The organism is Streptomyces sp. RLA123, assembly GCF_056270165.1.
The window spans coordinates 6,339,373-6,566,473 of sequence record NZ_JBWDOR010000003.1; the positions used below are offsets into that span (position 1 = coordinate 6,339,373).

Sequence of the window (227,101 nt, forward strand, 5' to 3'; positions counted from 1 at the left end):
CCTTCGAGGAACTGCACCGCGTGGTGGTCGGCGCCCTGGGCCTGCCCCGTCCCGCGTGGCTGGACGCGGCGGAGAAGGCCTGGGGGACCGTACGGCCCGTGCCCCGGCCGCGGCGGGCCGTCGTCCCGGTCTGGCGGCGCCCCTGGATGGTGCTCGGGCGGGAGACCTTCGCGGGCGACCTGCTGTCCCGGCTCGGCGTCGAGAACGTGTACGGCGACCACGAGGAGCGCTATCCGCGGGTCCCGGTCCAGGAGCTCAACGCCGCGGGGGCCGACCTCGTGGTCCTGCCCGACGAGCCGTACCGCTTCACCGCCGACGACGGGCCCGAGGCGTTCCCCGGCCTCCCCGCGGCGCTGGTCAGCGGCCGCCACCTCACCTGGTACGGGCCCTCCCTGGCGGAGGCCCCGGCGGTCCTGGCGGCGGCGCTCGGCTGACGGCGAGGGCCGAAGCACGGCGGTTCACCGTCAACGGTCGTGCACCCGCGAACCCCGCTTTCCGCCCGCGCGGCCGCCGACCCTAGGGTGAGCGGCATGAGTGACCTGTACATGCGCCCCGCGACGCCCGCCGACCTGCCCGAGATCGTCGCGATGTTCGCTGACGACGAACTCGGCAGCAGCCGCGAGACCCCCGGCGACATGGCGCCGTACCTCGCGGCGTTCGAGCGCGTCGCCGCGGACCCGGGCCAGCATGTCGTCGTCGCGGAGCGGGACGGCCGGCTCGTGGGCGTGCTCCAGCTGTCGGTGATCCCCGGGCTCTCACGGCAAGGCGCGACGCGCTCCATCATCGAGGCGGTGCGCGTGCACCGCTCAGCCCGCGGCGGGGGCCTGGGGACGGCGTTGATCGAGTGGGCGGTCGAGGAGTCCCGTCGGCTGGACTGCGCGCTGGTGCAGCTCACCTCCGACGTCTCCCGCACCGACGCGCACCGCTTCTACGAGCGGCTCGGCTTCACCGGCTCCCACGTCGGCTTCAAGAAGCAGCTCTGACCAGCGCCCGCATCACCCGCTCGTCCGAGTCGTCCATCTCCGGGTGCCACTGCACCCCCAGCACGAAGGCGTCGCCGGGCAGCTCGACCGCCTCGGGGGTGCCGTCCTCGGCGTGGGCGGCGGCCAGCAGCCCCCGGCCGAGGGCGTCGACCGCCTGGTGGTGGTAAGTGGGCACGGAGACGGCCTCCGGGACCGCCGCGGCATAGCGCGTGCCGGGCACCGGCTTGACGACATGGCCGCCGAATTCCCCGGCGGCCGGGCCGCGGTGGCCGTCCAGGTGCTGGACGAGTGTGCCGCCTAGGGCGACGTTGAGCAGCTGCATGCCGCGGCAGATGCCGAGCAGCGGCACGCCGCCGGCCAGGGCGGCCCCGATCAGGGCGAGTTCCCAGGCGTCGCGCTCGCGGGCCGGCGGGTCGGTGCGGGGGTCGCGCTCCGCCCCGTAGTGCTCCGGGCCGACGTCCGGGCCGCCCGCCACGACGAGCCCGTCCAGCCGCGACACGGTCGGCGCGGCGAGCTCCGGCCGGTCCGGCGGGAGCATCGCCGCCAGCCCGCCCGCGCGCTGCACGAGCTGCGGATACCCGGCCGGCAGCAGGGCGGCGGGCAGGTCCCAGGCACCCCAGCGGGCGGAACCGACCCAGTAGGTGCTGATCCCGATGAGCGGACGGGCCACAAGAGCCTCCCGGCGATGCGCGGATTTCTTTCCGCACCGTACCCAACCCGCCCTCCCGGCCCGTACTTTTGGATCACCTGTCGGCCGGTAGAAGAGGTGACCACCCGTGGAGCACCGAACAGCCCCGCTCAGTACCCACGACCTGAGGCGTCTTGTCGACGCCGGGGAGGTCGACACCGTGGTCGTCGCGTTCACGGACATGCAGGGCCGCCTCCAGGGCAAGCGCTGCGCCGCACGCCACTTCCTCGAGGACGTCCTGGAGCACGGCACCGAGGGCTGCAACTACCTGCTGGCCGTGGACGCCGACATGAACACGGTCGACGGCTACGCCCTGTCCTCCTGGGAGCGCGGCTACGGCGACTTCGCCCTCCACCCGGACCTCGGTACCCTGCGCCGCACCCCCTGGGACGCCGGAACCGCCCTGGTCATCGCCGACCTGCGGCTGCTGGACCACGACGCGGCACCGGTCGGCCCCTCGCCCCGGCAGATCCTGCGCCGCCAGCTGGAGCGGCTCGCCGGGCGCGGCTGGACCGCGTACACGGGCACCGAGCTGGAGTTCATCGTCTTCAAGGACACCTACGAGCAGGCCTGGAACAGCGGCTACCGCGGTCTGACGCCCGCCAACCAGTACAACGTGGACTACTCCCTGCTGGGCACCGGCCGCGTCGAGCCGCTGCTGCGCCGCATCCGCAACGAGATGGGCGCGGCCGGGATGCGCGTGGAGTCAGCCAAGGGGGAGTGCAACCTCGGGCAGCACGAGATCGCCTTCCGCTACGACGAGGCCCTGGTCACCTGCGACCAGCACAGCGTCTACAAGACCGGCGCCAAGTCGATCGCGGCCCAGGAGGGTTACTCGCTGACCTTCATGGCCAAGTACAACGAGCGCGAGGGGAACTCCTGCCACATCCACCTCTCGCTGCGCGACGACGACGGCAACCCCGTCTTCGCGGGCGGGGAGCCCGGTGAGATGTCGGAGACGATGCGCCACTTCCTCGCCGGGCAGCTCGCGGCGCTGCGCGACTTCTCCCTGCTCTACGCGCCCAACATCAACTCCTACAAGCGCTTCCGGCCCGGCTCCTTCGCCCCGACCGCCGTCGCGTGGGGCCCGGACAACCGCACCTGCGCGCTGCGTGTCGTCGGGCACTCCCCGGCCGCGCTGCGCCTGGAGAACCGCGTGCCGGGCGGCGACGTGAACCCGTACCTGGCCGTGGCCGGCATGGTCGCCGCCGGCCTGTACGGCGTGGAGAACAAGCTCGCCCTCCCGGAGCCCGTGACGGGCAACGCCTACGCGGCGGAGGGCCTGGCGCACGTGCCCACCACGCTGCGCGAGGCCGCCGGCCTCTGGCAGGACAGCCCGATCGCGCGGGCGGCGTTCGGCGACGAGGTCGTCGAGCACTACGCGAACATGGCCCGCGTCGAGCAGGACGCGTACGACACCGCCGTGACCGACTGGGAGCGCTACCGCTCCTTCGAACGCATGTGAGGCCCGCAGTGCCCGATGTGCTGGACGCCCTGGAAGTGCTCAACCCGGCCACCGAGGAGGTGATCGCCACCGTCCCCGCCGCCCGTCCGGCGGACGTGGACGCCGCCGTCGCGCGTGCCGCCCGGGCCCAGACCGCCTGGGCGGCCCTCGCCCCCGCGGACCGGGCCCGGCTGCTGCGCCGCTTCGCGGCGGTGGTCGACGCCCGTACGGAGGAGCTGGCCGCCCTGGAGGTGCGGCAGGCCGGTCACACGATCGGCAACGCGCGCTGGGAGGCCGGCAACGTCCGCGACCTGCTGGAGTACGCGGCCGGCGGGGTGGAGCGCCTGATGGGGCATCAGATCCCGGTGCCCGGCGGCATCGACGTCACGTTCCTCGAACCGCTCGGCGTCGTCGGTGTCATCGCGCCCTGGAACTTCCCCATGCCCATCGCCGCCTGGGGAACCGCCCCCGCGCTCGCGGCGGGCAACGCGGTGATCCTCAAGCCCGCGGAGACCACCCCGCTGACCGCCCTGCGGCTGGCGGAGCTCGCGCTGGAGGCGGGGCTGCCCGAGCACCTCTTCCAGGTGCTGCCGGGGCAGGGCCCCGTCGCGGGTGCGGCCCTGGTGGAGCACCCGGGCGTGGCGAAGATCGTCTTCACCGGCTCCACCCGGGTCGGCAAGCAGATCATGGCCAGGGGCGCGGACACCCTCAAGCGGGTCACCCTCGAACTCGGCGGCAAGTCGCCCAACATCGTCTTCGCCGACGCCGACCTCGAGAAGGCGGCGGCGACCGCTCCCCTGTCCTTCCTCGACAACGCCGGTCAGGACTGCTGCGCCCGCACCCGCATCCTCGTGCAGCGCACGGCGTACGACCGGTTCATGGAACTGCTGGAGCCCGCTGTCCTGGCCGTAGGCGTCGGCGATCCGGCCGACCCCGCGACGGGCATGGGACCGCTGATCTCCGCCGTGCAGCGCGACCGGGTCCGGGCGTACGTGGCCGCCGAGGTGCCCGCGGCGATCCGCGGCACCGCACCGGAGGGCAAGGGCTTCTGGTACCCGCCGACCGTGCTCGCGCCCGCGGACCCGGGGGAGCGCGTCGCGGTGGAGGAGGTCTTCGGCCCGGTCGCCGTCGTCCTGCCCTTCGAGGACGAGGCCGACGCGCTGCGGCTGGCCAATGCCACCCCGTACGGCCTGTCGGGCTCGATCTGGACCCGTGACGTCGGCCGCGCCCTGCGGCTCGCCCGGGGCACCGCGGCCGGCAACCTGTCGGTCAACTCCCACAGCTCGGTGCGCTACTGGACACCGTTCGGCGGCTTCAAGCAGTCGGGAATCGGGCGCGAGCTCGGTCCCGACGCGCTCGCCGCCTTCACCGAGACCAAGAACGTCTTCATCAGCACGGAGGAGTGATCCCGGCAATGACGCAAGCAGAAGCAGCGGTGTGCCGCCGCCTGGTGGGCCGGACGGCGGTGGTCACCGGCGCCGGCAGCGGCATCGGCCTGGCCTCGGCGCGCCGGCTGGCATCCGAGGGCGCCCACGTCGTGTGCGGCGACATCGACGAGAGCGCGGGCAAGGCGGCCGCCGAGGAGGTCGGCGGCCTCTTCGTGAAGGTCGACGTCACCGACGCCGGGCAGGTCGACGCGCTGTTCAAGGCGGCGTACGACACCTACGGCTCGGTCGACGTCGCCTTCAACAACGCGGGCATCTCGCCCCCCGACGACGACTCGATCCTCACCACCGGCATCGACGCCTGGCGCCGGGTGCAGGAGGTCAACCTCACGTCGGTCTATCTGTGCTGCAAGGCGGCGCTGCCCTACATGCAGCGGCAGGGCAAGGGCTCGATCATCAACACCGCGAGCTTCGTGGCCGTCATGGGCGCGGCGACCTCCCAGATCTCGTACACCGCCTCCAAGGGCGGCGTGCTGGCGATGTCGCGCGAGCTGGGCGTGCAGTTCGCCCGCGAGGGCATCCGCGTCAACGCCCTGTGCCCGGGGCCGGTCAACACCCCGCTGCTGCGGGAGCTGTTCGCCAAGGACCCGGAGCGCGCCGCCCGCCGCCTGGTGCACATCCCCGTCGGGCGCTTCGCCGAGGCGGAGGAGATCGCGGCCGCCGTGGCCTTCCTCGCCAGCGACGACGCGTCCTTCATCACGGGCTCGGAGTTCCTGGTCGACGGAGGAATCGCCGGGGCGTACGTGACCCCCCTGTAACCGGTGGTCTGACGGGAATCTTAAGGTTGTGGCCTTAGGGTGACGCCGTGACCATGACGACCCCGCCCGGCTGGTACCCAGAGCCCGGGCAGACAGGAAACGGCCCGGCACTCGAGCGCTGGTGGGACGGGTCCGAGTGGACCGAGTACACCCGCAGCGCTCAGGTCCCCGCCCCGGCGTTCGGCGCCGGGGCGCCGGGCTACCCGCAGTACCCCGCCGCCTTCCCCCCCGCTCCGCGCAAGCGGCGCGGGGGCCTCATCGCGATCGCCGTCGTGGCCGCGGTCGTGGTGGCCGGCGCGGTGGTCGGCGGCGTCGTGGCCCTCGGCCAGGGCAGCGACCCCGGCACGGACTCCGCCCGGTCCGCCCCCTCGGTCACGGCCCCGGGCGCCGGCCCGGAGGGCGGCAACGGCCCCGACGGCGGCGGCCCGTCGAACGTGCCCAAGTCCGACCCCGGCTTCGCCCTCGACGCCGTGGACGGCATCAGCCTCCCCGTCCCCGACGGCTGGACGGGCGGCATGAGCCGGTACGGGCTCGCGCAGCTCACGGTGGGCGAGTACACCTGCCCGGGCGACGCCGCCAACACCTGTGTGCGCGGCGGCGTGTTCTCCATGCCCGCCGCGTCGGTGAAGCTGAAGTCCACCACCGCCGAGGCCGCGGCCAAGGAGGACATCTCCGGCAACGCCGAGGAGTCCTACGGCGGCAAGATCTACGGCGGCATCACCTCGCACCAGCAGCTGCTGTCGCAGAAGATCACGGTCGCCGGGGAGCAGGGCTACCTGGTGCGCTGGAAGGTCGTCACGAAGAAGGGCGACGACGGCTACGTCCAGTCGCTGGTGTTCCCCTCGCCGTCGGATCCCGCCAAGCTCGTGCTGATCCGCTCCGGCTTCGACATCAACGACGAGGCGCCGCGACTCGCTGTCATGGACGAGATCGTCAAGGGCATCAAGGCCGCCGACACCGGCGGCGGCACGGGCATCTGACCCGCCCGTCGCAGGACTCCGTGCGCGCCGGTGCCCCGGCGCGCACGGAGCGCGCCCGCGGCATCAGAGGAACGTCTTCCCCTCGCCGCGGTACGTCGGGACCGTCGCCACGACCCGGTCGCCCTCGATGAGCCGCAGTGTGTCGAACCGCTCGCACAGCTCGCCCGCCTTCGCGTGCCGGAACCACACCTTGTCGCCGATCAGCAGATCGTCCGCGGCCGCCCCGATCAGCGGGGTCTGCACCTCGCCGGGCCCCTCCTGCGGGTCGTAGCGCAGACCCTCCGGAAGGTAGGGGACCGGCAGCCGGTCCGCGCCCGCCGCGCCCGAGGCCGGGTAGCCGCCGCCGAGCACGGTCACCACGCCGACCCCCGGGCGCCGCACGACCGGCTGGGCGAAGAGCGCCGCCGGGCGGCCACGGAACGAGGTGTAGTTGTCGAACAGCCGCGGCACGTACAGCCCGGAGCCGGCCGCGATCTCCGTCACCGCGTCCTCGGCGGCCGTGCTCTGCACACTGCCCGTGCCGCCGCCGTTGACGAACTCCAGCCCAGGAGCGACCTCCCGCACCGCCCGCACGACCTCGGCCCGTCGCGCCGCCAGTTCCCTGCGCGCCCGCGCCTGCATCAGCCGTACCGCCCGCGAGCGCAGCGGACGTCCCGCGATCGCGTCGCCCACCCCGGCCACGTGCCCCTCGTACGCCATGATCCCGACCAGGCGGAAGCCGGGCCGCCGGGTCACCTCACGGGCCAGCGCGGCCAGTTGAGCGGGCTGGTGCAGCGGGGAGCGCAGGGCGCCGACGCGGATGCGGCCGCCCAGCATCCGCAGCGCGGTGTCCAGTTCCAGGCAGACCCGCACGATCTCGGAACCGCCGGCGCGGGAGGAGTCGATCAGGTCCAGCTGGGCCACGTCGTCGACCATGACCGTGACGGCCGTCGCCAGCTTCGGGTCCGAGGCCAGTTCGGCGTATCCGGCGCGGTCCGCGGAGGGGTAGGCGAGCAGGACGTCGTCGAAGCCGGAGCGGGCCAGCCACACCGACTCCGCCAGCGTGTACGACATGATCCCGGCGAAGCCCTCGCGGCCGAGCACCCTCTCCAGCAGCGCGCGGCAGCGCACGGACTTGGAGGCCACCCGTATCGGCTTGCCACCGGCACGTCGTACCAGGTCGGCGGCATTGGCGTCGAACGCCTCCAGGTCCACGACCGCCACGGGCGCGTCGAGGTCGGCGGTGGCCCGGTCGTAGCGGGCCCGGTCTGCTGTGCGATCAGACATGCGCGCAGCTTGCCAGAATGCCGCTACCGAGCGGTAGGGGCAAGTGATCCGGACTCGCACCGCGCCGGACCGTCACGACCAGTAGAGTGACGCCGCAGGTCCAATGCGCGAACAGGCCGTGTCCGAACCGGCCGTGAGGGGGCACCGGGTGAGCACCGGTTTCGACAGCGGGGGAACCACCCCCCGGCCGAGCTGGTCACCGCGCCCGATACCCCCCACCGCCGCCGCCGCCTGGCCGCCACCGGCCCCGGCGGCCTGGCCCCCGCCCGCCGGTGCCGCCTGCCCCGGGACCGCCGCCGTGCCGCCGCAGCCCGGCCACCCGCCCACCGTCGCGTGGTCCTCGCCCGTCCCCCAGGCCGCCCCGCCCCCGCGCCCGCCCGGCGCCCCGGCCCATGCCGCGCAGACCCGGCCGCGCGCGGCCGCCGCCGCACTGTGCCTGGTGCTCGGCCTCGGACTGCTCGGCGGAGCGGCGACCGGCCTGTGGATCAACCATGAGCCCGCGACCCCCGCGCCCACCGCCGCACAGGTCGGCGCGCGGCAGTTCGCGCAGGCCCGTGCCCTGTGGCACAGCACCCCGGTCGACGCCCTCTTCCCGCCCGTGCTCAACGGCCGCGGCGCCGGTCCCGGTGGCGCCGACCGCCGCTGGACGCGGATCGGTGTGGCCCCGCCGAGCGGCTGCGCCGAGGCCTTCGACCCGCTGCTGGCGCAGGTGCTGCGACCGGCCGGCTGCGTGAAGCTGCTCCGTGCCACGTACACCGACGCCTCGGCCGGCGCGGTGACGACGGTCGGACTCCTCGTCACCTCGGCCGACGCCCCGGTCATGCGGAGGCTCCACGACCGCTGGACCACCCAGCACCTCGGCTCCCGTGCCGATCTGATGCCCCGTCCGGTCGCCTTCCCCGGAACGGTGTCGGCCGGCTTCGGGGACAAGCAGCGCGCCACCTGGACGGTCGACGTCGCCGCCGACCTGCCCGTGATCGTGTACGCGGTCAGCGGCTTCGCCGACGGCCGCGAGACCGGCGTCCCCCAGCCCGTCGCCTCCGCGGTCACCGACGGCGCCACCGCGGCCCCTGCCCAGGCCGGCCTCGGCCACGACGCCAAGACCCTCGCCGACACGGTCGGCACCCGGGCACGGCAGGCCGCGCAGTCGCTGACGGCGTCCCCGTCGGGAGGTGCGCGATGAGGGCCGGTGCGCTGCGGCGCGTCGCCGCCTCCGTGGTGGCGGCCGCCGGACTCGCGCTGGTCCCGGTCGCCCCGGCGCACGCGGACGCGGTACGGGACGCGGACTGGGCGCTGGACGCCCTGCACGCGCAGGACGCGTGGCGGACGACGAAGGGCCGCGGCGTCACCGTCGCCGTCCTGGACACGGGTGTGGACGGCTCCCACCCCGACCTGGCGGGACAGGTGCTGCCGGGGAAGGACCTGATCGGCTTCGGCGACGGTCGCGGGGACGACGCGTGGGCCCGGCACGGCACCGGCATGGCGGGCATCATCGCCGGCCACGGCCATGGTCCCGGCGGCGCGGACGGCGTGATGGGCATCGCGCCCGAAGCCAGGATCCTCCCGGTGCGCGTGATACTGGAGGACAAGGACCCGCAGCGGAAGAAGGCCCGCACCACCCGCGGCGGCGCATTGTCCGAGGGCATCCGCTGGGCCGCCGATCACGGCGCGGACGTCATCAACCTCTCCTTGGGCGACGACAGCCGCACCGCGCATCCCGAGGCCCAGGAGGACGACGCCATCCAGTACGCCCTGCGCAAGGGCGTGGTCGTCGTGGCCTCCGCCGGCAACGGCGGCGAGCAGGGCAACCGTGCCTCGTACCCGGCGGCATACCCGGGCGTCATCGCCGTCGCGGCCGTCGACCGCTACGGCACCCGCGCCTCCTTCTCCACCCGGCGCTGGTACGCGGCGGTCTCCGCGCCCGGTGTCGACGTGGTCATCGCCGATCCCAACCGCCGCTACTACGAGGGCTGGGGCACCAGTACCGCATCCGCCTACGTCTCCGGCACCGTGGCGCTCATCCGCTCCGCCCATCCGAAGCTGAGCCCGGCCCAGGTCAAGCGGCTGCTGGAGGACACCGCCCGGGACGCACCGCCCGGCGGGCGCAGCGACGCCGTCGGCTACGGCCTGGTGGACCCGGCGGCCGCCCTCGCGGCGGCGGCCCACCTCACGCCGGAGGGCCTCGCCCCGCGCCCCGCCGCCTATCCGCGGCACTACTTCGGTCAGGGTCCCGACGCCGCCCGCGCGGCGGCCGCCGTGGACGGGGACACCTTCGGGGACGGGATCGCGGCGGCCTTCGCCGCCGGCGGCGTCGCCCTGGTCGGTCTCGCCGCGGCGCTGTGGCTGCGGCCCCGGTTCACGACGCGGCGGAGCCGCCCGCGGCCTTGGTGAACGCCGCCACCGCCGCCTTGGCCGCGTCCTCGACGAGGGCGATGCCCCCGGCCTGGGTCGCGCTGCCGCGCGAGACGACGGCGACCAGGTAGGTGTGACCGCCCGAGGCGATCCGGCCGATGCTGTTGATGTCCCACAGCGAGGTCGTACTCCGTTGCAGCCAGCCGTTCTTGACCTCGAAGGCGCCGTCGGCCGCACTCGGCACCCCCCAGTCCTGGCCGGCGGAGACCCGGCCCATCAGCCGGCGTATGCAGCCGCGCGAGGCATCGCTCAGCGCCCCCTCGGAGCCGAACACATCCCGCAGCAAGGTCACTTGGTCCGCAGCGGTGGTCTGCGTCAGTCCCCACAGCAGTCCGCTGCCGCCCGTCGTCCCCGTCAGGCCCAGGCGCTTGTTGGCGGCGTCGAGACCGGCGGCCCGGCCGATGCGCTGCCACAGCTCCAGTGCCGCCGCGTTGTCGCTGTTCTCGATCATGACCTCGGCCCGGGCCCTCTCGTAGGCCGTCAGCGACCGTCCGGCGTCCTGCGCCCGGAGCAGCAGTGCCGCGAGGATGTCCACCTTGACGATGCTCGCCGTGTCGTACGCCCCCCGGCCGTACACCGCGCTGCTCCCCGACGCGGTGTCCGTGATCGCGACCGAGTACTCCGCCCGGTCGCCACCGGTGACGCCCGCCAGCGCCGTGCCGACGGCCTCGTCGAAGTCCACTCGCGGCTCCCTCTCCAGCGCCCCGGACGCCACGTCCGCCGCCACCTGCGGTGTCGCCTTCCCCTTCCCCGGCAGCGCGGAGACCGACGCGGCCGTCACGTCCCGGTGCGTCTCGGACCCGTGGATCACCGCGGTCAGCGCCGCGGTCGTCAGGACCGCGACGGCGGCCACGTCGCGCACCGCACCGTGCGGGTGTCCGCCCCCGGGGCCGGAACGAGCGCGCAGGCGGTCGCGGCGGCCGGCGAGCCGGCGCCGCCACGGGGCGGATGAGTCGGGTGCCATGTCCCGGAAGGTAAGGACCGAACATGCGTGTGCCATGAGAGAGGCATTAAGGACCGGTAACAATCGCCCCGTGTGCTGCGGCTACGCTCGGGGGGTGCCTCTCACGAACATCCCGGACTCCGGATTCCCCGACGACGACGGCTCCGCCGACCCCCGGCTGGCGGCGGCGCTCGCCGCGTACGGCGCCGACCCGTCGGCGGAGGACGAGGTGCTCGCCGCGCTCCTCGGCGCGCGCCTGCTGGTGCCGGTCGTCGCGCTGCTGGGCGAGGTCGAGGAGGGACCCGGGGGGCTGCGCCGGGAGAAGACCAGCGACATGGCCGTGCCCACCATCGAGGCCGCCGACGGCCGCCGCGCCCTGCCCGCGTTCACCTCGACCGCGTCGCTGGCCCGCTGGCGCGCGGACGCCCGGCCCGTGGCCGTGCCCCTGGGCCAGGCCCTGCAGGCGCTGGCCCATGAGAAGGCCGGCACGCTCCTGATCGACATGGCCGGCCCCGTTCCCTACGCCCTGACGGGCGCCGCGCTGCGGGCCGTCGCCGCCGGCCGCGGCACCGGGGACCCGCTGGCCGACCCGGCCGTCCGCCAGGCCTTGCGCACGGCCGTCGCCACCGAGCCGGACGTGCTGCGTGCCCACGTGGTGCCCTCCGCCGGCTCGGACGGCACCCTGGGCATCGTGCTGGGCTCCGCCGCCGACGTGCGCGGCGTCGCGCAGCGCGTCTCCGCCGCGCTGGCGGGCGACGAGGTGCTGCGGGCCACGCTCGTGCGCGGCATCGAACTGGCGCTGCTGCCCGACGGCGCGACGCTGCCGGGCGAACCCCTCTTCAGCCGCTGACGGCGCCGCCCCGAGAGGGCCGGCGCCGCGTGGCCGTGGGGCCTAGCCGTGGACCGGACCGGTGAACTTCTCGCCGGGGCCCTCGCCCGGGGCGTCCGGGACCGTGGACGCCTCGCGGAACGCGAGCTGCAGGGACTTCAGGCCGTCCCGCAGGGGGGCGGCGTGGTAGGAGCCGATCTCGGGTGCGCCGGCGGTGATCAGCCCGGCAAGGGCGGTGATCAGCTTGCGCGCCTCGTCGAGGTCCTTGTGCCGGTCGCCCTCCTCCGCGAGGCCGAGGTTCACCGCCGCCGCGCTCATCAGGTGCACCGCGACCGTCGTGATCACCTCGACCGCGGGAACGTCCGCGATGTCGCGGGTCATCATGTCGAAGTCGGGGCGGTCCGCGGAGGGGGACTCGTGCTGGGAGGTGGCGTCACTCATGCCTCACACGATAGGCCCCCGTCGTCCGATTACGGTCTGCGGTCGATCGCTGGTATGCTTGACGATTGACCGGCTGGACAGCCCTCCGCAGACACGCGGGCCCACGAAGCACCACCCAGTGGAGCCCAGGGACGCGGGGGACACACCAGCCCACAAGTGGAGCTCCGATCTCCCACCTTGCCGGCCCTTGAGGTCGGCGGGTCACCGGTCAGGTGGCGCGTCCTCGACGAGGGCGCGGTACCCGACGCGCCCCGCGGGGAATTCCGCGGCGGTGCTCCCGGTTGTGAGGAGCCCGCCTGTGACCCGGTAGGGGCGTTTTTTGCGCCTTCTTCCGGGCGGAACCAACGACAGAGATGTTACGCGGCTGTCGGCCAGTCAGCCGCGTGGTGCTACCGAGGAGGCCCCATCAGCGCCGAGCCCCGCATCAACGACCGGATTCGCGTCCCCGAGGTGCGACTCGTCGGTCCCAGTGGCGAGCAGGTCGGCATCGTGCCGCTTGCCAAGGCACTGGAGCTTGCGCAGGAGTACGACCTCGACCTGGTCGAGGTGGCGGCGACAGCACGCCCGCCGGTCTGCAAGCTCATGGACTACGGCAAGTTCAAATACGAGTCGGCCATGAAGGCCCGTGAGGCGCGCAAGAACCAGGCGCACACGGTCATCAAGGAGATGAAGCTCCGGCCGAAGATCGATCCGCACGACTACGACACCAAAAAGGGTCACGTCGTCCGGTTCCTCAAGCAGGGCGACAAGGTCAAGATCACGATCATGTTCCGCGGTCGTGAGCAGTCGCGCCCGGAACTGGGTTTCCGACTGCTGCAGCGGCTTGCGGACGACGTCCAGGACTTGGGCTTCGTGGAGTCCTCGCCGAAGCAGGACGGCCGCAACATGATCATGGTCCTCGGTCCGCACAAGAAGAAGACCGAGGCCATGGCCGAGGCCCGCGAGGCGCAGGCCGCCCGCAAGGCCGGTCGCCTGCCGGGCAGCCCGGACGACGAGTTCGACCCCGCCGACGAGCTCGGTGAGGAGCAGGAGCAGCAGCAGGACGCTCCCGCCGACGCCGGCTGACGCTTCCGGACCGGTGTCCGGCGGCGATGCCAGGGCCCGGAGCACCGCTCCGGGCAAGGAATGAAGGACTGACGCTCTCCGTCCGCCCCCGGGCGGGCGGGAGGGCCAGCGACGAGGAGACTACGGCGCATGCCGAAGAACAAGACTCACAGCGGTGCGAGCAAGCGATTCAAGATCACGGGCTCCGGCAAGGTGATCCGCGAGCGCGCCGGCAAGCGCCACCTGCTTGAGCACAAGCCGTCATCGAAGACCCGCGCCCTCACCGGCACGGTCGTCCTGGCCAAGCCCGACGCCAAGAAGATCAAGAAGCTTCTCGGCAAGTGACGGCACGCCCCCTTCGACCAGGGGGCGCGCTGCTGGACCGGGACCCATTCGCTTTCGGACCGTGTGACGACTTCCGCGGTCCCTCAAAAGGAGTTATCAAGTGGCACGCGTCAAGCGGGCAGTCAACGCCCACAAGAAGCGCCGGGCGATCCTCGAGCAGGCCAGCGGCTACCGCGGCCAGCGTTCCCGCCTGTACCGCAAGGCGAAGGAGCAGGTCACCCACTCCCTCGTTTACAACTACAACGACCGCAAGAAGCGCAAGGGCGACTTCCGTCAGCTGTGGATCCAGCGCATCAACGCCGCTGCCCGCGCCAACGGCATCACCTACAACCGCTTCATCCAGGGTCTGAAGGCCGCCAACGTCGAGGTGGACCGGAAGATCCTCGCGGAGCTGGCCGTCAACGACGCCAACGCGTTCGCCACGCTGGTCGAGGTGGCCCAGAAGGCCCTGCCGAGCGACGTCAACGCCCCGAAGGCGGCCTGACCCACGCTCTTCCGGACCCGCAGGCCGCGTGCCTGCGGGTCCGAGGTGTGTTCCGGGGCGCCGTCGCGGGCTGCCCCCGCAAGCCCGCCAGACCCGACCGAAGTGAGTGCACCCCCATGGCCGGCCCCGAGCTGACATCCCTGCGATCCCCGCGCGTCGTCGCGGCACACCGCCTCGCCAAGCGCAGCTTCCGCGGCAAGGAGCGCCGCTTCCTGGCCGAGGGACCGCAGGCCGTGCGCGAGGCGATGGCCCATCTCGTCGAGGTCTACGTCACCCTCGAGGCCGCGGAGCGCCACGCCGGCATCGTCGCCTCCGCCCTGGCCGCCGGTGTGCCGGTGTTCACCGCGACCGACGAGGTCGTCGCCGAGATGTCGGACACCGTCACCCCGCAGGGCGTCATCGGCCTCTGCCGCTTCCTGGACACCCCGTTCGAGGAGATCCTGCGCGCCCGGCCGCGGCTGGTCGCCGTCCTGGCCCACGTGCGCGACCCCGGCAACGCGGGCACCGTGCTGCGCTGCGCCGACGCGGCCGGCGCCGACGCGGTCGTGCTCACCGACGCCTCGGTGGACCTGTACAACCCCAAGGCCGTGCGCGCCTCCGCCGGCAGCCTCTTCCATCTGCCCGTGGCGGTCGGCGTCCCCATGGAGACCGTGGTCGGCGGCCTGCGCGGGGCCGGCGTGCGGCTGCTGGCCGCCGACGGCGCGGGGGAGCGCGACCTCGACGCCGAACTGGACGAGGGCACGATGGGCGGCCCCACCGCGTGGATCTTCGGCAACGAGGCGTGGGGCCTGCCGGAGGAGACCCGCGCACTCGCGGACGAGGTGGTACGCGTCCCCATCCACGGCCGCGCCGAGAGCCTCAACCTCGCCACGGCCGCCGCGGTGTGCCTTTATGCCTCCGCCCGGGCGCAGCGTGCTCCCGGAGGGTGCCGCACGGTAACCCTGAGCTAGTAGGGTGGCGCCCCGGGGACCGCCCGGCGAGGGGGTTGCGCGGATGGACGTCAGGACGACCGACGGTAGGGCGCCACGCGAGCTGCCGGCCTGGACCGCCGTCCTGACCGAGTTCGGCATCACGACCGACGAACTTCCCGACGGCCTCGTCGTCGCCGACGAGCGCGGGCTGGTCGTCTGCTTCAACGCCGCCGCCGCCCGCATCACCGCGCTCGACCCCGCCCGGGTGCTCGGCCTCCCCCTCGAGCGGGCACTGCCCCTGGAGGACCTGGACGGCCGCCGCTGGTGGCAGCTCACCCAGCCCTACGGGGGACTGACCACGCGCACCGGGCAGCCCGAGCGCAACCTGCTGCTGCCCGGCGGACGCGAGGTGCTGGTCTCCGCCCGCTACGTCCGCGACCACCCCACCGGCCCGGTGCGCCGGCTGGTCGTCGCGCTGCGCGGCACCGAGGCACGGCGGCGCACCGAGCGCAGCCACGCCGACCTGATCGCCACCGTCGCGCACGAACTGCGCTCGCCGCTCACCTCGGTCAAAGGCTTCACCGCCACCCTGCTCGCGAAGTGGGAACGCTTCACCGAGGACCAGAAGAAGCTGATGCTGGAGACCGTCGACGCCGACGCGAACCGGGTCACGAGGCTGATCGCCGAACTGCTCGACATCTCCCGCATCGACTCCGGCCGACTGGAGGTGCGGCGCCAGCGGGTCGACATGGTCGCCGCCATCCGGCGCCATGTGGACGCCATCGTCGCCGCCGGGGAGTCGCCCGACCGCTTCCTCGTCCGGGTGGCGGAACCGCTCCCGGAACTGTGGGCCGACCCCGACAAGGTCGACCAGATCCTCGGGAACCTGCTGGAAAACGCCGTGCGCCACGGCGAGGGAACTGTCACCATTGACGTATTCGCGGCGCCCCGACCGGCCGAATCACCGCGCGAGCGGGACCTGGGCGGCACGGCGGTCACCGTCAGCGACGAGGGACCAGGCATCCCGGAGGAATCCATGAACCGCGTCTTCACCCGCTTCTGGCGGGGCAGCAAGCGCGGCGGCACGGGCCTGGGGCTGTACATCGTCAAGGGCATCGTCGAGGCCCACGGCGGCACCATCATCGTGGGCCGTGCGCCCGGCAAGGGCGCCCAGTTCCGATTTATCCTGCCCGTCGGGGCGCCGGCCTTCATGGCCTGAGCGAGCGTGGTTCTCCACCGGCCCCGACGGGCGTGACCAGCCTTTCCCCGTGGCCCCGATAGACTCGACCCTTGGCATTCAGCGGTCGGGCAGGCAGGTCGGCCACGCCATCACCCACATCGGAACGGGAAGAAATGTCGGCACCGAACAAGTCGTACGACCCTGTCGAGGTCGAGGCACTGAAACCGGAACAGATCGAGCGCCGGCGCGACGAGGCGCTCGCCGCGATCGCCGAAGCCGCCGACCTCGACGCGCTGCGCGAGGTCAAGGTGGCCCACACCGGGGACCGCGCGCCGCTCGCCCTGGCCAACCGTGAGATCGGCGCACTGCCGCCGCACGCCAAGGCGGAGGCCGGCAAGCGCGTCGGCCAGGCCCGCGGCGCGGTCAACCAGGCGCTCAAGGCCCGCCAGGAGGTGCTGGAGAACGAGCGCGACGAGCGCGTGCTGGTCGAGGAGGCGGTGGACGTCACGCTGCCCTACGACCGCACACCGCGCGGCGCCCGGCACCCGCTGACCACCCTCTCCGAGCGGATCGAGGACATCTTCGTGGCCATGGGCTACGAGGTGGCCGAGGGCCCCGAGGTCGAGACCGAGTGGTTCAACTTCGACGCCCTCAACATCTGGGCGGACCACCCGGCCCGGACCATGCAGGACACCTTCTTCGTCGAGGGCGACAAGCCCGCGGGGGCCGATCCGCAGGAGAGCGGTGTCGTGCTGCGCACGCACACCTCCCCGGTGCAGATCCGCTCGCTGCTCGGCCGCGAGGCGCCGGTCTACGTGATCTGCCCCGGCCGGGTGTACCGCTCCGACGAGCTCGACGCGACGCACACCCCGGTCTTCAACCAGGTCGAGCTGCTCGCCGTCGACGAGGGTCTGACGATGGCCGACCTCAAGGGCACCCTCGACCACATGGTCCAGTCGCTCTTCGGCGCGGACATCACGACCCGGCTCCGCCCGAACTACTTCCCGTTCACCGAGCCGTCCGCCGAGATGGACATGGTCTGCTACGTCTGCCGCGGCGAGTCCGTCGGCAACCCGGACCGGCCCTGCCGCACCTGCGGCAGCGAGGGCTGGATCGAGCTCGGCGGCTGCGGCATGGTCAACCCGCGGGTACTCACCGCCTGCGGCGTGGACCCGCAGAAGTACAGCGGCTTCGCCTTCGGCTTCGGCATCGAGCGCATGCTGATGTTCCGTCACAACGTCGAGGACATGCGAGACATCGTCGAGGGTGACGTGCGCTTCACCCTTCCGTTCGGGATGGAGATCTGATGCGGGTCCCGCTTTCTTGGCTGCGGGAGTACGTCGACCTGCCCGCCGGCGAGTCCGGCCGCGACGTCCAGGCCAAGCTCATTTCCGCCGGCCTCGAGGTCGAGAGCGTCGAGCAGCTCGGCGCCGGGCTCAAGGGCCCGCTGGTGGTCGGCAAGGTGCTCACCATCGAGGAGCTGACCGGCTTCAAGAAGCCGATCCGCTTCTGCACCGTCGACGTCGGCATCGCCAACGGCACCGGCGAGCCGCAGGAGATCGTCTGCGGGGCGAGCAACTTCGCCGTCGGCGACAAGGTCGTCGTCATCCTCCCCGGCGGTGTGCTGCCCGGGAACTTCGAGATCGCCGCGCGCAAGACCTACGGCCGCACCTCGCACGGCATGATCTGCTCGGGCGCCGAGCTGGGCATGGGCGACGACGGTACGCACGGCATCATCGTGCTGCCACCGGAGCACGAGGCCGGTTCCGACGCCATCGAGCTGCTGGAGCTCGTCGACGAGGTGCTGGACATCGCGGTCACCCCCGACCGCGGCTACTGCCTGTCGATGCGCGGCGTCGCCCGTGAGGCGGCCATCGCCTACGGCCGGCCGCTGCGCGACCCGGCGCTGCTCGACGTGCCGGGCCCCAACTCGTACGGTTACGAGGTGCGCGTCGCCGACCCCGTCGGCTGCGACCGCTTCACCGCACGCACCGTCACCGGGCTGGACCCGGAGGCCGGTTCGCCGGTCTGGCTGCAGCGCCGGCTGCAGAAGGCGGGCATGCGGCCGATCTCGCTCGCGGTCGACGTCACCAACTACGTGATGCTCGAGCTGGGCCAGCCCCTGCATGCGTACGACCGGCACCGTGTCGAGGGCGCGATCGGCGTGCGCCGCGCGCAGCCCGGCGAGAAGCTGACGACGCTCGACGGTCAGGTCCGGGTCCTGGACCCCGAGGACCTGGTCATCACCGACAACCGCGGGCCGATCGGCCTGGCCGGTGTCATGGGCGGCGCCAACACCGAGATCGACGAGACGGGCGCCACGACGACGGACGTCGTCATCGAGGCCGCGCACTTCGACCCGGTCGCCATCGCCCGTACCGCGCGCCGCCACAAGCTGTCCTCCGAGGCGTCCAAGCGCTTCGAGCGCGGCGTGGACCCGCAGGCCGCGTCCGCGGCCGCGCAGCGCACCGTGGACCTGCTGGTGCTGCTCGCGGGCGGTACCGCCGAGGCCGGCGTCACCGAGATCACCGCGCCCTCCGCGCCGCACACCATCGGCATCCCCGCCGACCACCCGGACAAGGTGGCGGGCATGGAGTACGGCCGCGAGACCGTCGTGCGCCGGCTCCAGCAGGTCGGCTGCGACGTGTACGGGTCCGACGAGCTGATCGTCACCGTGCCGTCCTGGCGTCCCGACCTGCGCGACCCCAACGACCTCGCCGAGGAGGTCATCCGGCTGGAGGGCTACGAGAACCTGCCCTCCACGCTGCCGCACCTGCCGTCCGGCCGGGGCCTGACCGAGTCGCAGAAGCTGCGCCGCCGGGTGGGCCGGGCGCTTGCCGGGGCGGGCTACGTCGAGGTGCAGAACTACCCGTTCGTCGGTGAGGGCGTCTTCGACCAGCTCGGCCTGGACGCGGACGACCCGCGCCGCATCACGGTCAGGCTGGCCAACCCGCTGTCGGACGAGGAGCCCGCGCTCCGTACGACCATGCTCCCCGGCCTGCTCGGCGCGCTGCGCCGCAACGTGGGGCGCGGTGCGCACGACCTGGCGCTCTTCGAGACCGGTCTGGTCTTCCGCCCCAGCGGCGAGGAGCCCGCGCCGCCGCGGCTGCCGGTCGACCGGCGTCCCACCGACGCCGAGATCGCCGCGCTCGACGCCGCCCTTCCGCGGCAGCCCCGCCGGGTCGCCGTCGTCCTGTCGGGCGCGCGCGAGCAGGCCGGCTGGTGGGGCCAGGGCCGTGCCGCGACCTGGGCCGAGGCCGTCGAGGCCGGGCGGATCGTCTCCCGTGAGGCCGGTGTCGAGCTGATCGTCCGCCAGGACCGGCACGCCCCGTTCCACCCGGGCCGCTGCGCGGCGCTGCTGGCCGTCGTGGACGGCGAGGAAGTGCTCATCGGCAACGCGGGCGAACTGCACCCCCGGGTCATCAAGGCGATGCACCTGCCCGAGGGCACCGCCGCCATGGAGCTGGACCTGGACCGCCTGGAGCGCGCCTCGACGGGCGTCGTGGCGGCCCCCACGGTGTCCACCTTCCCGGTGGCCACCCAGGACGTCGCGCTCGTCGTGGACGCCTCCGTCCCGGCCGCCGACGTCGAGACCGCCCTGCGGTCCGGTGCCGGCGGGCTGCTGGAGGCCCTGCGGCTGTTCGACGTCTTCACCGGTGACCAGATCGGCGCCGGGAAGAAGTCGCTGGCGTACTCGCTGCGGTTCCGGGCCCCCGACCGCACGCTGACCGCGGAGGAGGCCTCCGCGGCCCGCGACGCCGCGGTCGCCGTCGCCGCCGAGCGCACGGGCGCCGCTCTGCGCGGCGCCTAGAAGCAGGCTGCCCGAGCCCGCGCGCGGGGCGCCCCCGGATCACCGGGGGCGCCCCGCGGGCGTATGCGGGCGGTGCGGGGCACACGGGGCGGGGACGATCAACCCCAATACCCCCGACCGGGCGACATAAGGGTCACGTCGCACGATCGGGTGAACTGGCCGGCGAGGGGGTGGATCCCGGCCGGGTGGTCGACAGAATCATGGGCGAACCAGCCCCGCTCGACGCGGGAGCGACGGCTGCGAGGGGGAGCCCGGCGGCATGATCGGACCCAGGGTGGCCATGGCGATGACGGGCCGGGTGCGGGGTTGGCTGCTGCTCGTGTGGCCGGGAGCGTGGGTGGCCGCCGTGGTGGGGCTGGCCTGCGGGTTGCCCGGCGGGAACGACTGGATCCCCGGCGTCGCGGCGGCGCCCGCGCTCGCCTGCGCCGGCACCGGACGGCGACGGTGCGTCGCGGTGAGCGGCGGGCTGGCCGTGGCCGCGCTCTTCGTACCGGGGCCGGGCAGGCCGCGGCCCGGTGCCGCGGTGGCGGTGGTCGCGGTGCTGGTGGCCTGCTTCTGGCTGGCCGACCGCAGGGGCAGGCTCGCGGCCGAACTGACACGCACCCGGGAGGTAGCCCTGGCCGCCCAGCGGGTGCTGCTGCGCCCGCTCCCGCAGCGGGTGAGCGGCCTGACGGTCGCCGCCGACCATGTGTCGGCCAGCCGGGGGGCCGACGTCGGCGGCGATCTGTACGAGGTCCTGGCCACGCCGTACGGCGTGCGCGCCGTCATCGGCGACGTGCGCGGTCACGGGCTGGAGGCCATCGGCACCGTCGCGGCGCTGCTCGGCACCTTCCGGGAGGCCGCGTACGACGAGCCGGAACTCGGCGGGCTGCTGGTGCGGATGGACCGGGCGCTCGCCCGGAACATCAGGGAACGCCCGTTCGCCACAGAGGAGTTCGTCACCCTGATGCTGCTCCAGTTCGACGAGGACGGCCAAGTGGACGTCCTCAACTGCGGCCACCCCGGACCGTACCGGCTGTCGGCGGACCTTCCCGGCAGGGTCCTGGCGGTGCCGCTGGAGGCGGGGGAGCCGCTGCCGCCCCTGGGGCTGGTGGACGCGGCCGCCGGGGCGAAGGCCGTGCGCTGCGGTCGGCTGCTGCCCGGCCAGGCGTTGTTCCTGCACACCGACGGCGTGGCGGACGCCCGTGACGCGGGCGGGGCGTTCTTCCCGCTGACGGCCGCACTGGAGGGGGCCGCACGCGCGGCGGGCGGCCGCACCCTGTGCGCTCGGGCCCTGGTGGACGCCGTGCGCGCCGCGTTCATGCGGCACACCGGCGGCCGTCTCACCGACGACATGGCGCTGCTCGTGCTGCACCGGGACGCGCCGCGCGTACCCGAACTGGCGTACGGCGCCCGGACCGTGACCCGGCGTCCCGGAGTGCCGCGCGTCTGATCGTGCCCATCCTTGGTACACCTTGGTCGATCCGTGAGCGAAATGCTCATTGCCCGCTTTGTGTCTATGCGTCGCACAGGTGTCGCGCACGCGCGCACAAGGGGTGTCACCCGAGGAGAACCGAGCAGAGGGGCCGGCATGGCACCACCGACCGCCACCGACGTCGCGCTGTCCGCGCCCGCGGGAGAACTCATCGCCGTCGTCGGCCCGCCCGGCCCGCAGCGCTCCGCGCTCCAGCACGCGCTCAACGACGCGCCCTGGCACCGGGGTCCCGCCGTGACGACCACCGTCATCAGCGACGGCGCCTGGAACGAACTGCGCCGGGTCGCGGCCGCGGGCATCACCGTGGTCGCCGCGTGCGACGCGACGGTCGCGGCCGAGGCCAACGCCCACCGTGTCGTGCTGCTCCCCGATCCCGACGGGGTGGCGTGACCGATACCTCGCTGCCAGGCCGACTCCCGCCATTGACAAGATAGTTGAACAAACGTTGTCATGTGCATATGCCGTCCCTGATCGGGCGTCGGGAGATCCTCGACCATGCCCGGACACAGCTGACCGCCGGTCCGGGCGTCCTGTTCCACGGATCCGCGGGCATCGGCAAGTCCGCGCTGCTGACCGCCCTGACCGCCCTGACCGCTCCTGACGAGCTCGCCGCTCCGGCCGGGGCGGCGTCCGCCGGCGGCACCGTGCTGCGCTGCGCCCCCGTCGAGGAGGACGCCAAGCTCCCCTTCGTGGCGCTGATGGACCTCTTCGCCCGCGTCCCGGACGCCTATGTGGACGGGCTGCCCGAAGGACCCCGCGCCGCTCTGCGCGCCGCGCTGCTGCGCGGCGGTGAGCCGGTCTCCCCGCAGAGCCGGCTGGCCGTGCGCGACGCGGCCGTCGACCTCCTGCGGGCGCTGTCCGCGGCCGGCCCGGTTCTCATCGTCGTCGACGACCTGCAATGGCTCGACATGCCGAGCGCCGAAGTCCTCTCGGTCGCCCTGCGGCGCCTGTACGACAAGGCGCCCGTGCGCTTCCTGGCCGCCGAGCGTGTCACGGACGGCGAGGAGCCGCTCGGCCTGCGCTGCTGCCCGCCGGGGACCACCACCGTGCCCGTGCCCCCGCTCGCCGACGGCGAGGTGGCCGACCTGCTGCTGGAGCGCACCGGACGGCAGCTCCCCGAGCACGCGCTGCGCGCGATCCAGGAGACCGCCGCGGGCAATCCGCTCTACGCGATCGAGCTCGGCGTCGCGGCCGTGCGCGACGGCATGCCCGCCGGGGCCGGCGACACCCTGTCCGTGCCGCCCCGGCTGCGCGACCTGCTCCTGGACCGGGTACGGCTGCTGCCCGCCTCCGCCCGGCAGACGCTGCTGGTCGCCTCCGCCGCGGCCCGCCCCACGCTGCCGCTGCTGACCGCCGCCGGCATCCCGGACCCGGCGGGCGACCTGGCCACCGCGGAAGCGCTCGGCGTCGCCGTCGCCGACGCCGAGGAAACGATTCGCTTCCACCATCCGCTGATCCGTGCGGCGGTCTACGCCGACGCCCCCGAGCGCGGCCGCCGGGCGGCCCACAAGCTGCTCGCCCGCGCCGTCCCCGAGCCCGTCCAGCACGCCCGCCACCTGGCCCTGGCCCATCCGCACGCCGATGAGACCACCGCGGCCACCCTCACCGCAGCCGCCGGGTCCGCCCGCCGTCGCGGAGCCCCCGCCACCGCCGCCGAACTGGCCGCGCTGGCCGCGCGCCGCACCCCCGCCGACCGCCCCGCCGAGCGCGCGGAACGGCTGCTGGCCGCCGCCGAGTACGCCAGCGACGCGGGCCTGCGCGCCGACGCCGACCGCTCCGCGGAGACCGTACTCGCCGAGGCGGCCTCCGCCCCGCAGCGCGTCAGGGCCCGGCTGATCATGCTCGGCAACGCCGGACAGGCCCTCGGCGGCACCGGGCGGCTCATCTCGGACGGGCTGGTCGAGGCCGAGGGGCACCCGGAGCTGGAGGCCCGTCTGCACCACTGGGCCGCGGTGCGGCATCTGATCGGCGGCCGTCCCGCCCAGGCCGCCGCGCACGCGCGGCGCGCCGCCCACCAGGCACCGGAGACCGGCCCGGCCACAGGCGGCGTCGCCGCCGACACCCGGGTGGCCGCCCTGGCCCTGCTCGCCCGGCTGCACGCCCTGCACGGCGAGGCCGACGCCGCGGAGTCCGCGCTGGCCGAGGCGATGGCGCTGCTGGGCCCCGCCGACGAGCCGGGCGCCCGGGAACTCGTGCGCACCCGGGCGCTGCTGGCCGCCGACGCCGACCGTATCGACGAGGCCGAACACGAGATGGCCGGGCTCCTCGACAGGCCGGGCGAGTACGTCTCCGTGGAGGAGACCGCCGCCACCCTCGTCGCGCTGGTCCGCATCCAGGTCAGGTCCGGGCGCTGCCGCGAGGCCATGGACAACGTGGCCCGCTGCGGCGTCCTCCCGGTCCGCGTGGGCAGCGACTCCCCGCCGGTGCTCTACGCCGCCACGCTCGCGGAGACCACGGGCGGCCGGCTGGACCGCGCCCTGGAACTGGCCGACCGCACCGTGCGCGCCTGCATGACCGACGGCGACCAGCTGTTCCTGCTGCGGGCACTGGGCGTGCGCGGCCGGGCCCAACTGCTCGCCGGTGGACGGGAGAACACCGCCGCGGCCGTGGACACCCTCCGGCAGGTACGGCGGCTGGGGGAGACGATGGGCATCTGCGACCCGGTCCTGCTGCGCTGGTACGGCGACCTCGCCGAGGCCAGCGCCATCCTCGGCGACACCGACGCCGCCGCCGAGGTGCTGCGCGCCGCGCGCCGCCGCGCCGGGACACGTCCGCCCGTGAGTGTGGTCGCGGCCCTGGAACGGGCGGAGGGGCTGCGGGAGACCGCCCTCGGCCACCACAAGCGGGGCATCGCCCGCATCCGGTCCGCCGTCACGCGGCTGCGCGGGCGGTCCCTGCCGATCGACCTCGCCCGCACCCTCATCGTGCTGGGCGCCGCCGAACGCCGCCCGCGCCGGGCCGCCGCCGCGCGCGGAGCGCTGACGGAGGCCCTGGAGATCAGCTCGGCCGTGGGCGCGGCCCCGATGGAGGCCAGGGCCCGTGCCGAGCTGGCCCGGTGGGGCGGGAGCCCCCCGACGGCGACGGGAGCCCCGGGTTACGCGTAGTCGTAGAAGCCGTGGCCGCTCTTGCGGCCCAGCCGGCCCGCGTCGACCATGCGCTGGAGCAGCGGGGGAGCGGCGTAGAGCGGCTCCTTGAACTCGTCGTACATCGAGTCGGCGACCGAGGCCACGGTGTCCAGGCCGATCAGGTCGGCGAGCTTGAGCGGGCCCATCGGGTGGGCGCAGCCCATCTCCATGCCGTTGTCGATGTCCTCACGGCTGGCGATGCCGGACTCGAACATCCGGACGGACGACAGCAGATACGGGATGAGCAGGGCGTTCACCACGAAGCCCGCGCGGTCCTGGGCGCGGATGGGGTGCTTGCCCAGCACGTCGGTGACCAGCTTCTCGGCGCGCACCAGCGTCTGGCCGTCGGTGGTCAGCGCCGGGATCAGCTCGACGAGCTTCTGCACCGGGGCCGGATTGAAGAAGTGGATGCCGAGCACCTGCTCGGGGCGCGAGGTGGCGACGGCGAGCTTCACCAGCGGGATGGAGGAGGTGTTCGAGGCCAAGATGGCGTCGCGGCGGGTCACCACCTGGTCGAGGACCTGGAAGATCTCGGTCTTGACCTGCTCGTTCTCCACGACGGCCTCGATGACGAGGTCGCGGTCCGCGAAGTCGCCGAGGTCGGTGGTGAAGCTGAGGCGCTCCAGCGCCGCGTCGCGCTCCTCCTCGGTGATCTTGCCGCGCTCGGCGGCCTTGGCGAGCGACGTCGTCAGGCGCGTGCGGCCCAGTTCCAGGGCCTCGCCGGTGGTCTCGGCGACCCGGACGTACAGCCCGGCCCTGGCGCACACCTCGGCGATGCCCGCACCCATCTGGCCACAGCCCACCACACCGACAAAACGGATGTCGTCGTTCAACGCCCAGCCTCTCCCTGATCGCGAGACGAAGACCCGGACCGTGGTACGGACCGGACCAGCCCGATCGACAGTACACCCGGGTGGACCACCGGAGGCCTCCGGTGCGCCGGTGCGACGGCGGCCGCCAAGTCGCCCGCCGGGTCGCACGTCAGACCCCTCGTCCGGCCGAGAAGGAGCCGCCGGACAGGGGCGCCCGGGGACACGCCGGAGCCCGGCACGGTTTGCCCGGGGCGGCCGGTTCGCCGGATGATCGGCCGAAGTGACGGATCATCAGGGGGAACGGATGGCTCACCTCTCACGCAGGGCCTTCGCCGCCGGTGCGGCGGGCGCCCTCTCCGCGGCGCTGACGGCGGCGGACGCGTCCGCCGCCGCCGGCCCGGCGGGCGGCGCCGCCGGGCTGCCGCAGTTCCGCGGCATGTGGCTCGCCACGGTCGGGGGCCGCGACTGGCCGTCGGCCCGCGGCGGCACGCCCGACGAGCAGCGCGGCGAACTGCTGGACTACCTCGACACCGCCGTGGACCGGCGGCTGAACGCCGTGGTCATGCAGGTCCGGCCCACCGCGGACGCGTTCTGGCCGTCCCCGTACGAGCCCTGGTCGGAGTACCTGACCGGCGTCCAGGGCCGCGACCCCGGGTGGGACCCGCTGGGCACCGCCGTGGAGGAGGCGCACGCGCGCGGACTGGAACTGCACGCCTGGTTCAACCCCTACCGGGTCGCCAACCACGCCGACCTGTCCCGGCTCTCGCGCGAGCACCCGGCCGTGCGCAACCCCGGCTGGGCACTCCCGTACGCCGGAAAGCTCTACTACAACCCCGGTCTGCCCGAGGTCCGCGCCTTCGTCCAGGACGCGATGCTGGACGCGGTGCGCCGCTACCCGGTCGACGGCGTCCACTGGGACGACTACTTCTATCCGTATCCCGCGGCCGGGAAGGCGTTCGCCGACGACGAGGCCTTCGAGCGGTACGGCGACGGCTTCGCCGACAGGGCCGCCTGGCGGCGCCACAACACCGACCTCCTGGTGAGCGAGACCGCCGCCCGCATCAAGCGCCTGCGGCCCTCGGCCCGGTTCGGCATCAGCCCCTTCGCGGTCTGGCGCAACGGCACCACCGATCCGCGCGGCTCCGACACCCGCGGCGGCGTCCAGACGTACGACGACCTGTACGCCGACACCCGGGGCTGGGTGCGCAAGGGCTGGATCGACTACATCGCCCCCCAGGTGTACTGGAACATCGGCTTCGAGATCGCCGACTACGCGACCCTGGTGCCCTGGTGGTCCGACGTCGTGGCCGGCACCGGCACACAGCTCTACATCGGAGAGGCCCTGTACCGGGCCGGCGGCGCCGGCGAGGCCCAGGCCTGGCAGGACCCGGGGGAGCTGTCGCGGCACCTCACCTTGACCGCCGACTACCCCGAGGTGCGCGGCAACATCTTCTTCTCCGCCAAGGAGGTCGTCACCGATCCCATCGGCGCGATGAGCCGCGTCGTCCAGGACCACTACCCCACCCGCGTCCGGGCACGCTAGAAGGACCGCGGCCGCGCGTCGGCGGCCGCGGTCCCTCCGGTGCGGTAGGAGGAGGGCGCGGCGCTACGGCTGGGGGGTGGGGGTCGCGCCGCGTTCGTGTTCCACCGTCGAGTCCGGTCCGGGCGACAGGATGCACTCGTGCCCGTCCTCGAACCGCACCCGGTACGGCGGCTCTCCGCTCTTGCCCATGACCTCGACGATCTCGGCCACCTTGTCGTGCTGGCCCACGACACGGCCGTGCTGCCTGACGTGGTCACCCTTGTTCGCGTGCATCGGTCGACCTCCTGGGAACTCGGCGGTCCACGGCTTGGCCCCTCCAGTCTAGGGTCGGCGGCCGGGTCCGCACCCGCTGCGCGGGACGCCTCAGAAGGGGTAGCGGGCCTGCTGTGTGGCCACCGTCAGCCAGCGGGTGTGGGAGAACGCCTCGATGCCCCAGCGCCCGCCGAACCGGCCGTAACCGCTGGCCTGGAAGCCGCCGAAGGGCGCCTGCGGCTCGTCGGCCACCGTCTGGTCGTTGACGTGGACGATGCCGGTGCGCAGCCGGCGGGCAACGGCCAGGCCGTGGGTGGCGTTCTCGGTGATGACGCCCGCGGTGAGCCCGTGCTCGGTGTCGTTGGCCAGGGCGACGGCGGTGTCGTCGTCGGCGAAGGCGGCGATGGTGACGAGTGGCCCGAAGGCCTCGGCGTGGTAGAGCTCCGCGTCCCTGGGGACCCCGGAGAGCACCGTCGCCGGGTGGACCGCGCCATCCGGCTCGCCGCCGCCGGTCAGCAGCGTGGCGCCCCTGGCGACGGCGTCCTCGACCAGGGCGGCGACCCGCCGCGCCGAGGCGGCGCTGACCAGCGGGCCGACGACGGTGTGCGGGTGGGAGGGATCGCCCGCGCGCAGGGAGGCGACCTTCGCGGTGAACTTGGCCGTGAACTCCTCGACGAGGCTGTCGTGGACCAGGAGGCGGTCGGCCGACATGCAGATCTGCCCGGCGTTCATGAAGACCCCGAAGACGGCGGCGTCGACCGCGTGGTCCAGGTCCGCGTCCTCCAGGACGATCACGGAGTTCTTGCCGCCGAGCTCCAGGACGACGGGCTTGAGGTGGCGGGCGGCGAGGATGCCGACGATGCGGCCGACCTCGGTGGAGCCGGTGAAGTTGACGGCGCGCACCCGCGGGTCGGCGACGAGCGCCTCGGCGACCTCGGCCGCGTCCTCGCGGGCGTTGGTGACGACGTTCAGCACCCCGTCCGGCAGCCCCGCCTCGCGCAGGACGTCCGCGACGAACAGCCCGCAGGCCACCGGCGCGTCCTCGCTGGGCTTGACGACGACGGTGTTGCCCGCCGCGAGCGGCGCCGCGACCGCGCGGACGCCGAGGATGAGCGGCGCGTTCCAGGGCGCGAAGGCGGCGACGACGCCGAGCGGCTCGCGCACCGCCAGGCCGAGCACGCCCTCCTCCTGCGCGCTGAGCACCTCGCCGCGCGGGGCGGTGGTCGCGGCGGCTGCCTCGCGCAGGATGCCGGCGGCGAGTCCGACGTTGAAGAACGCCCAGGGGCGGGTCGCGCCCGCCTCGTGGGCCATGATCTCGGCGGCCTGCTCGGCACGGCCGTCCAGCAGGTCGGCGGCGGTGAGGAAGATCCTGCGCCGCTCCACGGGGCTCAGTGCCGCCCACTCCGGGAACGCGCCGTGCGCCGCGTCCACCGCCCGCGTGATGTCCTCGGGGCCTGCGGCCGCGACGGTCGCCCAGACGCCGCCGGTGTACGGATCGATGTCCGCGGTCGTGCGTCCGGAGGCGGCGGGGACGTCCTTGCCGCCGATCAGCAGTTCGCGGGTGATGGCCATGTCAGCCCCTTGTCCTGCGGCGAACGTCGTTGTTCGCCCAGTGAACCATCGTTCATTGAACTTTTGACCGCTGAGTCTGCGGCGGCGCCCGGCGGTCTGTCAACGGAGCGGCGCCAGCGGGCACATGCCGGATCAGGACGCCGTGCCCCGCCGCACCGGCCCGGTGCCGGCCCCTCATCATCACTTCGCGTTTCCATGGGGGTCGAGCCGATGCCGCCTGCCCGCTGCGGAGTCCCGGCACGGTGCGCGGAACGGGCGTGACCGGCGGGTTCGCGCGGGGCTTTGCATAAAAGTTCCGTCAGCCGTATAGTCATGCCATCAAGGAGGAGGGTTCATGGCATTCCGGGCAGCGGTGGCGGGCGCGAGCGGTTACGCGGGCGGAGAGGTACTTCGCCTGCTACTCAACCACCCCGAGATCGAGATCGGCGCGCTCACCGCGAACTCCAGCGCCGGGCAGCGCCTCGGCGGCGTACAGCCACACCTGCTGCCGCTCGCGGACCGCGTCCTCCAGCCCACCGCCCCCGAGGTGCTCGCCGGGCACGACGTGGTCTTCCTCGCCCTGCCGCACGGCCAGTCGGCCGCCGTCGCGGAACAGCTCGGCGACGCCGCGCTGATCGTGGACTGCGGCGCCGACTTCCGGCTCGCCGACCCCGCCGACTGGGAGCGCTTCTACGGCTCCCGGCACGCCGGTACCTGGCCGTACGGCCTGCCCGAACTGCCCGGCGCACGCACCGCGCTCGCCGGGTCCCGCCGCATCGCGGTGCCCGGCTGCTACCCCACCGCCGTCTCCCTCGCGCTCTTCCCGGCGTACGCGGCCGGCCTGGCCGAACCCGAGGCCGTCGTCGTCGCCGCCTCCGGCACCTCGGGCGCGGGCAAGGCGGCCAAGCCGCACCTGCTCGGCAGCGAGGTCATGGGCAGCATGACCCCGTACGGCGTCGGCGGCGGTCACCGGCACACCCCGGAGATGATCCAGAACCTGACGGCGGCCGCCGGTGAGCGCGTGTCGGTCTCCTTCACCCCGACCCTCGCCCCCATGCCGCGCGGCATCCTCGCCACGTGCACCGCCGCGGCCCGGCCCGGCGTCACCGCGTCCGCCGTGCGCGCCGCGTACGAGAAGGCGTTCGCGGACGAGCCCTTCGTGCACCTGCTGCCCGAGGGCCAGTGGCCCGCCACCGCGTCGGTCGTCGGCTCCAACGCCGCGCTGGTGCAGGTCGCGTACGACGAGGCGGCCGGCCGGATCATCGCCATCAGCGCCATCGACAACCTCACCAAGGGCACCGCCGGCGGCGCCGTGCAGAGCATGAACATCGCCCTCGGCCTGCCCGAGGAGCTGGGCCTGAGCACGGTCGGGGTCGCGCCGTGACCCCGACGACACTCAGCCCCGCCACCCGCGCGCGCCGCGCCGTCGCCGTCCTGCTCACCCGGGCCGTGCCCTGCGACGCGGCTCGCGGCGCCGTCGCCACCACGGCCCACGCGGCCACCGAGCCGTACCCGGGCCACCCGGGCACCACGTCGAAGTCCGCCCCCACCCGGTGGGTTACCGCGGAAGCGAAGAAGGAGACCACAGCGTGAGCGTCACGGCAGCGCAGGGATTCACGGCGGCGGGCATCGCCGCCGGGATCAAGGAGAACGGCAACCCGGACCTGGCCCTGGTGGTCAACAACGGTCCGCGCCTCGCCGCGGCCGGCGTCTTCACCTCCAACCGCGTCAAGGCCGCCCCCGTCCTGTGGTCCGAGCAGGTCCTGCGCGGCGGCCAGGTCTCGGCGGTCGTCCTCAACTCCGGTGGCGCCAACGCCTGCACGGGCCCGCTGGGCTTCCAGGACACCCACACCACCGCAGAACGCGCCGCCGCCGCCCTCGGGCACGGCGCCGGCGAGGTCGCGGTCTGCTCCACGGGACTCATCGGCGTACGCCTGCCCATGGACCGACTGCTGCCGGGCGTGGACGAGGCCGCCGCGGCGCTGTCCCCGCACGGCGGCGAGAAGGCCGCCATCGCCATCAAGACCACCGACACCGTCCACAAGACCGCCGTCCACGACGGTGACGGCTGGAGCGTCGGCGGCATGGCCAAGGGCGCCGGCATGCTCGCCCCCGGCCTCGCCACCATGCTGGTCGTGATCACCACCGACGCCGACCTGGACTCCGCCACGCTGGACAAGGCGCTGCGCGCCGCCACCCGCACCACCTTCGACCGCGCCGACTCCGACGGCTGCATGTCGACCAACGACACCGTGCTGCTGCTGGCCTCCGGCGCCTCCGGCGTCGCTCCCGGCTACGAGGACTTCGCCGCAGGCGTCGAGAAGGTCTGCGCCGACCTCGCCCGCCAGCTCATCCGCGACGCCGAGGGCGCCTCCAAGGACATCAAGATCGAGGTCGTCAACGCCGCGACCGAGGACGACGCGGTCGAGGTGGGCCGTTCCATCGCCCGCAACAACCTCCTCAAGTGCGCCATCCACGGCGAGGACCCCAACTGGGGCCGGGTGCTCTCGGCGATCGGCACGACGTCCGCCGCCTTCGAGCCCGACCGCCTGAACGTGGCCATCAACGGGGTCTGGGTCTGCAAGGCGGGCTCGGTCGGCGAGGACCGCGAACTGGTCGACATGCGCTACCGCGAGGTGCACATCACGGCGGACCTCGCCGCGGGCGACGAGACCGCGACGATCTGGACCAACGACCTCACCGCCGAGTACGTCCACGAGAACAGCGCCTACAGCTCATGAGCGCCCGCAAGCACACCGCCCTGCCCAAGGCGCAGATCCTCATCGAGGCGCTGCCCTGGCTGACCCGGCACCACGGCAAGACCGTCGTCGTGAAGTTCGGCGGCAACGCCATGGTCGACGAGGAGCTGAAGGCCGCGTTCGCGCAGGACGTCGTCTTCCTTCGGCACGCCGGGCTCAAGCCGGTGGTCGTGCACGGCGGCGGCCCGCAGATCAGCGCGCAGCTCGACAAGCAGGGCCTGGTCAGCGAGTTCAAGGCGGGGCTGCGGGTCACCACACCCGAGGCCATGGACGTCGTGCGCATGGTGCTGGCGGGGCAGGTGCAGCGCGAACTGGTCAACCTCCTCAACCTGCACGGCCCCCTCGCGGTCGGCATGACCGGCGAGGACGCCCACACCATCAGCGCCACCCGGCACCGTCCGGTCGTCGACGGCGAGGCCGTCGACATCGGGCGGGTCGGCCAGATCACCGCGATCGACACCGGCGCCATCGAGGCCCTGCTCGACGACGGCCGCATCCCGGTGGTCTCCTCCATCGCCCGCAGCGCCGACACCGGCGACGGGGCCGGGGTGTACAACGTCAACGCCGACACCGCCGCCGCGGCCCTCGCGGCCGCCCTCGGCGCGGAGACCCTGATGGTCCTCACCGACGTCGAGGGCCTCTACGAGGACTGGCCGAACAGCGACGAGGTCATCAGCCGGCTCACCGCGAGCGAGCTGGAGAAGCTGCTGCCCGAGCTGTCCAGCGGCATGGCCCCCAAGATGGAGGGCTGCCTGCACGCCGTGCGCAACGGCGTGAACACCGCCCGGGTCATCGACGGGCGCGTCCAGCACTCGATCCTGCTGGAGATCTTCACCGACGAGGGCATCGGCACCATGGTGGTGCCCGACGCCGCGCACGGCATCGCGAACGGAACCGCGGACCAAGGGGGACGAGATGACAGGGACCGCTGACCGGGGCGGCAGGAGCAACCAGGGCAACGAGGCGCTCACCGAGCGCTGGCAGGGCTCCCTGATGGACAACTACGGCACACCGCGGCTCCCGTTGGTCCGCGGCGAGGGCGCCACCTTCTGGGACGCCGACGGCAACGCGTACCTGGACTTCCTCGGCGGCATCGCGGTCAACGCCCTGGGCACCGCGCACCCCGCCGTCGTGCGCGCCGTCTCCGAGCAGATCGCCACCCTCGGCCACGTCTCCAACTTCTTCGTCGCCGAGCCCACCGTCGCCCTCGCCGAGCGGCTGCTGCAGCTGTCCGGCCGGCCCGGGCGCGTGCTCTTCTGCAACTCCGGCACCGAGGCCGTCGAGGCCGCCTTCAAGATCGGCCGGATGACCGGCCGCACGCACATGGTGGCGACCGAGGGCGGTTTCCACGGGCGCACCATGGGCGCCCTCGCGCTCACCGGGCAGCCCAAGAAGCAGGAGGCGTTCCGCCCGCTGCCCGGCGACGTGACGCATGTGCCGTACGGGGACACCGAGGCGCTGCGCGCCGCCGTCACGCAGGACACCGCCCTGGTGGTCCTGGAGCCGATCCAGGGCGAGAACGGTGTCGTCGTACCCCCGGCCGGCTACCTGGCCGCCGCCCGCGAGATCACCCGCGCCGCCGGCGCCCTGCTCGTCCTGGACGAGGTGCAGACCGGCATCGGCCGCACCGGCCACTGGTTCGAGCACCAGGCGCAGGGCATCGAGCCCGATGTCGTCACCCTCGCCAAGGGCCTCGGCGGCGGACTGCCCATCGGTGCGGTCCTCGCCTTCGGGCCCGCGGCCGACCTGCTGACGCCCGGTCAGCACGGCACCACCTTCGGCGGCAACCCGGTCGCCTGCGCCGCCGCGCTGGCCGTGCTCGACACCATCGCCGCGGACGGCATCCTGGAGAACACCAAGCGGCAGGGCGAGAAGCTGCGGCAGGGAATCGAGGCGCTGGGCCACCCGCTGGTCGATCAGGTGCGCGGTGCGGGCCTGCTGCTGGGTATCGTGCTCACCGAGCCGCTCGCCGCCCAGGTGCAGAAGGCGGCTCAGGACGCCGGACTCCTGGTGAACGCCGCCGTACCCGACACGGTGCGGCTCGCCCCGCCGCTCATCCTCGGTGATGAGGAGGTGGCGGCCTTCCTCCGGGTACTGCCGGGGGTCCTGGACGCCGTCCAGGCCCAACACGAGGGATCGCGAGCCGGAGAATGACACGACGATGAGCGAGGCGCAGCAGCAGGGCGGCGGAGCCGCGGCCGTACCGCAGACCCGGATGGCACGCCACCGGCGGATCGTGGACATCCTCAACCGGCAGCCGGTGCGGTCGCAGAGCCAGCTCGCCAAGCTGCTCGCCGACGACGGGCTGACCGTCACCCAGGCGACGCTCTCCCGGGACCTCGACGAGCTCGGCGCCGTCAAGATCCGCACCAACAACGGCGAGTTGATCTACGCGGTGCCGAGCGAGGGCGGTTTCCGCACTCCGCAGGCCCCGCTGGGCGAGTCGGTGAAGGAGGAGCGGATGCGCCGCCTGGCCAGTGAACTGCTCATCTCCGCCGAGGCCTCGGCCAATCTCGTCGTCGTGCGCACACCTCCGGGCGCCGCGCAGTTCTTCGCCTCGGCGATCGACCAGGCCGAGGTGTACGACATCCTCGGCACCATCGCGGGCGACGACACCGTCATGCTGATCAGCCGCGACCCGTCCGGCGGGCAGGCGGTCGCCGACCACCTGCTCCGCCTGGCCGGGGGAGGCGCCGAGCGCTGAGCCCGGCGCCGCGCGACTGCCTGACCCGGGGTCAGGCGACGGGGCTGAGGCCGCCGTCGAGGTTGATGCCCGTGCCCGTCACATAGGCGGCGCGGTCCGAGAGCAGGAACGCGACCAGGTCCGCGAACTCCGCGGCGCGCCCCACGCGGCCGAGCGGGATACCGGACTCACGGCCCATCGTGGCGTACAGCTCCTCGACGGTGATGCCCCGCTCGGCGGCCTGGCGGTCCCACTGCCCGCTCTCGACGAGGCCGACGAGCACGGCGTTGACACGGATGTTGTCGGGGCCGAGCTCCTTGGACAGCGCCTTGGTCAGGGCCAGGCCCGCGGCCCGGGACACCGAGGTGGGGGTGCTGCCGGCGCCCGGCGCCTTGGCGGAGACGGCGAGGGTGTTGACCACGCTGCCGCCGCCTGCGGCACGCAGGTGCGGCAGCGCGAGGCGGGTGAGCCGGACCGCGGCGTGCAGCTTGAGGTCCAGGTCCTCCTCCCACACCGAGTCGTCCTGGCGCTCGAAGAATCCGGCCGCGCTGCGGCCGGCGTTGTTGACGACGGCGTCGATGCGCCCCCAGCGGCCGTCGGCGGCGGAGACAAAGCGCTCCATGTCCTCCGCACGCGTCACGTCGGCGGGGACGCCGAGGACGTCCGCCCCTGCGGTGCCCAGGTCCTTGACCAGGTGCTCGATGCGCTCGGCGTCGCGGCCGCACAGCGCCACCCTGGCGCCCTCGGCGGCCAGCCGCCGGACGAGGGCCGCGCCGAGTCCGTCGGACCCTCCGGTGACCAGCACGACCCTGTCGCTCAGATGCAGATCCATGGGACGCATTCTCGCCCCCGGGAACCGCTGATCGTCAAGCGCTCAACTGCGCGGTGAGACCGCCGAATCCCCGTGTCTGCCAGGTGGTGCCGTCGGCGTTCACGGCGAACGCCTCCGTGCCCGGGTGTTCTTCCAGCCAGTCGCGCGCGGCCGGGCCCATGGCGTACCCGGCGGTGGCCAGCACGTCCGCCTCGGTGAGCCCGGGGCAGACCACGGTGAGCGAGGCGAGCCCGTCCGCGGGCGGCGCGCCGGTGTGCGGGTCGAGGATGTGGCAGCCGCGTTCGGCGGGACCGGAGGTGGCGACGGCGAGTTCGCCGTCCGCGCACTCCACGACGGTCGCGAGGCCGCCCGGCCGCAGCGGGTCGGCGATGCCGACCCGCCACGGGCCGCCGGTGAGCTGGACGTCCCCGCCGCCGTTGACGCAGACCGACTCCGCGCCTGCGGCGGCGATGGCGCGGGCGGCGCGTTCCACCGCCCAGCCCTTCACCAGACCGGTGGGGTCGGGCGCGGCGTCCTGCCCCGCGTAGCGGAGCGTGAACCAGCCGCCGGTGGTGAGCTCGGCCTCCGCGCACCGCCGCAGCACCTCCCGTACCTCGGGGGAGCAGTCCTGGGCGCCGAGTTCGCCGCGGCCGAGCCGGCTGACCTCGCTGTCGGGGCGGTAGGTGGAGAACAGCGCGTCGGCCTCGTGGAGCCCGACGACCGCGGTCTCCAGGGCCGCCCGCACCCGCGGGTCACGGGCGCCGCGGACGTCGAAGGAGAACACCGTCCCCATGCAGTGTTCGACGTGGCGCAATCGAGGGGGGTTGTCGGACACGGTCAGACACCGGCCTTGTCCAGCGCGCTCTGCAGGGACTGCTGGTAGCCCTGGCTGGTGAACGAGGCGCCGGAGACGGTGTCGATGGCCGCGCTCTGCGCGGTGACCGCGGCCTGGTTGAGCCGCGGGATCGCGGAGGCGGTCAGCTGGCCGCTCATCGCGGTGCCGTTCGGGGCCTGCACGGCGGTCGCGGCGGTGATCCGCCGGCCCTCCACGGTGATGCTGACCTGCACCGGCCCGTAGCTGGTCTGCGCCACGTCACCGGTGACCGTGCGCTTGGCGGGCGCCGCGGACGCGCCCGGTGCCCGGCGCGCGGGTGCGGAGGGCACCGGCACCGACGGATCGCCGCCCGCCGCGGAGGGCTCCGCCGACACTGGCGGCTGCTGCGGCGGCCTGGCCCCCGCCTGGGCGGCGAAGGGCGCGGTCGTCGGCTTCAGCGCCAGCAGCAGCACGATGCCGGAGACGGTCGTGGCACCGGCCAGGACGATCCGGCGCAGCGGACGGTTCTTCTTCACCGGCACCTCACAGCTCGAAGGACTCGTGGTGGATGCGGCGTTCGGGCACTCCGGCCTCGCGCAGCGCCGCATGGGACTCCTCGGCGAGCCCGGGCGGCCCGCACAGGAAGACGTCGTGGTCCTTGATGTCCGGCAGCATCCTGCGCAGCGCCTCCGCGGTGATCTCCGGACGGGCTCCGCCCGGGCCGTTGACCGCGTAGACCAGGCGGGCGCCCCGATCGGCCGCGATCTCCTGCAGCTCGGCCCACAGCGCCAGGTCCTGCTTCCTGCGCGCGCGGTAGAGCAGCGTGAGGTCGCCGGGCGCGGCCGGCAGCGTCTCGAACAGTGCCCGCAGCGGGGTGATGCCCGCGCCGCCCGCCAGCAGCAGTACCTTGCCGCCGCGCCGCCGGGAGGCCGTCATCGCCCCGTACGGCCCCTCCGCCCACACGCGGGTGCCGGGCCGCAGCCCGGCCAGTGCCGAGCTGTGCCCGCCGGCGGCCTTGACGGTGATGCGCAGCAGGTCGGGCCGCGGCGGCGCGGACAGCGAGTACGGGTTGGAGCTCCACCGCAGTCCCTCGGCCATGAACCGCCATCGGAAGAACTGGCCGGGCTCCGCGCCCAGGCGGTGCAGCCGCCGCCCCTTGATCAGCACGGACACCACGCCGGGTGCCTCCTCCACGGTCTCCTCCACCCGCATCCGGTGCTTGAGGTTCAGCCGTACGGGGACCAGCACCCGGTACCACAGCACCAGGGCGGTGACGGTGCCGTAGAGGGCGTACCAGACGGCGCGGGCCGTCGCGTCGCCCGCGAACTCCGCACCGGTGGCCAGCTGGTGCCAGAAGGTCAGGTACACGGCGGCATAGGTGAGCAGGTGGATGTAGTACCAGGTCTCGTAGCGCAGCCGCCGGCGCAGCGCGCCGGCGGAGACGAAGCCGATCAGCAGGAGCAGCACGGTGCCGGCCGTCGCCTTGATCATCTCGGGGTAGTCCAGGACGACGGTCGCCGTCTGCCGGGTGATCGGCCGTCCGGACTGCGCCGAGTAGCCCCACAGGATGAGCACGACATGCGCCACGACCAGCGAGATCGCGTAGCGTCCGGTCATCGCGTGCCAGCGGGCGACCCGGTCGGAGCCGACCCGCCGCTCCAGGGCCGGGACCCTGGCCATCTGGAGGACGACCAGGGAGATCGCGTAGCCGCCGAGCAGGCCCGTGATCCGGCCGGCCGCGATCAGCCGGTCCGCCGTCACCGGCCGGAGGTAGGGGGTGTTCCCCCACCACAGCCACACGACCGCGGCGGCACCCGCCCAGGCCAGCAGGAGCAGGGGGACCGCGGGGGAGCGGCGGGGACGGATCCGGCGCATGGCCTGCCGTCTGCCCGCCCTGCCGTTGTGGATCATCGTGTTCGTGGCCGCCATGCACAGGGATACGAGCGGCAGTGCGAGATGACTCAAAGCCGTTTTCGTCCGACGTGCGCGGGACGGTTGTGCTGGGTGCGCGAGGGAGAGCCCGGTCCTTCACGGCCGGTGTCCGTGGGGGCTGATCGCCGATTCCCGGCGCCCCAGGGGGTGCGCACTCGTCATGCCGGCACCGCTGCGACCCGCGGCGACACGGCTGATTGACGAAACATACGGCAGAGTGCATACTTATACCCATCAGCGTATGCATCATCACGCCCCGCCATACGCTCTCGACCTCGCGCACCAAAGGAGAGACCCGTGACCGAGCGCGTCGTACTCGCCTACTCGGGCGGACTGGACACCTCCGTCGCCATCGGCTGGATCGCCGAGGAGACCGGCGCCGAGGTCATCGCCGTGGCCGTGGACGTCGGCCAGGGCGGCGAGGACCTGGACGTCATCCGCAAGCGGGCACTGGCCTGCGGCGCGGTCGAGGCCGAGGTCGCCGACGCCAAGGACGAGTTCGCCGACGAGTACTGCCTCCCGGCGATCAAGGCCAACGCCCTCTACATGGACCGCTACCCGCTGGTGTCCGCCCTCTCGCGGCCCACCATCGTCAAGCACCTGGTGGCCGCCGCGAAGAAGCACGGCGCCTCCGTCGTCGCCCACGGCTGCACCGGCAAGGGCAACGACCAGGTCCGCTTCGAGGCCGGCATCTCCTCCCTGGCGCCCGAGCTGAAGTGCATCGCGCCGGTCCGCGACTACGCGATGACCCGCGACAAGGCCATCGCCTTCTGCGAGGAGAAGAACCTCCCGATCGCCACCACCAAGAAGTCCCCGTACTCGATCGACCAGAACGTCTTCGGACGCGCCGTCGAGACCGGCTTCCTGGAGGACATCTGGAACGCCCCGATCGAGGACGTCTACGAGTACACCCAGAACCCGGCCACGCCCCGCGAGGCCGACGAGGCAATCATCACCTTCGAGCAGGGTGTCCCGGTCGCCATCGACGGCAAGCCCGTCACCGTCCTCCAGGCGATCCAGCAGCTCAACGAGCGCGCCGGCGCCCAGGGCATCGGCCGGATCGACATGGTCGAGGACCGGCTCGTCGGCATCAAGTCCCGCGAGGTGTACGAGGCGCCGGGCGCGATCGCGCTGATCACCGCCCACCAGGAGCTGGAGAACGTCACCGTCGAGCGTGAACTCGCCCGCTACAAGCGGCAGGTCGAGCAGCGCTGGGGCGAGCTGGTCTACGACGGCCTGTGGTTCTCCCCGCTCAAGCGGGCCCTGGACGGTTTCATCGACGAGGCCAACCAGCACGTCTCCGGTGACATCCGGATCACCCTGCACGGCGGCCGCGCCGTCGTCACCGGCCGCAAGTCCGCCGAGTCGCTGTACGACTTCAACCTGGCGACCTACGACACCGGCGACACGTTCGACCAGTCCCTCTCCAAGGGCTTCATCGAGATCTTCGGCATGTCGTCGAAGATCGCCGCCAAGCGCGACCAGGCCTAGTCGGTAGCCTCGGCCACGGCGGCCCGCCTCCCCGTCCGTTACACGGCGGGGAGGCGGCCGCACATCGCACCACCGACGGAAGCGAGCGAAGAGTTGAGCAGCAACACCGGTCACGTCCGGCTCTGGGGCGGCCGTTTCGCAGACGGCCCTGCGGAGGCGCTGGCCAGGCTGTCGGCGTCCGTGCACTTCGACTGGCGGCTCGCGCCGTACGACATCGCCGGCTCCCGCGCCCACGCCCGCGTGCTCACCAAGGCGGGCCTGCTCAGCGAGGACGAGCTCACACGCATGCTGGCCGGCCTCGACCAGCTGGAGGCCGACGTCGCCGACGGCAGCTTCACCGGCACGATCGCCGACGAGGACGTCCACACCGCCCTGGAGCGCGGCCTGCTGGAGCGGCTCGGCCCCGACCTCGGCGGCAAGCTGCGCGCCGGCCGGTCGCGCAACGACCAGGTCGCCACGCTCTTCCGGATGTACCTGCGCGACCACGCCCGGGTCATCGGCGGCCTGGTCGCCGAGCTCCAGCACGCCCTGGTCGGTCTGGCCGAGGCGCACATCGACGTCGCCATGCCGGGCCGCACCCACCTCCAGCACGCGCAGCCGGTGCTCTTCGCCCACCACGTCCTCGCCCATGTCCAGGCGCTGTCCCGGGACGCGGAGCGGCTGCGGCAGTGGGACGAGCGGACGGCCGTGTCGCCGTACGGCTCCGGTGCGCTGGCGGGGTCCTCGCTCGGACTGGACCCGGAGGCCGTCGCGAGGGACCTCGGCTTCGAGCACGGCTCGGCGGCCAACTCCATCGACGGCACCGCCTCACGGGACTTCGTCGCCGAATTCGCCTTCATCACGGCGATGATCGGCATCGACCTCTCGCGGATCGCCGAGGAGGTCATCATCTGGAACACGAAGGAGTTCTCCTTCGTCACCCTCCACGACGCCTTCTCGACCGGTTCGTCGATCATGCCGCAGAAGAAGAACCCGGACATCGCCGAGCTGGCGCGCGGCAAGTCCGGCCGCCTCATCGGGAACCTCACCGGCCTGCTGGCCACGCTCAAGGCGCTCCCGCTCGCGTACAACCGCGATCTCCAGGAGGACAAGGAGCCGGTCTTCGACTCCTGCGACACCCTGGAGGTCCTGCTCCCGGCGTTCACCGGGATGATGGCCACCCTCACCGTGAACCGCAAGCGCATGGAGGAGCTGGCCCCGGCTGGCTTCTCGCTCGCCACCGACATCGCGGAGTGGCTGGTCAAGCAGGGCGTCCCGTTCCGGGTGGCGCACGAGATCGCCGGTGAGTGCGTGAAGGTCTGCGAGGCCGAGGGCATCGAGCTGGACCAGCTGACCGACGAGCAGTTCGCCAAGATCTCCCCCCACCTCACCCCCGAGGTGCGGACCGTGCTCGACGTGCACGGCGCGCTGGCCGCCAGGAACGGCCGGGGCGGCACGGCGCCCTCGGCGGTCGTCGTCCAGCTCGCCGAGATCAAGCGGGACCTGGCCGTCCAGCTGGCCTGGGCGCAGGCCAAGAACTGACCTGCGGCCCGCTCGCGATCCGCCCGGCCGGGGCGCGAAACCCCGTCCGGGCTACATCGCGCTCTTGAATGAGACGTTTATGTCTCATTCCGGCTATCCTTGCCTCATGAGCTTCGATCGTGAGCAGGTCCTGCGGGACACGGCCGACCTGCTGTCCCGCCGCGCCACCGCCTCGATGGACGAGATCGCCAAGGCCGCGGGCATCAGCCGGGCCACCCTGCACCGGCACTTCCCCGGCCGGGACGCGCTCGTACGCGCCCTCGGCGCGCTTGGCATCGAGCAGACCGAGGAGTGCCTGGACGCGGCCCGCATCGAGGAGGGCGACCCCGCCGAGGCCGTCCGCCGGCTCATCACCGAGGCCATGCCCGTCTCCGGCTTCCTCGCCTTCCTCTACGGCGAGAACCAGCTCTACGACCTGGACGAGATCAACGACGGCTGGGCCCGCATCGACGCACGCGTCGCCGCGCTCTTCCGCCGCGGCCAGGAGACCGGGGCCTTCCGCTACGACCTGACCCCCGCCTGGCTCGTCGAGGCGCTGTACGCGCTGATCGCCGCCTCCGCCTGGTCCGTCCTGGACGGCCGCATGGCACGGCGGGACTCTGCCCGCATGGTCAGCGATCTGCTGCTGGGAGGCATGCTGCGCGTGCCCGGCACCGGGGAGGGCCGCCGTACCGGGAGCGCGTCATGACCACCACCGCCCGCGTCCCCGGCCATGTCCCGCACCGCGACGACCGCGGCCACCCCGGCCGCTGGCTCGCGCTCGGCGTGCTCACCCTCGCCCTGCTGCTCGTCGCCGTCGACGCCACCGTCCTGGGCCTCGCCATCCCCTTCCTCACCGAGGACCTGCGGCCCACCTCCACCCAGCTGCTGTGGATCGGCGACGTCTACTCCTTCGTCATCGCCGGCCTGCTGGTCTCGATGGGCAGCCTCGGCGACCGCGTCGGCCGCAAGCGGCTGCTGCTCACCGGAACCGCGGCCTTCGGCGTGCTGTCGGTGTTCGCCGCGTACGCCACCACGCCAGGGACGCTCATCACCGCGCGTGCGCTCATGGGCGTCGCCGGCGCGACCCTCATGCCGTCCACCCTGGCCCTGATCCGCACCCTCTTCCCCGACGCGCGCGAACGCAGCTTCGCCATCGGCGTGTGGGGCGCGGTCTCGACCGCCGGCGCCGCGCTCGGGCCGGTCGTCGGGGGCCTGCTGCTGGAGCACTTCTGGTGGGGCTCGGTGTTCCTCATCAACCTGCCCGTGATGGCGGTGCTGCTGGTCGTCGGGGCGCGCCTGCTGCCCGAGTCCCGGGAACCGGGTCGCGGACCGTGGGACCCGGTGAGCGTCCTGCTGTCGCTGCTCGGCATGTTCGGGGTGGTGTACGCCGTCAAGCGACTCGCCGTCCACGGCCCGGGACCGGCCGCCCTCGGGGCCGGACTGCTCGGCGCTGCCTGCCTGTACGGCTTCGTACGCCGTCAACTCGCCCTGTCCACGCCGCTGCTGGACATGCGGCTGTTCCGGCACCGCGGCTTCTCCGGGGCGGTGCTGGCCGATCTGCTCACCGTGCTGGGGCTCGCCGGGACGGTCTTCTTCCTCTCCCAGTTCCTCCAGGAGGTCCAGGGCCGCTCCCCGCTCCAGGCGGGACTGTGCGAACTGCCCGCCACCCTCGGCGCCGCGGCCACCGGTCTCCTCGCCGGAGCCGCCGCCCGGCGCTGGTCGGTGCGGGCCGCCGTCACCGGCGGCCTGGGCGCCACCGGGCTGGCCCTGGTCGCCCTCCTGGCCCTGCGGCCCGGCTCGGGCTATCTCCTGCTCGGCTCCGCCCTGCTCGTCACCGGCGCCGGGGCCGGGCTCTCGTACACCGTCACCGCCGACGTCATCCTCTCCAGCGTGCCGCCGTCGCAGGCCGGGGCCGCCTCCGGCGTCTCCGAGACGGCCTACGAACTCGGTGCCGCCCTCGGCATCGCGCTGCTCGGCTCCATCGTCACCGGCATCGCGGGCGGCCCGGCCTCGGCCGACCCCGCCGCCTTCACCGACGGCCTGCGGGCGGCTTCCGGCGTGGGCGGCGGGGTCCTGCTGATCGCGGCCGCGGCGGCCTGGTGGCTGCTTCGGGGCCAGCGGCTCGCGGGCGCCACCCGCGGTTGAGTCCTCCACGCCGGTCCTGGCGCGTTGGTCCGTACGGGTGTGCCGTGGCCGGTCGCGCAGTTCCCCGCCCTTCGGGGCGCGCCGTTCCCGGCCCCGGCACGCCGTGCACCGGGTCACGTCAGCGGCGTGGCCTGAGGGTACGTCACCCGGGTGATGGCGACCGCGCTCGCACCGATCGAAGCTGCCCGGACGGAGGAAGACCGGCCCGGGCGCGGCGTCGGCCGAGCTTCTCCCGGGGTCCGCGCGGTGGGATCGCGCCGGGCCCGGCAGGAACGGAGCAGGCACAAGACGGGTTGGAGGCCCGGGGGCCGGAGCGACCCCGCCGAGGCAACGGCCTACGCGGCCGTCGCGTGGTCGGCGGCCTTGGCCGCCTTCGCCTTGGTGGCGTAGACGTCGACGTACTCCTGGCCGCCCAGCCGCATGACGTGGCTCATCACCTCGTCGGTGACGGCGCGCAGCACGTAGCGGTCGCGGTCCATGCCCTCGTAGCGGGAGAACTCCAGGGCCTTGCCGAAGCGCACGGTGAAGCGGTGGACGCGGGGCACGCCGGCGCCGCCGGGCTGGATGCGGTCGGTGCCGACCATGGCGAACGGGACGACGGGGGCCCCGGTCATGAGGGCCAGCCGGGACACGCCGGTACGGCCGCGGTAGAGGCGGCCGTCGGGAGAGCGGGTGCCCTCCGGGTAGATGCCGAAGACCCTGCCCTCGTCGAGGATGCGACGGCCGGTCATCAGGGCGGCGACGCCGCCGTGGCCGCCGTCGCGGTCCACGGGGATCATGCCCACGGAGGTGAAGAAGGCCGCCATGAGGCGGCCCTTGAGTCCGGGGGTGGTGACGTACTCGTCCTTGCCGATGAAGAAGACCTGCCGCTTGACGACGAGGGACAGGAACATCGAGTCGATGAAGGTGACGTGGTTGCCGGCGAGGATGACCGGGCCGGTTCCCGGGATGTGCTCCGCGCCCTCGACCCTGGGGCGGAACAGCACGCGCATCAGTACTCCGAGCAGCGCCTTGAGGATGATGCGGAACAACGGGTCCTCCGGTCGTGGTCGGCAGGGGTCCGGCGGGACTCTGCGCAGGGTCTCGCTCACCAGTGTGCGCCTCCCCCCTCGAGGACGATACTTCCGCAGCGCCGCGACACGCACACCGGGTTCACACGACCGGCACGCATTGTTGATGTGCGTTTCCGCCATGTTCCGACGACGGCCGCCCGGCTGAAACGGCCACCCGCCTACGATGCGCGCGTCGCTTGGCAGGGACCGGACAGATGTTCGGCCGATTCGAGGGAGCGCACATGACGCACGAGCAGCAGGTCCAGGACCAGGGCCGGGGTCCTGGCCGCCGGGCACTGATCGGGGCGGCGGCCGCGTTCGGGGCCGGCGCCTCCGTCCTCGGCACCGCGGGGAGCGCGGCGGCGAACGGGCGCGAGTCCTCGCACGGGACGTCGCACGGCTCCTCGCACGGGCCGGTGAGAGCCCTTCCCGTACCGACCGTCGTCGGCCACCGCGGCGCCAGCGGCTACCGCCCCGAGCACACCTTCGGCTCCTACCAGCTCGCGCTGGACCTCGGTGCCGACGTGATCGAGCAGGACCTCGTCCCCACCAAGGACGGTCACCTGGTCTGCCGTCACGAGCCCGAGATCGGCGGCACCACGGACGTCGCCGAGCACCCGGAGTTCGCGTCACGCAGGACCACCAAGACCATCGACGGCGTCGCCACCACCGGCTGGTTCACCGAGGACTTCACCCTCGCCGAGCTGAAGACGCTGCGCGCCGTCGAGCGGCTGCCCGCACAGCGCCAGCACAACACCCTCTACGACGGCCACTGGGAGATCCCCACCTTCGAGGAGGTGCTGCGCTGGGCCGACGAGCAGGGTCGCAGGCGCGACAAGGCGGTGTGGCTGCACGTCGAGACCAAGCACCCCACCTACTTCCGCGGCATCGGGCTGGGCCTGGAGGAGCGGGTCGCCAAGCTGCTCCGCCGCTACGGCCGCGACCGGCGCAACTCCCCGCTGTTCCTGCAGTCCTTCGAGCCCACCAGCCTCCAGCGGCTCGGGGCGCTCGGTCTGCGCAACCCCAAGGTCTTCCTGCTGGACGCGGCCACCACCCGCCCGTACGACCTCGTGGTGGCGGGCGACCCGCGTACCGTCGCCGACCTGGTCACCCCGGCCGGCCTCAAGTGGATCGCCGGCTTCGCGCAGGGCATCGGGCCCACCGTCAACCTGATCATCCCGCGGGACGCGGCCGGCAACCTCGGCACGCCCACCACGCTGGTGCGCGACGCCCACAAGGCCGGGCTGATCCTGCACCCCTACACCATGCGCAACGAGAACGCCTTCCTGCCCGCCGGCTTCCGCGTCGGGACCGACCCGAACGCCTACGGCGACGCCTTCGGCGCCTTCCAGCTCTACTTCGAGCAGGGCATCGACGGCATCTTCTCCGACAACTGCGACACCGCGCTGCTGGCCCGCGCGGCCTTCGTCAACAAGGCGTGACGTCACTGCCGCGCACGGGTGGTTCCCCCGCCACGGGGCAACCGCCCGGCGCGGCACCGGTGTCCCGCCGGATATGAGCGCATCCGTACGTCACGACGAACTGACCAGCATCCGGCCACTGCTCGCCGCCGAGGCCGCGGCCGAATCCGTACCCGGCGCCATCGAGGCCGCCGACCTCGAGCAGTCCGTGTGGCTGCGGCTGCTGGAGCTTCCGGAACCGCCCGCCGACCCCGCGGCGTGGCTGCGCCGCGCGGTGCGCGCCGAGGCCCGGCTCGCGGGGCGGCACGCCCGCCGTGAGACGCCGCTGGCTGCGGGTGCGCTGGTCGGGCACGCCGCCGCGCAGGCGCCCACCGCCGAACAGCAGGTGCTCGCCGCCGAGCAGCGCCGCGCCCTGCTGGCCGCGGTGGGCCGGCTGCCGGGGCGCTGTCCTGAGCTGGTATCCGCCCTGATCTCCCGTTCCGACCTCACTTACCGGGAAATTTCCCGGGAGTTGGGAATCTCACAGGGCAGTCTGGGCCCGCTCCGTTCCCGCTGCCTGAGTTGTCTGCGTACGATCCTCGCAACCGGGGTTGCATCTCCCGTACGACGGGGTAATGCACCGTAAACAGTCGGCGACAGGGCGCTTGTGCGCGGCCGCGCCGTGTTCCGGTTCCAGTCAGGGCAACGTCCTGGGCGCCCCCTCACCCCTCAGGCGCCCGGGCGACTCGAAGGGGAGGCCAGCGCACATGGGCATGAGCGTGACCATCTCTACCGCGATGGGCGAAGACGCCGAGAAGATCCTCAAACTGCAATACCTGTGCTACCAGAGCGAGGCGGAGCTCTACGGCGACTACGGCATCGAACCGCTGACGCAGACCCTCGACGCGCTGCGCACGGAGCTCACGCAGGGCACAGTCCTGGTGGCCAGGCTCGGCGAGGAGGTGGTCGGCTCGGTCCGCGGCGCGGTCGACGAGGACGGCACCGCCCGCATCGCCAAGCTGATCGTCCACCCCCGCATGCAGCGGCACGGCCTCGGCGGCCGGCTGCTGCGGGCCATCGAGGAGCGGCTCGCGGACGATTTGAAAGCCAAGCGCTACCGCCTCTTCACCGGCCACCGCAGCGAGTTCAACCTGCGGCTGTACCGCAAGCTCGGCTACGCGGAGGTGGGTTCGGCCGAGCCGGTCAGCGGCCGGCTGAGCCTGGTGCACATGGAGAAGCCGGCGGCGCCGACGTACGCCGCCAGCGCCTGAGCACCTTTCAGGACGCCTTCTGTGGCTGCGCCGCCCGGCGCAGCCACAGAAGTCCGCTGACCGGGATGACCACGGGCAGGAACAGATAGCCCATGCCGTAGTCCGACCACACCGTCTGGTCGGGAAAGGCGGAGGAGTCCACCAGCGTCAGCGTGCCCACGGTCAGCACGCCGATCAGCTCCAGCGCGCAGCTGACCAGCGCCACCTTCCGGGCACTCTCGCCACCCCGCCACAGCGCCACCGTGATCACCGCGTACACGATCCCGGCGAGCAGGGAGAGCAGGTAGGCCAGCGGCGCCTCGTCGAACTGCAGGATGATCTGCACGATCGCGCGGGACAGCGCGGCGACGGTGAAGACCCCGTACAGCGAGAGCAGCAGCCGTCCGGGGCCGCGGCCGATCCCCTTGCCCGGCGCGGCCCGCCGCGTGGTTCCGTCGGCGGTCTCAGGCACTGACGCCTCCCCAGATGTCGTACAGCCGTACTTCCAGCACGGCCAGGATGACCCCGCCCGCGGCCACGATCGCCGAGCCCCAGCGGGTGCGCTCGGTCAGCGACATGAAGGCCGCCGCCGGGACCGTGCAGGCCGCGCCGACCAGATACGCGACGAAGATCGTCGTTCCGTCGACCGGCTTCTCGCCGGTGCCGAGCTTGACCACGCCGATCACCAGCTGGACCAGCGCCAGCACGGCCACCACAGCCATGCCGATGAAATGCCAGTCCTTGGTCGGCTGGTCCCGGAAGGTAGCGAAACCGCACCAGGCGGCCAGCAGCAGCGCCGTGGCGGAGACCACGATCGTGAGGACGTCGAGCATGGCGTGACTCTATTACGGGCGGGAATCACCGGATCCCACCCCCCGGCCTGTCCGCATCGCGGACACAGGGACCAGATATTGGTACGCCGTTCGGGGGTCTGCTTTACTGGTGCGCATGACCACGACGAACCGCCGCTGCCGCGCGACCGAGGCGATGACGCCCGGTGTTCGTCGTATGTGTCGAATGTGTGCACGCTGAGGGCCCACGCCATCTGAGTCTCGCGCCCCGAAGTGAGACCCGCCCCTCCTGCCACGGATCGCGCACACCCCCCATGGAAACGGAACCGCAGCAGACCCTTCGCCGCTGCCGGCTGACGCACGACTCCCAGCCGCCCGGCACGCGCTGCTGACTCTCCCCACGCCCCCTTCGGGGCGTAGCCATGCCTGCCGATCGTGAATTCGCCCCCGTGTGCGGCTTTTGTGTGCCGCGCGCTCGACAGTGACGGAATCCCCAGTGATCACCACAACGGGCCTGACCAAGGTCTACCGTTCCCACGGCCGGGACACGGCGGCCCTCGACGGCGTCGACCTGCACGTCCGCGAAGGCGAGGTGTACGGCGTCGTCGGCCGCAGCGGCGCGGGCAAGAGCACCCTCATCCGGTGCGTCAACCTGCTGGAGCGGCCGACCTCGGGCACCGTCGAGGTCGCCGGGCAGGACCTGACCGCGCTCGCCGGCCGCTCGCCGCGCGCCGGTTCGGCCCTGCGCGCCGCCCGCGGCCGCATCGGCATGGTCTTCCAGCACTTCAACCTGCTGGCCTCGCGCACCGTCCAGGACAACGTCGAACTCCCCCTGGAGATCCTCGGCGTCTCCGGCCGGCAGCGCACCGCCAAGGCCCGTGAGCTGCTCGAGCTCGTCGGCCTCACCGACAAGGCGCGCGCCTACCCCGCCCAGCTCTCCGGGGGCCAGAAGCAGCGCGTCGGCATCGCCCGCGCGCTGGCCGGCGACCCGAAGGTGCTGCTCTCCGACGAGGCCACCTCCGCCCTGGACCCGGAGACCACCCGCTCGATCCTCCAACTGCTGCGCGACCTCAACCGGCAGCTCGGCCTGACCGTTCTGCTGATCACGCACGAGATGGAGGTCGTCAAGGCGGTCTGCGACTCCGCCGCACTGATGAAGGGAGGCCGGATCGTGGAATCCGGCAAGGTCACCGACCTGCTCGCCACCCCCGGCTCCGAACTCGCCCGCGAGCTGTTCCCGGTCGGCGGCGAACCGTCCGGCCAGGACCGCACCGTCGTGGACCTCACCTTCCACGGGGAGGCCGCGACCGAGCCGGTCATCTCGCAGCTCTCGCGCACCTACAACATCGACATCTCGGTGCTCGGCGCCGCGCTCGAGACCATCGCGGGCCGCCAGGTCGGCCGCATGCGGATCGAACTCCCCGGAGCCTTCGAGGACAACGTGGTGCCCATCGGCTTCCTGCGCGAGAAGGGCCTCCAGGTCGACATCGCGCCGGTCGTGGGCGCCGAGCGGGCCGAGCGGGTCGAGGGGGCCGCGAAGTGACCTGGTCCGAGATGCAGCCGCTGCTGTCGCAGGCCTGCGGGGAGACGCTGGTCATGGTCGGCTGGTCCACGCTGATATCCGTCGCGGGCGGCCTGCCGCTCGGCGTGCTGCTCGTGCTGACCGACCGCGGCGGACTGCTCGCCAACGGCGTGTTCTCCAAAGTGCTGGGCGCCGTGGTCAACGTGATCCGGTCGCTGCCGTTCGTGATCCTCATGATCTACCTGATGCCGTTCACCAAGTCCCTGGTCGGCACCACGATCGGTCCGCAGGCGATGATCGTCCCGCTGTCGATCGGCGCGATCCCGTTCTTCGCCCGGCTGGTGGAGATCGCCGTCCGCGAAGTGGACTCCGGTCTCGTCGAGGCCGTCCAGTCCATGGGCGGCAGCACCTGGACCGTCGTCCGCAAGACCCTGCTGCCCGAGTCGCTGCCCGCGCTGATCTCCGCCGCGACCACGACCGTCATCGCCCTGATCGGCTACTCGGCCATGGCCGGGCTCATCGGCGGCGGCGGCCTCGGCGACCTCGCCGTCCGCTACGGATACCAGCGCTTCGAGACCGGGCTGATGAACGTGACGCTGGCCGTCCTCATCGTGCTCGTCACCGGGGTCCAGTTCCTCGGGGACCTCACCGCCCGCGGCGTCTCGCGCCGGGGCCGCGCCTCCGTGGCCCCGCGGCTGCGCCTGCTGCGCGCGGCAGCCGCCACCGAGACCTCCTGACACCCGCAAGAGACACCCCCCAGAAAGGCACTTTTCGTGCGTACCCCTGTCAAGATCACCACTGCCGTCCTGGCCGCCACCGGCCTCGCCCTCGGCCTGACCGCCTGCGGCTCGGACTCCGGCTCCACCAAGGACAGCGCGAGCGACCCGCTGGTCGTCGCCGCGAGCCCGGTCCCGCACGCGGAGATCCTGGACTTCGTCAAGAAGAACCTGGCCGCCAAAGCCGGACTCAAGCTGGAGGTCAAGGAGTTCAGCGACTACGTGACGCCGAACACCGCGACCGAGGACGGCGACGTCGACGCCAACTACTTCCAGAACCAGCCGTACCTGGACGACTTCAACAAGAAGAAGGGCACCCACATCGTGCCCGTCGTCACCGTCCACCTGGAGCCGCTGGGCCTGTACTCCAGCAAGCTGAAGTCCGCCGACGCGATCAAGAGCGGTGCGACGATAGCCCTGGCCAACGACGCGGTGAACGAGGCCCGGGGCCTCAAGCTGCTCGCCGCGAACGGCCTGATCACCCTCAAGGACGGCGTCGGCAACGAGGCCACCCCCGCCGATGTCACCGGCAACCCGAAGAACCTGAAGTTCAAGGAGCTGGAGGCGGCCCAGCTGCCCCGCTCCCTGGGCGACGTCGACGCCGCCGTCATCAACGGCAACTACGCCATCGCCGCCGGACTCAAGCCCGCCCAGGACGCTCTGATCCTGGAGTCCGCGACGAACAACCCCTACGGCAACTTCCTCGCCGTCAAGGAGGGCAACGAGAAGGACCCGCGCGTGCTCAAGCTCAAGAAGCTGCTCACCTCGCCCGAGGTGAAGAAGTTCATCGAGGACACCTACGCCGGATCCGTCATCCCCTCCTTCTGACCCCGGCCCTCCGGTGGGGGCGGTGCGCCGTCAGGGCGCGCCGTCCCCACCGTGGACCCCTGCCCAGTCCAGGCGCAGCTGCTCGGCCCGCGGCAGCCGGGACACGATCAGGTCGAACGAGTCCTCGACCATCTCCCGCACCAGCCGGTCGGGGAGTGAGCCGTCCAGGGTGACCGTGTTCCAGTGGCGCTTGTTCAGATGCCACCCAGGGGCGATCGCGGCGTGCTCCGCCCGCAGGCGGACGGCCAGTTCGGGATCGCACTTCAGGCTCACCTGGAGCGGCTCCCCGTCCAGCGCGCTGATCGCGAAGATCTTCCCGCCCACCTTGAAGACGGTCACTTCCGTGTTACGCGGGAACGGGTTCTCCTCGCTCACGCCGTTGAAGCCGAGGCAGAAGTCCCTGAGCCCGTCCCTGTCCATCCGCCCATTCAACAGGGCGGCACCGACAGTCCGGGGCGCGCCGCCTCAGTGCCGGCGCACCCAGTAGACGTCCGTGGTGTACGGCATCTCGATGGCGCCCCTGCCGCGCGTCGCGTCGTGCCCGGCGAGCACCGCCTCGACCTCCGCGCGCACGCGCTCCTGCTCCGCGGGGTCCATCACCGCGATGTGGCTGGAGGAGGTCATGCGCTCCACCACGTCCGACACCGTCGTCGAGTACGGGTTCGGCCAGTGCCGCTCGTACACCTGCGACCAGCCCTCCCGGTCGCCGAAGGCCTTGCGCCAGCCGCCGTCCAGCGGGCTCGGCAGGTCGCGCGGCGCGAGCCGGAAGACGATGTCCTGGTAGTCCCGCACCCATGGCACGGAGGTGTCGTAGGTGTTCCACACGAGTGCCAGCCAGCCGCCCGGCCGCAGCAGCCGCTCCACCTCGGCCAGCGCCTCGTCCTCCTGGAACCAGTGCCACGACTGCGCCGCCACCACCACGTCGGCGCACCCCCCGGGCAGTCCCGTCGACTCCGCGGTGCCGGCCGTCACCCGCACCTTCGGCAGCCGCAGCTCCGCCAGCCGCTCCCGCATCTCCGCCACGGGCTCCACCGCGACCACCTCGGCCCCGGTCAGCGCCAGCAGCCGGGTGAACTTGCCGGTGCCGGCGCCGAGGTCGACCACGGTGCGCCCGGCCTCAAGGGCCAGCACGTCCGCCAACTCGGCCAGGGCAGCCATGGGGTACGAGGGCCGCGACCGCTCGTAGACACCCGCCGCCCGCTGATATCCGACTCCTGCTGCGTGGTGCACCGTCACGCGGGCAGACGCTAGCAGGACCCTGTGACCACAGGGGGAGCGGACCTGCGGAAAAGCCGGAGAACAGCTTGCCAACTGCGCTCGTCGCGGGGGTGGTTGCCCGTACCCTTGACCGACGGCCGCACGGCCCCCGCGGCGCCCCGGTCCTGCGGGTGACCCGATGGATGCTGCATGCTGTGCACTTCACACATGTCCTTGCTACGGAGCGTCGAATGACCAGCTTTCCGGAGATCTCCATCAGTACGGAGCGGCTGGTGCTGCGCCCCTACGAGGAGGCGGACATCCCCGCGCACACGGAGATGATGAACGACGAGTCCGTGGTCGCCTGGACCTCCGTGCCGCACCCCTACAGCGACGCCGACTCCCGCGCCTTCCTCACCGAGACCGCCCCGGCCGAGCGGGCCGCCGGACGCGGTGTCGTCTTCGCCGTGACGGAGTTCCTCACCCAGCGGCTGGTCGGCACCGTCCACCTGCAGCGCGCCGACTGGCGCATCCGCAGCGCCGAGGCGGGCTACGTCATCGCGCCCTGGGCGCGCGGCGAGGGCTACGCCGCCGAGGCCGTGCTGGCCGCCGCGCAATGGCTCTTCGACGACCAGAAGTTCGAGCGGCTGGAAGTGCGCACCGCCGCCGACAACGCCGCCTCCCAGCAGGTCGCCCAGCGGATCGGCTGCGTCAGCGAGGGAGTGCTGCGCAACGCCGGCCTGGTCAGGACCCGGCCCGACGGGGACAGCGACGGCCACTGGGAGCAGATCCGCACCGATCTGATCGTCTGGAGCCTGCTCCCCGAGGACCTCGACGGCCTCACCGGACGCGCCTCCGACGGCTCCGACTACGCGGCCTACGCCGACTGGCAGTGAGCACCCCGTAGCGCAAGATCCTGGGCGGGGTACTGTGCACACCCCGGGGAAGAGATACCCCGGGGAACCACACCGCGACGCGCCCAGAAGGCAGGACGACGATGGCCGACCGTGTCACCGTGATCGGGTGGGACGGCTCACCACCGGGCGAGGCCGCGCGTTCCGCGCTGGCCGCCGCGACCCTGGTGGCCGGAACACGGCACCACCTGGCACTGCCCTTCGTGTCCGAGGAGGCCGAGCGGATCGTCCTCGGCAGCATCGACCTTGCCGCCCGCCGGATCGCCCGGCACCGCGGCACCGCGGTCGTCCTGGCCGACGGCGACCCCGGGTTCTTCGGCGTCGTACGCGCCCTGCGCGCGCCCGACCACGGCCTGGAGGTGGAGGTCGTCCCCGGCGTGACCTCGGTGGCCCAGGCCTTCGCGCGGGCCGGCATGCCCTGGGACGACGCACGGATCGTCGTCGCGCACGCGCGCACCCTGCGCCGCGCCGTCAACGTCTGCCGGGCCCACCCCAAGGTGGCGGTGCTGACCGCGCCGGGCGCCGGCCCCGCCGAACTCGCTTTGCTGCTCGGCGACGAGCAGCGCACCTTCGTGATCTGCGAGGCGCTCGGCACCGAGCAGGAGCAGGTCACCGTCCTCACCTCCGACAAGGTCCCCGACCACACCTGGCGCGACCCCAATGTCGTCCTGGTCGTCGGTGCCGCGCCCAGCGGGCCGCCCGTCGCCTCCGGGCAGGCGAGCTGGCTGGCCGGGGGCGACCCCGCCCCCGCGGACCGGGTCCGCGGCTGGGCCCTGCCCACCGAGCGGTACGCCCCCGTGGACGGCCCGGCGCAGCTGCGCGCCCTGCAACTGGCCCGACTCGGACCGCGTACCGGCGATCTGGTCTGGGACATCGGCGCGGGCGGCGGCGCCGTCGCAGTGGAGGCGGCGCGCTTCGGTGCGGCCGTCATCGCGGTCGAGCGGGACGAGGCGGCCTGCGAACGGGTCGAGGCCACCGCACGGGACTTCGGGGTGCAGGTACGCGTCGTGCAGGGCGAGGCGCCGGAGGTCCTCGAGGACCTTCCGGAACCGGACATCGTGCGCATAGGCGGTGGGGGAGCGGAGGTCGTCGCGGCGTGCGCCGCGCGCCGTCCGGAACGGATCGCCGCGAGTGCCGCGAACCGGGACGAGGCAGAAGCCGTCAGAACTGCTCTCGAAGAGGGCGGATACGCCGTCGAATGCGCGTTGTTGCAGGCTGTCGAACTGGACTCCGACTGGTCGGAGCGGGAGCGCACGGTGGTGTTCTCGCTCCTCGGGCACCGCAGGTGAGTGATGGGTTGCGCCCGTATTGCGACCGGTTTGAGGTGAACCCCCCTGAGCATGCGCGGACACACGCACGGTAGGCTTGCGGACCGCTGTGCCGTCGTCGTGCGTTGACGTGGACTGAGGGCTGATCAGTATCGATCAGCATCGGTCACTCCCCGCCGACGTGCCGCTTGCAGCCCACGCTCGTTCTTGGTGTGGGCAGTGTGTGCGGCGCAGCGTTGGAAGGAGCGAACCGATGGGCGAGGGGCACGCATGACTGACACCGGCCAGGTCCCGGGTGAGGGACTGCCGGAGAACGCAGGCGGAGAAGCGGTTCTGCAGCCGCACGCCGACCTTCCCGGCAATGGTGCGCAGCAACCGGTCGTCCCGACCTGGGAGACCGATCCGCTGAACGCGCCGGTCCCGCCCGCCGTATACGCCTACCTCGACCAGCCGGCCGGCCCCGCCGTCGCCGACGAGGACGAGGAGATGCTGCTGATGCCCGGACTGCAGGGGTCGTGGGCCGACCCGCAGCCGGTGCCGCCGCAGCCCGTCGCGTCCGCGGCCGTTCCCGTGGCCCCGGTCGCGTCGGCCCCCATGGCCGCGCCCGTGGGCGAATCCGCCCCGGCGGCGCCGCCGATGGCGCACGAGACCCGCGCACAGGTCCACGAGCCGCTGCCCGGAGCGCTTTCCGCGCCGGTGCCCGGTGGCCCTCACGAGCACGGCGCCCATGAGAGCGGCGGCCGCGACTCGGTCTCCCTCGACTACTCCGCCGTGCGGGCCTCGGCGACGCCGCCCGCCGGCGTTCCCGTGCCGGGTGCGGAGGCGGCAGTGCCGCCGCAGGCCGTTCCGGTGGAGCCGGTCGTCCCGGCCCCCGCGCCCGTCCCCGCGATGGAGATCCTGGCGCCGGAGGAGTCGGCGGCGCTGATGACCGAGGCGGGCGTGTCACCGGCGCAGCAGGCGTTCCAGGAGCAGGTCCCGGCCGCACCGGCGCCCGTCCGGCGGCCGCTGCACATGGGCCCGCCCATCCCCGACCCGTCCAACGGCGGCGGTGTCGTACGGTCCCTCGCCGACCGCGGGCCGGCGACACCCGCCCCGCAGCCCGTGCCGGTCACGCCGCCGCCGGTGGCGGCCGTGCCGCCCGTACCCGAGACGCCCGTCGCGGTGACCCCGATCGCGCCGGTGCCCCCGTCCGCCGAGACGCCGCTGCGTCACGCCGGACCGCCGACGATCGGCCCCGAGTACCTGGACATCCCGCGCGACGAGCCGTCCCTCGCGGTCCTTGCCACGGGGGCCGCCTGGTCGGCGCCGGAGCCCGCGGAGGTGCCCGTCGCGCCGCCCGCCCCTCCCGCGCCGCAGGCGGAGGAGGCCGTGGCGTCCGCTCCGGAGCCGGAGCCCGCTCCTGAGGCCGAGCCCGCTGCCGAGCCGATCGTGGAAGTGCTGCTGACCGAGGCAGCCGTGGCGGAGGACGAGCCGCCGGTATCCCCGGACGAGCCGCTGCCGTTCGGCATGGAGGCCGAGCCCGAGCCCGAGCCCGTCGTCCCCGAGGCCGTCGAGACTGCCGAGGTCGTCGAGGTCGTCGAGGTCCACGAGGTCCACGAGGTCCACGAGGTCGCGGACACGGTCGACACCGTCGAAGCGCCCGAGATCCCCGTTCCCGTGGAATCCGCGGACTCCGTCGAGCCCGACGCGTCCGTCGACGCGGAGACCGCGGAGACCGCGGAGGGTACCGAGGGCGAGGAGGACGAGGACGCCCCGGAGCCGCAGCTCCCCGTCGCCGAGGGCTACGACCCCGCCGTGCGGGATGCCGTCCACCGGGTCATCCGCGAACGTCGTGACATCCGCAACGGCTTCCGGAACGACCCGATCCCGCACGAGGTGCTGATCCGCGTCCTGGAGGCGGCCCACACCGCGCCCAGCGTCGGCCATTCCCAGCCCTGGGACTTCGTCGTCATCCGCTCCGCCGAGACCCGGCAGCGCATGCACGAGCTCGCCATGCAGCAGCGAGACGCGTACGCCAAGTCCCTCCCCAAGGGGCGCGCCAAGCAGTTCCGCGAGCTGAAGATCGAGGCGATCCTCGACACCCCGGTCAACATCGTCGTGACCGCCGACCCCACCCGCGGCGGCCGCCACACGCTGGGCCGCTACACCCAGCCGCAGATGGCGCCCTACTCGTCGGCACTGGCGGTGGAGAACCTCTGGCTCGCCGCCCGCGCGGAAGGCCTCGGCGTCGGCTGGGTCAGCTTCTTCGACGAGCGCGAGATGGTCCGCGAACTCGGTCTCCCCGAGCACCTCGAGGTCGTCGCCTACCTGTGCGTCGGCTACGTCGACGAGTTCCCCGAGGACCCGGAGCTCGTGCAATCCGGCTGGTCCAAGCGGCGCCCGCTGGCCTGGGTGGTCCACGAGGAGGAGTACGGCAACCGCGCCCTGCCCGGCGAGGAGCCGCACGACCTCCTGGAGGAGACGCTGCGCGGCATCCGTCCGCTCGACGCCAAGGCGCTCGGCGAGGCGTGGGAGCGGCAGAAGCGGATGACCAAGCCGGCCGGCGCGCTCGGCATGCTGGAGATCATCTCCGCGCAGCTCAGCGGCCTGTCCCGCCAGTGCCCTCCGCCGATCCCCGAGCCCGCCGCCGTCGCCATCTTCGCCGGCGACCACGGCGTGCACGCGCAGGGCGTCACCGCCTGGCCGCAGGAGGTCACCAGCCAGATGGTCGCCAACTTCCTGGGCGGCGGGGCCGTGTGCAACGCCTTCGCCAACCAGGTGGGCGCAGAGGTCTGCGTCGTCGACGTCGGCGTCGCCTCCGAACTTCCCAGCACGCCCGGTCTGCTGCCGCGCAAGGTGCGTGCCGGCACGGCCGATTTCACCGCCGGCCCCGCGATGTCGCGCGAGGAGGTCCTGCGGGCGATCGAGGTCGGCATCGAGACCGCGCGCGATCTTGTCGCCGCGGGCAACAAGGCGCTGCTGACCGGCGAGATGGGCGTCGCCAACACCACCGTCTCCGCGGCCCTGATCTCCGTCTACACCGGGGTCGACCCGGCGGAGGTCACCGGGCGGGGCACGGGCATCAACGACGAGATGCACGCGCGCAAGGTCGATGTCGTCCGGCGGGCCCTGGAGCTCCACCGGCCCGATCCCTCCGACCCGATCGAGGTCCTCGCGGCCATCGGCGGCCTCGAACACGCCGCCATGGTCGGCCTGTTGCTCGGCGCCGCGTCCCTGCGGACCCCGGTCATCCTGGACGGCGTCAGCGCCGGCGCGGCGGCACTGGTCGCTCGCGCGATCGCCCCCGAGGTCCTCGCGGCCTGCATCGCGGGGCACCGCAGTGCGGAACCCGGTCACCGTGCGGCCCTCAACAAGCTGGGGCTGCGGCCGCTGGTCGACCTCGACCTGCGGCTGGGGGAGGGGACGGGGGCGTTGCTGGCGCTGCCGTTGGTGCAGAGTGCTGCGCGGGCGATGCATGAGGTGGCGACGTTCGATTCGGCGGGGGTCACGGAAAAGGGCTGACGCGGTCTGTGCGGGCGGGTTTTTTCCCGCCCGCCCTCCCGTGTGCCCCAGGAAGTCAGTGGCCCCGGCGCGCGTTTCGTGGGGTGTCGGGGTCGGCCCCGGAGGCCCCGGACCCGGCTCCCACACAACGGGCGCCGGGGTCACTGACTTCACAGGGCACCCGGGCGGGAGGGCGGGGAAAGAACCTGCCGCGGCCAGACCGTAGGGTTGACGCACACGCGCCGTAGGCGCGCCGTCCGCCGACGACGAGGAGCCGCACCACCATGACCGCCGACGCGCGCAGCGACGCCGTACCCGCATACCCCGTCGGACTGCGGCTCGCGGGTCGGCGTGTGGTCGTGCTGGGCGGCGGGCAGGTCGCCCAGCGCCGGCTGCCGACGCTGGTGGCCGCCGGTGCGGACGTCGTTCTGGTCTCGCCGTCGGCGACGCCGTCCGTGGACGCGATGGCCGCCGCCGGCGAACTGCGCTGGGAGCGTCGCCGCTACCGTCCCGGGGACCTCGCGGACGCCTGGTACGCGCTGATCGCGACGGATGACGCGGAGGCGAACGAGGCGGCGTCCGCGGAGGCGGAGGAGCGGCGCGTGTGGTGCGTACGCAGTGACGACGCCGACGCGGCGACCGCGTGGACGCCCGCGACCGGGCGTACGGACGGTGTGACGGTCGCCGTGCTGACCGGGCGGGATCCGCGTCGTTCGGCGGCGGTGCGGGACGCGATCGTGGAGGGCCTGCGGGACGGTTCGCTTGCCGCGCCCCAGCATCGGGGCCGGACCCCGGGGGTGGCGCTGGTGGGCGGCGGGCCGGGCGACCCGGACCTGATCACGGTGCGCGGCCGCCGGCCTGCTCGCGGAGGCGGACGTGGTGATCGCGGACCGTCTGGGACCGCGCGATCTGCTGGACGAACTGCCGCCGCACGTCGAGGTGATCGACGCCGCGAAGATCCCGTACGGCCGCGCGATGGCGCAGGAGGCGATCAACGCCGCGCTGATCGAGCACGCGAGGGCGGGCAAGGCCGTCGTGCGTCTCAAGGGCGGCGATCCGTTCGTGTTCGGCCGGGGCATGGAGGAGGCGCAGGCGCTGGCGGAGGCCGGGATCGCCTGCACGGTGGTGCCGGGCATCTCGAGTTCGATCAGTGTGCCGGCCGCCGCGGGCATCCCGGTGACGCACCGGGGCGTGGCGCACGAGTTCACCGTCGTGAGCGGCCACGTGGCTCCGGAGGACCCTCGCTCCCTGGTGGACTGGGAGGCGCTGGCCCGGTTGCGCGGCACTTTGGTGCTGTTGATGGGGGTCGAGCGGATCGCCGCCATCGCCGCCGCGCTCGTGGCGCACGGCCGGGGCGCCGATACGCCCGTCGCGGTCGTCCAGGAGGGCACGACGGCCGCGCAGCGGCGTGTGGACGCGACACTCGGGACGGTGGGGCAGAAGGTCGCGGACGAGGGCGTGCGGCCGCCCGCGGTGATCGTGATCGGCGAGGTCGTGTCCGTGGGCGCGGTGACATCGCGTGGCTGAGCTCATCACCATCGACGACCCCGACGACCCGCGGCTGCACGACTACACCTCGCTGACCGACGTCGAGCTGCGCCGCCGCCGCGAGCCCGCGGAGGGCCTGTTCATCGCGGAGGGCGAGAAGGTCATCCGGCGCGCCTGGCAGGCCGGTTACGGCATGCGCTCGATGCTGCTCTCGGCCAAGTGGGTCGACGTCATGCGGGACGTCATCGACGCGGCTCCCGCGCCGGTGTACGCCGTCGACCCCGTCGTGGCCGAGCGGGTGACCGGCTACCACGTGCACCGCGGTGCCCTCGCATCGATGCAGCGCAAGCAATTGCCCGAGCCTCGGGAGCTGTTGGCCGCCGTCCGCTCCGGGCCACGCCGCATCGCGATCTTCGAGGACATCGTCGATCACGCCAACATGGGTGCGGCCTTCCGCAACGCGGCCGCTCTGGGAGTGGACGCGGTGTTCCTCACCCCGCGCTGCGCGGACCCCCTCTACAGGCGGGCTGTGAAGGTGTCGATGGGGGCCGTCCTGGCCGTTCCCTACGCCAGGTTCGCGTCGTGGCCGCAGGACGCCGGTCTCGTCCGGGAGCACGGCTTCGTGCTCGCGGCCCTGTGCCTGTCGGCGAGTTCCATCACACTCGACGAGCTCGCCGGCCGCCGGCACGAGAAGCTGGCCCTGATGCTGGGGACGGAGGGTGAGGGGCTGTCGGCCGGGTCGCTGCGGGCCGCCGACGAGCATGTGCGCATCCCGATGGAGGCCGGCGTCGACTCGCTGAACGTGGCCGCCGCCTCGGCTGTCGCCTTCTACGCCACCCGGTGGTCCGATCGCGGGTGAGGCCGGCCGCCCTCCGACGCACCGGGTGGCTTGGCGGGCGGCCGGTCGGCCCCGACCTCGGACGGCCTAGCTGAGGGGTGTGAACAGGAGGTTCCGGGTGCCGCGCGGCCTGGGCGCGGCCCACGGGATCAGCGCCCCGTCTTCTTCGGAGACCCAGTGGCAGTCGTAGCCAAGAACCGGGCGAGCAGCGGGTCCAGCGGCGCGTCCCGCAGTGCCTCGAGCATCACGGTCGGGCGGTCGCGCTTCAGCACCTTGCGGGCACCTCGCAGGACGGCCGGCTCGTGTCCTTCGACGTCGATCTTCACAAGATCCAGTTTTGTGTCGGCGAACGCTTCATCAAGGGAGACGAGCTGGATGCGCTGCTGCTTGGCGCCGTCCTTGGAGCGCTCGACGGACGAGCCGGTCGAGAGCAGATTCCCCGCGAAGCGCACGCTGATGTCGGTCCAACCGGGCTTGCTTGACACACCCGACTGGTAACGCTTCACGTTCTGGATATTGTTTGCTCGGACATTCACTGCGAGCCGGGCGTGGATTTCATTTACCGGCTCGAATGCATGCACCTTGGCCGCCGGGCTGGCGAGCGCGGCGATCAGCGAGAAATATCCGACGTGGGCTCCGACGTCGGCGATGGTTTCGCTCTTCGCGGCCAGCTGAGCCCAAGTGGAGAGGCTTCCGGGCTCGTACTGGAATTCACCGTTCCATAGGGTTTCGAGGGCGACCGCGTCATCGTTGACACAGAACATGACAAAGGGCGGACAGTGTGGAGAGTCAATCTCAACAAAACCCCGATATGGGTACTTCTTGCGGTGTGTGCGAATGATGTCCCCGATGGGGACAGGCCTGACGGTTGCCGCGTGGGTCAGCGTACGCGTGTTGGCTTGTTCGATCTCGGAGAGGTGCATGGAGTGATTACAGCCGCTGGTGGTCAACTTGACTAGCCCTTGGCGGAAGGGGTTGCGTCTTCGATGCGGGCGTACGTGAATCTGCCGATGCGCATTGTGTGGGGCCGGTGGGTTTGTCAAGATCGTGGCGGGTCGACAGCACGGGGTGAGGCGCGGCGAATCATGGCAGGGTGAAAGTTCGTGTACTGCTCTTGTGTCGGAGGCAGAAGGGCGGTATGGAGTTCCGGCGTCGTTCGAGGTTCTTGGCCCCAGCACTTCGCCGACCGCTGCGGCAGTTCGGCCGTCAGGCCGAGTGATTTCTTTTTTCGGAATTCATCATTCCTTCCGTGCGCTGCCGCAATCCCTTCCCGGCGCCCCTGTCCGCCTGGTCATGCCCCTTCCAGGTCAACCGTGAGCCGGTTCGGGGATCCGGTCGTCCGTGCGCCGAGGTGGCAGGGCGGTTAATTTAAAGCTCAACTACAGGTGTACGGTCTTACAAGGCGATGTGCCCTCCGGCCGCACTCCGGCCGCGGTGGTCCGCCCGCCGCGGAAGACCCCCGGGTCAACCGGGAATCGTTCGCACGCCCCCGCGGTTGATGCGAGCGCAGAAAGAAGATGATCACAGTGAACGAAGCAGCAACCGCGACTGCGGAACCGTTGCGGCGCCTGGCCGCCGCGGGTGTCTCGATCTGGCTGGACGACCTCTCGCGCGGCCGGCTCACCTCCGGCGGTCTCGCCGGACTCGTCGCATCGGAGCGGGTGGTGGGCGTCACCACGAACCCCTCCATCTTCCAGGCCGCCATCGGCTCGGGAGAGGACTACCGGGAGCAGCTCGCCGAACTGGCCGAGCGCGGGGTCACCCGCGACGAAGCCGTCCGCATGATGACCGCCGCCGATGTCCGTGACGCGGCCGATGTGCTGCGTCCGGTGTACGACGCGACGGGCGGGCAGGACGGCCGGGTGTCGATCGAGGTCGACCCGCGGCTCGCCCACAACACCGTGGCGACGATCGCCGAGGCCAAGCAGCTGGCCTGGCTGGTGGACCGCCCGAACACCCTGATCAAGATCCCGGCGACCAAGGCGGGCCTGCCGGCCATCGCCGAGGTGATCGGCAAGGGCATCAGCGTCAACGTCACGCTGATCTTCTCGCTGGACCGCTACCGCCAGGTCATGGACGCCTACCTGACCGGACTGGAGACGGCCAAGGCCGCGGGCCTGGACCTGTCCCTGATCCGCTCCGTGGCGTCCTTCTTCGTCTCCCGCGTGGACAGCGAGATCGACAAGCGCCTGGAGAAGATCGGCACCGACGAGGCCAAGGGCCTCAAGGGCAAGGCCGCCATCGCCAACGCCCGGCTGGCCTACCAGGCGTACGAGGAGGTCTTCTCCTCCGACCGCTGGAAGGCCCTGGAGCACGACGGCGCCCACAAGCAGCGCCCCCTGTGGGCCTCCACCGGCGTCAAGGACCCCGCCTACCCGGACACCATGTACGTGACCGAGCTGGTCGCCCCCGGCGTCGTCAACACCATGCCGGAAGCCACGCTCGAGGCCACCGCCGACCACGGCCGCGTCGAGGGCGACACCGTCACGGGCCGCTACGACGGCGCCCGCGCCGACCTCGCGGCGGTCGGGCGGCTGGGGATCTCCTACGACGAGGTCGTGAAGCTGCTGGAGGACGAGGGCGTGGCGAAGTTCGAGGCCGCCTGGGACGACCTGCTGACGGCGATCGGTACCGCACTGAACCAAGGAGTCGACGCGGAATGAGCAAGGCCGAGACCGCACCCGAAGTACCGTGGACCAACCCCCTGCGAGCCCCCGGCGACCGCCGGCTGCCCCGCATCGCGGGACCGTCCGGTCTGGTGATCTTCGGTGTGACCGGTGACCTGTCCCGCAAGAAGCTGATGCCCGCCGTGTACGACCTGGCCAACCGGGGGCTGCTGCCGCCGGGCTTCTCGCTCCTCGGCTTCGCCCGCCGCGAGTGGGAGGACCAGGACTTCGCCCAGGTCGTGCACGACTCCGTGCGCGAGCACGCCCGTACTCCCTTCCGCGAGGAGGTCTGGCAGCACCTCGCGGAAGGCATGCGCTTCATCCCGGGGGACTTCGACGACGACGTCGCGTTCAAGCAGCTGCGCGCCACCGTCGACGAACTGGACGCCTCGCGCGGGACGAGCGGCAACTACGCCTTCTACCTCTCCGTCCCGCCGAAGTTCTTCCCCACGGTCGTACGGCAGTTGAAGAAGCACGGGCTCACCGATGCCCCCGAGGGCTCGTGGCGCCGTGCGGTCATCGAGAAGCCGTTCGGCCGCGACCTGGACAGCGCCCAGCAGCTCAACGGGCTCGTCCACGAGGTGTTCGCGCCGGAGCAGGTGTTCCGGATCGACCACTACCTGGGCAAGGAGACGGTCCAGAACATCCTGGCGCTGCGCTTCGCCAACACGATGTTCGAGCCCGTGTGGAACCGCAGTTACGTCGACCACGTGCAGATCACCATGGCCGAGGACATCGGCATCGGCGGACGCGCGGGCTACTACGACGGGATCGGCGCCGCCCGCGACGTCATCCAGAACCACCTGCTCCAGCTGATGGCGCTGACCGCCATGGAGGAGCCCGCCTCCTTCGACGCCGAGTCGCTCCTCACGGAGAAGCTGAAGGTCCTGCGGGCGGTCAAGCTCCCCGCCGACCTGGGCGGGCACACCGTGCGCGGCCAGTACGCGCACGGCTGGCAGGGCGGCGAGGAGGTGCCCGGCTACCTGGAGGAGACCGGCATCGACCCCGCGTCCACCACGGACACCTACGCCGCGATCAAGCTGGAGGTCGACAACCGCCGCTGGGCGGGCGTCCCCTTCTACCTCCGGGCCGGCAAGCGGCTCGGCCGCCGGGTCACGGAGATCGCGGTGGTCTTCCAGCGCGCGCCGCACTCGCCGTTCGACCCGAAGGCGACACAGGAACTCGGCCAGAACGCGATCGTCATCCGGGTCCAGCCGGACGAGGGCGTGACCGTGCGCTTCGGCTCCAAGGTGCCCGGCACCTCGATGGAGATCCGGGACGTGACGATGGACTTCGCCTACGGGGAGTCCTTCACCGAGTCCAGCCCCGAGGCCTACGAACGCCTCATCCTCGACGTGCTGCTCGGCGACGCGAACCTCTTCCCGCGGCACCAGGAGGTCGAGGAGTCCTGGAGGATCCTCGACCCGGTCGAGCGGTACTGGGACCGGCACGGCAGGCCCGCGCAGTACACGGCGGGCAGCTGGGGCCCCGCGGAAGCCGACAAGATGCTCGCACGAGACGGACGGAGCTGGCGCAGGCCATGAGGATCGACCTGACCGACACCACGGCAAGCCGCATCAACAAGGCCCTGGTACGGGCCCGCCGCGCCATCGGATCCCCCGCGGTGGGCGTGGTCCTGACCATGGTCATCGTGACCGACGAGGAGAACGCGCACGACTCCCTGAAGGCGGCCGAGCAGGCCTCGCAGGAGCACCCCTCCCGCGTTCTCGTCGTCGTCAGGCGACCGGACCGCGCCCCCCACCGGCGCACCGCCTCCCGCATCGACGCGGAGGTCCGCGTCGGCTCGGACGCCGGTTCCGGCGAGGCGGTGCTGCTCAGGCTGTACGGGGAGGTGTCCGAGCACGCCGACTCCGTGGTCCTGCCGCTGCTGCTGCCGGACGCACCCGTCGTCGTCTGGTGGCCCGTGGACGCGCCCGACGCCCCGGCGAAGGACCCGCTGGGCGCGCTGGCACAGCGCAGGATCACCGACGCGTACGCCGTCGAGCGGCCGCTGGAGGAGCTGGCGGCGCGAGCCGCGTCGTACGCGCCCGGCGACACCGATCTCGCCTGGACGCGGCTGACCCCGTGGCGCTCGATGCTCGCCGCCGCACTCGACCAGGCCCGTGCCCGGGTCACCTCGGCGGTCATCGAGAGCGAGGCCGACAACCCCAGCGCCGAACTGCTGGCCGGCTGGTTCGCCGACCGCCTGCGCGTGCCGGTCGAGCGGGTCGTCACCGCCGGGCCCGTCGTCACCGCGGTCCGGCTGCGCACCGAGCACGGCGACATCCTCGTCGACCGTCCGGAGGGCGCCGTGGCCGGCCTGTCCATCCCCGGGCAGCCCACGCGCGTCCTGGCACTGAAGGTCCGCACCACGGCGGAACTCATCGCGGAGGAACTCCGCCGCCTCGACCCCGACGAGGCGTACGCCGCGGCGCTCCGGGCCGAGGCCACGGCACCCCCCGCGGCCGGGGCTCCCAAGAGCCGGCCGTCCCACGAACAGCGAAGGAACGCGTGACATGCAACTCGGTCTCATCGGTCTCGGCAAGATGGGCGGGAACATGCGCACCCGCATCCGCCAGGCCGGACACACGGTCATCGGCTACGACCGCAACCCGGACCTCGCCGACGTCCACAGCCTGCGCGAACTCGTGGACAAGCTCGAGGCCCCTCGGGTGGTCTGGGTGATGGTGCCGGCCGGTGCAGCGACCCAGTCCACCATCGACGAACTGGGCGAGCTGCTCTCCCCCGGGGACGTCGTCGTCGACGGCGGCAACTCCCGCTGGACGGACGACGAGAAGCACGCCGAGGAGCTCGCGGCCAAGGGCATCGGCTTCGTCGACTGCGGTGTCTCCGGCGGCGTATGGGGCCTGCAGAACGGCTACGCGCTGATGTACGGCGGCGACGCCGAGCACGTCGAGAAGGTCCAGCCGGTCTTCAACGCCCTCAAGCCGGTGGGCGACTTCGGCTCCGTGCACGCGGGCAAGGTCGGCGCGGGCCACTTCGCGAAGATGGTCCACAACGGCATCGAGTACGCCATGATGCAGGCCTACGCCGAGGGCTGGGAGCTGCTGGAGAAGGTCGACTCCGTCACCGATGTGCGCGAGGTCTTCCGCTCCTGGCAGGAGGGCACGGTCATCCGTTCCTGGCTGCTGGACCTGGCCGTCAACGCCCTCGACGACGACGAGCACCTGGAAAAGCTCAAGGGCTTCGCGGAGGACTCCGGCGAGGGCCGCTGGACCGTCGAGGCGGCCATCGACAACGCCGTGCCGCTGCCCGCGATCACCGCGTCGCTCTTCGCCCGCTTCGCCTCGCGCCAGGACGACTCCCCGCAGATGAAGATGATCGCCGCACTGCGCAACCAGTTCGGCGGCCACGCCGTCGAGACCGCGGACGACGGCAAGTAACCCACGGTCGGAGTTTGTGGCGGCGCCGGTCGTTCGGCCGGCGCCGCCGGCAATCCACTCACGCCGGAGAGCACACCACCCCTTACGACGGCCGAAAGTGGATGAACGCTCATGGGCGACCTGCTCCTGCTCGGCCACGGCGAGACCGAGTGGTCCCTGTTGCGGCAGCACACCAGCCGTACCGGCCTCCCGCTCACGGCCCACGGTGAGGAGGAGGCCGCTCGCGTCGCCCCCCTGCTCGCCGCGCACGACATCGGCCTCGTGCACACGGCGGGAGCCGGCCGGGGCGAAACGCCCGTGCGCGATCCTGTAGGCCCTGATCAGCGCGATGACCGGCGTGTCCCGCTGGGCCGGCCGCCTTGCGTACTCCTGGGCCGCCGCGGGTTCCCCGACGGTGTCGGGCGGCATGTCGTTCCCGAAGACGTCCAGCAAAGGTCGCGACGTTCTCGGAGACGCATGCGTGCAGCAGCCTCAGGACGGTGCTGTCGCCTCCGAGGTGCGGTATCCCGGAGACCACGTGCTCCCGGATGTCGCAGCTGACGTCCACAAGATGCGGCCTCATGTTCGCCGCCGTCGGGGCGAGTTGCTTCGCGGCCTCGGCAGTTCCCGGCCATGTCCATGAGATTCCGCCGTCGTCGCCCTAGCGCCTGCCCGCCTCGGCCGGCGGGGCGATCTCCTGTTTGAGGATCTTGCCGGTGGGCCCCTTCGGCAGCGAGTCCACCATCCAGATCCTGCGCGGGTACTTGTACGCGGCGACCTGGCCCTTGACGTACTCACGCAGCTCTTCTGCCGTGGCGTGGGCTCCGGTCGCGAGGACGACCGCCGCGCCGACCTCCTCACCGAGATCGGGGTCGGGTATGCCGACGACCGCCGCTTCGGCGACGGCGGGATGCCGGTACAGCACGGCCTCGATCTCCCGCGGGTACACGTTGTTCCCGCCGCGAATGATCATGTCCTTCTTCCGCCCGACGATCCAGAAGTACCCGTCCTCGTCGGCACGGCCGAGGTCGCCGGTGTGGAACCGGCCGTCCCGGATGGCGGCCGCGGTCTCGTCGGGGCGCCTCCAGTACCCCTTCATCACGTTGTGACCGCTGATCACGATCTCGCCGGTCTCCCCGCGCGGCACGTCCCGGCCGCTGTCGTCGACCACCTGCATCCGGACGCCCGGGACCGGGGTGCCGACCGAACCGGGCTTGCGTTTGCCCTGGAGGGTGTTGAACGCGGCGACGGGCGATGTCTCCGACAGCCCGTAGCCCTCGAGCACCACACAGCCGAACGCGGCCTCGAAATCGCGGAGCACCTGGCCCGGCATCGACGCGCCGCCGGAGACGCACAACCGCAGCCGGGAGACGTCGTAGGCGTCCCTGCCGGGCGGCTGCAACAGCCTGCGGAATATCGTCGGTACTCCGGCCAGGACGGTCACCCCGTGCTCGGCGAGAACGGCCAGAGCCGTTTCCGCGCGGAAGTGCTCGAGCAGCGTGAGGCACGCGCCGGAGGCGATCGCGGCATTGAGTGTGCAGGTCTGCCCGAACGCGTGGAACAGCGGCAGGCCGCCGAAGACCACGTCGTCGGGGGCGAGCGAGATCAGACCGGCGGCCACGTCACGGTTGCGGATGAGGTTGGCGTGGGTCAGTTCGGCCCCTTTCGGGTGCCCGGTCGTGCCCGAGGTGTAGAGCACCACCGCGGTGTCGTCCGCGTGCCGGTCGGTCATGTCCCCGGCGGGCGAGCCGGACGCGAGCAGCCCGTCGAACTCGCCGGGACCCACCACGACCACCTCGGCCCCCGCCCGCTGCGCACCGGCCCGCGCCTCGTCGGCGAAGGCGTGCCAGGCGAACAGCAGCCGGGCACCCGAGTCGCCCAGGTAGTACCCGACCTCCAGCGACTTGAGCAGGGGGTTCATCGGTACGACGATGCCGCCGGCCCGGAGTGCGCCGAAGTAGGCGAGGGCGAATTCCGGGGTGTTGGGCAGCATGATCGCCACGCGGTCGCCCGGCGCGACGCCCCGGTCGCGAAGCAGCCGGGCGATGCCGGCGCTGCCCTGGTCGAGGGCGCGGTACGAGACGGTGCCGGGGCCCAGGCGCAGCGCCGTACGGTCCGGGTGCGCGCGGGCGGTGTCCACCAGTTCAGAAGCGAGGTTCATGCCGGAACCGCCCTCCAGCGTCCTGCCGCTGTGCCGGCAGCGTCGGCCGGCGGACCCGTTGGACCACCGACGCCGCGTACCGCCGTGAGCGCAGTGTCGACGCCGCCTGGCGCCACTCTCCCCATCGACGCTACGCCCCGGGCCACGCCACCGCACTGTGCGCCCGCGGGACGGCGCGGGACGGCGCGGGACGGCGTGGGGCGGCCCGGGCGCCCTGGCCGCCCCACGCCGGGGGAGTCAGCCCGCCGGAGGCAGGTCCACCAGCGCGGCCAGGGCGGCGCGGTGGCGGCCGGGCGTGCCCAGCGCGATCTCGTCGGCCTTGGCGCGCTTCAGGTAGAGGTGGGCGGGGTGCTCCCACGTCATGCCGATGCCGCCGTGCAGCTGGATGCACTCCTCGGCGGCGCGCACCGCCACGGGCGCGCAGAACGCCTGCGCCACGGCGACCGCGACGGACGCCTCCCGGTGGCCGCGTGCGAGCGCGTCGGCGGCGTTCCGGGCGGCGGCACGGGCCTGCACGAGTTCGAGCCACAGGTCCGCGAGACGGTGCTTGAGCGCCTGGAACGAGCCGACCACGCGGCCGAACTGGTGCCGCTCCCTGAGGTACCGCACGGTCTCGTCCAGGCACCACTGGGCCAGGCCCAGTTGTTCCGACGCCAGCAGGCCCGCCCCGGTGAGCAGGGCGGCGCGCAGTGCCGCCGCGGCGCTCCCGGGACCGGCCAGGCGGTGGCCCGCCGCCCCCGTCAACGTGATGTCGGCGATGGGCCGGGTCAGGTCGAGCGGCACGGGCACGGAGACCTCGACCCCCGCGGCGTCCGTCCGCACCTCGTACAGCTCCGGGCCTTCGGGGCCGAGCGCCGGCACGATCAGGACCCCGGCGCCGGAACCGTCCGCCACGCTGGTCACCGTGCCGGTCAGGACTCCGTCCGCGTCGGCGCGCACCGCCGCGGGGAAGGCGGCGTCGGGCGCGGTGGACAGGGGCACCGCGAGCGCCGCCACCTCCGTGCCCCCGGCGAGCCGGGCCGCCACCTCGTCCGCTTCCTCCGTGCCCGAGGCGAGCAGGGCGGACGTGGCCAGCACGGCACTGCCCAGGAACGGAACCGGCGCGACGAAGCCGCCCAGTTCCTCCAGTACCACCGCGGCCTCCCGCGCCGAGGCACCCTGGCCGCCCAGCTTCTCGGGGACCAGCAGCCCCGCGAGCCCCACCTCCTGCGCGAGCGTGCGCCACAGCGCCGCGTCGTGGGGCGCACCGGTGCCGACATGGGCCAGCACATCCGCGGGAGCACACCGGTCGGTGAGCAGCCCGCGCACCGCGGAGCGCAGATCGTCCTCGACGTCGGAGTACAGCAGATCGGAACTCATCGCGGCAGGTCCTTCCACGGAACGTCCTTGTCCGTACGGGGCTCGGAGGGCAGGCCCATGACCCGCTCGGAGATGATGTTGCGCAGGATCTCGGACGTGCCGCCCTCGATCGAGTTGCCCTTGGCCCGCAGGTAGCGGTAGCCGGCGTCGCGACCGTAGAAGTCGACGACCTCCGGGCGGGTCATCGTCCAGTCGCCGTACCGCAGTCCGTCCTCGCCCAGCAGCTCGACCTCCAGGCCGCTGACGCGCTGGTTGAGCGTCGCGAACGCCAGCTTCATGCCCGATCCCTCGGGGCCGGGCGCGCCCACCGCGAGCTGCTGGCGCAGCCGTTCGCCGGTGAGGCGGGTGACCTCGGCGTCCACCCAGAGCCGCAGCAGGCGGTCGTGCAGGTCCGGCGTGCGCAGCTCCGGCCGCTCCCGCCAGGTGGTAGCGACCGTGCCGATCATGCCGCCCTCGCGGGGCAGCGCCATGCCGCCGATCGCGACCCGCTCGTTCATCAGCGTCGTCTGCGCCACCCGCCAGCCGTCGCCGACGGCCCCGAGCCGGTGCGCGTCCGGGATGCGGACATCGGTGAGGAAGACCTCGTTGAACTCCGCCTCGCCCGTGATCTGGCGCAGCGGCCGCACCTCGACCCCGGGGTCGGTCATGTCGCACACGAAGTACGTGATGCCCTGGTGCTTCGGGAGGTCCGGGTCCGTGCGGGCGATCAGGATCGCCCAGCGCGCGTTGTGGGCGTTGGACGTCCACACCTTCTGGCCGGTCACGATCCAGTCGTCGCCGTCGCGTACCGCCCTGGTGCGCAGGCTTGCGAGGTCCGACCCGGCGCCCGGTTCGCTGAACAGCTGGCACCAGACCTCCTCGCCGGTCCACAGGGGGCGCAGGAAGCGGGACTTCTGCTCCTCGGTGCCGTAACGGAGGACGGTCGGGGCCGCCATGCCCAGGCCGATGCCGATGCGCCGCGGTTCGTTGTCCGGCACCCCGGCGGCCGACAGTTCCGCGTCCACCGCGCCCTGCAGGGCGCGGGGCGCGCCGAGCCCGCCGAGGCCCTCCGGGTAGTGCACCCACGCCAGCCCGGCGTCGAACCGGGCCCGCAGGAAGTCCAGGCGGCCGGTCGCCGCGGGATCGTACGAGGCGAGCAGCGCGCGCACGCGTTCGCGCAGCTCCTCCGGGGTGAGCGTCATGCGGTGCGTCCCTCCGCGATTGCGGGTCACTAAGCAAGCGCTTGGAAAGTAACCCATCGGGCCCCCGTGCGTCACCCCCTCCGAGGGCGGTTCCCCGTCTTTTCCCCGCCCGCTTCGTCATGCGCCTGATCCCCGGTGGGTGGTGTGAGCGGCACCGTGCTCGGGCAGCCGTTGACGCCGCACCGTGCAAGGGCGTAGCCGTCACTGGCGACATGCACCCCCACCGGCCGTCAGGGCGCGGATCGGCCCGGAGGGGGTGTGGCGGGGTGCGCCCGGAAGCGACGAGCGGCGACCGCGTGGTCGATGCCGATTGATGTGGGGGTAAACCGCGAGCGCTGAGGACGTACCCCGGCGCGGCACCGACCCCGATGCGCACGCAGCGCAAGGCGGTCACTTACCGCGCCGGGCCGGGGGCATCCCCGGCCTCCGGCCGGGCGGGGGAAAAACCCGGTACAGCGAAGCGCAGCGCTACGCGTGGGGGTAGGCCGCAACGCCCGAAACGGGTTGCAGGCCCCGCGAGGGCCCCTGACAGCCCTGGGCGGCCGCGATGCCGAGGGCGACCAGCAGTGTGACGGTCACGAAGACGACGAGCCGCTGCCGTAGCAGCCGGCGGTCGGCGCCGGCGGGGCGGCGCTTGGCGGGCGTACGGGGGGCCGGGGTGCGGCCGGAAGGGGTTCTGGCGGGGGTTCTGGCGGGGGTTCTGGTGGGGGTGCGGGCCGGGGTACGGGCCGGGGTACGCGGGGAGGGGGAGGGCGTGCCCGGCGCCGTGCGCCGCTCCGTCTGCTGGTCGGCGTACGCCTGCGCGCGCGGGCCCGTGGGCCGCTCGGGGCGCGGGCCGGCCGCCTTGGGCACGATGTCCCGCCGGGCCGGGCCGTGCCCGCGCGCCTCGCGGGCGGCGATCTCGGCGAGCCGCTCGGAGAGTTGCACCGTGCTGGGCCGCGCTTCCGGATCCTTCGTCAGGCAGGCGTACACCAGGGGGGCGAGCGAGTCGGGGACGCCCGCGAGGTCCGGTTCCTCGTGCACGACGCGGTAGAGCATGACCTCGGAACTGCCCTGCCCGAAGGGCGAGTCGCCGGTGGCGGCGTAGGCCAGGGTCGCCCCGAAGGCGAAGACGTCCGTCGCGGGTGTGACCGCGGCCCCGCGGACCTGCTCCGGGGCGAGGAAGCCCGGCGAGCCGACCGCCGTGCCGACGTGGGTGAGCGTGCTGGCGCCGGTCGACCAGGCGATGCCGAAGTCGATGATGCGCGGACCCTTGGGCGACAGCAGGATGTTGGAGGGCTTCAGGTCGCGGTGGACGACCCCGGCCTCGTGCACGGCGACCAGGCCCTCGGCCAGGGCCGCGCCGACCGAGGCGACCTCGGCGGCCGGCAGGATCCCGTCGCGGGCGACCTTGTCGTGGAGGGAGGGGCCGGGCACGTACTGGGTGGCGAACCAGGGACGTTCGGCCTCCAGGTCGGCGGCCACCAGCCGCGCCGTGCAGCCGCCGCGGATGCGGCGGGCGGCGGAGACCTCACGGGCGAAGCGGGAGCGGAACTCCTGGTCCTCGGCGAGCTCGGGGCGGATCACCTTGAGCGCGACGCGCTGGCCGCGCTTGTCGGCGCCCAGGTACACCACCCCCATGCCGCCCGCGCCGAGTCTCCGGTGCAGCCGGAACGAGCCGACGACACGCGGGTCCTCGCGCCGGAGCCGCATCATCGTCATGTCGTCCATCCCCGCTGCCTGCCCGGCCAGTCTGACGTCGACAGCTTACGGACTGACCGACCGTCGCGCCGCGAGGCCGCGCCCGCGCCGGACGGGGGATTGTCAGTGCCGGGTGGGATCCTTGAAGAGTGGGGAACGGTCCGGCGAGTTCGGGGCCGGATTTTCTTCATGCCGTCAACATTCCATCGTGCAAGGGAGATTGACGCCATGAAAGGTGATCGTGTGGAGATTGTCGTGGATGCGGGTGACACGACCAGGACGTACGAAGTAGTGGCCACCAGGGCGGGGCGCAGGGTCGAGACGGCAGTGCGCCGCGGGGTGGTGGAAGTGAGCGAAGTCACCCGGTCCGGCTCGGTCGTGCGGACCGCGCGCTTCATGGCGACGCGGGTCCTCGCGCTGGTGGAGCAGCCCATACCCAGGGACGACTCCGAGGAGGGCGACGGGGACTAGACCGCCCCGCCGCGCCGCTCCCCGGGACATCCCCTCGGGGATGTCCCGGGGTCGCCGGCCGCCACCTCCACCCACGGGAGTACGCCATCGGTCGTGGAGTCATCCTGGGGGAGGCCGGAGAAGGGGTACGAAGGCATGACGACCCGCCCCGGCCGCCCGCCTAGTGTTGAGGTCAAGCGGCGGGCGGAGCACTCGTCCCCCGAGGTCAAACGCCCGCCGCCCTGAACATCAACATAAGGATGCACGACCACGGGACCCAGGAGAGGGCCATGGCGAACACGGTGAGCCGCCCGGTACGGCCGGGACGCGGCAGCAGGATCGCCGCCTTCGGCATACGTCCGTCCGGCACCCGGCATCCCCTGGTGGCGGTGGCCATGGCCCTGCCGCTGGCGGTACTGCTCGCGGTGGTCTTCGGGGGCTGGGACGCGGTCGTCACACAAGCGTCGTCCGTAGCCGGTCTGATGGGGCGTTGACAGATCGCTCCGAGGGCCCGGATGAGCGGTCCGGGCCAGCGACAGCCGGTGAAGTAACCCCGTGGGGACGGGGGTCCGGCGGACGGCACGAGTGCCCGGGTACCTGTGGCGGTACCCGGGCATCTTCTTCGGCATTGCCACCACGCGGCGCGCTGTCGCACAGTGGGCCGGTGAGACCAGCAGTGGGGGAGTCGTTGACCAGCAGTGCACCGCCGCTGACGCGCGCCCTGGGGGCGGTCGCGGCAGCGGCCTCGAAGATTCCCGGGCAAGCGCGCCCGCCGGAGCCCGCAGTGCCGGCTGTGCTGGCGGAGCGTGCCGAGTCCACGGTCGTCCGCAGTGGCGGCCTGGTCGCCAAGGCCCACGCGGGCGACACCGACCCCGAGGCGCTTTCCGTACGGCTGCGGGTCGCCGCCCATCCGCTGCTCGACGGCATCCTGCTGCCCCCGGCCGCGCTGCCCGGCGGTGACGGTGCCCTGAGCGCGCCGGTGCACGGCCGCACGGTGACGGTGTGGCCGTACGGCCGCCCCGTCGACCCGGACGAGGCGGACGCCGCTCCCTGGGAGGAGGCGGGCGGGCTGCTCGCCCGGCTGCACTCGGTGCCGGTCGCCGCGCTGCCCGGCCCGCTGCCGCCGATGCGCGGGCCCGCCAAGGCGGCCCGCGGGGTGGCCCGGATGCTGGCGGCGGGTGCGGCGGAACCGGCCGTCCTGGCGGCCTGGCGCGGGCTGCCCGCCTGGGCACGCGACGAGGCGCCGCAGCCGCCGGAGGGTGCCGCGCTGTGCCACGGCGACCTCCACCTGGGCCAACTGGTGCGCCATCCCGCGCCGCTGGGCCCGTGGCGGCTGATCGATGTGGACGACCTCGGGGTCGGCCGGCCCTCCTGGGACTTGGCCCGGCCGGCGATGTGGTTCGCCGCCGGGCTGCTGGACCCCGCCGACTGGGGCCGCTTCCTCGGCGCCTACCGTGCCGCCGGCGGCCCCGCCGTTCCCGCGGACGGTGACCCGTGGCCCTATCTGGACGTGGCAGCAAGGGCGTTGGCGGTGCAGACCGCGGCCGTCGCGGTTGCCAAGGCCGCGCAGGAAGGCCGCGTACTCGACGGAACGGAACAAGCCGTCCTCGATACGTGCCGCCGAATCGCGCAAGTAAAGTTCTGTTCTACGCCGGGGGAGGACCCCCGGCCGGTGCGAGCGAGGAGATGAGCCGACGATGCTCTGTCCCAAGTGTCATGGCCAAATGCAGACGTTCAACCGCAGCGGCGTCCAGATCGAGCAGTGCGTCAACTGCCGGGGGATCTTCCTGGACTACGGGGAGCTCGAGGCGCTGACCCGCGTGGAGTCGCAGTACACCCAGCCCGCCCCGCCGCCGGCCGGCTACCCGCAGGCCTACCCGCAGCAGCACGCCGCTCCGGCCTGGGGCGCGCCGCACCACGGCGGTCATCACGGTGGGCACCACGGCCACCACAAGCAGAGCTGGGCGCACATGCTCTTCTCGTCCTGACACGACAGAGGGCCGGAGCGAACGCTCCGGCCCTCTGAGGTGGTGGACGATACTGGGATTGAACCAGTGACCTCTTCCGTGTCAGGGAAGCGCTCTCCCGCTGAGCTAATCGTCCTCGTGAATCACGGGTACCTCTGATACCGCGTGCGCGATACTGGGATTGAACCAGTGACCTCTTCCGTGTCAGGGAAGCGCTCTCCCGCTGAGCTAATCGCGCGTGAGGGAAGACCCTCGGGAGCCGGAGCCCCAGTGGACGATACTGGGATTGAACCAGTGACCTCTTCCGTGTCAGGGAAGCGCTCTCCCGCTGAGCTAATCGTCCGAAGAGGTGGAGACGGGATTTGAACCCGTGTAGACGGCTTTGCAGGCCGTTGCCTCGCCTCTCGGCCACTCCACCAGCGCGGGGGCGGGAACCCCCACTTCGAGCGGACGACGAGATTCGAACTCGCGACCCTCACCTTGGCAAGGTGATGCTCTACCAACTGAGCCACGTCCGCAGCGTCTCCCCCGGAGCTCGCACCCGGGCGGGACCTCGGCCGGGGCGCTTCCGCGTCCCGGCGACGAGTTGAACTCTAGCGGAAGACCGCTCCGCCTCCAAAACGCGTTTCCGCAGCGTGCCGGGTCGGTGACCAGCGCATCTGGCCCGCCGGTGCCGACTTACACTCGCATTCACCCCTCCGGACCGACCTGGGAAGCCCCGTGCCCGACCTCGCCCCCCTCGCCAGAATCGGCGGCTTTCTCGCCTCCGACCTGCGGGATGTCACCAGCGACCCCGCCGCGCTGGACTCGTCCGGCTTCTGGGCGGTCGTCGCCGGCTTCGAGGGCGGGACGGTCTGCGCGCGCTTCGGCACGGTCGTGCCCGATCCCGGTCGGGTCCCCCGGCGCGCCGCCGCGGGCTGGCGCGGCCCGGCCAGGGACGCCTGGACGTCCTCCCTGGACCGCGCCGCCTACACCGCCGGAGTGCGCCGCGTCCGGGAGTACATCGCGGCCGGCGAGGTCTACCAGGCCAACCTCTGCCGGGTGCTGTCCGCGCCACTGCCCGACCCGGACGCGGACATCGACGCCCTCGGCTCCGCCCTCGCGCACGGCAATCCGGCACCGTACGCGGGCATCATCCGCCTGCCCGGGTACGGCATCGAGGTCGCCACCGCCTCCCCCGAACTGTTCCTGCGCCGCCGCGACGGCATCGTCGAGTCCGGCCCGATCAAGGGCACCGGCCGCACCGAGGACGACCTGCTGCCCAAGGACCACGCCGAGAACGTCATGATCGTCGACCTGGTCCGCAACGACCTCGGCCGGGTCTGCGCCACCGGCACGGTCACGGTCCCGGACCTGTGTGTCGTGGAGAAGCACCCCGGCCTGGTCCATCTGGTCTCCACCGTCCGCGGCGAGCTGCGCGAGGGCGCCGGCTGGGCCGACCTGCTGGCCGCCGCCTTCCCGCCGGGCTCCGTGACCGGCGCCCCCAAGTCCAGCGCCCTGCGCATCATCGAGGAACTGGAGACGGCCCCCCGCGGCCCCTACTGCGGCGGCGTCGGCTGGGTCGACGCCGACCGCCGCACCGGCGAGCTCGCGGTGGGCATCCGCACCTTCTGGATCGACCGCACCGCGCCCGGCGCACCCCTGCTGCGGTTCGGCACCGGCGCCGGCATCACCTGGGGCTCGGACCCCGGGCGTGAGTGGGACGAGACCGAGCTGAAGGCGTCCCGGCTGCTGGAGGTAGCGTCGGGTACGTACGACTGCGACGACGAGGCGGAGTGACACGGTGAGCACGACGATCTGGGTCAACGGCGCACTGCGCGAGGCCGACGAGGCCCTGGTGTCCGTGATGGACCACGGACTGACCGTGGGCGACGGCGTCTTCGAGACGCTCAAGGCGTCGGCCGGCACGGCCTTCGCCATGGACCGGCACCTGCGGCGCCTGGCCCGCTCCGCGGCGGGCATGGGCCTGCCCGAGCCGGACCTCGACGCGGTGCGGCACGCCTGCGAGGCGGTCCTGGCCGCCGACGCGGTGCCGCTGGGCCGGCTGCGGATCACCTACACCGGCGGCACCTCGCCGCTCGGCTCCGAGCGCGGGACCACCGGCCCGACCCTCGTGGTCGCCCTCGGCTCCGCGAACCCGCGCCCGGACAGCACCGCCGTCATCACGGTGCCCTGGACGCGCAACGAGAAGGGCGCGCTGGCCGGACTGAAGACGACGTCCTACGGCGAGAACGTCGTCGCCCTCGCCCGCGCCCACTGCGGCGGCGCCTCGGAGGCCCTGTTCGCCAACACGCAGGGGGCGCTCTGCGAGGGAACGGGCTCCAATGTCTTCGTCGTCGTGGGCGGCAAGCTCCTCACCCCGCCGTTGTCCTCCGGCTGTCTGGCCGGGATCACCCGCGAGCTCGTGGCGGACTGGGCCGGGGCCGAGGAGGCGGACCTGCCGCTGGACGTGCTCGACCAGGCCGACGAGATCTTCCTGACCTCCACCCTGCGCGACGTGCAGGCCGTCCACCGCACCGACGCCCGCGAACTGCCCGGTGCACCGGGTCCGGTGACCGCAAAGGCGATGCGCCTGTTCGCCGAGCGCGCGGCGGAGAACGCCAACCCGTGACGTGCGGGCGCTGACCTAGTAGAACTCCACAGCATGACCACCACGCTGCGACCCGCGGAGCCCGAACCGACGTGGAGCGGCGGCGTCCGCGCCCGCCGTTACCACGTCTGCGTCAACGGCCGCCCCGTGGGGGAGACCACGCTGTGCACGGACGCCCGGTTCGGCCCGGAGACCGGCCGTATCGTCGCCCTGCGGATCGAGCACGGCCAGCAGCGCCGGGGCCGGGGCACGGTCGCCGCCCTCGCCGCCGAGGAGGTGCTGCGGGACTGGGGCTGCCGCCGGGTCGAGGTCACCGTCCGGTCCGGCGGGACGGCCGCGTTCCGGCTGGCCAGGACGCTCGGGTACACGGAGCAGAACCGGAACATGCTCAAGGCGCTCCCGGACGCGCCGCCCGCCCTGCCGGAGGGCAGCGTGCCGCGGCCGATGACCGAGGCGGAGTTCCCGGTGTGGCTGGCCCGGACGCAGGAGGAGTACGTGCGCAGCTGGATGCTGCGCGGAGTTCCCGAGGCGCAGGCCCGCGCGAAGTCCGAGGCCGACCACCGCTCCGCGCTGCCGGAGGGCCTGGCCACCCCGGGTACCGTCCTGCGGATCCTGCGGGCCGGCGGCGAGGATGTGGGCGACCTGTGGGTGGGCCGCCGTGCCACGGACGACGGCGAGCCCTCCGGCTATGTCTTCGAGGTCCATGTGGAGGCCGCCCACCGCGGCCGCGGCCACGGGCGCGCCCTCATGCTCGCCGCAGAGGGCGCCTGCGTCGCCGACGGGCTGCACTGGCTCGGCCTCAACGTCTTCGCCGACAACGATCCCGCGCTGCGGCTGTACGAGTCGCTGGGCTACCGCACCACGCAGGTCCACTTCGCCAAGCCGCTGCTCTGAGAGCCGCGGCGCCCCGGCATCGGCGCTGCTACCGCCCGAGCAGCCGGTCGGCCACCGCCTCGACGCGCTCGCGCAGCCCCTCCTGGCTCTTGCCGCCGTCGAACCGCTCCCCGCCGATGACGTAGGTGGGGGTCCCCGTCACACCGATCGCCTTGCCCTCCGCCTGGTCCGCGTCGACGATCAGCAGGTGGCGGCCGTCGATGAGCGCCGTGTCGAACTCCTCCGCGTCCAGTCCCAGCTCCGCCGCGATGTCCACGAGCAGGGGCTCCCCCCGGCTGCCGAGCTCCTCCGTGCGGGCGAGGACGGCTTCGGCGTACTCCCAGCCGCGGCCCTGCGCGAAGGCCTCCTCGACGGCCTGGGCGGCGGCGTAGGAGTACTTGTGCTTCTCCAGCGGGAAGTGGCGGAGCTGGATCTCCAGGGCGTCGCCGTACGTGGCCCGCAGCGTGCGGAGGTCGGTCAGGGCGGTCGCGCAGTCGGGGCACTGGAGTTCGCACCAGAACTCGAGGAGGGTGGTGCCGGGGGTCGCTTCGTTCATGGGGTCAGTCTCCCACCGGGGGAGGAGGCGCCCCGGAGATCACCCTGACGTTGCCCCCGGACCATGGCCCGGCGGGGCGGCGCGGGTGCACGATGGACGCATAAGTCCCCTTCGGAGGAGCTGCGCATGCTGACCTCGACCGTGTGTGTGGCGCTGTCCGCGGCGGGCCTCGCCATCGCGGTGCTCACCGCGTACCGCCGCAGATTCTCGCGCGCCGTGCGCATAGCCGCTGTCGCGCTGCTGCCCGTCGGGTTCTGGATGACGGGCCTGGCGACCCTGGGCGGCAAGGTGGTCACCGCCGTGGGGGACTGGACGGCCGGCCTGGTCTTCAACCCCTCGGTGTGGGCGGGTTTCGGCGTCCTGGCGCTGGCTGTCGTGCTGTTCGCGGTGGGCCGGATCGCCGGACGGCGCGGGAACGCGCCCGAGCGGCGCGGGACGCCGGCGGCCGCTCCCCGCGCGAGCGCTCCGGCGCTCGGCCCGGCGCGTCGGCCGGATGCGCTGCCGGAGTCGAAGAAGGCCAAGGAGAAGGTCAGAACCGATCCCGACCTGGCCGAATTCGGTGATATCGAGGAGATCCTCAAGCGTCGGGGCATCTGAGCGGCGTGTTGGTCGCCGCGGTCGGCTGAGCTGCGCCATCATCGCGGTGGTGCAAATCCCAACTACCGCCCCTGGGGCGTTAGTTGGCGTGCCCCGGGGCGTACGGTTGTGCGAGTTCGTGCCCCTGCCGAACGTCCCACGACCTTGTAAGGCCATGGAACTCGAAAACGACGAGCCGCGCGGCTGCCTCTTCGCGCTCTCCCAGCCGCCGCTGATGCTCTTCCTGACCGTCATCGGCGGCCTGCTCGGCCTCGGCGGGCTCTACGACCTCTGGCCGTTCTGAGCCGGTACCGCTACCGCCTCGCGGCGCCGGGCACGGTAGGCGGCCACGTGCAGCCGATTGCCGCAGGTACGGCTGTCGCAGTAGCGGCGGGAACGGTTGCGGGACAGGTCCACGAAGGCGCGGCGGCAATCGGGCGCGTCGCAATGGCGCAGCCGCTCGCGCTCGCCGGCGACGAGGAGGAACGCCAGGGCCATGCCGCAGTCCGCGGCCAGGTGGTTCGCCAGCGACGCGCCCGGGGCGAAGTAGTGCACGTGCCAGTCGTAGCCGTCGTGGTCCGTCAGGCGCGGAGTGGTACCCGCCTCGGCGACCAGCGCGTTGACCACCGCGGCCGCCGCGGGCGTACTCGAGGCGGCGAACGTCTGCGCGAAACGGCCGCGTATCCTCCGTACGGCCAGCAGGTCCGCCTCGTCGAGCGTGTTCACGTCGCTGATCTGGTTGCGCTCCACGAAGGCCTGCAGGGCTGTGAGGTCGGGGAGCCCCTCCTGGCCTTCGCTCTCCGCCGTGGTGTTGATCAGGTCCACCACGCAGTCGAGCGCGCACCTGGTGTCATGGTTGATCAGCACGGAATCGCTCTCTCCCTGGCCTCGTGGGGCGCGCGTTCCGGTGACTGTAGCGCGAGAGCCGCCGTCGTGGAGCGGCACGGCTCCGCGGCGGCGGCCTTCGGCGGGTCAGGTCCGCGCCGTACCCCCGAGATGCGTACGGCAGCGGACGATCGGCGGACTCAGCTCTCGGCGAGGATGTGCGAGAGCTCGGTGTCCAGGTCGAAGTGTCGATGCTCGGTACCGGGCGGCACCGCGGCGTCGGTCCGCTTGAGGAACGACTCCAGGGCGCGTGCCGGGGCTTCCAGCAGCGCCTCCCCCTCGGGAGAGCTGAGGGCGATGCACACGACGCCCTGACCGTGACTGCGGGACGGCCAGACCCGGACGTCGCCGGTACCGGTGGGCCGGTGCAGGCCTTCGGCGAGCAGGTCGCGGGCGAAGACCCATTCGACCGTCTCCTCGGCACCGGTGTGGAAAGTGGCGTGCACGGCGTAGGGATCGGCCGTGTCGTACCGCAAGCCCGCGGGCACGGGCAGTGACGATTCGCTCGACACAACGAGGCGCAGGTGCAGCTCGCAGCTGACCGTGGTGTTCATAAGCGCCAGGGCCTTTCGCTCAGTGTGCGCTCGGGGATTCGCACGTCGGCGAAATCGACATGCCACCTGCGGGGACGTTGTAAACCCCTCTGACGGGTTTGTGAGGGTTCCGGTACCTCGTCCGGCCGAGTTCTTTTCCTCCCTGGCGAGCCATTCCGGTGAGGAAGCGAGGTCGGGTAGGTTTGAGGACATGACTGCGGAGAGTGACGAGCGGAGGACGGTCGTGGCCACGGATCCCGCCACCGACGACAACGACGGCACGGGGGACGGAACGCCGGGACCGGGCGGTCCGGAACGCCCGCTGGGCTCCCGGGCGCCGCTCTTCATCCGGCGGTCCCGGGCGCTCCACGTGAGCTGGCAGGTCGGGGTCTTCGTCCTCGGCCTCGCCATCGTCGGCGGCGGCATCGTCCTGCTCCCGCTGCCCGGTCCCGGTTGGGTGATCATCTTCGCCGGTATGGCCGTATGGGCGACCGAGTTCGTCTGGGCCCAGCTCGTGCTGCGCTGGACCAAGCGCAAGGTCACCGAGGCCACGCGGAAGGCGCTCGACCCGGCGGTCCGGCGTCGCAATCTCATGCTCACCACCATCGGCCTGGTGATCGTCGGTGCCCTGCTCGGCTACTACCTGTGGCGCTTCGGCTTCGTCATGCCCTGGAAAGCGGGCATGAGCTGACCCCGGCGGCCTCGTCCGGGCCACCGGCTGACATGCGGTAATGTTGTCCCCGCGACGGGCGATTAGCTCAGCGGGAGAGCACTTCGTTCACACCGAAGGGGTCACTGGTTCGATCCCAGTATCGCCCACCGTCGTCAAGGGCCCGAAGGCGTTCCGCCTCCGGGCCCTCGGCCTTCCCACCCTCCCCCAGCCTTCGGCCGGGGTGCCCCCAGCCCCCCCACCCTCTCCGTGAGTTTTCGCGCCTGATCCCCGGTAGGGGGATGGACGGCTGCCGGGCGCTCGGGTAGCCGTTGGCGCAGCGCAGTCCAGGTGCCCGGGCCGTCACGGGCAACACCCCCCCACCGGCTGTCAGGGCGCAGAGCAGCCCGGAGGGGGTGTGGCGGGGTCCGCCGGCAAGCGAGGAGCGGCGACCGCGGGGTCGATGTTGAACGATGTGGTCGTCAACCGCGAGCGCTGAGGACGGATCCCGGCGCGGCACCGGCCCCACTACGAACAGAACGCGGCCCGCACTTACCGCGCCGGGCTGGGGGCAACCCCGGCCTCCGGCCGGGCGGGGGACAAACCCGGAACAGCGCAGCGCTACGCGGCGTCAGCGGAGGCGGAGAAGCTGCCGCCGGAGGCGGCGAACCTCCCGCAGGCGGCGCTCGTACGTCGCGCCCAGCGCGAGCAGCAGCAGACCCGCCACTCCCAGCGGGACCCACCGGGGGAGCGCCCCCAGCGCCTGCGCGACGAAGGGCGCGAGCTCGTGGACCGCGTCGAGGGCGAGGACGCCCCCGCCGAGCAGGAGGGGGGCGGCCAGCCGCCGGGCCGCGCCGAGGAGCGTGACCGCGAGGGCGGCGGCGCCGAGCAGGAGGGGCCGGGGCCACCCCGGGTCGCCCCAGGCGGTGACGAGCGAGGGCATGAGCGTGACGGCGAGCCCGGGGCCGTAGGCGAGCCAGGAGGAGACCGTGGGGTCGCGGCGCCGGGCGAGGAGGCCGAGGGCGATCGCGACGGCGCTGACCGGGGCCGTGTACGCCTCGGGGGTGGTGACGCCGGACGTCGCGAGGCGTACCCAGAGCGCCGCGACGAACAGCGCGGTCGCGACGTGGTGGAGCCGGCGCCGTTCGGCCCGGAGCGCGGCGACCGCGGCCATGACCGCCCCGGCGCAGGCCAGTGTGAGGGCGAGCGGTGCGGGCTCGCCGACCGCGAGGCAGACCGCGAGGGCGGCGGCCGCGTGTCCGGGGTACTCGAAGGCGCGGGCGGTCCTGGTCAGGGCGAGTGCCTGGGCGGCCGCGGCGACGCCCAGGACGGCGAAGGCGGCGTCGTGCCGCGGCCACCCCGCGACGAGGGGCCCGTCCCACGCGAGGCCCGCCGCGCAGGCCACGGCGCAGGCGGCGCTGACCGCCCGCGTGCGGGGAGCGGCGGCGAAGAGCGCGCCGTACGCCACGAGCAGCAGCGCCAGCACGGTGAGCGTCATCGGGCCGTCCTCGTGCACCCAGCCGATCGTGGTCACCGCCAGGACACCCGCCGTGGCCAGCGCGGCCGGCGCGAGGGCGACGGCCGACAGCGCCAGGAGCGCCACGACGACGGCCACGCGTCCCAGGGGCAGGTCGATCGCGCCGAGCGCGGCCGCGGCTGCCACGACCGCGCCGGAGGCGAGGGGGCGGGAGTCCAGGCGGCGGGCGGCCGCCGCGAGTGTCGCGGCGGCGAGCCCGGCGACCGCTGGCGCCGCGGCCGGCCCGTGGAAGTCGCCGGGGGTGAGGAGGGCGATCGTGAGCGGCGGCAGGGCCCACAGCACGGTCACGGCGCCCGCGGCCGCCGCGCCGGACGCCAGGCCGACGGCCACCGCCCGCCGCAGGGGCAGAGCCGCCGCCGCGGCCAGGGATGCCATCGCGCACAGCAGGTACCCCACGGCGGTCCAGTCGTCCGCCACCAGGACGCGCACGACCCCGCCGGCCGCCGCGACCGCGGACACCGCGGTGACGCCGGCGAGCATGCCCGCGACGGGCGGGGCCGGTGCGCGCCGCAGCGCGGCCGTCCCCGTGAGGGCGGCGGCGCCGAGCAGCAGACCGCTCGCCCGCAGGGCTTCCCCGGCGCCTGTCGCGGCGCCGGACAGGACGCCCGCGGTCAGCAGGCCGCACAGACCGAGCGCGGTGCCGGACACGGCGGCGGTCAGCCGTGGGCCCGGCCGCCGCGCGCGCAGTGCGGCCACCGTGTCCAGCGCGGCCGTCGCGAGCAGCGCGGCGGCCGTCGCGTGCGCCGACCGCGTGGCCGACGCCCAGAGGAACAGGGGGAGTTGGGCAAGGACGAGCGCGAGGAGGCCGGGCAGCGCGAGGCGCGGCAGCAGCCGGGCGTAGCCGGCCCAGGCGGCGCTCACGACGGCCAGCGCGACCGCGGCGTAGCGCAGGCCGTCCGTGCCGGGGATGGCCACCTGCCGCAGGGCGTAGGCGTCGAGGAGCAGCAGTACGAGGGCGAGGCATGCCACGACCTCCGCTGTCGCCGTCAGCGAGCGGCGCAGGAGCAGTACGGGGACGGCCGCGGCGGCCACCGTGAGGGCGCCCAGGACCGCGGAGCGGCCCGCGATGCCGAGGTGGCCCCAACTGATGACGGTGAAGGCGATCGCCGCGACCGCGAGCAGCAGGCCGCCCAGGGCGAGCAGCAGATGCTGCACCGTGCGCGGCGAGGCGTCGGGCACCGCAACCGGCCTGCCCCACGCGGGAGTCGGGGGTGACGGGACGGCCGGCCTCAGATGCGCCAGCAGTTGCGCGCGGCGCATGAGCAGCCGGCCGCGCTCGGCGTCCAGGCGCAGGATCGCGCGGTCGGTGTCGCGCAGTTCGTCGGCGGCCGGTCCCACCAGCACCGTCCCGCACCGGGGGCAGGCCGGGGCCGGCGCCGTCGGCGGTACGGGTGCGGGCAGGTACCAGCCGCAGCCGGGACAGCGGTCGGCGTGCGGGCGCTTCGGGTCCATGCGTCGGAGTGTGGGGCCGCGCCACGGTGCCCCGCCATGCGCGCGGCTACTCAGATGCGGCTTGAGTACGCACACTGGCTCCATGGACTGGAGCCGCTACCGCTTCCGCACCCTGTGGGAGTTGCCCGCGCCGCCCGAGACGGTCTACGGCCTCCTGGCGCGGCCGGATCAGTACCCGTCCTGGTGGCCGCAGATCCGCGAGGTGCGGCAGACCGGCGAGACCGTGGGCATGCTGCGTTTCCGCTCGGTCCTGCCGTACGACCTGCTGGTGACCGCGCGGCAGACCCGGCGGGACCCGTCGGCCCGGGTCCTGGAGGCGGCGATGAGCGGCGACCTGGAGGGCTGGGTGCGCTGGACGGTCGGCGCGGACGGGACGGGGGGCGGTACGCGCCTGCTGTTCGAGGAGGACGTGATCGTCAACAAGCCGCTGATGCGGCGGCTGGCCGTGCTGTGCCGGCCGCTGTTCCGGGCCAACCACGCGCTGATGATGCGGCGGGGCAGGCGCGGTCTCGCGGCCCGCCTGGACCGCGACACGGCAGACGGCGGCCAAGTGGTTTGAACGCAGTGCCCCGGGCCCTGTATGGTTCAGGACGTTCCCGGGCGATTAGCTCAGCGGGAGAGCACTTCGTTCACACCGAAGGGGTCACTGGTTCGATCCCAGTATCGCCCACGTACCACGGAAGGCCGGTCCTCAGGGACCGGCCTTCCGCCGTTGTGCGCGCGTTCTACGCCGCGGGCTCCTCCGGTGCGATGACCGGGGCCGAGGGGCGCAGCGGCCAGGCCGGGTCGACCCGCTCGTCCGTGCCGCTGCGGGCGAACCACGCCTGGAGCCCCCGTGCCTGGCCCGCGTGCCACAGGGCCTGACGGGCGTGCAGTTCGGCCGGCGGCATCGTGCCTATGCGTTCGGCGAAGCGCCGTCCCAGCTCGCGTACGAGGGCCATCGCGGCGAGCGCGTCCGCGGAGGCGTCGTGCGCGTCGGTCAGGGCCACCCCGTAGTGCGCGCACAGGTCGGTGAGCGTGCGGCGGCCCTTGCGGTACCGGTCGACGTACTTGTCCAGCACCCGCGGATCGATCACCCGCAGCGGCCCGCGCACCAGGTAGCCGTCCAGGGCCGTGCCGCGGTGCCGCCGCAACTCGCGGTCCAGCAGCGTGAGGTCGAAGGGCGCGTTCATCACCACCAGGGGCACGCCCGAGGCGGCCTGGTCGGCGAGCGCCCGCGCCATCTCCTCCATGACCGGCCCCGGCCGGCGGCCGTTGGCCTGCAAGTAGGCGTCGTCCAGCCCGTGCACCGCGCGGGCGCCCTCCGGCACCGGGACGCCGGGGTCGATCAGCCAGCCGGTCGTGCGCGGCGGCGCGTGCGGTGTGTCCTGCACCACCAGCGCGGCGGAGACCACACGGTCCCGCTCGACGTCCACGCCGGTGGTCTCGGTGTCGAAGGCGGCCAATGGGCCGTCGTACCAGTGCGGCATGGCGCACCCCCCGTACAAAGGTGACGAATTGACGGAACACTCACTCTCATGATTACCCGTGACCGGATGTCACCGAACCCGGCTCGTTTGCGACTTGACGCCGATGGGGATGGAAAGGGTGCGGGGAATCACCAGGAGTCCCGCGGCCCGGAGAGGCACGGAGAGCGATGGCGCTCGAGCAGCCCATACCGGGCGGGCTGCTGCCGGAGCGGATCGCGCCGCTGCGGGGCGGGCTCGCCACGACCAGTTGCATGGAAACCCTGCAGGTGGGATATCTGCACGCGGTCGCCGCGGCCGCGGGGTGTTCGCTCGCCCAGCCCTTTCCGGACAACGGGATCGACTGGCACATAAGTCACAGTTCGCGTGGCCACGGCATCGACGACGAGGTCACGATCAAGGTGCAGCTCAAGTGCACCTACCAGGTGGCACCGCGCCCGCCCGGGCCCACCTTCGCCTTCACGCTCGAGAACGAGCATCTGGTGAAGCTGGCCCGGTCCCCGGTGTCGGTGCACAAGATCCTGGTGGTGATGCTCGTGCCGCGCACCCAGGAGGAATGGCTGCGGGCCAGCCACGACCGGCTGGTACTGCGACACTGCTGTTACTGGACGAATCTCGCCGGCCATGCCGTGACCGGCAAGCGCAAGAGCACCGTGCGGATACCCACCGCGCGGATCTTCGACGACCGCGCCCTGTGCGAGATCATGACCCGGGTCGGGGCGGGAGGGAGGCCCTGATGAGCCGGCAGGCCGACGATGTACTCGTGCCGCCCGACCCCGAGCGGGTCGACTCCGGTGTGCTGACCGCCCTGCTGGCCCGCCACGGCTGGCAGTTGCGCGGCGGCACGCCCGGCCGCTACACGCGCTGGACGCCGCCCGGCGACGCCGGGGCCTCCGCCCGTATGAGCCTTCTGGTGCCCGACCGGCGGGGCGAAGCCCGTTACGCGGACCACGAGGAACTGCTCGGCGAGGCGCTGGACGCCCTCGCCCGTTGCGGTGTGCCCTCGGCGCGCGAGGTGCTGACCGCGCTCGCGGTGCCCGGGGACGAGATCCGCTGGCAGCGTTCGGTGCCGCTGATCGACGGTGCCGCCGTGACCTGGACCGCTGCGGAGCAGTTGCGCTCCGCCTCCCGGATCATGCTGATGGCCGCGGCCCGCGCCGAGCGGGACCGCTACGGCTACTTCGGCCAGCGGCACACCGGCCACGCCACCGCCTACCTGGAGCAGGTGCTCGTCGGCCCCGCACCCGCGGGGCACCAACTGACCGCGTACTCCCCGGTCCCGGACGGGCGGTCCGTCACCGCCACGCTGCTGCGCGCGCTGCAGGCCGCCCGGGACGCGGTGGACTACCAGCGCACGACCGGCGGCATGGAGGCCTTCGACGCCGCCGTCGGCCTGGGCGTCTGCCATGAGCTGGCCGATTCCCTGATCCGCCTGATCCGTGGGACCGAGGGCGTGGTCGTCACGCTCTCCTGGGCCCCGGGGGCCGGCCCACCCGCCGGATTCGCGGCCGTGCCCGAGCCGGTCGAGTTCTCCCCTGGCGACCTCCCCGCCCTGGAGGCCGCCAGCGAGCGTTATGTGCGGGAGGAACCGTCGGTGGACGTGAGCGTCACCGGGACGGTCACCCGGCTGCGCCGGCCGCGTCCCTCCGGCAGCGGCACGGTGCGGCTGCGGGTCCTGGCGGGGGCGGACGTCCGGCACATCCGCGCGCGTCTGGCGGAGGACGCGTACCGGATCGCCGCCCAGGCGCATCTGGTGGGGCTGCCGATCCGGCTGTCGGGCCGGCTGGAGACCCGTACCGGCTTCCGGCACCTGACGCATCCGACCGCCCTCACCCCGGTCCACGTCGACGAGGCCGACCGCGACCGGCTGCTGAAGGCGCTGCACGGCGGGGTCGACACCTTCGAGGACTCCTTCGGCGGGTGACCCGCCCTCGCGGGAGCAATCACTTCGCGGCGGACCCGCGGGGCTCGGTAGGATTCAGCGGTGCAGCTTCCGCTGCCGGCCCCATTGGGACATACGTCAGGAGAGACCGGTGTCAGACGTCCGTGTGACCATCAAACGCGATTCCGATGAGCGGGAAGATCGCGTGGTGACCACGGGCACGACGGCCGCCGATCTCTTCGAGGGCGATCGCACCGTCGTCGCCGCGCGCGTCGCGGGGCAGCTGAGGGACCTCGCGTACGAGATCGCCGACGGCGACGAGGTCGAGCCCGTGGAGATCGCCAGCGAGGACGGCCTCAACATCCTGCGCCACTCCACCGCGCACGTGATGGCGCAGGCCGTGCAGGAGCTCTTCCCGGAGGCGAAGCTCGGCATCGGCCCGCCCATCAAGGACGGCTTCTACTACGACTTCGACGTCGAGACGCCCTTCCACCCCGACGACCTCAAGCGCATCGAGAAGAAGATGCAGGAGATCGTGAAGCGGGGCCAGCGCTTCTCCCGCCGTGCCGTCAGCGACGACGCCGCCCGCGAGGAGCTGGCGGGCGAGCCGTACAAGCTGGAGCTGATCGGCCTCAAGGGGTCCGCCGCCGACGCGGCCGAGGGCGCCTCCGCCGAGGTCGGCGCCGGCGAGCTGACCATCTACGACAACCTGGACGCCAAGACCGGCGAGCTGTGCTGGAAGGACCTCTGCCGCGGTCCCCACCTGCCCACCACCCGGATCATCCCGGCGTTCAAGCTGATGCGCTCCGCCGCCGCCTACTGGCGCGGCAGCGAGAAGAACAAGCAGCTCCAGCGCATCTACGGCACCGCCTGGCCGTCCAGGGACGAGCTGAAGGAGTACCTGGACTTCCTCGTCGAGGCCGAGAAGCGCGACCACCGCAAGCTCGGCGCCGAGCTCGACCTGTTCTCCGTTCCGGAGCAGATCGGTTCGGGCCTCGCGGTCTTCCACCCCAGGGGCGGCATCATCCGCCGGGTCATGGAGGACTACTCGCGCCGCCGGCACGAGGAGGAGGGGTACGAGTTCGTCTACACCCCGCACGCCACCAAGGGGAAGCTGTTCGAGACCTCGGGCCACCTGGACTGGTACGCCGACGGCATGTACCCGCCCATGCAGCTGGACGAGGGCGTCGACTACTACCTCAAGCCGATGAACTGCCCGATGCACAACCTGATCTTCGACGCCCGCGGCCGGTCCTACCGTGAACTGCCGCTGCGGCTCTTCGAGTTCGGCACCGTGTACCGGTACGAGAAGTCGGGCGTCGTGCACGGTCTCACCCGCGCCCGCGGCTTCACGCAGGACGACGCGCACATCTACTGCACCCGTGAGCAGATGGCCGAGGAGCTCGACAAGACGCTCACCTTCGTCCTCAACCTGCTGCGCGACTACGGCCTGACCGACTTCTACCTGGAGCTGTCCACCAAGGACCCGGTGAAGTACGTCGGTTCGGACGAGACCTGGGAGGAGGCCACCGAGGTCCTGCGCCAGGTGGCCGAGAAGCAGGGACTCCCGCTCGTCCCCGACCCGGGCGGCGCCGCCTTCTACGGCCCGAAGATCTCCGTCCAGACCAAGGACGCCATCGGCCGCACCTGGCAGATGTCGACCATCCAGCTGGACTTCAACCTGCCCGAGCGCTTCGACCTGGAGTACACGGCCGCCGACGGTTCCAAGCAGCGGCCGGTCATGATCCACCGTGCGCTCTTCGGTTCGATCGAGCGCTTCTTCGCGGTGCTGCTCGAGCACTACGCGGGTGCGTTCCCGGCGTGGCTGGCCCCCGTGCAGGCGGTCGGCATCCCGATCGGCGACGCCCATGTGTCGTACCTGGAGGACTTCGCCGCCGAGGCGAAGAAGAAGGGCCTGCGGGTCGAGGTGGACGGCTCGGCGGACCGCATGCAGAAGAAGATCCGCAACGCCCAGAAGAGCAAGGTGCCCTTCATGGTCATCGTCGGTGACGAGGACATGGCCGCGGGCACGGTCTCCTTCCGCTACCGCGACGGCTCGCAGAAGAACGGCATCCCGCGCGACGAGGCCCTCGCCGAGATCGCCAAGGCCGTCGAGGACCGCGTCCAGGTCTGACGCGCCCGCACGGTGTGACAAGGGCCCCCGGGAGGACTATCCGTCCCCCGGGGGCCCTTGTGCCTCCTGGTGTCCGTCCTGGCCGCGCTCCTCGGGACGGCGGAAGCTCTTGGTCAGCCAGGACGCGAAGGAGGCGACGACCGCCCCGATCAGGACGACGCCCAGGAACATCACGCCGGCCCCGATCAGCCGCCCTCTGGCGGTGACGGGCACCACGTCGCCGTAGCCGGTCGTGGTCACGGCGGAACAGGCCCACCACACCGCGTCGCCGTAGGTGCGGATGGAGGCGCCGGGCGCGTGCCGCTCGATCGCGTACACCTGGAGGCTCGACGCGAAGCCCAGTAGCAGCGTGGTGAGCCCGGCGTAGGACATCACGCGAGCCTCCAGGGTGAGCCGGGGACGCTCCTGGCGGCTCTGCACGCTGGAGTAGTTCTGCAGGATGCGCAGGGGGCGCAGCAGGGGCATGACCACGACCACCAGGTCCAGCCAGCGGCGGCGCACGTACGACCAGCGATGGGGCGCCACCGCCACCCGCAGCAGATAGTCGGCGACGAAGAAGGCCCAGGTCACGAAGGTGATCAGGAGCAACAGGTCACGCACGGCACGTGGCAGGTCGTGGGCCAGTACGCGCACGGCATAAGTGACGAGGAACACCAGGGACGCCAGGGAGAGCGGCACGCTCCCGCGGCGCTCCCACTCCCGCAGCCGCCGCTCGTCTTGCAAGGGCATGGGGCCAGCATCCTGCGCTGCGCGGGGGAGTGCCCCCGGCGACACGCTGAGCGGCGCCGACGCCATATGCTGCAAGGCATGACGAGTGAGCCGGAACTGCAGAACGGAGTGGGGACGCAGGACGCGTTCCAGCGCCTGTGGACGCCGCACCGCATGGCGTACATCCAGGGCGAGAACAAGCCGACCGGCCCCGGGGCCGGGGACGGCTGTCCCTTCTGCGCGATTCCGGAGATGAGCGACGAGGACGGGCTGGTCATCGCCCGTGGCGGCGTCGTGTACGCGGTCCTCAACCTCTACCCGTACAACGGCGGCCACCTGATGGTGGTCCCGTACCGCCATGTCGCCGACTACACCGACCTCGACCTGGCGGAGACCGCCGAACTGGCGGACTTCACCAAGCGGGCCATGGTCGCCCTGCGGTCGGCCTCGGGCGCCCACGGCTTCAACATCGGCATGAACCAGGGCACCGTGGCCGGTGCCGGGATCGCCGCGCACCTGCATCAGCACGTGGTGCCCCGCTGGGGCGGCGACACCAACTTCATGCCGGTGGTCGGGCACACCAAGGTGCTGCCGCAGCTTCTCGCGGACACCCGCAAGATGCTCGCGGACGCCTGGCCCACCGGCTGACCCCGTAGCTCCGGCCGCTCCCCACCGCCGGAGGCGGCGTCAGTAGACGTCGGCCTCGGACGGGGTGGCGCTCTGCACCGAGGTGCTCAGGAAGAGCGAGCGGTCGGTGAACTTCGCGGTGTCCACGCCGTTCTCCTTCATGACCTCGATGGCGGCGGAGTGGACCGCGCGCAGCACCGGGGTCGCCGCACGCAGGGCGTCGTCGGCCATGAAGCGGTGCGTCCAGGGCGCCGAGGCCCAGGTGTGCCGCAGCCCGAAGGGCTCGGGAAGGACGATCTTGCCGCCCAGGTACTCCAGCACCTGGGGGAAGCGGGACAGCGGCGCACGGGCGGCGAGCCGCACCACCTCGTCGCTCTCGACGAGCGGCATGGCGACGGTCCTGGTCTCCCAGAACTTCACCGGGTGGCTGATCTTCTTCTCCTTGGGGTCGGGCGCCGAGGTGAAGAGCGAGTGCACGGGGCCCAGGGCGTGGCCGGTGACCTCGACGCGCAGCGTGCTCGCCAGGACGGTCACGGTGACCAGCAGGGTTATCACCAGATGCCCGTCCCACAGGACGAACTGGATCCCGAGGTAGTGGCGGTTGCCCTTGCCGAACTGCTGCTCGTTGCAGATCCGCTGTATCTCGAAGTCCCTGACGGTGTAGCCCTCGACGTTCGCCCCGGTGGGCCGGGCGACCTTCTTGGCGCCCTCGCCGATCGGCGCGACGACCCAGTGGCGTATGACGGGCTTGGGGAAGCCGCCGGTGTGCAGCGGGCCGCGCTCCAGCTCGCGCAGCCGGCCGTGCACCGCCTTGATGACGTCCCAGCTGCGGAACGGGTGGATCTCGGCGAGCCCTTCCCGCGGGGTCAGCTCCTCGGCCATCTGCCAGCCGCCCCAGCGGGTGCCCATGCCGAGTATGCCCTTGGGGCCGGCGTAGAAGACCACGTTGCTCTGCTGCTCGGCGGAGAGCTTCGCCAGGCTCTGGCGGAGCTGCTCGGCCCGGGTCTCGTTGGGGTTGCGGGGCACGGCCTCGGGGATCTTGGCGCCCACGCCGCTGCCGGAGACCAGTCCGGCCCAGCGGTCCCGCAGGTCCTTGGCGGTGCGCTCGCAGATCCGCTTCGCCCAGAACCAGCCGAGGACCGGCGCGACCATCATCACGCGCAGATACTGCGACCAGAGGCCGGTCAGCGGCGGGTTGATGACGAAGAGAACGGCGAAGAAGCCGACCACCAGCAGCACGACGGAGCCCAGCAGCCCGGTGCGCGAACCCTCGGCCTTCTTTATGGTGCTGCGCAGCTGGAACGCGCCCAGCCAGAGCAGGACGCCCGGCAGGAAGACCAGCCCGAAGGCGACCATGATGCCGGTGAGCCGGTTGTCCCGCTCCTGCCGGATGCGATTGGCGGCCAGGCAGTGCTCGACGACGGTCTGCGGCTCGGCACCGAAGGACTGCACCAGTTCGTTGCGCGCGGCGCCGAGCATCCGGTTCTGCACGGCGCGGGCGAAGGCCTCGCCCAAGTTGGCCTGGAGCAGCGAGAGTTTGGGAGGGGTGACGACAGTCATGCCGGCGTCCGCCTCGGACAGGGCGCCCAGCGTGCTGTCCCGGTAGGCGGCCGAGGCCAGCGCCTGGGTGGCCGCGGTCTGCCCGTCGGCGCCGCTCAACGGGATCTGTGCGCCCGGGCTCAGGAAGTCGTAACTGTTGGTCACTAGCGCCCCCTCCTCGTGCCGTCCGCGCAGGCGAAAGCCCGTCCGGCCCACTCCCCGGCCCATTCCCCGGTCGCAGCCGCGGCATTCCTCCCGGGCTGCCCACACAGCGTATACGGGGTGTGTGACCTGCGTCATGGGCCCGACGGAACTTGATCGTTCCGCCGGGCCCACGACTGGTGCCGTCCTGGGGCTACTTGCCGCCCGCCTCCTGGAGGTGCTGCTCTCTCAACTGGGTGGCCAGTTGCGGGGGCATGGGTTCGTGCCGGGCATGACTGCGCTCGTAGCGGCCCATTCCATGCGAGAGCGAACGCAGATCGACCGCATAACGACCGATCTCGATCTCCGGTACCTCGGCCCGCACGAGGGTGCGGCCCTGCCCGACGGGTTCGGTGCCCAGCACCCGGCCCCGGCGGCCGGACAGGTCGCTCATGACCGGCCCGACGTACTCGTCGGGCACCATCACCTGGACCTCGCTCACCGGCTCCAGAAGGTGGATGCGGCACTGCGACGCCGCCTCGCGCAACGCGAGCGCGCCCGCGGTCTGGAAGGCGGCGTCGGAGGAGTCCACCGAGTGCGCCTTGCCGTCGACGAGCGTGATCCGGATGTCCTCGACGGGGAAGCCCAGCGCCACGCCCCGCGCGGCCTGCGCCCGCACGCCCTTCTCCACCGACGGGATGAACTGCCGTGGCACCGCGCCCCCGACGACCTTGTCGACGAACTCGATGCCGGAACCGACCGGCAGCGGTTCGACCTCGATGTCGCAGATCGCGTACTGGCCGTGCCCGCCGGACTGTTTGACGTGCCGTCCGCGCGCCGTGACCTTCTCGCCGAAGGTCTCGCGGAGAGCCACCTTGTGCGGGATCGAGTCCACCTGGACCCCGTACCGGGTGCGCAGCCGCTCCAGCGCGACATCGACGTGGGCCTCGCCCAGGCACCACAGGACGACCTGGTTGGTGTCCGGGTTCTGCTCCAGCCGCATCGTCGGATCCTCGGCGACCAGCCGGGACAGGCCCACGGACAGCTTGTCCTCGTCGGCCTTGCTGTGCGCCTGGATGGCGACCGGCAGCAGCGGGTCGGGCATCAGCCACGGCTCCATCAGCAGCGGGTCGTCCTTCGCGGAGAGCGTGTCGCCGGTCTCCGCCCGGGTCAGCTTCGCCACGCACGCCAGATCGCCCGCGACGCAGTGCGGCACCGGCCGCTGCTGCTTGCCGAAGGGCGAGGTCAGCGCGCCGATCCGCTCGTCCACGTCGTGGTCCTCGTGGCCCCGGTCCTCCAGCCCGTGCCCGGAGACATGGACCGTCTCGTCGGGGCGCAGGGTGCCGGAGAAGACCCGCACGAGGCTGATCCGCCCCACGTACGGGTCGGAGTAGGTCTTGACCACCTCGGCGGCCAGCGGCCCGTGCGGGTCGCAGGTCAGCTGGTCGTGCGGCGTGCCCTGCGGGGTGCTGACCCGCGGGACCTCGCGTTCCGGCGGTGTCGGGAAGCCGCCCGTGATGAGCTCGAGCAGTTCCACGGTGCCGATGCCCTGCTTGCAGCCCTCCGCCGCGGGAGCGGCGGCGAGCACCGGGTGGAAGGAGCCGCGGGCCACGGCGCGTTCGAGGTCCTGGACCAGGGTCTTGAGGTCCAGTTCCTCGCCGCCGAGGTAGCGGTCCATGAGGGTCTCGTCCTCGCTCTCGGCGATGATCCCCTCGATGAGGCGGCCGCGTGCCTCGTCGATCACCGGGACGTCGTCGGGGGCGGGGGTGCCCTCCTCGCGGTCGCCCGAGCAGTAGTCGTAGATCCGCTGTGCCAGCAGCCCGATCAGGCCCGTCACGGGCCGGTGCCCGTCGGTGCCCGGGGTCACCGGGCCGTGCAGCGGCAGGTACAGCGGCAGCACCGACTCGGGGGAGTCGCCGCCGAAGACCTCGCGGCAGGTCTCGGTCATCTCCTCGAAGGAGGCGCGTGCCGACTCCAGGTGGGTGATGACCACCGCGCGCGGCATGCCGACGGCCGCGCACTCGTCCCAGACCATGCGGGTCGCGCCGTCCACGCCGTCGGCGGCCGAGACGACGAACAGGGCCGCGTCCGCCGCGCGCAGACCGGCCCTGAGCTCACCCACGAAGTCGGCATAGCCGGGGGTGTCGAGCAGATTGATCTTGATTCCGTCCCATTCGACCGGGACGAGCGACAACTGCACCGAGCGCTGCTGGCGGTGCTCGATCTCGTCGTGGTCGGAGACCGTGCCGCCGTCGGCGACGTGCCCGGCGCGGTTCACCGACCCTGTGGCCAGGGCCAGCGCCTCGACCAGTGTCGTCTTCCCGGAGCCACTGTGGCCGACCAGCACCACGTTGCGTACATCGGCGGGCCGGTCGGCCGCCGATGCCCTTCCGGCGGCTCCTGGGCCTGCGTCTCTCCTGTCACCCATGTGCCTCGCCTCCCGGTCCGTCACGGCATGGGGACTGCGCGCCACGGGAGACCACCCGACCAGGGCGGCCTCGGCGGCGCCTGCGGTAATTCGACCTTCCCACGCGCGTCACGGTGCGTCCATACGTCGTACGTGTGCCGGCAGGACGGGAGCCCGGCGCATCCCGAACATCCCCTCTGGCTACGATGGGCCAGCCGGGCGGCCGCCGGAGCCGCGCCGGGCACCACCGACCTCCGGGAAGGCCATGCTGAACAAGTACGCGCGTGCATTCTTCACGCGTGTCCTCACACCGTTCGCCGCGTTTCTGCTGCGCCTGGGCGTCAGCCCGGACACGGTCACGCTGATCGGCACCGGAGGCGTGGTCGCGGGAGCGCTGGTCTTCTACCCCAGGGGCGAGTTCTTCTGGGGCACGGTCGTGATCACGCTCTTCGTCTTCTCCGACCTGGTGGACGGCAACATGGCCCGCCAGGCCGGCGTCTCCAGCCGGTGGGGCGCGTTCCTCGACTCCACGCTCGACCGGGTCGCCGACGCGGCCATCTTCGGCGGACTCGCCCTCTGGTACGCCGGGGGCGGGAACGATCTCGTGCTGTGCGCCGTGACGATCTTCTGCCTCGCCAGCGGCCAGGTGGTCTCGTACACCAAGGCGCGGGGCGAGAGCATCGGCCTCCCGGTCGCCGTCAACGGGCTCGTCGAGCGCGCCGAGCGCCTGGTGATCTCGCTGGTGGCCTGCGGCTTCGCCGGGCTGCACAAGTTCGGGGTGCCGGGTATCCAGTGGCTGCTGCCGATCGCGCTGTGGATCGTGGCCGTCGGCAGCCTGGTCACACTGGTGCAGCGGGTGATCACCGTGCGCCGGGAGGCCTTCGAGGCCGACGCCGCGGCGCACGAGGGAAGCGGGGCGGTGTGAAGGACCGGCTGACCGACGCGCTGTACGGACTGGGCTGGGGCGCGGTCAAGCGGCTCCCCGAGCCGGTCGCCAACCGCTTGGGGCGCGCGGTGGCCGACCTGGCCTGGAGCCGGCGCGGCAAGGGCGTGACCCGGCTGGAGGGCAACCTCGCGCGCGTCGTGCCGGACGCCGACGAGGCCCGCCTGCGCGAGCTGTCCAAGGCCGGCATGCGCTCCTACCTGCGCTACTGGATGGAGTCCTTCCGGCTGCCCTCGTGGAGCGCCGAACGCGTCCGCGAGGGTTTCGCCCCCGAGGGCCTGCACCACCTGGTGGACGGCCTGGCCTCCGGCCGCGGCGTCGTCCTCGCCCTGCCGCACATGGCCAACTGGGACCTGGCCGGCGCATGGGTCACCACCAGGCTCGGCGTGCCCTTCACCACGGTCGCCGAGCGGCTCGAGCCCGAGACGCTGTACGACCGCTTCGTCGCCTACCGCGAGGGCCTGGGCATGGAGGTGCTGCCGCACACCGGCGGAGCCGCCTTCGGCACCCTGGCGCGGCGGCTGCGCGACGGCGGGCTGGTCTGCCTGGTGGCCGACCGCGACCTGTCCGCCTCCGGCGTTCCGGTGGACTTCTTCGGCGCCCGTGCCCGCATGCCGGCCGGGCCGGCGCTGCTCGCCGTGCAGACCGGCGCGCTCCTGCTGCCGGTCACCCTCTGGTACGACGCGTCGCGGACCCTCAAGGGATGTCTCCACCCGCCCGTGGAGGTCCCCGGGAGCGGCACGCGCACCGAGAAGACCGCCGCCATGACGCAGCGGCTCGCGGACGTCTTCGCCGCCGGGATCGCCGAGCACCCCGAGGACTGGCACATGCTGCAGCGGCTGTGGCTCGAGGACCTCGAACCCCGTCCGGAGCCGGCCGGCACGTCCGTGCCCGGCCGACCCGGGGACTCCGTCGCGGCGTCCCCTCCGGTGTCCGGCACCGCCTCCGACCGCTCCGGAACGGAGAAATCTTGAGGATCGGGATCGTCAGCCCGTACTCCTGGGACGTCCCCGGAGGCGTCCAGTTCCACATCCGCGACCTCGCCGAGCACCTGATCGCGCTCGGCCACGAGGTCTCCGTCCTGGCGCCCGCGGACGACGACACTCCGCTGCCGCCGTACGTCGTGTCCTCCGGCCGGGCCGTCCCCGTCCCGTACAACGGCTCCGTGGCCCGCCTCAACTTCGGCTTCCTGTCGGCCGCCCGGGTGCGGCGCTGGCTGCACGAGGGCGCCTTCGACGTCATCCACGTCCACGAGCCCTCCTCGCCCTCACTGGGGCTGCTCACGTGCTGGGCCGCGCAGGGGCCGATCGTCGCCACCTTCCACACCTCGAACCCGCGCTCGCGGGCGATGATCGCCGCGTACCCGATCCTGCAGGCCGCCCTGGAGAAGATCAGCGCCCGCATCGCGGTCAGCGAGTACGCGCGGCGCACCCTGGTCGAGCACCTGGGCGGGGACGCCGTGGTCATCCCCAACGGTGTCGACGTGCGCTTCTTCGCCGAAGCGGAGCCCAAGTCCGAGTGGCAGGGCGGAGGTTTCCCCGGCGAAGCCAGGGGGCACACGATCGGCTTCATCGGGCGCATCGACGAGCCCCGCAAGGGGCTGCCCGTGCTCATGAAGGCCCTTCCCCGGATCCTCGCGGAGCTCCCGGGGACCCGGCTGCTGGTGGCCGGGCGCGGCGACGAGGTGGAGGCCGTGGAGCATCTGCCGGCGGACCTGCGCTCGCGCGTGGAGTTCCTCGGCATGGTCAGCGACGAGGACAAGGCGCGGTTGCTGCGCAGCGTCGACCTGTACATCGCGCCGAACACCGGCGGCGAGAGCTTCGGGATCATCCTGGTCGAGGCGATGTCGGCGGGCGCCCCGGTGCTCGCCAGCGACCTGGACGCCTTCCGCCAGGTGCTCGACGGGGGAGCGGCGGGCGAGGTCTTCCGCAACGAGGACCCGCAGGCCCTCGCGGCGGCGGCGGTACGGCTGCTGGGCGACCCCGAGCGCCGGGCGCAACTGCGCGAACGGGGCTCGCGGCACGTGCGGCGCTTCGACTGGTCGCGGGTGGCCTCGGACATCCTGGCGGTCTACGAGACGGTCGCCGCGGGCGCGGCGGCGGTGGCCGCCGACGAGCGCGTCGGGCTGCGCGCCCGGTTCGGCTTCGCCCGCGACTGAGCCGCCGCAAGGGTGACGGTCCGCCGCCCGGCGGGCCGCCCCCGGCGCACCGGTAGCCTTGCCGCCCGTGACCACCATCATCTGGGTGGCCGTGGCGGTTGTCGCCATCGGCCTCTATCTGAGCTGGACCGCGGGCCGGCTGGACCGGCTGCACGCGCGCATCGACGCGGCCCGCGCCGCGCTGGACGCACAGTTGCTGCGCAGGGCCTCGGTGGCCCAGGAGCTCGCGACGGCGGGCGTACTGGACCCGGCCGCCAGCATCGTGCTCTACGAGGCCGCGCACTCGGCCCGGCAGGCGGAGGATGAACAGCGCGAGGTGGCCGAGAGCGAGCTGAGCCAGGCGCTGCGGGCGGTGTTCGCCGAGGCCGACGCTGTCGACGCCGTGCGGCAGGCGCCCGGCGGCGAGGACGCCGCCCGTGAGCTCACCCAGGCCGTGCGCCGGGTGCCGATGGCCCGCCGCTTCCACAACGACGCCGTGCGCGCCGCCAGGGCGCTGCGTGCGCACCGCAAGGTGCGTTGGTTCCGGCTGGCCGGGCACGCGGCCCGGCCCGTGACCTTCGAAATGGACGACGAGCCTCCGGCCGTCCTCACCGCGGACGGCGCGGCAGGCCACTGAGGCGCGATTGGCCCTTTTCCGGTCCACTTCGCGCGGTCCACCATGGGATACAGGGCAACAACTCAGTGTTTTTCCGCTTCGCGTCTCCAGTTCCTCGTTCCTTGGCCTCGCGTCCCGGAATCCGCTGACTGCCGCCACCACCCAGAAGTCCCGTCGCCGAGTGAGGTCACCGTGTCCAGCACGCTTCCCAGCACCCCCCAGTCCCCTGAGACCGGCACCGCGCGCGTCAAGCGCGGCATGGCCGAGCAGCTCAAGGGCGGCGTGATCATGGACGTCGTCACCCCGGACCAGGCGAAGATCGCCGAGGACGCCGGCGCGGTGGCCGTCATGGCCCTGGAGCGGGTCCCGGCCGACATCCGCAAGGACGGCGGCGTGGCGCGCATGTCCGACCCGGACATGATCGAGGGAATCATCGAGGCCGTCTCGATCCCCGTGATGGCCAAGTCCCGCATCGGCCACTTCGTCGAGGCCCAGGTCCTGCAGTCGCTGGGCGTCGACTACATCGACGAGTCCGAGGTCCTCACCCCGGCCGACGAGGTCAACCACTCCGACAAGTGGGCATTCACCACCCCCTTCGTCTGCGGTGCCACCAACCTGGGCGAGGCCCTGCGCCGGATCGCCGAGGGCGCGGCCATGATCCGCTCCAAGGGCGAGGCCGGCACCGGCAACGTCGTCGAGGCCGTCCGCCACCTGCGCCAGATCAAGAACGAGATCGCCCGCCTGCGCGGCTACGACAACAACGAGCTGTACGCCGCCGCCAAGGAGCTGCGCGCCCCCTACGAGCTGGTCAAGGAGGTCGCCGAGCTCGGCAAGCTGCCGGTCGTGCTGTTCTCCGCGGGCGGTGTGGCCACCCCGGCCGACGCCGCGCTGATGCGGCAGCTCGGCGCCGAGGGCGTCTTCGTCGGTTCCGGCATCTTCAAGTCCGGCGACCCGGCCAAGCGTGCCGCCGCGATCGTGAAGGCCACCACCTTCTACGACGACCCGAAGATCATCGCGGACGCCTCCCGCAACCTGGGTGAGGCCATGGTCGGCATCAACTGCGACACCCTCCCCGAGACCGAGCGTTACGCCAACCGCGGCTGGTGAGCACCCCGCGACGGGCGGGCCGGTGACGGCCTGCCCGTCGGCCGTGCCCGCCCCAGACGTCCGGAAGGTCCCACCCGTGTCATCCCTGTCGCCCCTGTCCGTCAGTACCCCCACCATCGGCGTCCTCGCCCTCCAGGGTGATGTCCGTGAGCACCTTGTCGCGCTCGCCGAGGCCGACGCCCTCGCCCGCCCGGTGCGCCGGCCCGAGGAACTCGCCGAGATCGACGGCCTGGTGATTCCCGGCGGCGAGTCGACCACCATGTCCAAGCTGGCCGTGCTCTTCGGGATGATGCAGCCGCTGCGCGACCGCATCCGCGAGGGCCTGCCCGTCTACGGCAGCTGCGCCGGCATGATCATGCTCGCCGACAAGATCCTGGACGGGCGGGACGACCAGGAGACCTTCGGCGGGATCGACATGACCGTGCGGCGCAACGCCTTCGGACGGCAGAACGAGTCCTTCGAGACCGCGGTCGAGGTCGAGGGCGTCGACGGCGGCCCGGTGGAGGGCGTCTTCATCCGCGCCCCCTGGGTCGAGTCGACCGGCAGCGGGGTCGCCACGCTGGCCCGGCTCGACGACGGCACCGTCGTCGCCGTGCGCCAGGGAAGCCTGCTGGCCACCTCGTTCCATCCCGAACTGACCGGGGACCACCGGGTGCACCGGTACTTCGTCGACATGGTGCGCGCCGCCGCGTGACACGATCCCGGTAGGATCGCAGTGTTCGTGAAGCAATCGGTGACGTGAAGGAGACAGGCTGATGTCCGGCCACTCTAAATGGGCTACGACGAAGCACAAGAAGGCCGTGGTTGACGCCAAGCGCGGCAAGCTCTTCGCGAAGCTGATCAAGAACATCGAAGTCGCGGCACGCGCCGGCGGTGCCGACATCTCCGGCAACCCGACCCTTTTCGACGCCATCCAGAAGGCGAAGAAGAGCTCGGTGCCCAACAAGAACATCGACAGCGCGGTCAAGCGCGGTGCCGGTCTCGAGGCGGGCGGTGCCGACTACGAGACGATCATGTACGAGGGCTACGGCCCGAACGGTGTCGCGGTGCTCATCGAGTGCCTCACCGACAACCGCAACCGTGCCGCCTCCGACGTCCGCGTCGCGATGACCCGCAACGGCGGCTCCATGGCCGACCCGGGCTCGGTGTCGTACCTGTTCCACCGCAAGGGCGTGGTGATCGTCCCCAAGGCCGAACTCTCCGAGGACGACGTGCTCGGCGCGGTCCTGGAGGCGGGCGCCGAGGAGGTCAACGACCTCGGTGAGTCCTTCGAGGTGCTGAGCGAGGCCACCGACCTCGTCGCGGTCCGCTCCGCGCTGCAGGAGGCGGGTATCGACTACGACTCCGCGGAGGCCAACTTCGTCCCCACCATGCAGGTGGATCTGGACGAGGAGGGCGCCCGGAAGATCTTCAAGCTCATCGACGCGCTCGAGGACAGCGACGACGTGCAGAACGTCTTCGCCAACTTCGATGTCTCCGACGAGATCATGGAGAAGGTCGACGCCTGAGGCTTCCCGGCGCACACGGCTCGGGCGGCGGCCCGGTGGGGACACACCCCCACCGGGCCGCCGTCGTTGTCGGTGCCACCCGATAACCTCCAGGAACGGCTGAACAGCTGACCGAAGGAGGGAGGGGCGCGGTGCGTGTGCTCGGCGTGGACCCGGGACTGACCCGGTGCGGCATCGGCGTGGTGGACGGCGCCCCAGGAACACCCCTGCGGATGGCCGGAGTCGGGGTGGTCCGCACCCCCGCGGACGCGGACATCGGCGAGCGCCTCGTCCTCGTCGAACGCGGCATCGAGGCCTGGCTGGACGAGTACCGGCCCCAAGCGGTCGCCGTGGAACGGGTCTTCAGCCAGCACAACGTCCGCACCGTGATGGGCACGGCGCAGGCGAGCGCGGTCGCCATCCTGTGCGCCTCGCGCCGCGGCCTGCCGGTGCACCTGCACACCCCCAGCGAGGTCAAGGCCGCCGTCACCGGCAGCGGCCGGGCCGACAAGTCCCAGGTGGGCGCCATGGTCACCCGGCTGCTGCGGCTGGACGCCCCGCCCAAGCCCGCGGACGCCGCCGACGCGCTGGCCTTGGCCATCTGTCACATCTGGCGCGGCACCGCGACCAACCGCCTCCAGCAGGCGCACGCGGCCGCCCGAGCACGAATCCAGGAGCGCACGTCATGATCGCCTTCGTCAGCGGGCCCGTCGCGGCCCTCGCCCCCGACACCGCGGTGATCGAGGTCGGCGGGATCGGCATGTCCGTGCAGTGCGCCCCGGGCACCCTGGCGGCGCTCCGGCTGGGCGAGCCGGCCCGGCTGGCCACCTCCCTCGTCGTCCGCGAGGACTCCCTCACGCTCTACGGCTTCGCCGACGACGACGAACGCCAGGTCTTCGAACTGCTGCAGACCGCCAGCGGGGTCGGCCCCCGGCTGGCCCAGGCGATGCTGGCCGTGCACACCCCCGACGCCCTGCGCGCCGCCGTCGCCACGGGCGACGAGAAGTCCCTCACCGCGGTGCCCGGCATCGGGAAGAAGGGCGCGCAGCGCCTGCTGCTGGAGCTCAAGGACCGCCTCGGCTCCCCCGTGGGCAGCCCGGCCGGCCGGCCCGCAGCGGCCGCAGGTCCCGCCTCGTGGCGCGAGCAGCTGCACACCGCGCTCATCGGCCTCGGCTACCAGCCCCGGGAGGCCGAGGAGGCCGTCGCTGCGGTCGCCCCGCAGGCCGAGGCGACTGCCGAGCCGCACGTCGGCGCGCTGCTGCGGGCCGCCCTGCAGACCCTGAACCGGACCCGCTGACCCTCCCCGCCCCGCTGACCGCAGTCCGCTGACCGTAAGGCGCACCGAAGTGAACTGGGACGACGAGTCCGTACCGACCACCGCCGACCGACTTGTCGGCGGCGCCGCCGACGGCGAGGACCAGGCCGTCGAAGCAGCACTGCGGCCCAAGGCGCTGGAGGAGTTCGTCGGCCAGGAAAGGGTCCGCGAACAACTGGACCTGGTCCTCAAGGCCGCCCGCCAGCGTGGCGGCACCGCGGACCATGTGCTGCTCTCCGGCGCGCCCGGGCTCGGCAAGACCACGCTGTCGATGATCATCGCGGCCGAGATGGGCGCTCCCATCCGCATCACCTCCGGCCCCGCGATCCAGCACGCGGGCGACCTGGCCGCGATCCTGTCCTCCCTCGCCGAGGGGGAGGTGCTCTTCCTCGACGAGATCCACCGCATGTCCCGGCCCGCCGAAGAGATGCTCTACATGGCGATGGAGGACTTCCGCGTCGACGTCATCGTCGGCAAGGGGCCCGGTGCCACCGCCATTCCCCTGGAACTGCCCCCGTTCACCCTGGTCGGCGCCACCACCCGGGCCGGGCTGCTGCCCCCGCCCCTGCGCGACCGCTTCGGATTCACCGGGCACATGGAGTTCTACGCCCCGGCCGAACTGGAGCGCGTCATCCACCGCTCCGCCCGGCTTCTCGACGTCGACATCGAGGTGGAAGGCGCCGCCGAGATCGCCGGCCGGTCCCGCGGCACCCCGCGCATCGCCAACCGACTCCTGCGCCGCGTCCGCGACTTCGCCCAGGTCAAGGCCGACGGCCGGATCACCCGGGAGATCGCCACGCGCGCCCTGGATGTCTACGAGGTCGACGGCCGCGGCCTGGACCGCCTGGACCGGGCCGTTCTGCAGGCCCTGCTGAAGCTCTTCGGCGGCGGGCCCGTGGGGCTGTCGACACTGGCGGTGGCTGTGGGGGAGGAGCGCGAAACGGTGGAGGAGGTGGCCGAGCCGTTCCTGGTGCGCGAGGGATTGTTGGCGCGTACACCGCGCGGCCGCGTGGCCACTCGCGCCGCGTGGGCACACCTTGGACTCGTGCCTCCGCAGGGCGCCGGACCCGGGCAAGACGGGCTGTTCGGCCCTTGACGGCGGGGAGACTCGCCGCCGCAGGAACCACGGTGTAATGCTTGGCGTTGTTCCAGCGGCGAACGAACGCTTAGACTCCGCCGACGTCGTCCTCCGGAACGACGACCCAATCCCGTAGACGAGGCCACCGCGGCCATGCGAAGGACCCTCCTGACACCATGAACATCATCCAGATTCTGCCTTTCGTTCTGATCATCGGTGTCATGCTGCTGATGACCCGCTCCGCCAAGAACAAGCAGCGCCAGGCCACGAACATGCGTGACCAGATGGCGCCGGGTGCGGGCATCCGCACCATCGGCGGTATGTACGCGGTCGTCAAGGAGGTCAACGAGGACACGGTGCTGCTCGAGCTGGCCGACGGCGTGCACGCGCACTTCGCGAAGAACGCCATCGCCGCCGTGCTGGACCAGGCCGAGTACGACCGCGTCGTCCACGGCATCGAGCCGGAGCCCGAGCCGGAGTTCGAGGCCACCGACGCCGAGCACGGCGACGACTCCGCCGAGGACGAGGACCGCGTCGACCTCGCCAAGTCCACGGACGAGGCCACGGCACAAGACGCCCCCAAGACGGACGGCTCCGACTCCAAGTAACGCCGCCGCCCCGGGACGACACCTGGGGCAGGTACGTTTCACGCGTCGGCACGTCCGTACAACACATCGTGCCGCCCTGCTGCGCGCGCAGGTCCGCAGGGCGGTTGGACAGGGAGAATCGAGAAGGTGGCAGCACCGAAGAGGGGCCGCAAGCCCTCGGGGAGCCAGGGATACCCCGGGCGGGCGCTGGCAGTGATCCTGCTGGCCATCGTGGCGCTCACGGGAGGGATGTTCCTCTCCGGCCACACGACGCCGCGGCTGGGCATCGACCTCGCCGGCGGCACGAGCATCACGTTGACGGCCAAGAGCGATCAGACCAACGCGATCAACAAGACCAACATGGACACCGCCGTCGGCATCATCGAGCGGCGTGTCAACGGTCTCGGTGTGTCCGAGGCCGAGGTCCAGACGCAGGGCGATCGCAACATCATCGTCAACATCCCCAAGGGCACGAACGCGGATCAGGCGGAGAAGCAGGTGGGCACCACCGCCCAGCTGTTCTTCCGGCCCGTGCTCGCCGAGGTGGCCGGCACCCCGCCCGTCTCGCCCTCCCCCTCGTCCAGCCCCTCGGGCAAGGCGTCGTCCCCGGCCTCGCCTTCCTCGACGGCCACGACCGGGGCGGTGAACTCGCCGTCCTCGAGCCCCTCGACGCAGGGCCGCGCCGTCACCGACGCGCTGAAGTCCGGCTCGTCCACGACGCCGTCCGCACCGGCCTCGGCACCGGCCTCGGCACCGGCCTCCGCACCGGCCTCGGCGCCCCCGTCGGCGCCGGCGTCGCCGGTCGCCCCGGGCAGCACCCTGGACACCGCGATCCCGGCCGATCTGCAGGCGAAGCTCGCGGCGCTGGACTGCTCCGACAAGGAAGTTCGCGCCAACCTCAACCTGAAGGCCAAGCCGACCGACAAGATCGTCGCGTGCAGCCAGGACGGCAGGGCCAAGTACGCGCTGGGCCCGTCCGCGGTCGACGGCAAGAACGTCAAGAAGGCTGCCGCCCAGTACGACACCCAGACCGGCAACGGCTGGGTCGTCACGCTGTCCTTCGACGGCACCGGCTCCAAGGACTTCTCGAAGATCACCTCGCAGCTCTCCCAGCAGCAGCCGCCGAACAACCAGTTCGCGATCGTGCTGGACAACGAGGTCGTCTCGGCCCCCTCGGTGAACCAGACCCTGAGCGGCAGCGCGGAGATCTACGGCAGCTTCACCCAGGAGAGCGCGCAGGACCTGTCCAACGTCCTGTCCTACGGCTCCCTGCCGCTGACCTTCGACAAGTCCGACGTCACCAAGGTCTCCGCGGCGGTCGGCGGCGAGCAGCTGCACGGCGGAATCATCGCCGGCGCGGTCGGCCTCGCGCTGGTCATGCTCTACCTGATCGCGTACTACCGGGGTCTGAGCTTCGTCGCGATCCTCAGCCTCGTGGTCTCGGCGATCCTGACCTACGAGATCATGACGCTGCTCGGCCCGGCCATCGGCTTCGCGCTGAACCTGCCGGCGGTCTGCGGTGCCATCGTCGCCATCGGTATCACCGCCGACTCCTTCATCGTGTTCTTCGAACGCATCCGTGACGAGCTGCGTGAGGGCCGCTCCCTGCAGCCGGCCGTGGCCCGCGGATGGCCGCGCGCCCGGCGCACGATCCTCGTCTCGGACTTCGTGTCGTTCCTGTCCGCCGCCGTCCTGTTCATCGTCTCCGTCGGCAAGGTGCAGGGCTTCGCCTTCACCCTCGGACTGACGACGCTGCTCGACGTGGCGGTGGTCTTCCTGTTCACCAAGCCGCTCATGACGATCCTCGCGCGCAAGAAGTTCTACTCCGACGGACATCCCTGGTCCGGACTCGACCCGCGCGCCCTGGGCGTCACTCCCCCGCTGCGCCGCACCCGCCGCCCCGCGGGCCGTACCGACGTCAAGGAGGCCTGATGTCCCGGCTCGGAAACCTCGGGCACCGCCTGCACCGGGGCGAGATCGCCTACGACTTCGTGGGCAAGCGCAAGCTCTGGTACAGCGTCTCGATCCTGATCACGGTCGCCGCGATCCTGGGTCTGGTCTTCAACGGCCTGAAGCTCGGTATCGAGTTCTCCGGCGGCGCGGTCTTCACCACGCCCAAGACCCCGATGTCCGTGTCCCAGGTCCAGGACCGGATCGACGGCGACACCGGCGACCACCAGGCCCTCGTGCAGAAGCTCGGCACGGGCAGCGTCCGTATCCAGATCAGCGACATCACGCTCGACGAGGCCAAGAAGATCCAGGGCGACATCGCCCAGGACCTGGACATCAAGGCCGCCGACATCGATCCGCAGATCATCGGTCCGAGCTGGGGCGATGAGATCTCCAAGAAGGCCTTCGAAGGCCTGGTGATCTTCATGGTCCTTGTGACGATCTACATGGCGATCGCCTTCGAGTGGCGCAAGGCCGTGGCCGCCCTGATCGCGCTGTTGCACGACCTCACCATCACCATCGGCGTGTACGCGATCGTCGGTTTCGAGGTCACGCCCGGCACGGTGATCGGTCTGCTCACCGTCCTCGGTTACTCCCTCTACGACACCGTCGTCGTCTTCGACGGTCTGAAGGAGAGCACCAAGGACATCACCAAGCAGAACCGCTACACGTACAGCGAGCTCGCCAACCGCAGCCTCAACCAGACCCTGGTGCGGTCCATCAACACCACGGTCGTGGCGCTGCTGCCGGTCGCCGGCCTGCTGTTCGTCGGTGGCGGTCTGCTCGGCGCGGGCACGCTCAACGACATCGCGCTGTCGCTGTTCGTCGGCCTCACCGCCGGTGCGTACTCCTCGATCTTCATCGCGACCCCGCTGGTCGCGGACCTCAAGGAGCGCGACCCGGAGATCAAGGCCCTGCGCAAGCGGGTGCTCGCCAAGCGCGTCGCCGACGCCCGCCGTGCCGAGCAGGGCGGGGACGACCCGCAGGACTCCACCGGTGCGGCTGACGGCAACCACGGCGATCACGGTGACCACGGTGACCACGGCGACGACGACTCGCATGCCGCCGCCGCGGGAGCGGCCGGCGGCCGGCGCGAGACGCCGTCCCGCAACCGCGGCCGCAACCGCCCGTCCGGCAAGCGCCACTGAAGCAGAAGCACCGAGGATCACCACTGATGACGACGACGGACGCCGCCCGGAGCGAGCTGCGCAGCCTGCTGCTCAGCCGCATACGGGACGTGCCCGACTACCCCAAGCCGGGCGTGATGTTCAAGGACATCACCCCGCTGCTCGCCGACCCCGCCGCCTTCGGCGCCCTGGTCGACGCCCTCGCCGAGGTCTGCACCCGGCACGGCGCCGACAAGGTCGTCGGACTGGAGGCGCGCGGGTTCATCCTCGCCGCCCCGGCCGCGGCCCGCGCCGGACTGGGCTTCGTCCCCGTCCGCAAGGCGGGCAAGCTCCCCGCGGCCACGCACGGGCAGAGTTACGAGCTGGAGTACGGCACGGCCGAGATCGAGGTCCACCAGGACGCGTTCGGAGCCGGTGACCGCGTGTTCGTCATCGATGACGTCCTCGCCACCGGCGGGACGGCCGAGGCCTCCCTCGACCTGATCCGCCGCACCGGCGCCGAGGTCGCCGGCGTCGCCGTGCTGCTGGAGCTCGGATTCCTCGGCGGCCGCGAGCGGCTCGCCCCGTCCCTGGCCGGGGCCCCGCTGGAGGCACTGATCGCCGTCTGAGCGCAGCGTCGCTCCGTCGCCTGTGGTGCCCGGTCGTCCGACCGGGCACCACAGGCGTTTCAGGCCGCGGTGTCGCGCGCCGGCACTCCGATGGAGCCCCCCTCGCCGCCGGCCCCGGCACGGGCCCCCAGGCCGCCGTGGGGCCCCGTTTTCGCCTGCTGCGGGACGGGAGGGGCGGGACGGGACGCGGTTCACCCGGTCACATCGCTACCATGGTGTACCGGACCCTCCCTCCTTGCCCGTTCTCGGACAGGAGGGGCCCAGAAGGAGTGCCCTTGCAAGACGAGGCCAGGTCGACCCAGCCGATGAACGCCGCGGAGGGACGTGAGGCGTCCTCCGTCTCCGCGGCTCCTTCCGCCGCGCCTGCCGCCCCCGCGGAGAGCACCCCGCCCAAGGCCCCGCAGGCCACACCGGGGGCCCGGCCCGTGCGGACGCCCGGCAGCGTCGCGCCGAACCGGCCCGCGACCTCGTCGAACCGCGTCCGCGCCCGGCTCGCCCGGCTGGGCGTGCAGCGTTCCAGCCCGTACAACCCGGTGCTGGAGCCCCTGCTGCGCATAGTGCGCAGCAACGATCCCAAGGGTGACGCGTCGCAGCTGCGCCAGATCGAGCGCGCCTACCAGGTGGCCGAGCGCTGGCACCGTGGCCAGAAGCGCAAGAGCGGCGACCCGTACATCACGCATCCGCTCGCGGTGACGACGATCCTGGCCGAGCTCGGCATGGACCCGGCCACCTTGATGGCCGGGCTGCTGCACGACACGGTGGAGGACACCGAGTACGGCCTGGACGCGCTGCGCCGCGACTTCGGCGACTCCGTCGCCCTGCTGGTGGACGGCGTCACCAAGCTGGACAAGGTCAAGTTCGGCGAGGCCGCGCAGGCCGAGACCGTCCGCAAGATGGTCGTGGCGATGGCCAAGGACCCGCGCGTCCTGGTCATCAAGCTCGCCGACCGCCTGCACAACATGCGCACCATGCGGTACCTCAAGCGGGAGAAGCAGGAGAAGAAGGCCCGCGAGACGCTGGAGATCTACGCCCCGCTGGCGCACCGGCTGGGCATGAACACCATCAAGTGGGAGCTGGAGGACCTCGCCTTCGCGATCCTCTACCCCAAGATGTACGACGAGATCGTCCGACTCGTCGCGGAGCGCGCCCCCAAGCGGGACGAGTACCTGGCGGTCGTCACCGACCAGGTGCAGCAGGACCTGCGCGCCGCCCGCATCAAGGCGACCGTCACCGGCCGCCCGAAGCACTACTACAGCGTGTACCAGAAGATGATCGTGCGGGGCCGCGACTTCGCCGAGATCTACGACCTGGTGGGCATCCGGGTCCTGGTCGACACCGTCCGCGACTGCTACGCGGCGCTGGGCACCATCCACGCGCGGTGGAACCCGGTACCGGGGCGCTTCAAGGACTACATCGCGATGCCCAAGTTCAACATGTACCAGTCGTTGCACACGACGGTCATCGGGCCCAGCGGCAAGCCGGTCGAGATCCAGATCCGCACCTTCGACATGCACCGCCGCGCCGAGTACGGCATCGCGGCGCACTGGAAGTACAAGCAGGAGGCCGTCGCCGGCGCCTCCAAGGTGCGCACCGACAGCCCGAAGTCCACGAAGAAGGACGACGCGGTCAACGACATGGCGTGGCTGCGCCAGTTGCTGGACTGGCAGAAGGAGACGGAGGACCCGGGCGAGTTCCTGGAGTCGCTGCGCTTCGACCTGTCGCGCAACGAGGTCTTCGTCTTCACGCCCAAGGGCGACGTCATCGCGCTGCCCGCGGGCGCCACCCCGGTCGACTTCGCGTACGCGGTGCACACCGAGGTCGGCCACCGGACCATCGGCGCGCGCGTCAACGGCCGCCTGGTGCCGCTGGAATCGACCCTCGACAACGGCGACACCGTGGAGGTGTTCACCTCCAAGGCCGCCGGGGCGGGCCCGTCCCGCGACTGGCTCGGCTTCGTCAAGTCCCCGCGGGCGCGCAACAAGATCCGTGCCTGGTTCTCCAAGGAGCGCCGCGAGGAGGCCGTCGAGCAGGGCAAGGACGCCATCGCCCGGGCCATGCGCAAGCAGGGCCTGCCGATTCAGCGGGTGCTCACCGGCGACTCGCTCGTCACCCTGGCGCACGAGATGCGCTACCCCGACATCTCCGCGCTGTACGCGGCGATCGGCGAGGGGCACATCACCGCCCAGTCGGTGGTGCAGAAACTCGTCGAGGCGCTGGGCGGCGAAGAGGGCGCGACCGAGGACATCGCCGAGATCACGATGCCCTCGCGGAGCCGCACCAAGCGGCGGTCGGCCGCCGACCCGGGCGTCATCGTCAAGGGTGAGCGGGACGTGTGGGTCAAGCTGTCGCGCTGCTGCACCCCGGTGCCGGGTGACCCGATCATCGGCTTCGTGACCCGCGGCAACGGCGTCTCCGTGCACCGTGCGGACTGCGTCAACGTCGAGGCGCTGTCGCAGCAGCCCGAGCGGATCATCGAGGTCGAGTGGGCGCCGACACAGTCGTCGGTCTTCCTGGTCGCCATCCAGGTCGAGGCACTGGACCGCTCGCGCCTGTTGTCGGACGTCACGCGCGTGCTGTCCGATCAGCACGTCAACATCCTGTCCGCGGCCGTCCAGACCTCCCGCGACCGGGTCGCCACCTCCCGCTTCACCTTCGAGATGGGCGATCCCAAGCACCTCGGCCACGTCCTGAAGGCGGTCCGCGGCGTGGAGGGCGTCTACGACGTCTACCGGGTCACCTCGGCACGCCAGCGCTGACGGCTGACCACGCGGGCCCGGGAAGGCCCACGGAAGCCCGCAGGGCCCGTACGCGGTCGCGTACGGGCCCTGCGGGCTTTCCCTTCCGGCCGGTGTCGGCCGGTGCGGGTGTCAGCCGCTGAACTCGTCGAGGGACTTCAGTGCCTGGTCGAGCAGCGACTGCCGCCCGTCCAGCTCCCGCTGGAGCTTGTCCGCCCTGGAGGTGTTCCCTGCCGCGCGGGCCGTCTCGATCTGGTCGCGCAGCTTGTCGACGGCCGCCTGCAGCTGGCCGGTGAGGCCCGCCGCCCGCGCCCGCGCCTCAGGGTTGGTGCGCCGCCACTCCGACTCCTCGGTGTCGTGGATGGCGCGCTCGACCGTGTGCATGCGGGCCTCGATCCGGGGCCGGGCGTCGCGCGGCACATGACCGATCGCCTCCCAGCGCTCGTTGATGCCGCGGAAGGCCGCGCGGGCCGCCTTGAGGTCGGTCACCGGGAGCAGCTTCTCGGCCTCGATGGCCAGCTCCTCCTTGAGCGTGAGGTTCTCGCGCTGCTCGGTGTCCCGCTCCGCGAAGACCTCGGAGCGGGCCGCGAAGAAGACGTCCTGGGCACCGCGGAAACGGTTCCACAGGTCGTCCTCGGCCTCGCGCTGCGCGCGGCCGGCGGCCTTCCACTCGGTCATCAGCTCGCGGTAGCGCGCCGCGGTCGGACCCCAGTCGGTGGAGCCGGACAGCGCCTGCGCCTCCTCCACCAGCTTCTCCTTGTGCTGCCTGGCCTCTTCGCGCTGGGAGTCGAGCTGCGCGAAGTGCCCCTTGCGGCGCTTGGAGAAGACCGAACGGGCGTGGCTGAAGCGGTGCCACAGCTCGTCGTCGGTCTTGCGGTCCAGCCGGGGCAGGCCCTTCCAGATGTCGACCAGGGCGCGCAGGCGCTCGCCGGCGGATCGCCACTGCTCGCTCTCGGCCAGCTGCTCCGCCTCGACGACCAGGCTCTCCTTGGCCGTCTTCGCCTCCTCGGAGGCCTTGGCCTTGGCCACCTTGCGCTCTTCACGGCGCGAGTCGACCAGCGCGGTCAAGCCGTCCAGGCGCTCGCCCAGCGCCGCCAGGTCGCCCACGGCATGGGCCTCGGTCACCGCGGTCCGCAGGTGCTCGATGGCCGTCAGCGCGTCCTTGGCGGACAGGTCGGTGGTCTTCACCCGGCGTTCGAGGAGGCCGATCTCGACGACGAGACCCTCGTACTTCCGCTCGAAGTAGGCCAGCGCCTCCTCGGGGGAGCCCGCCTGCCACGAGCCGACTTCACGCTCGCCCTCGGCCGTACGTACGTACACGGTCCCCGTCTCATCGACGCGGCCCCACGGGTCGCTGCTCACAGCGCCTCCTCCACGTGATGCCCGGCCGCTTCACGGCACACGGCATCGTCCACAGTTCCATCCGGCCGGGCCGTGCCCTGGCCGGTCCCGACGGGCCCACTCGCGCGGAGCAGCCGTCGGCGCAGGCACCCTACACAACGCCAACATAGGCGACCGGTGGCCCGGCTGTCCGCATCCCGCACCCGCGAATTCGCCGAGCGGGTGCGGGGACGCGGCTCAGGACGCGCTGACCGTCGCCTTGTTGATCACCACGGTCGCGTTCGGGGCGCCGTCGCCGGCCCCCGTGGAGTCCCCCGCGGCGGCGATCTTCTTGAGGACCTTCATGCCGTCGGCCGTGATCGTCCCGAACGGCGTGTAGCTCGGCGGGAGCGGGCTGTCCTGGTAGACCAGGAAGAACTGGCTGCCGCCGGTGTGCGCCTGGCCGGTGTTCGCCATGGCGACGGTGCCCGCCGGGTACGTGCCCTTGGCGACCGACTTCGCCTTCAGGTTCTCGTCCGGGATCGTGTAGCCGGGACCGCCGGAGCCGGCGCCCGACGGGTCGCCGCACTGGAGCACGTAGATGCCGGAGGTGGTGAGCCGGTGGCACTTGGTGTGGTCGAAGTAGCCCTTGCCGGCCAGGAAGGCGAAGGAGTTCACCGTGTGAGGTGCGTTCTTCGCGTCGAGGTCCAGGGCGATGTCGCCACACGTGGTCTGCAGGTCGAAGGTGTACTTCGCGGCCGTGTCGATGGTGACCGCGGGCTCCTTCTTCCACTGCTCTGTGCCGACGGCGCCCGCCGCGGGCTTTGCGCACGGGTCGGGCGCCTTGCTGGGCGCGCTGCTGGACGCCGCGCTGGGGGAGGCCTTGGCGGCCGCCTCGTCCTGCTTGGTGTCGCCGCTGAACGCGCCGACCGCCCAGGCCGTGGCCCCCGCGGCCAGGACGACCGCCACGACGGCGGCGATCACCGCATTGCGCTGCCGTGCGCGGCTGCGCGCGCCGACCCGGCGTTCCTGCTGCCGCTCGAACTTCTCCCGGGCGAGCTGGCGCCGCCGCTGATCCTTGGTGACCACTGAGCCGTCTCCCGATGCCCTCTGCTCGAACTGTCGAATATGCGTCTGCGTCTGTTTGTGCGTCGTGGCAGATCTTCGCCTCCGCCACGCCCACAGTCCAGCGACGTTACTGGTTCGCGATGGCCGCGTTCACGCCGGTAGGCTCAGGACGTCGCCCTCGGGCGGCACGACCTGCCGCGAACGACAGCCGACAGAAGGACGAACGTGCTCATTGCCGGGTTCCCCGCCGGGGCCTGGGGCACCAACTGCTACGTGGTGGCCCCCGCCGCCGGTGAGGAGTGCGTGATCATCGACCCGGGCCACGAAGCGGCCCAGGGCGTCGAGGACACGCTCGCCAAACACCGTCTCAAGCCCGTCGCCGTCATCCTCACCCACGGCCACATCGACCACGTGGCCTCGGTCGTTCCGGTCTGCGGGGCGCACGGCGTCCCGGCCTGGATCCACCCCCGCGACCGCTACATGCTGGACGACCCGGAGAAGGCCCTCGGACGTTCCATCGGCGCCCAACTGCTCGGCGAACTCACCATCGGAGAGCCGGACGACCTGAGGGAGCTCTCCGACGGCAGCAGCCTGGAGCTGGCCGGTCTGGAGCTGACCGTGGCGCACGCGCCCGGCCATACCAAGGGGTCGGTGGCCTTCAGGCTGCCCGAGACCGCCGAGATCCCCTCGGTGTTCTTCTCGGGCGACCTACTGTTCGCCGGCTCCGTCGGACGCACCGACCTGCCCGGCGGTGACATGGACGAGATGTACGCGTCGCTGGCCCGTGTGTGCCTGCCGCTCGACGACTCGACCGTGGTGCTGTCCGGTCACGGTCCCCAGACGACCATCGGCCGTGAGCGCGCCTCCAATCCGTATCTCGCGGAGTTGGCCCGCGGCCTCGGAGACGCCGGTCAGACGGCGCCTCCGCGACGAGGAATGTGACGAGAGACTTCCTGTGAGCACTTTCAAGGCCCCCAAGGGCACGTACGACCTCCTGCCGCCAGATTCCGCCGTGTTCCTGGCGGTACGCGAGGCGATCTCCGCGCCGCTGCGGCGGGCCGGCTACGGCTATGTCGAGACCCCCGGCTTCGAGCAGGTGGAGCTGTTCTCCCGCGGCGTCGGCGAGTCCACCGACATCGTGACCAAGGAGATGTACACCCTCACCACCAAGGGCGGCGACGAGCTGGCGCTGCGCCCCGAGGGCACCGCCTCGGTGCTGCGCGCCGCGCTGGAGGCCAATCTGCACAAGACCGGCAACCTGCCGGTCAAGCTCTGGTACTCCGGCTCCTACTACCGCTACGAGCGTCCGCAGGCCGGGCGTTACCGCCACTTCTCCCAGGTCGGTGCCGAGGCGATCGGCGCCGAGGACCCGGTGCTCGACGCCGAGCTGATCATCCTGGCCGTGGACGCCTACCGCTCGCTCGGGCTGCGGAACTTCCGCCTGCTGCTCAACTCGCTGGGCGACAAGGAGTGCCGTCCGGTCTACCGGGCCGCGCTCCAGGAATTCCTGCGCGCCCTCGACCTCGACGAGGACACCCGCCGGCGGATCGAGATCAACCCGCTGCGCGTCCTGGACGACAAGCGCGACACCGTGCAGAAGCAACTCGTCGGTGCCCCGATGATGCGCGACCACCTGTGCGAGGCCTGCAAGGCCTACCACGAGCAGGTGCGTGAACTGCTGACGGCGGCGGGCGTGGAGTACGAGGACGACCCCAAGCTGGTGCGCGGTCTGGACTACTACACCCGCACCACCTTCGAGTTCGTCCACGACGGCCTGGGCTCGCAGTCCGCGGTGGGCGGCGGCGGCCGCTACGACGGTCTGTCCGAGATGATCGGCGGCCCCGCGCTGCCGTCGGTGGGCTGGGCGCTCGGTGTGGACCGTACGGTTCTCGCGCTCAGGGCCGAGGGCGTGGAGCTCGAACTGCCCCCGCCCACGCAGGTGTTCGCGGTGCCCATGGGCGAGGAGGCGCGCCAGGTGCTCTTCGGCGCGGTCACCGAGCTGCGCAGGGCCGGTGTCGCCACCGACTTCGCCTTCGGCGGCAAGGGCCTGAAGAACGCCATGAAGTCCGCCAACCGTTCGGGTGCCCGGTTCGCGATCGTCGCCGGTGAGCGCGATCTCGCCGAGGGCGTCGTGCAGCTGAAGGACCTGGAGAGCGGCGAGCAGACCGCGGTGCCGGCCGACGGGATCGTCGACGCGCTGCGCGAGCGGCTGGCCTGATCCGAACGCCGACGCGGTCCGGCCGGGTGCTCCCGGCCGGACCGCGTGCGGTCGCCGCGTACGGGAAGGGCGAGTTCGCGACGGGCGGCGCCGGCCGACGCGCGGTACGGACCGGCGCCACCGCCGGGCGTACCGCGGGAGATGACCGTCCCGAGCGGGTGTCCATGCAGCCGCTCCAACGCCAACACGCGTCTGTCCGCGACGGCGGCACCGAACGGACCCGTTCCACCCGGCGAGTGGAGTTCGCCGGGGACGGTCGGATGCGGTTCGACGACACGGGCAGGGGTGTAGAGCGAGTCACGGGCGACGGGGCAGGGGCAGGCTGCTCGGGCGCGCCGGTCGGCGCCGCTCATCGCTTCCCCGCCGTGGGCGATGCCCAGGCGGTGCCTGGGTGTCCGCCCGGGCGGGGAAGTTCCTGGTTCGGTGTCCCGGCGAGGGCCGGGAACCGTCGTTCGCTGGGCCCGGATCTGCCGGCGGAGACTTCCGCGAGGCGGGCGGTCCGCGCGGTGGTGCCGGTGACGGGATCTGTCATGAGAGGGGTCCATGACGGGTGTGGGCGGTGTATGCGATCCAGGACGCCGGAGCGTCGACACGAGGCGGGAACACCGGAATCACCGAGAGGGCAATCGCCGTATCTCACGCTGAACTACCGTGAACCTTGGTGATCCGGATGAATCGCCTCTGGAACTTCATCTAACTCGCGGCCCTCACGCAGAGTCAAGATTTCGGCCCTTACTTTGCCTCGCTTTTGCCGATGGGGTACACAGAGTCACCTTCGGTGATTCTCCGGGCGATTTCCTCCGGCGCCACGGGCCGGCCGAAGTACCACCCCTGCCCCCAGTCGCAGCCCAGCGAGCGCAGCCACCGCGCGTGCTGCGGGGTCTCCACACCCTCCGCGGTGACGGTCAGGCCCAGCGCGTGCGCCAGCGACACCAGCCCCCCGACGATCCGCCAGCCCAGCGGCTCCTCCGAGCCGTCCTCGTGGGTGTCCGACACGAAGGCACCCGCGATCTTCAGCCCGGACACCGGGAGGTTCCGCAGATAGGAGAGGTTCGACCAGCCGGTGCCGAAGTCGTCCACCGCCAGCGACACGCCGGCGTCGGCGAGTGCCTGCAGGGCCCGCAGCGACTCGTCCTCCGGGCCGATGACCGCGCTCTCGGTGATCTCCAGCTGCAGCCGGCGGGGGTCGAGGCCGCTGTTGTCCAGGATCCGCGTGATGTCGTTCACCAGGCCCGGGTTGCGCGCCTGACGCACCGCCAGGTTCACATTGATCTGCGGTGCCGCGTCCCCGAACCGGCGCACCCACTCCGCGGCCTGGCCGATCGCCCGCTCCAGGATCCACCGTCCCAGCGGCATGATCAGCCCGGTCTCCTCGGCCGTCGCCACGAACTCGTCCGGGCCCAGCACCCCGAACTGCGGATGGCGCCAGCGCACCAGTGCCTCGACCGCGGCCAGGCTGCCGTCGGACAGCGCGCACAACGGCTGGTAGTCCACGAAGAACTCACCGCGGTCGAGAGCCACCGGCAGCCGGACGGAGATCGCGTACCGGCTCACCGCGCGCGCGTTCTGCGTCGGGTCGAACAGCGTCCACCGTCCGCGGCCGGACTCCTTCGACCGGTACAGCGTCAGATCGGCCGCGCGCACCGCGGCGCCCGGCGTGGTCGTCGCCACCGCGCGCGCCAGGACGCCCACACTGGCGCCGATGGCGAGTTTGTGACCGGCGATCAGGAACGGCCTGGCCAGCGTCGTCAGGACGAGCCTGGCGACGGCCACCGCCTCCTCCTCGCCCCGGCAGTCCTCCAGCAGCACCACGAACTCGTCGCCGCCGAGCCGGGCCACCAGGTGCCCCAGCGGGGTGAGCGCCGAGTCCAGGCGCTCGGCCACCGCCGAGAGCAGCAGGTCCCCGGTCTCGTGGCCCAGGCTGTCGTTGACGACCTTGAAGCCGTCCAGGTCGACGTAGCACAGGCCGAAGCGGGCATCCGGCCGCGGCTCCTCGAACAGGGCCTCCAGACGGTCGAAGAAGGCCGCCCGGTTCGGCAGTCCGGTGAGCGGATCGTGGGTCGCCTGGTGCCGCAGCCGCTCCTGGAGGCGGTACCGGTCGGTGATGTCCTCCACCATCGCCACCTGGTAGCGGGGCTCGCCGTTCTCACCGCGGATCAGCGAGACCGTCAGATGCGTCCAGACCACCTCGCCGTCGCGCCGGTAGTACGGCTTGTCGCAGGTGAAGCGGTCCCGCCGCCCCTGCACCAGGTCCTCGTACGCCTCCCACACCCCTGGTGCGTCCTCCGGATGCACCAGGTCGGTGACCCGCTCGGCCCCGCAGATCCTCGGACCGGGTCCCGAACAGCTCCCGCAACGCCCGGTTGACCTGCAGGATCGTGCCGTTCACATCGGCCATGCCGATGCCGATGGCGGCGTGCTCGAACAGTGCGCGGAACCGGGCCTCCGAGGCGCGCCAGGCCCGCTCGGCCTCCTCGCGGGCGTCGAACGCGGCGCGCTGGATCGACTCCTGCTCGCGCAGCGTCCGCTCCCGCAGGGCCGTCGCCCAGCCGGCGGCGAACACCCCGGAGACGGCCGCCACGCGGCCCGGGGCGGCGCGCTGGGTGTGCAGCAGCGCGACGGCGTGCGCGAGGATCTCGGGATCGGTGAAGTGGGCGTCCACCAGCAGCGCCGCGGCCTCCTCGGCCAGCGGGGTGTCCGCGGCGGTCCCGGCCAGCGAGCGGCGCAGCAGTTCCGCGGTGCTGCCGGCCACATGGGCCAGCGTCGCCGGGGGCAGGGCCAGTCCCTGGCCGGAGCGGAGCAGCCGGTACCAGGCCTCGGTGAAGTCGCGGGTGCCCACGGGGGTCAGCGGCCCCGTCACGGCCGTATCCCCACTCCGGTCAGGCCCGACAGCCGCTCGGGGTGCGGGCCGACCGACTCCGGGTCGTCCGGGTGCCACTCGGTCAGCCACACGATGCCGGGGTCGACCATCTCGAAGCCCTCGAAGAACGTCGCCACCTGCTGCCGCGTGCGCATGGTCAGCGGGGTCGGGGTCCGGGCGTAGAGCGCCTCCAGGGGCGCGGCCTGCTCGGGGCGCGACTCCTGGGAGGCGTGCGAGAGCACCAGATAGCTGCCGGGGGGCATGGCCTCCCGCAGCGTGGCCACGATCTTGGCGGGGGCGGCCGAGTCCGGGACGAAGTGCAGGACGGCGACGAGGAGCACGGCGACCGGTTCGCCCGGCCGCAGCAGGTCGTCGATCTCGGGCCGGGACAGCAGGTCGACGGGGTCGGTCATATCGGCCGCCACCATGGCGCAGCGCGGGTCGCCCTTGAGCATCAGCCGACTGTGCGCCACGGCGATCGGGTCGTCGTCGACGTACACCACCCGCGTGTCCGGGCGGACCGGGCGCGCCACCTCGTGGACGGCGCCGTAGGTCGGGATGCCCGACCCGAGGTCGATGAAGCGGCTCACGCCCTGCGCCGCGACGAACTGCACCGAGCGGCGCAGGAACGCGCGGTTGGCGCGCATGATCTCCGGGAGGTCGGGCCAGAGCGCCAGAGCCTCGCGGGCCATGTCGCGGTCGGCCGCGAAATTGTGCGACCCGCCCAGGTAGTAGTCGTAGACCCGGGCGGCGTTGGGAGTCTCCACGTCGGTCCCGGCCGGCACCCATTCCGGACGTTGCATCGTGCACCTCTCCCGAGCCGAGGGGAGGCCCCGGCTCCCCGGATCAGCCTAAAATCCTTAATGTCTAATATGTACGCATTCTCGCAGTGATCGGTTCACTATGAGCGGGCTCATCGAGGACTACGGACTCATCGGGGATCTCCAGACGGCCGCGCTCGTCGGCCGGGACGGCTCCGTCGACTGGCTCTGCCTGCCCCGATTCGACTCCCCGAGCTGCTTCGCCGCCCTCCTGGGCGACGACCGCCACGGCAACTGGCGGCTGGCCCCGGTGGAGGGCGGGCAGTGCGAGAGACGCGCCTACCGCGCCGGCACCCTGGTGCTGGAGACGTTCTGGCGCACCCCCCACGGCGCCGCCAAGGTGATCGACTTCATGCCCCAGCGCGAGCGGGCGCCGCACCTCATCCGCATCGTGGAGGGGCTCAGCGGCACCGTGGACATGCGCAGCGAGCTGCGCCTGCGCTTCAACTACGGCCGCACCGCGCCCTGGGTGCGGCGCACCGGGCACCACCGTGTCGCCGTCGCGGGCCCCGACTCGGCCTGGCTGCGGGCGACCCCCGGCGTGCACACGTACGGCTCCGACGGCTGCACCCGCTCCGACGTCACCGTGGAGGCCGGGCAGCGCGTGCCCTTCGTGCTCACCTGGCAGCCCTCGCACCTGAGCACCTCGCACCGCACCGACCCGGAGGCCGCGCTACGCAGGACCGCCGCACGCTGGCAGGACTGGGCCGCCGGATTCCGCTACGCGGGCGACTACCCCGACGCCGTGCTGCGCTCGCTGATCACCCTCAAGGCCCTGGCCTACCAGCCCACCGGGGGCATCGTCGCCGCCCCCACCACCTCGCTGCCCGAGCGCATCGGCGGAGTCCGCAACTGGGACTACCGCTTCTGCTGGCTGCGCGACTCCAGCATGACCCTGTCCGCCCTGCTGCGCGGCGGCTTCAGCGAGGAGGCCGCGGCCTGGCGCCAGTGGCTGCTGCGGGCGATCGCCGGCGATCCGGGCGACCTGCGCAGCCTCTACGGCGTGGCGGGGGAGCGCCATCTGCCCGAGACCCACGCCGACTGGTTCCCCGGCTACGAGGGCTCGGGCCCGGTCCGGCTCGGCAATGCCGCGGTCGGCCAGTTCCAGCTCGACGTGTACGGCGAGGTCGTCGACACCCTGCACCTGGCGCTGCGGGCCGGCATCCCCATGGAGCGCCAGGTGTGGGCGTTCCTGCGCAGGATGCTGACGCACCTGGAGGGGCACTGGCGCGAGCCGGACGAGGGGCTGTGGGAGGTGCGCGGCGGCCGCCGGCACTTCGTCCACTCCAAGGTGATGTCCTGGGTCGCCGCCGACCGGGCCGTGCGCATGGCCGAGGCGACAGGGCTGCCCGCGCCCGTGGAGCGCTGGCGGGAGCTGCGCGACACCATCCACGCCGACGTCTGCGCCAACGGCTACGACGCGCGGCGCGGGGTCTTCGTCCAGCACTACGGTGGCCGGGCCCTCGACGCGGCGACGCTGTTCATCGTCAAGACCGGCTTCCTGCCGCCCGGCGACCCGCGGGTGACCCGCACCGTCGACGCCGTGCGCGACGAGCTCGACCTGCACGGCTTCGTCCGCCGCTACACAGGCCCCGACGGCGTCCCGGGACCGGAGGGGGCCTTCCTGGCGTGCTCCTTCTGGCTCGCCGACGCCCTGGCCGCGCTGGGGCGGGAGGACGAAGCCCGGGTGCTGTTCGCCCGCGTCCTGGACAGCGCCAACGATCTGGGACTGCTTCCTGAGGAGTGGGACCCGCTCACCGCCCGGCATCTCGGTAACACTCCGCAGGCGTTCACACACGTAGCGCTCGTCAACACGGCGTTCACTTTGTCTCGTTGTCCCTCGTACGGGGGACACGGCACCATGGAACCCGGCACTTCCCGCACATGAGGCGCGTTGGGCAGTGCGGCAGATTCCCGACCAACGGAACGGCGACATGGTGACTTCGGCGGTTGACACGACCCGCACGGACGGCGGGCACCTGGAGGAGCCCGGCCAGGACCGCATCGGAGCAGGCAGGGCGTACACCTGGCTGCTCGTGATCTGCGGCGCCCTCGGCCTGCTCGCCTCCTGGGTCATCACGATCGACAAGTTCAAGCTGCTGGAGGACCCGAACTTCGTCCCCGGCTGCAGCCTGAACCCGATCATCTCCTGCGGCAACATCATGAAGAGCGAGCAGGCGCACGCCTTCGGCTTCCCCAACCCGATGATCGGCATGGTGGCCTACCCGGTGGTCATCGCCATCGGCATGGGCATTCTCGCCGGGGCCCGCTACGGCCGCTGGTTCTGGCTGGGCCTGCAGGCCGGCACGCTCTTCGGTGTCGGCTTCGTCACGTGGCTGCAGTACCAGTCGCTCTACAACATCGGTTCGCTGTGCCTGTGGTGCTCGCTGGCCTGGGTCGTCACGATCGCGCTGTTCTGGTACACCCTCGTGCACAACCTGAAGAACGAGATCATCCCGGCGCCCGCGGCACTGCGCAACGCCGTGCTCGAGTTCCACTGGGTCATCCCCGTGCTCTGGTACGGCGCGATCATCCTGCTGATCCTGACCCGCTGGTGGTCGTACTGGAGCACCCTGATCTGACCTGGGTGTCAGTGCGGTGACATAGGCTTCCTTGCCGTGGAGCCCGACCTGTTCACCGCCGCCGCAGAGGAACGTCAGTCGAGGGAGCCGGGAGGCAGTCCCCTCGCCGTACGGATGCGTCCGCGCACCCTGGACGAGGTCGTGGGGCAGGGGCATCTGCTCCGCCCCGGCTCCCCGCTCCGCCGACTGGTCGGCGAGGGCGGCGGCGGCCCGGCGGGCCCCTCCTCGGTGATCCTGTGGGGGCCGCCCGGCATCGGCAAGACGACGCTGGCGTACGTGGTGAGCCACGCCACCAACAAGCGCTTCGTCGAGCTCTCGGCGATCACCGCGGGCGTCAAGGAGGTCCGCGCGGTCATCGAGAGCGCCAAGCGCGAGTCCGGCGGCTACGGCCGGGACACCGTCCTGTTCCTCGACGAGATCCACCGCTTCAGCAAGGCGCAGCAGGACTCCCTGCTGCCCGCCGTCGAGAACCGCTGGGTCACCCTGATCGCGGCGACCACCGAGAACCCGTATTTCTCGATCATCTCGCCGCTGCTGTCGCGGTCACTGCTGCTCACCCTGGAGTCCCTCACCGACGACGACCTGCGCGGCCTCGTGCGGCGCGCCCTCGATGACGAGCGCGGCCTGAGGGGCTCGGTCACCTTGTCCGAGGAGGCCGAGTCCCACCTGCTGCGCATCGCCGGCGGCGACGCGCGCCGGGCGCTGACCGCGCTGGAGGCCGGCGCGGGTGCGGCCCTCGCCAAGGGCGAGGCGGAGATCTCCCTGGTCACGCTGGAAGAGTCCGTCGACCGTGCCGCGGTGCGGTACGACCGGGACGGCGACCAGCACTACGACGTGGCCAGCGCCCTGATCAAATCCATCCGCGGCTCCGACGTGGACGCGGCGCTGCACTACCTGGCGCGCATGATCGAGGCGGGGGAGGACCCGCGGTTCATCGCGCGCCGGCTGATGATCTCGGCGAGCGAGGACATCGGCCTCGCCGACCCGACCGCCCTGCAGACGGCGGTCGCCGCCGCCCAGGCGGTGGCGATGATCGGCTTCCCCGAGGCGGCGCTGACCCTCAGCCACGCCACCATCGCGCTGGCCCTCGCGCCCAAGTCCAACTCCGCGACCACGGCCATAGGCGCGGCGCTCGCGGACGTCCGGGCGGGGAAGACCGGGCCGATCCCGGCGCATCTGCGCGACAGCCACTACAAGGGCGCCACCAAACTCGGCCACGGAAAGGGTTACCTGTACCCGCACGACCTGCCCGGCGGCATCGCCGCCCAGCAGTACGCCCCGGACGACATCCACGGCACGCACTACTACGAGCCCACGCGCCACGGCGCGGAGGCACGCTACGCCGACGTCCTGGACCGGGTCCGGGAGCGGCTCGCGGGGGAGTAGCAGGGGTGGGCGAGGCGGCTGACGGCGGCCGGTCAGCGGTCCTGCCGCCTGGCTGCCGCCTTCTCGGCGGCGTCGAACAGCGCGTGCATCGCCCGGTGCAGCCCCTGGTGGCCGCGCACCGGTTCGGGGAAACTCGAACCGGGCGTCGAAGGTGCCCTCCTCCCCGGTGAAGCGCACCCGCAGCCCGAACCGGTCGAGCGCCGGCGGCACCGCCTCGGTGGGCGCCCGTGGCAGCCGGACGCGTCCGCGGCCGGCGCGCACAGCCAGGCCACCTGGGCGGCGTGGGCCGCGGCCAGGTGCTGCAGCAGTTCCGCCTCGTGGGTGATCAGCGGGTCGGCCTCGGCCGCGGCGAAGTCCTCGGGCTCGACCTGTCCCGCGCCCCACAGGTCGTCCAGCGACGCCTCGCCGACCTCCAGGCGCAGCCGGACCCGCCCAGTGGGGGCCGGCAGGCCGCGGGCCGCCGTGAGCCACCCCGCGATCCTGGCCCGCCCGCGGAGGCGTCCGCGCACCGCCACGGGAGCCACGTCGGTGATCTCCAGTACAGCGGTCAGCTCGTCGGCCTCGGCGTGCATGGCGGCCCGGACGGCCGGGGAATCGGCGGGGAACAGCAGGAAGAGGTCACCGTCGGTGCCCACGATGCGTTCCAGCGGAATCATCGACTCCGGACGGTCCACGGGGAGACCTGGAACGACCAGTACCGCGGAGGCGGTACTCTGTACGAGAGTTCGTGTGCGTTCGGCTGCTGACGGCAGCCGGGCGATTTCATGCCCGCTGGGACGCGGCTGACCATGAGCTGATCGGACCTCCGTCAAGTCGGCGCCTGCTGAGGCGTCGACGGCGCCCTGTGTGGCGTTGGCAACGTCTGTGATGCGCGTGGTGTTCCCAGGGCGAGACATACGATCTCCTTCGCTAAGGTAAGGCTAACCTAACTTACATGGAGGTCCGGGAAACGTGAACCAGTCGCGTCCCAAGGTCAAGAAGTCGCGTGCCCTCGGCATCGCCCTGACGCCGAAGGCTGTCAAGTACTTCGAGGCCCGTCCCTACCCGCCGGGCGAGCACGGCCGCGGCCGCAAGCAGAACAGTGACTACAAGGTCCGTCTGCTCGAGAAGCAGCGCCTGCGCGCCCAGTACGACATCTCCGAGCGCCAGATGGCCCGCGCCTACGACCGCGCCCGCAAGGTCAGCGGCAAGACCGGTGAGGCCCTGATCGTCGAGCTCGAGCGCCGCCTGGACGCCCTCGTCCTGCGCTCCGGCCTGGCCCGCACCATCTACCAGTCCCGCCAGATGGTCGTCCACGGCCACATCGAGGTCAACGGCCACAAGGTCGACAAGCCGTCCTTCCGCGTGACCCCGGACGACGTCGTCATGGTCCGCGAGCGCTCCCGCGCCAAGACCCCGTTCCAGGTCGCCCGTGAGGGCGGCTGGGCCGGCGAGGGCGAGACCCCGAAGTACCTGCAGGTCAACCTGCAGGCGCTGGCGTTCCGTCTCGACCGTCTGCCGAACCGTCGTGAGGTCCCCGTGATCTGCGACGAGCAGCTCGTCGTCGAGTACTACGCGCGCTGACACCGGCCTCCGGCACGGCGTACGAAGGCCCGCCGCGCACAGCCCCTCGGGGCGTGCGCGGCGGGCCTTCGCCGTTCCCGGCGGACGCCGCCCGCCGGGAACGGCGTCAGTCAGGCGCCGAGCGCGGGCGTGCGGCACCCCGGTGACAGCCGCTCACCGGCCGGGCGTCCGGCCTGGCGGAGTCCCCCACCGGAGCCGGGCCCCGGGGTCGGCGGTTGCTGTTTGCGCGGGCCGGCGGCCGCCCGTCGAGGGCGCGGGACACGGCTGAGTCCAGATCCAGGGCGCCGCCCTCCGTGAAGGCCCGTTCGTAGCCGGCGCGCCCCAGTTCCGCACGGCTGAGCTCCTCGCAGCGGCTGTGCGGGATGCCGAAGTAGCGCGAACCGAAGACCGGCAGGCCCACCGCGTCCCAGATGCTGCCCGCGGCCCCCTGGAGGACCGCCGCCTCCTGGGCGTCGTGCGAGGCCGTCAGCGCCGCCAGCAGCTCGATGCCCAGCACGATGCCGACCAGGTCGCGGAAGGCGTGGTTGATCCGCACGCACTCCGCCGCGAGCTCCGCGGCCAGGCACGGGTCCTCCTGCCACCAGGCGATGACGGCCCGCGTGTACAGCGCGTACGCCAGCGCCCAGCGCTCCCCGTGGTCCTCGCAGGTCTCCCGGATGCGCTCGCACAGCTCGATCCCGCCCTCCAGATCGCCCTGGAAGGCCACCGCCATGGCGAGTTCGACCTCGGCCATGATGACGTTGCTGTTGAGTTCGCCCAGCGTCCGGTAGTGGCCCAGCGCCTCCTCGAACAGCGCCTTCGCCCGCGGGAGGTCGTCGCTGAGCAGCGCCCCGCAGCCCATCCGGTGCACCGCGTACGCGACCGCGGCCGCGTTCCCCGTCTCCAGCGCCTGTGCGCGGCACTCGTAGAGCATCCCGAGCGCCGCCGTCCCGTCCCCCTGGAGCATCGAGACATAGCCGCACACCCACAGCGCCTTCGCGCGCTGCCCGGTCGGCGAGGAGTCGGCCGTCAGCGCGCGCTCCAGCCAGTAGCGCCCCTCGGCGAGCCGGCCGCAGCCGACCCAGAAGAACCACAGGCTCGCCGCGAGGTACTGACCCGTGCGGAACTCCTCCGGGGCCCCCAGCGAGAACTCCAGCGCGGCCCGCAGATTGGCCAGTTCGCGCTCGGTGCTCGACGACACCTCCGCCTGCCGGGCGCTGAACCACTCCATCTCGCCCCAGGTGGCGAAGCCCAGGTACCAGTCACGGTGCCGGCCCCGCAGCCGCCGCTCCTCGCCCAGTTCGCGCAGCCACCCGAGCCCGTACTCGCGCACCGTGTCCAGTAGCAGGTAGCGGACCACGCCCGCCGCCTCACGGCGCAGCACCACCGACTTGTCCACCAGGTCGGCCAGTGCGTCGACCATGGCCTCGGCCGGCACCTCCGCACCGGCGCACACGTACTCCGCGGCCTCCAGGTCGAAGTCGCCCGCGAAGACCGACAGCCGCGCCCAGAGCAGGCGTTCGCGCGGGGTGCACAACTCGTGGCTCCACCCGATCGCGGTGCGCAGCGCGCGGTGCCGCTCGGGACCGCCGAAGCCGCGCCGGGTCAGCAATCGGAAGCGGTCGTCCAGCCGTCCGGTGATCTGCCGCACCGACAGCGCCCGCAACCGGCCCGCCGCCAGTTCGAGCGCGAGCGGGATGCCGTCCAGCCGCCGGCACAGTTCCTCGACCTCGGGGCGGTTGCCGGCGTCCACCGTGAACCCCGGCTGCGCGGCGGCCGCCCGCTCCGCGAACAACTCCACCGCCTCGTGCGGATCGGCCAGGGGTTCCAGGGACAGCACGTGCTCGCCCTGTACCCCGAGCGGCTGCCGGCTCGTGGCCAGCACCCGCAGACCCGGCGCCTGCCGCAGCAGCGCCTCGGCGAGGTCGGCAGCGGCCTCCACCTGCCCCTCGCAGCAGTCCAGGACGAGCAGCAGCTCGCGGCCGGCCAGAAAACCGACGAGCGCGGCCCGCGGGCCGCGCATCGTGTGGTCGGTCAGGTCGAGGGCCGCGGCGACCGCGTGGTCCACCAGCCCCGGATCACGGACCGCGCCGAGTTCCGCCAGCCAGGCGCCTCCGCCGAAACCCCGCGCCGACGCCGCCGCGCGCAGCGCGAGACGGGTCTTGCCGACCCCGCCGACCCCCGTCAGCGTCACCAGCCGGGCCTTGCCCAGCAGGCGGTTCACCTCGCCCAGTTCATGCCGCCGGCCGACGAAGTGGTTCAGCTCGCCCGGCAGGTTGCCGGGCGTCCTCTCATGGTGCATGGGTCACGGAGGGTATCGTCAAATAAGCGGAACGTACAGTCTGAGCGGTGCCGCCGGACGGCAACGCGGTACGGAGTGCGGGGCCCGTCACGATAAGGTCGTTACCTGGTTGGAGTGGCGATCCGAGGGAGCAGCAACGTGTCCGGTGGAGAGGTGGCCGGCCTCATCGTGGCGGTCTTCTGGGCGATCCTGGTGTCGTTCCTCGCCGTGGCACTGGTGCGACTCGCCCAGGCGCTCCGGCAGGCCACCCGGCTGGTCGCGGACGTGACCGACCGGGCCGTGCCGCTGCTCGGCGAGGCCTCCGAGGCCGTGCGCTCCGCGCACGCGCAGCTGGCCCGCGTGGACACCATCACCTCCGACGTCGCCGAGGTGACCGCCAATGCCTCCGCGCTCTCCACGACCGTCGCCTCCACGTTCGGCGGCCCCCTGGTGAAGGTCGCGGCCTTCGGCTACGGGGTGCGACGCGCGGTCAACCTGCAGACCAAGGGCGCCGCCAAGAAGCGCACCGTGGTCCTCGGCCGGACGCTCCCGTCCGCCCGTAGCCGTAAGTCGAGGGGCTGACCTGCCATGTTCCGCCGTGCCTTCTGGTTCACCGCCGGTGCCGCCGCCGGAGTCTGGGCCACGACCAAGGTCCACCGCACGATCCGCGGCCTGACCCCGGAGAGCCTCGCCGCGAAGGCGGCCGACAAGGCACTGGAGGCCGGGGGCCGGTTGCGCACCTTCGCGAAGGACGTCCGCGCCGGCATGGCCGAGCGCGAGGACCAGCTCAACGACCAACTGGGCCGCACGGCCCCCGATCTCGATATGCCGGCACAGCGGCCGGCTATCGCGTACCACCACCGGAAGGACGATCACTGATGGAGTCGGCAGAAATCCGCCGCCGCTGGCTGCGCTTCTTCGAGGAGCGCGGTCACACCGTCGTGCCGTCGGCGTCGCTCATCGCCGACGACCCGACCCTCCTTCTGGTGCCCGCGGGCATGGTCCCGTTCAAGCCGTACTTCCTGGGAGAGGTCAAGCCGCCCTTCCCGCGCGCCACCAGCGTGCAGAAGTGCGTCCGCACGCCCGACATCGAAGAGGTCGGCAAGACCACGCGCCACGGCACGTTCTTCCAGATGTGCGGCAACTTCTCGTTCGGCGACTACTTCAAGGAAGGCGCCATCAAGTTCGCCTGGGAGCTGCTCACCGGCTCCGTGGCGGACGGCGGCTACGGGCTCGACCCCGAACGGCTGTGGATCACCGTCTACAAGGACGACGACGAGGCCGAGCAGATCTGGCGCGACGTCGTGGGCGTGCCCGCCGAGCGCATCCAGCGCCTGGGCATGAAGGACAACTTCTGGTCCATGGGCGTCCCGGGTCCCTGCGGTCCTTGCTCCGAGATCAACTACGACCGCGGTCCCGAGTTCGGTGTCGAGGGCGGCCCGGCCGTCAACGACGAGCGGTACGTGGAGATCTGGAACCTGGTCTTCATGCAGTACGAGCGCGGGGAGGGCACCGGCAAGGAGGAGTTCCCGATCCTCGGCGACCTGCCCGCCAAGAACATCGACACCGGCCTCGGCCTCGAGCGTCTCGCCATGATCCTGCAGGACGTGCGGAACATGTACGAGACCGACACCTTGCGCGTCGTCATCGACAAGGCCACCGAGCTCACCGGCGTCGCCTATGGTGCCGCCCACGAGTCCGACGTCTCGCTGCGCGTGGTCGCCGACCACATGCGCACGTCCGTCATGCTCATCGGTGACGGCGTCACCCCCGGCAACGAGGGCCGCGGCTATGTGCTGCGCCGCATCATGCGCCGCGCCATCCGCAACATGCGTCTGCTGGGCGCCACCGACCCCGTCGTCCTCGAGCTGGTCGACGCCGTCATCAAGACGATGGGGCAGCAGTACCCGGAGCTGGCCGAGGACCGCAAGCGCATCGAGACGGTCGCCGTCGCCGAGGAGAACGCCTTCCTCAAGACGCTGAAGGCCGGCACGAACATCCTTGACACGGCCGTCACCGAGACCAAGGCCACCGGCTCCTCCGTGCTGCCCGGCGACAAGGCCTTCCTGCTCCACGACACATGGGGCTTCCCGATCGACCTCACCCTCGAAATGGCCTCCGAGCAGGGCCTGTCGGTGGACGAGGACGGCTTCCGCCGCCTGATGAAGGAGCAGCGGGACCGCGCCAAGGCCGACGCCCTGGTGAAGAAGAGCGGCCACGCCGACCTGTCGGCCTACCGTTCCGTCGCCGACGCCGCCGGCACGACCGTGTTCACCGGCTACACCGACAACGAGGGCGAGGCCACCGTCGTCGGCCTGCTGGTGGACGGCGTGCCGTCGCCCGCCGCCAACGAGGGCGACGAGGTCGAGGTCATCCTCGACCGCACCCCCTTCTACGCCGAGGGCGGCGGCCAGCTCGCCGACACCGGTCGCATCCGCACCGACTCCGGCGCCGTCATCGAGATCCGCGACGTGCAGCAGCCCGTGCCGGGCGTCACCGTGCACAAGGGCAGCGTGCAGGTCGGCGAGGTCACCGTCGGAGCCGGTGTGCTGGCCAGGATCGACCTGGGTCGCCGCCGCGCCATCGCCCGCGCCCACAGCGCCACGCACCTGACCCACCAGGCGCTGCGCGACGCCCTCGGCCCCACGGCCGCCCAGGCCGGCTCGGAGAACTCCCCGGGCCGCTTCCGCTTCGACTTCGGCTCGCCGGCCGCCGTTCCGGGCAGCGTGCTCACGGACGTCGAGCAGAAGATCAACGCCGTGCTCTCCCGTGAACTCGACGTCACGGCCGAGGTCATGAGCATCGACGAGGCCAAGAAGGCGGGCGCCATCGCCGAGTTCGGCGAGAAGTACGGCGAGCGCGTGCGCGTCGTGACCATCGGCGACTACTCCAAGGAGCTGTGCGGCGGCACGCACGTCGGCAACACCGCCCAGCTGGGCCTGGTGAAGCTGCTCGGCGAGTCCTCGATCGGCTCCGGAGTGCGCCGTGTCGAGGCGCTGGTCGGCGTGGACGCGTACAACTTCCTCGCTCGCGAGCACACGGTAGTCGCCCAGCTCCAGCAACTGGTCAAGGGCCGCCCGGAGGAGCTCCCGGAGAAGATCTCCAGCATGCTCGCCAAGCTCAAGGAGGCCGAGAAGGAGATCGAGCGCTTCCGCGCCGAGAAGGTCCTTCAGGCCGCCGCCGGGCTCGCCGGGTCCGCCCAGGACGTCAAGGGTGTCGCCGTGGTGACCGGTCAGGTCCCGGACGGCACGAGCGCCGACGACCTGCGCAGGCTCGTCCTGGACGTCCGCCAGCGGATCACCGGCGGCCGCCCTGCCGTCGTGGCGCTGTTCACCGTCGCAGGCGACCGCCCGCTGACCGTGATCGCCACCAACGAGGCCGCCCGCGAGCGCGGCCTCAAGGCCGGCGACCTGGTCCGCGCCGCCGCCAAGACCCTCGGCGGCGGTGGCGGCGGCAAGCCGGACGTCGCCCAGGGCGGTGGCCAGAACGCCGACGCCGTCGGCGACGCCGTCGCCGCGGTGCAGCGTCTGGTCGCCGAGACGGTCTGATGTCGCTCATGCGCAGGGGTCGCAGGATCGCGATCGACGTCGGGGACGCCCGCATCGGGGTCGCTTCGTGCGACCCCGACGGGGTCCTCGCCACCCCGGTCGAAACGGTGCCCGGCCGGGACGTCCCGGCCGCTCTCCGGCGCATCGTCCAGATCGTCGGGGAGTACGAGCCGATCGAAGTCCTGGTCGGCCTGCCCCGCTCGCTCAGCGGGCGGGAGGGGCCGGCCGCGGCCAAGGCACGCGGCTTCGCCGAGGATGTGGCTAAGATCATCTCGCCGGTTCCGGTGCGGCTGGTGGACGAGCGGATGACCACGGTGACCGCCACCCAAGGACTGCGTGCTTCGGGTGTGACGGCGAAGAAGGGACGTTCGGTCGTCGATCAGGCCGCCGCTGTCGTTATCCTGCAGAGTGCCCTGGAGACCGAACGGGTGTCCGGGAAAGCTCCCGGAGAGAGCGTCGAACCTTTTATCTGATCGCGGTACGGTAACGTTCCGCGCGACACAGCGGCTCCACCGCGGAGCCGAGGTGCCCAGGGCCGGCCGACCTGGGCCGCGTCACAAGCGCCGGCCTGCTGCCGCCTCGCGAACCGAACCGTAGGGGATCGATGACTGACTATGGCCGGAGCTCAGGCTCCGAAGCATGGCACCCCGAAGACCCTCTCTTCGGTGATCAGTGGGGCCAGCAGCAGCAGCCTCAGCAGCATCCCCACCCGCAGCAGCAACAGCAGTACCCGCAGCAGCATTCCCAGCAGCAACAGCAGTACCCGCAGCAGCATTCCCAGCAGCAACAGCAGTATCCCCAGCAACAGCAGCAACAACCCCACCCGCAGCAACAGCAACAGCAGCAACAGGCCCAGTACCAGCAGCAGGGCGGCTGGGACCCCTACGCGGGCACCGGCCAGCAGCCGCAGTACCCGTACGACGCCCAGCAGCAGTACGACTCCTGGGGCACCCCGGCGGGGTACGGCGGCGACCCCTACGGCGCACAGCCGCAGCCCGACTACTACGGCCAGAACGGCTACCCGCCCCCGCAGCCGCCGGACCAGCGGTACCAGGAGCAGCAGCAGGCCCCGCAGGGGTACGAGCAGGCGCCGCCGCAGCAGGCCCCGCAGCCGCAGCAACCCCAGCGCCCGCAACCGCAGCGCCGGCAGCCGGAGCCGTCCCGTCCCGAGTGGGACGACGAGACGGAGGCCGCCGACGACCACGCGTTCTTCGCGGGCGGCGGTGACGACGACGAGGACGGCGACGACCAGGCCTCCGGCCGCGGCGACCGCCGTGGTGGCAAGTCCGGCAAGGGCGGCGGCAAGAAGCGCCGCAGCGGCATGGCCTGCATGGTCGTGCTCGTCGTGCTCGGCGGCGGCCTGGCCGGTGTGACGTACTTCGGCTACTCGTACTACCAGTCGCATTTCGGGCCGGCCCCCGACTTCGCGGGCCAGGGCGCCGGGGAGGTGCAGGTCGAGATCCCGCAGGGCGCCAGCGGCATCGAGATCGGCAACATCCTCAAGAAGGCCGGCGTGGTCAAGAGCGTCGACGCCTTCACCACCGCCGCGAACCAGAACCCCAAGGGCAAGCTCATCCAGGCCGGCGTGTACGTCCTCAAGAAGGAGATGTCCGCCGGCAGCGCCGTCAAGATGATGCTCGACCCCAATTCGCAGAAGGTCCTGATCATCGCCGAGGGCCTGCGCGACGCGCAGATCTACGCGACGATCGACGCCAAGCTGGGACTGGACGAGGGCACCACCAAGAAGGTCGCCGCGGCGGAGTCCGACAAGCTCGGCATGCCCTCGTGGGCTGACGACGGGGCCGACATAGAGGACCCGCTGGAAGGATTCCTCTTCCCCTCCCGCTACAGCATCGGCAAGGACACCAAGCCCGCGGACCTGCTCAAGCAGATGGTCAAGCAGGCGACGGCGGAGTACGAGAAGGACGACCTCCAGGGGCAGGCGAAGAAGGTCGGCATGTCGCCGCACGAGGTCATCACCATCGCCAGCCTGGTACAGGCCGAGGCGAAGGAGGACGACGAGTTCGGCAAGGTCTCGCGGGTCATCTACAACCGCCTCGACCAGGACATGTTCCTGGGCTTCGACTCGACGATCAACTACGCCAAGGGTCGCAGCACGCTCAACACGTCGACGGCCGACACCAAGGACCCGTCGCCGTACAACACGTACAACCACAAGGGCCTGCCGCCGGGGCCCATCGGCAACCCCGGGCACCAGGCGATCGAGGCGGCGCTGCACCCGACGAAGGGCAACTGGCTCTTCTTCGTGACGGTCAAGCCCGGTGACACGCGCTTCACCAACAGCGCGGCCGAGCACGACAAGAACGTGGAGGAGTTCAACAAGTACCAGCGGGAGCACGGCGGTTGATGACCGACGGTAAGCGGGCGGCGGTCCTCGGATCGCCGATCGCCCACTCCCTGTCGCCCGTGCTGCACCGCGCCGCGTACGCGGCGCTGGGACTGGACGACTGGACGTACGACCGGTTCGACGTCGGTGAGGAGGCCCTGCCCGGATTCCTGAAGGAACTGGAGCGGGGCGGCGGGCGCTGGGCCGGGCTGTCGCTGACGATGCCGCTGAAGCGCGCCGTGATCCCTCTGCTCGACGGGATCAGCGACGCGGCGGCGTCGGTGGAGGCCGTGAACACGCTGGTGTTCGCCGAGGACGGCCGTCGCACGGGCGACAACACCGATATCCCCGGCATGGTGGCGGCCCTGCGCGAACGCGGGGTCGAGCGGGTGGCGACGGCCGCGGTCCTGGGAGCGGGCGCGACGGCGTCCTCCGCCTTGGCCGCGCTGGCGCAGATCTGCGACGGCGAGGTCACCGCCTACGTGCGCAGTGCGGCCCGCGCGGCCGAGATGCGGCAGTGGGGCGAGCGGCTCGCCGTGCCCGTGCGCACGGCCGCATGGGAGGACGCGCACCGCGCGTTCGACGCGCCCCTTGTGGTCGCCACGACCCCGGCCGGCACCACGGACCCTCTCGCCGCGGCCGTGCCGCAGGCGCCCGGCACGCTGTTCGACGTGCTGTACGACCCCTGGCCGACGGCACTGGCCGCCGCGTGGTCCGCGCGCGGGGGAGCGCTGGTGGGCGGGCTCGACCTGCTCGTGCACCAGGCGGTGCTCCAGGTGGAGCTGATGACCGGCCGCCGGCCCGCCCCCCTGGCGGCGATGCGGGCCGCGGGCGAGGCGGCGCTGCACCGCTCCTGAGGCTCCGGACCCGCGGCGCCCGGTGTCCGCTCGGCGGACCGTGCTCGGACCTCGCGCGTGAACGTGCAAGGATCGGAGTACGCACGGCCGGTCCGGCCCGCCTGGCCGCGGGACGGCCCATGGAGAAGGAGCGAGCACCCTTGAGCACGTTGCGCTGGCTGACCGCGGGGGAGTCGCACGGTCCCGCACTCGTCGCGACGCTGGAGGGACTGCCCTCCGGTGTGCCGATCACCACCGCCATGGTGGCGGACCACCTCGCGCGGCGGCGGCTGGGCTATGGCCGCGGTGCCCGCATGAAGTTCGAGCAGGACCAAATCACCTTCCTCGGCGGTGTGCGCCATGGGCTGACCATGGGCTCGCCGGTCGCGATCATGGTCGGGAACACCGAGTGGCCCAAGTGGGAGCAGGTCATGGCGGCCGACCCGGTCGACCCCGAGATCCTCGCCGGACTCGCCCGCAACGCCCCGCTGACCCGTCCGCGCCCCGGTCACGCCGACCTCGCCGGCATGCAGAAGTACGGCTTCGACGAGGCCCGGCCGATCCTCGAGCGTGCCTCCGCCCGTGAGACCGCGGCCCGCGTCGCGCTGGGCGCCGTGGCCCGCTCCTACCTCAAGGAGACGGCCGGGATCGAGATCGTCTCCCACGTCGTGGAACTCGCCTCGGCCAAGGCCCCGTACGGCGTCCTGCCCACGCCGGCCGATGTCGGGAAGCTCGACGCCGACCCGGTGCGCTGCCTCGACTCCGACGCGAGCAAGCGGATGATCGCGGAGATCGACCAGGCCCACAAGGACGGCGACACCCTTGGCGGCGTCGTCGAGGTGCTGGCGTACGGCGTGCCGGTCGGTCTCGGCAGCCATGTCCATTGGGACCGGCGTCTCGACGCGCGCCTGGCCGCGGCCCTCATGGGCATTCAGGCCATCAAGGGCGTCGAGGTCGGCGACGGCTTCGACCTGGCCCGCGTCCCCGGCTCCAAGGCGCACGACGAGATCCTGGCCACCCCCGACGGCATCCGCCGTTCCTCCGGCCGCTCCGGCGGCACCGAGGGCGGCCTGTCCACCGGTGAACTGCTGCGTGTTCGCGCCGCGATGAAGCCCATCGCCACCGTGCCGCGCGCCCTGGCCACCGTGGACGTGAGCACCGGCGAGGCGACCCAGGCCCACCACCAGCGTTCCGATGTCTGCGCCGTCCCGGCCGCGGGCATCGTGGCCGAGGCGATGGTCGCCCTGGTGCTCGCGGACGCCGTGGCCGAGAAGTTCGGCGGCGACAGCGTCACCGAGACGCACCGCAATGTGCGCGGCTACCTCGACCACCTGGCGATCCGGTGAGTGCGCCGATGAGCGCCCCGGTCGTCGTCCTGGTCGGACCGATGGGCGTCGGCAAGAGCACCGTCGGCGAGCTGCTGGCCGAACGCCTCGGCGTGACCTGCCGCGACACCGACGCGGACATCGTCGAGGCCGAGGGCCGGCCGATCTCCGACATCTTCGTGGAGGACGGCGAGGAGCACTTCCGGGCCCTGGAGGCCCGGGCGGTGCGGACCGCCCTGGCCGAGCACCCCGGTGTGCTCGCGCTCGGCGGCGGCGCCGTCCTCGATCAGGACACCCGGGGGCTGCTCGCGGGCCTGCCCGTGGTCTTCCTCGACATGGACGTGGCCGAGGCCGTCAAGCGCGTCGGCCTCGACGCCGCCCGGCCGCTGCTCGCCGTCAACCCGCGGCGGCAGTGGCGGGAGCTGATGGACGCCCGGCGCCCGCTGTACACCGAGGTCGCCCGCGCCGTGGTCAGCACCGCGGACCGCACCCCCGAGGACGTCGCCGACGCCGTCCTGGACGCACTGGAGTTGAAGATCGCATGACCGAGCACGCCGCCCACGCCACCGTTCGCATCCCGGTCGGGGGCAGTGCGGGCACCGAGCCGTACGAGGTCCTGGTCGGCCGTCAGCTCCTCGGCGAGCTGCCCGGCCTGATCGGCGACAAGGCGGCGCGTGTGGCCGTCATCCACCCCGAGGCGCTCTCCGCCACCGGTGAGGCGCTCCGCGACGATCTGGCCGAGCAGGGCTACGAGGCCGTGGCCATCCAGGTGCCGAACGCGGAGGAGGCCAAGACCGCCGAGGTCGCCGCGTACTGCTGGAGGGCGCTGGGCCAGTCCGGCTTCACCCGTACGGACGTCGTCGTCGGTGTCGGCGGCGGTGCCACCACCGACCTGGCCGGCTTCATCGCCGCCACCTGGCTGCGCGGCGTCCGCTGGATCGCGGTCCCGACCACCGTGCTGGGCATGGTGGACGCGGCCGTGGGCGGCAAGACCGGCATCAACACCGCCGAGGGCAAGAACCTCGTCGGCGCCTTCCATCCGCCCGCCGGCGTGCTGTGCGACCTCGCCGCTCTGGAGTCGCTCGCGGTCAACGACTACGTCAGCGGCCTCGCGGAGATCATCAAGGCGGGCTTCATCGCGGACCCGGTCATCCTCGACCTGATCGAGAGCGACCCGGCGGCCGCCCGCACCCCCGACGGCGCCCATACGGCCGAGCTGATCGAGCGGGCCATCAGGGTCAAGGCCGAGGTGGTCTCCGCGGACCTGAAGGAGTCGGGTCTGCGGGAGATCCTCAACTACGGCCACACCCTCGGCCACGCCATCGAGAAGAACGAGCGGTACGAGTGGCGGCACGGCGCGGCCGTCTCCATCGGGATGGTCTTCGCCGCCGAGCTCGGCCGTCTCGCGGGGCGGCTGGACGACGCCACCGCGGACCGCCACCGCGCGGTGCTGGAGTCCGTGGGACTGCCGCTGACGTACCGCGGGGACCAGTGGCCGCGGCTGCTGGAGACCATGAAGGTCGACAAGAAGTCCCGCGGTGACCGGCTCCGGTTCATCGTCCTGGACGCCCTCGCCAAGCCCACCGTCCTGGAGGCACCCGATCCGGCGGTGCTCCTCGCCGCCTACGCGGAGATCTCCAAATAGCCACCGGCACCACTGTCGCCGAACGGCCGGGCACCCTGCGGGTGACCCGGCCGTTCACACAACTACGGCCGTTGACGGTACCGTTCGGTCGAACCTGAAAGCACTTGTACGGGACGGAGTGGCCGCGATGCAGCATGGCGTGGGCGCGCCTCTGCCACCGCCGCACGGCGGACAGCCCGCAGCCGGCCAGCCGGGGCCGCCGCCCCAGCCACCGGCGGCGACCGGCCACTTCCCGATGGCGCCAGGAGCCCCCGTCCAGCACCCGGGACGGCCGCCCGAGCAGCCTCACCAGCCCGGCGCCCAGCCCGGCGCGAATCCCGGTACGAGCCCCGGCGGCCCCCGCCCGCGCCCCGGATACGGACCCGGCCCCGTGGCTGTCCTGCTGATCGGCGCTGCGGGGGCCGGGAAGACCACCATCGCCCGCCACTGGGCCGACCACCGCGGTGTCCCCACCGCCCACGTCAGCCTGGACGACGTGCGCGAATGGGTCCGCTCCGGCTTCGCCGACCCCCAGTCGGGCTGGAACGACCACTCCGAGGCGCAGTACCGTCTCGCCCGCCGCACCTGCGGCTTCGCCGCCCGCAACTTCCTGGCGAACGGCATCTCCTGCATCATCGACGACGCCGTCTTCCCCGACCGCCCCGTCGTCGGCCTCGGCGGCTGGAAGCGCCACGTCGGCCCGGGTCTGCTGCCCGTCGTGCTGCTCCCCGGCCTCGACGTCGTGCTGGCCCGCAACGCCCAGCGCACCGGCAACCGGCGGCTGACCGACGAGGAGGTCGCCCGCATCCACGGCCGCATGGCCGGCTGGTACGGGTCCGGGCTGCCGATCATCGACAACTCGCACCTGGACGTGCCCGCGGCTGCCGCCGCCCTCGACAGCGTCGTCACCCGCAGCCTTCAGGGCCCGCCCGCCTGGTAGTCCGCCAGGTGGCCCGGCTCGACAGGCCGAGCGGCGGGACCCGACGTACGCTCACCACATGTCCGAGGTGCACGCTGCCCGCAGGGAACGTCTGCGGGACCGTTGCGCGGCGTCCGGAGCGGCGGCGGCGCTGGTCTCCCGCCCCGCGAACGTCCGCTATCTGACCGGCTGCGCCCCGCCCGGCACGGTGCTGCTCATCACCCCGGGTCCCGAGGACGTCCTGGTGCACGGCCGCCACCCTTCCGGCGACCTCGCAGAAGGCCGTCTCCCCGACGATGTGCGCGCCGTCGTGCTGCCGTCCCCCGACGCCGACCCGGCGGTCGCCGCCGCGGGCCTGGCCGCCGAGCGGAAGGCCGCGACGGTCGCCGTGGAGGAGCACCACCTCACCGTCGCCCGCCACCGCGCGATGGGCGCGGCCGCTCCCGGGGTGCGCCTCACCGACCTCGGCACTGCCGTGGAGCAGCTCCGGCTGGTCAAGGACGAGCAGGAGATCTCCGCCCTGCGCATCGCCGCCGAGATCGCCGACCAGGCGCTCAGCGAACTGCTGGAGTCCATCCTGGTGGGGCGTACCGAACGCCATCTCGCCCTCGAGCTGGAGCGCCGCCTCATCGACCACGGCGCCGACGGCCCCGCCTTCCGCACCTGCGTCGGCACCGGACCGCACTCGGGCGCCTCGCGTCATCTGCCCACCGACCGGCGGGTCGAGGAGGGCGACTTCCTGACCGTGCGACTCGGCGCCTGCTACCGCGGCTACCGCTGCGAGGTCGGCCGTACCTTCGTCATCGGCACGTCCCCCGCCGACTGGCAGATCGAGCTGTACGACCTCGTCTTCGCCGCCCAGAGGGCCGGCCGGGAGGCGCTGGCGCCGGGGGCCGCGTGCCGCGACGTGGACCATGCCGCCCGGCATGTCCTGGAGTCCGGCGGGTACGGCGACGCACTCGGGGAGAGCACGGGACACGGGGTCGGCCTGGAGATCGGTGAGGACCCGCGGTTGTCGCCTGCCGCCATGGGTAAACTGGACGCTTGCGTGCCGGTCACCGTCGAACCGGGGGTCCACCTCCCGGGCCGCGGCGGTGTCCGGATCGACGACACACTCGTCGTGCGTCCTTCGGCGGACGGCGGGCCCGAGCTACTCACCATCACGACCAAGGAGCTGCTCGCCCTGTAGCGGGCGGGCACCTGTTTGGTTCCCGAAGCAGCAGTGCAGGAGATTCCGCAACCGTGGCCACCACGAACGACCTCAAGAACGGCCTCGTGCTCAAGCTCGACGGCGGCCAGCTCTGGTCCGTAGTCGAGTTCCAGCACGTCAAGCCCGGCAAGGGCCCCGCCTTCGTCCGTACGAAGCTCAAGAACGTGCTCTCCGGCAAGGTCGTCGACAAGACCTTCAACGCCGGCGTGAAGGTCGAGACGGCCAACGTCGACAAGCGCGGGATGCAGTTCTCCTACAAGGACGGCGAGAGCTTCGTGTTCATGGACATGGACACGTACGACCAGATCTACATCACCCCCGAGGTCGTCGGCGACGCCGCCCACTTCCTGCTGGAGGGCTTCGAGGCCGTCGTCGCCATGTACGAGGGCGCGCCCCTGTACATCGAGCTCCCGGCCGCCGTCGAGCTGGTCATCGAGTACACGGAGCCGGGCGTCCAGGGCGACCGCTCCACCGGCGGCACCAAGCCGGCCAAGCTGGAGACCGGTTACGAGATCGGTGTCCCGCTCTTCATCACCACCGGTGAGAAGATCAAGGTCGACACCCGCTCGGGTGAGTACCTCGGCCGGGTGACCAGCTAACCGTGGCCGCTCGCAACAAGGCCCGCAAGCGCGCCTTCCAGATCCTCTTCGAGGCGGAGCAGCGGGGTGTCGACCCCAAGTCCGCCATGGCGGACTGGATCAGGCTCGCCCGCACCGACGACCGGCAGCCGCCGGTCAGCGAATACACCATGAAACTCGTCGAGGGTTACGCCGAACGGGCGAAGCGGATCGACGAACTGCTGTCGAAGTACGCCGTGGGCTGGACCCTCGACCGGATGCCGGTCGCCGACCGCAACATCCTGCGTCTCGGCGCCTACGAGCTGATCTGGGAGGACGACGTCCCCGACGCCGTCGCCCTGGACGAGGCCGTGCAGCTGGCCAAGGAGTTCTCCACAGACGACTCGCCGTCGTTCGTGAACGGCCTGCTGGCCCGTCTGAAGGAGCTCAAGCCGAGCCTGCGCGAGGATCTCCCCAAGGACTGAGCCGCTCGTCAGCGACCCACGGGCCCGGAACGCCATCGCGTTCCGGGCCCGTCGTGTGCCACGCCCCGGTGCCGTCCGGCGTGAAACACAAGCGCCCCCGTGCGGTGTCCGAAAAGGCCACCGCACAGGGGCGTGAACGTTTCTGCTTCCCGAGGGTGTCAGCCCTCCTCGTGCTGCACCGCGCGCCGTGCGTCCGCGTCGAGGACGCCCCAGCCGATGAGCTGCTCGGTCAGGACCGAGGGCGACTGGTCGTAGATGACGGCGAGGGTGCGCAGGTCGTCCTGGCGGATCGACAGCACCTTGCCGTTGTAGTCACCGCGCTGGCTCTGGATCGTCGCGGCGTACCTCTGCAACGGGCCGGCCTTGTCGGACGGCACCTGGCCGAGGCGCTCGAGGTCGAGGACGAGCTTCGGCGGCGGCTCGGCAGCACCCCCGGGTGCGGAACCGGGCAGGAGCTCCTGGACCGGCACGCCGTAGAAGTCGGCGAGCTCGGCGAGCCGCTGTACCGTCACCGCGCGGTCTCCACGCTCGTACGAGCCGACCACGACGGCCTTCCAGCGCCCCTGGGACTTCTCCTCGACGCCGTGGAGGGAGAGTCCCTGCTGTGTGCGGATGGCACGGAGCTTCGCTCCGAGCTGTTTGGCGTAATCGCTGGACATAACGCTCCCCGGACGGAAACTCAGTAACTCACTGTGAGGTTACGCAGCGTAATTGGAATCCGTCAAGCCGAATGGTCCACACCGGTACCCCCGGACGAGCGAGGTCATCGGCGCGTCACCCGCGACAGAGCAGGTCAGCGGGCCTGGTAGGGTTCTCATGTACGTTTTGGCGTCCTTTAAGACCCGTCCCGTGAGGCGGGGAAGGAGGTCCATTTTTCATGGCCGCACACAACGAGGCCTCAGCGGTGCCGTCCCGGCCCGTGCTGGAGGCGCAGGACATCGAGCGGGTACTGACCCGCATCGCCTACGAGATCGTCGAACGCGCCAAGGGCGCCGACGACGTGGTGCTCCTCGGCATTCCGACCCGCGGCGTCCACCTGGCCCGCAGACTCGCCGACAAGCTCGACGGCATCACGGGCGGCAAGGTCCCGGTCGGTTCGCTCGACATCACCATGTACCGCGACGACCTGCGGCTCGGCCCGGCCCGCGCGCTCGCCCGCACCGAGATCCCGGCCGACGGCGTGGACCGCCGCCTGGTCGTCCTCGTGGACGACGTGCTCTTCTCCGGCCGCACCATCCGCGCCGCCCTCGACGGGCTGAACGACATCGGCCGCCCGCGCGCGGTGCAGCTGGCCGTCCTGGTCGACCGCGGCCACCGCGAGCTGCCCATCCGGGCCGACTACGTCGGCAAGAACATCCCCACCTCGCTGCGCGAGACCGTCAAGGTCCATCTGACCGAGGAGGACGGGCGCGACTGCGTCCTGCTCGGCGTACGCGACGGCTCCCCGGCGGAGGAGTAGCACGGCTCCGCCCCGCCTCCCGGGGCACAGCCATGCCCGCCCGTCCCCCGGCACGAGCCGTCCGGGAGACGCCGCGTGCCGCCCCTTCGCCCGCCCCCGCACGCATCCTCCGGAGTGACCGATGAAGCGCCACCTGATCTCGGCGGCCGACCTCACCCGCGACGACGCCCTCCTCGTGCTCGACACCGCCGAGGAGATGGCCCGCGTCGCCGACCGCCCCATCAAGAAACTCCCCACTCTGCGCGGCCGCACCGTGGTCAACCTCTTCTTCGAGGATTCGACCCGCACCCGCATCTCCTTCGAGGCCGCCGCCAAGCGGCTGTCGGCCGACGTCATCAACTTCTCCGCCAAGGGGTCCTCGGTCTCCAAGGGCGAGTCGTTGAAGGACACCGCCCTCACCTTGGAGGCGATGGGCGCCGACGCCGTCGTCATCCGCCACCACATGTCCGGCGCCCCGCACCGCCTCGCGTACTCCGACTGGATCGGCGGCAGCGTCGTCAACGCCGGTGACGGCACCCATGAGCACCCCACCCAGGCGCTGCTCGACGCCTTCACCATGCGCCGCCACCTGTCGGGCCCCGGCCGCGACCTGGCGGGCCGGCGCGTCACCGTCGTCGGCGACGTGCTGCACAGCCGTGTGGCGCGCTCCAATGTGCTGCTGCTGAACACCCTGGGCGCCCAGGTCACCCTGGTGGCGCCGCCCACCCTGCTGCCGATCGGCGTCGAGAACTGGCCCTGCGAGGTCTCGTACGACCTGGACGCGGTGCTCGCCAAGACCGACGCCGTCATGATGCTGCGCGTCCAGCGCGAGCGCATGAACGCCGCGTTCTTCCCGACCGAGCGCGAGTACTCGCGCCGCTACGGCCTCGACGGCAGCCGGATGGCCGCCCTGCCTGAGCACGCCGTCGTCATGCACCCCGGACCGATGAACCGCGGCATGGAGATCACCGCCGAGGTCGCGGACTCGCCGCGCTGCACCGCCGTCGAGCAGGTGAGGAACGGCGTCAGCATCCGGATGGCCGTCCTGTACCTGCTGCTCGGCGGCGCCGAGCCCGCCGTCTCCGGTCCCGCCCCCGCCCGCACCGCTGAGGAGAACAAGTGAACATGAGCGCGACCCCGAGGACGCTGATCCGCGGCGCGAGGATCCTGGGCGGAGACCCGCAGGACGTCCTGATCGAGGGCGGGACGATCGCCGCCGTCGGCACGGGCCTGGCCGCCCCCGACGGCGCCACCGTGGTCGAGGCCGCGGGCAAGGTCCTCCTGCCGGGCCTGGTCGACCTCCACACCCATCTGCGCGAGCCCGGCCGGGAGGACTCCGAGACCGTCCTCACCGGCACGCGCTCCGCAGCCGCGGGCGGCTACACGGCCGTGCACGCGATGGCCAACACCTTCCCGGTCGCCGACACCGCGGGCGTCGTCGAGCAGGTCTGGCGGCTCGGCCGCGAGCACGGCTACTGCGACGTGCAGCCGGTCGGTGCCGTCACCGTGGGCCTGGAGGGCAAGAAGCTCGCCGAACTCGGCGCGATGGCCGATTCCGCCGCCGGGGTGCGGGTCTTCTCCGACGACGGCAAGTGCGTGGACGACGCGGTCATCATGCGCCGCGCCCTGGAGTACGTGAAGGCCTTCGACGGCGTCGTCGCCCAGCACGCCCAGGAGCCGCGGCTGACCGAGGGCGCCCAGATGAACGAGGGCGTCGTCTCCGGCGAGCTCGGGCTGACCGGCTGGCCTGCCGTCGCCGAGGAGTCGATCATCGCCCGCGACGTGCTGCTCGCCGCCCATGTCGGCTCCCGCGTGCACATCTGCCACCTGTCCACGGCCGGCTCCGTCGAGATCGTGCGCTGGGCCAAGTCCAAGGGCTGGGACGTCACCGCCGAGGTCACCCCGCACCACCTGCTCCTCACCGACGAGCTGGTGCGCTCGTACAACCCCGTCTACAAGGTGAACCCGCCGCTGCGCACCGAGGCCGACGTCATGGCGCTGCGCGAGGCGCTCGCCGACGGCACCATCGACTGCGTGGCCACCGACCACGCCCCGCACCCGCACGAGGACAAGGACTGCGAGTGGGGCGCGGCCGCGATGGGCATGATCGGCCTGGAGACCGCGCTGTCGGTCGTCCAGCACGCCATGGTCGACACCGGGCTGCTGGACTGGGCCGGCGTCGCCGACCGGATGTCCTTCCGGCCCGCGGTCATCGGGCGCCTGGGCGGCCACGGACGGCCCGTCTCGGCTGGTGAGCCCGCCAACCTGACGCTGGTGGATCCGGCATACCGTGGTGAGGTGAACCCCGCGGGCTTCGCCTCCCGCAGCCGCAACACCCCCTACGAGGGTCTGGAGCTGCCGGGCCAGGTGTTCGCCACGTTCCTGCGGGGCAAGGCGACGGTCATGGACGGGAAGCTCTCGTGACACCTCTGGCACTCATCGCGGCGGAGGGACAGCACTCCGCCCAGGTCACCGACTGGTCCGCCCGCATCGGCTGGGTCGTCGGCCTGCTGCTCCTCATCGCCCTCGTCTACTGGCTGATGCGCCAGGGCTGGAAGTGGCGCGGCACCCTCCAGGGGGACGTTCCCGCCCTCCCGACCGCCCCGGAGGAGTCCGGCGAGCCACGGCCGGTCCTGCTGACCACGGACGGCCGCTACCACGGCAGCACCACGGCGGGGCAGTGGCTGGACCGCATCGTCGCCCACGGCCTGGGCGTGCGCAGCCGCGCCGAGCTCACCTTGACGGACCGGGGCGTGGACGTCGTCCGCACCGGCGCGCCGGACTTCTTCATCCCGGCCGGGGCCCTGCGCGGCGCCCGCCTGGACAAGGGCATCGCGGGCAAGGTCCTCACCGAGGGCGGCCTGCTGGTGATCACCTGGGCGCACGGCGACCGGGAGATCGACTCCGGCTTCCGCTCCGACCGCTCCGCCGAGCACATCGAGTGGGTCGAGGCCCTGAACACCCTTACGCACGACCAGGAAGGCGCACGATGACGACCTCCGCCCAGCGACCCGCGAGGGTCCCTGCCGTACTCGTCCTGGAGGACGGCCGCACCTTCCGCGGCCGCGCCTACGGGGCTGTGGGGGAGACTTTCGGTGAGGCCGTCTTCTCCACCGGCATGACCGGCTACCAGGAAACGCTGACCGACCCCTCGTACCACCGCCAGGTCGTCGTGATGACCGCCCCGCACGTGGGCAACACCGGCGTCAACGACGAGGACCCGGAGTCCTCCCGCATCTGGGTGGCCGGGTACGTCGTCCGCGACCCCGCCCGCGTGTCCTCCAACTGGCGCGCGCGGCGCACCCTGGACGAGGAACTGACCCGCCAGGGAGTCGTCGGCATCAGCGGCATCGACACCCGCGCTCTGACCCGCCACCTGCGCGAGCGCGGCGCCATGCGCGTCGGCATCTTCTCCGGCGACAAGGCGCACACCGACGAGGCCGCCCTTTTGGCCGAGGTGCAGGCCGCCCCTCAGATGACGGGCGCCGACCTCTCCGCGGAGGTCGCCACCAAGGAGCCGTACGTCGTCCCTGCCATCGGCGAGAAGAAGTTCACCGTCGCCGCCCTGGATCTCGGCATCAAGGGCATGACGCCGCAGCGGATGGCCGAGCGCGGCATCGAGGTGCACGTCCTGCCCGCGGGTGCCTCCCTGGAGGAGGTCTACGCGATCCGCCCCGACGGCGTCTTCCTCTCCAACGGCCCCGGCGACCCGGCCACCGCCGACCTCACGGTCATCCAGGGCGTCCTGGACCGCGGGACGCCGCTGTTCGGCATCTGCTTCGGCAACCAGCTGCTCGGCCGGGCCGTCGGCTTCGGCACCTACAAGCTCAAGTACGGCCACCGCGGCATCAACCTGCCGGTGCAGGACCGTTCCACCGGCAAGGTCGAGGTCACCGCGCACAACCACGGCTTCGCCGTGGACGCGCCGCTCGACCAGGTCACCGACACCCCGTACGGGCGGGTGGAGGTCTCCCACGTCTGCCTCAACGACAACGTGGTCGAGGGCCTGCGGTTGCTCGACACCCCCGCCTTCAGCGTCCAGTACCACCCCGAGGCCGCCGCAGGTCCGCACGACGCCGCGTACCTGTTCGACCGCTTCGTGAAGCTCATGGAGGGCCAGCGTGCCTAAGCGCACCGATATCCAGTCCGTCCTGGTCATCGGCTCCGGCCCGATCGTCATTGGCCAGGCCGCCGAGTTCGACTACTCCGGCACCCAGGCCTGCCGCGTCCTGCGCGCCGAGGGCCTGCGGGTGATCCTGGTCAATTCCAACCCGGCCACGATCATGACCGACCCGGAGATCGCCGACGCCACCTATGTGGAGCCGATCACCCCGGAGTTCGTCGAGAAGATCATCGCCAAGGAGCGCCCGGACGCGCTGCTGCCCACCCTGGGTGGCCAGACCGCGCTCAACACCGCGATCTCGCTCCACACGGCGGGCGTCCTCGACAAGTACGGCGTCGAGCTGATCGGCGCCAATGTCGAGGCCATCAACAAGGGCGAGGACCGCGACCTGTTCAAGGGCGTCGTCAGGGCCGTCCACGACAAGATCGGGCACGGCGAGTCCGCCCGCTCGGTCATCTGCCACACCATGGACGAGGTGATCGCCGGGGTCGGCACCCTCGGCGGCTACCCGGTCGTCGTCCGCCCCTCCTTCACCATGGGCGGCGCCGGCTCCGGTTTCGCCCACGACGAGGAGGAGCTGCGCCGCATCGCCGGCCAGGGGCTCACGCTCTCGCCGACCACCGAGGTGCTCCTGGAGGAGTCCATCCTCGGCTGGAAGGAGTACGAGCTGGAGCTCATGCGCGACAAGCACGACAACGTCGTGGTCGTCTGCTCCATCGAGAACTTCGACCCCATGGGCGTGCACACCGGCGACTCCATCACGGTCGCGCCCGCGATGACGCTGACCGACCGCGAGTACCAGATCCTGCGCGACGTCGGCATCGCCGTGATCCGCGAGGTCGGCGTCGACACCGGCGGCTGCAACATCCAGTTCGCGGTCGATCCCGAGGACGGCCGGGTCATCGTCATCGAGATGAACCCCCGCGTGTCCCGCTCCTCCGCGCTCGCCTCCAAGGCGACCGGCTTCCCGATCGCCAAGATCGCCGCCAAGCTGGCCGTCGGCTACACCCTCGACGAGATCCCCAACGACATCACCGAGCAGACGCCTGCGTCCTTCGAGCCGACGCTCGACTACGTCGTCGTCAAGGTGCCGCGCTTCGCCTTCGAGAAGTTCCCCGCCGCCGACGCCACCCTCACCACCACCATGAAGTCGGTCGGCGAGGCCATGGCGATCGGCCGCAACTTCCCCGAGGCGCTGCAGAAGGCGCTGCGCTCGCTGGAGAAGAAGGACAGCCAGTTCGCCTTCACCGGGGAACCGGGCGACAAGGGCGAGTTGCTGCTCACCGCCGGGCGTCCCACCGACGGCCGGATCAACACGGTCATGCAGGCCATCCGGGCCGGGGCCACGCCGCAGGAGGTCTTCGACGCGACGAGGATCGACCCCTGGTTCGTCGACCAGCTCTTCCTGATCAAGGAGACCGCCGACGAGCTGGCCGCCGCGGGCAAGCTCGACCCCGAGCTGCTGGCCGAGGCCAAGCGCTACGGCTTCTCCGACGCCCAGATCGCCGCGGTCCGCGGCCTGCGCGAGGACGTCGTCCGCGAGGTCCGGCACGCGCTCGGTGTCCGGCCGGTCTACAAGACGGTCGACACCTGCGCCGCCGAGTTCGCCGCCCGCACCCCGTACTTCTACTCGTCCTACGACGAGGAGACCGAGGTCGCGCCGCGCGAGAAGCCCGCCGTGATCATCCTGGGCTCGGGCCCGAACCGCATCGGCCAAGGCATCGAGTTCGACTACTCCTGTGTGCACGCCTCCTTCGCGCTGCACGACGCGGGCTACGAGACCGTCATGGTCAACTGCAACCCGGAGACCGTCTCCACCGACTACGACACCTCCGACCGGCTCTACTTCGAGCCGCTCACCCTGGAGGACGTCCTGGAGATCGTCCACGCCGAGCAGCAGGCCGGCCCCGTCGCGGGCGTCATCGTGCAGCTCGGCGGCCAGACCCCGCTCGGCCTCGCGCAGGCACTCAAGGACAACGGTGTGCGCGTTGTCGGCACCTCGCCCGAGGCCATCCACCTCGCCGAGGACCGCGGCGCCTTCGGCCGCGTCCTGGCCAAGGCGGGCCTGCCCGCCCCCAAGCACGGCACGGCCACGACCTTCGAGGAGGCCAAGGCCATCGCCGACGAGATCGGCTACCCGGTCCTGGCGCGCCCCTCGTACGTGCTCGGCGGCCGCGGCATGGAGATCGTCTACGACGAGATCCGCCTCGCCTCGTACATCGCCGAGTCCACCGAGATCGGCCCGGACCGCCCCGTCCTGGTCGACCGCTTCCTCGACGACGCCATCGAGATCGACGTCGACGCGCTCTACGACGGCCACGAGCTCTACCTCGGCGGCGTCATGGAGCACATCGAGGAGGCCGGCATCCACTCCGGCGACTCCGCCTGCGCCCTGCCTCCGATCACCCTGGGCGGCCACGACATCAAGCGGCTGCGCGCCTCCACCGAGGCCATCGCCAGGGGCGTCGGCGTCCAGGGCCTGATCAACATCCAGTTCGCACTGGCCGGGGACATCCTCTACGTGCTGGAGGCCAACCCGCGCGCCTCCCGCACCGTGCCCTTCACCTCCAAGGCGACCGCGGTGCCGCTGGCCAAGGCCGCCGCCCGCATCTCGCTCGGCGCCACCGTCGCCGAGTTGCGCGCGGAGGGCCTGCTGCCGGCCCACGGCGACGGCGGCACCCTGCCGCTCGACGCGCCGATCTCCGTCAAGGAGGCCGTGCTGCCCTGGAGCCGCTTCCGCGACGTGCACGGCCGCGGCGTGGACACCGTCCTCGGCCCGGAGATGCGCTCCACCGGCGAGGTCATGGGCATCGACTCGGTCTTCGGCACGGCGTACGCCAAGTCGCAGGCCGGTGCCTATGGCGCGCTGCCGACCAAGGGCCGCGCCTTCGTCTCGGTGGCCAACCGCGACAAGCGTGCGCTGATCTTCCCGGCCCGCGCCCTGGTGGAGCACGGCTTCGAGCTGCTGGCCACCTCCGGCACCGCCGAAGTGCTCAAGCGCAACGGCATCGAGGCCACGATCGTCCGCAAGAAGAGCGAGGGCACCGGCCCGAACGGCGAGCCGACCGTGGTCGACCTCATCCACGACGGCGCGATCGACCTCATCGTCAACACCCCGTTCGGCACCGGCGGCCGCCTGGACGGATACGACATCCGCACCGCCGCCGTGGCCCGCGGCGTCCCGTGCCTGACCACCGTGCAGGCGCTCGCCGCCGCGGTGCAGGGGCTGGACGCCCTCGCCCGGGGCGACGTAGGGGTCCGCTCCCTCCAGGAGCACGCGGAACGGCTCACCGCCGGCCGCGAGGCGTAGGCGGCGGAGGGGGACACCGCAAGGAAGCGGTGTCCCCCTCCGCGCGAGCCCTCTCAGCCCCCTGGTCCGCCGCTTTGCCGCCTCGCCGCAGAAGGGCCCGATGCACGCGATGTACTCGCTCCTGTTCCGCCTGATCTTCAAACGCCTCGACCCCGAGCAGGCCCACCATCTCGCCTTCGGGTGGATCCGCCGCGCCGCCCGCGTGCCCGTCCTGCGCACCTTCGTCGCCGCGCTCCTCGCACCCCGGTACCGGGAACTGCGCACCGAGGCCCTCGGCCGCCGGATGCACGGTCCCTTCGGGCTCGCCGCGGGCTTCGACAAAGACGCGATCGGCATCGACGGCCTGAGCATGCTCGGCTTCGACCATGTCGAGATCGGCACCGTCACCGCCCAGCCGCAGCCCGGCAACCCGCGGCAGCGGCTGTTCCGCCTGGTCGAGGACCGGGCGCTCATCAACCGCATGGGCTTCAACAACGAGGGCTCCGCCGCGGTGGCCGAGCGCCTGGCCGCCCGCACGGCGGTCTTCCCGACGACCGTCGGCGTCAACATCGGCAAGACCAAGGTCGTCGCCGAGGACGAGGCGGTCGCGGACTACGTGACGTCGACGGAGCGCCTGGCCCGGCACGCCGACTACCTGGTCGTCAACGTCTCGTCGCCCAACACCCCCGGACTGCGGAATCTCCAGGCCGTCGACCACCTGCGGCCGCTGCTCACCGCCGTGCGCGAGGCCGCCGACCGCACCGTGCCCGACCGCCGGGTCCCGCTGCTCGTCAAGATCGCGCCCGACCTCGCGGACGAGGACGTGGACGCCGTCGCCGACCTCGCCCTCGAACTCGGTCTGGACGGCATCATCGCCACCAACACCACCATCGCCCGCGACGGGCTCGGCCTGCGTTCCGACCCCTCCCTGGTCAAGGAGACGGGCGGGCTGTCCGGCGCTCCGCTGGGAGCCCGCTCCCTGGAGGTGCTGCGCCGCCTGTACGCCCGGGTCGGCGACCGGATCACGCTGGTGGGGGTCGGCGGCGTCGAGACCGCCGACGACGTCTGGCGGCGCATCCTCGCCGGGGCGACCCTGGTCCAGGGCTACAGCGCCTTCGTCTACCAGGGCCCCTTCTGGTGCCGCGCGATCCACCGCGGCCTGGCGACCCGCCTCGAGGAAAGCCCCTACGCCACCCTTGCCGACGCCGTCGGCGCCGACACCCGGAAGGCAGTCGCCCCGTGATGAGCCCCGAGCCCTTCGGCGCACGCCTGCGCCGCGCCATGGACACCCGCGGCCCGCTCTGCGTCGGGATCGACCCGCACTCCTCCCTGCTCACCGACTGGGGCCTGGGCGACGACGTCGCGGGCCTGGAGCGCTTCACCCGCACCGTCGTGGAGGCCCTCGCCGACCGCGTGGCGGTGCTGAAGCCGCAGAGCGCCTTCTTCGAGCGCTTCGGCTCGCGCGGCATCGCCGTCCTGGAGCGGGCGGTCGCCGACGCCCGCGCCGCGGGCGCCCTGGTGCTGATGGACGCCAAGCGCGGTGACATCGGCTCGACCATGGACGCGTACGCCGCCACCTACCTCGACCCGGCGTCCCCGCTCTTCTCCGACGCCGTCACCGTCAGCCCCTACCTGGGCTTCGGCTCCCTGCGTCCGGCTCTGGACGCGGCCCGCGCGAGCGGCAGCGGGGTTTTCGTCCTGGCGCTGACCTCGAACCCGGAGGGCGCGGAGGTGCAGCGGTCAACCGCGCAGGACGGCAGGTCGCTCGCACAGGTGATGCTGGACCACATCGCCGCCGAGAACGCGGGCGCCGCGCCCCTCGGCTCCGTCGGCGCGGTCGTCGGCGCCACCTTGGACCGGGCCGGCGTCGAACTGGCCGTGAACGGCCCTCTCCTCGCCCCCGGAATCGGCGCCCAGGGGGCCACGGCCCAGGACCTGCCGAGGGTGTTCGGCGACGCGGTGCGCAACGTCGTACCCAGCGTGAGCCGGGGCGTTCTGCGGCACGGACCGTCCGTCTCCGCGCTGCGTGATGCGGCCCGGCAGCAGGCCGCAGAACTCGCCGAAGCCGTCAAGTAGAAGTCAAGACGTCCGGAAACCTGCTCAGATTTGTCCGGAAAGTCCTGGTCGGCTGACGCTGACCAGGACTTTTCTTCTTGTTTGCGCTGACTGTGAGCGTTCGGGCCGCTAGTCTCCGACGAGAGCGCGCAAGGTGCGCGTTTCACGTTGCCCCTGCAGGTAGGGGGCAGCTAGGTTCCACACCGATCCGTATCCGACAGATCTACTTCCGAGGTGACGTAGGCGTGGCTCTTCCGCCCCTTACCCCTGAACAGCGCGCTGCCGCGCTCGAGAAGGCCGCCGCGGCTCGCCGGGAGCGCGCCGAGGTCAAGAATCGGCTCAAGCATTCCGGCGCCTCGCTGCACGAGGTCATCAAGCAGGGACAGGAGAACGCCGTCATCGGCAAGATGAAGGTCTCCGCCCTCCTGGAGTCCCTGCCCGGCGTGGGCAAGGTCCGCGCCAAGCAGATCATGGAGCGGCTCGGCATCTCCGAGAGCCGCCGGGTCCGTGGGCTCGGGTCCAACCAGATCGCCTCCCTGGAGCGCGAGTTCGGCAGCCCCGCTGTCTGACGTTCCCAGCACCCCCCGGGAACCGGGATAATCGCTCTATGAGTGAACGTCCGCGGCTGACCGTGCTCTCCGGCCCCTCGGGGGTCGGCAAGAGCACGGTCGTCGCTCATATGCGCACAGTCCACCCCGAGGTCTGGCTCTCGGTCTCGGCCACCACCCGCAGGCCGCGGCCCGGGGAGGAGCACGGGGTGCACTACTTCTTCGTCGACAGTGACGAGTTCGACAAGCTCGTCGCCAACGGCGAACTGCTGGAGTGGGCCGAATTCGCCGGCAACCGGTACGGCACCCCGCGCCAAGCCGTCCTGGAGCGACTGGACGCCGGCGAGCCGGTCCTGCTCGAGATCGACCTGCAGGGCGCGCGCCAGGTCCGGGAGTCGATGCCCGACGCCCAGTTGATCTTCCTCGCACCGCCGACCTGGGACGAGCTGGTCCGCCGGCTCACCGGCCGCGGCACCGAGCCGCCGGAGGTCATCGAGCGCCGTCTCGAGGCCGCCCGGGTCGAGCTGGCGGCCGAGACGGAGTTCGACACCACCCTGGTCAACACGTCCGTCGAGGACGTCGCGCGCGAGCTGCTAGCCTTGATGACCGTAGACTGATCTTTTGTGGCCTTTTCCGGACGCGACCGGGAGCCGACCAGGAGTACGGCCCCCGGACCCGCCCGGCCACAGCAGGTCGTCGACGTTCATCCAGTCCATCCAATCGGAAGGTAGAGCGTGTCCTCTTCCATCTCCACGCCCGAGGGCATCATCAACCCGCCGATCGACGAGCTGCTCGAGGCCACTGACTCGAAGTACAGCCTCGTGATCTACGCGGCCAAGCGCGCCCGCCAGATCAACGCGTACTACTCGCAGCTGGGCGAGGGCCTGCTCGAGTACGTCGGCCCCCTCGTGGACACCCACGTGCACGAGAAGCCGCTGTCGATCGCGCTGCGCGAGATCAACGCGGGTCTGCTGACCTCCGAGGCCATCGAGGGCCCGGCTCAGTAGTACGACCCAGGCGTGCATCACAGGGCCCGGCGGCCGAGCCGCCGGGCCCGTGGTGTGTCATGGGCGGGTACGCACACGGGTCCACACAGCGCGGGAGAGACGATGGGGAAGCCACAGGTCGTCCTGGGCGTGAGCGGCGGGATCGCCGCCTACAAGGCGTGCGAGCTGCTGCGCCGGTTCACCGAGTCCGGCCACGAGGTACGGGTCGTGCCCACCGCCTCGGCGCTGCACTTCGTCGGCGAGGCCACCTGGTCCGCGCTGTCCGGCCACCCTGTCTCGACGGAGGTCTGGGAGTCCGTCCACGAGGTGCCGCACGTGCGCATCGGGCAGGGCGCCGACCTGGTCGTGGTCGCCCCCGCCACTGCCGATGTGCTGGCCAAGGCGGCCCATGGGCTCGCCGACGACCTGCTGACGAACACGCTGCTGACCGCGCGCTGCCCCGTGGTGTTCGCGGCCGCCATGCACACCGAGATGTGGGAGCACGCGGCCACCCAGGAGAACGTGGCCACGCTCCGCCGCCGCGGCGCGATCGTGATCGAACCCGCCGTCGGGCGGCTCACCGGCGCCGACACCGGCAAGGGCCGGCTGCCCGAGCCCGCCGAGATCTTCGAGGCCTGCCGCCGGGTGCTGCTGCGCGGCCCCCGCGCCCTGGCGGCCGACCTGGCCGGACGCCACGTCGTGGTCAGCGCCGGCGGCACCCGCGAGCCGCTGGACCCCGTCCGCTACCTGGGCAACCGCTCCTCCGGCAAGCAGGGCTACGCCCTGGCCCGCACGGCCGTCGCGCGAGGGGCCCGGGTCACCCTGATCGCCGCCAACACCGCGCTCGCCGACCCGGCCGGCGTCGACGTGGTGCGGGTGGGCACCGCCGTACAACTGCGCGAGGCCGTGCTGAAGGCCGCCGCCGACGCCGACGCGGTGGTCATGGCGGCAGCCGTCGCCGACTTCCGTCCGGCCCACTATGCCGAGGGCAAGATCAAGAAGAAGGACGGCGAGGAGCCCGCACCGGTCGAGCTGGTGCGCAACCCCGATGTGCTCGCCGAGCTCTCCGCCGATCGGCCCAACGCCCGGCAGGTCGTCGTGGGCTTCGCCGCCGAGACCGACGACGTGCTCGCCAACGGCCGCGCCAAACTCGCGCGCAAGGGTTGCGATCTGCTCGTCGTCAACGAGGTCGGCGACCACAAGGCTTTCGGGACCGAGGAGAACGAGGCCGTGATTCTCGGCGCCGACGGCAGTGAGACCCTGGTGCCGCACGGCCCCAAGGAGGCCCTGTCCGAGCAGGTCTGGGACCTGATCGCCGGGCGTCTTGCCTGATCCTCGCCCCGGCCGCGGTACGACACTCCGTGTCGTGCGAGCGCGCTACTGGCGTTCGGGCCCGGGGTGATGGACAGTGTTGCAGGTCACGGCCTTCCCAACCTACGAGATGCCGTGTCCGTCTTCGTGGTACGAACGATAAACTGACTCCTGGCCCTGCCGGGCGCAGCCCCGCGCGAGCCACCCATGATCAGCCAGCAGCCGCTGCAACCCCAGGGAGCGATGTGTCCCGCCGCCTGTTCACCTCCGAGTCCGTGACCGAGGGCCACCCCGACAAGATCGCTGACCAGATCAGCGACACGATCCTCGACGCACTGCTCAAGGAGGACCCCACCTCCCGCGTCGCCGTCGAGACGTTGATCACCACCGGCCTGGTGCACGTCGCCGGAGAGGTCACCACCAAGGGCTACGCGGACATCGCGACCCTGGTGCGCAACAAGATCCTCGACATCGGCTACGACTCCTCGAAGAAGGGCTTCGACGGCGCCTCCTGCGGCGTCTCGGTGTCCATCGGCGCGCAGTCCCCGGACATCGCCCAGGGCGTCGACACGGCGTACGAGAGCCGCGTGGAGGGCTCCCGCGGGGATGTGGACGAGCTCGACAAGCAGGGCGCCGGCGACCAGGGCCTGATGTTCGGCTACGCGTGCGACGAGACCCCCGAGCTGATGCCGCTCCCGATCACGCTCGCGCACCGGCTCTCCCGGCGCCTGACCGAGGTCCGCAAGAACGGGACCATCCCCTACCTGCGTCCCGACGGCAAGACCCAGGTCACCATCGAGTACAACGGCGACAAGGCCGTGCGCCTGGACACCGTCGTCGTCTCCTCGCAGCACGCCAGCGACATCGACCTGGACTCGCTGCTCGCGCCCGACATCCGCGAGTTCGTCGTGGAGCCGGAGCTCAGGGCGCTCCTGGACGACGGCATCAAGATCGACACCGAGGGCTACCGCCTGCTGGTCAACCCGACCGGACGCTTCGAGATCGGCGGCCCGATGGGCGACGCCGGACTCACCGGCCGCAAGATCATCATCGACACGTACGGCGGCATGGCCCGCCACGGTGGCGGCGCGTTCTCCGGCAAGGACCCGTCCAAGGTCGACCGCAGCGCCGCCTACGCGATGCGCTGGGTCGCCAAGAACGTCGTCGCCGCCGGCCTCGCCTCGCGTTGCGAGGTCCAGGTCGCGTACGCGATCGGCAAGGCGGAGCCCGTCGGCCTCTTCGTCGAGACCTTCGGCACCCACACCGTGGAACCCGAGCGGATCGAGCAGGCCATCGGCCAGGTCTTCGACCTGCGCCCCGCCGCGATCATCCGCGACCTCGACCTGCTGCGCCCGATCTACGCCCAGACCGCGGCGTACGGGCACTTCGGCCGCGCCCTCCCCGACTTCACCTGGGAGCGCACCGACCGTGTCGAGGCACTGCGCGAGACCGTCGGCCTGTAGGACCACAGCGCACAGGGCATCGGGGACGGCCCCGGACCGCACGGTCCGGGGCCGTCCCCGTTTCGTCCCCGTCCCCTTTGCGGCGACCGCCGCCGGGCAGCGGGGGCGCCGCGCTGTCCGAGCCGTCTGGTAACACTGAGGCTGTGAGCAGCGAGGACCACCACGACACACCCCCGGCGGACGAGCCGCAGGGGGGAGAGCAGCTCGCGCTCATCCGGGAGACGGTGCGCAAGGCCAAGGAGCCCCGGGCCAAGCCGCGTACCTGGCGGGGGGCCGCGCTGGCCGAGGGGCTGCCGGTGGCCCGGGTCCTGGTCGACAAGGGGCTGCTCCATCTCGACCAGTACTTCGACTACGCCGTGCCCGCCGCGATGGACGCCGAGGCCCGGCCCGGCGTCCGGGTGCGCGTCCGCTTCGGCGCGCGCGTGGTCAAGGGCCGCCGCGAAGGCGGGGAACTGCACGACGGCTTCATCGTCGACCGGCTGGCCGAGAGCGACTACCGGGGGCCGCTCGCGCCGCTCGCCCAGGTGCTGTCCCCGGAGGAGGTGCTGACCCCCGGGCTGCTGCGGCTGTGCCGGTCGGTCGCCGACCGCTACGCGGGAGCGCTCGCCGACGTCGTCCAGCTCGCGGTGCCGCCGCGGCGGGCGAAGGCCGAGGCCGAACCGGCCCGTGAGCCGCTGCCCGCGCCCGCGCCGGTGGACTCCGGACCGTGGCGGCGGTACGCCACCGGCTCCGCCTTCCTGCAGGCACTGGCCCGCGGCGACACGCCCCGGGCGGTGTGGACGGCGCTCCCGGGACCGGCCTGGCCCGAGGAGATCGCCCGCGCCATGGCGGCGACCCTGGCCTCCGCGCGCGGCGCGCTGACGGTCGTCCCGGACGGCCGTGCCGCCGCCCGGATCGACACCGCGCTGACCGCGCTGCTCGGCGAGGGACACCATGTGCTGCTCACCGCGGACGCCGGGCCCGAGGAGCGCTACCGCCGCTGGCTCGCGGTGAGCCGGGGGAGCGTCCGCGCCGTCGTGGGCACCCGGGCGGCCATGTTCGCGCCGGTGGCGGACCTCGGGCTGACCGTACTGTGGGACGACGGCGACTCCAGCCACGCCGAACCGCACGCGCCGCAGCCGCACGCCCGCGACGTTCTGCTGCAGCGGGCCACCGAGGAAGGGGCCGGATTCCTGCTCGGCGGCCTCACCTGCACCGTCGAGGGTGCCCAGCTCGTCGACAGCCAGTGGGCGTTGCCCATCACGGCGGCGCGCGAACGCGTCCGGGCCACGGCTCCGCTGGTGCGCACCGTCGGCGATGGCGACGAGGCGCGGGACGCCGCGGCGCGCGCGGCCCGCCTGCCGAGCGTGGCGTGGCAGGTCACCCGCGAGGCCCTCCGGCACGGGCCGGTGCTCGTGCAGGTGCCGCGGCGCGGCTATGTGCCCCGGCTGGCCTGCGAGCGCTGCCGGGAGCCCGCGCGCTGCGCGCAGTGTGCCGGGCCGCTCCAGCTCGGCGACGGCGACAGCGCGCCGCACTGCGGCTGGTGCGGACGGCCCGAGGCCGCCTGGCACTGCAAGGAGTGCGGCGGCTTCCGGCTGCGTGCCCAGGTGGTGGGCGTCCGCCGCACCGCCGACGAACTCGGCCGCGCCTTCGCCAAGGTGCCCGTACGGACCTCGGGTCGCGACGGGGTTCTCGCCTCGGTGCCCGAGACGCCCTCGCTGGTGATCTCGACGCCCGGCGCCGAGCCGGTCGCCGACGGCGGTTACGCGGCCGCGCTGCTGCTCGACGGCTGGGCCCTGCTCAACCGGCCGGATCTGCGTGCAGGGGAGGAGACCCTGCGCCGCTGGGCGCACGCCGCCGCCCTGGTGCGACCGGCCGGCGAGGGCGGCACCGTCGTGGTCATGGCGGAGCCGACGCTCCGTCCGGTGCAGGCCCTCGTGCGATGGGACCCGGTCGGTCATGCCGTGCGGGAGCTGGCGGAACGCGCAGAACTGGGCTTCCCCCCGGTCTCCCGGATGGCCTCGGTGAGCGGGCGGCCAAATGCCGTCGCGGACCTGCTGAACACCGTCAGCCTCCCGGAGGGCACCGACATCCTGGGGCCGGTGCCGTTGCCCGTGGTCGACCCCGCGCGTCCGCGCCGCAGTGGTGACACCCCGCCCGGTGAGCGGTGGGACCGCGTGCTGCTGCGGGTACGTCCCGGGACCGGGGCGGCGCTCGCCGCCGCGCTCAAGGCCGCGCAGACCGCGCGCATCGCCCGCAAGGAGGCCGACCCGGTCCGGGTGCGCATCGACCCGCCCGACATCGGCTGAGACCCGGGCCCGGGGGGCGGGCTCCGCGCGCAAGGGGCGCGGACACGCTTCCGCCCCGGCGTCCGGCCTGTCGAGGCGCGGTGGGCGGCGGGGCGGCAAAGCGTGTGAGGGCAGGGGGAGCGAGGAGTCAGCCGGTGCGGGGAGCGGGGACCACGCCGGGGATGCCCTCGTCGCGGGGCGCGGGGGCGGGCATGGCACGGGCCGCGGGGATGGTCGGTGCGGGGAGCGTCGGTGCGGGGACCGATGCGACGGTCGGTGCGGGGGAGTCGGGCTCGTCGATCGCCTCCACCGACGACGCTGCGGCCGCACGCCGGGTGCCGTAGCGGCGGTGCACGGCCTGCTTGGTCACGCCCAGCGCGGAGCCGACGGCGTCCCAGGAGAATCCCAGGGAGCGGTCGAACTCGACGGCCGCGGTCACCAGGGTCTCGACGCTGTCCCGCAGTTCCTGGGCGAGCCGCACGGTGGGGGCGGGCGCCCGTCCGTAGACGACGAATCCGGCGGACGGGCCGCTGCGCCGGGGGCGATAGACATTGCCCAACTGGGTGGTGAGGGTGCGCAGCGCGTCGACCTGTCGGCGGACCCGCTCGATGTCCCGCACCAGCAGGTGAAGGCTCGCCCTGGCCTGGGCGTCGTGAGTTGCGTGTTCGGGCATCAACTGGCCTCTCGAGCCGGCTCGTGTCGGTCAATCTCCTTTGACATCAACGCGCCAGCCGCCCGGGGAGTCACGCAGAAGGGGCGCATCCCGCTTGCCAGGGGGCGCGTGAAGCTGTGCGCGCCCCCACCTCGTCGGCCCATAGACTGGTGCGGTTGCCCACCCGCCGACCACCACGGAGCCCGCCGCGTGTCCATCCAGCCGATCCGCATCTTCGGCGACCCCGTGCTGCGCGTGAAGGCGCAGCCCGTGACCGTGTTCGACAAAGAGCTGCGCACCCTCGTCAAGGACCTCGAGGAGACGATGCGCGACGCCCCCGGCGCCGGCCTGGCGGCCCCTCAGATCGGCGTGTCGCTGCGGGTGTTCACCTACCACGTCGACGGCGAGGTCGGCCACCTGGTCAACCCCGACCTGAGCCTGAGCGATGAGGAGCAGGACGGCCCCGAGGGCTGCCTCTCGCTGCCCGGACTGCGCTTCGACACCAAGCGCGCGCACGGCGTCGTGGCCCGAGGCTTCACCATGTACGGCGACCCCATCACCCTCGAGGGCACCCAGTTGCTGGCGCGCTGCATCCAGCACGAGACCGACCACCTCGACGGAATCATCTTCATCGACCGGCTCGATCCCGAGCAGCGCAAGGCCGCCATGAAGGCGATACGCGAAGCGGAGTGGGCCGGGCAGCCCGAGCCCCAGGTCCGCGTCTCGCCGCACAGCACCTTCGGCCGCGCTCTGTAGAGCCGCGTTCTGTAGAAAGGCACCGCACCCGCATGAGGCTCGTCTTCGCCGGCACCCCCGAGGTAGCCGTTCCCGCTCTCGACGCCCTGATCGCCTCCGGCCGGCACGAGGTCGCCGCCGTCGTCACGCGGCCCGACGCCGTCGCCGGCCGCGGGCGCAAGCTCGTCGCCAGCCCGGTCGCCCAGCGGGCGGAAGAGGCCGGGATCGAGGTGCTCAAGCCCGCGCGGCCCCGGGACGAGGACTTCCTGGCGCGGCTGCGCGAGATCGCGCCCGACTGCTGCCCGGTCGTCGCCTACGGCGCCCTGCTGCCCCGCGTGGCTCTTGACGTGCCCGCCCGGGGGTGGGTCAACCTGCACTTCTCCCTGCTGCCCGCCTGGCGCGGCGCGGCGCCCGTCCAGCACGCGGTGATGGCCGGCGACGAGGTCACCGGCGCGTCCACCTTCCTCATCGAGGAGGGACTGGACTCGGGCCCTGTCTACGGCGTCGTCACCGAGGACGTGCGGTCCCGGGACACCAGCGGCGACCTGCTCACCCGGCTCGCCCACAGCGGGGCGAAGCTGCTGGCGGCCACCATGGACGGCATCGAGGACGGTTCGCTGGTCGCCCGCCCGCAGCCCGCGGAGGGGATCACGACGGCACCCAAGATCACCGTCGAGGACGCCCGGATCGACTGGAAGGCGCCCGCGCTGCGGGTGGACCGCCTGGTCCGCGGCTGCACCCCGGCCCCCGGCGCCTGGACCCTCTTCGCCGGCGAGCGGCTGAAGATCGGCCCCGTGACCCTCCTCCCCGAGCACGCCGGCCTCGCGCCCGGCGAGCTGGAGGTCACCAAGCGGGCGGTCCTCGTCGGCACCGGCAGCCACGCCGTGGAGCTGGGCGAGGTGCGCCCCCAGGGCAAGAAGCCGATGGCAGCCGCCGACTGGGCGCGCGGCGTCCGCGTTCCCTCCGGGGAGCGGCTGGGCGCGTAACCGCGTGTCCCACGTACGCTCGGAACCGGGGCACGACGCCCCGCCGTACCACCGACCTTCCCGGAGCACCTTTCACGTGAGCGAACCGTCACGCCGCCGATCCCAGCCCGCCGCCCGCCAGGGCCGCTCGCAGGGCGGGCCGCCACAAGGCGGCCGGCCCTACCGCAAGCCGCAGCGCGACCCCGTACGCATCCTGGCCTTCGAGGCACTGCGGGCCGTCGACGAGCGCGACGCGTACGCCAATCTCGTCCTCCCCTCGCTGTTGCGCGAGGCCGAGGCCGAGGCGGCGCGCAAGGGCAGGGAGTTCGACCGGCGGGACGCCGCGCTGGCCACCGAGCTGGTCTACGGAACGCTGCGCCGCCGGGGCACCTACGACGCCGTGATCGCGGCCTGTGTGGACCGCCCGCTGCGCGAGGTGGACCCGCCGGTGCTGGACGTGCTCTCCCTCGGCGCCCACCAGCTGCTGGGCACCCGCATCCCGACGCACGCCGCCGTCTCCGCGACGGTGGAGCTGGCCCGGGTCGTGCTGGGCGACGGGCGGTCGAAGTTCGTCAACGCCGTTCTGCGCCGCATCGCCGCGCGGGATCTGGACGCGTGGCTGGACGAGGTCGCCCCGCCCTACGACGAGGACCCGGAGGACCACCTCGCCGTCGTCCACTCGCACCCGCGGTGGATCGTCTCCGCCCTGTGGGACGCCCTCGGCGGCGGCCGCGCCGGCATGGAGGAACTGCTCGCGGCGGACAACGAGCGCCCGGAGGTCACGCTGGTCGCCCGGCCGGGCCGCGTCACGCCCCAGGAGCTGGCCGACGCGCTCCCCGCGGACGCCACCGAGCCCGGTCGCTGGTCGCCGTACGCCGTCCGCCTGGCCGAGGGCGGCGACCCGGCGGCCGTCGAGGCGGTCCGCGAGGGCCGGGCCGGGGTGCAGGACGAGGGCAGTCAGCTCGTCGCCGCCGCCCTGGCCGCGGCGCCGCTCGGGGACGGCCCGGACCGGCTGTGGCTGGACGGCTGCGCGGGTCCCGGCGGCAAGGCGGCGCTCCTCGCCGCGCTCGCGGCGCAGCGCGGGGCGGCCCTGGTGGCCTCGGAGAAGCAGTTGCACCGCGCCCGTCTCGTCGCCCGCACCCTGGCAGGAAATCCGGGGCCCTACGGGGTGATCGTCGCCGACGGCACCCGTCCGGCATGGCAGCCGGGGGCCTTCGACCGCGTCCTGGTCGACGTGCCCTGCACGGGCCTGGGGGCTCTCCGTCGCAGGCCGGAGGCCCGCTGGCGGCGCCGTGCCGAGGACCTTGCGGGCTTCGCCCCGTTGCAGCGCGGGCTGCTGGAGTCGGCGCTGCGCGCGGTGCGCGTCGGCGGTGTGGTCGGCTACGCCACCTGCTCGCCGCATCCGGCGGAGACCCGGGCCGTCGTCGAGGACGTGCTGGGCGCCCCCGGCGCCGTCCCCGTCGAGTGGGTCGACGCACGGCCGCTGATGGCCGGTGTGGCGGACCTCGGCGACGGCCCCGACGTCCAGCTGTGGCCGCATCTGCACGGCACGGACGCGATGTACCTTGCGCTCCTGCGACGCACCGGCTGAGCGCGGGGAACGTGCCCGCCGGGTGCCCCGCTTCTAGACTGGGCCTGGTCGAAATGTCCTCGATGAGAGGTTTGGGCATCATGTCGAAGCGCGGAAACAAGAGGCGCGCCCGGAAGAAGAAGGGCGCCAACCACGGCAAGCGTCCCAACACGTGAGGCCCGGGCGCATCGCCGCCCGGCCCACCGGGGACGTCCCGTCCCGGCCGTGACCGCCCGCGTCGCCGCGCGGGCGGTCACGGCCGTTCCGGGCCCGTGCGACCGGCCCGTGCGACCGGCCCGCGCGGGCCATGCGTTCCGCGCGGCCCGCACTCCGTGTCGCCGTGGCCGCCCACGCGGCGCCGGGGCGAGGTGATGTGACGGAGCGTTCCCTGAGGGGAGCCCACGACGGCGCCGGAGGCGCCGTGCCGTACGGGCCCGGAGTTTTCCACAGGCGCGGTGCCCGGGTGCGCGGCCGGGGCGCCCCCACCGCCATACTGGGACCATGGCCGTGCAGATCAACCCCAGCATCCTCTCCGCCGACTTCGCCCGGCTGGCCGACGAAGCCCGTGCGGTCGAGGGAGCCGACTGGCTCCATGTCGACGTGATGGACAATCACTTCGTCCCCAACCTCACGCTCGGTGTGCCGGTCGTCGAGTCGCTGCGCAAGGCGACGGAGACCCCGCTCGACTGCCATCTGATGATCGAGGACCCGGACCGCTGGGCTCCGGCCTACGTCGAGGCGGGCGCCGGCTCCGTCACCTTCCATGTCGAAGCCGCCGCGGCCCCCGTACGCCTCGCCCGCGAGATCCGCGCCATGGGCGCCCGGGCGTCGATGGCGCTCAAGCCCGCCACCCCGGTCGAGCCCTACGAGGACCTGCTGCCCGAGCTCGACATGCTGCTGATCATGACCGTGGAGCCGGGTTTCGGCGGTCAGGCCTTCCTCGACATCATGCTCCCCAAGATCCGCCGGACCCGTCAGCTGATCGACCGGCACGGCCTGGAGCTGTGGCTCCAGGTGGACGGCGGCGTGTCCGCGTCCACGATCGAGCGCTGCGCGGAGGCCGGCGCCGATGTCTTCGTCGCCGGTTCCGCGGTCTACGGAGCGGAGGATCCGGCCGAGGCCGTACGCGCGCTGCGCAAGCAGGCAGCGGCCGCCTGCGCGCACTGACCACTCCTTGGTCGGCGTGCTCCAGTACCCGGTAGTACGTGCGAGGATGAGCGCGGAGCCGATCAGATGGGCAACTGGGGAGAGAACGTGACCACAGGCCGCACAGGGGTGCGCATGGGCCCTGGCGAGATGGTCCAGGCGGCCGCGATGGCACGCCGCTTCTACTTGGAGGGGAAGTCCAAGATCCAGATCGCCGAGGAGTTCGGCGTGAGCCGTTTCAAGGTGGCCCGTGTCCTGGAGACCGCCCTCGAACGCGATCTGGTGCGCATCGAGATCAGGGTCCCCGCCGAGCTCGACGCCGAGCGCTCCGACGCCCTGCGCGCCCGTTACGGCCTGCGGCACGCGGTCGTCGTCGAATCCCCCGCCGACGAGACCGACGGCCCCGACCCGGAGAACCTGGGCGCGGTCGCCGCGCAGCTGCTCGGTGAACTGGTCAGCGAGGGCGACGTGCTCGGCCTCGCCTGGGGCCGCTCCATCATCACCATGGCCAACGCCCTCGACCGGCTCCCGCCCTGCACGGTCGTCCAGCTGACCGGCGTGTACGACGCGGGCACCGCCGACCGCGGGTCCGTCGAGGCGGTGCGCACCGCCGCGGCCGTCTCCGGGGGCGAGGCCCACCCCATGTACGCCCCCATGGTGCTGGCCGACCCGGCCACCGCCGCCGCCCTGCGTGCCCAGAGCGGCATCGCGGCCGCCATGAGCTACTTCGACAAGGTCACCGTGGCCGTCGTCTCCATCGGGTCGTGGGCGGCCGGCATCTCCACGGTGCACGACGCACTCACCGACGCCGAGCGCGAGCACTACGCGTCGCTGGGCGTGGCCGCCGAGATGTCCTCGCACCTCTTCGACACCGAGGGCCGCCTCGTCGGACGCGACCTCGGGGAACGCTGCATCACCATCGAGGCGGACCGGCTGCGCCGCATCCCCGAGGTGCTGGCGATCGCCGGCGGGCGGCGCAAGGCGCTCGCCGTGGACGCGGTCCTCCGCTCCGGTCTGGTCACCAGCATCGTCACCGACACGTCGGCGGCCGACTACCTGCTGGAGTCCACCGCGTCCTTGCCCCGCCCGGCGCTGGACCGCGCCGACCCCGCCGGCCTGTAGACGCCCGGCGGTTCACGCCCCCGGCAGGTTCTCGGGAGCGTCCGCCATGCAGTCGAGCCACTCGGTCAGCAGTGAGCGTTCGCCCGCCGTCAAAGCCGTGGTGCCCGGATCGCGCAGCGCTTCGCGCAGTGCGCCGGCCCGGCTCGCCACGGCGCGGCAACTGACCACCTCGGGCCTGGAGAGCGTGGCGGAGACCACGCAGATGATCGTCAGCGAACTGGTCACCAACGCGGCGGTCCACACGCCCGGTCCGGTCCGGCCGCGCCTGATCCGCCCCCAGGTCCTGGCCGTGGAGGTCGGCGACCGCGACAACAACGTCCCGCGTATCCGCCGTGCCGGTGTCAGCGGCGAGGGCGGTCGCGGCCTCAGCCTCGTCGCCCGGCTGGGCCGCCGCTGGGGGACCCGGCTGGCGCCGGAGGGCAAGCTCGTGTGGGTGGAGCAGGAACTCCCGCTCTCCGCCAGCCGGGAACGGCACGACGGGACGCACTGAGCCCGCGAAGGGCCGCGCGGCGCGGGCCCTTCCGCGCGGCCAACCCGGCCCGTCCCGGTGGTCCCACGGCGCCCGCCGGCCCCGTGTTTTGGAGGAACATCCAAATAACCCTCCTGAGCACCGGACTTTCGTCCGTGGCCGCGAGCGCCCAGGCCATGCAAAAATCAAGTACGTGCGTTTCCTCAATGATGTAAAGCCTCCGTACGACCTGACGTACGACGACGTGTTCATGGTCCCCAGCCGCTCCGCGGTGGGTTCCCGCCAGGGCGTCGACCTCTCCGCTCCCGACGGCACCGGCACCACCATCCCCTTGGTGGTCGCCAACATGACCGCCATCGCCGGCCGCCGCATGGCCGAGACCGTCGCCCGCCGCGGGGGTCTCGTCGTCATTCCGCAGGACATCCCGATCGACGTGGTCACCGAGGTGATCGGCTGGGTCAAGCAGCGCCACCTCGTGCTCGACACGCCCATCTCCCTGGGACGGCACGCCACCGTCGCCGACGCGCTGGCCCTGCTGCCCAAGCGCGCGCACGGCGCCGCCGTCGTCGTGGAGGACGGCCGCCCGGTCGGCGTCGTCACCGAGCACGACCTGACGGGCGTCGACCGCTTCACCCAGGTGTCCGTGGTCATGTCCAAGGACCTCCTGCTGCTGCCCGCGGACATCGACCCGCGCGAGGCCTTCAACCGCCTGGAGGAGGCCAACCGCAAGCTGGCCCCCGCCGTCGGCGCGGACGGAAGGCTCGAAGGTGTCATCACCCGCAAGGGCGCCCTGCGCGCCACCCTCTACACGCCCGCCACCGACGCGCAGGGCAGACTGCGCGTCGCGGCCGCCGTCGGCATCAACGGTGACGTGGCGGGCAGGGCCAAGCTGCTGCTCGACGCGGGTGTCGACACCCTTGTCGTGGACACCGCGCACGGCCACCAGGAGACGATGCTCCAGGCCGTCAGGGCCGTCCGGGCGCTCGACCCGCAGGTGCCGGTCGTGGCCGGCAACGTGGTCTCCGCCGAGGGCGTGCGCGATCTGATCGAGGCCGGTGCCGACATCGTCAAGGTCGGCGTGGGCCCCGGTGCCATGTGCACCACCCGCATGATGACCGGTGTGGGCCGCCCGCAGTTCTCCGCGGTGCTGGAGTGTGCCGCCGAGGCCGCGAAGCACGGCAAGCACGTCTGGGCCGACGGGGGAGTGCGCCACCCGCGCGACGTGGCCATGGCGCTGGCCGCCGGCGCGTCCAATGTCATGGTGGGGTCCTGGTTCGCAGGCACCTACGAGTCGCCGGGGGACCTCCAGCAGACCGCCGACGGGCGGTTCTACAAGGAGAGCTTCGGCATGGCCTCTGCCCGCGCCGTGGCCAACCGGACCAGCGAGGACTCCGCGTACGACCGGGCCCGCAAGGCGCTGTTCGAGGAGGGCATCTCCACCTCGCGGATGTTTCTCGACCCGGTCCGCCCCGGTGTCGAGGACCTGATCGACTCGATCATCGCGGGCGTCCGCAGCTCCTGCACCTACGCGGGCGCCGCCGGCCTCGCCGAGTTCGCCGAGAAGGCCGTCGTCGGCATCCAGAGCGCGGCCGGCTACGCCGAGGGCAAGCCCCTGCACGCCAGCTGGCAGTGACCGGCTCCGCTGCCCCGCTCCCCCCTCGCCCCGGTGCGCGGGGGGAGCGGGGAGCGGCGCATGGGGACGCCGCTCCGCGGCACGACCGGGCGCGGTGATCGAGCCGCGCGGAGCGTGCCCGGGGCGCTCCGCGGTGGCGGGCGATCGGGCTCGTACTCTGTTCCCGGTACGGCATGCGCCGTTCCCAGCTCGCTCGCGAAGAGAAGTGACCCACCCCCCGTGCGCCTGAACGAACTCGACGAACGCATCGTCCACGCCCTCGCCGAGGACGCCCGCCGCTCGTACACCGACATCGGCAGCGTGGTCGGCCTCTCCGCCCCCGCCGTCAAGCGCCGGGTGGACCGTCTGCTGGCCGAGGGCGCCATCACCGGATTCACCGTCCGGGTCGAGCCCTCGGCGCTGGGCTGGGAGACCGAGGCCTTCGTCGAGCTCTACTGCCGCCACAACACCTCGCCGGAGGACATCCGGCGCGGCCTGTCGCGCTACCCGGAGGTGGCCTCCGCCTCGACCGTCACCGGCGAGGCGGACGCCGTCGTGCAGATCTACGCCTCCGATGTGCGCCACTTCGAACGCGTCCTGGAGCGGATCGCGGGCGAGCCCTTTGTGGAGCGCACCAAGTCGGTCCTGGTGCTCTCGCCGCTGCTGCGGCGCTACACCTCGGGCTCGCCGGCCTAGCCCGGCAGGTCCCCACGCAACGAATCGCCGGAAAGACGCACAAGAGCGCAACGTTTCGACGGTTGGTGCGCAACGGACGCGTCTTGTCGCCGCGGTGGGCGGAATCGTACGGTCGAGTAAGACCCAGAACTGGCACCCCACCAGGCGAAAGAGGCTCCATGGCGCCGCTGCGCACCGCGCTGTACCAAGGCCCGAGCGGCGTCCCCTCATCCGTCGACGACAGTGTGGCCGCGCTCGACGCGGCCGCGCGCCGGGCCGCCGCCGCGGGGGCCCGCCTGCTCGTCACCTCCGAGATGTTCGCGACCGGCTACGCCATCGGCGAGGCGATCCCGTCCCTCGCCGAGGCCGCCGACGGCCCCACGGCCGCCCGCATCGCGCGCATCGCTGCCGGGCACGGCCTGGGCATCGTCTACGGGTACCCCGAGCGCGACGGCGACGATGTCTTCAACGCCGCCCAGCTGATCGGCCCGGACGGCGCACGCCTGGCCAACTACCGCAAGACGCATCTCTTCGGTGACTTCGAGCGCACCTGGTTCACCCCCGGCGACGAGGCCGTCGTCCAGGCCGAACTCGACGGGTCCCGGATCGGCATCCTGATCTGCTACGACGTCGAGTTCCCGGAGAACGTGCGGGCCCACGCCCTGGCCGGCACCGACCTGCTCGCCGTGCCGACCGCCCTCATGCGGCCGTACGAGTTCGTCGCCCAGACCCTCGTGCCGGCCCGTGCCTACGAGAGCCAGCTGCACGTGGCCTACGCCAACCGCTGCGGGCCCGAGGGCGAGTTCGACTTCGCCGGGCTCAGCTGCCTCGCCGGTCCCGACGGCGCGGTGCGCGCCCGGGCCGGCGCCGGGGAGGAACTGGTCGTCGCCGACGCCGACCCCGCCGTCCTGCGCGCCGTCCGCGAGGAGACGCCCTACCTCGCCGACCGCCGCCCCGAGCTGTACCGCTCGCTGGGCTGAACCCCGCCCCGCCGCCCCGCCCCCGTTCCACTTGCCAGGAGAGTCACCCCATGACGTCCACGGTGCCCACCGCGGTCCACGACGAGCAGCACCCCGAGGTGCCCTCGGCCCCGCCCATCACCATGTTCGGCCCCGACTTCCCCTTCGCGTACGACGACTTCCTGGCGAACCCGGCCGGCCTGGGCTCCATACCGGCGACCGCCCACGGCACCGAGGTCGCGGTCATCGGCGGCGGCCTGTCCGGCATCGTCGCGGCGTACGAGCTGATGAAGATGGGCCTCAAGCCCGTCGTCTACGAGGCCGACGCGATCGGCGGCCGGCTGCGCACCGTCGGCTTCGAGGGCTGCGACGAGAACCTGACCGCGGAGATGGGCGCGATGCGCTTCCCGCCGTCGTCCACGGCGCTCCAGCACTACATCGACCTCGTGGACCTGGAGACCACGCCGTTCCCCAACCCGCTCGCGCCCGAGACCCCGTCGACCGTCGTCGACCTCAAGGGCGAGTCGCACTACGCGGAGACCGTCGACGACCTGCCGCAGGTCTACCGCGACGTCGCGCACGCCTGGAACGCCTGCCTGGAGGAGGGCGCGGACTTCACCGACATGAACCGCGCCATGCGCGAGCGCGACGTCCCGCGCATCCGCGAGATCTGGTCGAAGCTGGTCGAGAGGCTCGACAACCAGACCTTCTACGGCTTCCTCTGCGACTCAGAGGCCTTCAAGTCCTTCCGCCACCGCGAGATCTTCGGCCAGGTCGGCTTCGGTACCGGCGGCTGGGACACCGACTTCCCCAACTCCATCCTGGAGATCCTGCGCGTCGTCTACACCGAGGCCGACGACCACCACCGCGGCATCGTCGGCGGCAGCCAGCAGCTCCCGGTGCGGCTGTGGGAGCGTGAGCCGGAGAAGATCGTGCACTGGCCGTACGGCACCTCGCTGAAGTCGCTGCACGGCGGCGCCCCGCGCCCAGCAGTCACCCGGCTGCACCGCACCGCCGGCAACCGCATCACGGTCACGGACGCAGACGGCGCCATCCGCACCTACCAGGCGGCGATCTTCACCGCGCAGAGCTGGATGCTGCTCAGCAAGATCGACTGTGATGACTCGCTCTTCCCGATCGACCACTGGACGGCGATCGAGCGCACGCACTACATGGAGTCCAGCAAGCTGTTCGTCCCCGTCGACCGGCCCTTCTGGCTGGACAAGGACGAGGAGACCGGGCGCGACGTGATGAGCATGACGCTCACCGACCGGATGACCCGCGGCACCTACCTGCTGGACAACGGCCCCGACCAGCCGGCCGTGATCTGCCTGTCGTACACCTGGTGCGACGACAGCCTCAAGTGGCTGCCGCTGAGCGCGTCCGAGCGGATGGAGGTCATGCTCAAGTCGCTCCGCGAGATCTACCCGAAGGTCGACATCCGCCGGCACATCATCGGCAACCCGGTGACCGTCTCCTGGGAGAACGAGCCCTACTTCATGGGCGCGTTCAAGGCCAACCTGCCCGGCCACTACCGCTACCAGCGGCGCCTGTTCACCCACTTCGTGCAGGACACCCTGCCCGAGGACAAGCGCGGCATCTTCCTCGCCGGCGACGACATCTCCTGGACGGCGGGCTGGGCCGAAGGCGCCGTGCAGACCGCGCTGAACGCGGTGTGGGGCGTCATGCACCAGCTCGGCGGCGCCACCGACGAGACCAACCCGGGCCCCGGCGACCGCTACGACGAGCTCGCGCCGGTCATGCTCGACGAGGACTGAGCCCGGCCGCGCTCAACGGGCCAGCGGGGTGAGCAGAAAGCGTCCGACGAGCCCGACGCCCGCGTCGAGCTTGTCGGTGAACTCCTCGTACACCTCCGGCAGTCCACGCAGCGACCACAGCACGCGGGACGCGGCCCACGCCGCGTCCCGCGCGCGGTCCAGACTCCAGGACCCGGCCAGATGGGTCAGCGGATCGGCGAGGTCCAGCAGGTCGGGGCCCGGCATCAGCTCCTCGCGGACCCGCTCCTCGACCGCTGTCAGCAGATCCCCGACCCGGTCGAAATCCGCCTCCAACGAGGCGGGCTCGCGCTCCAGCGCCACGCAGGTGTCCACCACCGACAGTGCGAGATCGTGCCCCACATGGGCGTTGATGCCCGCGAGCGCGAACTGGACCGGACGCACACCCGGGTGCCCGCGCAGCAGGAGCAAGGGCCGCCAGCAGGCCGGAACCGAGCGCCCGTCCAGGCCGCCGTCGACCGCCGTCAGGTACCGGCCGGCGAAACGGCCGCCCAGCTCGGCGGCGGCCGGCGGGTCGCCGAACGCGCCCGCGGCCAGCCGCCGGACCAGCTCCTCGGTGACCGACAGATAGACACGGTTGAACACCGCCACCCCGTCACCCGGCGGCAGCGACGCGCCCAGCGCCCGCATCCGCGCCACCATCTGCTCCACGCCCGCGGGCGCGGTCCACTGTGCCGTCGTCATGAGCCCAGCGTCGCAGCAGGTCGCGCGGCACGCGGGGAGCGGCGGCCGCCACGTCCCCGGATCGGGTGAGTCAGAGCACGCCCGCGTCGCGCGCCGTCCACACCGACGGATACTGCGGACGGAACCCCAGCTCGTCCCGGACGCGCACCGTCGACATCACCCCGCCCCACGGGTCGGGCAGCGCCCGCTCCGCCATATCCGCCGGGGGCTCAAGGCCGTTCAGCCAGTGCAGCTCCACCGCCGTCACCGGGGCGTCGTCGGCGATGTTGTAGACCCGGCCGCCGATGCCAGGCGTGCGCAGCAGCCGCAGCAGGCCCTGCGCGACGTCGGCGTGGTGCACCATGTGCAGCCGCTGGTGCGCTGCCCAGCCGGCCGCCCAGCGCAGCGACTCGGCCAGATGCGGATCGCCGTCGCCATACACGAACGCCAGACGTCCGATCCGCACGTCCAGGCCCACCGTGCCGTGCAGCTCCAGCAGACCCCGCTCGGCCTCCGCCTTCGACTGCGGGTACGCGCCCGGGATCGAGCCGCCCGGCTGCGGCTCGTCGTCCTCATGCGACGGGCGGCCCCGGCCGGGCCCGTACACCAGATTCGTGCCGACGTGCACGAAGCGCACCGCCCCGGACCCGGCCGCCAGCCGGGCCAGCGCCAAGGTCGCGTCCCGGTTGACCGCCCACGCCCCGTCCCCGGCGTCGCCACGGAACACGGCGGCCAGGTGCAGCACGGCGTCCGCCCCCGCCAGCGCCTTCCGCACGTCCCCCTCGTCCCGCAGGTCGCCCGTCACCACCTGCGCTCCCCGCCGTGCGAACGGTTCGCCGCGCTCGGCGTCCCGCACCAGCACCCGTACCTCGTCACCCGGGCGCCGCCATTGCAGCAGCCTCGGCACGAGACGGCTGCCCACCCGTCCCGTGGCGCCCGTCACCAATGTCAGCATCGTCGTCTCCTCTCGCGACGGGTCCAGCCTGCGCCGCCCCGTACCGGGAGGGGAGAGACCTCCTGATCCGGGGACCGGCACTCCCTGGATACGGCCGCGTCCGGGAGCGATGCTGGAACCGTGGACCCGCACCCCGACCTCACCCTCGGCCTGGACCGCGCAGGACTCGCCGACTTCCTGCGCCGCCGCCGCGCCCGCCTGGCCCCCTCCGACGTGGGCCTGTCGGCCGGTACACGGCGCCGCACGCCGGGACTGCGCCGGGAGGAGGTCGCCCAACTGGCAGGCATGTCCGCCGACTACTACACACGGCTGGAACAGAGCCGCGGACCCCGGCCCTCCCGGCAGATCCTCGGCGCCCTCGCCCGGGCGCTGCGGCTGTCCGACGACGAGCGGGACCACCTCTTCCACCTCGGCGGCGAGGAACCGCCCCGCGGCGCACACGGCTCCGGTCACGTCCGGCCCGGACTCCTGCTCGTCCTGGACCGCCTCGACGACACGCCCGCGCAAGTGGTCGGCGACCTCGGCGACGTGCTCGCCCAGAACGTCATGGCCGCCGCCCTCGTGGGCGACGTCTCCGCCCGGCCGCCGGCGCAACGCAACGTCGTCCGGCGCTTCTTCACCGACCCCGGGGCGCGTGAACTCTTCCCGCACGAGGACCACCACGACCTCGGACGGGCCCATGTCGCCCACCTCCGCGCCGTTCTCGCCGCCCGCCCCCACGACGCGGCCGCGGCCGCCCTGGTCGCGGAACTCCACTCCGCGAGCACGGAGTTCGCCTCCCTGTGGGCCACCCACGAGGTCGCCGTCCGGCGCTCCGCGACCAAGCGGTTCCGGCACCCGGTCGTGGGCACGCTGGAACTGGACTGCGAGGTGCTGGTCAGTGCGGAGCGCGATCAGCGGCTCATCCTGTACACCGCGCGGCCGGGGACGGAGTCGTACGAGCGGTTGCGGCTGCTGAAGGTCGTGGGCCTCCAGGATCTGGCGGTCGGCTGAGGGGCGCTGCGCTTCGCGGAGCCGGGTTTTTTCCCCGCCCTCCCGCCCGTGTGCCCGGCGCGGTCTGGGCGCCCCGACGCGTGTCCGGGGGTCGGGTTCGGGGCCTCCGGGGCTGGCCATTCTGGACAGCACATTTCGGTGCCTCAGGGCCTTGATCTGCGCACTGGGGTGGTGCACCCACATATGCTCCAGTGTCCAGAACACCCACCCTCCCCCGGCCGAAGTGATCAAAGGCCGTATGCGGTCAGCGAGAGGGTGACTGGTGCGCTCGTGTGGTTGTTGTGCCAGATCGCGGCGGCCGATCTTCGGATTGGCCAGCTGATCGGCATCCCGGTCGGGGTGCAGACCAGATACAGCCGCACCCGTGGCACGGACTGCTGCCAACACTCCAGTGCCCGAAGCGGTGCCCAACCTGGTGCTGGCACTGCCGCACTCCGAGACGTACCTGACGGGCCGTTGGGTGGAACGCAACTGGCTTAACGTACCCGGACCGTTCTACGGCGCCGACACCGACACCTGCTGGACCGGGCGGATGGCGGCACCCAGCCACGTCCTCTACGACGATGCGACGGGTCAGGAGTTCGTCTACCGCCAGCCCAAGAACGCTGTCGAGGTCGATCGCCTGCTCTTCGCCGCGTGGAACGATCCCTTCAGGGGCTACGGCTGGGACGGAGACCAGCACTGGACTGCCGGCACCGTTCGCACCTGGTGGCACGAACGAGCCCGCCTGCACGAATGGGCCACCGATCTCAGGACCGCCTGGTCAGCCCACACTGATGAGCACATCCAAGAGGCGGCCACAGGACTGAACGACCTCCTCGCCTACCTCGACGGCGAACTCGAAACCGATCTGCGGCTCTACCTCTACTGGCTCGAAGAACGCCGCTCTCCGGGTCCCACTGAGACTCTGCCCAGGCTGTAACCGCGCCGGCATTCGGAGCAACTCGTCCAGGGGGAGGCCCAGTCGGAGCGCAGGAGGGCGTATTCGACCTCGCCGTGTTCGGCGCCCGGCAGCGGCGCTTCCCACTGCTCGTGAAAGACCCGGACCAAGGAGAGTCCAACATTCTCCATCACGCGCCGGGAGCGGGCGTTGACGAACATCGTCTCCGCGTACACGCGGCGCGCTCCCATGTCCGTGAACGCCTTGGCGACGAGCGCGCGGGCGCCCTCCGTGGCGTAGCCGCGGCCCCATGCGGTGCGCCGCAGCCGGTAGCCGAGTTCGAGGTCGTCCGCGGGGCCGCCGTCGCGCGGGGTGAGGGCGAACCAGCCGATGAAGTGCCCGGTGGGCCGCTCCTCCGCGGCCCAGACCTGGGAGCGCGCGAAGCGCGGGAGCACGTCGTGCCGGATGACGTCGGCGGGGGTGGGGCGCCCGAGGTAGCGCATGACCTCGGGGTCGCTGTCGAGCCCGATGAGGTGGCCGGCGTCCGCGTCGCTGTCGGTGAAGTGGCGCAGGCGCAGCCGCTCCGTCTCCAGGAAGATCCGCATGCGGTGCAGGCTAGACATGGGGCGCGGCCGCCGCGACGGGTGCGTCGGCGGGTTGGGCCGCCGACGTGCCGGCCGAGCGCAGCACGCCCGCGCCGAGGGTGAGCCCGGCGGCCAGCAGGGTGACCAGGCCGAAGGAGGCCTGGAGGGAGCTGGCCTGCGCGATGGATCCGATGGCGGCGGGCGCGACGAGTCCTGAGGTGTAGGTGACGGTGGCGACGCCCGCGATGGCCTGGCTCGGGTTGGGCCCGCTGCGCCCGGCCGCGGCGAAGCAGAGCGGCACGACGACGGCGATGCCGACGCCGAGGAGGGCGAAGCCGGCGATGGCCGCGATCTGGTTGGCGGCGGTGGCCACCAGGACGCCGCCCGCGGTGGCCAGGACGCCGCCGACGCGGACCGTGCGGACCGGCCCGAAGCGGCGTACGACGAGGTCGCCGAGGAGGCGGGAGACGGCCATGGTGCAGGCGAAGGCGGTGTAGGAGGCGGCGGCGACACCGGGGGAGGCGTCGGTGATGTCGCGCAGGTAGACCGCGCTCCAGTCCATGCTGGCGCCCTCGGCGAAGACCGCGCAGAAGCCGATCGCGCCGATGACCAGGGCGGAGCGCGGCGGCAGCGCGAAGCGGGCGGGGGCCTCGTCGTGCTGGGCGGGTCGCAGGTCCAGGACGCCGCCGCAGACCAGCAGCCCGATCACGACGAGTACGGCGGCGGCGGTCGCGAGGTGGATGCGCGCGTCGAGTGCCGCATGGGCCGCGGCGACGCCGACCAGGGAGCCGAGCAGCGCGCCGGCGCTCCACATTCCGTGCAGCCCGGACATGATCGACCGGCCGAGGCGTTCCTCGACCTCGACGCCCTGCGCGTTCATGACGACGTCCGCCATGCCCGCCGACGCCCCGTAGAGCAGCATCGCCCCGCACAGCCAGGGCAGCCCGGGGGAGAGGGCGGGCAGCGCCAGCGAGGCGCACCACAGGCCGACCAGGACGCGCAGCGCGGCGCGCATGCCGAGCACGTGGGCGATGCGCGCCGCGAGCGGCATGGCCGCGGAGGCGCCGAGGGCGGCGAAGACGAGGGCGAACCCGAGCTGTCCCGCGCTGAGGCCGGCGTGCTCCTGGATCCAGGGGATGCGGGTGGCGAAGCTTCCGGTGACCGCGCCGTGCACGGCGAAGATGGCGGCGACGGCCAGATGGGCGCGTCGCAGCCGCGGCTCGGTCTTCCTCGTCGTGGTCGTCGCCATGTGTGATCCCTCCCAGTGTGCCGCCCCGTAGTGTCGCTTCTGTAAATTAACAGGCAGGCTTCCTGAAAGATAGCCGGAATGCAGCCGCTCCCGGCCCACGGGCCCGGGCTTCTGGAAGGATCCCCGTCATGAGTGCCCTTCGCCCGCCTGTCGGCCGTACCGCGTCCCCCCGTACGGCCCGCGCGATCAACGACCGGCTGGCGCTCGAACTGCTCCAGGGCCAGGGTCCGTTGACCGCGTCCCAGTTGAAGGAACTCACGGGGCTGTCCCGCCCGAGCGTCGCCGACCTCGTCGAACGACTGCAGGAGGCGGGCCTGGTGACGGTCGTCGGGGAGACCGGCGCCGACCGGCGCGGCCCCAACGCGCGGTTGTACGGCATCGTGGCCGACCGGGCCCATCTGGCCGCGTTCGACGTGCGCACGCACAGCGTCGCCATCGAGGTCGCCGACCTGCTGGGCGTCACGATCGGCAGCGCCGTGCTGCCCGTCGACCCGCTGGGCGACCCCCATCGGACGGTCACCCGCTCGGTCGCCCTGCTGGAGCGCACCGCGCGGCGAGCGGGTGCCACGGCGCTGCACACGATCGCGGTCGGTGCACCCGGCCTGGTCGACCCGGCCACCGGCGAACTGCGCGCCACCGGCCAGTTGCCGGCCTGGCACTCCGCCCTGGTGGCCGAATTGCGTCAGCGGATCGACGCGCCGGTCCTGCTGGAGAACGAGGTCAATCTCGCCGCCGTCGCCGAGCAGCGTCTCGGCTCGGTGCGCGATCGCGAGACGTTCGTGCTGCTGTGGCTCGGCCATGGCGTCGGTGCCGCGGTGGTGCTGGGCGGGATACTGCGCCGGGGCGCCTCGGGCGGCACGGGGGAGATCGGCTTCCTGCCGGTACCGGGGACCCTCCAACTGCCCACGGCGAGCGGGTGCGGGGGCGGTTTCCACTCGCTCGCGGGGAGCGCGGCCGTCTGCGCCCTGGCCCGCGCGCACGGACTGCCGGTCCCGGGGACCGAGGACGACGCGCCGGCGGCGGAGGCGGCGGTCGCGAGGGCCAGGGAGGGCGGCGAGCGGGGCGAGCTGTTCCTCGACGCGCTGGCGGACCGGGTGGCGATGGGAGTGGCGGCGGTCTGCGCGGTGCTCGACCCCGGCTGCGTCGTACTGGGCGGTGAGGTCGGCCGGGCCGGGGCCGGGGACCTGGCCGCCCGGGTCGCCGAGCGGCTCGCGCGCATGTCCCCACTGCCCACGGAGGTGCGGGCGGGGACGGTCACGGGCAGTGCCGTGCTCCGCGGCGCCCTGCTGTCGGCGATGGACGCCGCGCAGGACGCGTTGTTCACGCCGGACGTCTGACGTCCGGCCCGACGGCGGGGGAGACGCCCTTCCGCCGCCGGGCGTTTGTGGGGGGAGGTGTCGGCGGTCCGCGGGGACACGGCCCGTCGTGGGCCGGGGTTCCCGCGGTCGGGGCGGAGTTGGCGTGTCCGGTCGGGATCGCCCTGGTGCCGGACCGTGGCGGCTCGGGTGCGTGGGGGCACGTCGGGCCTCCGAAAGGGCCTGCCCGGCAAGGGCGTTGGCGGCAGACTAAAAGGACTAGACCAGTGGCGTCAATGGGCGCGGGTCACCGGCGTGTGAGAGACCCCACAGCAAGCCATTGCATATGCATCGATCGTCCGTGGCAGACTGAGTGCAGTACCAGTGACGTTCAGCGCACTCCGGGGTCGGTGAAAATCCGAACCGGCGGTTACAGTCCGCGACCCGTCCGCATCCAGCGGCCGGTTGACCAGGTGAGATTCCTGGACCGACGGTTAAAGTCCGGATGGGAGGCAGTGCGCGGCGGGCAGGAACCGGTACGCCGCCGTCGGCGGCAGCGCGAGTACGTATCCCCGGATACGACGATACGGACTGGCGCGGCCACCCCTCCGACTCCGGCGTTTCCCGGAACCGTACGTCCGCTCTGATTCCCGCGCAGCCCCGGAGTCCGTGCCCGAAGAGGCAGGAGGACCCGGTGGCCACACCAGGTGAAGTCGACGCGATGCGCCGGGCCATCGAGCTCGCCGCCCGCGGCCTGGGCTCCACCAGCCCCAACCCCGTCGTCGGCGCCGTGATCCTCGACGCCGCCGGACAGGTGGTGGGAGAAGGCTGGCACCAGCAGGCCGGAGGCCCGCACGCGGAGGTCCACGCACTCCGCGCCGCCGGGGAAGCCGCCCGCGGAGGCACCGCCGTCGTCACCCTGGAACCGTGCAACCACACCGGCCGCACCGGCCCCTGCGCCCAGGCGCTCATCGCCGCCGGGGTCTCCCGCGTCGTCTACGCCGTCGGAGACCCCACCCCCGCGGCCACCGGCGGCGGTGTCACCCTGACCGCCGCCGGGGTCGACGTGGAGAGCGGCCTGCTGGCCGCCGAGGCCGCCCGGGGCAACGAGGTCTGGCTCACCGCCGCCCGTGAACGGCGCCCCTTCGTGATGTGGAAGTACGCGAGCACCCTCGACGGCCGGATCGCCGCCGCCGACGGCACGAGCCGCTGGATCAGCTCCGCGGCCTCCCGTGCCGACGTGCACCGGCTGCGCGCCGGGTCCGACGCCGTCGTCGTCGGTTCCGGCACCCTGCGTGCCGATGACCCCCATCTGGCCGTACGCGGCGTCGCGGGATCCTTCACGCAGCCGCTGCGCGTCGTGGTCGACACCAACGCCAAGATCCGGCCCGGCGCCCGCGTGCTGGACGACGCCGCCCCGACCCTGGTCGCCGTCGCCGAGGACGCCGACACCGAGCACCTGCCCGGTGTCGACATCGCGCGGCTCCCGCGCACCGGCAACGGCGTCGCGGTGCACGCGCTGCTCGGCGAGCTGTACGGCCGCGGCGTCCGCTCCGTACTCCTCGAGGGCGGCCCCACGATGGCCGGCGCGTTCCTCGCCGCGGGGGCGATCGACAAGGTCGTGGGCTACCTCGCGCCCGTCCTGCTCGGCGCCGGAGCGGCCGCTCTGGGCGACGCGGGAATCACGACCATCTCGCAGGCGTTGCGGCTCGACGTCGCCGAGACCGAACACATCGGCCCCGACCTGCGTATTACCGCATACCCGAGCCGAATTGAGGAGAACTGAGTGTTCACCGGAATCGTCGAAGAGCTGGGCGACGTCGTCGCCATCGAAGACCTGGGCGACGCCTCCCGTTTCCGCCTGCGCGGCCCGCTCGTCACCGAGGGCGCCAAGCACGGCGACTCCATCGCGGTCAACGGCGTGTGCCTCACCGTCGTCGAGACCGGCGAGGGCGAGTTCACCGCCGACGTGATGGCCGAGACGCTCAAGCGGTCCAGTCTCGGAGCGCTGAACGCCGGCGGCAAGGTCAACCTGGAGCGTCCCATGGCCCTCGGCGGCCGCCTCGGCGGCCACCTCGTCCAGGGCCACGTGGACGGCACCGGCGCGATCGTGGAGCGCATCCCCGCCGAGCACTGGGAGATCGTCCGGATCTCGCTGCCCGCGGAACTGTCCCGTTACGTGGTCGAGAAGGGCTCCATCACCGTCGACGGCATCAGCCTGACCGTCGTCGAGGCCGGCACCGACTTCTTCACGGTCAGCCTCATCCCCACCACCCTCGGTCTCACCACGCTGGGCTTCAAGCAGTCCGGCGACCCGGTGAACCTCGAAGTCGACGTCATCGCCAAGTACGTCGAGCGGCTGTACGGGGACCGTGTCACGACACCGAGGGCGGCGGCGGAGTGAGTGCCCTCGACGCCCTGAACGGGTCCGCGTTCTCCGCGTTCGGCCAGCAGTTCCTGTGGACCGACGTGGTGGGCAACGGCCTCGGCCTGGCCGGGCTCGCGTTCGGCTGGCGGCGATCGGTGTGGGCGTGGCCCGTCCAGCTGCTGTCAGGCGTCGTTCTGGTGGCGGCCAACTGGTCCGCGCACCTCACCGGCGGCGTCGGCAAGCAGCTCCTGGTGATCGGCGTCGCAGTCTGGGGCTGGGCCCAGTGGCGGCGCGGTGCCCGCGGCTCCGGCGGGATCGCGATCCGCTTCGCTACCTGGCGGGAGCGGGGCCTGCTCGCCGGCGGAACCGTGGCCGGCCTGTTCGCGGTCGTGGGGCTGTTCACCCTCTACCCCTCGCTGTCCTGGAATCCCTGGCCCGACGCGTACATCTTCGTCGGCACCGTCGCCGCGACGGTCGCGATGGCCCGCGGCTGGGTGGAGTTCTGGTTCGCCTGGCTCGCGGTCGACGTCGTCGGCGTCCCGCTGGCCTGGAACAGCGGCCTGAAGTTCTCCGCCTTCGTCTATGTCCTCTACTTCGTCCTGGTGATCGCCGGCATGCACGCCTGGTGGCAGCAGACCCGCGTCCCGCGCCCCAAGGCGCCCGCCCTGGAAGGAGCGGCAGCAGCATGAGCACCGCACTGCACAGCCTGTACGAGGTGAAGGACGAGCCGATCGTCCTCGACTCCGTCGAGCGCGCCATCGCCGACATCGCGGCCGGCCGCCCGGTCGTCGTCGTCGACGACGAGGACCGCGAGAACGAGGGCGACCTCGTCATCGCGGCCGAGAAGGCCACGCCCGAGATCATCGCCTTCATGATGTCCGAGTGCCGCGGACTGATCTGCGTGCCGATGGAGGAGACCGACCTGGACCGCCTGGAGCTGCCGCAGATGGTGGCGTCCAACACCGAGTCCATGAAGACCGCCTTCACCGTCTCCGTCGACGCGAGCGGCGCCCACGGCGTCACCACCGGCATCTCGGCCGCCGACCGCGCGACCACGATCCGGCTGCTCGCCACCGAGGGCACCGCGCCCGGCGACTTCGTCCGGCCCGGCCATGTCTTCCCGCTGCGCGCCCGGGCCGGCGGTGTGCTCACCCGCAACGGCCACACCGAGGCCGGTGTGGACCTGGCCCGGCTGGCCGGTCTGCGCCCCGCCGCCGCGATCGTGGAGATCGCCAACGAGGACGGCACCATGGCCCGTCTTCCCGACCTGATGACGTTCGCCCGCAAGCACGGTCTTGCCATCATCTCGATCGAGGACCTCATCGACCACCGCCGCTCCGCCGAGCCCACCGTCCGCCGCGAGGCGGAGACCCGGCTGCCCACCGCCTACGGTGACTTCCGGGTCTACGGCTACCGCAACACCGCCGACGGCATCGAGCACATCGCGCTCGTGGCGGGCGACATCGGCGACGGGGAGGACGTGCTGACCCGCGTCCACTCCGAGTGCCTGACCGGCGACGTGTTCAACTCCCAGCGGTGTGACTGCGGTCCGCAGCTCCAGGGCTCACTCGAACGAGTGGCGTCCGAGGGGCGCGGCGTCGTGGTCTACCTCCGTGGCCACGAGGGCCGGGGCATCGGACTGCTGTCCAAGCTGCGCGCGTACGAACTCCAGGAGCGCGGACGCGACACCCTCGACGCCAACCTGGAGCTCGGCCTGCCCGCCGACGCCCGCGACTACGGCGCCGCCGCCGAGATGCTCGCCGACCTCGGCGTGGTCTCCCTGCGCCTGATGACCAACAACCCCGACAAGACCGAGGCGCTGACGCGCCATGGCCTGAAGGTCACCGAACGGGTGGCCATGCCGATTGCGGCCGGCGAGCACAACCTGCGCTACCTGCGCACCAAGCGGGACCGGATGGGCCACGACCTGCCGTGGCTCGACCCGGCCTCGAGCACCGCCTACCACAACCAGTAGTCCTGTCCCGGTACGGCGGCGCTCAGCACCACCGGCAACACCGGCAACACAGCACCACCGAAAACCCATGAGTAACGAGCAAGGAGAAGAAGCACGTGAGCGGTAAGGGCGCCCCCGAACTGTCCGTGAAGAACTGCGGAGACCTGCGTGTGGCCGTCATCGCGGCCCAGTGGCACGAGCAGGTGATGGACGGGCTGGTCGACGGCGCCGTGCGCGCGCTGAGCGACCTGGGCATCGACGAGCCCACCCTGCTGCGGGTACCCGGCAGTTTCGAACTGCCGGTCGCCGCGAAGGCGATGGCCGACCGCGGCTACGACGCGATCGTCGCGCTCGGCGTCGTGATCCGCGGCGGCACCCCGCACTTCGAGTACGTCTGCCAGGGCGTCACCCAGGGGCTGACACAGGTCTCGGTCGACACGGGCGTGCCCATCGGCTTCGGCGTGCTGACGTGCGACACCGAGGAACAGGCGCTGGACCGGGCGGGACTGCCCGGTTCCAACGAGGACAAGGGGCACGAGGCGGTCACCGCCGCGGTCGCCACCGCGACCATCCTGCGTTCGGTGTCCGAGCCGTGGCGGTGAGGTAGGGGCTCTTCCGCGTAGGGTGGGACCACCATGGCCAAGAAGACATTCGAGGAGCTCTTCACCGAGCTCCAGCAGAAGGCCGCCACCGGCGACCCGAGCACGTCCCGCACCGCCGAACTGGTGGGCAAGGGCGTGCATGCGATCGGCAAGAAGGTGGTCGAGGAGGCCGCCGAGGTGTGGATGGCCGCCGAGTACGAGGGCGCCGACCGCACCGCGGAGGAGATCTCCCAGCTGCTGTACCACCTGCAGGTGATGATGGTCGCCCGGGGCATCGCCCTGGACGACGTATACGCTCATCTGTGAGCAGCGCCACCCTACGCGTCCGCTCCCGCTCAGTCCCTTCCTTTCCCTGCCCTACGCCGAGCTGCAAAGGAACTCGCTCATGCTGCGCATCGCCGTCCCCAACAAGGGTTCACTGTCCGGACCTGCGTCGGCGATGCTGCATGAGGCCGGCTACCGCCAGCGCAAGGACACCAAGGAACTCGTCCTCGTCGACGGCGAGAACGACGTCGAGTTCTTCTACCTGCGCCCGCGCGACATCGCGGTCTACGTCGGATCCGGCCGCCTGGACATCGGCATCACGGGCCGCGACCTGCTGCTGGACTCCGCCGCCAACGCCGAGGAGATCCTCCAGCTCGGCTTCGCCCGTTCCACCTTCCGCTACGCCACCGTGCCGGGCACGGTGACGGACGTGAAGGAGTTCGGGGGCCTGACGATCGCCACGTCCTATCCGACGGTCGTTCAGCGGCACCTGGCCGACCACTCGGTCGACGCCTCCGTCGTCCGCCTGGAAGGCGCGGTCGAGACCGCCATCCAGCTCGGTGTCGCGCAGGTCATCGCCGACGTCGTGGAGACCGGCACGTCGCTGCGCAACGCCGGCCTTGAGGTCGTCGGCGAGCCGATCCTGGACTCCGAGGCCGTCGTCATCCGCCGCACGGGGGAGACCGACGCGACGGCCGAGCCGAAGGTCCAGCAGTTCCTGCGCCGCCTCCAGGGCGTCCTGGTAGCCCGGCGCTACGTGATGATGGACTACGACATCCGGGTCGAGCACGTCGAGCGGGCCATCGCCCTGACGCCCGGTCTGGAGTCGCCCACCGTCTCCCCGCTGCACCACGAGGGGTGGGTCGCCGTGCGCGCCATGGTCCCCAGCAAGGACGCCCAGCGGATCATGGACGAGCTCTACGACCTGGGTGCCCGGGCGATCCTCACCACCGGCATCCACGCCTGCCGCCTGTGAACCCCGCCCATCCCGCCCCGCCGGCCGCTGCCGCCGTGTCCACGGACCTCCCCGCGCTGCCCGTCACCTTCCGGCCCACGCGCACGCGCGCGGTGCTGCTGACCCTGGGTGCCGGGCTGCTCGCGGCCTTCGTCGCGATCGCCGTCCTGCTGCCCTCCGACGGGGCCCGGCCCTGGCACACCTCGGACCGTGTCTGGATGGTCCTCACCGGTGCGCTCATCACCGCGGTGCTCGTGCTGCTCAGCCGTCCGAAGGTCGTCGCCGACCGGGACGGCGTCACCGTGGTCAATCTCACCACCAAGCGCCGCCTGGAATGGGCGCAGGTGATCCGGGTGAATCTGCGCCCCGGCGATCCCTGGGTCTACCTCGATCTGGCCGACGGAACGAGCCTGGCCGCCATGGGCATTCAGCCCGGCATCGGCCGCGCCGGCGCGCTCCGCGACGCGCGGGGACTGCGCGCGCTGGCCGAGGTCCACGGCTCGGGCAGGACCGCGGGACAGTAGACCTGCCGCCTCGCCCCGTTTCTTCATTACTCTGGAATCTCGCAACGACCCGAGGAGTGACACCCAAGCCACGATGGACGGATCGTCCGGTAGTACCTGCGCCGCCCCTCCGCACCGACATCGCGGAGCGGCGGCATGAACACCTCGTTGCTGCTCCTCGGGGCAGCCTTTGTCCTGATCCTCGCGAACGGCTTCTTCGTCGCCGCCGAATTCGGCCTGGTGACCGTGGAGCGGCCGGCTGCCGAACGTGCGGCCGCCGAGGGCGATCGCCGGGCACAAAGCGTCGTCGAGTCGCTGCGCAAGCTCTCCTTCCAGCTCTCCGGCACCCAGCTCGGCATCACGATCACCTCGCTGGTCGTGGGCATGCTCGCCGAGCCCGCACTCGCCCATCTGCTGTCCGGCCCCGTCACCGCGACCGGCGTGCCCTCGGGGGCCGCGCCCGCCATCGCCGTGGTCATCGGCATGATCCTCGCCGCGGCCGTCCAGATGGTCGTCGGCGAGCTGGTCCCCAAGAACTGGGCGGTCTCCCGCCCGCTCCAGGTGGCCCGGTTCGTGGCCGGACCGCAGCGGGTCTTCTCCGCCGCCTTCCGCCCGGTGATCGAGCTGCTCAACACCGCTGCCAACCGCCTGGTGCGCGCCCTCGGCGTCGAGCCGACGGAGGAGCTCGCCTCCGCCCGCACCCCGACCGAGCTGGTCTCGCTCGCCCGGCACTCCGCGCAGGCCGGCGTGATCGAGCAGGACACCGCGGACCTCTTCGTCCGCACGATCTCGCTCGGCGAACTCACGACGGAGAACGTGATGACCCCGCGCGTGCGGGTCAGTGCCCTCCAGGACACCGCCACCGCCGCCGACGTACTCAACCTCACCCGGGCCACCGGGCTGTCCCGCTTCCCGGTCTACCGGGAGCGGCTGGACGACATCGTCGGCATGGCGAGCCTCAAGGACGCCCTCGCCGTCCCCGCGCACGAGCGCGACCGGACCCCGGTCGGGCGGATCACGGTGGCCCCGCTGCTCGTCCCCGAGACGCTGCCCGTCCAGCCGCTGCTGGAGCGGCTGCGGCGCGAGCAGCCCATCGCCGTCGTGGTCGACGAGTACGGTGGCACGGCCGGCGTGGTGACCCTGGAGGACATCGTCGAGGAACTCGTCGGCGAGGTCCGCGACGAGCACGACTCGGCCGACCTGCCCGAGCTGGCCCAGGTGGCCGCCGAGGGCGGCCGGCCGGCTTGGGACGCCGACGGCGGCTGCCGCATCGACCTGCTGGAGCGCATAGGACTCGAGGCGCCCGAGGGCCCCTACGAGACCGTGGCCGGCCTCGTCGCCGACCTGCTGGAACGCATCCCCGAACCGGGCGACACGGCAGTGCTGCCCGGGTGGGAGCTGCGGGTGCGCGAAGTGGCGCACCACCGTGCCGAAAGGGTTCGCCTGGTGCGCGTCGGGTTCGACGAGCCGCAGACGGGGCAGGAGCGCGACCGATGAGCTTCCTGCAACTGTTCTTCGCCGCCCTGCTGGTGCTGGGCAACGGCTTCTTCGTCGGTGCCGAGTTCGCGCTGGTCTCCGTACGCCGCAGCCAGATCGAGCCCCTGGCCAATACCCACCGGCGGGCCAGAACCGTGCTGCACGGCCTGGAGAATCTGCCGCAGATGATGGCCGCGGCCCAGTTCGGCATCACGGTGTGCTCCCTGACGCTGGGCGCGGTCGCCGAGCCGACCGTGGCGCATCTGCTGGAGCCGCTCTTCGTGGCCGTCCACCTCCCGGACGGCCTGGTCCATCCGGCGGGATATGTGATCGCCCTGGCCGTCGTGGTCTTTCTCCACCTGGTCATCGGCGAGATGGTCCCGAAGAACCTGGCCATGGCCGCGCCCGAGAAGACCGCGCTCTGGCTGAGCCCGGGACTCGTGGGCTTCGCCCGGGTGTTCCGGCCCGTCATCGCGGTGCTCGGCTGGAGCGCCCGGATCATCCTGCGGCTGTTCCGGGTCGAGCCCAAGGACGCGATCGACGCGGTCTTCACCAGCGAGCAGCTCACCGTGCTCGTCGAGGACGCCCGGCAGGCCGGACTCCTGGACGACGACGCGCAGGAGCGCCTGGAGGACGCGCTCGAGCTGGGCACCCGCCCGGTCACCGACGTCCTGCTCGCCCCCGAGGAACTGGTGACGGTCGACGCGTCCGTCACCTCCGCGGAGATCGAGGAACTGACCGTCCGTACCGGCTACTCCCGTTACCCGGTGGCCGGGCCGGACGGTGTCTACCTCGGCTACCTGCACGTCAAGGACGTCCTCGACCTGGACGACCCGGACCGGCCGGTGCCCTCCCGGCTCTGGCGGCCGATGGCCACCCTGCGGGCCGAGCTGCCGCTGGACGACGCACTGACGCAGATGCGGCGCGCCGCGTCGCACCTGGCGGCGGTCGCGGACGCGGGCGGGCGGGTGCTGGGGCTGGTCGCCCTGGAGGACGTGCTGGAGATGCTGGTGGGCGAGGTCCGCGACCCGGCCCACCGCGAGCAGGTTCCCGAGCGGGAGAGCGTCCACGCGCCGCAGGTGCTGGCGAGCTGACGTGGAAGGGGTCCGGGCGATCGCCCGGGCCCCTTCTTCGTGCGCGGCCGTGCGGGCTGCGCCGGCCCCCGGAGCGGCACCGCCCCGGCCCCGGTTCCCTCGGTCCCGTCAGTCCAGGGGTTCCGGCGGTGACAGCCCCGGACCGCGGCCCGACAGGACCTCGCCGTACGCCTGCATCAGGTCGGGCAGTCGCAATGTCGACAAGTCGTCGCGTGACGGCGGGCCCGCGTAGCCGGACAGACGCAGATCCCGGTAGGCGCAGCTCTTCTCGTAGAGCGTGCGCAGGAAGCGCCCGTTGCCGAGTTCGTCGATCCAGCCCTGGTCGACGACATGGCCGCTGATCGCCAGCAGCTCCTCCAGCGCCTCCTCGTCCCATCGGTCGCCGTTGTCGCCGGCCAGGACCTCGCCGATGTCCGTGAGCTCCTGCGGGCGGTAGCTGGGGAAGTCGACGCGGGTGGTGAAGCGGGAACCGAGTCCGGGGTTGGCCGCCAGCAGGCGGTCCATGCCCTCGGGGTAGCCGGCCAGGATCACCACGAGCCGGTCGCGGTTGTCCTCGGCGCGCTTGAGGAGTACCTGAAGGGCCTCGTCGCCGTAGGCGTCGCCCTTGCTGTAGCCGGAGTTGGACAGGGCGTACGCCTCGTCCACGAACAGCACCCCGCCGAGGGCGGAGTCGATCAGCTCATTGGCCTTCACCGCGGTCTGACCCAGGAACTCCCCGACCAGGTCCGCCCGTTGGGCCTCCACCAGATGATCGCCGCCGAGCAGCCCCAGGGCGTAGAAGACCCGGCCGAGAATGCGGGCGACCGTCGTCTTGCCCGTGCCCGACGGTCCCGAGAAGACGAAGTGCCGCTTCGGGGGCTGTACCGGAAGACCCTGGCCGGCCCGCAGCCGGGCCATGCGCAACTGCGCCGACAGGGCGCGGACCTGGCGCTTCACCGGTTCGAGCCCCACCATGCGGTCCAGCTCCGCCAGCGCCTGGGCGAGCAGCACCGGGTCCGGCGCGATGACCGGCACCTGGGGCGCGACGGGGGAGACGGGCAGGACCGCCTTCTCCCGGATGTCGTCGTCGATCGGGCCGGCGCCGCCGAGCGGGTCGTCCAGCACGGAACCGCCCGTACCGCCGCCCATCGCGCCCCCTCGTGTGTCCAGGGGGTCGGGGTCGGGCGACAGTCCCTCGGGGGCGGTCTGCCCGAAGCCCGGCATGGCCACGGAGGCGTAGTCGACGGCCTCGTCGCCCAGGCCGTCCGCCTCGTCGATGGCGGTGAGGCGTGCGGCGGTGTCCATGAACCCGGGGTCGACGCGGTGCACGGCCCGGTACAGCGGCAGCGCGGCCGCGGTGCGGCCGGTGCCCTCGTACGCGCGTGCCAGCCAGTAGCGCAGCTCCTTGCGCTGCGGCTGCTCGCTGCGGCACCGCATCAGGGCGGTGACCAGCAGCGGTTCGGCCTGCCCGTACAGCTCCAGACGCACCCGGGCCATGCCGCCGAACAGGCCCGCCTCGATGCCGAGCACGGGGTCGCCGAGCAGGGGCTCGGTGTGCCGCACCAGTTGGTCCCAGTCCTTGACCAGGTAGGCCCGGCAGGCGTGCAGAAAACGGACGTGCGGGTCGGTGTCGACGGGCGGGCACTCGGCCAACGCCCGGTCCAGCTCCGCGATATGGCGTCCGTCGAGCCAGTGCGAGGCGTGCGCCAGCAGCAGGTCGCGGCGGGTCTCCAGGACCGGCTGCACCCACCAGCCCAGCCAGTACCAGGAGTTCATGGAACGCCGGCGGGCCCGGCGCTGCTCGCCGAAGCGGTCCCGGTGCCGGTACATCTGCAGCAGCGCGGTCGCGGTGTCCGCACGCAGGGCGTGCAGTCCGAGCCAGGCGTCGGCCATGCCCGGGTCGAGGCGCACCGCCACCCGGAACTCCTCCTCGGCCTGGGTGTACGCGCCCATGGTGTAGGCGTCCACCGCCCGCACCCAGGCGAGATCGGCAGGGGAGCCGGGATGTTCCGTGCCGAAATCCATCAGGTCCCCACCAACCGTTCCCCCCGGTGTCGCTCGCCGCCCCAACCACACGCCCCGAAGCGGGAGTTGAATCGGGGTGCGCACCGCGAACGCATCTCCTCGCACCCCGATCGCATGGTACCCGTGCAGGCGGGGTGGGCCGTAGAGCCACGCGGGCCGTGACGTTGGGTGAGCAATTCGCTGCCGTACGGGGCCGGATCACCCGTCCAGGGCAGAACGAAACCCCCGGTCACGGGGGAACAACCGGGGGCTTCGCGTCGAGGGGCGGTCGTACAGGGCCGCGTATTCAGAACGTAAGTCCTGTACGGCCCCCTGGTCAAGCCACCCCGGAGCCCTGTCCGGGGGTGTGCGGAGGGGGCGAGCGCACCGGCCGTGGACGGTCACACTGGGTGAGCGGTCGTGTGCGCCAAGGGTGTACCGGTGGGTAATTCGCGTACCTCGTACCCGTTCGGCACCTGCCGCACCAGCAGTTCGGCGAAGGGGCGGGTGGGGTCGGCGGCGAAATGGGCGTCCTGCGCGCGCATCCACCCGGCCCAGAAGTCGGCGAGGTGCAGGCCGTCCCGCCGTTCTCCGCGCTCCCGGGCCGTGTCGCGGGGGACGTCCAGCCACAGGGTGCGCGTCAGCCACGGCCGTACCGCCCGCCGTCCCGCGCCCACGCCCTCGATCAGGACCACCGGCGCCGGGGGCACCTCCAGGAGGGGGCCGAAGCGCCGCGCCACCCAGTCGTACTTCGCGGGCCGCGCCGTCCCGCCCCGGCTCAGCGGCTCCAGTACCTGCTCGCGGAGCCGGCCCGTCCAGGCGAACAGCTCGTCATGGGTGGCCAGATCGTCCACGTGCACCACGGGCGCCCCGCCGAGCGCCCGGGCCAGCGCGGCGGAGAAGGTCGTCTTCCCCGCCCCGGCGTGCCCGTCGACCGCGACCAGCCGCACCGGTCCGCAGGAGGGCGGCAGCGAGCGCAGCAGGGCGGCGAGTGCCGGGAGCGGATCGGGGGCGGTGTGGTCGTCCATCGTGGCAAGCCTACGACCTTGGCCGACGCGGGCGTCCTGCGCCGGGCGCCAGGGGCGTCTACGGTGAGAGCCGTGACCGACACCCCCCTTGCTCCCGGCCCTGGTGCCCCCCCGGCACCCCTCTACCCGGCCGAACGCCTCGAACTGGCCCGCAAGGCCGCCGCCGACGCCGGCCTCGACGCCCTCCTCGTGTCCCCCGGGCCCGATCTGCGCTACCTGACCGGTTACCACGCGCATCTCACCGAGCGCCTGGTCTGCCTTGCGCTGCCCGTGCTCGGCGAGCCCTTCCTCGTCGTGCCCGATCTGGAGAGGCCGGGCGCGGAGCTCTCGCCGCTCGGCGGGCTCGGCGTCGAGATCGTGGGCTGGTCCGAGACCGAGGATCCGTACGCGCTCGTCGCCCGCCTTCTGCCGCCGGCGGTCGCGCGGGTCGCGGTCGACAACCACATGTGGGCGGAGAAGGTGCTCGCCCTGCGCGCCGCTCTGCCCGGCGCCGAGCAGAGCCTGGCCGGCGAGGTGCTGCGCGAGCTGCGGATGCGCAAGACACCCGCCGAGATCGACGCGCTGCGCCGGGCCGCCGCCGCCATCGACCGGGTGCACCGGCGCATCGGCGAGTGGGTCGTGGCCGGGCGCACCGAGCGGGAGGCCGCCCGCGACATCGCCGAGGCCGTACTCGAAGCGGGCCACGCCACGGTCGACTTCGTCATCGTGGCGTCCGGTCCCAACGGGGCGAGCCCGCACCACGAGGTCTCCGACCGTGTCATCCGCACCGGCGACCCCGTCGTGGTCGACATCGGCGGCACCACGCAGGAGGGCTACTGCTCCGACTCCACCCGCACCTACGCCGTGGGCGAGCCTCCCGCGGAGTTCCGGGAGATGTACGAGGTGCTGCTCAGCGCACAGCACGCCCAGACGCAGGCCGTGCGCCCGGGCGTCACGGCGGAGGAACTCGACGCGGTCGGGCGGGACATCATCGCCGCGGCCGGGTACGGGGAGCACTTCATCCACCGCACGGGGCACGGTATCGGCCTGGAGACCCACGAGGAGCCGTACATCGTGGCGGGCAGCGCGCGCCCGCTGGAGCCCGGTATGGCCTTCTCCATCGAGCCCGGGATCTATCTGCCCGGCCGCTTCGGCGCCCGCATCGAGGACATCGCGGTGTGCACCGCCGAGGGCGGGGAGCGACTCAACCAGACCGCCCGGGAACTGGTCGTCCTGCCGGGTTAGTCCCGATGTGTTGACGCCGGGTACCGCTGGGGGGTATTCCGGAGGCACGGGGGTGTACGCGGCGCGCCGAAACGCGCGCGGCGTACGCCGGAGCGTCAGGGGCCCAGCAGGGTGCGGGAGTCGGGGGGCCGGCTTTGTTCGACAACGTGCACGACTTCGGGGTGCGTCAATGGGTGGTGGGCGGTACCACCGTGGTGGAGATGCGGGGGGAGCTCGACCTGTACGCCGGTGAGAGCGTCGTCGCACGACTGGACGAGGCATGCGCCGGACCGCACCCCGACGTGGTGGTCGACCTGCGCGGCCTCGACTTTCTCGACTGCAGCGGTCTGTCCGTGCTGATCCGCGCCCGCCGGCGCGCCCTGGAGCGCGGCGGCCGTTTCGGCCTCGTCGCCGACAACCCTCCCGTGCTGCGGCTGTTACGGCTGACCCGCACCACCGGGGTCTTCGCCGTGCATGGCGACCTGGCCTCGGCGCTCGCCGCGCGCGGCACCCCCGGCCCGCCGGCCGCCACCGACGGCGCGATCGCCTGAGGTCTACGAAGGACGGGACGCCAGCACGATCCACACCTGTCCGGGCGCGAAGGTCATCGGCGCGCCCTGCCCGGTGGTGAACTCCGTTCCGCCGTCCGCGTCGGGGCGCGACCAGTGCGCCCGGTACGCCGTGCCGTCGCGCAGCACCTCCGCGTCGCCCGACCCTACGGTCTCGCTGTACGGCGAGGTGCTGCCCCATCGGTCGTGGTAGCGCGAGGCGCGCACGGTCACGTACTGGATCACGACCGTCGGCGCGCCGAGCCGCCCCGTGCCCGTCGCGGTGGCGGGTCTGCCGTCGAACGAGACCAGCCAGCGCCGGCCTTGGGCCGACCAGCGCAGACCGACCGAGGCGGAGGGGAAGCGGACGGTGCGGGTGGCCGCCGCGGTGCCCCCGGAGGGCGCGGGGCCGAAACGGAAGCCGATGTCATGGGCGGTCGAGGCGTCGGGGGCGGCGGCGAGCAGCCGCGACGGCGAGGCGTACAGATTGTGGGGCGCGGGACGGGAGCGGTCCCGCGTGTACGCCTCGTCGGCACGGGCCGGAGAGACGTCCTGCACGGGCGCGGCCGCGATCACCGGCAGCAGTCTGCTCTGTGCGCCGGAGAAGGCGAGCGCGGGCCGGCCGAACTGGCGCAGCAACTCCACATCCGACTCGCGCGCGCTGCGCACCGGGCCGACGCGATCGGGCAGACGGGCCGGGAACGACGACGAGGACGAGAGGGACGACGAATACACGGCCAGTATGCGGGTGAGCCCCGCCTCGACCTGCTCGACGTAGACCAGGTCGGCCTGGTCGATCCCGGTCTGCGGCCGGGCCGGGCCGACGTTGTCGATCTTCACGGCGAGCACGGGGTGCGGCCGGTCCTGCGGCAGTCCGGTGAAGGGCGAGCGCTCGCCCACGGGCGAGGCGGACGGCAGGGGGGACGCCGATGGTGTGACCGGTGCGGCCGCCGGGGGAGAGCTGCGGCGGGGCGCGTTCGAGGTGCGGTCGGAATCGCTCTGCCGCGCGAGGAGCAGTACCCCGGCCAGCACGGCCAGCACGGTCAGTGCGGCCACCATCGCCGCGTTCGTGGCGCGTCTTCCTCCACGGTCCACCACAGCCACCTCTCGGACTGCATAGATATACCGCTACAGGAGAATCAATTGCCGAACTGCCTTGCGTCTTCCTAGTATCCGTCACATGGAGCCCGTACCCCAGAGCGCCGCGTCGGCCGACTACCTGGCGTCGGACGAGGTGATCGACCACGATCACCCGCTCGTGCGCGCGACCGCCGCCCGGCTACGGGCGGCGGCCCCGGCTCCGCATGACTATGCCGGGGCCGCCTACGCCTTCGTGCGGGACACCATCCCGCACTCCGCCGACTCGGGGGATCCGCGCGTCACCTGGCGCGCCTCCGACGTCCTGGAGCTGCGCACCGGCATCTGCCACGCCAAGTCCCACGCCCTCGTCGGTCTGTTGCGCGCCGAGGGCATCCCGGCGGGTCTGTGCTACCAGCGGCTCACCGACGACGACGGGAACAACCCGCTCGTGCACGGTCTCGTCGCGCTCCGGCTCCCCGGCCACGACCGCTGGGCCCGACAGGACCCGCGCGGCAACAAGCCCGGCGTCGACGCCCGCTTCTCGCTCCGGGAGGAACGGCTCGCCTGGGTGCCGCGCCCGGAACGGGGCGAGTGCGACTACCCGGGGCTCTACGCCGCACCGCCGCCGGCCGTGCTTCGTGCCCTGCGCGCCGCGACCGACCGGGTTCACCTGTGGCGGCTGCTGCCCACCGAACTGTGAACGGAGGTCAGTCCTCCGTGGCGGACCGCTCCTGGGCGGCCACGGCCTCCGGGGTGGGCGCCGAACCGCCGAGGTGCGCGGGCAGCCACCAGTGGTCGTCGGGACCGGACGGACGGCCGGTGTAGGTGCGCTGCGCGTCCTCCAGCAACTCCTGGATGCGCAGGCGCAGACGGCGGGTGAGCGCACCGGCCTTCTCGTTCTCGCCCGGCTCCATCGGCTCGCCCACGCGGATCGAGATCGGGAAGCGGCTGCGGCCGAGCTGGCGCGGCTGCCCCTTGGTCCACATGCGCTGGGTGCCCCACAGGGCGACCGGCAGCAGCGGCACCCCGGCCTCCATCGCCAGGCGCGCCGCACCCGACTTGAAGGACTTGAGCGTGAACGACTGCGAGATCGTCGCCTCGGGGAAGACGCCGATGATCTCGCCCGAGCGCAGCGCGGACAGGGCGTGCTTGTACGCGTGCATGCCTTCCGAGCGGTCCACCGGGATGTGTTTCATCGCCCGCATCAGCGGCCCGGACACCTTGTGCCGGAACACCGACTCCTTGGCCATGAAGCGCACCAGGCGCTTGGCCGGGAGCGCGGTGAGACCCGCGAAGACGAAGTCCAGGTAGCCGATGTGGTTGCTGACGAGCAACGCGCCGCCATTGCGTGGCACGTGCTCCGTACCGGAGATGTCGAAGCGCAGACCCTGCGCCCGGAACATCGTGCGCGCGATGCCGATGACGGGTGGGTAGACGAGTTCGGCCATGCGTGGGGCCCCTTTTCTTCGTAGGGGGTGGCCCCCGGTGGAAGTTACGCGGCCGTAGGTTTGCGACCGCGGGCTGATCGTGCACCGTAAACGGGTGCCGTGTCATCCCGCGTGCCCGTGCCCGGGCGAGATTCTCATCACGTCACCCGGTCGTACGACGCATCAGCAGGTACATTTCGCAGCCGAGGCAGTAGGCGAACACCGCGTTGAGGAACGCCGCCGCCAACGCGCAGCCGGTCGCCGCCAGCCCCAGCCACTGAGGGCCGGCGAACCAGCCGACCAGCCCGATCAGCGCGAACACCAGCCCCACCGCCTGCGCGAAGCGCGGAGGCGCCGGGTCCTCGGTCTCGGCCGGCGGCCCCAGCCGGGGACGTACCACCGCGCGGAACAGCAGCCCATAGGGTGAGTGCTGCACGCCCACCGCGGCGCCCACCGCGAACACGAGCGCCTGGACGGCGAGCAGCCAGCCGCTGCCGGTGATGAGGACGACGGCCAGCACGACCGTCGTCAGGCTTGCGGCGAACCGCGGTCCTCGGGCATCAATGGCGTGAGTGCTCATGGCAGTCATGATTCCGGACACCGGCCCGGCCGGACCCCCGGGAATCATGGCAGTCCTGTGAACGCTGCAATCGCCGGGAGGGCGAAGATGACCGGTTGGGTGGTATGCGTCGCGGTGCTTGCCGCGGCGGCGGTCTTCGGACTGGTGCACCGACGGCGCGACGGAAGGATACGTGTGCGGGACAAGGACACGGCCGAACTGCTGACGGCAGGTGAGATCGGCGCGGCGCTCGGGGAGCGGGCCACGCTCGTCCAGTTCTCCAGCGCCTTCTGCGCACCCTGCCGTGCGACGCGGCGCACCTTGGAGGAGGTCGTCCGGATGGTCGACGGCGTCGCGCACGTCGAGATCGACGCGGAGGCGCGGCTGGACCTGGTCCGGCGGCTCGGCATCCTCAAGACCCCGACCGTCCTGGTGCTCGACGCGAACGGTGCGATCGTCCGGCGCGCGGCGGGGCAGCCCCGCAAGGCCGACGTCATCGCGGCGCTCGGCGCGGCGGTATGACGCCGGTCCCACCCGGTCCTGCGCCCTTGACGGTGCGGCACCCTGATCGTCAGTCTGACGTTATGTCGCGAGACCTCTTTCTATTCGCCCGTTTCGATGTCGACCTCGGTCGACATGCGAGCGCCCGTTGTCACTGCCGCTGAGCGTCCAGAAATCCGCACGCCCTCCGGCTCGACAGCACCAAGAGGACAACTCCATGACCGCGTCCCCCGACTTCGGCCTCCCGGCGTCGACCGCCTCCTGCGCGGCTCCCGTCTCCGACGCCTTCGACTCCACCGCTTTCCGGTCGGTCTTCCGCCGCCACGCCGCGGGCGTCGCCGTCATCACCGCGCTGGGCGCGCACCCTGTCGGCTTCACCGCCACCTCGCTCACCTCGGTCTCGGCTGAGCCCCCGCTGGTGTCGTTCGGCATCAGCACCGCGGGCTCGGCCTGGCGGACGGTCGCGGACGTCGCGTACCTCGGCATCCACATCCTCGGTGAGCACCAGGAAGACCTCGCGGCCACCTTCGCCCGCAGCGGCGCCGACCGCTTCGCCCCGCCGACGGCGTGGACCCCTGGTCCGTACGGCGTACCCCTCCTGGAAGACGTCTCGGCGTGGCTCGTCGCCCGCGTGGTGTCCCGCATACCCGCCGGCGACCACCGCGTCGTCATCGCGCAGGCCGTCGCCGGCGCCCCGGATGGCCCCGCCCGTCCACTCCTCTACCACCAGGGCCGATTCAACGCCTTGCGCCACTGAGCGCTGGTGCGGGGCTGCCCGGCCTCGTCGGGAACGTCACAGTTCACCGCCCTTGCGAACGGGGAGGCAGCGGACTGTACTGGCGAGTAATATTTCTGCCGGAGCGCCGCGGCGTCCCGACGGGGAGCGGCCGTGCACGGCGCCTATGCTGCCCTTTACCGGGCAGTTGACGTACCCCGACACAGTAGTAGGAGAGCACACGTGAGCTTGAGGATTGTTGTAGCGGTGAAGTACGTGCCTGACGCTACGGGTGATCGTCACTTTGCGGGGGATCTGACGACGGATCGTGAGGCGGTGGACGGTCTGTTGTCGGAGTTGGATGAGTATGCGGTGGAGCAGGCGCTGCAGATCGCGGAGGCGTCGGAGGGCGCTGAGGTGACGGTGGTGACGGTGGGTCCTGAGGATGCGAAGGACGCGTTGCGCAAGGCGTTGTCGATGGGTGCGGACAAGGCGGTGCATGTCGAGGACGGCGGGTTGCACGGCAGTGACGTGATGGGGACGTCGTTGGTGCTGGCGAAGGCGATCGAGCATGCGGGTTTTGATCTGGTCGTGACGGGGATGGCGTCGACGGATGGTACGGCGGGTGTGGTGCCGGCGTTGGTGGCGGAGCGTTTGGGTGTGCCGCAGGTGACGTTGCTGTCCGAGGTGGGTGTCGAGGGCGGTGTGGTGTCGGGTCGCCGGGATGGTGACAGTGCCAGTGAGCGGCTTGAGGCGTCGTTGCCGGCGTTGGTGTCGGTGACGGATCAGTCGGGTGAGGCGCGGTATCCGTCGTTCAAGGGGATCATGGCGGCGAAGAAGAAGCCGGTGGTGTCTTTGGGTTTGTCGGATCTGGGGATCGATGCGGGGCTGGTCGGTCTGGCGGGTGCGTGGACGGTGGTGGATGAGGCGGTGGCGCGTCCGGCGCGGACTGCTGGTGTGATCGTGAAGGACGAGGGTGAGGGCGGCAAGCAGCTCGCGGAGTTCCTTGTGGGCCAGAAGTTCATCTGATGCGCTTGTCCGTCCGTTCTGCGAGGAGTTTGAGTTTCCATGGGTGAAGTCCTGGTCTTTGTGGACCATGTGGATGGTGCGGTTCGTAAGCCGACGCTGGAGTTGCTGACGATTGCGCGTCGGCTGGGTGAGCCGGTGGCGGTGGCGTTGGGTGCGGGCGCGGGGGCGACCGCGGGTGTGTTGGCCGGGCATGGTGCGGTGCGGGTGCTGACGTGTGAGGCGTCGGAGTTCGCGGAGTTTTTGGTGGTGCCGAAGGTGGATGCGCTGGAGGCGGCTGCCAAGGTGGTGAATCCGGTGGCGGTTTTGGTGGCGTCGTCGGGTGAGGGTAAGGAGGTCGCGGCGCGGTTGGCGTTGCGTCTGGGTTCGGGCCTGATCACTGACGCGGTGGATGTGGTGGCGGGGGCGGAGGGGCCGGTGGTGAGGCAGTCGGTGTTCGCGGCGTCGTTCACGACGACGTCGCGGGTGACGAGTGGGGTGCCGGTGATCACGGTGAAGCCGAACTCGGCGCCGGTGGAGGCGTCTGTGGCGGCGGGTGCGGTGGAGGCGTTGGAGGTGGAGTTCGGCGCGCTGGCCCGGGGTACGCGGGTGGTGGCGCGTACGGCGCGGGAGTCGACGGGTCGTCCGGATCTGACGGAGGCGGCGATTGTTGTTTCCGGTGGGCGGGGTGTCAATGGTGCGGAGAATTTCGCGGTGATCGAGGCGTTGGCTGATTCGTTGGGTGCGGCGGTGGGTGCGTCGCGTGCGGCGGTGGATGCGGGTTGGTATCCGCACACGAATCAGGTGGGTCAGACGGGTAAGTCGGTGTCGCCGCAGTTGTATGTCGCGGCGGGTATTTCGGGTGCGATTCAGCACCGGGCCGGTATGCAGACGTCGAAGACGATTGTGGCGATCAACAAGGACCCGGAGGCGCCGATCTTCGAGTTGGTGGACTACGGGGTGGTCGGTGACCTGTTCCAGGTCGTGCCGCAGCTGACCGAGGAGGTCACCGCCCGCAAGGGCTGACCTCCCGCTCGACCCCGCCGGCCCCCACGGCCGCTGCGATGGAGCCCCGCGATGCCACACGGCACCACGGGGCTCCACTCGTCATTGACGGCCCGGCTGGGCGGCCCTAGCGTTGTTTCAACGATTTGTTGAAGCACTGAGGCACTGAAGCGTTGGAGGGTGGCAGATGGCGCAGGACGGGGCGGTCCGCACTTCACTCGGCGACGCGGTGCGCCAGGACATCGGCGCGTCCCTGGCCGGTGTCGACGCCGAACTCGCCCGCCGCTACCCCGGGGACCCCGGGACCCGGCAGCCCGTGCACACCGTCTACGTCCCCGCCGACGCCTTCGCCGCCGGCACCGTGCGGACCTGGGGCGACCGTGCCCTCGCCGCACTCGACGAGCACGCGCCCGACGCCGCGTCCCTGGCCGCGGTCCTCGGCCTGCCGCCCGGGTCCGCGGCGGCGGTCCACGACCGCGTCCGCGACAAGTTGCGGCGCGAGCCCGTCGAGGACCTGCGCATCGACTTCGAGGACGGCTACGGTCCCCGGCCCGATGCGGAGGAGGACGCCGCCGCGGCAGCCGCGGCACGCCTCGTCAACGCCGCCGTGGCGGACGGGAGCGCGCCCCCGTACGTGGGCATCCGCATGAAGTGCCTGGAGGCGGCCGTCCGGGACCGGGGCATCCGTACCCTGGACGTCTTCCTCACCGGCCTCATGGACGCCGGGGAACTGCCGCGGGGACTCGTGCTCACCCTGCCGAAGGTGACGTTCGCTCAGCAGGTCACGGCGATGGTGCGGTTGGCCGAGGAGTTCGAGAAGGCCCGCGGGCTGGCGGCGGGGCGGATCGGCTTCGAGATCCAGATCGAGACGACGCAGTCCGTCCTGGGCCCCGACGGCACCGCCACCGTCGCCCGGTTCATCGACGCTGCCGAGGGCCGGGTCACCGGACTGCACTACGGGACCTTCGACTACAGCGCCGCCTGCGGGGTCAGCGCGGCGTACCAGTCGATGGACCACCCCGTCGCGGACCACGCCAAGGCCGTCATGCAGGTGGCCGCCGCCGGCACCGGAGTGCGGCTGTCCGACGGCGCGACGAATGTCCTCCCGGTCGGGCCCACCGCACAGGTCCACGACGCCTGGCGTCTGCACTACGGCCTCGTCCGGCGCTCCCTCGCCCGCGCCTACTACCAGGGCTGGGACATGCACCCCGGCCACTTGCCCACCCGCTACGCCGCCGTCTACGCCTTCTATCGCGAAGGCCTCCCCGCGGCCGCCGCCCGCCTCGCGGCGTACGTCGCCCAAGTCGGTGGCGCCGTCATGGACGAGCCCGCCACCGCCAGGGCGCTGAGCGGCTATCTCCGCCGCGGCCTCGACTGCGGCGCCGTCGACCCGGACGAGGTCACCGCCGCCTCGGGATTGTCGCGAAGGGACCTCGGCGTGCTGGCGGGTGTGCCCGACCGGGGGTAGTCCTCGTCCGCCCGCCGGGACGGCGCCCGCGCCTCACCGGCCGGATCTCCGCAGGACCCCGGTGATGTTGGCCCGGTACGTCTGCAGCGCCCGCAGACCGGCGGCGTAGCGGTCGCGGTGCACAGCGATGTCCGCGGCCTGCTTCCGCGCCTGCAGGGCGTGCCAGACCTCTGCCGTACGGTGCCGGCGCTTGCAGGTGACGTCCGCGACGGCAGTGGCCCGCTCCCGCTGCGTATGCCGGGTGTTGCCGTCGCTGCCCCGCTCCCAGGCGTCGTCCGTGTAAGCCGCGGCGGGGTCGGGGTAGCGGGTGAATCCTTCTCCTGACACACAGCGGGACCACACGTCCCAGGCCGCGCGGAGACCCGGGTCGCGCTTGAGCGCCTTGTCGACCTCGAGCGCCCGTCGGCCCGCGTAGAGCCAGTCCCGTTCGACGTTGATGCCGCGCATCAGCCGGCGGCCCGCCTCGGTGGTGCAGGCCGGAAGATCCGCGTACTCGGCATTGGTCATCCGGCGGCCCTTCGGCTGGGAATCCGCCTGCTTTACGGGGTCCCAGCCGTAGCCCCAGCGGCGGGCGGCGTCGAGATCGAGGACGCCGTAGTCGGTGCCGACCGCTGTGGCGACGATCGGGTCGCGGGGGTAGCGGGGGTCGAGCGGGAAGTCCGGGTGGCCGCGGTCCGCCATGCACTGCCGGACCAGCAATGCCGATGCCCGTTCGGACCGCTGGTAGTCCTCCTGCGTGTAGGCGTAGCGGTCGGCCGGGAGGGGGCCGAGGTCCGACGCCGTGCTGATGGACTCCGGGTGTTCAGGACCGGAGGCACAGATCGCCGCCAGCACCGCTGCCCCCGCCGCGGCACCCCGCCGCCACCCCCGCCTCGCCATGCGACGGGATGGTAGCGGGCGGTGTGGCCCCGATCGGCTGCGGCCCCGCGCTTGTCGCATCACGTCGCCGCGGGACGCACGTGCTGCGGGCGGCGCGTGGGCGACTACCGGGCCGGGCCGTCCGGCGAGAGGCCGAGCCCGCTCAGCCAGCGCACCTGCTCCAGGGGCTGCGAACCACGGCCGCCGGCGTGGTCGCCGAACTGCCAGACCCGGATGTCCTTCTCGCCTGCGTAGCGGTTGTACGCGGCGTACACGGTCGAGGGCGGGCAGATCGGGTCCATGAGGCCCACGCTGAAGAGCGCCGGGGCGGTCGCGCGGGGCGCGAAGTGGACGCCGTCGAAGTAGGACAGCGTGCCGAACACTCCTCGGGGTCCACCCGCCGGTGTACCCCGAGATACTGGGCGAGTTCCGGGTAGGGCCCGTCGGCGGCCGTGTCCGCCCCGCGCCGGAAGTGGCACAGGAACGGCACGTCCACGAGCGCCGCCGCGACCGCGTCCCCCGCCAGCCCGGCGACCGCCAGTGCGAGCCCCCCGCCCTGGCTGGCACCGGAGACGACCACGCGCCGCCGGTCGACGCGCGGGTGCTCGCGCAGGGCGTCGACCGCGCGCACGCAGTCCGTCATCAGACGCCGGCAGTAGTAGTGCTCCGGGTGCTCGATGCCCCGCGTCATGAAGCCCCCGACGTACTGGGGCCCGGGCATCGCGTCCGGATCCGGCGTGTCGTGCCCCTGGCCGCGGCTGTCCACGACGAGGTGGGCGTACCCGGCGGCACTCCACAGCAAGTGCTCGTGATGGAGGCCGCGTCCACCGCTGTAGCCGATGTCAGTGACGCCGCCGGGCAGCGGTTCCTTCGCCCCGCGGGGCAGCAGCAGCCACGCGGCGATCGGCTGGCCGCCCCAGCCGGGGAAGCGCACGTCGAAGACGTCCACCGTCCTCAGCGGCGAATCCGCGACGGGCCGGTACTCGGCGCCGCCGCCCGCGGTCTCCCGGGCGGTGGCGATCGTCGTGGCCCAGAAGGCGTCGAAGTCCTCCGGCTCCGCCGTCTCGGGTGCGTAGGCCCGCAGTTCGTCCAGCGGCAGGTCAGTGAGCGGCATGACGGTACGTCCCTCCTTGATCGGCGGCCATCGAACCGCTCGGCACTTCAGGTGCCAACGGCCCGGAGCGGTGGGGCCCTGCGCGTGCCTTCGGCCCGCCGGGCACTGCGGGACCGTCAGACCATGGGCGGGAGTTCGCCCGAGCCGCGCGCGACGAGGCGGCAGGGGAGTTCGAGGCGGTCGGGGGCCCCCGCGGCGCCGTCGAGTCGCTGGAAGAGCAACCGCGCCGCCGTGCGGCCGAGTTGTGCCGGATCCTGGGCGACGACGGTGATCGCCGGCCGGAGGAGGTCCGCGAGCTCGAAGTCGTCGAAGCCGACGAGCGCGACGAACTGCGGACGGTCGGCCAGCACGCGCACCGCGGTCACGGTGATCCGGTTGTTGCCCGTGAAGATCGCCGTGACGGGCTCCGGCCCACCCAGCATCCGGTCGAGCTCCGAGCGCACGTGGTCCGGCGCCGTCGTACCGCAGGAGACCCAGCCGTCGTGGACGGGGAGCCCGGCGTCGGCCATGGCCTCGCGGTAGCCGCGCAGGCGCTCCGCGGCCGTGTGGATCCGGGGGAGGTCGCCGATGAAGCCGATGCGCCGGTGCCCGTGCGCGATGAGGTGGGCGACGCCTTCGCGGGTGCCTCCGGCGTTGTCGCTGACGACCACGTCCGCGTTGATGCCCCCGGCGGGACGGTCCACGAAGACCGTGGCGACCCCTGCCGCTATCTCCGGCTCCAGGTAGCGGTGGTCCTCGCTCGCCGGGACGATGACCAGTCCGTCGACGCGCCGGGCGCAGAACGCCAGCACCAGTTCCTGCTCGCGGTCGGCGTCCTCCGCGCTGGATCCTGTGAACAGCAGCGTGCCGTGCGCCCGGGCGAGGTCCTCGACGGCGCGGCTGAGCGGGGAGTAGAAGGGGTCCGCGAGGTCCTCCAGGACGAGCCCGATGCTGGCGGTCCGGCCCTTGCGCAGCAGGCGGGCGCTGTCGTTGCGGCGGAAGCCGAGGGCGTCGATGGCGGCCTGTACGCGGGCGATCGTGTCGTCGGTGACCCCCGCCTCCTCATTGACGACGCGGGAGACGGTCTTCAGGCCGACACCGGCCCGAGCGGCGACGTCCTTCATGGTGGGCCGGGCGGTACGCGGAATATCGGTCACGCCCGGATCCTATGGGCTGGACAACGTTGTCAACAAAGGGCGACACTACGCCCATGCCGTTCGAGAGCACAGCTGAACCCACCGCACCGCCGTTGCACGCCGCCGACCGGGGTCCGCTGGTCGCCGCCGTGGACGTCGGGGGCACGAAGATCGCGGGCGCCCTGGTGGATCCCCACGGGCGGCTGCTGCTGCGCGCCCTGCGTCCGACGAGAGCCGACCGGGACGCGGCGACCGTCATGGGCTCGGTCGCCGAGGTGCTGGACGAGCTGCGTGCGGCGGCCGAGTGGCCGCGCGTCGTCGCGGTCGGCATCGGCAGTGCCGGCCCGATCGACGCCTCGCGCGGAACGGTCAGCCCGGTCAACATCGGCGCCTGGCGCGACTACCCGCTGGTGGCGGAGGTCGCCTCACGCGTGGACGGACTGCCCGTGGTGCTGACCGGCGACGGCATGGCGATCACCGCCGCCGAGCACTGGCAGGGTGCCGCGCGCGGCCATGACAACGCACTGTGCATGGTGGTCTCGACCGGGGTCGGCGGCGGCCTGGTCCTCGGCGGGGCGCTGCACCCCGGACCGACCGGCAACGCGGGCCACATCGGCCACATCAGCGTGGATCTCGACGGCGATCTGTGCCCCTGTGGCGGCCGCGGCTGTGTCGAGCGGCTGGCGAGCGGACCCAACATCGTGCGCCGTGCGCAGGAGGCGGGCTGGCTCCCCGCGCCGGGAGAGGCGGCCGACGCCGCCGCCGTGGCCCGTGCCGCCCGTGCCGGGGACGCGGTGGCCCTGGCGTCCTTCGACCGCGCCGCACAGGCACTGGCGGCGGGCATCGCCGCGACGGCGACGCTGGTGGAGATCGACATCGCCGTGATCGGCGGCGGTGTGGCCGGTTCGGGCGCGCTGCTGTTCGATCCCCTGCGGACCCATCTGCGCCGCTACGCGACGCTGTCGTTCGCGGCCGGGGTCAAGGTCGTCCCGGCGGTGCTCGGCACGGACGCGGGCCTGGTCGGCGCTGCCGCGGCGGCCGGGGAGGCGCTGGGGCTTGAGGCGTTCGGCGCGGTGCGCTAGCGGTGCGCTAGCGGGGCGGTAGCGGGGTGCTGGACGCGCTGGCCCGGTCGCGGTGGGCCGAGGGCGGGGCGGCCGCGAACCCCGTCTTCCGTCGGGCCTGAGGGGCGCGCGCCGGCATCGCCCGCCTGCCCGGCGCGGCGCTCGCCCATCGGACCGGCGGCGGGCTCGCAGCCCCAAAAGACGGCGACGGGCCGACCGCCGCGGAGGGTGCGCTGACGTGACGCGCCGCCAGGTTCTCCGGGCAGGTCCGCCGGGGTGCGTAATTTCTCCGCATTTGGGCTGTGCGTGGTTCGCCATGGCCTGGAGGTGTGCGCGTTCCCGGGTCATCAGGAGCGCTTCTGATTCGATGTCTCCGCCGGCTTCCGCTCGCGGCCGGACCCTTGCTCGTGGCGCTGCCGGCGACACCGGTCCTCCTGCTGCCGTGCCGACCGTTCGTGGGCCGCATCCCTCTGGAGGCCAAGAAGGGCTGAGCTCGGGGTACGCGGGTTCTGAAGCCACCGGTATGCGCCGATGGCCGGGTCTGTGCGTTTGCCGACGCCGATGATCCGGGCAATTCGTAGGGGGCTACCGGGCTACGGAAGAGGGGGCACCGTGATCGTCTGGCTCAACGGCACGTTCGGCGCGGGCAAGACCACTGCGGCACGCGAACTGCTCGATCTGCTGCCGGGAAGCGTGCTCTACGACCCGGAACTCATCGGCACCGGGCTGCGGCTCATGCTCCCCGAGAAGCGGTTGGGCGAGGTCTCCGACTATCAGGACCTGCCCTGCTGGCGCCGGCTGGTCGTCGACACGGCGGCCGCGCTCCTGAACGAGATCGGCGGCGGGCCGCTGGTCGTCCCGATGACACTGCTGCGGCAGGAATACCGGGACGAGATCTTCGGGGGCATGGCGGCTCGCAGAATCGCGGTGCGGCACTTCGTGCTCGACGCTGAGGAAACGGTTCTGCGGGAGCGTATCGAGCAGCGCGCGGAAATCCTCGGCGACCCCGGGGCGAGCGCGGAGGTCCGCGGCTGGTGCTTGGACCAGCTCGCCGCCTACCGCGAGGCGCTGCCCTGGCTCAGCGCCGACGCCCACGCCATCGACACGACCGGCCTGGACCCGAGAGCCACCGCGGAGCGCGTCGCCGAGGCGATACGCGAGGGCGCGGGAGTCTGCGACATCGTGCAGACCCCGGAGCCCACGTCGGAGACGCTCGCCGCGGGCGTGCTCCTCTTCGACGAGGAGGACCGCGTGCTTCTGGTCGACCCCACCTACAAGCCCGGATGGGAGTTCCCCGGCGGGGTCGTCGAGCCCGGTGAGGCACCTGCCCGGGCCGGGATGCGCGAGGTCGCCGAGGAACTCGGGCTGCACCTGGCCACCGTTCCCCGTCTGCTCGTCGTCGACTGGGAACCGCCCCTGCCGCCCGGCTACGGGGGCCTGCGGCTGCTCTTCGACGGCGGCCGTCTCGCCGCCGCCGAGGCCGAACGGCTCCTTCTGCCGGGGGCCGAACTGCGCGGCTGGCGATTCGCCACCGAGGACGAGGCGGCCGCCATGCTCCCGCCCGTCCGTCTGACACGCCTGCGTTGGGCCCTGCGCGCCCGCGAGCGCGCCACGGTCCTCAACCTCGAGGCGGGTGTGCCCGTGGGCGGCTGACCGGGACGGCGTGCGGGCTGTCCGGCAGGCCGGCCGGGCAGCCCGACGCGACGGTGCGCCGGGGCCCGGCCGGTCCTGGACCGGGACGGGTGTCAGACGGCCTTGCTCTCTGCGTAGCCGCGGAGGAACAGTGCCTCCGCGAGGGAGAGCTTCTCCAGTTCCTCCGGGGAGACGCTCTCGTTGACCGCATGGATCTGCGCCTCGGGCTCGCTGAGCCCGATGAGGAGCATCTCCGCCTCGGGGTAGAGCGTGGCAAGGGTGTTGCACAGCGGGATGGAGCCTCCCATGCCGGCGATCTCGAGGTCCTTGCCGTAGGCGGCGCGCATGGCCTCGGTCATGGCCGAGTAGGCCGGGCTGGAGGTGTCGGCGCGGAACGCCTGCCCGCTGCCGGTCTGGGTCACCTCGACGTGGGCGCCCCAGGGGGCGGAGGCCTTGAGGTGCGCGATGAGGAGATCGGCGGCTTCCTGGGCGTCCACACCCGGCGGGACCCGCAGGCTGACCTTGGCGCCCGCGGTGGCCTGGACGGACGGAGTGGCGCCTACGACGGGCGGGGCGTCGATGCCGAGCACGGTGACCGAAGGGCGGGCCCAGACGCGGTCGGCGACCGTGCCGCCGCCGACGAGGGAGACACCGTCCAGCACCTTGGCGTCGCCGCGGAAGTCCTCCTCCGGGTACTGGAGTCCCTCCCACGAGGCGTCCATGGCGAGCCCCTGGACCGTGGCGGCCCCGTTCTCGTCGTGCAGAGTGTTCAACATGCGGATCAGGGCGCTGAGCGCGTCGGGCGCGGCGCCGCCGAACTGACCGGAGTGCAGGTTGCCCTGGAGCGTGCTCACCTTGACCTCGACCAGCGCCATGCCGCGCAGCGTGGCCGTCACGGTGGGCAACCCGCAGCGGAAGTTGCCCGTGTCACCGATGACGATCGCGTCGGCGGTGAGCAGCTCGGGGTGCTCCTCCGCGTAGCGTTCGAGGCCGCCCGTGCCCTGCTCCTCGGACCCCTCGGCGATGATCTTCACGCCCACCGGTACGCCGCCGTTGTCACGCAGCGCGCGCAGGGCCGTGAGGTGCATGATCAGGCCGCCCTTGCAGTCGGCCGCGCCACGCCCGTACCACCGGCCGTCGCGCTCGGTCAGCTCGAATGGCGGGGACAGCCAGCCGGCCTCGTCCAGCGGCGGCTGCACGTCGTAGTGCGCGTAGAGCAGTACCGTGGGCGCGCCCTCGGGGCCGGGCAGGTATCCGTAGACCGACTGCGTGCCGTCCGGGGTGTCGAGCAGGGCGACGTCCTGGAAGCCCTCCCCGGTCAGTGCGTTCGCGACCCATTGCGCGGCCTTCTCGCACTCGCTCTTCGGGAACTGCCTCGGGTCCGCGACCGAGCGGAACGACACCAGCTCGGCCAGCTCGGTCCGGGCCCGCGGCATCAGGGCGGCGACGGTTGCGGCGAGTGGTGCGGCGGACATGGGCGCTCCTGGTGGGTGCGTGTTCGGTCGAACGCATGGTCGTGTTCTGGTGCTCGTGATCGATGGTGCCACAGTCGAGTCGGCGCCCCCGCGGATTAGTATGCGGCTGAGCAGGGGTGACAGCGGTCTGCGGGTCGGACGGGAGCGGGAGCACGTGAGCAGCGAGTACCAGGCGCAGGACGGCGGTTCGGCGGACGGCGTCGAGGACGCATCGGTGTGGGACGTCGTCGTGGTCGGGGCGGGGCCCGCCGGGGCGTCGGCGGCTTATGCCGCGGCCGCGGCCGGACGCCGCGTCCTGCTGTTGGAGAAGGCCGAACTGCCCCGCTACAAGACGTGCGGTGGCGGCATCATCGGGCCCTCCCGCGATGCCCTCCCGCCGGGCTTCGAACTTCCGCTGCGCGACCGCGTGCACGCGGTTACTTTCAGCCTCAACGGGCGCCTCACCCGGACCCGCCGGTCCCGGCACATGCTCTTCGGGCTGATCAACCGGCCCGAGTTCGACGCCCAGCTCGTCGACGCGGCCGTCGCCGCGGGCGCTGAGCTGCGCACCGGTGCCGCCGTCTCGCGGGTCGAGCAGCACGGCACCTCCGTTCCCGACCGGCGCACGGTCGCGGTGGTGCTCAACAACGGTGAGACCGTGCTCGCGCGGGCCGTCGTCGGCGCCGACGGCTCCGCCAGCCGCATAGGGGCCCATGTCGGGGTCAAGATGGATCAGGTCGACCTGGGCCTCGAGGCCGAGATCCCGGTCCCGCCGGAGGTGGCCGAGGACTGGGCGGGCCGGGTCCTGATCGACTGGGGCCCGCTGCCCGGCAGTTACGGCTGGGTCTTCCCGAAGGGCGAGACCCTGACGGTCGGTGTGATCTCCGCGCGCGGCGACGGTGGCGCCACCAAGCGCTACCTGGAGGACTTCATCGGCCGACTCGGTCTGGCCGGGTTCGAACCGAGCATCTCCTCGGGGCACTTGACGCGTTGCCGCGCCGACGACTCCCCGCTGTCCCGCGGCCGGGTGGTGGTCTGCGGGGATGCCGCGGGCCTGCTGGAGCCGTGGACCCGCGAGGGCATTTCCTTCGCCCTGCGCTCGGGCCGTCTCGCGGGGGAGTGGGCGGTGCGGATCTCCGAGTCGCACGACGCGGTCGATGCCCGCCGTCAGGCGCTCAACTACGCCTTCGCGGTCAAGGCCGGTCTCGGGGTGGAGATGGGGGTGGGCCGCCGGATGCTCGGCCTCTTCGAGAAGCGCCCCGGTCTGCTGCACGCCGTCCTCACCACCCTCCCGCCGGCGTGGAACACCTTCGCCCGCATCACGCGCGGTTCGACCTCGCTCGCCGAGATCGTTCGCACCCATCCGCTGGCCCGTCGTGCGCTAGAGTCATTCGACCGCTCCTGATCTTCATCTGTCCATCTACTGCCTGCCTTAAAGAGGGTGTTGAGGGGCAGACACCTTCTTGGAGGTAGCGCTGACATGCCGTTGAGAAATGAAGAAGGCCGACTGCCCTGGTGGGCCCGGTGGTTGACCGGGCTCATAGTGCTGGCGGGCCTGCTGCTGCTGGTCGCCAAAGCCGACCTGATACCCGGCCTGCCCAACCCCTTCGCCGAGGAGACCCGCGACCGCACCGGTCCCGTGGTGCTCAAGGCGATCCAGGACATGAGCCGCTTCGAGGGCGCCAGCGGCGACTTCCAGGTCGTCGTCGACCTGGAGAAGGACGCCAAGTTCCTCCCCGACGCCGTGCGCGGCCGGCGCACCCTCTACGTCGGCGCCGGCAGCGTCGACGCCTATGTGGACCTCGGTGACGTGGGCCCGAAGGGCGTCGAGGTCACCGAAGACCGCAAGTCGGCGGTGCTCACCCTGCCGCACGCCCAGCTGGAGCGCACCTCGCTCGACCCGGACCGCTCGTACATCGTCGCCGAGGAGCGGGGCTTCTTCGACCGGCTCGGCGACTTCTTCTCCTCGCATCCCAACGACGAGCAGCAGATCCAGCAGCTGGCCGCGAAGAAGATCCAGGACGCGGCCAAGAAGACGGAGCTGGCGAAGCGGGCGGAGACCAACACCCGCGCGATGCTGGAGCGTCTGCTGATCTCGCTCGGCTTCGAGCGCGTGGAGGTGCGGTTCAGCTGACGGCCGTGATCCGGAAGACGGGGTGCTTGGGGGCTATCGCGCGCAGCTCCTCGTCCGTGGAATCGGGGCCGACACCTCCGAAGAACACGCCGACCTCCGCCTTCCAGCGCTTGAGGTAGGCACGCAGCAACTCGGGTTTGGCGTCGTCCGCCACCTCGGTGGCGGTGAACTCCTCGACGCGCTTTCCCAGCAGGAGTTGACCGCCGCCGGCGGCCCGCATGTTGTGGGTCCACTGGACGTGGCCGCGGGGAGCGACAAGGAAGCGCTCCCCGCCCACGGTGAGCAGGTTGACCGGTGTGCGGCGCCACTCTCCGCTCTTGCGTCCCTTGACGGCCAGCACGCGCGAACCCCACACGCTCACACCGCGCCGGGTGATCCAGGCGACGAAGCGGTTGAAGACGTTGACGGTGAACCAGCCGGGCTTCATGACGTGCTCGGACACGGGGACTCCTTCGAGAAGTGTGAGCGGTGCTCTCGCCTGAGAACAGTGTGCACCGGTCGGTGGGGCAAAAGCAAGAGCACTGCTCCGAATCTTGGTCGATCTCTCCGGTCCGCTTACACTGATCTCCATGAGTGTGATCAGGACGGCCAGGGAACGGGCGCGCGGCGAAGTGACCGCCGCCATCAAGGAAGAGGCGCGCCGGCAGCTCGCGGACGAGGGGGCCGCGCGCCTCTCGCTGCGCTCGGTGGCCCGGGAGCTCGGCATGGTCTCCTCGGCCCTCTATCGCTACTTCCCTAATCGGGACGTGCTGCTCACCGCACTGATCGTCGACGCCTACGACGCCGTCGGCGCCGCCGCCGAGAACGCGTTCGAGGGGGTGGGGGGCACCGACCCCGTCACGAGCTGGATCGTCGTCTGCCGGGCCGTGCGCGGCTGGGCGCTGGAACATCCCCACGAGTACGCCCTGATCTACGGCTCTCCGGTGCCCGGCTACAGCGCACCGCTCGACACCATCGGCCCGGCCTCCCGCGTCGCGCTCGTGCTGCTCACGGTGGCGGAAAGGGCCCACGCCGCCGGCCGCCTGGCCCTGCCCGCGCCGGACGCACCGCTCAGCGAGGGGGTGCACGCCGACGCCTGGCGGCTCGTCAAGGACCTGGACCAGGAACTGCCGCCGCAGGCGCTTCCGGCGTTGATCGCCGTATGGGCCCAGATCTTCGGCGTGATCGGCTTCGAGCTCTTCGGTCAGTTCAACAACGTGGTCGAGGCCCGGGACGAGTTCTTCGACCACGCCATGACAGGTCTGGCGCACCAGGCCGGTCTCCGCCGCGACCCCGTACTCCCGGGGGAGTAGACAAGGTCACCGCCGTGATCGGACGCCGATCACCGGTCCGCCGTTCTAGCGTGGCGGGATGAGCGACGACGAAGCCGGATACGCGCCGCCCGGCGGCCCCCGCCGGTCTCCGCCGTGGGCACGCCACGGCGCCCCGGGGTACGGCGGCGGGGACGGCCTGCCGCGCCGGCCCTGGATCGCGTCGATCGTCCTCGCGTTCGTCCAGGTGGTCGGCACGACCGCCGCCTCACACAACGGCACCGGGCATGTCCCGCTCGACCACTTCGGCTACGCGCTGCTGCTCGCGGGCCCCTTCGCCCTGCTGTGGCGCCGGCGCGCGCCCGTCGTGGTCGCCGCCGTCGTGTCCACGGTGACTCTCGTCTACCTCGCCGCGGGGTATGCCTACGGCCCGATCTTCCTCAGCGTCGTCGCCGCCTACTTCTCCGCGGTGGCCGCCGGTCGGCGCCGGTCGGTCTTCGCCGTGGCGGCGTGCCTGTACACGGCGTACGTGCTCGTCACGCTGTGGCTCTACCGCTACCTGCCGCCCACTGGGGGCCACCGGGCCTCATGGGCGCAGATCTCCGGCGCCGCGGCGTGGCTGCTGGCCATCCTCGCCGTGGCCGAGCTGTGGCGGCTGCGCCGCGAGAGCTATGTGCGCGAGCGGCGGGAGCGTGCCGAGGACGAGCGCCGCCGGGCCGACGAGGAGCGGTTGCGGATCGCACGTGAACTCCACGACGTCCTCGCGCACAGCATCTCCGTGATCAACGTGCAGGCCGGTGTCGCCCTCGCCCTCATGGACGAACGCCCCGAGCAGGCCCGTCAGGCCCTCACGACCATCAAGGCCGCCAGCAAGGGGGCTCTTGGCGAGGTCCGCCAGGTGCTCGGTACGCTCCGTGCTCCGGGCGAGGCGCCCCGTTCCCCGGCGCCGGGCCTGGACCGCCTGCCGGAACTGCTCGAACAGGCCGCCGGCGCCGGACTCGGCGTCGACGTGAACCGTGAGGGAACCGCCGTCCCCCTGCCTCCCGGCGTCGACCTCGCGGCGTTCCGGATCGTGCAGGAGGCACTGACCAACATCATCCGGCACTCGGGGTCGCGCACCGCGACCCTCAAGATCGTCCACCGTGCGCGGGAGATCGAGGTGTGCGTCGACGACGACGGTCCCGCCACGGCCGGCGCAGGGAAGTCAGCGGAGACCGGCGGTGGCAACGGGCTGCTCGGCATGCGGGAACGCGCTGCCGCGCTCGGCGGCGACGTGGCTGCCGGACCCCGTCCGGACGGGGGCTTCCGCGTACTGGCCCGGCTGCCCTTCGACGCCGTCGCGGCGACGGCCGTCCTCGACAAGGAGATCCGATGATCCGGGTGGTGCTCGCCGACGACCAGGTGCTGGTGCGCGCCGGATTCGCGGCGCTGCTGGACGCCCAGCCCGACATCGAGGTGGTCGGGGAGGCTCCCGACGGCTCGCAGGCCCTGCGCCTGGTCCGTGAACTGGCCCCGGACGCCGTGCTGATGGACATCCGCATGCCGGTCATGGACGGCCTGGAGGCCACCCGCCGGATCACCGAGGACCAGGCGCTCGCGGAGGTCAGGGTGGTCATCCTCACCACCTTCGAACTGGACGAGTACGTCTTCGAGGCCATCCGTGCCGGCGCCTCGGGCTTCCTGGTCAAGGACACCGAGCCCGAGGAACTGGTGCGCGCGGTCAGGGCGGTCGTGGACGGCGACGCGCTGCTCTCACCTGGGGTGACCCGGCGCCTGATCGCGGAGTTCGCGGCCCGCTCCAAGGCACCCGCGGTCGTGACGGAGCTGGAACGGCTCACCGAGCGCGAGCGCGAGGTGATGGCCCTGGTCGGGATCGGGCTGTCGAACGAGGAGATCGCCCGGCGCCTGGTGGTCAGCCCGCTCACCGCCAAGACGCACGTCAGCCGGACCATGGTCAAGCTCGGCGCCCGCGACCGGGCCCAACTGGTGGTCCTGGCCTACGAGTCCGGCCTGGTGAGGCCCGGCTGGCTCGGCTGACCCGTCCGGACCCGCGCCGCGTTCGTCGCGCGGGTCCGGACGGCGGTCCAGGATCAGTCGCCCATGGAGACCCGCTCGGCCTCGGCGGTCCTGCGCGAGCCGTCGGACGAGGCGACGACGAATCCGTACGACGTCCGGCGGCGCAGCCCGGTCAGCGTGATCAACAGTCCGGCGAGCGCGATGACGCTGACGACGACCAGTCCGGGCCGGAAGCTGTCGAGCACCGCCTGCGGGTCGGCGTTGTCGTGCCCGCCGCCCGCGGTGATCGCGGCCGTCACGACGGCCAGGAAGATCGCGCCGCCCACCTGGAACGAGGTGTTGAGGAGCCCGGAGACCATGCCCTGCTCCTCGTCGCGTACGCCGTTGGTGGCCTGGATGTTGAGCGATGGGAAGACCAGCGCGCAGGCCGCGCCGAGCAGCAGCATGGAGGGCAGGATGACTGCGGCGTAGTTCGGGGACAGGTCGATCCGCAGGAAGAGCACGTAGCCGATGAACAGCAGGGTGAACCCGGAGGCGATCACACGGGGCGTGCCGAAGCGGTCCACCAGCGGTCCGATGCGTGTCGAGGTGAGAGCCACGAGCCCGCCCGCGGGAAGGAACGCGAGCGCCGTCTGCAGCGCGGACCAGCCGAGCAGGGACTGCATGTACTGGGTGACCAGGAACTGGAAGCCCACGTAGGAGCCGAAGAACGCGGCACCGCCGAGGTTGGCGCGGATCTGCTGCGGGGAGCGCAGCACGCCCAGCCGGATCAGCGGGTGACTGCTGCGGTGCTCGATGACGCCGAACGCGGTGAGCAGGACCGCGACGGCGGCGAAGGACAGCAGTGTGCGCGCCGAACTCCAGCCCGCCTCGGGGGCGGACACGACCGTGTAGACCAGCAGCAGCATCGAGGTGGTGCCGGTGAGGGCGCCGGGCAGGTCGTAGCCGCGGCCCTCGCCCTTCTCGCGCGGACTCGACGGAATCAGGCGCAGTCCCGCGACCAGCGCCAGGATCGCGACGGGGGCGGGGAGCAGCATGGTCCAGCGCCAGCCCACCTCGGTGAGCAGCCCGGAGAGCACCAGGCCCATCGAGAACCCGGTCGCACCGCAGGTGGTGTAGATGCTGAGGGCCCGGTTGCGGACAGGGCCCTCGCGGAACGTCGTGGTGATGATCGACAGTCCGGCGGGGGCGGTGAACGCCGCGCTCAGACCCTTGATGAACCGGGTGGCGATGAGCAGTTCACCGGAGTCGACGAGGCCGCCCAGCAGGGAGGCGGCGGCGAAGACGCCGAGCGCGATCAGGAAGACCCTGCGCCGGCCGAGCAGGTCGGCGGCGCGGCCGCCGAGCAGCAGCAGGCCTCCGTAGCCGAGGATGTAGCCGCTGACGACCCATTGCAGGGACGAGGTGGTCAGGTCGAGGTCGCGGGCGATCGACGGCAGGGCCACGCCGACCATCGAGACGTCCAGGGCGTCGAGGAAGAGTGCGGCGCAGAGCACGAGCAGGGTGCCCCACTGGCGCGCGCTCCAGCGGCCTTCCGTACCGGGGACGGTGGTGTCGGGAGAGGTCATGCGGAGGACACTACATGCGCATGCATCAAATGCAAATGCATTTAATGTGCGTACATAAAATGGCGGAATTCTGCTATCCTGCGCCCATGACCGGCGTGAAGAGTGAACATGCGCTCGTGGAGCGGTGGCGGGAGGTCCTTGCCCTGCACGCGCGCACCGCGTGCGAGCTCGACCGCGAACTGCACCAGCTCGGCCTCGGCGCGAGCGACTTCGAGGTGCTCGACATCCTCGCGGAGGGCAGCCTGGACGAGGGCTGCACCTTCCGTGTCCAGGAGCTCGCCGACCGCGTGCACCTGAGTCAGAGCGCACTGTCCCGCCTGGTCGGCCGACTGGAGAAGGAAGGGCTGGTCAGCCGGGGGATCTGCAGTGAGGACCGGCGGGGGGTCCGGGTGGGGCTGACGGACGCCGGGCGTGCACGTCACGAAGAGGCCAGGCCCGTCCAGCGTGCTGTCCTGGAGCGGATCCTCGGCGAGGTCTGACCTTCGGCCGGGTTCGCTGCGGCTGTTTGCCGGCGTTCAGTGGGCCTGTGGCTTGCGCCGCACATGGAGCTGCTTTCGCACCTTCGCGACGATCGTGCCGTCGTCGGCGACGACGTTGTTCTCGAACCACACCAGCGCCTTGTCGCCGTCCGCGGCGAGGGTGCGCATCTCGTCCAGCCGGGCCTCGGTGAGCTTGAAATCGGCGAACACGTCGCCGCGGCCGGGCGAGACGAACTCGATCTCGGCGGCGCGGTCCCACGCCAGGTAGTCGCGGCCGAGGCGGTTCATCGTCAACAGCATCCAGAACGGGTCGGCCATCGAGAAGAGCGAGCCGCCGAAGTGGGTGCCCATGTAGTTGCGGTTGAACCCGTGCAGACGCAGGCGCACCCGGGCCGAGCTCCAGTCGTCGGCGATGTCGAGCACCCGGATGCCCGCGAAGAGGTAGGGCGGCCACCAGTTGATCGCGCGCCGAAGGGCTGTGGGTGCGAGGGAGCGTCGTGCCATGGAGGTGACGGTAGCACGCTAAGTTACTCGCCGGTAATGCTTGGGGTGCCGATGTCCGTCAGGTGATGGCCCCGGTGCGCTGCCACAGCGCCACCAGCGAGGTGTCGCCGCTGACCTCGAGTTTCTCGTACGTGGCCCGGTTCCACAGGGCGAGGTACAGGTCGGCGGCGGTGCCGCTCACCGTGCAGTCGGCTTCGCCTTCGCCCGCGTACTCGACCACCAGGGGATCCGCCGAGACATGGGCAAGCCAGTCCCCGCGCCCGGCGGGCAGGTCGACGGCGCGCAGGCGGAGTTTCCCCGGAGCCTCGTTGCGTACGCGGCTCTTCGACCGCGTGTGGAAGCCCGTCAGCAGTTCGTCGATGCCGTCGGCCGCGAAGGCAGGGTCGACGGGGGAGGGCGCGCGGCCCGCCGCGATCTCCGCGTCGACGCGGTGCACGGCGGTCTCGTGCGCCTGCCTCCGCGCCCAGAAGCCCAGCGGGGAATCGGCCCGCAGGAAGTACCAGCACTCCAGGTCCGGTGGGGCCGTCTCCAGCGCCGACACGAGCCGTTCATGCCCGTCCCTGAACCAGGCGAGCAACTCCGCATCGTCCGCCGGTGTCCTGGCGGTGATCGGCTCCGGCTGTATCCGTCCCTCGGCGACGAACCGAGTGGCCCAGCGGTGCACGGTCCCCTGATGGCGGACCAGATCGCGCACACGCCAGTCCGGGCACGGCGGTACAGCGCCGTCAAGGCCGGCCCGCTGCGCGGCGTCCGCCAGCAGCGTGCCGTCCTGGCGGAGCGTCTCGATGAACTCGGCAGTCTCCATGGCGTGATTGTGGCATCGGGGTCGGACAACGAGGCCGCTTCGCGGTGCTCAGTGCGTCTGCGGACGTCGCTTCCTGGCCCGGGCGAAGATTCCCAGAACCGCGGCGTTCAGCACGGCAGCCAGCAGTGCCGCGAGGACGGCCGTCCACCAACCGCCCCAGCCGTACGCGGCATGAGCCGCGTCCTGTCCACCGGCGGCGGCGAACAACCGCCAGAACATGGGCATCCACGGCAGGGTCAGCAGCACGAGCCAGACCCCGGACAGCGTCGCGTCCTCGTGCGAGACGAAGGCGGTGTCGACCAGCAGGAACACCAGGGCCGCGGTCACCAGGCCCAGGTACACGCGCGAGACGCGCTCTCGGTACACCGACCGGGCCGCTGCCCGGAGCCGGTGAGGAATCGGCATGTCTCCTCCGGCGGCTGTGTGCGATCCACAGAGCTGGAGACCACCTTGTCGCTCCCTGCCGTCCCATGGGTGGAGATGACGCGTCAGTTTGCGTCGGATCCCGCGAGGTGCCGTGCCGCACATGCGATGGCGGCGGCCGTCGCGGCGAGCGCGGCGACCGTGGTGAGCGCGACGGGCAGACCGAAGGCGTCGGTGAGGAAGCCGATCGCAGGCGGGCCCAGCAGGAAACCGCCGTACCCCAGAGTCGAGGCCGTGGCCACGCCGCTAGGGCCGCCCAGAGCGCCGGCCCGGGCGATCGCCACGGGGAAGATGTTGGCCAGGCCGAGGCCGGTCAGCGCGAAGCCCGCCACCACCAGCCCCACCGCCGGTGCGAGCGCCGCCACCAGCATCCCGGCGCAGGCCGTCAGCCCGCCCAGGATCACCGCGCGGGTCGGTCCCAGCCGCATCAGCAGGGCCGTTCCCGACAGGCGGCCGATCGTCATGGCGAGCGCCACCGCGGCGTAGCCTGCCGCGGCCAGGGCGGGTCCGGTGTGCAGATCGTCCTGCAAGTGCAGCGGTCCCCACTCGGCGAGGGCGCCTTCGCCGTAAGCCGTGCAGAGGGCGATCAGGCCGAACACCGCGACGGGCCACTCCGTGTGTGTGCGGGACCGCCCGGTGTCACCCGTGTCGCTCGCACCCGTCCTGGTGCCGCCGGCCGGAACGTCCGCGGGCCGCGCCAAGGTGTAGGCGAGCAGTGCCCGCCCGAGGAGGGTTGTCGCCACCAAGCCGAACGCCGCCACTGCGAAGAGGTGCTGCGCGGGCGTCAGACGCGCGGCCAGCGAGCCGCCCACGGAGGCGCCGATCAACCCGCCGAGGCTGTACGCCGCGTGGAAACCCGGCATGATGGGGCGCCGCAACGCGGCCACCACGTCGACCGCGAGGCTGTTCATCGCCACATTCATGCCGCCGAAGCCCGCGCCGAGGAGCAGCAGCACCAGGCCCAGTGCCAGAGGGGAGTGGGTCATCGGGGGCAGCGCCACGCTCAGTGACAGGACCACGGCCGTGGCGATCGTGACCGGACCGGCGCCGAAGCGTCGGCACAACCACCCGCTCGGGATCATCGTTCCAAGGGCGCCCGCCGACACGCCGAGCAGCGCCAGGCCGAGCGCCCCAGCGGAAGCGCCCACCTGCTCCTTGACCGCAGGGATGCGCACCACCCAGCCGGCGAAGACGAAACCGTCGAGGGCGAAGAAGGCCGTCAGCGCGATTCGCAGGCGCCGAAGAGGGGCCGGGGTGGACATGTGATCTTGCCCGGCGAGTACGCTCCGTATTTTTGTTTACGCTCGGCACAAAGTGAGAATAGGACTGTGACCCAGACTCGGACAAGGTTGGAGAGAGGCCGGGGCGCGCTCGGTCCCGCGCTGTCGCTCGTGCACACGGGACGCGCACCCACCCGCGCAGTGCTCACCGCCGAACTCGGCGTGACGCGCGCGACCGCGGGTGCCGTCGCCTCTGAACTGGAGGCACTGCGGCTGATTCAGGTCGACACCCGGCCGGGCGGCCCGGTGGGTGCCCAAGGGCGTCCCTCGCATCGGCTCGCGGTCAACCCCGAAGGTCCGGTCGTGCTCGCGGCCCAGATCCACACCGACGGCTTCCGGGCCGCACTCGTCGGGCTGGGCGGTCACATCGTCGCGACGGCGCCGGTCAGCATGGCCGTGCCCGCCGACCCCGCACACGTGCTCGCCGACGTGGTCGCGGCCGGCGTACGGCTGTTGAGCGAGCACGGGCGGATCTGTGCCGGGGCCGGCCTCGCCGTTCCCTCGGCGGTCGCCGAGCCCGAGGGCACGGCGCTCAACCCGCTGCACCTGGAGTGGCCGGCCGGAGCGCCGGTATTGGACATCTTCCGGGAACAGGTCGCCCGCGCCGGCATCACGGCACCCGCGGGCACGCCGCTGCTGTGCTTCGTCGGCAACGACGTCAACGTCGCCGCGCTGGCCGAGCACCGCCATGGCGCGGGGAGCGGCGCCGAGCACCTCCTGGTCGTCGCCACCGGTCACCGCGGTGTCGGCGGCGCCCTGGTGCTGCACGGCAAACTGCACACCGGCAGTTCAGGGCTGGCTCTCGAGGTCGGTCACCTCACCGTCAACCCCGAGGGGCGCGCGTGCCATTGCGGCAGTCGTGGCTGCCTTGACGTCGAGGTCGACCCGCTGGCCTTCCTGGAGGAGGCCGGCCGAGTGCCCGGGCCGGAGGTCTCGCTGCTCGAGCAGTCGGTCACCCTGATCCGTGAGGAGTACGACGACCCGGCCGTCTGCCGTGCCACGCGCATTCTGATCGACCGTCTGGGCCTCGGCTTGGCGGGACTGGTCAACGTCCTCAACCCCGACCGGATCCTGCTCGGCGGTCTCCACCGCTCGCTGCTCGACGCCGATCCCGAACGGCTGCGGGCCGTCATCGCCGACCGCAGCCTCTGGGGACGCAGCGGCAGCGTGCCGGTGCTGGCCTGCGCCCTGGACCACAACAGCCTGGTCGGCGCGGCGGAACTGGCCTGGCAGCCGGTTCTCGATGATCCGCTGACAGCCCTCGGCGTCTAGAACCGATGGAACAGCGGTCAGGGGTCAGAAGAGCGGCTCCGGCGGATCATCCGTCCGGCTGAGCGGCCGCATCGGCGGGGCGGCCCGGCCCTGGGCCGCCGCCGTGAGAGGCCAGCCCGAGACCAAATGGGCGTCCAGGAGCACCACATCACCAGGTGCTCCGGCCGGCCGGACGTAGAGGTCGGCGCCCGCCACCGCTTCCACAGTGCCGCCGAGGGCGGTGCCGGGCCGGAGGCTGGTCACCGCGGCCGTGGCCCGCGGCGGACGGGGTTCCAGCCCGAACACGGCGGCGTGGTCGACCACTTCGAACGGGCAGGGAGTCAGCGTGTCACGCCAGTCGGGCACGGCGAAGGCCGCGTCGCGCACTGCGCGCAACTCCGCGTGCCGCACGTCCAGCGGTGACGGTACGGCACGGGCCGCGCGCTTGGTGGCGGTGGCCACCCGGTCGGGCACACCCAGGGCCGTACCGAGAACGGACTCCGCTCGCCGGGCCGCCATGAGCGGTCCCCGGCCGAGGAACGAGAAGCAAATGGCGGCCTGTTCGAGCAAACGGGCGGAGCCGCGCTCGGCGGCGGTGATGCCGACCTTGCACAATCCGGGGCCGAACCAGGCCAGATACAGCGCATAGGGCCGCGGGTCGTCCAGCGCGGTGTCGGCCGCCACCGACCGCGAGCGGTCCAGCGCCGCGCACTCCTCGCACTGGTCGCGCCGGGCTTGCGGCGGCAGCGTTCGCGCCCGCGGGCACGGCGTCCACCGGCCGGACCGCCACACCCCGAGGCAAACCCGTTCCGCACCCGGTTCCACGGCGAGGGCCAGTGGGTCGCCCAAGCGCACCGGACTGCTCCGGTCGCCGTGCCCGGGATGCCACCAGGCCCAGGCCGGGCCCCCGGACCGCCATCGCAGACCTGTGCACCGCCACATGATCCGCATGCTAGGCGCAGCCACTGACAGTCCGCGTACTCCCCACGGGGTAGCCGCGGTGCCGCTGGCCGTACGACGACCCCGAGCCTCCCGCGGACCAGGCTCGGTGATGGCACACGATCCCGTCGTCACCAAGGAGATGAGTCCGCATGGACACCACCGCACTGATCCCGCTCGCCGACCACTGGGACGGCGGCGGTCCCGGCCCCTGGATCCTGTTCTTTCCGCTGATCTGGGCGGCCGTCATCGCGGGCGTCATCCTGCTGCGCAGGACCCTCTGGCGTGCGTCCGGCCGTGGGGGCGGCCCGTGGCACACCCGTGCCGCGCTCACCGAGCACTCGCCCATCGCGATCCTGGGCCGCCGCTTCGCCGCCGGGGAGATCGACGAGGACGAGTACTGGCGCCGCCTGTCCGTCCTGGACGAGCAGTTCGGCCGCAACACCAAGGGCGACCGATGACCGCCGCCCGCGTCGTCGACGCGGTCAAGACGTACGGAACGGGCGACGCGTGCGTCCGCGCCCTCGACGGCGTCACCGTCGACTTCCCCGCCGGGCGCTTCACCGCGATCATGGGACCGTCCGGCTCCGGAAAATCCACGCTCATGCATTGCGCGGCAGGGCTCGACAGCCTCAGCTCCGGCAGCGCCTTCATCGGTGACACGGAACTCGGGACCTTGGGCGACCGTCAGTTGACACTGCTGCGCCGCGAACGGATCGGATTTGTCTTCCAAGCGTTCAACCTCGTGCCGACGCTCGACGTCACGGAGAACATCACTCTCCCCCTGGACTTGGCCGGTGCGCGGCCCGACCGCCCCTGGGTGGACGCGCTGATCGACGTCGTGGGCCTGGGTGACCGCCTGCGTCACCGCCCGGCCGAGCTCTCCGGCGGCCAGCAGCAGCGGGTCGCCGTGGCCAGGGCACTCGCCGGCCGCCCCGATGCCGTCTTCGCCGACGAGCCGACCGGGAACCTCGACTCGCGCTCAGGGGAGGAGGTGCTGGGGCTGCTGGGCCGCGCCGTCCACGAGATGGGCCGCACGGTCGTCATGGTCACCCATGACCCGGTCGCCGCAGGCCACGCCGACGAGGTGGTCTTCCTCGCGGACGGACGGCTGGTGGACCGGATGCCCGACCCCACCGCGCAGAAGGTCCTGGACCGGATGAAGGCCTTCGACGGCACCAGAGACGTGGTCTCCCGCCGGCCCCTGGTCCAGGGGGCGGCGTCGTGAGCGGTACCGCACGCGTGTCGGTGCGCCTGAGCCTGTCGTCCCTGCGGGCCCACAGGCGGCGCTTCGCCGGCACCTTCGCGGCGGTGTTCCTGGGGGTCGCCTTCCTCGCGGGCACCATGGTCATGGGCGACACCTTGAGGGCGAGCTTCGACACCCTGTTCGCACATGCCAACACCGGCACGGCGGTGGTCGTGCGCAGCGCGGACGTCGTGACCGTCCCGGGGCAGGGCCTGGGTACACGGGAGCCCGTCGACATGGCGCTCGCCGACCGGTTGCGCGGTGTTCCCGGTGTGGCCGCCGCCGCTCCCGACATCGAGGGCGCGGGTCAGCTCGTCGGCAGCGACGGGGAGCCGATCGGGGGACAGGGGCCGCCGACCCTGGCCGGGAACTGGATCGACGACCCGGGACTCAACCCGTACGCCCTGGCCGAGGGCCGCGCCCCCAGAGCGGCCGGGGAGGCGGTGGTCAACCGTGGAGCCGCCAGGACGGGCGGTCTGCACGTCGGCGACACCACGGTGCTGCGTACACCGGACCCCCTGCGGGTGAGGATCGTGGGCCTGGTGACGTTCGGCGGTGAGGACGGCATGGGGCAGACCACCTTCACCGGTCTCGCCCGCGCCGATGCCGAGAGACATCTGATGCCCAGGCCGGGCGAGGCGTCCGCCATCAAGGTGCGTGCCGGGCCCGGGGTCGGTCAGCAGCAACTCGCCGAGCGGGTGACGCGCATGCTGCCCGCCGGCGTGGAGGCGATCACGGGACAGCAGGCGACCGACGAGAACCTCGACCAGGTCTCCGGCCGCTTCCTGTCGCTGTTCACCACGCTGCTCACGGTGTTCGCCGGCATCGCGCTGCTGGTGGCGACCTTCAGCATCCACAACACTTTCGCGATCGTCGTGGCCCAGCGCACCCGTGAGAACGCGCTCCTGCGGGCGCTCGGGGCCTCCCGCCGCCAAGTGGTCGGCGCGACGCTCACGGAAGCCGTCGCCGTCGCCGGTGCCTCATCCCTTGCCGGGCTGCTCGGTGGGATCGGCATCGCCGCCGGACTGCAGAGGCTGTTCCCCGCGGTCGGTTTCCCGTTCCCCGATGGAGGGCTGGTCGTGCGCGCCGCCGCGCTGGCCGTGCCGTTCGCCGTGGGGCTGGTCGTCTGCACCGGTTCGGCGCTGGTGCCGGCCGTTCGCGCGGGCCGTACCGCCCCGCTCGCAGCACTGCGGGAGACCACCGTGGACCACTCGGGCGCGTCGCGGGGCCGGGCCGTGCTGGGCGCATTCCTCGGCGCCTCCGGTGTCGCCCTGACGGCGGCAGGGGCGACGGGAGTGCCGAACGTGTGGCTCACAGCCGTGGGAGCGGCCTCTGTCGTCATCGCGTTCGTGGTGCTCGGCCCGGTCGCGTCCTCCTGCGCCGCACGGGTTCTGGGAGCGCCGGTCGCCCGGTTGCGGGGCGTGACCGGCGCCCTGGCACGACGCAACGCCCTGCGCAGCCCGAAGCGCACGGCGGCCACCGCGACCGCGCTGATGATCGGCGTCGCCGTGGTGTCGCTCTTCACGGTGTTCGGCGCCTCGCTCAAGGCGACCATGGACCAGACCGTCTCCCGCACCTTCGCGGGCGATGTCGCGGTGACGGCGTCCGGCTTCGGGGCGGGGGCCAACGGGCTGAGCCCCGGACTCGCCCCGGCGGTGGCCGCGCTCCCCGAAGTGGCGGCCGCGGTCGGGCTCGGCAAGGGTGTCGCCGAAGTCGACGGCGGTGGACGGCAGCTGACCGTCACCGACCCGGGCGTGCTCTCCCGCGTCCTCGACCTCGGCGCCGTGGACGGCTCGCTCCGCACCCTGGGACGCGACGGCATCGCCGTCTCCCGCCACGAGGCCGACAGCCGCGGCTGGGTGCGGGGCAGCACCACAGTGCTCGCCTTCGCCGACGGCGACCGGCAGACGTTCACCGTGCGGGCGGTCTACGAGGAGGCGGGACTCACCGGCGACTACGTCATCACGCGCGCCGCCTGGGCGCCCCACAGGGCGCAGGATTCTGACGACCTCGTCGCGGTCGCCTTCAAGGACGGCGTCACCACGGACGAGGGCAAGGCCGCGGTCGCGGAGGTCGCCGGCCGCTACGGCAGCCCGCGGGTGCAGACCCGCGCCGAGTATGCCGACTCCGCAGCTTCAGGGGTCGACATCATGCTCACCCTGGTCTACGCCCTGCTGGCGCTGGCCGTGCTGATCGCCCTGCTCGGCATCGCCAATACGCTCACCCTCGCGGTCCACGAACGTACGCGTGAGCTCGGGCTGTTGCGGGCGGTTGGCCAGACGCGGGCACAACTGCGCGCCATGGTGCGCTGGGAGAGCGTGCTGGTCGCCGCCTTCGGCACCGCGGGCGGACTGGGCCTCGGCGCCTTCCTCGGCTGGGCCCTGGTGCGGGCCTCCGACAGCGCCGGCACCGGGGCCTATGCGGTGCCCCCGGTGCAGCTCGCCGTCGTCCTGCTGGTCGGGCTGGTGGCCGGCGTTCTGGCCGGCTGGCGTCCGGCCCGCCGGGCCGCCCGCCTGGACGTGCTCCGGGCCATCGCCGCGGAGTGATTCCGCGGGCGACAGCCTCGTGGTCCACGGCCGCCGTGCCCCACCCGGGGTGCGGCGGCCGTGTGGGTCAAACCAGCAGCGGCACGGCGTCCGCGGCCTCGCGCTCGGCCTCGGGGGTCCAGCGCTCGGACGGCTCCGGCAGGGCCGTCTCCGCACGCGGCGAGAGCTTGCGCGCGGCCACTGCCGACGGCTCGGCGAGCTGCCGTGCCGGGACCGTGGCCTCCGCGCGCAGTGTGAACCACACAACCTTGCCGCCGCCGGGCAGCGACTCGGTCCCCCAACTGTCACTCATCGAGACGACCATCGCCAGGCCGCGGCCACAGGTGGCCAGCGGCTCGAAGTCACGGACCCGCGGCAGGCGCGGATCATTGTCCGAGACGGCGACGGTGAGCCACCCCGACGCAAAGCTCAACTCGACGGAACAGCGCTTGTCCGGCCGGGCGTGCCGGTGGACGTTCGCGAGCAGTTCGGTGATGCCCACCAGAGTGGGGTCTATCAGGGGATGCAATCGCCAGTACCGCAGCTGAGCGGCCACGATACGGCGGACCTGCTGGATTCGGGATGGCAGTGCATCCAGCTCCAGAGCACACTGCCGGTGGTTTCCTTCGGTGCTGATCACGGCTGCGACTCCCTCCGCGGGAGAGCGCGGCCCCTTTGACCGGGGCCGTGCCCCGCCCCGCATGGAATGGGAAGACCTTTGCGGGATTGCTGTGAGTGACTGCTGCAGTGACTCCGTGATGCCCCTACAGGGTCACCCCGATGGATGCGGTCCGCAACTCCGTGTACGCGGAGAGTCCCATTCCGTTCCCGTTCAGCGCCGATTGGTCACCTTTTGCCTGGCCGTGTGCAGTGCTTCCATGAAGCGGCCGGCCGAAGTGGTGCCCTGCTGGCGCAGAGTGAGCAGGTACCCCGTCCCGTTGAGTCTGGCCAGGGTGCGGCGCTTCACGGCGAAGCGCGTGGTCAGAGCTCGCACGTCCTCTACCGGGGCACTGTCGATCTCCCGGCCGCGGCTGGTGAGCAGCACCAGCCGGCCGTCGCGGATCAGGACCTGCCCGCCGCGGGTCAGCGAGCGCAGCCGCCGCCCGATGCGCACTCCTGTCGCGGTGAACTCCGCCTCGGCCACGGTGATCCCCTCCTCGGTCCGATCGCAGTCTGCCCGGCCCGGGCTGCCGCGCACCAGGGGCTGCCTATGATCAGCAGACGGGGACCGAGGGAAGGCGAGCGGGTGAGCACCATGGAGACGGGCGACGACGGGGCGGGTATGGGCACGGGAGCGGGCATGCCGGTGGCGTCCACGCTCGATGTGGATCGCACCGATCCCGCGTACCGGGCGTGGCTGAAAGACGCCGTGCGCAAGGTGCAGGCCGACGCCAACCGCTCCGCCGACACGCACCTGCTGCGTTTCCCGCTGCCCGAGGCATGGGGCATCGACCTGTACCTCAAGGACGAGTCGACCCACCCGACCGGCAGCCTCAAGCACCGGCTCGCCCGTTCGCTGTTCCTCTACGGTTTGTGCAACGGCTGGATCCGGCCGGGCAAGCCGGTCATCGAGGCGTCCAGCGGCTCGACCGCCGTGTCCGAGGCATACTTCGCGGGGCTGATCGGTGTGCCGTTCATCGCGGTCATCCCGCGCACCACGAGTTGGGAGAAGCAGCGGCTCATCGAGTTCCACGGCGGGCAGTGCCACCTGGTCGACGATCCGCGCACGGTGTACGAGGTGTCCGCCCGCTTGGCGCGGGAGACCGGTGGCCACTACATGGACCAGTTCACCTACGCCGAACGAGCCACGGACTGGCGCGGCAACAACAACATCGCGGAGTCGATCTACCAGCAGCTGCGGCTGGAACGGAACCCCTGCCCGGCCTGGATCGTGGCCACGGCCGGCACCGGGGGCACCTCCGCGACCATCGCGCGGTACGTCCACTACATGCAGTTGGACACCCTTGTGTGCGTCGCCGACCCCGAGGACTCGGTCTTCTTCGACGGCTGGGTGAGCGGTGACGACTCCGTTGCCTGTGAACGCGGTTCGCGCATCGAGGGCATCGGCCGTCCCAGGGTGGAGCCCAGTTTCGTGCCAGGTGCCATCGACCGGATGATGAAGGTGCCCGACGCCGCGTCGGTCGCGGCGGTGCGCACCCTGGAGGCGGCGATCGGGCGCAAGGCGGGGGGCTCCACCGGTACCGGACTCTGGAGCGCCTTCAAGATCGTTTCCGAGATGGTCGCCTCGGGGCGCACAGGAAGCGTCGTCACCCTCATCTGCGACCCGGGCGACCGCTATCTGGACAAGTACTATTCCGACGCGTGGTTGGCCGAACAGGGACTCGACATCGCGCCCTACTCCGCCACTATGGAAGCGTTCCTCGCCACGGGCGTCTGGCGGGGCTGAGGCCTGCGTCCGTTCCGTTCTGTGACGTCGTGGTCACCTGGACGCCGCCGGAGTTCCGTATTCCCTTCCTCGTGCGCTCCTAGTTTTCGAGTATGACGATCTCTCAGGCGGCACCTCCGGCGGTCGTCGCCACGCCTTCCGTTCCCGAGCCGGCGGCTCCCGTTCCGGCCATCCGCAACGGGCGGCGTCGCATGCCGCCGCCGGTGCGCCTCGTGGTGCAGGCCAGCGTGACGCTGGCCGCCCTCGTCGCGCTCTGCGTGGCCACGGTGGTCGGCGCCCTCGCCGTGCGGTCCGACGCGGAGCAGTTGCGGGACTCCTCGGCCCAGCGCGCGGCCGCCGCTGCCGAACTGCGCTTCTCGCTGGCCGACCTGGACGCGCAGCGGGCCAACCAGTTGGTGCCCGGCTACGACCCCACCGACAGGAACGCTGTGGTCGGCAACCGACTGGTGGCCCTCATCACCGCCCATGAGCGCCGCGCCGAGATCAGCGACCTGTTGCGGCAGCTCGGCGGCGACGACGCGCACGCCGACCAGGTGCGCGACCTCCTGGACGCGCTCGGTCGCTACGACGACGCCAGCGGTCGTGCCGCCTACCTGGACGAGAGGAAGCCCGATCGCCAGGCGGGCTACCCGCCACCGGACGCCCTGGACTTCTCGGCGGAGGCCGGTGAGATCATGCACAGTCAGCTGCTGCCCGAGGCGTCCACGCTGGCGAAGGCCTACGGCGAGCGTGCCGCCGATGCCACGCGCGCGGCCAAGGACACGGCGTTGCGCTCCGCGCTCACCGTCGGCGGGCTGGGCCTGCTCACCGTGCTCGTCCTGCTGTGGTGGCAGCAGGACTTGGCCCGCCGCCACCGTCGCCTGCTCAACCCGGCACTCCTGGTCGCCACCGCCGCGGCCCTGGCCGCCACCGTCGCCGGGGTGGTGTCCTTCACGTCGGCCTCCGGCGAGCTGGAGGCAGGTGTGTCCGAAGGTCTCCGCCCGTGGTCCCGGCTGGCCGAGGCGCGCGCTGTCGCGGCCGAGTCCGCCGCAGCGCAGAGCCGCTGGGTGGTCAACGACGCCGATCCCGTGCGGCGCGCCGAACTGGACTCCCTCATGAGGAGCCTGGACGGTCTGCTGGCACCGGGCACGTACGCCTCCGCCGCGGAACGGCCCGCCTACGCCGACGTCGCCACCCGGTACGGCCACTTCCGGGCCGACGACGGGGAACTGCGGAACTTGATGGGCAGAAAAGACCTCCCTCGTGCCGTGGAAGTCCTGACCAACGTCGGTGGGAACACGGTGGGCTTCGACTTCTGGGACTTCGCCACGACCCTCGAGCGGCTCGCGCAGGTGCAGCAGGCCGACTTCGTCGCCCGGGCGTCCGAGGCCCGTTCGGAGTTGGACGGCTGGCCCGCGATCCCGGTGGGAGCACTGGGACTCGCCGCGGTGCTCGTGCTGGTGGGCGTCCGTCCGCGGCTGGCGGAGTACAGGTAAAGCGCAGGCGAACATCGCCACCGTCGCTTGTGGGGAACGCGTGTTCGTCGGTACAAAGTGCTGACCGTTTCGAATTCTTTTCATGGAAGAGCACCAGTGACCGCCACGCCTCCGCAACCTGACGAAGTTCCTTCCGTTCCCGATGACGTGTGGGACCGGTTCGTCGGCGACACGGAGGCCTCCATCCGGGCCTCCGCGCCCAAGGAGCCGTCCGCCCGCGCCCGGATGGTCACGGAGCGCCTGCGGCAGCAGGACGCCCTGGTCGCACAGGCCAAGCGCCGCAGCCGCGCCTCGAAGGCCGCCGCACGACAGGCGAAGCCCGAAGCGTGGCGGGCCGGTCCCGATCCGTTCGCGGAGCAGGTGCGCAGGCCCAGGCGGCGCAGGGGACTCGGCATACTCGGCGTCCTGCTCTCGGTGGCCGCGCTGCTCGTCCTGCTCAATCCGGGCGCCGCGCTGTCATGGCTCCGTGGCGACCGTGCGGATTCCTCCGGACAGGGACCGTTGCCGTTGGAGACCGCACGACCCACGGCTCCGCCGTCCGAACGCCCGTCCCTGGGCATGCCGACGGTCGACGCGCCGTTCGCGGGATCTCCTGCCGAGCGCTATGCGCAGGGCGCGGCGGGCATCGTGCCTCCTGCGGCCAAGGCGGTCGGCTGGATGACGAGCGAGCAGGTCGCGGCGTCTCTGCAGCAGGCGAAGGCGTTTCTGGTCAGCGCCAACATCGACCCGGCCACACTGCGCGGAGCACGTCCTGGGGCCGCCCTCGCACTCGTGGACCCGCGGCAGACCGACATCCACTCGCTGTACGCCCGGGCCTTCAAGAATCCGGACAAGAAGCACGACCCGCGCTGGCTCGCTTCCCGCTTCGACCCCTCGGAGGTGCGGATCGTGGCGAACGCCGTGCGGACCCGCGGCCGCATGACCTTCGAGGAGGGCGAGAACCGGGCGCTGGCGGTCCACGCCGACTACACGTTCGTCTACCCGTTGACGAAAGCGGACGGCGGTTCGCGCGAGGTGGCCCGGACCATCGTGCGGCGCGTGATCGACTTCGAGGTCCCGGATCCCGCGCGGTACCGGGTCACGAAGGGGAAGTTGTACATCATCGGGTACAACCAGGAGCTGTCCAATTCGGCCTGCTTCGTGGACGACGGCTTCCTGCACCCGCATTTTTCTTCGGATGCCACCGCCGGCGCGCGGGGGACCGGCACGGCCGTCGACCCGTACGACCGCAGCAGGGACATCGCGTCAGGGTCGGGGGCGGGCGAGGGCTGCCTCAGGAGCTCACGGACCTGAGGGACCCGTCAGCCTTCTGCTGTCTGACCGTCTGTCGCCGGACGGTCGGAACCCTCCGGGTCCCCGGCGACGATCAGATGCGACAGATGCTCGGAGATCTCGGCGCGCAGCACCTCGGGGATGCCCGCGTCGGTGACGAGGGTGTCCACGTCCTCCAGGGCGGCGAACGAGCTCAGGCCCACCGTGCCCCACTTGGTGTGGTCGGCGATCACGACCACGCGACGCGCGGAGCGCACGAAGCGGCGGTTGGTCTCGGCCTCGGCGAGGTTGGGCGTCGACAGGCCGGCCTCGACGGAGAGGCCGTGCACCCCGAGGAAGAGCAGGTCGAAGTGGAGCGAGCCGATCGCCTGGTCGGCGACCGGGCCGACCAGTGAGTCGGAGGGCGTGCGCACGCCTCCGGTGAGCACGACCGTCGCGGCGCCCTCGCGGCCCGCGCCGCCGGCCGTCCCGTTGCCGCGGGCGGCGGAGTGGAACACATCGGCGACCCGCACCGAGTTGGTGACGACGGTGAGGTCGGGCACGTCGAGCAGATGATGGGCCAGTGCGTACGTGGTCGTACCGCCGGAGAGCGCGATCGCGCTGCCGGGCACGACCAGCCGCGCCGCCGCGCGCGCGATGGCTTCCTTGGCCCCGAGCTCCAGCCCGGCCTTGACCTCGAAGCCCGGCTCATGGCTGCTGGCGGGCGCGACGGGGACGGCGCCTCCGTGCACCTTCTCCACCACGCCCTGGCGGGCGAGGGCGTCGAGGTCGCGGCGGACGGTCATGTCGGAGACATTGAGCTTCCGGGTCAGTTCATTGACCCGGACCCCACCGCGCCGCCGGACCTCGTCCAGGATCAGCGCGCGCCGCTGTTCCGCGAGCAGGTTCTGGTTGTCGCTCACCCGAGGTCCCGTCCCATCCTCCGAGGTCCCGCGCCGTCCTGTACCTGTCCTGTCCAGGCACCGGCGGGCTCGCCATCCTTCCACGCCCGCGTACCGGCAAGTAGCGGCGGGTCGCTCGGCGTGACGGGTCACACACCAAACGCGCGTAACTCGATCGGGTGGGATCGGG

The 227,101-nt window shown here is 72.2% G+C and carries 214 protein-coding genes, 7 tRNA genes, 3 pseudogenes and 1 riboswitch (1 of these 225 cut by a window edge); of the genes and pseudogenes, 158 read left to right on the plus strand and 66 right to left on the minus strand.

Annotation, left to right across the window (positions count from 1 at the left end):
• Window positions 1-434, plus strand: partial view of a helical backbone metal receptor gene (locus RV983_RS28945; protein ID WP_475988653.1) — the 3' portion only. 301 nt of this gene lie to the left of the window's left edge; only the last 434 of its 735 coding nucleotides appear in the window; its start codon lies off the left edge, out of view; its stop codon occupies window positions 432-434.
• A gap of 96 nt (window positions 435-530) precedes the next feature.
• Window positions 531-983, plus strand: coding sequence for an N-acetyltransferase family protein (locus RV983_RS28950; protein WP_475988654.1), 453 nt, complete (start codon window positions 531-533; stop codon window positions 981-983).
• Here RV983_RS28950 and RV983_RS28955 read toward each other — a convergent pair.
• Complete coding sequence (locus RV983_RS28955; RefSeq protein ID WP_475988655.1) at window positions 967-1,653, minus strand: gamma-glutamyl-gamma-aminobutyrate hydrolase family protein; 687 nt, start codon at window positions 1,651-1,653, stop codon at window positions 967-969. The genes RV983_RS28950 and RV983_RS28955 overlap by 17 nt on opposite strands.
• A 106-nt stretch (window positions 1,654-1,759) precedes the next feature.
• Here RV983_RS28955 and RV983_RS28960 point away from each other — a divergent pair, with 106 nt between their 5' ends.
• Genes RV983_RS28960 through RV983_RS28975 form a run of 4 tightly spaced genes read left to right on the plus strand, consistent with a single transcriptional unit; the run spans window position 1,760 to window position 6,298 of the window.
• Window positions 1,760-3,136, plus strand: a complete 1,377-nt coding sequence (locus RV983_RS28960) for a glutamine synthetase family protein (RefSeq protein WP_475988656.1) — start codon at window positions 1,760-1,762, stop codon at window positions 3,134-3,136.
• A gap of 17 nt (window positions 3,137-3,153) precedes the next feature.
• Window positions 3,154-4,521 (plus strand): aldehyde dehydrogenase family protein, encoded by a 1,368-nt coding sequence (locus RV983_RS28965; RefSeq protein ID WP_475990490.1) that lies wholly within the window; start codon window positions 3,154-3,156, stop codon window positions 4,519-4,521.
• Window positions 4,522-4,529: 8 nt separating this feature from the next.
• Entirely contained in the window at window positions 4,530-5,318 is a 789-nt protein-coding gene (locus RV983_RS28970; RefSeq protein ID WP_475988657.1) for a 3-oxoacyl-ACP reductase, read from the plus strand.
• A gap of 53 nt (window positions 5,319-5,371) precedes the next feature.
• A complete protein-coding gene (locus tag RV983_RS28975; protein ID WP_475990491.1) occupies window positions 5,372-6,298 on the plus strand; it encodes a DUF2510 domain-containing protein in 927 nt (308 codons plus the stop codon).
• Between the two features lie 63 nt (window positions 6,299-6,361).
• Here the strand turns inward: RV983_RS28975 and RV983_RS28980 are convergent, their stop codons facing one another.
• The gene (locus RV983_RS28980) at window positions 6,362-7,564 is read right to left on the minus strand and encodes an amino acid deaminase/aldolase (RefSeq protein ID WP_475988658.1); all 1,203 of its coding nucleotides are present in this window, start codon (window positions 7,562-7,564) and stop codon (window positions 6,362-6,364) included.
• Window positions 7,565-7,712: 148 nt separating this feature from the next.
• Here RV983_RS28980 and RV983_RS28985 point away from each other — a divergent pair, with 148 nt between their 5' ends.
• Window positions 7,713-8,747 carry a hypothetical protein gene (locus tag RV983_RS28985; protein WP_475988659.1) on the plus strand — a complete coding sequence of 345 codons (1,035 nt, stop codon included), beginning with the start codon at window positions 7,713-7,715 and terminating at the stop codon, window positions 8,745-8,747.
• Window positions 8,744-9,955: a type VII secretion-associated serine protease mycosin gene (gene mycP / locus RV983_RS28990; RefSeq protein WP_475988660.1), complete on the plus strand. Its 1,212-nt coding sequence runs from the start codon at window positions 8,744-8,746 to the stop codon at window positions 9,953-9,955. The genes RV983_RS28985 and mycP overlap by 4 nt, the downstream gene beginning before the upstream one ends.
• On the opposite strand, the gene RV983_RS28995 is transcribed toward mycP, so the two are convergent.
• On the minus strand, window positions 9,921-10,940 hold the full coding sequence (locus tag RV983_RS28995; RefSeq protein WP_475988661.1) for a serine hydrolase: 1,020 nt from the start codon (window positions 10,938-10,940) through the stop codon (window positions 9,921-9,923). The two genes, mycP and RV983_RS28995, sit on opposite strands and share 35 nt — an antisense overlap.
• A 94-nt stretch (window positions 10,941-11,034) precedes the next feature.
• Here RV983_RS28995 and RV983_RS29000 point away from each other — a divergent pair, with 94 nt between their 5' ends.
• On the plus strand, window positions 11,035-11,769 hold the full coding sequence (locus RV983_RS29000) for an SseB family protein (RefSeq protein ID WP_475988662.1): 735 nt from the start codon (window positions 11,035-11,037) through the stop codon (window positions 11,767-11,769).
• A 42-nt stretch (window positions 11,770-11,811) separates the two neighbouring features.
• Here RV983_RS29000 and RV983_RS29005 read toward each other — a convergent pair whose 3' ends face one another.
• Window positions 11,812-12,189 carry a DUF1844 domain-containing protein gene (locus tag RV983_RS29005; protein ID WP_475988663.1) on the minus strand — a complete coding sequence of 126 codons (378 nt, stop codon included), beginning with the start codon at window positions 12,187-12,189 and terminating at the stop codon, window positions 11,812-11,814.
• A gap of 405 nt (window positions 12,190-12,594) precedes the next feature.
• Here RV983_RS29005 and infC point away from each other — a divergent pair, with 405 nt between their 5' ends.
• The 10 genes from infC to RV983_RS29055 all read left to right on the plus strand — a co-directional run bounded on the left by infC (window position 12,595) and on the right by RV983_RS29055 (window position 24,542).
• Window positions 12,595-13,254 (plus strand): translation initiation factor IF-3, encoded by a 660-nt coding sequence (gene infC, locus RV983_RS29010; protein ID WP_475990492.1) that lies wholly within the window; start codon window positions 12,595-12,597, stop codon window positions 13,252-13,254.
• A 129-nt stretch (window positions 13,255-13,383) separates the two neighbouring features.
• On the plus strand, window positions 13,384-13,578 hold the full coding sequence (gene rpmI, locus RV983_RS29015) for a 50S ribosomal protein L35 (protein WP_319662038.1): 195 nt from the start codon (window positions 13,384-13,386) through the stop codon (window positions 13,576-13,578).
• Between the two features lie 100 nt (window positions 13,579-13,678).
• Entirely contained in the window at window positions 13,679-14,062 is a 384-nt protein-coding gene (gene rplT, locus RV983_RS29020; RefSeq protein ID WP_328917020.1) for a 50S ribosomal protein L20, read from the plus strand.
• A 116-nt stretch (window positions 14,063-14,178) separates the two neighbouring features.
• Complete coding sequence (locus RV983_RS29025; RefSeq protein WP_475988664.1) at window positions 14,179-15,012, plus strand: TrmH family RNA methyltransferase; 834 nt, start codon at window positions 14,179-14,181, stop codon at window positions 15,010-15,012.
• A 43-nt stretch (window positions 15,013-15,055) separates the two neighbouring features.
• Window positions 15,056-16,192, plus strand: coding sequence for a sensor histidine kinase (locus RV983_RS29030; RefSeq protein WP_475988665.1), 1,137 nt, complete (start codon window positions 15,056-15,058; stop codon window positions 16,190-16,192).
• A gap of 134 nt (window positions 16,193-16,326) precedes the next feature.
• The gene (gene pheS / locus RV983_RS29035; protein ID WP_475988666.1) at window positions 16,327-17,460 is read left to right on the plus strand and encodes a phenylalanine--tRNA ligase subunit alpha; all 1,134 of its coding nucleotides are present in this window, start codon (window positions 16,327-16,329) and stop codon (window positions 17,458-17,460) included.
• A complete protein-coding gene (pheT, locus tag RV983_RS29040) occupies window positions 17,460-19,964 on the plus strand; it encodes a phenylalanine--tRNA ligase subunit beta (RefSeq protein ID WP_475988667.1) in 2,505 nt (834 codons plus the stop codon). The genes pheS and pheT overlap by 1 nt, the downstream gene beginning before the upstream one ends.
• Window positions 19,965-20,223: 259 nt before the next feature.
• Window positions 20,224-21,396 (plus strand): PP2C family protein-serine/threonine phosphatase, encoded by a 1,173-nt coding sequence (locus RV983_RS29045; RefSeq protein WP_475988668.1) that lies wholly within the window; start codon window positions 20,224-20,226, stop codon window positions 21,394-21,396.
• A gap of 138 nt (window positions 21,397-21,534) precedes the next feature.
• Window positions 21,535-21,828 carry a hypothetical protein gene (locus RV983_RS29050; RefSeq protein ID WP_475988669.1) on the plus strand — a complete coding sequence of 98 codons (294 nt, stop codon included), beginning with the start codon at window positions 21,535-21,537 and terminating at the stop codon, window positions 21,826-21,828.
• A 68-nt stretch (window positions 21,829-21,896) separates the two neighbouring features.
• Entirely contained in the window at window positions 21,897-24,542 is a 2,646-nt protein-coding gene (locus RV983_RS29055; protein ID WP_475988670.1) for an ATP-binding protein, read from the plus strand.
• On the opposite strand, the gene RV983_RS29060 is transcribed toward RV983_RS29055, so the two are convergent.
• Window positions 24,533-25,396: a 3-hydroxybutyryl-CoA dehydrogenase gene (locus RV983_RS29060; RefSeq protein WP_475988671.1), complete on the minus strand. Its 864-nt coding sequence runs from the start codon at window positions 25,394-25,396 to the stop codon at window positions 24,533-24,535. The two genes, RV983_RS29055 and RV983_RS29060, sit on opposite strands and share 10 nt — an antisense overlap.
• 283 nt (window positions 25,397-25,679) lie before the next feature.
• On the opposite strand from RV983_RS29060, the gene RV983_RS29065 reads away from it, so the two are divergent.
• The gene (locus RV983_RS29065; protein WP_475988672.1) at window positions 25,680-26,918 is read left to right on the plus strand and encodes a glycoside hydrolase family 10-like protein; all 1,239 of its coding nucleotides are present in this window, start codon (window positions 25,680-25,682) and stop codon (window positions 26,916-26,918) included.
• Window positions 26,919-26,981: 63 nt separating this feature from the next.
• On the opposite strand, the gene RV983_RS29070 is transcribed toward RV983_RS29065, so the two are convergent.
• Together RV983_RS29070 and RV983_RS29075 are read right to left on the minus strand one after the other, a co-directional pair.
• Window positions 26,982-27,191 (minus strand): DUF1918 domain-containing protein, encoded by a 210-nt coding sequence (locus RV983_RS29070; protein ID WP_475988673.1) that lies wholly within the window; start codon window positions 27,189-27,191, stop codon window positions 26,982-26,984.
• Window positions 27,192-27,281: 90 nt separating this feature from the next.
• A complete protein-coding gene (locus RV983_RS29075; RefSeq protein ID WP_475988674.1) occupies window positions 27,282-28,742 on the minus strand; it encodes an aldehyde dehydrogenase family protein in 1,461 nt (486 codons plus the stop codon).
• A 334-nt stretch (window positions 28,743-29,076) separates the two neighbouring features.
• On the opposite strand from RV983_RS29075, the gene argC reads away from it, so the two are divergent.
• From argC to RV983_RS29105, 6 genes are read left to right on the plus strand one after another with little or no spacing between them, the layout of a single operon-like run.
• On the plus strand, window positions 29,077-30,105 hold the full coding sequence (argC, locus tag RV983_RS29080) for an N-acetyl-gamma-glutamyl-phosphate reductase (protein WP_475988675.1): 1,029 nt from the start codon (window positions 29,077-29,079) through the stop codon (window positions 30,103-30,105).
• The gene (locus tag RV983_RS29085; RefSeq protein ID WP_475988676.1) at window positions 30,102-30,314 is read left to right on the plus strand and encodes a hypothetical protein; all 213 of its coding nucleotides are present in this window, start codon (window positions 30,102-30,104) and stop codon (window positions 30,312-30,314) included. Before argC ends, RV983_RS29085 begins: the two co-directional genes overlap by 4 nt.
• Window positions 30,311-31,462 carry a bifunctional glutamate N-acetyltransferase/amino-acid acetyltransferase ArgJ gene (gene argJ / locus RV983_RS29090; protein WP_475988677.1) on the plus strand — a complete coding sequence of 384 codons (1,152 nt, stop codon included), beginning with the start codon at window positions 30,311-30,313 and terminating at the stop codon, window positions 31,460-31,462. Before RV983_RS29085 ends, argJ begins: the two co-directional genes overlap by 4 nt.
• Window positions 31,459-32,412: an acetylglutamate kinase gene (gene argB / locus RV983_RS29095; RefSeq protein ID WP_475988678.1), complete on the plus strand. Its 954-nt coding sequence runs from the start codon at window positions 31,459-31,461 to the stop codon at window positions 32,410-32,412. Before argJ ends, argB begins: the two co-directional genes overlap by 4 nt.
• The gene (locus tag RV983_RS29100; protein ID WP_475988679.1) at window positions 32,396-33,634 is read left to right on the plus strand and encodes an acetylornithine transaminase; all 1,239 of its coding nucleotides are present in this window, start codon (window positions 32,396-32,398) and stop codon (window positions 33,632-33,634) included. Before argB ends, RV983_RS29100 begins: the two co-directional genes overlap by 17 nt.
• 7 nt (window positions 33,635-33,641) lie before the next feature.
• Window positions 33,642-34,184, plus strand: a complete 543-nt coding sequence (locus RV983_RS29105) for an arginine repressor (protein ID WP_384280313.1) — start codon at window positions 33,642-33,644, stop codon at window positions 34,182-34,184.
• A gap of 31 nt (window positions 34,185-34,215) precedes the next feature.
• Here RV983_RS29105 and RV983_RS29110 read toward each other — a convergent pair whose 3' ends face one another.
• From RV983_RS29110 to RV983_RS29125, 4 genes are read right to left on the minus strand one after another with little or no spacing between them, the layout of a single operon-like run.
• On the minus strand, window positions 34,216-34,995 hold the full coding sequence (locus RV983_RS29110; protein ID WP_475988680.1) for an SDR family oxidoreductase: 780 nt from the start codon (window positions 34,993-34,995) through the stop codon (window positions 34,216-34,218).
• Window positions 34,996-35,029: 34 nt separating this feature from the next.
• Window positions 35,030-35,767 carry an FAD:protein FMN transferase gene (locus RV983_RS29115; protein ID WP_475990493.1) on the minus strand — a complete coding sequence of 246 codons (738 nt, stop codon included), beginning with the start codon at window positions 35,765-35,767 and terminating at the stop codon, window positions 35,030-35,032.
• A 44-nt stretch (window positions 35,768-35,811) separates the two neighbouring features.
• Window positions 35,812-36,324, minus strand: a complete 513-nt coding sequence (locus tag RV983_RS29120; RefSeq protein WP_475988681.1) for an FMN-binding protein — start codon at window positions 36,322-36,324, stop codon at window positions 35,812-35,814.
• Between the two features lie 7 nt (window positions 36,325-36,331).
• A complete protein-coding gene (locus RV983_RS29125) occupies window positions 36,332-37,717 on the minus strand; it encodes a ferredoxin reductase family protein (protein ID WP_475988682.1) in 1,386 nt (461 codons plus the stop codon).
• Window positions 37,718-38,017: 300 nt separating this feature from the next.
• On the opposite strand from RV983_RS29125, the gene RV983_RS29130 reads away from it, so the two are divergent.
• The 4 genes from RV983_RS29130 (at window position 38,018) to RV983_RS29145 (ending at window position 42,859) form a co-directional block, all read left to right on the plus strand.
• The gene (locus RV983_RS29130) at window positions 38,018-39,211 is read left to right on the plus strand and encodes an argininosuccinate synthase (RefSeq protein ID WP_475988683.1); all 1,194 of its coding nucleotides are present in this window, start codon (window positions 38,018-38,020) and stop codon (window positions 39,209-39,211) included.
• A 93-nt stretch (window positions 39,212-39,304) separates the two neighbouring features.
• Window positions 39,305-40,732: an argininosuccinate lyase gene (gene argH, locus RV983_RS29135; RefSeq protein ID WP_475988684.1), complete on the plus strand. Its 1,428-nt coding sequence runs from the start codon at window positions 39,305-39,307 to the stop codon at window positions 40,730-40,732.
• 106 nt (window positions 40,733-40,838) lie between these two features.
• Window positions 40,839-41,420: a TetR/AcrR family transcriptional regulator gene (locus tag RV983_RS29140; protein ID WP_475988685.1), complete on the plus strand. Its 582-nt coding sequence runs from the start codon at window positions 40,839-40,841 to the stop codon at window positions 41,418-41,420.
• Window positions 41,417-42,859, plus strand: a complete 1,443-nt coding sequence (locus tag RV983_RS29145) for an MFS transporter (RefSeq protein WP_475988686.1) — start codon at window positions 41,417-41,419, stop codon at window positions 42,857-42,859. Before RV983_RS29140 ends, RV983_RS29145 begins: the two co-directional genes overlap by 4 nt.
• Before the next feature lie 335 nt (window positions 42,860-43,194).
• On the opposite strand, the gene RV983_RS29150 is transcribed toward RV983_RS29145, so the two are convergent.
• On the minus strand, window positions 43,195-43,851 hold the full coding sequence (locus tag RV983_RS29150; RefSeq protein ID WP_475990494.1) for a lysophospholipid acyltransferase family protein: 657 nt from the start codon (window positions 43,849-43,851) through the stop codon (window positions 43,195-43,197).
• 302 nt (window positions 43,852-44,153) lie between these two features.
• Here RV983_RS29150 and RV983_RS29155 point away from each other — a divergent pair, with 302 nt between their 5' ends.
• The 3 genes from RV983_RS29155 (at window position 44,154) to RV983_RS29165 (ending at window position 46,582) form a co-directional block, all read left to right on the plus strand.
• Entirely contained in the window at window positions 44,154-45,353 is a 1,200-nt protein-coding gene (locus RV983_RS29155; RefSeq protein WP_475988687.1) for a glycerophosphodiester phosphodiesterase, read from the plus strand.
• A gap of 73 nt (window positions 45,354-45,426) precedes the next feature.
• Window positions 45,427-45,957: a sigma-70 family RNA polymerase sigma factor gene (locus RV983_RS29160; RefSeq protein ID WP_475988688.1), complete on the plus strand. Its 531-nt coding sequence runs from the start codon at window positions 45,427-45,429 to the stop codon at window positions 45,955-45,957.
• 121 nt (window positions 45,958-46,078) lie between these two features.
• On the plus strand, window positions 46,079-46,582 hold the full coding sequence (locus RV983_RS29165; protein WP_475988689.1) for a GNAT family N-acetyltransferase: 504 nt from the start codon (window positions 46,079-46,081) through the stop codon (window positions 46,580-46,582).
• Between the two features lie 7 nt (window positions 46,583-46,589).
• Here the strand turns inward: RV983_RS29165 and RV983_RS29170 are convergent, their stop codons facing one another.
• The gene (locus RV983_RS29170) at window positions 46,590-47,033 is read right to left on the minus strand and encodes a hypothetical protein (protein WP_475988690.1); all 444 of its coding nucleotides are present in this window, start codon (window positions 47,031-47,033) and stop codon (window positions 46,590-46,592) included.
• On the minus strand, window positions 47,026-47,394 hold the full coding sequence (locus RV983_RS29175; protein WP_475988691.1) for a hypothetical protein: 369 nt from the start codon (window positions 47,392-47,394) through the stop codon (window positions 47,026-47,028). The genes RV983_RS29170 and RV983_RS29175 overlap by 8 nt, the downstream gene beginning before the upstream one ends.
• Before the next feature lie 454 nt (window positions 47,395-47,848).
• On the opposite strand from RV983_RS29175, the gene RV983_RS29180 reads away from it, so the two are divergent.
• From RV983_RS29180 to RV983_RS29190, 3 genes are read left to right on the plus strand one after another with little or no spacing between them, the layout of a single operon-like run.
• Window positions 47,849-48,895 (plus strand): methionine ABC transporter ATP-binding protein, encoded by a 1,047-nt coding sequence (locus tag RV983_RS29180; RefSeq protein WP_475988692.1) that lies wholly within the window; start codon window positions 47,849-47,851, stop codon window positions 48,893-48,895.
• Entirely contained in the window at window positions 48,892-49,611 is a 720-nt protein-coding gene (locus tag RV983_RS29185; protein ID WP_475988693.1) for a methionine ABC transporter permease, read from the plus strand. Before RV983_RS29180 ends, RV983_RS29185 begins: the two co-directional genes overlap by 4 nt.
• 36 nt (window positions 49,612-49,647) lie before the next feature.
• Window positions 49,648-50,478 (plus strand): MetQ/NlpA family ABC transporter substrate-binding protein, encoded by an 831-nt coding sequence (locus RV983_RS29190; protein ID WP_475988694.1) that lies wholly within the window; start codon window positions 49,648-49,650, stop codon window positions 50,476-50,478.
• 30 nt (window positions 50,479-50,508) lie between these two features.
• On the opposite strand, the gene RV983_RS29195 is transcribed toward RV983_RS29190, so the two are convergent.
• Both RV983_RS29195 and RV983_RS29200 read right to left on the minus strand, forming a co-directional pair.
• Complete coding sequence (locus RV983_RS29195; protein ID WP_475988695.1) at window positions 50,509-50,898, minus strand: MmcQ/YjbR family DNA-binding protein; 390 nt, start codon at window positions 50,896-50,898, stop codon at window positions 50,509-50,511.
• Between the two features lie 45 nt (window positions 50,899-50,943).
• Entirely contained in the window at window positions 50,944-51,714 is a 771-nt protein-coding gene (locus tag RV983_RS29200; protein ID WP_475988696.1) for a class I SAM-dependent methyltransferase, read from the minus strand.
• Window positions 51,715-51,926: 212 nt separating this feature from the next.
• On the opposite strand from RV983_RS29200, the gene RV983_RS29205 reads away from it, so the two are divergent.
• The 5 genes and pseudogenes from RV983_RS29205 to RV983_RS29225 all read left to right on the plus strand — a co-directional run bounded on the left by RV983_RS29205 (window position 51,927) and on the right by RV983_RS29225 (window position 59,684).
• Complete coding sequence (locus RV983_RS29205) at window positions 51,927-52,571, plus strand: GNAT family N-acetyltransferase (RefSeq protein WP_475988697.1); 645 nt, start codon at window positions 51,927-51,929, stop codon at window positions 52,569-52,571.
• 101 nt (window positions 52,572-52,672) lie between these two features.
• On the plus strand, window positions 52,673-53,878 hold the full coding sequence (cbiE, locus tag RV983_RS29210) for a precorrin-6y C5,15-methyltransferase (decarboxylating) subunit CbiE (RefSeq protein ID WP_475988698.1): 1,206 nt from the start codon (window positions 52,673-52,675) through the stop codon (window positions 53,876-53,878).
• Window positions 53,879-54,127: 249 nt separating this feature from the next.
• Window positions 54,128-57,358 carry a nicotinate-nucleotide--dimethylbenzimidazole phosphoribosyltransferase gene (cobT, locus tag RV983_RS29215; RefSeq protein ID WP_475988699.1) on the plus strand — a complete coding sequence of 1,077 codons (3,231 nt, stop codon included), beginning with the start codon at window positions 54,128-54,130 and terminating at the stop codon, window positions 57,356-57,358.
• A 263-nt stretch (window positions 57,359-57,621) separates the two neighbouring features.
• A pseudogene (cobA, locus tag RV983_RS29220) lies at window positions 57,622-58,864 on the plus strand (uroporphyrinogen-III C-methyltransferase).
• Window positions 58,857-59,684: a TrmH family RNA methyltransferase gene (locus RV983_RS29225; RefSeq protein ID WP_475988700.1), complete on the plus strand. Its 828-nt coding sequence runs from the start codon at window positions 58,857-58,859 to the stop codon at window positions 59,682-59,684. The pseudogene cobA and the gene RV983_RS29225 overlap by 8 nt, the downstream one beginning before the upstream one ends.
• Before the next feature lie 128 nt (window positions 59,685-59,812).
• Here RV983_RS29225 and RV983_RS29230 read toward each other — a convergent pair whose 3' ends face one another.
• Window positions 59,813-60,586 (minus strand): FkbM family methyltransferase, encoded by a 774-nt coding sequence (locus RV983_RS29230; RefSeq protein WP_475988701.1) that lies wholly within the window; start codon window positions 60,584-60,586, stop codon window positions 59,813-59,815.
• 594 nt (window positions 60,587-61,180) lie between these two features.
• Here RV983_RS29230 and tal point away from each other — a divergent pair.
• From tal to RV983_RS29255, 5 genes are all read left to right on the plus strand, one after another.
• On the plus strand, window positions 61,181-62,326 hold the full coding sequence (tal, locus tag RV983_RS29235) for a transaldolase (protein ID WP_475988702.1): 1,146 nt from the start codon (window positions 61,181-61,183) through the stop codon (window positions 62,324-62,326).
• Window positions 62,323-63,873, plus strand: coding sequence for a glucose-6-phosphate dehydrogenase (gene zwf, locus RV983_RS29240; RefSeq protein WP_475988703.1), 1,551 nt, complete (start codon window positions 62,323-62,325; stop codon window positions 63,871-63,873). The genes tal and zwf overlap by 4 nt, the downstream gene beginning before the upstream one ends.
• A complete protein-coding gene (gene opcA, locus RV983_RS29245; RefSeq protein WP_475988704.1) occupies window positions 63,870-64,844 on the plus strand; it encodes a glucose-6-phosphate dehydrogenase assembly protein OpcA in 975 nt (324 codons plus the stop codon). The genes zwf and opcA overlap by 4 nt, the downstream gene beginning before the upstream one ends.
• A gap of 1 nt (window position 64,845) precedes the next feature.
• The gene (gnd, locus tag RV983_RS29250) at window positions 64,846-65,733 is read left to right on the plus strand and encodes a phosphogluconate dehydrogenase (NAD(+)-dependent, decarboxylating) (protein ID WP_475988705.1); all 888 of its coding nucleotides are present in this window, start codon (window positions 64,846-64,848) and stop codon (window positions 65,731-65,733) included.
• 111 nt (window positions 65,734-65,844) lie between these two features.
• On the plus strand, window positions 65,845-66,273 hold the full coding sequence (locus RV983_RS29255; protein ID WP_475988706.1) for a histidine phosphatase family protein: 429 nt from the start codon (window positions 65,845-65,847) through the stop codon (window positions 66,271-66,273).
• A 100-nt stretch (window positions 66,274-66,373) separates the two neighbouring features.
• On the opposite strand, the gene RV983_RS29260 is transcribed toward RV983_RS29255, so the two are convergent.
• From RV983_RS29260 to RV983_RS29275, 4 genes are all read right to left on the minus strand, one after another.
• Window positions 66,374-67,873, minus strand: coding sequence for a long-chain-fatty-acid--CoA ligase (locus RV983_RS29260; protein ID WP_475988707.1), 1,500 nt, complete (start codon window positions 67,871-67,873; stop codon window positions 66,374-66,376).
• A gap of 237 nt (window positions 67,874-68,110) precedes the next feature.
• Entirely contained in the window at window positions 68,111-69,232 is a 1,122-nt protein-coding gene (locus tag RV983_RS29265) for an acyl-CoA dehydrogenase family protein (protein WP_475988708.1), read from the minus strand.
• Window positions 69,229-70,413 (minus strand): acyl-CoA dehydrogenase family protein, encoded by a 1,185-nt coding sequence (locus tag RV983_RS29270; protein ID WP_475988709.1) that lies wholly within the window; start codon window positions 70,411-70,413, stop codon window positions 69,229-69,231. The genes RV983_RS29265 and RV983_RS29270 overlap by 4 nt, the downstream gene beginning before the upstream one ends.
• Before the next feature lie 468 nt (window positions 70,414-70,881).
• Window positions 70,882-72,114 carry a serine/threonine-protein kinase gene (locus tag RV983_RS29275; RefSeq protein WP_475990495.1) on the minus strand — a complete coding sequence of 411 codons (1,233 nt, stop codon included), beginning with the start codon at window positions 72,112-72,114 and terminating at the stop codon, window positions 70,882-70,884.
• Window positions 72,115-72,321: 207 nt separating this feature from the next.
• On the opposite strand from RV983_RS29275, the gene RV983_RS29280 reads away from it, so the two are divergent.
• From RV983_RS29280 to RV983_RS29295, 4 genes are all read left to right on the plus strand, one after another.
• The gene (locus RV983_RS29280; RefSeq protein ID WP_475988710.1) at window positions 72,322-72,564 is read left to right on the plus strand and encodes a hypothetical protein; all 243 of its coding nucleotides are present in this window, start codon (window positions 72,322-72,324) and stop codon (window positions 72,562-72,564) included.
• Window positions 72,565-72,833: 269 nt separating this feature from the next.
• The gene (locus RV983_RS29285) at window positions 72,834-73,037 is read left to right on the plus strand and encodes a hypothetical protein (RefSeq protein WP_360917238.1); all 204 of its coding nucleotides are present in this window, start codon (window positions 72,834-72,836) and stop codon (window positions 73,035-73,037) included.
• Between the two features lie 194 nt (window positions 73,038-73,231).
• Complete coding sequence (locus RV983_RS29290; protein WP_475990496.1) at window positions 73,232-74,233, plus strand: phosphotransferase; 1,002 nt, start codon at window positions 73,232-73,234, stop codon at window positions 74,231-74,233.
• Between the two features lie 7 nt (window positions 74,234-74,240).
• The gene (locus RV983_RS29295) at window positions 74,241-74,531 is read left to right on the plus strand and encodes a TFIIB-type zinc ribbon-containing protein (protein ID WP_475988711.1); all 291 of its coding nucleotides are present in this window, start codon (window positions 74,241-74,243) and stop codon (window positions 74,529-74,531) included.
• A 40-nt stretch (window positions 74,532-74,571) separates the two neighbouring features.
• Here RV983_RS29295 and RV983_RS29300 read toward each other — a convergent pair.
• The 5 genes from RV983_RS29300 to RV983_RS29320 all read right to left on the minus strand — a co-directional run bounded on the left by RV983_RS29300 (window position 74,572) and on the right by RV983_RS29320 (window position 75,028).
• Window positions 74,572-74,646: transfer RNA gene (locus RV983_RS29300), tRNA-Val, on the minus strand.
• A gap of 30 nt (window positions 74,647-74,676) precedes the next feature.
• A tRNA-Val gene (locus tag RV983_RS29305) sits at window positions 74,677-74,748 on the minus strand.
• 33 nt (window positions 74,749-74,781) lie between these two features.
• Window positions 74,782-74,853 (minus strand) — tRNA-Val (locus RV983_RS29310).
• 4 nt (window positions 74,854-74,857) lie between these two features.
• A tRNA-Cys gene (locus RV983_RS29315) sits at window positions 74,858-74,928 on the minus strand.
• Between the two features lie 27 nt (window positions 74,929-74,955).
• A tRNA-Gly gene (locus tag RV983_RS29320) sits at window positions 74,956-75,028 on the minus strand.
• A gap of 202 nt (window positions 75,029-75,230) precedes the next feature.
• On the opposite strand from RV983_RS29320, the gene RV983_RS29325 reads away from it, so the two are divergent.
• The 3 genes from RV983_RS29325 (at window position 75,231) to RV983_RS29335 (ending at window position 77,994) form a co-directional block, all read left to right on the plus strand.
• Window positions 75,231-76,289 carry a chorismate-binding protein gene (locus tag RV983_RS29325; protein WP_475988712.1) on the plus strand — a complete coding sequence of 353 codons (1,059 nt, stop codon included), beginning with the start codon at window positions 75,231-75,233 and terminating at the stop codon, window positions 76,287-76,289.
• Window positions 76,290-76,356: 67 nt separating this feature from the next.
• Window positions 76,357-77,121 (plus strand): aminotransferase class IV, encoded by a 765-nt coding sequence (locus RV983_RS29330; protein ID WP_475990497.1) that lies wholly within the window; start codon window positions 76,357-76,359, stop codon window positions 77,119-77,121.
• A gap of 33 nt (window positions 77,122-77,154) precedes the next feature.
• Window positions 77,155-77,994, plus strand: a complete 840-nt coding sequence (locus RV983_RS29335; protein WP_475988713.1) for a GNAT family N-acetyltransferase — start codon at window positions 77,155-77,157, stop codon at window positions 77,992-77,994.
• Window positions 77,995-78,022: 28 nt separating this feature from the next.
• On the opposite strand, the gene RV983_RS29340 is transcribed toward RV983_RS29335, so the two are convergent.
• On the minus strand, window positions 78,023-78,529 hold the full coding sequence (locus RV983_RS29340) for a DsbA family protein (protein WP_475988714.1): 507 nt from the start codon (window positions 78,527-78,529) through the stop codon (window positions 78,023-78,025).
• A 126-nt stretch (window positions 78,530-78,655) separates the two neighbouring features.
• Between RV983_RS29340 and RV983_RS29345 the strand changes: the two genes are divergently transcribed.
• Window positions 78,656-79,126: a hypothetical protein gene (locus tag RV983_RS29345; protein ID WP_475988715.1), complete on the plus strand. Its 471-nt coding sequence runs from the start codon at window positions 78,656-78,658 to the stop codon at window positions 79,124-79,126.
• Window positions 79,127-79,280: 154 nt separating this feature from the next.
• Window positions 79,281-79,409: a hypothetical protein gene (locus RV983_RS29350; protein WP_319665437.1), complete on the plus strand. Its 129-nt coding sequence runs from the start codon at window positions 79,281-79,283 to the stop codon at window positions 79,407-79,409.
• Here the strand turns inward: RV983_RS29350 and RV983_RS29355 are convergent.
• Both RV983_RS29355 and RV983_RS29360 read right to left on the minus strand, forming a co-directional pair.
• The gene (locus tag RV983_RS29355) at window positions 79,388-79,972 is read right to left on the minus strand and encodes a CGNR zinc finger domain-containing protein (RefSeq protein WP_475988716.1); all 585 of its coding nucleotides are present in this window, start codon (window positions 79,970-79,972) and stop codon (window positions 79,388-79,390) included. The two genes, RV983_RS29350 and RV983_RS29355, sit on opposite strands and share 22 nt — an antisense overlap.
• A 158-nt stretch (window positions 79,973-80,130) precedes the next feature.
• Complete coding sequence (locus tag RV983_RS29360) at window positions 80,131-80,544, minus strand: SsgA family sporulation/cell division regulator (RefSeq protein ID WP_003959770.1); 414 nt, start codon at window positions 80,542-80,544, stop codon at window positions 80,131-80,133.
• 190 nt (window positions 80,545-80,734) lie between these two features.
• Between RV983_RS29360 and RV983_RS29365 the strand changes: the two genes are divergently transcribed.
• Both RV983_RS29365 and RV983_RS29370 read left to right on the plus strand, forming a co-directional pair.
• A complete protein-coding gene (locus tag RV983_RS29365) occupies window positions 80,735-81,214 on the plus strand; it encodes a TIGR02611 family protein (RefSeq protein WP_475988717.1) in 480 nt (159 codons plus the stop codon).
• 56 nt (window positions 81,215-81,270) lie between these two features.
• Window positions 81,271-81,342, plus strand: a tRNA-Val gene (locus RV983_RS29370).
• A 461-nt stretch (window positions 81,343-81,803) separates the two neighbouring features.
• Here the strand turns inward: RV983_RS29370 and RV983_RS29375 are convergent.
• Entirely contained in the window at window positions 81,804-84,161 is a 2,358-nt protein-coding gene (locus RV983_RS29375; protein WP_475988718.1) for an SCO7613 C-terminal domain-containing membrane protein, read from the minus strand.
• Window positions 84,162-84,243: 82 nt separating this feature from the next.
• Between RV983_RS29375 and RV983_RS29380 the strand changes: the two genes are divergently transcribed.
• A complete protein-coding gene (locus RV983_RS29380; RefSeq protein WP_475990498.1) occupies window positions 84,244-84,720 on the plus strand; it encodes an SRPBCC family protein in 477 nt (158 codons plus the stop codon).
• A gap of 39 nt (window positions 84,721-84,759) precedes the next feature.
• Window positions 84,760-84,831, plus strand: a tRNA-Val gene (locus RV983_RS29385).
• Window positions 84,832-84,886: 55 nt separating this feature from the next.
• Here the strand turns inward: RV983_RS29385 and RV983_RS29390 are convergent.
• Complete coding sequence (locus tag RV983_RS29390) at window positions 84,887-85,630, minus strand: exonuclease domain-containing protein (RefSeq protein WP_475988719.1); 744 nt, start codon at window positions 85,628-85,630, stop codon at window positions 84,887-84,889.
• Window positions 85,631-85,797: 167 nt separating this feature from the next.
• Between RV983_RS29390 and RV983_RS29395 the strand changes: the two genes are divergently transcribed.
• The 3 genes from RV983_RS29395 to thrS all read left to right on the plus strand — a co-directional run bounded on the left by RV983_RS29395 (window position 85,798) and on the right by thrS (window position 89,643).
• Window positions 85,798-86,364, plus strand: a complete 567-nt coding sequence (locus RV983_RS29395) for a DUF4365 domain-containing protein (RefSeq protein ID WP_475988720.1) — start codon at window positions 85,798-85,800, stop codon at window positions 86,362-86,364.
• Complete coding sequence (locus tag RV983_RS29400) at window positions 86,364-87,551, plus strand: hypothetical protein (protein ID WP_475988721.1); 1,188 nt, start codon at window positions 86,364-86,366, stop codon at window positions 87,549-87,551. Before RV983_RS29395 ends, RV983_RS29400 begins: the two co-directional genes overlap by 1 nt.
• 109 nt (window positions 87,552-87,660) lie before the next feature.
• On the plus strand, window positions 87,661-89,643 hold the full coding sequence (thrS, locus tag RV983_RS29405; RefSeq protein ID WP_475988722.1) for a threonine--tRNA ligase: 1,983 nt from the start codon (window positions 87,661-87,663) through the stop codon (window positions 89,641-89,643).
• Window positions 89,644-89,679: 36 nt separating this feature from the next.
• Here thrS and RV983_RS29410 read toward each other — a convergent pair whose 3' ends face one another.
• Complete coding sequence (locus tag RV983_RS29410) at window positions 89,680-90,372, minus strand: potassium channel family protein (RefSeq protein ID WP_475988723.1); 693 nt, start codon at window positions 90,370-90,372, stop codon at window positions 89,680-89,682.
• A gap of 66 nt (window positions 90,373-90,438) precedes the next feature.
• Between RV983_RS29410 and RV983_RS29415 the strand changes: the two genes are divergently transcribed.
• Complete coding sequence (locus RV983_RS29415) at window positions 90,439-90,999, plus strand: HIT family protein (RefSeq protein WP_475988724.1); 561 nt, start codon at window positions 90,439-90,441, stop codon at window positions 90,997-90,999.
• Window positions 91,000-91,038: 39 nt separating this feature from the next.
• Here RV983_RS29415 and RV983_RS29420 read toward each other — a convergent pair whose 3' ends face one another.
• Window positions 91,039-92,682: a hypothetical protein gene (locus RV983_RS29420; RefSeq protein ID WP_475988725.1), complete on the minus strand. Its 1,644-nt coding sequence runs from the start codon at window positions 92,680-92,682 to the stop codon at window positions 91,039-91,041.
• A gap of 190 nt (window positions 92,683-92,872) precedes the next feature.
• Window positions 92,873-95,086, minus strand: a complete 2,214-nt coding sequence (locus tag RV983_RS29425) for an elongation factor G-like protein EF-G2 (RefSeq protein WP_475988726.1) — start codon at window positions 95,084-95,086, stop codon at window positions 92,873-92,875.
• A gap of 244 nt (window positions 95,087-95,330) precedes the next feature.
• On the opposite strand from RV983_RS29425, the gene pgsA reads away from it, so the two are divergent.
• The 15 genes from pgsA to RV983_RS29500 all read left to right on the plus strand — a co-directional run bounded on the left by pgsA (window position 95,331) and on the right by RV983_RS29500 (window position 110,776).
• Window positions 95,331-95,990 carry a phosphatidylinositol phosphate synthase gene (gene pgsA, locus RV983_RS29430; protein WP_475988727.1) on the plus strand — a complete coding sequence of 220 codons (660 nt, stop codon included), beginning with the start codon at window positions 95,331-95,333 and terminating at the stop codon, window positions 95,988-95,990.
• Window positions 95,987-96,982 (plus strand): phosphatidylinositol mannoside acyltransferase, encoded by a 996-nt coding sequence (locus RV983_RS29435; protein ID WP_475988728.1) that lies wholly within the window; start codon window positions 95,987-95,989, stop codon window positions 96,980-96,982. Before pgsA ends, RV983_RS29435 begins: the two co-directional genes overlap by 4 nt.
• On the plus strand, window positions 96,979-98,166 hold the full coding sequence (locus RV983_RS29440) for a glycosyltransferase family 4 protein (protein WP_475988729.1): 1,188 nt from the start codon (window positions 96,979-96,981) through the stop codon (window positions 98,164-98,166). The genes RV983_RS29435 and RV983_RS29440 overlap by 4 nt, the downstream gene beginning before the upstream one ends.
• Window positions 98,167-98,224: 58 nt before the next feature.
• Window positions 98,225-98,782, plus strand: coding sequence for a LemA family protein (locus tag RV983_RS29445; RefSeq protein WP_475988730.1), 558 nt, complete (start codon window positions 98,225-98,227; stop codon window positions 98,780-98,782).
• A gap of 171 nt (window positions 98,783-98,953) precedes the next feature.
• Window positions 98,954-99,868: a pyridoxal 5'-phosphate synthase lyase subunit PdxS gene (gene pdxS / locus RV983_RS29450; RefSeq protein ID WP_475988731.1), complete on the plus strand. Its 915-nt coding sequence runs from the start codon at window positions 98,954-98,956 to the stop codon at window positions 99,866-99,868.
• A 76-nt stretch (window positions 99,869-99,944) separates the two neighbouring features.
• Window positions 99,945-100,562: a pyridoxal 5'-phosphate synthase glutaminase subunit PdxT gene (gene pdxT / locus RV983_RS29455; RefSeq protein ID WP_475988732.1), complete on the plus strand. Its 618-nt coding sequence runs from the start codon at window positions 99,945-99,947 to the stop codon at window positions 100,560-100,562.
• Between the two features lie 61 nt (window positions 100,563-100,623).
• On the plus strand, window positions 100,624-101,376 hold the full coding sequence (locus tag RV983_RS29460; RefSeq protein ID WP_475988733.1) for a YebC/PmpR family DNA-binding transcriptional regulator: 753 nt from the start codon (window positions 100,624-100,626) through the stop codon (window positions 101,374-101,376).
• Window positions 101,377-101,507: 131 nt separating this feature from the next.
• A complete protein-coding gene (gene ruvC / locus RV983_RS29465; protein WP_475988734.1) occupies window positions 101,508-102,044 on the plus strand; it encodes a crossover junction endodeoxyribonuclease RuvC in 537 nt (178 codons plus the stop codon).
• Window positions 102,041-102,652 (plus strand): Holliday junction branch migration protein RuvA, encoded by a 612-nt coding sequence (ruvA, locus tag RV983_RS29470; protein ID WP_475988735.1) that lies wholly within the window; start codon window positions 102,041-102,043, stop codon window positions 102,650-102,652. Before ruvC ends, ruvA begins: the two co-directional genes overlap by 4 nt.
• A gap of 49 nt (window positions 102,653-102,701) precedes the next feature.
• Window positions 102,702-103,766 carry a Holliday junction branch migration DNA helicase RuvB gene (gene ruvB, locus RV983_RS29475; protein ID WP_475988736.1) on the plus strand — a complete coding sequence of 355 codons (1,065 nt, stop codon included), beginning with the start codon at window positions 102,702-102,704 and terminating at the stop codon, window positions 103,764-103,766.
• 158 nt (window positions 103,767-103,924) lie between these two features.
• Window positions 103,925-104,356: a preprotein translocase subunit YajC gene (gene yajC, locus RV983_RS29480; RefSeq protein ID WP_475988737.1), complete on the plus strand. Its 432-nt coding sequence runs from the start codon at window positions 103,925-103,927 to the stop codon at window positions 104,354-104,356.
• Window positions 104,357-104,482: 126 nt separating this feature from the next.
• Window positions 104,483-106,267: a protein translocase subunit SecD gene (secD, locus tag RV983_RS29485; protein ID WP_475988738.1), complete on the plus strand. Its 1,785-nt coding sequence runs from the start codon at window positions 104,483-104,485 to the stop codon at window positions 106,265-106,267.
• A complete protein-coding gene (secF, locus tag RV983_RS29490; RefSeq protein WP_475988739.1) occupies window positions 106,267-107,433 on the plus strand; it encodes a protein translocase subunit SecF in 1,167 nt (388 codons plus the stop codon). The genes secD and secF overlap by 1 nt, the downstream gene beginning before the upstream one ends.
• 26 nt (window positions 107,434-107,459) lie before the next feature.
• Window positions 107,460-108,020, plus strand: a complete 561-nt coding sequence (locus RV983_RS29495) for an adenine phosphoribosyltransferase (RefSeq protein WP_475988740.1) — start codon at window positions 107,460-107,462, stop codon at window positions 108,018-108,020.
• Between the two features lie 305 nt (window positions 108,021-108,325).
• Window positions 108,326-110,776 carry a RelA/SpoT family protein gene (locus RV983_RS29500; RefSeq protein WP_475990499.1) on the plus strand — a complete coding sequence of 817 codons (2,451 nt, stop codon included), beginning with the start codon at window positions 108,326-108,328 and terminating at the stop codon, window positions 110,774-110,776.
• 111 nt (window positions 110,777-110,887) lie between these two features.
• Here the strand turns inward: RV983_RS29500 and RV983_RS29505 are convergent, their stop codons facing one another.
• Together RV983_RS29505 and RV983_RS29510 are read right to left on the minus strand one after the other, a co-directional pair.
• Complete coding sequence (locus RV983_RS29505) at window positions 110,888-112,117, minus strand: DUF349 domain-containing protein (protein ID WP_475988741.1); 1,230 nt, start codon at window positions 112,115-112,117, stop codon at window positions 110,888-110,890.
• A gap of 216 nt (window positions 112,118-112,333) precedes the next feature.
• Complete coding sequence (locus RV983_RS29510) at window positions 112,334-113,164, minus strand: peptidylprolyl isomerase (RefSeq protein ID WP_475988742.1); 831 nt, start codon at window positions 113,162-113,164, stop codon at window positions 112,334-112,336.
• Window positions 113,165-113,368: 204 nt separating this feature from the next.
• Between RV983_RS29510 and RV983_RS29515 the strand changes: the two genes are divergently transcribed.
• On the plus strand, window positions 113,369-114,085 hold the full coding sequence (locus tag RV983_RS29515; protein ID WP_475988743.1) for an MBL fold metallo-hydrolase: 717 nt from the start codon (window positions 113,369-113,371) through the stop codon (window positions 114,083-114,085).
• Window positions 114,086-114,098: 13 nt separating this feature from the next.
• Entirely contained in the window at window positions 114,099-115,361 is a 1,263-nt protein-coding gene (gene hisS, locus RV983_RS29520) for a histidine--tRNA ligase (protein ID WP_475988744.1), read from the plus strand.
• A gap of 732 nt (window positions 115,362-116,093) precedes the next feature.
• Here hisS and RV983_RS29525 read toward each other — a convergent pair.
• Complete coding sequence (locus tag RV983_RS29525; protein ID WP_475988745.1) at window positions 116,094-117,632, minus strand: putative bifunctional diguanylate cyclase/phosphodiesterase; 1,539 nt, start codon at window positions 117,630-117,632, stop codon at window positions 116,094-116,096.
• Between the two features lie 585 nt (window positions 117,633-118,217).
• Window positions 118,218-119,024: an SAM-dependent methyltransferase gene (locus RV983_RS29530; RefSeq protein WP_475988746.1), complete on the minus strand. Its 807-nt coding sequence runs from the start codon at window positions 119,022-119,024 to the stop codon at window positions 118,218-118,220.
• A gap of 100 nt (window positions 119,025-119,124) precedes the next feature.
• Between RV983_RS29530 and RV983_RS29535 the strand changes: the two genes are divergently transcribed.
• Genes RV983_RS29535 through RV983_RS29545 form a run of 3 tightly spaced genes read left to right on the plus strand, consistent with a single transcriptional unit; the run spans window position 119,125 to window position 123,010 of the window.
• Window positions 119,125-120,930: a glycoside hydrolase family 15 protein gene (locus tag RV983_RS29535; protein ID WP_475988747.1), complete on the plus strand. Its 1,806-nt coding sequence runs from the start codon at window positions 119,125-119,127 to the stop codon at window positions 120,928-120,930.
• 46 nt (window positions 120,931-120,976) lie between these two features.
• Window positions 120,977-121,624, plus strand: a complete 648-nt coding sequence (locus RV983_RS29540; RefSeq protein WP_475988748.1) for a vitamin K epoxide reductase family protein — start codon at window positions 120,977-120,979, stop codon at window positions 121,622-121,624.
• Between the two features lie 36 nt (window positions 121,625-121,660).
• Window positions 121,661-123,010 carry a replication-associated recombination protein A gene (locus RV983_RS29545; RefSeq protein ID WP_475988749.1) on the plus strand — a complete coding sequence of 450 codons (1,350 nt, stop codon included), beginning with the start codon at window positions 121,661-121,663 and terminating at the stop codon, window positions 123,008-123,010.
• Window positions 123,011-123,042: 32 nt separating this feature from the next.
• Here the strand turns inward: RV983_RS29545 and RV983_RS29550 are convergent.
• Window positions 123,043-123,762, minus strand: a pseudogene (locus tag RV983_RS29550) (DUF2470 domain-containing protein).
• A 199-nt stretch (window positions 123,763-123,961) separates the two neighbouring features.
• Between RV983_RS29550 and rpsD the strand changes: the two are divergent.
• Window positions 123,962-124,573 (plus strand): 30S ribosomal protein S4, encoded by a 612-nt coding sequence (rpsD, locus tag RV983_RS29555; RefSeq protein ID WP_475988750.1) that lies wholly within the window; start codon window positions 123,962-123,964, stop codon window positions 124,571-124,573.
• Window positions 124,574-124,679: 106 nt separating this feature from the next.
• On the opposite strand, the gene RV983_RS29560 is transcribed toward rpsD, so the two are convergent.
• Window positions 124,680-126,854 (minus strand): ATP-binding protein, encoded by a 2,175-nt coding sequence (locus tag RV983_RS29560; protein WP_475988751.1) that lies wholly within the window; start codon window positions 126,852-126,854, stop codon window positions 124,680-124,682.
• 138 nt (window positions 126,855-126,992) lie between these two features.
• Here RV983_RS29560 and RV983_RS29565 point away from each other — a divergent pair, with 138 nt between their 5' ends.
• The 13 genes from RV983_RS29565 (at window position 126,993) to nusB (ending at window position 139,684) form a co-directional block, all read left to right on the plus strand.
• Window positions 126,993-127,415, plus strand: a complete 423-nt coding sequence (locus RV983_RS29565; RefSeq protein ID WP_475988752.1) for a DUF948 domain-containing protein — start codon at window positions 126,993-126,995, stop codon at window positions 127,413-127,415.
• Between the two features lie 6 nt (window positions 127,416-127,421).
• Window positions 127,422-127,712, plus strand: a complete 291-nt coding sequence (locus RV983_RS29570) for a DUF6167 family protein (protein WP_475988753.1) — start codon at window positions 127,422-127,424, stop codon at window positions 127,710-127,712.
• A complete protein-coding gene (gene alaS / locus RV983_RS29575; RefSeq protein ID WP_475988754.1) occupies window positions 127,712-130,381 on the plus strand; it encodes an alanine--tRNA ligase in 2,670 nt (889 codons plus the stop codon). The genes RV983_RS29570 and alaS overlap by 1 nt, the downstream gene beginning before the upstream one ends.
• Window positions 130,381-130,854: a Holliday junction resolvase RuvX gene (ruvX, locus tag RV983_RS29580; RefSeq protein WP_475988755.1), complete on the plus strand. Its 474-nt coding sequence runs from the start codon at window positions 130,381-130,383 to the stop codon at window positions 130,852-130,854. The genes alaS and ruvX overlap by 1 nt, the downstream gene beginning before the upstream one ends.
• A 131-nt stretch (window positions 130,855-130,985) precedes the next feature.
• Complete coding sequence (gene mltG, locus RV983_RS29585) at window positions 130,986-132,749, plus strand: endolytic transglycosylase MltG (RefSeq protein ID WP_475988756.1); 1,764 nt, start codon at window positions 130,986-130,988, stop codon at window positions 132,747-132,749.
• Window positions 132,749-133,585, plus strand: a complete 837-nt coding sequence (locus tag RV983_RS29590) for a shikimate dehydrogenase (RefSeq protein WP_475988757.1) — start codon at window positions 132,749-132,751, stop codon at window positions 133,583-133,585. The genes mltG and RV983_RS29590 overlap by 1 nt, the downstream gene beginning before the upstream one ends.
• Before the next feature lie 140 nt (window positions 133,586-133,725).
• Window positions 133,726-134,910, plus strand: coding sequence for a chorismate synthase (gene aroC, locus RV983_RS29595; protein ID WP_475988758.1), 1,185 nt, complete (start codon window positions 133,726-133,728; stop codon window positions 134,908-134,910).
• Between the two features lie 8 nt (window positions 134,911-134,918).
• Complete coding sequence (locus RV983_RS29600) at window positions 134,919-135,434, plus strand: shikimate kinase (protein ID WP_475988759.1); 516 nt, start codon at window positions 134,919-134,921, stop codon at window positions 135,432-135,434.
• Window positions 135,431-136,534: a 3-dehydroquinate synthase gene (gene aroB, locus RV983_RS29605; RefSeq protein WP_475988760.1), complete on the plus strand. Its 1,104-nt coding sequence runs from the start codon at window positions 135,431-135,433 to the stop codon at window positions 136,532-136,534. Before RV983_RS29600 ends, aroB begins: the two co-directional genes overlap by 4 nt.
• A gap of 127 nt (window positions 136,535-136,661) precedes the next feature.
• On the plus strand, window positions 136,662-137,453 hold the full coding sequence (locus RV983_RS29610; RefSeq protein ID WP_475988761.1) for an AAA family ATPase: 792 nt from the start codon (window positions 136,662-136,664) through the stop codon (window positions 137,451-137,453).
• Between the two features lie 58 nt (window positions 137,454-137,511).
• A complete protein-coding gene (locus RV983_RS29615) occupies window positions 137,512-138,621 on the plus strand; it encodes an aminopeptidase P family protein (RefSeq protein ID WP_475988762.1) in 1,110 nt (369 codons plus the stop codon).
• A 53-nt stretch (window positions 138,622-138,674) separates the two neighbouring features.
• The gene (efp, locus tag RV983_RS29620) at window positions 138,675-139,241 is read left to right on the plus strand and encodes an elongation factor P (RefSeq protein WP_475988763.1); all 567 of its coding nucleotides are present in this window, start codon (window positions 138,675-138,677) and stop codon (window positions 139,239-139,241) included.
• A gap of 2 nt (window positions 139,242-139,243) precedes the next feature.
• Window positions 139,244-139,684, plus strand: a complete 441-nt coding sequence (gene nusB / locus RV983_RS29625) for a transcription antitermination factor NusB (RefSeq protein WP_475988764.1) — start codon at window positions 139,244-139,246, stop codon at window positions 139,682-139,684.
• Window positions 139,685-139,842: 158 nt separating this feature from the next.
• Here the strand turns inward: nusB and bldD are convergent, their stop codons facing one another.
• Complete coding sequence (gene bldD / locus RV983_RS29630; protein WP_360914905.1) at window positions 139,843-140,343, minus strand: transcriptional regulator BldD; 501 nt, start codon at window positions 140,341-140,343, stop codon at window positions 139,843-139,845.
• Between the two features lie 218 nt (window positions 140,344-140,561).
• Between bldD and pyrR the strand changes: the two genes are divergently transcribed.
• From pyrR to RV983_RS29700, 14 genes are all read left to right on the plus strand, one after another.
• A complete protein-coding gene (gene pyrR, locus RV983_RS29635) occupies window positions 140,562-141,143 on the plus strand; it encodes a bifunctional pyr operon transcriptional regulator/uracil phosphoribosyltransferase PyrR (protein ID WP_475988765.1) in 582 nt (193 codons plus the stop codon).
• A gap of 121 nt (window positions 141,144-141,264) precedes the next feature.
• On the plus strand, window positions 141,265-142,245 hold the full coding sequence (locus RV983_RS29640) for an aspartate carbamoyltransferase catalytic subunit (RefSeq protein ID WP_475988766.1): 981 nt from the start codon (window positions 141,265-141,267) through the stop codon (window positions 142,243-142,245).
• A 2-nt stretch (window positions 142,246-142,247) separates the two neighbouring features.
• Window positions 142,248-143,546 carry a dihydroorotase gene (locus tag RV983_RS29645; protein ID WP_475988767.1) on the plus strand — a complete coding sequence of 433 codons (1,299 nt, stop codon included), beginning with the start codon at window positions 142,248-142,250 and terminating at the stop codon, window positions 143,544-143,546.
• A complete protein-coding gene (locus RV983_RS29650; RefSeq protein ID WP_475988768.1) occupies window positions 143,543-144,115 on the plus strand; it encodes a PH-like domain-containing protein in 573 nt (190 codons plus the stop codon). The genes RV983_RS29645 and RV983_RS29650 overlap by 4 nt, the downstream gene beginning before the upstream one ends.
• Window positions 144,112-145,251, plus strand: a complete 1,140-nt coding sequence (gene carA / locus RV983_RS29655; protein WP_475988769.1) for a glutamine-hydrolyzing carbamoyl-phosphate synthase small subunit — start codon at window positions 144,112-144,114, stop codon at window positions 145,249-145,251. Before RV983_RS29650 ends, carA begins: the two co-directional genes overlap by 4 nt.
• Window positions 145,244-148,555, plus strand: a complete 3,312-nt coding sequence (carB, locus tag RV983_RS29660) for a carbamoyl-phosphate synthase large subunit (protein WP_475988770.1) — start codon at window positions 145,244-145,246, stop codon at window positions 148,553-148,555. The genes carA and carB overlap by 8 nt, the downstream gene beginning before the upstream one ends.
• Before the next feature lie 109 nt (window positions 148,556-148,664).
• The gene (locus RV983_RS29665) at window positions 148,665-149,777 is read left to right on the plus strand and encodes a quinone-dependent dihydroorotate dehydrogenase (RefSeq protein ID WP_475990500.1); all 1,113 of its coding nucleotides are present in this window, start codon (window positions 148,665-148,667) and stop codon (window positions 149,775-149,777) included.
• Window positions 149,777-150,610, plus strand: coding sequence for an orotidine-5'-phosphate decarboxylase (gene pyrF, locus RV983_RS29670; protein WP_475988771.1), 834 nt, complete (start codon window positions 149,777-149,779; stop codon window positions 150,608-150,610). Before RV983_RS29665 ends, pyrF begins: the two co-directional genes overlap by 1 nt.
• A gap of 224 nt (window positions 150,611-150,834) precedes the next feature.
• Entirely contained in the window at window positions 150,835-151,158 is a 324-nt protein-coding gene (locus RV983_RS29675) for an integration host factor (RefSeq protein ID WP_475988772.1), read from the plus strand.
• A 38-nt stretch (window positions 151,159-151,196) separates the two neighbouring features.
• Complete coding sequence (gmk, locus tag RV983_RS29680) at window positions 151,197-151,754, plus strand: guanylate kinase (RefSeq protein ID WP_475988773.1); 558 nt, start codon at window positions 151,197-151,199, stop codon at window positions 151,752-151,754.
• 117 nt (window positions 151,755-151,871) lie between these two features.
• Window positions 151,872-152,144 (plus strand): DNA-directed RNA polymerase subunit omega, encoded by a 273-nt coding sequence (rpoZ, locus tag RV983_RS29685; RefSeq protein WP_028814064.1) that lies wholly within the window; start codon window positions 151,872-151,874, stop codon window positions 152,142-152,144.
• A gap of 102 nt (window positions 152,145-152,246) precedes the next feature.
• Window positions 152,247-153,455 (plus strand): bifunctional phosphopantothenoylcysteine decarboxylase/phosphopantothenate--cysteine ligase CoaBC, encoded by a 1,209-nt coding sequence (coaBC, locus tag RV983_RS29690; protein ID WP_475988774.1) that lies wholly within the window; start codon window positions 152,247-152,249, stop codon window positions 153,453-153,455.
• A 224-nt stretch (window positions 153,456-153,679) separates the two neighbouring features.
• Entirely contained in the window at window positions 153,680-154,897 is a 1,218-nt protein-coding gene (metK, locus tag RV983_RS29695; protein ID WP_475988775.1) for a methionine adenosyltransferase, read from the plus strand.
• Window positions 154,898-155,040: 143 nt separating this feature from the next.
• Complete coding sequence (locus tag RV983_RS29700; RefSeq protein WP_475988776.1) at window positions 155,041-157,185, plus strand: primosomal protein N'; 2,145 nt, start codon at window positions 155,041-155,043, stop codon at window positions 157,183-157,185.
• Between the two features lie 127 nt (window positions 157,186-157,312).
• On the opposite strand, the gene RV983_RS29705 is transcribed toward RV983_RS29700, so the two are convergent.
• Window positions 157,313-157,837, minus strand: a complete 525-nt coding sequence (locus tag RV983_RS29705) for a hypothetical protein (RefSeq protein WP_475988777.1) — start codon at window positions 157,835-157,837, stop codon at window positions 157,313-157,315.
• A 189-nt stretch (window positions 157,838-158,026) separates the two neighbouring features.
• Between RV983_RS29705 and def the strand changes: the two genes are divergently transcribed.
• From def to RV983_RS29735, 6 genes are all read left to right on the plus strand, one after another.
• The gene (gene def, locus RV983_RS29710; protein ID WP_475988778.1) at window positions 158,027-158,572 is read left to right on the plus strand and encodes a peptide deformylase; all 546 of its coding nucleotides are present in this window, start codon (window positions 158,027-158,029) and stop codon (window positions 158,570-158,572) included.
• Window positions 158,573-158,604: 32 nt separating this feature from the next.
• The gene (gene fmt / locus RV983_RS29715) at window positions 158,605-159,537 is read left to right on the plus strand and encodes a methionyl-tRNA formyltransferase (protein ID WP_475988779.1); all 933 of its coding nucleotides are present in this window, start codon (window positions 158,605-158,607) and stop codon (window positions 159,535-159,537) included.
• 76 nt (window positions 159,538-159,613) lie between these two features.
• The gene (locus RV983_RS29720; protein ID WP_475988780.1) at window positions 159,614-161,107 is read left to right on the plus strand and encodes an RsmB/NOP family class I SAM-dependent RNA methyltransferase; all 1,494 of its coding nucleotides are present in this window, start codon (window positions 159,614-159,616) and stop codon (window positions 161,105-161,107) included.
• A gap of 80 nt (window positions 161,108-161,187) precedes the next feature.
• The gene (locus RV983_RS29725) at window positions 161,188-161,262 is read left to right on the plus strand and encodes a 50S ribosomal protein bL37 (protein WP_372460710.1); all 75 of its coding nucleotides are present in this window, start codon (window positions 161,188-161,190) and stop codon (window positions 161,260-161,262) included.
• 325 nt (window positions 161,263-161,587) lie between these two features.
• Window positions 161,588-162,253 carry a ribulose-phosphate 3-epimerase gene (gene rpe, locus RV983_RS29730; protein WP_475988781.1) on the plus strand — a complete coding sequence of 222 codons (666 nt, stop codon included), beginning with the start codon at window positions 161,588-161,590 and terminating at the stop codon, window positions 162,251-162,253.
• A gap of 66 nt (window positions 162,254-162,319) precedes the next feature.
• Complete coding sequence (locus tag RV983_RS29735) at window positions 162,320-163,354, plus strand: sugar-binding transcriptional regulator (RefSeq protein WP_475988782.1); 1,035 nt, start codon at window positions 162,320-162,322, stop codon at window positions 163,352-163,354.
• A 12-nt stretch (window positions 163,355-163,366) separates the two neighbouring features.
• Here RV983_RS29735 and RV983_RS29740 read toward each other — a convergent pair whose 3' ends face one another.
• Entirely contained in the window at window positions 163,367-163,552 is a 186-nt protein-coding gene (locus tag RV983_RS29740; protein WP_475988783.1) for a hypothetical protein, read from the minus strand.
• Between RV983_RS29740 and RV983_RS29745 the strand changes: the two genes are divergently transcribed.
• The 5 genes from RV983_RS29745 (at window position 163,539) to RV983_RS29765 (ending at window position 168,847) form a co-directional block, all read left to right on the plus strand.
• On the plus strand, window positions 163,539-163,844 hold the full coding sequence (locus RV983_RS29745) for an ATP-binding protein (RefSeq protein WP_475988784.1): 306 nt from the start codon (window positions 163,539-163,541) through the stop codon (window positions 163,842-163,844). The genes RV983_RS29740 and RV983_RS29745 overlap by 14 nt on opposite strands.
• A gap of 163 nt (window positions 163,845-164,007) precedes the next feature.
• Window positions 164,008-165,456, plus strand: coding sequence for a GuaB1 family IMP dehydrogenase-related protein (locus RV983_RS29750; protein WP_475990501.1), 1,449 nt, complete (start codon window positions 164,008-164,010; stop codon window positions 165,454-165,456).
• Window positions 165,457-165,675: 219 nt separating this feature from the next.
• Window positions 165,676-166,131: an Lrp/AsnC family transcriptional regulator gene (locus RV983_RS29755; RefSeq protein WP_475988785.1), complete on the plus strand. Its 456-nt coding sequence runs from the start codon at window positions 165,676-165,678 to the stop codon at window positions 166,129-166,131.
• A 158-nt stretch (window positions 166,132-166,289) separates the two neighbouring features.
• Complete coding sequence (locus tag RV983_RS29760) at window positions 166,290-167,090, plus strand: carbon-nitrogen hydrolase family protein (RefSeq protein ID WP_475988786.1); 801 nt, start codon at window positions 166,290-166,292, stop codon at window positions 167,088-167,090.
• Window positions 167,091-167,140: 50 nt separating this feature from the next.
• Window positions 167,141-168,847, plus strand: coding sequence for a flavin monoamine oxidase family protein (locus tag RV983_RS29765; protein ID WP_475988787.1), 1,707 nt, complete (start codon window positions 167,141-167,143; stop codon window positions 168,845-168,847).
• A gap of 12 nt (window positions 168,848-168,859) precedes the next feature.
• Here RV983_RS29765 and RV983_RS29770 read toward each other — a convergent pair whose 3' ends face one another.
• Window positions 168,860-169,549 carry a DUF5995 family protein gene (locus tag RV983_RS29770; protein WP_475988788.1) on the minus strand — a complete coding sequence of 230 codons (690 nt, stop codon included), beginning with the start codon at window positions 169,547-169,549 and terminating at the stop codon, window positions 168,860-168,862.
• A gap of 70 nt (window positions 169,550-169,619) precedes the next feature.
• Complete coding sequence (locus RV983_RS29775; protein ID WP_475988789.1) at window positions 169,620-170,483, minus strand: NAD-dependent epimerase/dehydratase family protein; 864 nt, start codon at window positions 170,481-170,483, stop codon at window positions 169,620-169,622.
• 150 nt (window positions 170,484-170,633) lie between these two features.
• Between RV983_RS29775 and RV983_RS29780 the strand changes: the two genes are divergently transcribed.
• Window positions 170,634-171,476 (plus strand): helix-turn-helix transcriptional regulator, encoded by an 843-nt coding sequence (locus RV983_RS29780; RefSeq protein ID WP_475990502.1) that lies wholly within the window; start codon window positions 170,634-170,636, stop codon window positions 171,474-171,476.
• A 391-nt stretch (window positions 171,477-171,867) separates the two neighbouring features.
• Entirely contained in the window at window positions 171,868-172,398 is a 531-nt protein-coding gene (locus RV983_RS29785; RefSeq protein ID WP_475988790.1) for a ferredoxin family protein, read from the plus strand.
• On the opposite strand, the gene RV983_RS29790 is transcribed toward RV983_RS29785, so the two are convergent.
• Window positions 172,341-172,961 (minus strand): GNAT family N-acetyltransferase, encoded by a 621-nt coding sequence (locus RV983_RS29790; RefSeq protein WP_475988791.1) that lies wholly within the window; start codon window positions 172,959-172,961, stop codon window positions 172,341-172,343. The genes RV983_RS29785 and RV983_RS29790 overlap by 58 nt on opposite strands.
• A 10-nt stretch (window positions 172,962-172,971) precedes the next feature.
• A complete protein-coding gene (locus RV983_RS29795; RefSeq protein ID WP_475988792.1) occupies window positions 172,972-174,189 on the minus strand; it encodes an MFS transporter in 1,218 nt (405 codons plus the stop codon).
• Window positions 174,190-174,317: 128 nt separating this feature from the next.
• On the opposite strand from RV983_RS29795, the gene RV983_RS29800 reads away from it, so the two are divergent.
• From RV983_RS29800 to RV983_RS29850, 11 genes are all read left to right on the plus strand, one after another.
• Window positions 174,318-175,526 (plus strand): ROK family transcriptional regulator, encoded by a 1,209-nt coding sequence (locus tag RV983_RS29800; protein WP_475988793.1) that lies wholly within the window; start codon window positions 174,318-174,320, stop codon window positions 175,524-175,526.
• Window positions 175,527-175,876: 350 nt separating this feature from the next.
• Window positions 175,877-176,007, plus strand: a riboswitch (FMN riboswitch).
• Window positions 176,008-176,178: 171 nt separating this feature from the next.
• Window positions 176,179-177,270, plus strand: a complete 1,092-nt coding sequence (gene ribD, locus RV983_RS29805) for a bifunctional diaminohydroxyphosphoribosylaminopyrimidine deaminase/5-amino-6-(5-phosphoribosylamino)uracil reductase RibD (RefSeq protein WP_475988794.1) — start codon at window positions 176,179-176,181, stop codon at window positions 177,268-177,270.
• Window positions 177,271-177,888, plus strand: coding sequence for a riboflavin synthase (locus RV983_RS29810; protein WP_475988795.1), 618 nt, complete (start codon window positions 177,271-177,273; stop codon window positions 177,886-177,888).
• Window positions 177,885-178,541 carry a nicotinamide mononucleotide transporter family protein gene (locus RV983_RS29815; protein WP_475988796.1) on the plus strand — a complete coding sequence of 219 codons (657 nt, stop codon included), beginning with the start codon at window positions 177,885-177,887 and terminating at the stop codon, window positions 178,539-178,541. Before RV983_RS29810 ends, RV983_RS29815 begins: the two co-directional genes overlap by 4 nt.
• A complete protein-coding gene (locus RV983_RS29820; protein ID WP_475988797.1) occupies window positions 178,538-179,827 on the plus strand; it encodes a bifunctional 3,4-dihydroxy-2-butanone-4-phosphate synthase/GTP cyclohydrolase II in 1,290 nt (429 codons plus the stop codon). The genes RV983_RS29815 and RV983_RS29820 overlap by 4 nt, the downstream gene beginning before the upstream one ends.
• A 95-nt stretch (window positions 179,828-179,922) precedes the next feature.
• Window positions 179,923-180,408 carry a 6,7-dimethyl-8-ribityllumazine synthase gene (gene ribH / locus RV983_RS29825; RefSeq protein WP_389256044.1) on the plus strand — a complete coding sequence of 162 codons (486 nt, stop codon included), beginning with the start codon at window positions 179,923-179,925 and terminating at the stop codon, window positions 180,406-180,408.
• A 33-nt stretch (window positions 180,409-180,441) separates the two neighbouring features.
• Entirely contained in the window at window positions 180,442-180,714 is a 273-nt protein-coding gene (locus RV983_RS29830) for a phosphoribosyl-ATP diphosphatase (RefSeq protein WP_360914790.1), read from the plus strand.
• 79 nt (window positions 180,715-180,793) lie between these two features.
• The gene (hisG, locus tag RV983_RS29835; protein WP_475988798.1) at window positions 180,794-181,648 is read left to right on the plus strand and encodes an ATP phosphoribosyltransferase; all 855 of its coding nucleotides are present in this window, start codon (window positions 180,794-180,796) and stop codon (window positions 181,646-181,648) included.
• Between the two features lie 35 nt (window positions 181,649-181,683).
• Window positions 181,684-182,151, plus strand: coding sequence for a PH domain-containing protein (locus RV983_RS29840; RefSeq protein WP_475988799.1), 468 nt, complete (start codon window positions 181,684-181,686; stop codon window positions 182,149-182,151).
• Window positions 182,152-182,286: 135 nt separating this feature from the next.
• Window positions 182,287-183,627, plus strand: coding sequence for a hemolysin family protein (locus tag RV983_RS29845; RefSeq protein ID WP_475988800.1), 1,341 nt, complete (start codon window positions 182,287-182,289; stop codon window positions 183,625-183,627).
• Entirely contained in the window at window positions 183,624-184,700 is a 1,077-nt protein-coding gene (locus RV983_RS29850; protein WP_475988801.1) for a hemolysin family protein, read from the plus strand. Before RV983_RS29845 ends, RV983_RS29850 begins: the two co-directional genes overlap by 4 nt.
• Window positions 184,701-184,808: 108 nt before the next feature.
• Here RV983_RS29850 and RV983_RS29855 read toward each other — a convergent pair whose 3' ends face one another.
• Together RV983_RS29855 and RV983_RS29860 are read right to left on the minus strand one after the other, a co-directional pair.
• On the minus strand, window positions 184,809-186,704 hold the full coding sequence (locus RV983_RS29855; protein ID WP_475988802.1) for an AAA family ATPase: 1,896 nt from the start codon (window positions 186,702-186,704) through the stop codon (window positions 184,809-184,811).
• Between the two features lie 380 nt (window positions 186,705-187,084).
• Window positions 187,085-187,711 (minus strand): uridine kinase family protein, encoded by a 627-nt coding sequence (locus RV983_RS29860; protein ID WP_475988803.1) that lies wholly within the window; start codon window positions 187,709-187,711, stop codon window positions 187,085-187,087.
• Between the two features lie 72 nt (window positions 187,712-187,783).
• Between RV983_RS29860 and RV983_RS29865 the strand changes: the two genes are divergently transcribed.
• Window positions 187,784-188,935: a M24 family metallopeptidase gene (locus RV983_RS29865; protein WP_475988804.1), complete on the plus strand. Its 1,152-nt coding sequence runs from the start codon at window positions 187,784-187,786 to the stop codon at window positions 188,933-188,935.
• Between the two features lie 134 nt (window positions 188,936-189,069).
• Window positions 189,070-189,465, plus strand: a complete 396-nt coding sequence (locus RV983_RS29870; protein WP_475988805.1) for an STAS domain-containing protein — start codon at window positions 189,070-189,072, stop codon at window positions 189,463-189,465.
• 3 nt (window positions 189,466-189,468) lie between these two features.
• On the opposite strand, the gene RV983_RS29875 is transcribed toward RV983_RS29870, so the two are convergent.
• Complete coding sequence (locus tag RV983_RS29875) at window positions 189,469-190,521, minus strand: DUF3048 domain-containing protein (RefSeq protein ID WP_475988806.1); 1,053 nt, start codon at window positions 190,519-190,521, stop codon at window positions 189,469-189,471.
• A gap of 121 nt (window positions 190,522-190,642) precedes the next feature.
• On the opposite strand from RV983_RS29875, the gene RV983_RS29880 reads away from it, so the two are divergent.
• Window positions 190,643-191,242 (plus strand): transglutaminase-like domain-containing protein, encoded by a 600-nt coding sequence (locus tag RV983_RS29880; RefSeq protein WP_475988807.1) that lies wholly within the window; start codon window positions 190,643-190,645, stop codon window positions 191,240-191,242.
• A gap of 7 nt (window positions 191,243-191,249) precedes the next feature.
• Here the strand turns inward: RV983_RS29880 and RV983_RS29885 are convergent, their stop codons facing one another.
• On the minus strand, window positions 191,250-191,990 hold the full coding sequence (locus tag RV983_RS29885) for a lysophospholipid acyltransferase family protein (protein WP_475988808.1): 741 nt from the start codon (window positions 191,988-191,990) through the stop codon (window positions 191,250-191,252).
• Between the two features lie 142 nt (window positions 191,991-192,132).
• On the minus strand, window positions 192,133-192,549 hold the full coding sequence (locus RV983_RS29890) for a DUF4395 domain-containing protein (protein WP_475988809.1): 417 nt from the start codon (window positions 192,547-192,549) through the stop codon (window positions 192,133-192,135).
• Between the two features lie 87 nt (window positions 192,550-192,636).
• Here RV983_RS29890 and RV983_RS29895 point away from each other — a divergent pair, with 87 nt between their 5' ends.
• From RV983_RS29895 to RV983_RS29915, 5 genes are all read left to right on the plus strand, one after another.
• Window positions 192,637-193,050, plus strand: coding sequence for a TlpA family protein disulfide reductase (locus tag RV983_RS29895; protein WP_475988810.1), 414 nt, complete (start codon window positions 192,637-192,639; stop codon window positions 193,048-193,050).
• A 196-nt stretch (window positions 193,051-193,246) separates the two neighbouring features.
• On the plus strand, window positions 193,247-193,786 hold the full coding sequence (locus tag RV983_RS29900) for a flavin reductase family protein (RefSeq protein ID WP_475988811.1): 540 nt from the start codon (window positions 193,247-193,249) through the stop codon (window positions 193,784-193,786).
• Window positions 193,787-193,987: 201 nt separating this feature from the next.
• A complete protein-coding gene (locus tag RV983_RS29905; RefSeq protein ID WP_475988812.1) occupies window positions 193,988-194,773 on the plus strand; it encodes an electron transfer flavoprotein subunit beta/FixA family protein in 786 nt (261 codons plus the stop codon).
• 39 nt (window positions 194,774-194,812) lie between these two features.
• Window positions 194,813-195,775, plus strand: a complete 963-nt coding sequence (locus RV983_RS29910; protein WP_475988813.1) for an electron transfer flavoprotein subunit alpha/FixB family protein — start codon at window positions 194,813-194,815, stop codon at window positions 195,773-195,775.
• A 166-nt stretch (window positions 195,776-195,941) separates the two neighbouring features.
• On the plus strand, window positions 195,942-197,222 hold the full coding sequence (locus RV983_RS29915; protein WP_475988814.1) for a DUF6986 family protein: 1,281 nt from the start codon (window positions 195,942-195,944) through the stop codon (window positions 197,220-197,222).
• Window positions 197,223-197,255: 33 nt separating this feature from the next.
• On the opposite strand, the gene RV983_RS29920 is transcribed toward RV983_RS29915, so the two are convergent.
• The 3 genes and pseudogenes from RV983_RS29920 to RV983_RS29930 form a co-directional block, all read right to left on the minus strand.
• Entirely contained in the window at window positions 197,256-198,101 is an 846-nt protein-coding gene (locus tag RV983_RS29920) for a hypothetical protein (RefSeq protein ID WP_475988815.1), read from the minus strand.
• Between the two features lie 104 nt (window positions 198,102-198,205).
• A pseudogene (locus tag RV983_RS29925) lies at window positions 198,206-199,194 on the minus strand (acetylxylan esterase).
• Window positions 199,195-199,310: 116 nt separating this feature from the next.
• Window positions 199,311-200,297: a LacI family DNA-binding transcriptional regulator gene (locus RV983_RS29930; RefSeq protein WP_475990503.1), complete on the minus strand. Its 987-nt coding sequence runs from the start codon at window positions 200,295-200,297 to the stop codon at window positions 199,311-199,313.
• Between the two features lie 86 nt (window positions 200,298-200,383).
• Here RV983_RS29930 and RV983_RS29935 point away from each other — a divergent pair, with 86 nt between their 5' ends.
• Both RV983_RS29935 and RV983_RS29940 read left to right on the plus strand, forming a co-directional pair.
• Window positions 200,384-201,391 (plus strand): ROK family protein, encoded by a 1,008-nt coding sequence (locus tag RV983_RS29935; protein ID WP_475988816.1) that lies wholly within the window; start codon window positions 200,384-200,386, stop codon window positions 201,389-201,391.
• A gap of 591 nt (window positions 201,392-201,982) precedes the next feature.
• Complete coding sequence (locus RV983_RS29940; protein ID WP_475988817.1) at window positions 201,983-203,023, plus strand: NUDIX hydrolase; 1,041 nt, start codon at window positions 201,983-201,985, stop codon at window positions 203,021-203,023.
• Window positions 203,024-203,115: 92 nt separating this feature from the next.
• On the opposite strand, the gene RV983_RS29945 is transcribed toward RV983_RS29940, so the two are convergent.
• On the minus strand, window positions 203,116-204,477 hold the full coding sequence (locus tag RV983_RS29945; protein WP_475988818.1) for a M20/M25/M40 family metallo-hydrolase: 1,362 nt from the start codon (window positions 204,475-204,477) through the stop codon (window positions 203,116-203,118).
• A gap of 100 nt (window positions 204,478-204,577) precedes the next feature.
• Here RV983_RS29945 and RV983_RS29950 point away from each other — a divergent pair, with 100 nt between their 5' ends.
• Window positions 204,578-205,861 (plus strand): geranylgeranyl reductase family protein, encoded by a 1,284-nt coding sequence (locus RV983_RS29950; RefSeq protein ID WP_475988819.1) that lies wholly within the window; start codon window positions 204,578-204,580, stop codon window positions 205,859-205,861.
• 75 nt (window positions 205,862-205,936) lie between these two features.
• Window positions 205,937-206,590: a DUF4230 domain-containing protein gene (locus RV983_RS29955; RefSeq protein ID WP_475988820.1), complete on the plus strand. Its 654-nt coding sequence runs from the start codon at window positions 205,937-205,939 to the stop codon at window positions 206,588-206,590.
• On the opposite strand, the gene RV983_RS29960 is transcribed toward RV983_RS29955, so the two are convergent.
• Complete coding sequence (locus RV983_RS29960; protein WP_475988821.1) at window positions 206,583-207,032, minus strand: nitroreductase family deazaflavin-dependent oxidoreductase; 450 nt, start codon at window positions 207,030-207,032, stop codon at window positions 206,583-206,585. The two genes, RV983_RS29955 and RV983_RS29960, sit on opposite strands and share 8 nt — an antisense overlap.
• Before the next feature lie 127 nt (window positions 207,033-207,159).
• Between RV983_RS29960 and RV983_RS29965 the strand changes: the two genes are divergently transcribed.
• From RV983_RS29965 to RV983_RS29975, 3 genes are read left to right on the plus strand one after another with little or no spacing between them, the layout of a single operon-like run.
• On the plus strand, window positions 207,160-207,882 hold the full coding sequence (locus RV983_RS29965) for a TetR/AcrR family transcriptional regulator (protein WP_475988822.1): 723 nt from the start codon (window positions 207,160-207,162) through the stop codon (window positions 207,880-207,882).
• Window positions 207,883-207,940: 58 nt separating this feature from the next.
• On the plus strand, window positions 207,941-209,215 hold the full coding sequence (locus RV983_RS29970; protein ID WP_475988823.1) for a sensor histidine kinase: 1,275 nt from the start codon (window positions 207,941-207,943) through the stop codon (window positions 209,213-209,215).
• Entirely contained in the window at window positions 209,212-209,877 is a 666-nt protein-coding gene (locus tag RV983_RS29975) for a response regulator transcription factor (RefSeq protein ID WP_475988824.1), read from the plus strand. The genes RV983_RS29970 and RV983_RS29975 overlap by 4 nt, the downstream gene beginning before the upstream one ends.
• A 53-nt stretch (window positions 209,878-209,930) precedes the next feature.
• Here RV983_RS29975 and RV983_RS29980 read toward each other — a convergent pair whose 3' ends face one another.
• Window positions 209,931-211,424 carry an MFS transporter gene (locus tag RV983_RS29980; protein ID WP_475988825.1) on the minus strand — a complete coding sequence of 498 codons (1,494 nt, stop codon included), beginning with the start codon at window positions 211,422-211,424 and terminating at the stop codon, window positions 209,931-209,933.
• 86 nt (window positions 211,425-211,510) lie between these two features.
• Between RV983_RS29980 and RV983_RS29985 the strand changes: the two genes are divergently transcribed.
• On the plus strand, window positions 211,511-211,903 hold the full coding sequence (locus RV983_RS29985; protein ID WP_475988826.1) for a MarR family winged helix-turn-helix transcriptional regulator: 393 nt from the start codon (window positions 211,511-211,513) through the stop codon (window positions 211,901-211,903).
• 36 nt (window positions 211,904-211,939) lie between these two features.
• Here RV983_RS29985 and RV983_RS29990 read toward each other — a convergent pair whose 3' ends face one another.
• From RV983_RS29990 to RV983_RS30005, 4 genes are all read right to left on the minus strand, one after another.
• Window positions 211,940-212,407, minus strand: coding sequence for a DUF4442 domain-containing protein (locus RV983_RS29990; RefSeq protein ID WP_475988827.1), 468 nt, complete (start codon window positions 212,405-212,407; stop codon window positions 211,940-211,942).
• Between the two features lie 58 nt (window positions 212,408-212,465).
• Window positions 212,466-213,212: a maleylpyruvate isomerase family mycothiol-dependent enzyme gene (locus tag RV983_RS29995; RefSeq protein WP_475988828.1), complete on the minus strand. Its 747-nt coding sequence runs from the start codon at window positions 213,210-213,212 to the stop codon at window positions 212,466-212,468.
• A gap of 48 nt (window positions 213,213-213,260) precedes the next feature.
• Window positions 213,261-213,617, minus strand: a complete 357-nt coding sequence (locus tag RV983_RS30000; protein ID WP_475988829.1) for an SCO4225 family membrane protein — start codon at window positions 213,615-213,617, stop codon at window positions 213,261-213,263.
• 83 nt (window positions 213,618-213,700) lie between these two features.
• The gene (locus RV983_RS30005; RefSeq protein WP_475988830.1) at window positions 213,701-214,897 is read right to left on the minus strand and encodes an MFS transporter; all 1,197 of its coding nucleotides are present in this window, start codon (window positions 214,895-214,897) and stop codon (window positions 213,701-213,703) included.
• Between the two features lie 66 nt (window positions 214,898-214,963).
• On the opposite strand from RV983_RS30005, the gene RV983_RS30010 reads away from it, so the two are divergent.
• A complete protein-coding gene (locus RV983_RS30010; RefSeq protein ID WP_475988831.1) occupies window positions 214,964-216,187 on the plus strand; it encodes an ROK family protein in 1,224 nt (407 codons plus the stop codon).
• Between the two features lie 24 nt (window positions 216,188-216,211).
• On the opposite strand, the gene RV983_RS30015 is transcribed toward RV983_RS30010, so the two are convergent.
• Window positions 216,212-217,021 carry a DUF2797 domain-containing protein gene (locus tag RV983_RS30015; RefSeq protein ID WP_475988832.1) on the minus strand — a complete coding sequence of 270 codons (810 nt, stop codon included), beginning with the start codon at window positions 217,019-217,021 and terminating at the stop codon, window positions 216,212-216,214.
• A 236-nt stretch (window positions 217,022-217,257) separates the two neighbouring features.
• On the opposite strand from RV983_RS30015, the gene RV983_RS30020 reads away from it, so the two are divergent.
• From RV983_RS30020 to RV983_RS30030, 3 genes are read left to right on the plus strand one after another with little or no spacing between them, the layout of a single operon-like run.
• Window positions 217,258-217,566, plus strand: a complete 309-nt coding sequence (locus RV983_RS30020; RefSeq protein WP_475988833.1) for an SHOCT domain-containing protein — start codon at window positions 217,258-217,260, stop codon at window positions 217,564-217,566.
• A complete protein-coding gene (locus RV983_RS30025) occupies window positions 217,563-218,333 on the plus strand; it encodes an ABC transporter ATP-binding protein (protein ID WP_475988834.1) in 771 nt (256 codons plus the stop codon). Before RV983_RS30020 ends, RV983_RS30025 begins: the two co-directional genes overlap by 4 nt.
• Window positions 218,330-220,897 (plus strand): ABC transporter permease, encoded by a 2,568-nt coding sequence (locus RV983_RS30030; protein ID WP_475988835.1) that lies wholly within the window; start codon window positions 218,330-218,332, stop codon window positions 220,895-220,897. Before RV983_RS30025 ends, RV983_RS30030 begins: the two co-directional genes overlap by 4 nt.
• A gap of 67 nt (window positions 220,898-220,964) precedes the next feature.
• Here RV983_RS30030 and RV983_RS30035 read toward each other — a convergent pair whose 3' ends face one another.
• Window positions 220,965-221,516 (minus strand): ATP-binding protein, encoded by a 552-nt coding sequence (locus RV983_RS30035; RefSeq protein WP_475988836.1) that lies wholly within the window; start codon window positions 221,514-221,516, stop codon window positions 220,965-220,967.
• 192 nt (window positions 221,517-221,708) lie between these two features.
• On the minus strand, window positions 221,709-222,020 hold the full coding sequence (locus tag RV983_RS30040; protein ID WP_475988837.1) for a hypothetical protein: 312 nt from the start codon (window positions 222,018-222,020) through the stop codon (window positions 221,709-221,711).
• 138 nt (window positions 222,021-222,158) lie between these two features.
• Here RV983_RS30040 and RV983_RS30045 point away from each other — a divergent pair, with 138 nt between their 5' ends.
• The 3 genes from RV983_RS30045 (at window position 222,159) to RV983_RS30055 (ending at window position 226,051) form a co-directional block, all read left to right on the plus strand.
• Window positions 222,159-223,283: a PLP-dependent cysteine synthase family protein gene (locus tag RV983_RS30045; protein WP_475990504.1), complete on the plus strand. Its 1,125-nt coding sequence runs from the start codon at window positions 222,159-222,161 to the stop codon at window positions 223,281-223,283.
• Window positions 223,284-223,375: 92 nt separating this feature from the next.
• Window positions 223,376-224,758, plus strand: a complete 1,383-nt coding sequence (locus tag RV983_RS30050; protein ID WP_475988838.1) for a hypothetical protein — start codon at window positions 223,376-223,378, stop codon at window positions 224,756-224,758.
• Between the two features lie 96 nt (window positions 224,759-224,854).
• Window positions 224,855-226,051, plus strand: a complete 1,197-nt coding sequence (locus tag RV983_RS30055) for a hypothetical protein (protein WP_475988839.1) — start codon at window positions 224,855-224,857, stop codon at window positions 226,049-226,051.
• An 8-nt stretch (window positions 226,052-226,059) separates the two neighbouring features.
• On the opposite strand, the gene RV983_RS30060 is transcribed toward RV983_RS30055, so the two are convergent.
• Window positions 226,060-226,932 (minus strand): DeoR/GlpR family DNA-binding transcription regulator, encoded by an 873-nt coding sequence (locus tag RV983_RS30060; protein WP_475988840.1) that lies wholly within the window; start codon window positions 226,930-226,932, stop codon window positions 226,060-226,062.
• Between the last annotated feature and the right edge of the window lie 169 nt (window positions 226,933-227,101).

Coding starts and splice junctions, on each gene's coding strand:
- RV983_RS29760 (WP_475988786.1), top strand. CDS start 166,290: ATGGCGCCGCTGCGCACCGCGCTGTACCAAGGCCCGAGCGGCGTCCCC.
- RV983_RS29375 (WP_475988718.1), bottom strand. CDS start 84,161: ATGGACCCGAAGCGCCCGCACGCCGACCGCTGTCCCGGCTGCGGCTGG.
- RV983_RS29560 (WP_475988751.1), bottom strand. CDS start 126,854: ATGCACCATGAGAGGACGCCCGGCAACCTGCCGGGCGAGCTGAACCAC.
- RV983_RS29965 (WP_475988822.1), top strand. CDS start 207,160: ATGAGTGTGATCAGGACGGCCAGGGAACGGGCGCGCGGCGAAGTGACC.
- RV983_RS29100 (WP_475988679.1), top strand. CDS start 32,396: ATGACAGGGACCGCTGACCGGGGCGGCAGGAGCAACCAGGGCAACGAG.
- RV983_RS29790 (WP_475988791.1), bottom strand. CDS start 172,961: ATGCGGATCTTCCTGGAGACGGAGCGGCTGCGCCTGCGCCACTTCACC.
- RV983_RS29945 (WP_475988818.1), bottom strand. CDS start 204,477: ATGTCCGCCGCACCACTCGCCGCAACCGTCGCCGCCCTGATGCCGCGG.
- RV983_RS29050 (WP_475988669.1), top strand. CDS start 21,535: ATGGCACCACCGACCGCCACCGACGTCGCGCTGTCCGCGCCCGCGGGA.
- RV983_RS29640 (WP_475988766.1), top strand. CDS start 141,265: ATGAAGCGCCACCTGATCTCGGCGGCCGACCTCACCCGCGACGACGCC.
- RV983_RS29950 (WP_475988819.1), top strand. CDS start 204,578: ATGCGGCTGAGCAGGGGTGACAGCGGTCTGCGGGTCGGACGGGAGCGG.
- RV983_RS29075 (WP_475988674.1), bottom strand. CDS start 28,742: ATGGCCATCACCCGCGAACTGCTGATCGGCGGCAAGGACGTCCCCGCC.
- RV983_RS29025 (WP_475988664.1), top strand. CDS start 14,179: ATGGCCGGCCCCGAGCTGACATCCCTGCGATCCCCGCGCGTCGTCGCG.
- RV983_RS29705 (WP_475988777.1), bottom strand. CDS start 157,837: ATGCCCGAACACGCAACTCACGACGCCCAGGCCAGGGCGAGCCTTCAC.
- RV983_RS29005 (WP_475988663.1), bottom strand. CDS start 12,189: ATGAGTGACGCCACCTCCCAGCACGAGTCCCCCTCCGCGGACCGCCCC.
- rpe (WP_475988781.1), top strand. CDS start 161,588: ATGGCCGTGCAGATCAACCCCAGCATCCTCTCCGCCGACTTCGCCCGG.
- fmt (WP_475988779.1), top strand. CDS start 158,605: ATGAGGCTCGTCTTCGCCGGCACCCCCGAGGTAGCCGTTCCCGCTCTC.
- RV983_RS29735 (WP_475988782.1), top strand. CDS start 162,320: ATGGGCAACTGGGGAGAGAACGTGACCACAGGCCGCACAGGGGTGCGC.
- RV983_RS29165 (WP_475988689.1), top strand. CDS start 46,079: ATGGGCATGAGCGTGACCATCTCTACCGCGATGGGCGAAGACGCCGAG.
- ruvX (WP_475988755.1), top strand. CDS start 130,381: ATGTCGCTCATGCGCAGGGGTCGCAGGATCGCGATCGACGTCGGGGAC.
- RV983_RS30000 (WP_475988829.1), bottom strand. CDS start 213,617: ATGCCGATTCCTCACCGGCTCCGGGCAGCGGCCCGGTCGGTGTACCGA.
- mltG (WP_475988756.1), top strand. CDS start 130,986: ATGACTGACTATGGCCGGAGCTCAGGCTCCGAAGCATGGCACCCCGAA.
- RV983_RS30050 (WP_475988838.1), top strand. CDS start 223,376: ATGACGATCTCTCAGGCGGCACCTCCGGCGGTCGTCGCCACGCCTTCC.
- hisG (WP_475988798.1), top strand. CDS start 180,794: ATGCTGCGCATCGCCGTCCCCAACAAGGGTTCACTGTCCGGACCTGCG.
- RV983_RS29335 (WP_475988713.1), top strand. CDS start 77,155: ATGACCACCACGCTGCGACCCGCGGAGCCCGAACCGACGTGGAGCGGC.
- RV983_RS29350 (WP_319665437.1), top strand. CDS start 79,281: ATGGAACTCGAAAACGACGAGCCGCGCGGCTGCCTCTTCGCGCTCTCC.
- RV983_RS29970 (WP_475988823.1), top strand. CDS start 207,941: ATGAGCGACGACGAAGCCGGATACGCGCCGCCCGGCGGCCCCCGCCGG.
- RV983_RS29150 (WP_475990494.1), bottom strand. CDS start 43,851: ATGCGCGTGCTGTTCCGCCCCAGGGTCGAGGGCGCGGAGCACATCCCG.
- RV983_RS29255 (WP_475988706.1), top strand. CDS start 65,845: ATGGGCGACCTGCTCCTGCTCGGCCACGGCGAGACCGAGTGGTCCCTG.
- secF (WP_475988739.1), top strand. CDS start 106,267: ATGTCCCGGCTCGGAAACCTCGGGCACCGCCTGCACCGGGGCGAGATC.
- RV983_RS29175 (WP_475988691.1), bottom strand. CDS start 47,394: ATGCTCGACGTCCTCACGATCGTGGTCTCCGCCACGGCGCTGCTGCTG.
- RV983_RS29400 (WP_475988721.1), top strand. CDS start 86,364: ATGAGCCGGCAGGCCGACGATGTACTCGTGCCGCCCGACCCCGAGCGG.
- RV983_RS29295 (WP_475988711.1), top strand. CDS start 74,241: ATGCTCTGTCCCAAGTGTCATGGCCAAATGCAGACGTTCAACCGCAGC.
- RV983_RS29415 (WP_475988724.1), top strand. CDS start 90,439: ATGCTGCAAGGCATGACGAGTGAGCCGGAACTGCAGAACGGAGTGGGG.
- RV983_RS29855 (WP_475988802.1), bottom strand. CDS start 186,704: ATGGATTTCGGCACGGAACATCCCGGCTCCCCTGCCGATCTCGCCTGG.
- RV983_RS29995 (WP_475988828.1), bottom strand. CDS start 213,212: ATGGAGACTGCCGAGTTCATCGAGACGCTCCGCCAGGACGGCACGCTG.
- RV983_RS29045 (WP_475988668.1), top strand. CDS start 20,224: ATGATCGGACCCAGGGTGGCCATGGCGATGACGGGCCGGGTGCGGGGT.
- RV983_RS29795 (WP_475988792.1), bottom strand. CDS start 174,189: ATGGCGACGACCACGACGAGGAAGACCGAGCCGCGGCTGCGACGCGCC.
- gnd (WP_475988705.1), top strand. CDS start 64,846: ATGCAACTCGGTCTCATCGGTCTCGGCAAGATGGGCGGGAACATGCGC.
- pgsA (WP_475988727.1), top strand. CDS start 95,331: ATGCTGAACAAGTACGCGCGTGCATTCTTCACGCGTGTCCTCACACCG.
- RV983_RS30045 (WP_475990504.1), top strand. CDS start 222,159: ATGGGCACGGGAGCGGGCATGCCGGTGGCGTCCACGCTCGATGTGGAT.
- rpmI (WP_319662038.1), top strand. CDS start 13,384: ATGCCGAAGAACAAGACTCACAGCGGTGCGAGCAAGCGATTCAAGATC.
- RV983_RS29160 (WP_475988688.1), top strand. CDS start 45,427: ATGAGCGCATCCGTACGTCACGACGAACTGACCAGCATCCGGCCACTG.
- RV983_RS29860 (WP_475988803.1), bottom strand. CDS start 187,711: ATGGACGACCACACCGCCCCCGATCCGCTCCCGGCACTCGCCGCCCTG.
- bldD (WP_360914905.1), bottom strand. CDS start 140,343: ATGTCCAGCGATTACGCCAAACAGCTCGGAGCGAAGCTCCGTGCCATC.
- RV983_RS29930 (WP_475990503.1), bottom strand. CDS start 200,297: ATGAAGGACGTCGCCGCTCGGGCCGGTGTCGGCCTGAAGACCGTCTCC.
- RV983_RS29065 (WP_475988672.1), top strand. CDS start 25,680: ATGGCTCACCTCTCACGCAGGGCCTTCGCCGCCGGTGCGGCGGGCGCC.
- RV983_RS29345 (WP_475988715.1), top strand. CDS start 78,656: ATGCTGACCTCGACCGTGTGTGTGGCGCTGTCCGCGGCGGGCCTCGCC.
- RV983_RS29885 (WP_475988808.1), bottom strand. CDS start 191,990: ATGGCCGAACTCGTCTACCCACCCGTCATCGGCATCGCGCGCACGATG.
- RV983_RS29910 (WP_475988813.1), top strand. CDS start 194,813: ATGGGTGAAGTCCTGGTCTTTGTGGACCATGTGGATGGTGCGGTTCGT.
- RV983_RS29205 (WP_475988697.1), top strand. CDS start 51,927: ATGACCAGCTTTCCGGAGATCTCCATCAGTACGGAGCGGCTGGTGCTG.
- RV983_RS29990 (WP_475988827.1), bottom strand. CDS start 212,407: ATGGCACGACGCTCCCTCGCACCCACAGCCCTTCGGCGCGCGATCAAC.
- opcA (WP_475988704.1), top strand. CDS start 63,870: ATGAGGATCGACCTGACCGACACCACGGCAAGCCGCATCAACAAGGCC.
- RV983_RS29155 (WP_475988687.1), top strand. CDS start 44,154: ATGACGCACGAGCAGCAGGTCCAGGACCAGGGCCGGGGTCCTGGCCGC.
- RV983_RS29380 (WP_475990498.1), top strand. CDS start 84,244: ATGGACTGGAGCCGCTACCGCTTCCGCACCCTGTGGGAGTTGCCCGCG.
- RV983_RS29830 (WP_360914790.1), top strand. CDS start 180,442: ATGGCCAAGAAGACATTCGAGGAGCTCTTCACCGAGCTCCAGCAGAAG.
- RV983_RS29915 (WP_475988814.1), top strand. CDS start 195,942: ATGGCGCAGGACGGGGCGGTCCGCACTTCACTCGGCGACGCGGTGCGC.
- RV983_RS29110 (WP_475988680.1), bottom strand. CDS start 34,995: ATGGATCTGCATCTGAGCGACAGGGTCGTGCTGGTCACCGGAGGGTCC.
- RV983_RS29615 (WP_475988762.1), top strand. CDS start 137,512: ATGTCCGAGGTGCACGCTGCCCGCAGGGAACGTCTGCGGGACCGTTGC.
- RV983_RS29055 (WP_475988670.1), top strand. CDS start 21,897: ATGCCGTCCCTGATCGGGCGTCGGGAGATCCTCGACCATGCCCGGACA.
- RV983_RS29975 (WP_475988824.1), top strand. CDS start 209,212: ATGATCCGGGTGGTGCTCGCCGACGACCAGGTGCTGGTGCGCGCCGGA.
- RV983_RS29390 (WP_475988719.1), bottom strand. CDS start 85,630: ATGCCGCACTGGTACGACGGCCCATTGGCCGCCTTCGACACCGAGACC.
- coaBC (WP_475988774.1), top strand. CDS start 152,247: ATGGGGAAGCCACAGGTCGTCCTGGGCGTGAGCGGCGGGATCGCCGCC.
- RV983_RS28970 (WP_475988657.1), top strand. CDS start 4,530: ATGACGCAAGCAGAAGCAGCGGTGTGCCGCCGCCTGGTGGGCCGGACG.
- RV983_RS29570 (WP_475988753.1), top strand. CDS start 127,422: ATGTTCCGCCGTGCCTTCTGGTTCACCGCCGGTGCCGCCGCCGGAGTC.
- RV983_RS29410 (WP_475988723.1), bottom strand. CDS start 90,372: ATGCCCTTGCAAGACGAGCGGCGGCTGCGGGAGTGGGAGCGCCGCGGG.
- RV983_RS29500 (WP_475990499.1), top strand. CDS start 108,326: ATGAACGCCGCGGAGGGACGTGAGGCGTCCTCCGTCTCCGCGGCTCCT.
- RV983_RS29980 (WP_475988825.1), bottom strand. CDS start 211,424: ATGACCTCTCCCGACACCACCGTCCCCGGTACGGAAGGCCGCTGGAGC.
- RV983_RS28975 (WP_475990491.1), top strand. CDS start 5,372: ATGACGACCCCGCCCGGCTGGTACCCAGAGCCCGGGCAGACAGGAAAC.
- RV983_RS29460 (WP_475988733.1), top strand. CDS start 100,624: ATGTCCGGCCACTCTAAATGGGCTACGACGAAGCACAAGAAGGCCGTG.
- mycP (WP_475988660.1), top strand. CDS start 8,744: ATGAGGGCCGGTGCGCTGCGGCGCGTCGCCGCCTCCGTGGTGGCGGCC.
- RV983_RS29230 (WP_475988701.1), bottom strand. CDS start 60,586: ATGCACCTCTCCGAGATCGAACAAGCCAACACGCGTACGCTGACCCAC.
- RV983_RS29900 (WP_475988811.1), top strand. CDS start 193,247: ATGACCGCGTCCCCCGACTTCGGCCTCCCGGCGTCGACCGCCTCCTGC.
- RV983_RS29260 (WP_475988707.1), bottom strand. CDS start 67,873: ATGAACCTCGCTTCTGAACTGGTGGACACCGCCCGCGCGCACCCGGAC.
- RV983_RS29495 (WP_475988740.1), top strand. CDS start 107,460: ATGACGACGACGGACGCCGCCCGGAGCGAGCTGCGCAGCCTGCTGCTC.
- RV983_RS29535 (WP_475988747.1), top strand. CDS start 119,125: ATGAGCGGGCTCATCGAGGACTACGGACTCATCGGGGATCTCCAGACG.
- RV983_RS28980 (WP_475988658.1), bottom strand. CDS start 7,564: ATGTCTGATCGCACAGCAGACCGGGCCCGCTACGACCGGGCCACCGCC.
- RV983_RS29195 (WP_475988695.1), bottom strand. CDS start 50,898: ATGGACAGGGACGGGCTCAGGGACTTCTGCCTCGGCTTCAACGGCGTG.
- RV983_RS29270 (WP_475988709.1), bottom strand. CDS start 70,413: ATGACGCTCACCCCGGAGGAGCTGCGCGAACGCGTGCGCGCGCTGCTC.
- RV983_RS29600 (WP_475988759.1), top strand. CDS start 134,919: ATGAGCGCCCCGGTCGTCGTCCTGGTCGGACCGATGGGCGTCGGCAAG.
- RV983_RS29955 (WP_475988820.1), top strand. CDS start 205,937: ATGCCGTTGAGAAATGAAGAAGGCCGACTGCCCTGGTGGGCCCGGTGG.
- RV983_RS29645 (WP_475988767.1), top strand. CDS start 142,248: ATGAGCGCGACCCCGAGGACGCTGATCCGCGGCGCGAGGATCCTGGGC.
- alaS (WP_475988754.1), top strand. CDS start 127,712: ATGGAGTCGGCAGAAATCCGCCGCCGCTGGCTGCGCTTCTTCGAGGAG.
- RV983_RS28950 (WP_475988654.1), top strand. CDS start 531: ATGAGTGACCTGTACATGCGCCCCGCGACGCCCGCCGACCTGCCCGAG.
- RV983_RS29145 (WP_475988686.1), top strand. CDS start 41,417: ATGACCACCACCGCCCGCGTCCCCGGCCATGTCCCGCACCGCGACGAC.
- RV983_RS29140 (WP_475988685.1), top strand. CDS start 40,839: ATGAGCTTCGATCGTGAGCAGGTCCTGCGGGACACGGCCGACCTGCTG.
- RV983_RS29875 (WP_475988806.1), bottom strand. CDS start 190,521: ATGGTGGCCGCACTGACCGTGCTGGCCGTGCTGGCCGGGGTACTGCTC.
- cobT (WP_475988699.1), top strand. CDS start 54,128: ATGACTGACACCGGCCAGGTCCCGGGTGAGGGACTGCCGGAGAACGCA.
- RV983_RS29880 (WP_475988807.1), top strand. CDS start 190,643: ATGGAGCCCGTACCCCAGAGCGCCGCGTCGGCCGACTACCTGGCGTCG.
- RV983_RS29360 (WP_003959770.1), bottom strand. CDS start 80,544: ATGAACACCACGGTCAGCTGCGAGCTGCACCTGCGCCTCGTTGTGTCG.
- RV983_RS29665 (WP_475990500.1), top strand. CDS start 148,665: ATGTACTCGCTCCTGTTCCGCCTGATCTTCAAACGCCTCGACCCCGAG.
- yajC (WP_475988737.1), top strand. CDS start 103,925: ATGAACATCATCCAGATTCTGCCTTTCGTTCTGATCATCGGTGTCATG.
- RV983_RS29280 (WP_475988710.1), top strand. CDS start 72,322: ATGAAAGGTGATCGTGTGGAGATTGTCGTGGATGCGGGTGACACGACC.
- aroB (WP_475988760.1), top strand. CDS start 135,431: ATGACCGAGCACGCCGCCCACGCCACCGTTCGCATCCCGGTCGGGGGC.
- pyrR (WP_475988765.1), top strand. CDS start 140,562: ATGGCCGCACACAACGAGGCCTCAGCGGTGCCGTCCCGGCCCGTGCTG.
- pheS (WP_475988666.1), top strand. CDS start 16,327: ATGTCGGCACCGAACAAGTCGTACGACCCTGTCGAGGTCGAGGCACTG.
- pyrF (WP_475988771.1), top strand. CDS start 149,777: ATGAGCCCCGAGCCCTTCGGCGCACGCCTGCGCCGCGCCATGGACACC.
- RV983_RS29285 (WP_360917238.1), top strand. CDS start 72,834: ATGGCGAACACGGTGAGCCGCCCGGTACGGCCGGGACGCGGCAGCAGG.
- RV983_RS29770 (WP_475988788.1), bottom strand. CDS start 169,549: ATGACGACGGCACAGTGGACCGCGCCCGCGGGCGTGGAGCAGATGGTG.
- RV983_RS29935 (WP_475988816.1), top strand. CDS start 200,384: ATGCCGTTCGAGAGCACAGCTGAACCCACCGCACCGCCGTTGCACGCC.
- RV983_RS29540 (WP_475988748.1), top strand. CDS start 120,977: ATGGTGACTTCGGCGGTTGACACGACCCGCACGGACGGCGGGCACCTG.
- RV983_RS29985 (WP_475988826.1), top strand. CDS start 211,511: ATGACCGGCGTGAAGAGTGAACATGCGCTCGTGGAGCGGTGGCGGGAG.
- argB (WP_475988678.1), top strand. CDS start 31,459: ATGAGCGCCCGCAAGCACACCGCCCTGCCCAAGGCGCAGATCCTCATC.
- RV983_RS29820 (WP_475988797.1), top strand. CDS start 178,538: ATGAGCACCGCACTGCACAGCCTGTACGAGGTGAAGGACGAGCCGATC.
- RV983_RS30005 (WP_475988830.1), bottom strand. CDS start 214,897: ATGTCCACCCCGGCCCCTCTTCGGCGCCTGCGAATCGCGCTGACGGCC.
- RV983_RS29275 (WP_475990495.1), bottom strand. CDS start 72,114: ATGACGATGATGCGGCTCCGGCGCGAGGACCCGCGTGTCGTCGGCTCG.
- RV983_RS29610 (WP_475988761.1), top strand. CDS start 136,662: ATGCAGCATGGCGTGGGCGCGCCTCTGCCACCGCCGCACGGCGGACAG.
- RV983_RS29115 (WP_475990493.1), bottom strand. CDS start 35,767: ATGGGGACGGTGTTCTCCTTCGACGTCCGCGGCGCCCGTGACCCGCGG.
- pheT (WP_475988667.1), top strand. CDS start 17,460: ATGCGGGTCCCGCTTTCTTGGCTGCGGGAGTACGTCGACCTGCCCGCC.
- RV983_RS29330 (WP_475990497.1), top strand. CDS start 76,357: ATGGACCACGGACTGACCGTGGGCGACGGCGTCTTCGAGACGCTCAAG.
- RV983_RS29365 (WP_475988717.1), top strand. CDS start 80,735: ATGACTGCGGAGAGTGACGAGCGGAGGACGGTCGTGGCCACGGATCCC.
- RV983_RS29070 (WP_475988673.1), bottom strand. CDS start 27,191: ATGCACGCGAACAAGGGTGACCACGTCAGGCAGCACGGCCGTGTCGTG.
- RV983_RS29125 (WP_475988682.1), bottom strand. CDS start 37,717: ATGGCGGCCACGAACACGATGATCCACAACGGCAGGGCGGGCAGACGG.
- RV983_RS30020 (WP_475988833.1), top strand. CDS start 217,258: ATGGACACCACCGCACTGATCCCGCTCGCCGACCACTGGGACGGCGGC.
- RV983_RS29105 (WP_384280313.1), top strand. CDS start 33,642: ATGAGCGAGGCGCAGCAGCAGGGCGGCGGAGCCGCGGCCGTACCGCAG.
- cbiE (WP_475988698.1), top strand. CDS start 52,673: ATGGCCGACCGTGTCACCGTGATCGGGTGGGACGGCTCACCACCGGGC.
- RV983_RS29775 (WP_475988789.1), bottom strand. CDS start 170,483: ATGCTGACATTGGTGACGGGCGCCACGGGACGGGTGGGCAGCCGTCTC.
- RV983_RS29920 (WP_475988815.1), bottom strand. CDS start 198,101: ATGGCGAGGCGGGGGTGGCGGCGGGGTGCCGCGGCGGGGGCAGCGGTG.
- RV983_RS29340 (WP_475988714.1), bottom strand. CDS start 78,529: ATGAACGAAGCGACCCCCGGCACCACCCTCCTCGAGTTCTGGTGCGAA.
- RV983_RS29265 (WP_475988708.1), bottom strand. CDS start 69,232: ATGAGTTCCGATCTGCTGTACTCCGACGTCGAGGACGATCTGCGCTCC.
- RV983_RS29030 (WP_475988665.1), top strand. CDS start 15,056: ATGGACGTCAGGACGACCGACGGTAGGGCGCCACGCGAGCTGCCGGCC.
- RV983_RS30025 (WP_475988834.1), top strand. CDS start 217,563: ATGACCGCCGCCCGCGTCGTCGACGCGGTCAAGACGTACGGAACGGGC.
- RV983_RS29530 (WP_475988746.1), bottom strand. CDS start 119,024: ATGCAACGTCCGGAATGGGTGCCGGCCGGGACCGACGTGGAGACTCCC.
- RV983_RS29845 (WP_475988800.1), top strand. CDS start 182,287: ATGAACACCTCGTTGCTGCTCCTCGGGGCAGCCTTTGTCCTGATCCTC.
- RV983_RS29425 (WP_475988726.1), bottom strand. CDS start 95,086: ATGGGTGACAGGAGAGACGCAGGCCCAGGAGCCGCCGGAAGGGCATCG.
- RV983_RS29890 (WP_475988809.1), bottom strand. CDS start 192,549: ATGAGCACTCACGCCATTGATGCCCGAGGACCGCGGTTCGCCGCAAGC.
- RV983_RS29590 (WP_475988757.1), top strand. CDS start 132,749: ATGACCGACGGTAAGCGGGCGGCGGTCCTCGGATCGCCGATCGCCCAC.
- RV983_RS29895 (WP_475988810.1), top strand. CDS start 192,637: ATGACCGGTTGGGTGGTATGCGTCGCGGTGCTTGCCGCGGCGGCGGTC.
- tal (WP_475988702.1), top strand. CDS start 61,181: ATGATCACAGTGAACGAAGCAGCAACCGCGACTGCGGAACCGTTGCGG.
- RV983_RS29850 (WP_475988801.1), top strand. CDS start 183,624: ATGAGCTTCCTGCAACTGTTCTTCGCCGCCCTGCTGGTGCTGGGCAAC.
- gmk (WP_475988773.1), top strand. CDS start 151,197: ATGAGTGAACGTCCGCGGCTGACCGTGCTCTCCGGCCCCTCGGGGGTC.
- ruvA (WP_475988735.1), top strand. CDS start 102,041: ATGATCGCCTTCGTCAGCGGGCCCGTCGCGGCCCTCGCCCCCGACACC.
- carA (WP_475988769.1), top strand. CDS start 144,112: ATGACGACCTCCGCCCAGCGACCCGCGAGGGTCCCTGCCGTACTCGTC.
- RV983_RS29800 (WP_475988793.1), top strand. CDS start 174,318: ATGAGTGCCCTTCGCCCGCCTGTCGGCCGTACCGCGTCCCCCCGTACG.
- zwf (WP_475988703.1), top strand. CDS start 62,323: ATGAGCAAGGCCGAGACCGCACCCGAAGTACCGTGGACCAACCCCCTG.
- RV983_RS29395 (WP_475988720.1), top strand. CDS start 85,798: ATGGCGCTCGAGCAGCCCATACCGGGCGGGCTGCTGCCGGAGCGGATC.
- RV983_RS29765 (WP_475988787.1), top strand. CDS start 167,141: ATGACGTCCACGGTGCCCACCGCGGTCCACGACGAGCAGCACCCCGAG.
- argC (WP_475988675.1), top strand. CDS start 29,077: ATGGCATTCCGGGCAGCGGTGGCGGGCGCGAGCGGTTACGCGGGCGGA.
- RV983_RS28995 (WP_475988661.1), bottom strand. CDS start 10,940: ATGGCACCCGACTCATCCGCCCCGTGGCGGCGCCGGCTCGCCGGCCGC.